Genomic DNA, 215,320 nt, shown 5'->3' on the forward strand with positions numbered 1-215,320 from the left:
TTGAGCACGGCCGAGCGTCCGCGGCGGTCGCCGCTGTGGAAGTTGTCGATGAGGTTCTGGTCGTTCGTGAACGAGTGCACGGTCTCGACGTGTCCTCGGACGATGCCGTAGGCCTCATCGACCGCCTTGAGCACCGGGGTGATGGCGTTGGTGGTGCAGGAGGCCGCTGTCACGATCCGGTCGTCGGACGTGATCGTCTGGTCGTTGATGCCGTGCACGATGTTCTTCAGCGCGCCCTTGCCGGGCGCAGTCAGCAGCACCCGTGCGACGCCGGTCGACTCGAGGTGACGGCTCAGCCCGGCCTCATCTCGCCAGCGCCCCGTGTTGTCGACGACGATCGCATCGTGGATGCCGTAGGCGGTGTAGTCGATCGATGCCGGGTCGTCGGAGTAGATCACCTGGATGCGGGTGCCGTTCGCGATGATCTGCTCGGCCTCCTCGTCGACGGTGACGGATCCGGCGAAGCGTCCGTGCACGGAGTCGCGCAGCAGCAGCGAGGCGCGCTTGACGAGGTCGTCGGCCGAGCCGCGCCGCACGACGATCGCGCGCAGCCGCAAGCCGCTGCCGCCGCCGGTATGCGCGATGAGGATGCGGGCGAGCAGCCGGCCGATGCGCCCGAACCCGTACAGGACGACGTCGGTGGGCTCGGCGGCCGTCGCGCCGATCGCGGGGGCGAGCGCCTCCGCGAGGTGCTCGACGAGCGACGCACCGCTGTCACGGTGACCCTCGACGAGGCGCGCGACGTCGAGGGAGGATGCTCCGGGCGCGAGCGCGTGGATCGCCTCGATGACGGCGAGCGTGTCCTCCAGCGCGAGCTCCTCGTGGCCGAGCTGGGCGACGCGGTCGTGCATCTCGACGATTCCGGTGGCCGAGAGTCCGACGAGGCGGTGGCCGTGCAGCGAGGTGACCACGTCTCGGTCGCGCTTGAGGGCTCCGATGAGCGGGATCATCCGCTCGGCGAGCTCTTCGCGCGCGGTCCAAGCGTCGTGGGATGCGGCGGTGTCGTTCATCTGCGTCCTTGCATGTGTGAGCGCGCCGAGGTCGCCGGCGCGCGGAGTTGCCGGGTGAGCTTCGGGGGATGCCACCAGGGTACGGTGCGGGTGCGAAGTCGAGGAAATCGGGATGACGGCCGCCGCGCGGTCACCCGGCTCGGCGGAGTGCGCCGAGCAGGAGCTCAGCGGCGAGCGCGGCGACCGCTCACATCGCGAGGCAGAGCAGGGCGACACCCGCGGCCATCGACCACGATTCCACGCCGAGCAGCGTGCGGGTGCGGCGGTCGGAGGAAGGGCTGACCACCTGCTGCGACACGATCGTCCAGAGCACGACGCCGATGACGCCGACCACCCCGACGAGCGACAGGATGCCGGTGAACTGCGGGCCGTGATCGTGGTGCCCGAAGGAGCCGGCGACCTCGCCGGCACCTGCACCCGAACCCACCCCTGCACCTGCCGTATCCCACAGGCAGATCGCCAGCACGAGCGAGACCACGGCGCGATGGAAGCACATCGGAGCGGCCCGGAGCCCTCGCACTCCGATCGTGCCCGCCATCGCCGACAGTAGTAGCAGCACGCCGAGGATCATGTGCGACAAGGCTCCACCGCCGAGCGCGGCCAGCGCCAGGAGAGCCGACGCCCGCAGGAGCGCCATCTGGCGCGCCTGCCACGGCACCCGCCGCCACGCCGCGAGGCATGCCGCCCCGGACACGAGTCCCGCCAGGGCCAGCAGCCACGGCGCACCGGGGACGAGGGGATCCACGGGATGATCCTACGGGCGCCGAGCCACGGTCGCCCCGCCCACGCTTCTCAATCCACGAGACGCGCGCGATCAGTGGGTCAATGCGGCGATCGCCACGCGCAGGATGCCGTCGGCGTCGACGAGCGCGGCGCGCGCGGCATCCGGCTCCGCCCCCGTGGTGAGGAGGAGGATCGCGAGCTTGACGGAGCCGTCGGCCGCGGCGAGCGCCGACGACGCCTGAGCGACGTCGGCGCCGGTGAGCTCGGTCACCGTGCGGATCGACCGCGCGTGCAGTTTCTCGTTCGTGGCGAGGAGGTCGACCATGACGCCGTGGTAGGTCTTACCGAGGTTGATCATCGACAGCGTCGTGAGCATGTTGACGACGAGCTTCTGCGCGGTTCCCGACTTGAGGCGGGTCGACCCCGAGATGAACTCCGGACCGGTCACGATCTCGACCGCGATGTCGGCGACCGCTCCGATCGCAGAGTCCGCGTTGGAGGCGATCGCGACGGTGAGCGCACCGATGCCGCGGGCGTACTCCAGGCCGCCGATGACGTACGGCGTGCGGCCGGAGGCGGAGATGCCGACCACGGTGTCGCGCTCGGTCAGCTGCAGTTCACGGAGCGACTCGCCGGCCGCATGGTCGTCGTCCTCCGCGTTCTCGACGGCGGAGCGGATGGCGGTCTCGCCACCGGCGATGAGACCGATCACCATCGACGGGTCGGTGCCGAACGTGGGCGGGCATTCGCTCGCGTCGAGCACGCCGATGCGTCCGGCGGTGCCGGCGCCGATGTAGATGAGGCGTCCGCCGCGGCGGAACCGCTCGGTGATGCCGTCGACGGCCGCGGTGATCTCGGCGCTCCGCTCGGCGACCGCATCCGCGATGCGCTGGTCTTCGGCATTCATGCGACGAACGAGCTCGGCGGTTCCGAGCAGGTCCAGGTCTCCGCGTTCGGTCGACGATGCCTCGGTACCGAGGGCGGAGAGCTCGTCGAGCAGGGCGGACAGTCGCTGGGCTTCAGTGGGCACGGTGTGCGGACCTCTCGGGGCTCGTGTGCGGGAAGGGTCGTCGGTCTCGGATGCCGCGCTCGCGCGCTCTCGCTCAGCCGGCACGGTGCACGTGCCTCTCATGCGGGAGCGGGGCACCGGGGCCCGCGCGCTCGGCGATGAGCACGGCGCCGTCGAGAGCATCGCCCGTGGCATCGGCAGGTTCGCGACCGGCCGCGCGCAGGGTTCCGCCGAGGAGCTCGCGGAACCAGGGATGCTGGGTGAGCCCACCGTGCAGGGCGACCCGGGTGGTGTGCCCGGCGGCCCCGACGGCGGACTCGACGAGCAGTCGCGAGCCGTGCGCGGCGATGTCGTGTGCGACGGGGTCGCCGTCGGCTGCGGCGTCGAGCACGAGGGGCGCGAGCGTGGCGAGCCTGCGGGCGAGCGGCGAGTCCTGCGCGAGCCATCCCTGGACCTCGTCGAGGGAGCCGATCGCGGTGGCGACGCGTTCCGACAGGACGGTGGGGACGACGAGACCCACCGAGGCGCGGAGCGCGGCGCGCAGGGCCTCGCGACCGAACCAGGATCCGCTCCCCAGGTCTCCGATCTCGGGCCCCCAGCCGTCGACGAGCCGGATGCCGTCGGCGTCGACGCCGAGGGCCGCGGCGCCGGTTCCGGCGATCAGCAGCACTCCCACTCCTCCGCCGAGGGCACCGACGTGGGCGGAGACCACGTCGGAGGTCACAGCCACGGGGACGGCGAGCCGGGCGTGCAGACGCTGGGCCAGTTCGGATGCCGCGGCGGGTGACGCCCACGCACCGGCGGCTCCCACGGAGACGGCGTCGTAGCCCGTGATGTCGGAGGTCAGGGGAAGGATGGCGGCGATCGCGGCGTCGAGTCCGTCTGCGGCGGCGAGTCCCGGCGATCCGACGCCCTCGACCGCCACGCGGCGCTCGGGTCCGGAGACCACGACGCGGCAGCGCGACTTGCCGAGGTCGACGGCGAGCACGGAACGATCAAGCATGAAAATAGTGTACGCATAAGCCGCTGTCTATGAAAGAATTGTTCACCAAGCGGACGGCGGAGAGACATGAGCATTCAGACGCGCATCGCGGGCGCTGCGGAGACGCTGCCCCCCTCCCTCGCGCGCATCGCGCGCGCCGTCAGCGACAATCCCGGCGTCGTCGTCGACAGCACCATCACCGAGCTCGCGGCGATCTGCGAGACCTCCGTCGCATCCGTCGTGCGGTTCTGCCGCGCGGTGGGCGTCGACGGGTACGCGGCGCTGCGCATGGCGCTGGCCGCCGAACTCGGCCGCGAGTCGGTGCAGTTCAGCGCTTCGACGGGGTTCGGCTCCGAGATCTCGCTCGACGATTCGCTGCGGGAGGCCACGGCGAAGATCGCGACGCTCGAGGTGCTGGCGATCGAGGAGACGATCGCCGGTCTCGACGACGCGCGTCTCGACGAGGCGGTGGCCGCCCTCGACCGCGCCCAGAAGATCCTCCTCTTCGGCATCGGAGCCAGCGGACTCGTCGCGGCGGATTTCGGGCAGAAGCTGCTCCGGATCGGGCGCGCGGCGGTCGTCCTCACCGACGCGCACGTGGCGAGCGCCGCGGCCGCGCTCGCCGCAGACGGCACGGTCGCGGTGGGGATCTCGCAGTCGGGCACCACGATCGAGACCCAGCGCTTCCTGCAGGCCGCCCGCGCCGCCGGCACGCAGACGATCGCGATCACCGGTGCCGCGGAGTCGGACGTCGCGGCGTCCGGCGATGTCGTGCTCCTCACGCACGCGAGGGAGCCGCGCCTCCGCGCCGGAGCGATGGTCAGCCGAATCGCGCAGCTCGCCCTCGTCGACTGCCTGTTCGTGGGGGTCGCGCGTCGGCGCCGCGCGGATGCCGTCGAGGCGCTGCAGCGCACGGCCGAGGCGACTCAGGCGTTGCGCGGGGAGTGAGCCGCGCGATGGGGCGGGACCGCATGCTTTCGTCCGCGCGCGAGTCTCGTGGCGGTGGGTCCCCGCTCGGTCGATCCCGCGTCACCCAGCCCGGTGTCACTGAGCCGCGTGCCAGTGAGCCGCGTGCCAGTGAGCCGCGTGTCACTGAGTGACGTGCCGATGCGTGCCGACCGAGCCGGCCGTGCGCAGGAACACGATGATCCAGCTGAAGATGAGCACGGCGGCGATCAGCTCGACGGCGGTGAGGTTGTAGTAGCCGACCGCGAAGAAAGCGGCGAGCAGCACGATCACGACCACGTAGGCCCAGCCGAAGGCCACGAACACCCGAGGGATGCTCCGAAGGAACCAGGGCAGCCCAACGACCACCACGGCGAAGACCACCGCCATCCCGGTCGCGACGGTGTTGTGAAGGAGGAAGAACTCGTCGACGGGGAAGATGCCGACGCACGCGAGGAAGATCCCGAGGAGGATCAGTCCGGTGCGCACGATGAGGCGTCCTCGCCGGTCGGTCGGGTCGTCGACGGGCAGGCCGGCAGTCGCATACCGGGCGATGGTCGTGACCATGACGCCCGCGATGATCAGCGTCACGTTGAAGGCGATCGAGGCGCTGTTCGTGCTCATCCCGAGCGCGGAGAGGTTGTCGCGCCACCAGTGCACGTCGCTGGAGGCGAGCATGCTGGCGAACGCTCCCACCTCGAGGAACACGGCGAGCACGAGCGACAAGACCATCGGGGTCAGGGCGACCGCGCTGAGAAAGGACACGTAGGCCGTGAGCCCGAAGGCGACCGCCACGAGCACCGCACCGGGGAACGCGAAGACCGGCGCGTCGGTGAAGCTCCGCTCGAGCAGTTCGGCGATCCCCAGCCAGCCGAGGTACGCGATGGCGGCGTGCGCGAACGCGATCGCCGCGAGATCGTACCAGCGGAGCCGGTCGCCCGGCACGCTGAACCCGTCGCGGGTGCCGTCGACGCTCGGCTCGTCGGGGCGGACCGCGAGGCGTCCGACGACGAAAGCGAGCGCCGCGGTGATCGCTCCCCCGTACGCCGCGAACACGCCGATCGATCCGGGACCGCTGATCGGGAGCTCGCGACCCCAGAACATCGGGAAGGCGACGAGGAACCCGACGAGGAGCACGACCGCGCCGACGATGAGCGCGGTCGCCTCGATGACGGCATCCGACGTCGCCGGCCCTCGTAGCTGACCCAGCACACCCGTGATCCCGTCGCGGATCCGGCCGAGAGCGCTCGTGTCGTTCCTGGCGTCCTCGGTACTGTCTGGGCTCGTCCCGCCCGTGCCGTCTGCGTTACCGCCCTCCGCGAATCGCATGCTGCCTCCTGCGCACATCCTAGGTCTGGGCGACGCAGCGTCGAAGGATGGCTGTTGCGGGCGGCAGTAGCCTGGAGAGATGACCGAGATCGTCCCTGCCCGCGCCGTCCTGCTCGACATGGACGGCACCCTCGTCGACTCGACCGCGGTCGTCGAGAGGCTCTGGCTCGCGTGGGCGGAGCCGCACGGCCTCGACCCGGCGACCGTGCTCAGCGTCGTCCACGGGCGGCAGGGTCATCAGAGCATGGCGATCATGCTTCCCGAGCGCGATCACGCGGTGAATCTGGTCGAGAACGAGCGGATGCTGGCAACCGAGGCGAGCGACGTCGACGGCGTCGTGGAGATCCGCGGGGCCGGCGATCTGCTGAGGGCGCTCGCGGAGGTGCCGCATGCGATCGTGACCTCGGCCAACGTGCCCCTGATGAACGCGCGGATGGGCGAAGCGGGGCTCACTGTCCCGCAGCTCGTCGTGACGGCGGAGAGCGTCTCGGCCTCGAAGCCGGATCCCGAGGGGTTCCTACTGGGGGCGAAGCTGTTGGGCGTCGACCCGGCGGACTGCGTGGTGTTCGAAGATTCCGGCGCCGGCATCCAGGCCGCGCACGCGGCGGGCATGCGGGTGATCGGGATCGGCGCGCACGCCGCGACCCACGCCCCCGAGTACCACGTCGCCGACCTCACGCAGGTCTCTGTGCGGGCGGGCGCCGACGGGGGTTTCGACCTCGTCGTGGAGTGAGGCTGGGGCTGTTCGGGCCCGCAGCCCTCGCGCTGAATTCCGGGGTTCCGGAGTACTTCATCTGATGGTCCGATTCCGGCGCTGATCTGGGTCTCGAATGTCGGTGGTCGCTGATTCAGTGGGGGTATGACGGCACTGGCGGACGCGACGGTCGAGCAGATGGCAGCCGTGGGCGCGCTCACCGCAACGCTCGTGGCCGTCGACCGCGCGATCAGCTCCCTGATGGCCTGCCGCGACGGGCTCCTCGCCTCCGGCGCGCGAATCGCACTCGAGACCGTTCAGGATGCCGAGGAGCGCGATGACAGCCGGACCCACGATCTCGGCGAGATGGCACTGCGCGCCGTGGCAGCGGAGTTCGCGGCCGCGCTGCACATCAGCGATCGCACCGTGCAACGCCGCATGGCCGACGCCGAGCTGCTCGTTTCGCAGTTCCCCGTGCTGTGGCAGGCGCAGGGAGACGGTCGGGTGAGCGCCGCCCATTCGAGGGTCATCATCGATGCGGGGCTGCACCTCGACGACGCCGACGATCGCGGCGCCTACACCGCGGAGATGCTCGAGTGGGCACAGACCGAGTCACCGAACCGACTGGCACGCCGCGCTCGGCGCGTGGCCGACCGACTCCAGCGCCGCACCATCGATGAGCGTCACCGGAGTGCCCGCGAACAGCGCGCGGTCTGGGTGAAGGATCGGGCCGACGGGATGGCCGAACTCGGACTCCTCGGGCCGGCCGCCCTCGTTCACGGCGCCTACGACCGGATCACTGCGATGGCGAAGTCGGTCGCGCGCGAGGAGACGGAGCGAACAACCCTGGAGGAGAAACCCGCGGAGGCGGGCGCCTCGACGCAGAAGGCCCACGCCTCGACGCAGACGAAGGACGCCTCGACGCGGGAGGCGGACGCTCGAGGCGGAGGGCGCGGCGGCGAGGGTGACCTGCCCTCTGCCGGCACGGTTCGTGATGCGTTTGGAGTTCCTCGTGGAGATGTGATCGAGCCCGCTCCCAGCCGCAGGTCCCTCGCTCAGATCCGGTGCGACCTCACACTCGACCTCGTTCTGACCGGGGCGCCGGCCGGTCACGATTCCGCCGACGGGATGCTGGCAGCCATCGCCGGATCGGTGAGCGTCACGGTTCCCGTGCAGACGTTGATGGGTACGAGCACGATGTCGGCGGAACTCGACGGACGCATTCCGATCGACGCCGCCACGGCGCGACGTCTCGCCGGCGACGCGAGCGGATGGGATCGGATCCTCACCCACCCCATCGGCGGTCGCTTCCTCGCCGTCGACCGGTACCGTCCGTCGGCGGAGCTCAAGCGCCATCTCAGAGCGCGCGATCAACGCTGTCGGTTCCCGGGATGCGGTCAGCTGCCTCGCGACTGCGACATCGACCACACGCAGGATCACGCGCTCGGCGGCTCCACCGGTGCGGGCAACCTCGGCACCCTCTGCCGCCGCCACCACAGCCTCAAACATCACACGCCCTGGCACGTCGAACACCTGGGCGACGGTCTGTACGCGTGGACCAGCCCCACCGGACGCACCTACGTCGACGCTCCCCCCGCGCAGAACACGGGTACGAACACCGACATGAGCACCGCTGGCTCGGCGCCGCCTGGCTCCGCGCCGCCCGCGAAGGTGCCGCCCGCGACAGCGCCGCCGTTCTGACGCCTCACCGCGACGCCACTCTCAGACCAGCGCGAAGTCCTCGAAGATCAGCGTCGTCCGCGTCGAGCGGATCGAGGGGATCGCCTGAATATCCTCGAGGACGATCCGCCGCAGGTCCCGGGCATCGTTGGCACGCACGAGGAGGATCACGTCGAAGTCGCCGCCGACGAGCGCCATGTGCTCGATCTCGGGGATGGCGCGCAACCGCGCGCTGACCTCCTGCCACGTCGCCTGCTCGATCGCCAGCGTCACGTACGCGCTGGCGTGATGACCGAGCAGCACCGGATCGGTCCGCACGGTGTAACCGGTCACGACTCCGGCGTCCGTCAACCGCTTGATCCGCGCGTGTGCGCCCGCCCGCGAGATGTGCACGGCCTCGGCGATCGCCGTCATCGATACCCGCGCGTCACGGCGCAGCTGTTCGAGGATCGCGCGATCGACATCATCCAGCGTTGTCATGGCACCCCTTCGTCCGTGCTCGAATTCTGACACTTCGCTCATTCGAACGCCAACGGTCAGTCAGTCATCCATGAATCACCCCCAACACTTGGACGACTGACCATCGCGATGCATCCTTTCTTCATCGGGTTCGGCAAGGAGGGCGAACGGATGGATCACGCAGAACTGCTCCCGCGCGACGAAGCGGTGCAGCTGATCGACGCGACGGGCACGCCGGTCGCCGACCACGACTACCGTCTGCCAGACAGCGAGGCTCTCCTGACCGCCTACCGCGGACTCGTCGAGGGCCGACGCATCAACGACCAGGCCAGCGCCCTCGTGCGTCAGGGGCGACTCGCGGTGTACCCGTCGTCGCACGGACAGGAGGCCTGCCAGATCGGCGCAGCCCTCGCCCTTCGCGACACCGACTGGCTCTTCCCCACCTACCGCGACTCCGTCGCAGTGATCGCCAGGGGCGTCGCCCCCGCCGAAGCCATGGTGCTGCTCAAGGGCGACTGGCACTCCGGCTACGACGTCCGCGAACACCGCGTCGCCCCTCAGGCCACGCCGCTCGCGACGCAGCTGCTGCACGCGGTCGGCTTCGCCTACGCCGCGAAGCAGCGCGGCGAAGACACGGTCGTGCTCGCGCTCTGCGGCGACGGCGCCACGAGCGAAGGCGACTTCCACGAGGCCATGAACTTCGCCGCCGTCTTCCACGTGCCCGTCGTCTTCTTCGTGCAGAACAACGAGTTCGCGATCTCCGTTCCCCTCAGCCGTCAGACCGCGGCACCTTCGCTCGCGCACAAGGCGATCGGATACGGGATGCCGGGTCAGCGCGTCGACGGCAACGACGTCGCCGCGGTGCTCGCGGTGCTCGGCGAGGCTGTCGACCGCGCCCGAGCCGGCGGGGGCCCCACCCTCGTCGAAGCGCACACCTATCGGATGCAGGCGCACACCAACGCCGACGACGACACCCGCTACCGCGAGCGCGAGGAGGTGCAGGCCTGGGTCGCGCGAGATCCGCTGACCCGCCTGCGCACCCACCTGACCACGAGCGGCGCGCTGACCGACGAGCTCGAGAAGGAGATCGCGACAGGGGCGGAGGAGATCGCAGCGGCCATGCGCGCCGCCCTCAACGCCGACGCCGACCTGGACCCCGAAGACCTCTTCCGCTTCGTCACCGCCGAACGCTCGCCCCAGCTGCAGGAGCAGTGGCACCAGCTGCGCGACGAGATCGAGAGAGATCGGGAAGCCCAGCATTCAGGAGGGGTGCGATGACCATCAGGCACATCGAGGTCGACCGAGCGACGATCCTCGTCTCAGGAGGGGTGCGATGACCATCACCCATGACCGCATCGAACTCGACGCGCCCGAAACCTCCGTCCAGACGCTGAGTATGGCGGCCGCGCTCAACCTCGCCCTCGCCGACTCCATCGCCGAGGATCCGACGGTCGTCGTCTTCGGCGAAGACGTCGGCGCTCTCGGCGGAGTCTTCCGCATCACAGACGGACTCACCGCCCGCTTCGGCGAGGACCGCTGCTTCGACACCCCGCTCGCAGAATCGGGCATCGTGGGCACCGCGATCGGCATGGCCATGAACGGTCTCCGTCCGGTCGTCGAGCTCCAATTCGACGCGTTCGCCCTCCCTGCGTTCGAGCAGATCGTCAGCCACGTCGCGAAGCTCTCCAACCGCACGCGCGGCGGCGTCCGCATGCCGATGGTCATCCGCATCCCGTTCGGCGGCGGCATCGGCGGCGTCGAGCACCACTGCGACTCCTCGGAGGCGTACTACGCGCACACACCGGGCCTCACGGTCGTCAGCCCCTCCACCCCCCAGGACGCCTACTCGCTTCTCCGCGCCGCGATCGCGTCAGCCGACCCCGTCGTCTTCCTCGAACCGAAGAAGCTGTACTGGACCAAGGGCGAGGTCGACACGTCGGCCACCGTCGACATCGGCTCCGCCCGCATCGCGCGCGACGGCACCGACGTCACCCTGATCGCTTACGGGGCATCCGTCCCCCTCGCGCTCGAGGCCGCCGAGGCCTCGGCCGCGGAAGGGCGCAGCGTGCAGGTCGTCGACGTGCGCACTCTCACTCCGTTCGACGACGAGACGGTCAAGAACGCCGTGCGATCGACCGGACGCGCCGTCGTGATCGCTGAGGCACCGGGCTTCGCCAGCGTCGCCTCCGAGATCCAGGCGCGGGTGTTCGAGCGCTGCTTCGAATACCTCGAGGCCCCCGTGCGCCGGGTCACCGGCTTCGACGCCCCCTATGCACCCCCGAAGCTCGAGCACTGGTACCTGCCCGACGTCGACCGCATCCTGGACGCCGTCGATTCCCTGCACTGGGAGGACCAGCCATGAGCATCGGCAGCGCGACGACGACCTCCGGCACCAGGACATTCCGTCTGCCCGACCTCGGGGAGGGACTGACCGAGGCCGGACTGGTGCAGTGGCTCGTCTCCGTCGGAGACACCATCGTCACCGACCAGCCCATCGCCGAGGTCGAAACCGCGAAGAGCATCGTCGAACTCCCCTCCCCCTTCGCCGGGATCGTGACCGCTCTCCACGGAGCAGCAGGCGACACGATCGACGTCGGCGCGCCCGTGCTCGACGTCGCGGGAGAGAGCGCATCTCCGCAGAGCGAGGAGGGGACGGATGCCGAGAACGATCCCGAGAACGAGCACCGCGCGACATCCGTCGAGCCCGAGCACGAAGCGTACCGCGCTGAGGAGAGAGCGGGGTCGGGCAACGTCCTGATCGGGTACGGGACGTCGGAGCGCGCGTCGTCCGGACGCCGACGTGCACCGAAGGCGGCGACACGGGGTGAACCGTCTCGTCCGTTGATCGACAGCGACGTGGCGCCGCGGGTCCGCCGCCCGGTCGCCGTTCGGTCACCGCTCGTGCGACGCCTTGCTCGCGACCTGGGACTCGACGTGCACGCGATCGTGCCCACCGGCGCCGACGGCGCCATCACCCGCGCAGACGTGCTCGCCGCCGCGGTCGACAGCGCCGTCGACGGGATCGGGAAGGGCACGAATCGGGAGGCACGCGTCGCCCCTGACACCCCCGACGGCCGAGGCGGGGACGAAGCGGTCGACGGCCTCGCCATCCGCTCCCGCGAACGCCTGTCGCCGCTGCGCAAGGCCGTGAGCGCGCGGCTCTCGCGCAGCCGCTCCGAGATTCCCGAGGCGACCGTCTGGGTCGATGTCGATGCGACCGACCTCTGGATGCTTCGTGCCGACATGGCCCCGGCCGGCGGCAGGGCGCCGTCGATCACAGCGATCCTCGCCCGCTTCGTGCTGCTGGCTCTCACCGAGCACCCGGTCCTCGCCTCGCGCCTCAGCGACGACGCATCCGAACTTCTCTCGTTCGACGGCGTGAACCTCGGCGTCGCGGTCGATACCGACCGCGGTCTCCTCGTGCCGGTCGTCCAGCGGGCACACGCCCTCAGCGTCGACGAGCTCGACTCTGCCCTGCGCGAGTTGTCGACCACCGCCCGCGAGGGCCGCATGGCCCCGGAGCGGCTGCGCGGCTCGACGTTCACTCTCAACAACTACGGCGGGCTGGGAGTCGACGGATCGGCCGCCATCATCAATCACCCGGAGGTCGCGATCCTCGGCATCGGCCGGATCATCGAGCGCCCCTGGGTGGTCGAGGGTCAGATCGTGCCGCGGCGCATCGCCCAGCTCTCGCTCGTCTTCGACCACCGGGTGTGTGACGGCGGCTACGCGGCGAGCTTCCTCCGCCGTGTCTCGGAGTTCATCGAGCATCCGCTCCGCGCATTCGGGAGGATCTGACCCGGCAGGGAGTCCACGTCGCCGCGGGAGCGCGCGTGAGCGCGGAGTTCTCGATTTCACTCACGCGATACGCTACGCTCGGCAATTACTGACCGATCGATCGGTTAGGAATGCGCGTCGATGACAGCCGCGCGTGCACGACCGCAGTCCCGAATCGAAGACTCGTGACGAATCAGAACGTCAGTCCTGGATCCCCTCCGCAGTCCCGACTCAGAACCTCAGTCCCGAATCGCAGAACAACGGAGTTCGCCATGACGTCAGCAGTCTCGGAACCGACCTCGACCCGACGGATGCCCGCCGAAGAGCGCCGCGTGCTCGCCAGCACGCTCGTGGGCACCTCGATCGAGTGGTACGACTTCTTCATCTACGCCCAGGCGGCCGGCCTCGTGCTCGCGCCGCTGTTCCTCGCCCCTATCGCCGAGAGCAGCCCGGGCCTTGCGCAGGTGCTCTCCTTCGCCACCATCGGCATCTCGTTCCTCTTCCGCCCACTGGGCGCGATCATCGCCGGCCACCTCGGCGACAAGCTCGGACGCAAGCGGATGCTGGTCTTCACCCTCATCCTTATGGGGCTCTCGACCTCCCTCATCGGCGTCCTGCCGACGTACGCAGCGATCGGCGTCGCTGCGCCGATCCTCCTCATCGTCCTGCGCATCCTGCAGGGCTTCTCCGCCGGAGGCGAGTGGGGCGGAGCCGCACTCATGGCCGTCGAGCACGCACCCCGCGGGCGCCGCGGGCTCTTCGGCGCCTTCCCGCAGATCGGCGTGCCGGTGGGCATGATCCTCGCCACCGCGACGCTGTGGGTGCTCACGACCTCGATGTCGCCCGAGGCCTTCCTCGAGTGGGGCTGGCGCATCCCGTTCCTGCTGTCGATCGTGCTGATCGGCGTCGGCTATATCATCCGCCGCGCCGTCGACGAGAGCCCGATCTTCGAAGAGCTGCAGCGCCGCCGCAAGGAGGCGTCCGCGCCCCTCGGCATCCTGTTCCGCAAGAACACCAAGCAGGTCGTGCTCACCGCGCTGATCTTCATCGCGAACAACGCCGCCGGCTACCTGCTGATCGCCTTCTTCGCGACCTACGCGGTCACCGCCCTCGGCATGGAGCGCCCTCCCGTGCTGCTCGCCACCACGCTCGCCTCGTTCGGCTGGCTGATCTTCACCCTGTGGGGCGGACACCTGTCCGACCGCCTCGGACGCGTGCGCACCTTCCAGATCGGGTACGTCGCGCTCGCGGTCTGGGCGATCCCGATGTGGTTCCTCATCGACAGCGGAGACATCGTCTGGTACTTCGTCGCACTGTTCGTGATGACCTTCGCACTCGGGCTCTCCTATGGCCCGCAGGCCGCCCTCTACGCGGAGATGTTCCCGGCGAACGTGCGCTACTCGGGCGTCTCGATCGGTTACGCGCTCGGTGCCATCCTCGGCGGAGCGTTCGCACCGATGATCGCCGAAGCGCTGCTGAACCAGTTCCAGGCGGCATGGACGATCGGCCTCTACATCGCCATCGCATCGGTGATCTCGCTCATCGCGGTCTCCCTCGTGAAGGAGACGAAGGGCGTCGATCTGCTGGGTTGACGCGAGGTCGGCCCGAGGATGCGGGCCGACCTGTGCCATAATTACCATACGATCGGTCAGTAATTCTGCCGGTTCGCACGAGCCCGGACGACGCAGTCAGGAGATCCGCATGACCGAGGCCTATCTCGTCGGTGGAGCCCGCACCCCGGTGGGGCGGTACGGCGGCGCACTGGCTCCGGTCCGGCCCGACGATCTGGCCGCGATCGTCGTCGGCGAGGCCGTGCGTCGCGCGGGCATCGATCCGGCGGCTGTCGACATCGACGAGGTCATCTTCGGCGCCGCCAACCAGGCGGGAGAGGACAACCGCAACGTCGCAAGGATGGCCGTGCTGCTGGCCGGGCTCCCCGATTCGGTGCCCGGCATCACGGTGAACCGCCTTTGCGCCTCCGGCATGTCGGCGGTGACCATGGCCGCCCAGGCCATCCGCGCCGGCGACGCCGACCTCATCGTCGCCGGCGGGGTGGAGTCGATGACCCGCGCGCCCTGGGTCCAGGCCAAGCCCGACAGGGCGTGGGGCAAGCCGGGAACCGCCTACGACACCTCGATCGGATGGCGCTTCCCGAACCCCCGCCTCGCCGCCCGCGACAAGGCAACCTTCACGATGCCCGAGACGGCCGAGGAGGTCGCCCGCCTCGACGGCATCGGACGGGAAGAGGCGGATGCGTTCGCCGTGCGATCGCAGCAGCACGCCGCCACCGCGATCGCGGCCGGCCGGTTCGAGCACGAGATCGTCGGCGTACCGGTCGGCGACGATGTCGTCCTGGTCGACGAGGGACCCCGACCCGACACGACACTCGAGGTGCTCGCCCGGTTGCGGCCGGTCGTGGCAGGCGGGCAGGTCGTCACCGCCGGCAACTCGAGTGCGCTCAACGACGGCGCATCGGCGCTCGTCGTCGCCAGCGGCGACGCCGTCGAACGCTATGGCCTGGTCCCGCGCGCCCGGATCGTCGTCGGCACGAGCGCAGCGCTCGCGCCCGAGATCATGGGCCTCGGGCCGGTGCCGGCGACAGAGAAGGCGTTGCGCCGCTCCGGACTCCGGATCGACGACATCGGATCCGTCGAGCTCAACGAGGCGTTCGCCACGCAGTCGATCGCCTGCATCCGCCGCCTCGGTCTGGACGATGCCATCGTGAACTCCGACGGCGGAGCGATCGCGCTCGGACACCCGCTGGGATCATCCGGCTCACGTCTGCTCGTCACCCTGCTCGGCCGGATGGAGCGCGAGGGCTCGCGCTACGGCCTCGCCACGATGTGCGTCGGCGTCGGTCAGGGCGCGGCCGTGATCGTGGAGAGGGTGTGATGACGACGTCCGGTGGCGACTCGCCCCTTCTCGTCGAGCGCTCGGACGATCGCGTCGTCGCCACGCTCAACCGGCCGGACAAGCGCAACGCCATCGACCAGGCGATGATCGACGCCCTGCATGAGCTCTGCGCGGAGCTGGAGGAGGCGCCACGCACTCTGATCCTGACCGGTGCCGCGGGCGTCTTCGCCGCGGGAGCCGATATCGCGGAACTGCGCGAGCGGCGAGCGCCCGACGCGCTGCGGGGCATCAACGCGCATGCGTTCACCCGTATCGCGCAGCTGCCGATGCCGGTGATCGCGGCGATCGACGGTTACGCACTGGGAGGTGGAGCGGAGCTCGCGTATGCGGCCGACATCCGCCTCGGCACCCCCGCACTCACGATGGGCAACCCCGAGACCGGACTCGGCATCCTCGCGGCCGCGGGGGCGAGCTGGCGACTCAAGGCGATCATCGGCGATGCGCGAGCGATCGAGCTGCTGCTCACCGGCCGCACTGTTAAGGCCGACGAGGCGCTGCAGATCGGACTGGTGTCAGCGCTGCACGACAGCAGTGATCTGCTGACGGCGGCCCACGCGATCGCCGACCGCATCGCCCGGAACGACCGCGCAGCGACGATCGCGACCAAACGGGTGTTCCAGGCACCGCGCGAGGAGCATCCGTCCGTCGACCTGGAGGCGCAGGCGGAACTGTTCGAGAGCCCCGAGAAGTTTCGCCGGATGACCGCCTTCCTCGAGCGGCGGGGTCGGCCGAAGAAGGGAGAGCGGGCATGAACGCCGAAGCACCCGCGCACGTCGGAGTCCTCGGCGGCGGACGCATGGGAGCGGGCATCGCACATGCGTTTCTTCTCGCGGGCTCACACGTGACCGTCGTCGAACGCGACGAGGATGCCGCGCGCGCGGCATCCGATCGCGTCCTCGACTCGGTGCAGGCCTCGATCGCCCGCGGATCGGCGCGCGAGGGGTCGGATGCGTACCGCGCACGGTTCACAGCGACCACGGAGATCGCCGCGTTCGCCGGCTGCGCCCTCGTCGTCGAGGCCGTGCCTGAGGACATAGCGATGAAGATCGACGCCCTCACGCGCCTCGAGGCACACGTCGCCGACGACGCCGCGATCGCCTCGAACACGTCATCGATCTCGATCGACGAGCTGGCTGCGACGCTCGAGCACCCCGCGCGGTTCCTCGGGATGCACTTCTTCAATCCTGTCCCCGCGTCGTCGCTCGTCGAGATCGTGCGCGGCGCCACCACCGCTCCCCTGCTCATCGAGTCCGCCCGCCGCTGGGTGCAGGCGATCGACAAGACGCCGATCGTCGTCGCCGACTCCCCCGGCTTCGCGTCTTCGCGCCTCGGCGTCGCACTGGGGCTGGAGGCCATCCGCATGGTCGAAGAGGGTGTCGCCTCACCCGACGACATCGACGCCGCCATGACGCTCGGCTACAAGCATCCTGTCGGGCCGCTGCGCCTCACCGACATCGTCGGACTCGACGTGCGACTCGGCATAGCCGAGTACCTGGCCGCTCACCTCGGCGAGCGCTTCGAGCCGCCCGCGCTGCTGCGGCGCCTCGTCGCCGAGGGGAACCTCGGCCGCAAGACAGGTCGCGGCTTCTACGAATGGGACGCCTGATGGAGGAGAGCAACTGATGAAAGGACGAGAGATGACCGACATCCTGCCCAGCTACGTGCGGGGAGCATGGTGGACCCCGTCCGGTGATGTCGATGCGACCGACGTGCGCGACGCCTCGACCGGCGAGGTGGTCGCCCGCGTCTCGACGGAGGGGCTCGACCTCGGCGCCGCGCTCGCCTACGCGCGGAGCACCGGCCAGGACTCCCTCGGCGAGCTCACCTTCCACCAGCGCGCCGTGCGGCTCAAGCAACTCGCCCTGGCCCTCACCGAGCGCAAGTCCGAGCTGTATGAGATCTCCAGCCGCACCGGCGCGACGACGCAGGATTCCTGGGTCGATATCGACGGTGGCATCGGCGTGCTCTTCGCATACTCCAGCAAGGGTCGCCGGGAGCTGCCCAACGCGAAGGTGTACGTGGACGGACCTGTCGAGAACCTCTCGCGCGACGGGTCGTTCATCGGCCGCCACATCTACACGCGCCTCCGCGGAGCGGCCGTGCAGATCAACGCCTTCAACTTCCCGGTCTGGGGCTCGCTGGAGAAGTTCGCGCCCGCATTCCTCGCCGGAGTCCCCACGATCGTGAAGCCCGCGACACCGACCGGATATCTCACCGAGGCCATGGTGCGCATCATGGTCGAGTCGGGCCTGCTCCCCGAAGGCTCGCTGCAGCTCGTCTCCGGCAGCGTCCCGACCCTTTTCGACGAGCTGCGGCTCGGCGACCTCGTCGCCTTCACGGGTTCCGCGTCCACCGCCGAGCGTCTGCGCGCACACGACGCCGTGCAGACGGGCGGAGTGCGCTTCACGAGCGAGACCGACTCGATCAACGCCTCGGTCCTCGGAACGGACGCCGCCAGCGGCACCCCCGAGTTCGACGCCTACGTGCGGCAGCTCGTCGCCGAGATGACCAGCAAGGCCGGGCAGAAGTGCACCGCGATCCGGCGGGCGATCGTCCCGACGGGCCTCGTCGACGACGTGATCGGGGCCGTCCGCACCCGCCTCGCGGAGCGCGTGGTGGTCGGGGATCCTCGCGCCGAGGGCGTCACGATGGGGCCACTGGCCTCGACCGAGCAGCGCGACGAGGTGCTGCGCCAGGTAGAGCGTCTACGCGCCGGGGGCGGCGAGCTCGTCGTCGGATCCACCGACGCCCCGACCGTGCGTCTCGCCGACGGCACCGAGGGAACGGCTCGCGACGGAGCCTTCGTCGCACCGATGCTCCTGCGCTTCTCGGATGCCGAGAGCGCGGCCGTGAACGAGATCGAGGCGTTCGGTCCGGTGTCGAGCATCATCGGGTACGACTCGCTCGACGAGGCCACCGCGCTCGTCGCCCGCGGAGGCGGATCGCTCGTGACGAGCGTCGCGACGCACGACTCCGAGGTGGCCGTCGCGCTGGCATCGGGCATCGCCGCGTACAACGGCCGAGTCCTGTTCCTCGACCGCGACGACGCCCGCAGCTCGACCGGTCATGGGTCCCCGCTGCCGAACCTCGTGCACGGCGGACCGGGTCGCGCCGGCGGCGGCGAGGAGCTGGGCGGCATCCGTGCGGTGCTGCACCACATGCAGCGCACGGCCGTGCAGGGATCCCCCGCGATGATGACCGCGCTCACCGGGGTCTGGCACCAGGGCGCGGCGGCTCGTCCGTACCAGGACAGCGACGGCGTGCATCCCTTCCGCAAGTCGTTGGCCGAGCTGCACATCGGCGACCAGGTGGCCAGCGGTTCTCGCACCGTGACCCTCGACGACATCGAGACATTCGCGGCTTTCACCGGCGACACCTTCTACGCGCACATGGACGAGGCGTCCGCCGCGGCCAACCCGTTCTTCCCCGGCCGCGTGGCACACGGATACCTGCTGGTCTCATGGGCGGCCGGGCTGTTCGTCGACCCGGCGCCGGGGCCCGTTCTGGCGAACTCCGGCCTCGAGAACCTGCGATTCGTGACACCCGTGTCACCGGGCGACGAGATCCGCGTCGAACTCACGGCCAAGCAGATCACCCCGCGAGAGACGGACGAATACGGCGAGGTGCGATGGGATGCCGTGCTCAAGAATCAGGACGACGAGATCGTCGCGACGTACGACGTGCTCACGCTCGTCGCGAAAGAGCGCGAGGCGGCGTAGCCGAGACGAGCGCGAGAGGCGCGTGACCCGGGCCGCGCACGTCAGCGCTTGCGCAGCCCGTCGAGCGCGATCGCGACGACGTCGTCCGCCAGCCGGTCGGCGCCTTCTCGACCACCGGGGCGATACCACTCGACGATCGAGTTGATCATGCCGAACGTGAGTCGTGCGGCGACGCTCGCATCGATGTCGTCTCGAAGGGCACCTTCCGACTGCGCCGCCGACACGAGCGCCGTGATGCGGCGGTCGAACGTACGCCGACGCGAGAGCGCCGTGCGCTCGACGTCGGTGTTCCCGCGAACACGCAGCAGCAGCGTCACCGCGGGAAGCTGATCGACGAGCACGTGCACGGCGCCACGGAGCACGCGCTCCAGCCGTCCGGCCGCTCCTCCACCGGCATCCGCCGGCTCATCCTCTACGACCGCCTCGAGGCTGCTGAGCGCGGAGTCGAGCGCCCGGTCGAGGATCTCGTCCTTCGAACCGAAGTGGTGGTAGATCGCCGACTTCGACAGCCCCAGCCGCTCGGCGAGCATGCCGATCGAGGTCGCGTCGTACCCGTACTCGTTGAACGCCGCCACCGCGACCGCGAGGATCCCCTGCTGGTCATAACCCGGGCGACCGCGTCGCGCACTCTGCATCTCGGACATCAGAACACAGTGTGGCAGGTCGAGAGGTCACCGCAGGTCGTAGACGCGCTTGTACTTGCCCTCGCTCCGCGGCAGGACTCCCGGCTCTTCGAGCCGCACCGCGACCGTCGACCCGATGAAGACCTTGATGCGCTGGGCGAGCACTTCGGCCGCACTCCGGCAGACATCGATCGACAGGTCGGGATGCCGCTCGATACGCACCGTGAGAGCATCCATCCGCCCGTCCTTCGTGAGCTCGAGGATGAAATGCGGCGTCAGCTGCTCGATGCCCAGCACCAACTCCTCGATCTGGGTCGGGAAGAGGTTCACGCCACGCACGATGATCATGTCGTCGTTGCGTCCCGTGACCTTCTCCATGCGCCGCATCCCCGGCCGCGCCGTCCCCGGAAGCAGCCGCGTGAGGTCCCGCGTCCGGTACCGGATGACCGGGAAGGCCTCCTTGGTGAGCGACGTGAAGACGAGCTCGCCGAGCTCGCCGTCAGGCAGCGCGGCGCCCGTCTCGGCGTCGATGACCTCGGGCAGGAAGTGGTCCTCCCACAGGTGCGGCCCATCCTTGCCGTCGACGCATTCGCTCCCCACTCCCGGACCCATGACCTCGCTCAGGCCGTAGATGTCGACCGCGTCGAGGTCGAGGCGCTGCTCCAGTTCACGCCGCATCTCGTTCGTCCACGGCTCGGCGCCCAGCACCGCCACCTTCAGCGAGGTCGAGCGCGGATCGATCCCCTGCGTCTCCATCGCGTCGGCGATCGTGAGCAGGTAGCTCGGCGTGCAGAGGATCGCATCGGGCTCGAAATCCTGGATCAGCTGCACCTGCCGAGCGGTCTGGCCACCCGAGACGGGGATCACCGTGGCACCGAGTGCCTCGATGCCCGCGTGGGCGCCGAGCCCGCCGGTGAACAGCCCGTATCCGTACGCGTTGTGCACCTTCATGCCGGGACGGATGCCCGCTGCTCGCAGGGATCGCGCCACGAGGGCGCCCCATCGTTCGAGGTCACCTCGGGTGTAGCCGACGACCGTCGGGCGACCCGTCGTCCCGCTGGACGCGTGAATGCGGGCGACGTCGGTCATCGGCACCGCGAACATCCCGAAGGGGTAGGTCTCACGCAGGTCGGCCTTCGTGGTGAACGGCAGCCGCTCGACGTCGGCGAGCGTGCGGATGTCGTCGGGATGCACGCCGGCTTCGTCGAACTTGCGCGTGTAGAGCGGCACGTTCGCGTACGCGTGTCGGACGGTCTGCTGCAGCCGGACGAGTTGGAGGGCTTCGATCTCGCCGCGGCTCATCCGCTCTTCGGGGTCGAGGGAATCGAGGCTCGGCGGCTGAACGCGCGAGGTGCGCACGTGCTCGGAGGCGGTGGAGGGTTCGGTCGTCGTCGACATGAGTGCTCCGGAGGGAATCGGAAGGGGGAGGTCGGAGTGTGGCGCGACCGGTCAGAAGGTCTGCGAGGTGGTGCGTGAACGACCGCGGAACTCGGCGACGGTGTCGCCGATCTCGTCGACGACGGTCACGTCGTAGATGCCGGAGCGCCCGGATCGGGCGCGTCTCACAGCGGTCGCGGTCAGGGTCTGACCGGCCGTGGTGGGCTTGAGGAAGGAGATGTCTGCACCGGCCGCGACCGTCACCCGGTCGTCCTCATTGCATGCGATCGCGAATGCCGTGTCTGCGAGGGCGAACACGAAACCTCCGTGCGTGATGCGGAACCCGTTGGTCATGTCGTCGCGCACCGGCATCGACACGACGGCGTGGCCCGGGTCATCGCGCTCGACGACGAGGCCGAGGGCTGCCGATGCGCGGTCGCGCTGCATCATCGCGCGGTTCGGGGGCAGGGCGGGGTCAGCCGCGAAGTCGTTGTCGCCCACCGTGCGCGTCACCGCTTCTGCCATGCCGACCTCCTCGTCGAGTCGGATGCTCGGTTCGGAGCATCCGACCCGACCATACTAACTGAACGATCGGTTAGTAAAGAGGGAGATGCGGCAAAGCGTCAAGGCTGATCACCCCTCGGGGATCGGCGCGAGAGTCGCATCGGTGACCGTCACGCCGCTGATGAGGGCATCCGGATCGTCGGAATCCCGATCGGCGCGGACGTCGATGACCCGGCCGTCGCGAGTGGCCCACCGATAGAAGTACTCGCCGGACGAGGAGACCTCGACGTAGGTGCCCTCAGGGAGAGCCGCCACCGCGTCGATCAGCGGTGCGCCGATCCGCACTCCTTCGACCGAGGGCAGTGCGGATCCGTTCGGCTGCTCGTCGCCCATGATGTTCGCGATGCCCGCTGTGACGCTCTCGAGTCGCCCCTGCTCGGTGAAGCTCAGCACGAGCGAGGCTCCTCCGTCGGCGGAACGCAGTCGCACGTGACCACCGTGTCCGATGTCTTCGACCGTCGCGCCGGGGACCGCGGCAAGCACGACATCTCGGCTCTCACCGAGGCGCAAGGGCCCCACGGCGGCGGAAGTGATCGCCCACTCGCTCCACGGGGTGCCCGGGTCGCCGACATCGGGAGCCGCCTCTTCCTGAGGCGGCTCTCCGGTGAGCCTCTCGATGAGAGACTGCCGTGCGTCCACGGCCCGATCGCGCACCAGCAGGGCAGCTGCTTCCGCGTCGAAGCCCGCTTCCTCCGGAGAAGGCTGCCAGAGATGGACGAGAACGTTCCCCACGGAGGCGAACACGTGGTGAGCGGTCCAGGGGTTACCCGCGAAGTCCGCCGAGAGGGAGCCGGCGAACGCCCGCACCCCCTCCGCCTCGGGGGCGATGACCGCAGCGAAGGTGCCAGGTCCGTCCGCATCGAACTGCGCGCACTGTTCGACAGTCGACTGAAGCCTGGTCATCATCGCATCCGCGTGCGCCTCCGACGGGTACTGGAGCATCTGCTGCGCTCCGGTGCTCGTTCCCTCCTCGGCCCCCTCCCAGGGAACGACGCGGGCGCCGACACTCCAGAGCGACGGCTCGGCGATCAGCCACGAGCAGACCGCCGGGGTGAACTCCGGCCCTCCTCCGTCCGAGAACTGGAGAAGGCGATCGGTGACGGCACCCGTCGGTGGAGCGCCCGGGAAGACGGCAGCGATCTCGTCAGCAGTCAGGGCGAAAGACGAGAGCTCGTCCCCGACGAAAGTCAGTGGACCGTCATACGGAGCAGGCGCAGACGGGGACGGGGAGGGTGGCGTCGTGGCGCTGGGCTCCGGCTCCGGCGCGCACGCCGAGATCAACGCGAGCGCCGCCAGCGTCACGCACGCGAGCGCGCCCCTTGTCGCGTTTCGCCGTCCGATTCCATGACTCATAACGCCCCTCCGATGGTGTGCGAGCGCCGGTGTGCGGCGCTTCCCCTGCGGCGACTCTAGCGATGCGCGGCGCGCAGCACCGACGCCGGAGGGATGAGAGATGAAAGCGTTACAGACAGCATGCCGTCTGAGGCATATGAGCCCCGGGCCCGCTAGCCGCCCAGAACACGCGCTGCGTCAGCCCGTGCGCCCTCCGCAGTCGAGGCGCCGCGCGCGGCGTCGCCCGCGCGGCGACAGCCGGCTCGCGTCACGGTCCGCAGCGAGGCGGCCACCCGGCCGAGCGCCCGGGGAGTCATGGACAGCGAGGTGACGCCGAGCCCGATCAGCACCGGGGCGAGAGCCGGATCTCCCGCGGCCTCACCGCACACGCCGACCGGCTTCCCCGCCGCGCGCCCCGCGTCTCCCACCGCGTGGATGAGTCGAAGCACCGCCGGCTGCCACGGATCGTTCAAGTCGCCCAGCTCGCCGAGCAGGCGATCCGCCGCCATCGTGTACTGAGTGAGGTCGTTCGTGCCGATGCTGACGAAGTCCACGACATCGAACAGCTCGGCCGCGAGCAGTGCCGCAGCGGGCGTCTCGATCATGACGCCCACCCGCTCGAGACCGGCCTCGCGGCAGCGGTCGGAGAACAGACGAGCCTCGTCGACGGTCGCCACCATCGGTGCCATCACCTCCACGTGCGCGGCCTCCCGCTCGGCCGCGACAGCGAGCGCTCGCAGCTGGTCGTCGAGCAGCTGCGGCGAGCGCCGCGCGAGTCGCAGCCCGCGCACTCCCAGGGCGGGATTCTCCTCGGGCTGTGGATCGGTGAACGGCAGAGGCTTGTCACTTCCGGCATCCAGCGTGCGCACGACCACCCGGCGACCGGCGAACGGCGCGATCACCGCACGGTACGCGGCGATCTGCTCCTCGACGCTCGGCGCATCGGCGCGCCCGAGGAAGGAGAACTCGGTACGGAAGAGTCCGATGCCCTCGGCATGCGCCTCCACGGCGGTGTTCGCATCGGCGACACCGCCCGCGTTCGCGAGGAGCGCGACGCTCTCACCGTCTGCGAGCGCGCCCCGGCCGTCGAAGGGGACGATCTCGGATGCCGCTCGCGCCACCTCGATCGCCTCGGCGGACGGCTCCACCTCGACCGTCCCCCGCTCCCCATCGACGAGAACGACGGAATCGGCCGCGATGCCGGTCGCCCCCGCCGCGGCGACCACCGCCGGCAGTCCGAGCGACCGGGCGATGATGGCCGTGTGCGAGGTGGGTCCGCCCTCCTCCGTGACGAGCGCTATGCAGTTGCCCCCTTCGAGCGCGGCGGTGTCGGCGGGAGCGAGGTCGCGGGCGACGAGCACGAACGGCTCGTCGCGCTCCGGTACGCCGGGCAGATCCACCTCGAGGATCTCGGCGATGATCCGATCGCGGACATCGAGCACGTCGGCGACGCGCTCCGCCATCCGACCGCCGAGAGCGGCGAGCGTACGCGCATGTGCGCCACCGACCTCCCAGACCGCCCGCGCCGCCGTGCGGCCCTTCGCCTGTACGAGGGCCGTAGCCTCTGCGACCAGCTCAGGGTCCGATGCCAAGAGCCGCGAGGTGTCGAGGATCGCCCGCGATTCACTGCTCGCCTTCTCGGTGCGGCGTCGCAGCTGATCGGCCACGGCGACGGCGGCCCACTCGATCGCCGAGACCTCAGCGGCCCGATCGGCCGGCGCGACGGTCACGGCGGGGTCGGGTTCGACGAGCGGCGATCCGAGGAGGACCACCGGTGCGGAGACGAGTCCCGGACTCACACCGCGGCCGCGCAGCACTGTGCCGCGAGCGACCGGCGCGGATCCCGGGGCGGGCGCGGAGGTGACAGAAGCGGAGGACGAGGTGGCGGAGGATGAGCTGGCGGAGGATGAGGTGGCGGATTCGGGGGAATCGGACCTCGTGGACGCCGGTGGCTCGGCGGATGCTGAGGTGGTGCCCTCTCCGAACCCGTCCTCGAACAGCCCTGAGACCCGGTCGAGTGCGGCCTCGGCCTCAGGACCCTCCGCTGTCAGCTCGACCTCGTCGCCGTGACGCGCATCGAGCACGAGCAGACGCGACAGACTCGCCGCCGAGGCCTCGGGACCGTCGGGCAGTCGCCGCAGTCTCACGACCGCCCCGGCCGATGCCTCGGCGATCAGCGCGGCGGGGCGCGCGTGGATACCGAGTGCGTTGCGCACCCGGACAGTGCGCGTGAGTGCGGAGCCGGAGGAGTCCACGGCTGACGCGCCGTCGGAGCCCGCGCCCGGGGTCTCCGCGGCGACGGCGGCATGCTCCTCGCCCAACTGATCCGCCTTCGCGGCGAGCGCTCCCGAGGCTTCCGCAGCGACAGCATCCAGCGCTCCGCCGGCCGAAGCCGACACCACGGCGGCGAGCAGCCCCTCGACGAAAGGCGCAGGAGCCAGCCGCACGGGCACGTCGCTCGCGCGCAGTTCGAGCGCGAGCTCCGCGCTCAGCACGGCCGACCCGAGATCCATCACCACGAGAACGCCATCGCAGTCGGCGGCGAGCTCATCGATCGCCGACGCCACGGCGACGGCATCTGTGCCGAGCACCGGCGCGCCGTCGGCATCCGTCCCCGCCCCCGCGGCAACGCGCACCTGTGCCCGACCCGACGGCACCATCTGCAGGGCGAGTTCGAGTGCCGCCTCCCCGAGCCGAGCGCTGTGGGAGACGGCGACGACGCCGATCATCAGGACGAGCCGGCGATCGCGTCGGCGAGCGTCTCGAAAAGCAGCGTCACGGATGCCGCGCCCGGATCGAGGTGGCCGGCGCTCCGCTCCCCCAGATAGCTCGCGCGCCCCTTTCGGGCGACGAGCGGAGTGGTGGAATCCCGGCCTACCGCCGCTGCCTTCGCTGCGGCGCGGGTCGCCTCGGCGAGTCCTGCCCCTCGCTGGACGCCTGTGTCCAGAGCATCCACCGCAGGTGCCATCGCGTCGAACAGTGTCTTGTCCCCCGGCTCGGCCTTGCCCCGCGCGACGATACCGTCGAGCCCGGCTCGCAGCGCGGCTGCGAGGGCTGCGGCATCCAGCTCTGCGACGGCCCCGGCCGTCATGCCCATGCGCAGGAACAGCGTGCCGTAGAGGGGACCGCTCGCGCCGCCGACGGAGCTGACGAGCGTCATCCCGACGCTCTTGAGCAATTCGTCCATCGTGGTGGGCGCGGCGGATCCGAGCTTCTCGACGACCGCCGCCATCCCGCGGGTCATGTTCGCCCCGTGGTCGGCGTCGCCGATCGCCGAGTCGAGCTCGGTGAGCCAGTCGCGCTTCTCGGTCACGGCGTCGCGGAATCGCGTGATCCAGTCGACGACGGTCGCGGTGTCGATCGTCTCCGCCATGGCGTCAGACCCCCCAGCGCAGGCCGGGGGTGTTCACGGGCGCGTCCCACAGCCTCAGGATCTCGTCGTCTGCGGCGAGCACCGTGACCGAGCATCCGGCCATGTCCAGCGAGGTGATGTAGTTGCCGACGAGGTTGCGCGCGATCTGGATTCCGGCCTCCTCCAGCAGCGCCGCGACCTCGCCGTACATGAGGTAGAGCTCGATCTGCGGCGTCGCGCCCATGCCGTTGAGCATGACGATCGCGGGACCGGTGCGATCGAGGTCGGCGACGATCGGCTCGACCAGCTGCCGGGCGATCTCGGATGCCGGAGCGAGCGGTTCGCGGTGCCTGCCAGGCTCGCCGTGGATGCCGATGCCGATCTCCATCTGGTCCTCGGGCAGGTCGAAGGTCGGCTTGCCCGCGGCGGGCACCGTGCAGCTCGTCAGGGCCATGCCCATCGAGCGGCCCTGACCGTTGATGCGCTGGGCGAGCGCGACGACCGACGCGAGGTCCTGCCCCTCCTCTGCTGCGGCACCGACCAGCTTCTCCAGCAGCACCGTGAGTCCGACGCCTCGACGACCAGCGGTGTAGAGCGAATCCTGCACCGCGACATCGTCGTCGACGACCACCGTGCCGACCTCGATGCCCTCCATGGACGCGAGCTCGGCGGCCATCTCGAAGTTCAGCACGTCGCCCGTGTAGTTCTTCACGATGTGCAGGACTCCGGCACCTCGGTCGACCGCTTTCGTCGCCGCCTGCACCCGGTCCGGGGTCGGCGAGGTGAAGATCTCGCCCGCGACGGCCGCATCGAGCATCCCCTCGCCGACGAATCCGCCGTGGAGCGGTTCGTGACCCGATCCGCCGCCCGACACCACCGCGACCTTGCCCTGCGCCTTCGGCGTCGCGCGCGTGACGACGTGCGTCGCAAGATCGACGGCGAGCTCCGGATGCGCGAGGGCCACCCCCCTGAGCGATTCGACGAGCACGTCCTCCGGCGCGTTGATGAGCTTCTTCATGCTGGATCTCCTTTGATCTCGACCGCACGGCTCTCCGAGAAATCGGAAAGGAATTCGTCAATGTCGAATATGCTCGGGCGGAGTCCTGATGTCAAGGGAGAGGAGGACGGTACCGTGATCCAGGCGATAGATCGCGCGGCCAAGGTGCTCGAGCTGCTGCAGGGCGCCCGGCACCTCGGGATCAGCGACCTCGCCGCCGCGCTCGATCTGCCACCCTCGACCGTGCACGGCATCGTCAAGTCACTGCGCGAGCACGGACTCGTCGCCAAGGAGCGCGGGGGCCAGCGCTACATCCTCGGTCCTACTCTGCTGCGCCTCAGCAACGTCTACCTCGACACCCTCGACGTGCGCGCCAGGGCGATGCGCTGGACCCAGGAGCTCGCGCGTCGGACGGAGCTGCCGGTGCGGCTCGGCGCTCCGCACTTCCACGAGGTGCTCGTGATCCACCACGAGCTGCGGCCCGACAACAGCAGGCAGATGCTCGAGACGGGCGTCGCCATCCCGGCGCACGCCTCGGCGATGGGCAAGGTACTGCTCGCGTGGGATCTCGGGTTCCAGCGCACGGTGTTCGAGAGACCGCTGCACAGCCTGACGGGGGACACGATCACAGACATCGCGCGTCTCACCCTCGACTTCGCAACCACCCTCGAACGCGGAACGGCGGCCGAGTCCGACGAGGCCGTTCTCGGAGAATCGTCGATCGCGGCACCCGTCGCCGACGCCTCGAACGAGATCGTCGCCGCGGTCGCCGTCGTCATTCCCACCTCCCAGGGCCCGGCGACGGATGCCGTGCTCGACGCCGTGCGCGAGACCGCGCGGAACATCTCCCGCGAACTCGGCGCCACGAGCTGGCCTCCGCGCGTGGCGCCCGACGAGGACTAGGAACGACGCCAGGATCAGGGAGCCGACGGCGGATCGGGGATCCGTCGCGGACGGGGCCCTTGACGAAGCTCGGTGGGCAGGGGCGGTCACACCGGAAGAAACGTCAGCCGCGCAGCGCCAGCGCGAAAGGCAGCACGGAACATACGACCACAAGCGCGCGTCGCGTCAACCGCGCAGCGCCAGCGCGAAGGGCAGCACCGCGGTCGCCCCGGCACGTCGGAGTTCGCGGGCAGCGACCGTCATCGTCCACCGGCTGTCGACGAGATCGTCGACGAGCAGCACCGGGCCGGACGGCACGTCGAGTCGCGCAGCGCTCAACCGCCCCCAGAGTCCCGCGAGCCGGAACACGCTGTTGCCGCCGGACTCGCCACTCGGGCCTCCATCGACCGACTCCAGTGCGCCGAGGTAGGGCAACCGCCCCACCTCGGCGAGACCGCGGGCGAGCGAGTCGACGAGGAGAGGGTGCGAGCGCGACGGCATGGCCACCACGGCGACCGGCCGCTCGGCCCACTCCCAGCGCGCGAGCACGCGGATGCAGGCGTCGAGCACCTGCGGGGTGACGGCGGCATCGGGCACTCCAGCGGCGAACATCTGGCGCAGCGTGCCGCCCCACCCGAGGTCCGTCAGGCGAGCGAGCGCGCGCCCTTCGTCGGCCTGCTCGTCGGCGGGGATCCGCCCGCGCACGGGGACCTCGAGCCGGTCGGCGCCGGTCGGCCAGGCGCGCCGTGGTTCGATCGGCACCCCCACGCGGTCGAGCGACTCGGCCGCCTGCGCTCCGGCCCGCGTGGCGATCTCGCGCGGGAACCACTCCCCCGCACAGTTGTCGCACCGCCCGCAGGGCGCCGCCGTGTCGTCGTCGAGCGCACGCTGCAGGAACTCCATGCGGCATCCCGCGGTCTGCTCGTAGTCGAGCATGTGCTGCTGCTCGGCCACGCGCTCGGCGGCGATCCGTTCATAGCGCGCGGCGTCGTACGTCCACGGCTCGCCGGTCGCGATCCAGCCGCCCTGCACCTTGCGCACCGCGCCGTCGACGTCGAGCACCTTGAGCAGCAGCTCCAGCGGCGTGCGCCGGATGTCGACCATCGCTTCGAGCGCCGGTGTCGAGATCGGGGCGTCGCCGAGCGCACCGATCACCCGCTCGGCACGCTCACGATCGGGCATCGACGCCGTCGCGAAATAGTGCCAGATGTCGCGGTCCTCGACGCCGGGCAGCAGCAGCACGTCTGCGCTGTCACTCGCTCGACCGGCGCGACCGACCTGCTGGTAGTAAGCCACCGGCGACGACGGCGCTCCGAGATGCACGACGAAGCCGAGGTCGGGCTTGTCGAACCCCATCCCCAGAGCGCTCGTCGCGACGAGCGCCTTCACCTCGTTGCGCTTCAGCATCCCCTCGGACTCCTCGCGCTCCTCGGCATCCGTCTGTCCTGTGTAGGCCCTCACGTCATGCCCGTGCTCACGCAGCAGCCGTGCGGTGTCGACGGCTGCCGACACCGTGAGTGTGTAGATGATGCCCGAGCCGGGGAGGTCGTCGAGATGGCTGAGCAGCCACGCCAGCCGACTCGTGGAGTCGCGCAGCCGCAGCACGCCGAGACGCAGCGAGGTACGGGCGAGCGGTCCGCGGATCGTCAGGACCGGTTCAGAAGAAGAGTCCTGCGTCAGGCTGCCGAGCTGTTCGGCCACATCGGCCACGACCCGGCTGTTCGCCGTCGCCGTGGTCGCCAGCACCGGCACGCCCGGCGGCATCCGCGCGATGAGGTCACGCAGGCGCCGGTAGTCGGGACGGAAGTCATGCCCCCAGTCGCTGATGCAGTGCGCCTCGTCGACAACCAGCATGCCGATGCGTCGCACGAGCGTCGGCAGCTGCTGCTCGCGGAAGGACGGGTTGTTCAACCGCTCGGGCGACACCAGCAGCACGTCGACCTCGTCTCGGTCGAGCTGGGCGAGCACGTCGCTCCACTCGTGCGCGTTGGTCGAGTTGATCGCGACAGCCCGCACCCCCGCGCGCTCCGCCGCGGCGATCTGGTCGCGCATCAGCGCGAGCAGCGGCGACACCAGCACCGTCGGCCCGGCGCCCTGCCGACGCAACAGCAATGTGGCGACGAAGTACACCGCGGACTTGCCCCATCCCGTGCGCTGCACGACGAGCGCCCGTCGCCGACCTCCGACCAGCGCCTCGATCGCCTCGAACTGCCCGTCGTGGAAGTCGGCGTCGGGACGGCCGACCAGCTCGCGGAGGGCGGAGAGCGCCTGATCTCGGATGCCGTCGCTCGTCGCGGTCGGATGCGCGGTCTCGGCGGGGGAAGTCATGCCTCCACTCTGCCCGAGGCGTCGGACATCCACGTCGCGACCGTCCACAGCCGGCTGGCACGACGAGCCCGACGCCCTCCAGCGCCGGTAGCGTGAGGACATGATCTCCCGGGAACTCGCCGTCCGCCTCCGAGACGCCGGACTCGGCTGGCACCCCGCCGAGGGCGACCGATTCCAGCTCGACCTGCCCGAGGAGATCGAGCTCGAGGCTGAGGCCGACGTCTTCACCGTCAGTGCGATGACGATCGAGGCGCGGCAGACCCCGAGCGGCACCGACCTCGCCTTCAACGGCACGACCGAATGGGCGCTCGACGCGGTGACACTGGCCGACGCCGTCTGGCTGCCGCGCGAGGACCAGCTGCGAGACCTGCTGCGAGGGACGTTCCGGGCACTGGTGCGCCTCCAGGACTCGTTCCGCGTCGACGTCGAGATCGCCGGCGAGACGCTCTCGTTCGAGCATCCTGAGCCGTCCGAGGCGTACGGACGAGCGCTCCTCGAGCTCGTGTCGCGCTCTCGCTGAGCGCCCCGCGGAAGGGCGCCTTGAAGAGCGTGCACGCGTGTGTCAGAATAACCTAACGATCGGTCAGTAAAGCCGATCCGCACACCGCCCCACGGAGGAGTCGATGATGACCAGCCCCGCAGACCTCTCGCTCGTCGAGGAGACGTCTGAGCAGCAGCGCGTCTTCGACGAGCTCATCGCGAACGAGCAGCGCATCGAGCCCCGCGACTGGATGCCCGACGCCTACCGCAAGACGCTCATCCGCCAGATCTCGCAGCACGCGCACTCCGAGATCATCGGCATGCAGCCGGAGGGCAACTGGATCACCCGCGCGCCGAGCCTCAAGCGCAAGGCGATCCTCATGGCGAAGGTGCAGGACGAGGCCGGCCACGGTCTCTACCTCTACTCGGCCGCGCAGACGCTCGGCATCACGCGTGACGCGATGATGGACCAGCTCATCAGCGGCAAGGCGAAGTACTCCTCGATCTTCAACTACCCCACGCCGACCTGGGCCGACATGGGCGCGATCGGCTGGCTCGTCGACGGCGCGGCGATCTGCAATCAGGTGCCGCTGTGCCGGGCGTCGTACGGTCCCTACGGCCGGGCGATGGTGCGCATCTGCAAGGAGGAGTCGTTTCACCAGCGCCAGGGCTTCGAGATCCTGCTCTCGCTCATGCGCGGCACCGACGAGCAGCGTCGGATGGCGCAGGATGCCGTGAACCGCTGGTACTGGCCGAGCCTGGCGATGTTCGGGCCGCCCGACGACCAGTCCCCCAACTCCGCCCAGTCCATGGCGTGGAAGATCAAGCGCTTCTCGAACGACGAACTGCGGCAGCGGTTCATCGGGATGCTCGTGCCGCAGGCCGAGATCCTCGGCGTCACACTGCCCGACCCCGACCTCCGCTGGAACGACGAGGCGGGACGCTACGACATGGGCGAGATCGACTGGAACGAGTTCTTCGAGATCCTCCGCGGCAACGGGCCGTGCAACGCCGAGCGTCTCGAGCGTCGCCGCACCGCCCACGAGGAGGGCGCATGGGTGCGCGAGGCCGCTGCGGAGTACGCCCGCAAGCGGACCGCGGCCGGTCGGGCCGTGGCGTGATGGCGACTCCTGGACACGACGAGCGAGAGTCCTGGGTTCCTGGAACGACGGAAGGGACGGTGGGGTGATGGCGACTCCTGGACACGACGAGCACGAGCCCTGGCCCCTGTGGGAGGTCTTCGTGCGGGCGAATCGGGGACTGAGCCACGTGCACGTCGGCTCGCTGCATGCACCGGACGCCGACATGGCGATCCGCAACGCCCGCGACCTCTACACGCGGCGGGGCGAGGGCGTCTCCATCTGGGCGGTTCCCGCCGACGCGATCACCACGAGCGACCCGGACGCGAAGGGCGCCTACTTCGAGAGCGCCGCGGGCAAGAACTACCGTCACGCCGTGTACTACACGGCCTCCGAGGGGGTGCCGCACCTGTGAGCGAGCACGATCCCGCGCGTGCAGCGCATGATGACCCGCACGGAGACGTCCTCGTCGAAGAGCTGCGCCTGAGCGCCGAGATCTCCGGCGGCGGCGGTGTCGCCGCATCCGCCGACGTCGCCGAGTACGCGCTCCGACTCGGCGACGACGCACTCATCCTCTCCCAGCAGCTCGGCGCCTGGATCTCGCGCGCACCGGAGCTCGAGGAAGACGTCGCGCTCGGCAACATCGCGTTGGATCTGCTCGGTCACGCGCGCTCCTTCCTCCACTACGCCGGGTCGTGGGACGGGCGCAGCGAGGACGACCTCGCGTTCTTCCGCGACGAGCCGGAGTTCCGCTGCGCGTGGATCGTCGAGCAGCCCAACGGCGACTTCGCGCAGACGATCGCGCGCCAGTTCGTCGTCTCCACCTACATGTTCGAGCTGTACGCGGCTCTCCGCGCGAGCACCGACGAGACGTTCGCCGCCATCGCCGAGAAGGCACTGAAGGAGGTCGACTACCACCGCGACCACTCCGTGCAATGGGTGCTGCGGCTCGCAGGCGGCACCGACGAGTCGCGACGTCGCATGATCCGCGCGATCGGCGACGTCTGGCCGTACGTCGACGAGCTGTTCCGCGACGATGACCTGATCGAGCGCCTCGGCGACACCGTCGTCCGGCCGTCGAGCCTGCGCGGCGGTTTCGACACGGTCGTCGACACGGTGTTCGCCGAAGCGCAGCTCGAGGTGCCGACCGTCGCCGCCTCGTCCGCCGGCGGGCGCCACGGCGCCCACTCCACCCCGTTCGGGCACCTGCTCGCCGAGATGCAGGTGCTCGCGCGTCGGCATCCGGGGGCATCGTGGTGACTGTGCGAGATGCGCGTCCCCTCTCCCGCGACGACGCGTGGACGATCGCCGCGGGCGTCGCCGACCCCGAGGTTCCGGTGCTGACGATCGAGGACCTCGGCGTGCTGCGCGCGGTCGAGGTCGACGGCGAGACGGTGCGGGTCGACATCACGCCCACGTACAGCGGCTGCCCGGCCATGGACACGATCCGCGACGACGTCATCCTCGCGCTCACCGCGGCCGGCGTCGCGAGCGTCGACGTGCGGTTCGTGCTCTCCCCCGCGTGGACCACGGACTGGATGTCGGATGCCGGCAAGGAGAAGCTCGAGCGCTACGGCATCGCCCCTCCCTCCGGGCGTGCGGCCGTCTCCTCCGGTCCGATCCGCCTCGCGATCAGCGTGCGCTGCCCGCGCTGCGGATCGCTCGACACCCGCGAGGTCTCCCGCTTCGGGTCGACCTCGTGCAAGGCGCTGTACGAGTGCCGCGCCTGCCTCGAACCCTTCGACCACTTCAAGGTGCACTGATGAGAGAGGTGCACTGATGGGACTGTTCACGACTCGCCCCGCGCCGACCGGTGCGCCGCCGAGGCCGGCATCCGCAGACCGGCGCCCGGCTCATCAGCGTGCCACGTTCCACACGCTCGCGGTCGAGAGCGTCCGTCCCCTCACCGACGATGCCGTCGAGGTCACCTTCACCGTCCCCGCGACGCTGGCCGAGGACTACGACCACCTCCCCGGTCAGTACGTGGCGCTGCGCACGACGCTCGACGGGGTGGAGGTCCGACGCTCGTACTCACTGTGCCGGGCGCCCGAACATCGGACCCCCGAGCAGGTGGCCGCCGGCATGCCGACGCGGCTGAGCGTCGCCGTCAAGCGCGACGAGGGCGGCCGGTTCTCCACCTGGGCGCAGACCGGACTGCATCCGGGATTCGAGATCGACGTGATGAGTCCGCAGGGCACGTTCGCATCGGGGCTGGACGACCTTGATCGTCGGCACGTGGTCGGCATCGCCGCCGGCTCCGGCATCACCCCGCTCATGGCGCTCGCGCACACGGTGCTCGGCCGGTCGGACACGGCGCGGTTCACCCTGCTGTACACGAATCGCGCGACCGTCGACGTGATGTTCCTGGAAGACCTCGCCGACCTCAAGGACCGCTATCCGACCCGGCTGACGCTCCATCACGTGCTGTCGCGCGAGCAGCGCACCGCTCCGGTGCTCTCCGGACGACTCGACGAGGAGCGGCTGCGCACGATCCTCTCCTCGCTCATCGATCCGACCGATGTCGACGAGTGGTTCCTGTGCGGCCCCCTTGCGCTCGTCGACCTGTGCCGTGGGGTGCTCGCCGACGTCGGTGTGGCGAAGGAACACGTCCGCTTCGAGCTGTTCACGACCGGAGACGAGCCCGTCCGCGTCGCGCGGCCGGTCGAGGTGCGTGCGGGTGAGAGGACGGTGCGCATCGAGGTCACGCTCGATGGCGTGTCGTCGACGGTGGAGAGCCCGGTCGACGCGCACGAGTCCGTCCTGAACGCGGCGCTGCGCGTGCGCCCCGACGCACCGTTCGCCTGCGCGGGCGGTGTGTGCGGGACCTGCAGGGCGCGCGTGCTCGAGGGCAGTGTCACGATGACCGAGAACTACGCGCTCGAACCAGACGAGCTGGAGCGCGGCTACGTGCTGACCTGCCAGTCCCACCCCACCAGCGACCGCGTCGTGGTCGACTACGACGTCTGAGGAGTTCCGATGATAGATCTCGCGATCGCCGACGATGTCGCCACGGTCGTCCTTGACGCACCGTCCAGGCTCAACGCGCTCGACGAGCAGGCGCTGCATGACCTGGGGCGGGCCTACGACGATGCCGAGCGGGACGGGGTCCGCGCGCTCGTCCTGCGCGGTGAAGGGCGGGCGTTCTGCGCCGGCCGCGACATCTCGGGCCTCGATCCCCGCGACGACGACGTGATCGGCTACCTGGGCGGCCTCGTCACGCCGCTGCTGCAACGCATGTCGCGGTTCCCCGCGCCGACGTTCGCGGTCGCGCACGGCGCGTGCCTCGGCGTCGGTCTCGGGCTCCTCATCGCCACGGATGTCGTGTACGTCGCCGAGTCCGCGAAGATCGGGTCGCCGTTCGGTGCGCTCGGCGCGACGCTCGACTCCGGCGGACACTCGTACTTCGTCGACCGACTCGGCCCGCACCGCACGCTCGACCTCATCTACACCGGCCGTCTGATGAGCGGGGCGGAGGCGGTGGGAGCAGGACTGTTCTCTCGCGTGTTCCCCGACGACGAGGTCGTGCAGGCGACGAAGGATGCCGCAGCCGCGGCCGCCCGCGGCGCCACTGCCGCGTTCCTCGCGAGCAAGCAGCTCGTCGCTCGCATCCGTGACGAGCGCCTCGCCCTGTGGCAGTCGGTCGAAATCGAGAACGCCGCGCAGGCCGCCCTCTGCGACACCGCCGACTACCGAGAGGGCTTCGCCGCCTTCCAGGAGAAGCGCCGCCCGGAATTCCGAGGGCGCTGAGGACGCGGAGGGTCGAGCGCAAGGGCCTGGGCTGATGTCCGACCCCACTGTCAGACTGCGGGGATGAAGCTCGCTGACGTGGTCACCACCGCCGAGACGGTGACGTCCACCACCTCCCGTCTTGCGAAGATCGACGCGCTCGCAACCCTCCTCTCGGCGGCGGATGCGGAGGAGCTGCCCGTCGTCGTCGGTCTGCTGCTCGCCTCGCCGCGCCAGGGCAAGCTCGGCGTCGGGTGGCGCGGGCTGTCGGCGCTCGACGTCGTGCATGCCGACGACCCGGCGTTGTCGATCGCCGACGTCGACGAATCACTCGATACTCTCGTCGCGTCAACCGGATCCGGCTCGACCGCGACCCGCACTCGGCTCCTCACCGACCTCGCCTCACGCGCGACCGCGACGGAGTGGGGCTTCCTCTCCCGCTCCATGCTCGGCGAACTGCGCACGGGCGCGCTCTCCGGCGTGCTGCTCGACGCCGTCGCCAGGGCATCCGATCGCCCCGCCGACATCGTGCGTCGCGCGGCGATGCTCTCGGGAGACCTCGGCGAGACCGCCGTCGTGGCCCTCACGGGAACCGAGGAGGAGCTCGACGCGATCGGACTCGCCGTCGGACGCCCCGTGCTGCCCATGCTCGCGGGCACGGCGACCACCCCGACCGCTGCTCTCGAGATCACCGGCGAGGCGTCGGTCGAGTACAAGCTCGACGGCGCGCGCATCCAGGTTCACCGGCACGGCGACGACGTACACGTCTACACCCGCAGTCTGGCTGACGTGACGCATCGCGTTCCCGAGCTGGTCGAGATCGTCCGCGGCCTGCCCGTCGACGACGTGATCCTCGACGGTGAGACGCTGTCACTCGACGAAGACGGCGGCCCTCGCCCTTTCCAGGAGACCATGTCGCGATTCGGCGCAGACGCCGCCCGCGAGCTCGCGCTGCGTCCCTGGTTCTTCGACGTCCTGCACGTCGACGGCCGCGACCTCATCGACGAACCGCTGTCGGTACGTCTCACCGAACTCGAGCGTGTCGCAGGCGAATGGCGGATGCCCGGGATCGTCACCGCCGACCCCGAGGCCGCCGAGCAGCTGTCCCGCGACGCACTCGCCGCGGGCCATGAAGGCGTGCTCGTCAAGGGCATCGACTCGACCTACACGGCCGGTCGCCGTGGCAAGGCCTGGATCAAGGTCAAGCCCGTGCTCACCTACGACCTCGTCGTCCTCGGTGCCGAATGGGGATCAGGTCGCCGCCAGGGATGGCTGTCGAACCTGCACCTCGGCGCGCGGGATCCCGACGGGGAGTTCGGCGAGCCGGGCGGGTTCGTCATGGTGGGCAAGACGTTCAAGGGACTCACCGACGAGCTGCTGCGGTGGCAGACAGAGCAGTTCCCTGACCACGAGACCCGCCGGACGCGGAGCACTGTCTACCTCGATCCGCATTTCGTGGTCGAGATCGCGATCGACGGCGTGCAGCGGTCGCCTCGTTACCCGGGCGAGATCGCGCTGCGCTTCGCGCGGGTGAAGAGCTACCGCGCTGATAAGACCCCGGCCGAGGCCGACACGATCCAGACCTTGCGGGGATTGCTACGCGGGTGACCGATATCGCGTATTCGCGATACCATGGGGGTATGCGGCGAGGAGCTGATCTGATCCGGCGGGCGCGTGAAAGTGCGGGCCTGACGCAAGCTGCGCTCGCGCAACGCTCCGGGATCCCTCAGAGCGTGATCAGCGAGTACGAGACGGGGCGCCGGGATCCCTCCGTCACCGCGCTCGACCGGCTCGTGGGAGCCGCAGGAATGCGCCTCAGCCTCGGCGACGAACCAGAGACGCTCAAGGAAGTGCGCGTACGAGGCGCTGAGCTCAGGGCACTGCTGGCGGGATACGGCGCGAGCAACATCGAGGTGTTCGGCAGTGTCGCCCGGGGCGACGATGACGAGGACAGTGACATCGACCTTCTCGTCGATCTCGATTCTTCCGTCGGGATGTTCGCGCTCGGGCGAATGCGATCCGCCGCGGAAGCGCTGTTGAGGCGGCCTGTCGACGTCGTCCCGCGTTCCGGACTCAAGCCCCCGATCGCCGCACAGGTGCTGCGCGACGCGGTGCCGCTGTGAGCAGGCACGAACGCGCTCGACTGCAGGACATCGCCTCGGCATGCGCTGCGATCACTCGCTACATCGACCGCGCGGATGTCGACGACGACATCGTCTTCGACGCAGTCCGCATCCGTCTTCTGGAGATCGGGGAAGCGGTGAAGGATCTCGACCCCGAGGTGCTCGCGACCGAGCCGGACATCCCATGGCGCGAGGTCTCCCGGATGCGCGATCAGTTGGCGCACCGCTACTTCGATACCGCGCATGCGATCGTCCATGCCACCGCGCGGCACGACATCCCCCGACCCGCGGCAGCCACTCAGCGCCTTCTCGCAGCCTCGCGGGATTGAGAGGTCGGGCGCGGCGGCTGACGGTCTGCCGACTCAGGCCGCGTGCAGCAGACCCGGGTCAGGGCTGACCACGGCACCCACGCCGATCCCCGGCACCTGCAGAGTCACGCCGTCGGCGGGAGACCCAGGTCCTCCTCGCGCACCGTGCCCTGGAACGACCACGGGAAGTTGATCCACAGGTCCGTGTCCTTCCAGGCGTAGTCCGGTTGGATGATCGTCGACGGCTTCGTGTAGATCGTGACCGACCGCACGTCGGCACCCTTGTCCTTCAGCAGCTGCACCGCGAGCGCGAGCGTGCGACCCGAGTCGGCGACGTCGTCGACGAGCAGCACGCGGCGGCCGTCGAGGTAGTCCATGTCGAGGGCGGGCGGCAGCACCTCAGGCGCGTCGAGCACCGTGCCGATACCCGTGTAGAACTCGACGTTGATCGCGCCGCAGTTCTTCGCGCCGAGCCCGTAGGCGATGGCGCCGGCCGGCAGCAGCCCGCCGCGGGCGATCGCCACGACGACCTCCGGCTCGAAGCCGCTGTCGAGGATCGACCGCGCGAGATCCCGCGTCGCCGAACCGAATCCGTCCCAGGTGAGCGTCTCGCGCTCGATCGAAGCATCCGTCACCGACCCATTCTCCCCTACCCGAGCTTCCGGTCAGCACTAGAATCGACCTGTCCGGCTCGATGCCGGTGCTTGAAAAAGAGGCACGAAGCCCCGCGAAGATGCGGCGGCGAGACACATACGGAACGCATCTCTCTCCGTCACTGTCTCGAAAGGCCCTCGCATGCCCACCGTGTCCGCGCACGTCGCCCTCACCCTCGCCCAGCACATCGACGCCGTCTTCGGCGTCATGGGTAACGGCAACGCCTACTTCCTCGATGCCCTCGAGACTCAGACGGATGCCGTCTTCACCGCGGTCCGCCACGAGCAGGGCGCCGTGGTCGCCGCCGATGCCCACTTCCGCGCCTCAGGGCGCATCGCGGCCGGCACCTCCACCTACGGCGCCGGGTTCACGAACACTCTCACCGCCCTCGCCGAGGCCGTGCAGGCGCACGTTCCCCTCGTGCTCGTCGTCGGCGACGAACCCACCTCGGGACCGCGGCCGTGGGACGTCGATCAGATCGCCCTCGCCTCCGCGGTCGGCGCCCGCACCTACACGGTCGGACGAGCGGATGCCGCAGCCACCACCGTCATCGCCGTCGAACACGCCCTGACCTATCGAGTGCCCGTCGTTCTCGCCATCCCCTACGACGTCGCGGCCCTGGAAGCGGGTCCTGTCCCCGCGGCGCCGGAGCCCCGCCTCCCCGCCCCGCTCGCCCCTCGCGGGGCGTTCGCCGACGGCATGCTCGACGAGATCGCAGAGGCTCTTCGGGGCGCCGCGCGTCCGTTCCTGCTCGCGGGACGCGGAGCGTGGCTCGCCGGCGCGGGCGCGGCACTGGGCGACCTGGCGCACCTGACCGGTGCGCTCACCGCCTCCTCGGCGCTCGGCCGTGGTGTTTTTCCGGCCGCGGAGTACGACCTCGGCGTCACGGGCGGTTTCGGGGCGGACGGAGCCATGGAACTCGTGCGCTCCGCCGATGTCGCGGTCGTGTTCGGCGCGTCGCTCAACCAGTTCACGATGCGCTTCGGCGAGCTTTTCGCGCCCGGTACCCGGGTGTTCCAGATCGACACCGCACCGGCGGCCACGCACCCGCACGTGGGCGGCTTCGTGCGCGCCGACGCGCGACTCGCCGCAGAAGCACTGTTGACTCGACTGCGAGCCGAAGATGCACCGTCGCACACCGCAGCTGGCCCGTGGCGCGAATCCGTCGACGTCACCGCGGCGCGCGCCTACGAGACGGGCGACGAACTCGCCCCCGACGGCCGGCTCGACCCGCGTTCGGCGGCGAAGCGCATCGGCGAGCTGCTCCCCGAGGACCGCGTCGTCGTCTCAGACGGCGGACACTTCATCGGCTGGGCGAACATGTACTGGCCGGTCGCGGCTCCCGACCGCACGATGATGGTGGGCACGGCGTTCCAGTCGATCGGCCAGGGGTGGCCCAGCGTCGTCGGCGCCGCGCTCGCCCGCCGCGACTCAACGATCGTGCTCACCTCGGGCGACGGCGGAGGGCTCATGGCGATCGCCGACCTCGAATCCGCCGTGCGGGCAGCGCGCGGCCGAGGCATGGCCGTGATCTGGAACGACGCCGCCTACGGTGCCGAGGTGAACCTCTACGGCCTCAAGGGCCTGGCCGAGGCGCCGATGCGCATCCCCGAGGTCGACTTCGCCGCGTTCGGTGCCGCGGTCGGCGCGGAAGGCGTCGTCGTGCGCACCCTCCCCGACCTGGAGCGCCTGCGCACGTGGGCCTCCGAAGATCCAGCCGATCGTCGCTTCCTCCTCCTCGACCTGCGGATCTCGGGCGACGTGATCGCGCCGTACCAGCAGGAGATCATCCGTGTGAACTCCTGACGGGACGAACCCCGGCGGCGCCGGAGATGGATCCCCTCGATAGGCTCGCGATATGGCCTCCGACCCCGACGTGCTGCGCTACAGCGCTTTCGCCGCGACCACCGACGGCGGCAATCCCGCCGGCGTCGTCCTCGACGCCGCAGGTCTGACTGCCGAGCGGATGCAGCAGATCGCCGCCGAGGTCGGATACTCCGAGACCGCCTTCCTCGTCGCGCGGGCGGCCGACTCGCCCGTCCCGCGGTACCGGGTCCGCTACTGGTCGCCCGCCGCAGAGGTGCCGTTCTGCGGACACGCGACGGTCGCGACCGCCGTCGCCCTCGCCGAGCGCGACGGCGTGGGCCAGGTCATCTTCGACACGGACGCCGGATCGATCGCACTGCGCTCCCGCATCGCCGATGGTGACATCGGCGTCTCGTTCACGAGCGTCGAGCCCGAGGTGCGCGACCTCGACGACGACGTGCTCGACCGGCTGCTCGCGCTTCTCGGCATCGTCCGCACCGACCTCGATCCCCGCTTCCCGCCGAAGGAATCGTTCGCCGGCAACTGGCACCCCGTCGTGACGATCGCCGACCGGGAGCTGTTCGACCAGTTCCGGTTCGCGCCGAGGGAGATCGCCGCACTCATGCGCGAACAGGGGTGGCTCGGCACAGTGACCGTGTTGCACGCCACCGGTCCGGCCGACTTCGACGCGCGCAACCTGTTTCCCGTGGGCCGGATCACCGAGGATCCCGCGACCGGCTCCGCCGCGGCATCCGTGGGCGCGTACCTCCGCGAACGAGGGCACGCGGAGCGCAGCATCCGGATCCATCAGGGCGCACACGTGCGCCGACCGAGCCTTCTTAGGGTCACGATCCCCGACGTCGGCGGCATAGAGGTGTCGGGCGGTGCGACCCGGCTGCAGGGCTGACTGTCGTCGGTCGGCAGGCATCCTCTCTCCAGCCCTGCCCCAGCCCGACCTCCGTCCTTCCCCGCAACTTCTGCGGCCTCGGGGTGATTTCTGAGGCCTCGGCGCGCAAGAACGACCGCAGAAGTGACCGATCACCGCACAAGGTGAAGGTGCGGTCGCTGCGCTAGCCTGCCGGGATGCCTGCCATCCGCAACATCGCCGTCGGCCTCCCCGTCAAACAGGGCCACGTGCTCGCGCTCGAGGGATACGACGGCTCCCGCGACCTCCACTTCCTCCGTGCGATAGGCGGAGGCATCGAGTTCGGAGAGACCGCCGTCCAGGCGCTCCATCGCGAGTTCATGGAGGAACTCGGCGTCGAGCTCGACAGCGCCGAACCGCTGGGCGTCTTCGAGAACATCTTCACGTACAAGGGCGAACCCGGACACGAGGTCGCCCACGTCTTCGCCCTGACGAGCAGGGCTCTGGATGCCGTGCCGCTCGACGCCGTGCTCGAGATCCTCGACCAGGGCAGCCCGGTGAGGTGGATCCCGATCGCCGACGTCGCCTCGGGTACCCGCGTGCTGTTTCCCTCCGGCGCCCCCGAGTCGCTGCTCGCCCTCGCGCAGCGGTGATGAGCAGCGCCTGACGGGCTCGGACCGACATAGACCCGCAGACAGATCCAAACTGCAAGCGGACCGGACTGCGAACCGGTCAGGACTGCGATCCGGTCAGGATTGGGCGCTGTAGTCGGGCAGCTCCTGCAGCGTCCAGGTGTTGCCGTCCGGGTCGTCGAACCACACGAACCGCCCCCACCCGAGGTCTTCGACGCCCCGAGCCTCGACGCCCTGGGCGGTCAGCTGCGCCTTCGCCTCCTCGGCATTGGGAACGACGACCTGGATCGTCTTCTGCTGGCCGGGCTCGAGCGGGATGTCGAGTCCGGTGCCGAACGCGATCGAGCACGCCGACCCAGGAGGCGTCATCTGCACGAACCGCAGCCCCTCGGTCGGTGTCTGATCGTGGTCGGGATTGAACCCGATCTTCGTATAGAACTCCTTCGCACGGTCGACATCGCTCACCGGCATGAAGATGAGTTCGATCTTCCACGACATGGTGTCACCCTCCTGGCGGGCACCGGCGCCCGCACGCGACTCACCGTACGCGGGGCCACCGACATCGCACCAGAGTCTCCACCGTGCTCAGCCGGCATATCGGAATGGCATCGGCATCCCGCTCCGCACCGAAGGAGATCGCACGCAACGAAGGACCGGATCGCAGGAGATCTCATCCATCACGCGAGATCTCCTGCGATACGTCTGCGCCCTCACCCGAGCCCGCGCACCGACGCGGAATCTCCTGCAGAACATGCGAGCACCTCAGGATGCCGGCAGCAGCATGCCCTCCAGGAACCCACCGAGCTCGTCGATCGCATCGAGCGGCAGCACCGCGGCGACGTACTGGTCGGGCCGCACGACGACCACCACCCCGTTCCGCGACAGCTCTCGAGCGTCGAAGATGTCGACCTCCGTCCACTTCGACGGCCCGGCGGCGTACACCTTCTCCCAGTCCGTGAGCCCGAGCGGGCCCGTCTTGGGCTGGAACAGCGCGGGAGCGGTGGTGACCTCGACCTCCTCATAGGGCTGCTGGTACACGGCCTTCACGTCGAACACGGCGTCGGCATCGGCATCCGCGGGCGTGAATCGCGCGAACACGGGCGCGGCTGCGGCCGCCCACCCGGCGAGCGCCGACCCGTCGCGGTCGCCGAACGCATAGACGCGCCAGCGGCCGTCCGCGCGAGCGTGGTGTCCCAGATGCACGACATTGCCGTCGGCCACCCGCACGACCTCGGCCGACTTGAACCGCTTGCCGATCGGGAAGCCCACGGCCAGCTCCTGATGCGCGTCGGAGGCCGTGATCATCGACTCGCTGTACTGCGTCATGAACCCGGACGGGAACTCGGCGGTCGCGAGGTAGTAGGTCGCGAGGTCACCGGGGTCGGTGATCTCCGACGGCTTGCGTGCCATGAGAGATGACCACTCGCGGTCGAAGTCGATGAGCTGCTGCGCGACCGGCCGGCGCTCCGCCGAGTATGTCGAGAGCAGCGACTCCGGCGCCGACCCGGTGAGTACTGATCCGAGCTTCCAGCCGAGGTTGAATCCGTCCTGCATCGACACGTTCATGCCCTGCCCGGCCTTCGCGCTGTGCGTGTGGCAGGCGTCTCCGGTGAGGAACACCCGCGGTGTGCGACCCGAGCCGTCGATCACATCGTCGAAGCCGTCGGTCACCCGGTGCCCGACCTCGTAGACGCTGTGCCAGGCGACCTCCTTCACGTCGATCGAGTACGGATGCAGGATCGCGTTGGCCTTGCGGATGATCTCTTCGATGGGCGTCTGCCGCACGCGGTGGTCGTCGTCGGCGGCGACCTCGCCGAGGTCGATGTACATGCGGCTGAGGTACCCGCCTTCCCGCGGGATATGCAGGATGTTCCCGGCCTCGGAGTTGATCGCGCACTTGGTGCGCCAGTCGGGGAAGTCGGTGTTCACGAGCACGTCCATGACGCCCCATGCGTGCGCGGCGCTCGCGCCGACGTGCGTGCGGCCGATGGCCTGGCGCACCCCGCTCCGCGCGCCGTCGCATCCGACGACGTACTTCGCCCGGATCGTGCGCTCCTCGCCCGCACGGTCCCCGGCCGAGTAGCGCACACCGACCTCGACGGGGTACGCGCCCTCGTCGTGCACGGTGAGGCCGGTGAACTCCACGCCGTAGTCGGGCGCGATCCGCGCGGGTCCGTGGGCTGCCGCCTCGGCGAAGTAGTCGAGCACACGCGCCTGGTTCACGATCAGATGCGGGAACTCGCAGATGTCGTACGCGTAGTCGGCCGTGCGCGACGTGCGGACGATCTCGTCGGGCTTCTCGGGATTCGGCCCCCAGAAGTTCATCCAGCCGATGTTGTACGCCTCCGCAATGATGCGCTCCGCGAAGCCGAACGCCTGGAAGGTCTCGACGCTGCGTGGCTGGATGCCGTCGGCCTGGCCGAGCACGAGTCTTCCCTCGCGCTTCTCGATGATGCGCGTGGTCACGCCCGGGTACTGCGACATCTGCGCGGCGAGGAGCATCCCTGCCGGCCCTGAGCCGACGATGAGGACGTCGACCTGGTCTGGCAGGTCGCCGGGGTGCTCGGCGACCTGCGCAGGCAGCACCCGCGGGTCTCCCGACACGTAGCCGTGGTGGTGGAACTGCATCGTCGTCGATCCCTTCCGGATGTGACTATTCTCTCGCGGAGGCCGCGGCTCAGGCCCGAGCGAGGCCGTACACGGGGCTCACCGACTGCTCCTCCTCGTGGTCCGGTCCGAGCGGGATGCCGGAGCGGTCGCGCAGCAGCAGCGTGGCGACGAGGCCCAGCACCGTCATGCCGGCCAGGTACCAGGTGACGGCCTGCGTCGACCCCGTCGCCTGCACGATCGCGGTCGCGATGGTCGGAGCGAACGCGCCGCCGGCGATCGCGCCGATCGCGTACGAGATCGAGACACCGGAGAAGCGGATGCTGGCCGGGAACAGCTCCGTGTACAGCGCCGCCTGCGGGCCGTAGGTGAAGCCGAGGCCGATCGTAAGGATCGCGAGGCCCGCGAACAGCAGACCGATCTGCCCCGTGTTGACGAGCGGGAACAGCGTGAACACGCCGACGAGCTGCAGGATCCAGCCGATGATGTAGGTGGTGCGCCGGCCGATGCGGTCGGAGATCCAGCCCGCGAGCAGGGTCGTGATGAGCCACGTCACCGCGGAGCCCGCGACGGCCCACAGCACGGGGCCGCGCTCGAGGCCGATCGGCCCCTCGGGGTTCGTGGCGTAGCCCTGGATGTACCCACCCGTGGTCATGTAGCCCACCGCGTTGTTCCCGGCGAACACGAACGCGGCGATGATGACGAGCAGCGGGTGCTTCTTGAAGAGCTGCACGATCGGCATCCGGGCGCGCTCCTTGCGCTCGGCGAGTTCGGCGAACACCGGGCTCTCCTCGACACGACGACGCACGTAGTAGCCGACGAGGATCAGCACCACGCTCAGCAGGAACGGCACGCGCCACCCCCAGGCGAGGAACTGGTCGCCCGGGGCGATCGCCGTCATGAGCGCCATCACGCCCGACGCGAGCAGCAGGCCGAGCGGCACGCCGATCTGCGGCGAGGCGCCGAAGATGCCGCGCTTCGCCTTGGGGGCGTGCTCGACGGCCATGAGCACGGCGCCGCCCCACTCGCCACCGGCCGAGATGCCCTGGATGATGCGCAGCAGCACCAGCAGCACGGGGGCGGTGACGCCGATCGCCTCGTACGTGGGGAGGATGCCGATGAGGGCGGTCGCGGCACCCATGAGGATGAGCGTCCACATGAGCACGGTCTTGCGTCCGAGCTTGTCGCCGTAGTGCCCGGCGAGGAACGCTCCGAGCGGGCGGAACAGGAAGCTCACACCGACCGTGGCGAAGGCGATCAGCGCGCTGTTGGCGCCGAGGGGCGCGAAGAAGAGCTGACCGAAGACGAGTCCGACGGCCGTGGCGTAGATGAAGAAGTCGTACCACTCGACCGTGGTTCCGACGACGGTGGCGAAGACGACGCGACGCCGGTCGGCTGCCGTCGCGATGGTGCCGGTGGGGGTGAAACCGGCTTGTGGCTGCCCGCTCATGGGGTATCTCCTTTGATGGTGACCGCACTGTCACGGCACGCCCCTCGATCGGGTCGAGTGCTTGCCTGGCGTGGACACGATGATATACGATTTCGAATACGACGCACAAGCGTCCGGCACGACACCGCAGACGACGCGCGAGGAGGCGCCCCGTGACGGCATCCATCACCCGCCCCGGCAAGATCATCGCGATCCATCTGAGCTACGGATCCCGCGCCGATCAGAGGGGCAGGCGCCCCGCCGCCCCGTCGTACTTCTTCAAGCCCGCGAGCTCGATCGGCGCGTCCGGCGGAACCGTCGAGCGTCCGGCCGACACCGAGCTCCTCGCGTTCGAGGGCGAGATCGCGCTCGTGATCGGCGCGCCCGCGCGCCGCGTGTCGCTCGCCGACGCCTGGGATCATGTCGCCTGGGTGACCGCCTCGAACGACCTCGGCCTGTACGACCTGCGCGCCAACGACAAGGGATCGAACGTGCGCTCCAAGGGCGGAGACGGCTACACCCCGCTCGGCCCCGAGCTCATCGACGCGCGCGCGGTCGATCCCGCCGCCCTGCGGGTGCGCGCCTGGGTGAACGGCGAGCTGCGGCAGGACGACACCACCGCCGGCCTGATCTTCCCGCTCGCCCAACTCGTCGCCGACCTGTCGCAGCACTTCACGCTGGAGACCGGCGACGTCATCCTCACCGGAACACCCGCCGGATCCTCGGTCATCGTGCCGGGCGACGTCGTCGAGATCGAGGTGGACGCACCGGATGCCGAGGGCGCACCCTCCTCCGGGCGCCTCGTGACCACGGTCGTCCAGGGAGACGTGCCCTTCGACCCGGAGCTGGGGTCGCTCCCCGCGGTCGACGACCTGCAGCGCACCGAGGCCTGGGGGTCTCCCGAGGAGGCGGGACTGGCCACACCTGAGCCGGTCCTCTCCCCCGAACTGCGCGAGAAGCTTTTCGCGGCTCCGACCGCCGGTCTCTCCGCGCAACTGCGCAAGCGCGGCCACCACGGCTGCTTCGTCGATGGACTGACCGCGAACATCCCCGGCGCCAAGATCGTCGGCACCGCCAAGACTCTGCGGTTCGTGCCGTTCCGCGAAGACCTGTTCGCGTCGCACGGCGGCGGATACAACGCCCAGAAACGTGCGTTCGATGCCGTGGATGAGGGTGAGGTCATCGTGATCGAGGCCCGTGGCGACGCGACGAGCGGCACCCTCGGCGACGTCATGGCCCTCCGCGCCCAGGTGCGCGGTGCGGCCGGCGTCGTCACCGACGGGGGCGTCCGCGACTTCGATGCCGTGGCCGCACTCGGCTTCCCCGTCTTCTCTCAGGGCGGGCACCCCTCGGTCCTCGGCCGCCGCCACGTGCCGTGGGAGGTCGACGTCACGATCGCGTGCGGCGGAGCGACCGTGCAGCCGGGCGACGTCATCGTCGGCGACGGCGACGGCGTGATCGTCATCCCGCCGGCGCTCGTCGAGGATGTCGTCGACGCGGCACTCGCCCAGGAGGACGAGGACTCCTGGGTCGCCGAGCAGGTCGCCGCGGGTCATCCGGTCGACGGGCTGTTCCCGATGAACGCCGAATGGCGCGCTCGATACGCCCTTCGTCTCGCTTCGCTCGCTCAGGGACCGGAAGAGAAATGAGCACCACAGCGACGAGCAAGTCCGAGGTCGCGTACGACTGGATCCGCTCACGCATCACGGGTCACATCTTCAGCCCCGGGTACCGGCTGGTACTCGGTTCGATCGCCGAAGACCTGAGGATGAGCGTCGTGCCGGTGCGCGAGGCGATCCGCCGCCTGGAGGCCGAAGGACTCGTCACGTTCGAACGCAACGTCGGCGCGCGGGTCACTCTCGTCGACGAGAGCGAGTACGCCCACACAATGCAGACGCTGGGCATCGTCGAGGGCGCAGCCACCGCCCTCTCCGCTCCCCTGCTCGGCGAGGACGCGCTGGACGAGGCGGTGCGGATCAACGACCGCATGGCTCGGATGCTGGAGCACTTCGACGCGCACGCGTTCACCGAGCTCAATCGGCAGTTCCACTCCGTGCTGTTCGAACCCTGCCCCAACCCGCACCTGCTCGAGCTCGTGCATCGCGGATGGTCGCGGCTCTCCGGCATCCGCGATTCGACCTTCGCGTCGGTGCCCGGCCGCGCGCACCACTCCGTGGAGGAGCACACCCAGATCGTCGAGCTGATCCGCATCGGCGCCGATCCGCTGGAGATCGAGCTCGCAGCCCGCAACCACCGCTGGCGCACGAGGGATGCCTTCCTCGACGCGCTGCACACCCGTACGCCTCACACCGGCATCCTTGACACCTCTGGAGACGAGTCATGACCGATTCCCGCATCCCCGCAGACCTGCCCGACCACATCCAGCACTACATCGACGGCGCCTTCGTCGACTCGGTCGACGGCGCCACGTTCGACGTCCTCGACCCTGTCACCAACCAGGCATACACGACGGCCTCGGCGGGCAAGAAGGCCGACATCGACCTCGCGGTCGCCGCCGCGACCCGCGCGTTCCGGGAGGGCCCGTGGCCGCGGATGCTGCCGCGCGAGCGCTCGCGCGTTCTGCACCGCATCGCCGACATCGTCGAGTCGCGCGACGCCCGCCTCGCCGAACTCGAGTCGTACGATTCCGGCCTGCCGATCACCCAGGCCCTCGGCCAGGCCCGCCGCGCCGCCGAGAACTTCCGCTTCTTCGCCGACCTGATCGTCGCGCAGTCCGACGACGCCTTCAAGGTGCCCGGCAAGCAGATGAACTACGTCAACCGCAAGCCCATCGGCGTCGCCGGGCTCATCACGCCGTGGAACACGCCCTTCATGCTCGAGTCGTGGAAGCTCGGCCCCGCGCTCGCGACCGGCAACACCGTCGTGCTCAAGCCCGCGGAGTTCACCCCTCTGTCCGCGTCGCTGTGGGCGGGGATCTTCGAGGAGGCAGGGCTCCCGCAGGGTGTCTTCAACCTCGTCAACGGGCTCGGCGAGGATGCCGGCGACGCGCTGGTGAAGCATCCGGACGTTCCGCTGATCTCATTCACCGGCGAGAGCCGCACCGGTCAGATCATCTTCGGCAATGCGGCGCCGCACCTCAAGGGACTCTCGATGGAGCTCGGCGGCAAGTCGCCCGCGGTCGTGTTCGCCGACGCCGACCTCGAGGCCGCGGTTGACGCGACCATCTTCGGCGTCTTCTCCCTCAACGGCGAGCGCTGCACCGCCGGGTCCCGCATCATCGTCGAGCGGTCGATCTACGACGAGTTCGTCGAGCGCTATGCGGCTCAGGCGAAGCGGGTCAAGGTCGGCTACCCGCACGACCCCGCCACCGAGGTCGGCGCGCTCGTGCACCCCGAGCACTACGACAAGGTCATGAGTTACGTCGAGATCGGCAAGACCGAGGGTCGCCTCGTCGCCGGCGGCGGCCGCCCGGAGGGATTCGACGAGGGCAACTTCGTCGCGCCGACCGTCTTCGCCGACGTCTCCCCCGACGCGCGCATCTTCCAGGAGGAGATCTTCGGCCCGGTCGTCGCGATCACCCCGTTCGACTCGGACGAGGAAGCGCTGTCACTCGCGAACAACACGAAGTACGGCCTCGCCGCATACATCTGGACCAACGACCTGAAGCGCGCGCACAACTTCGCGCAGTCCGTCGAGGCCGGCATGGTGTGGCTCAACAGCAACAACGTGCGCGACCTCCGCACCCCGTTCGGCGGCGTGAAGGCGTCCGGCCTCGGTCACGAGGGCGGCTACCGCTCGATCGACTTCTACACCGATCAGCAGAGCGTGCACATCACCCTCGGCGGCGCCCACAACCCCACATTCGGCAAGAACTGACGACCGCCACGAGACAGCGAGGACGCTGACATGACCGACCGCCACGAGATGACCCTCACCTCCGCCGGCTACTACGTGAGCCAGGAGGCGCCGATCCGCACGGACAACCCGATCGCCACACCCCAGAGCATCCCGCCGGACGTGCTGCGCTGCGCGTACATGGAGCTCGTCGTCACCGACCTCGCCGCTTCGCGCGTGTTCTACGTCGACGTGCTCGGCCTGTACGTGACCGAAGAGGACGACGAGACGATCTACCTGCGCTCCACCGAGGAGTTCATCCACCACAACCTCGTGCTGCGAAAGGGGCCCGTCGCCGCGGTGGCCGTGTTCTCGTACCGCGTGCGCTCTGCCGAGGACCTCGACCTCGCGGTGGCCTTCTACTCGGAGCTCGGCTGCGACGTGCGCCGCAACCCGCAGGGCTTCGTGAAGGGCGTCGGCGACTCGGTGCGCGTCGTCGATCCGCTCGGCTTCCCGATCGAGTTCTTCCACCAGAGCGACCACGTCGAGCGGATGTCGTGGCGGTACGACCTGCACATCCCCGGCGAACTCGTGCGCCTCGACCACTTCAACCAGGTGACGCCGGACGTGCCGCGCGCGGTGAAGTTCATGCAGGATCTCGGCTTCCGCGTCACGGAGGACATCCAGGACGACGAGGGCACGGTGTACGCCGCATGGATGCGCCGCAAGCCGACGGTGCACGACACCGCGATGACCGGCGGCGACGGACCCCGCATGCACCACGTCTGCTTCGCCACACACGAGAAGCACAACATCCTCGCGATCTGCGACAAGCTCGGGGCCCTCCGTCGGTCGGATGCCATCGAGCGCGGGCCGGGGCGGCACGGCGTGAGCAACGCGTTCTATCTGTACCTGCGCGATCCCGACGGCCACCGCGTCGAGGTCTACACGCAGGACTACTACACGGGCGACCCCGACAACCCGGTCATCACGTGGGATGTGCACGACAACCAGCGACGCGACTGGTGGGGCAATCCCGTCGTGCCCTCCTGGTACACGGACGCCTCCCTCGTGCTCGACCTCGACGGCAACCCGCAGCCGGTCGTCGCACGCACCGACAGCTCGGAGATGGCCGTGACGATCGGCGCCGACGGATTCTCCTACACTCGCGCGGATGAGGGCGAGAAGAAGCTCGGCAATCAGCTGTAAGGAGACACGGATGCTGTCCGCAGAGACAATCACGCAGATCGCGGCTGAACTCGCAGAGGCCGACCGCACTCACGGGGTCATCCCTCGGATCACGGCGCGCTACCCCGAAGCGACGGTCGAGGACTCCTACGCCATTCAGGGCGTCTGGCGCGATGCGCAGATCGCCGCGGGGCGCCGCCTGGTCGGCCGCAAGATCGGCCTGACGTCGAAAGCGATGCAGCAGGCGACCGGCATCACCGAGCCCGATTACGGCGTCATGTTCGACGACACCGTGTACGAGTCAGGGGCCGAGATCCCGACCGACCATTTCTCGAACGTGCGCGTCGAGGTCGAACTCGCCTTCGTGCTCGCCCGGCCTCTCGAAGGCCCGGCCTGCACGCTCGACGACGCACTCGCCGCGATCGACTACGCCGTCCCCGCGCTCGAGGTGCTCAACTCGCACATCGAGCTCGAGGGACGCACGATCGTCGACACGATCAGCGACAACGCGGCGTACGGGGCGATGGTGCTCGGCACCGAGCGCCGGAGGCCAGACGAGGTCGACCTGCGCTGGGTCCCCGGCGTGCTCTCGCGCAACGGCGAGATCGAGGAGACCGGGGTCGCCGCCGGCGTGCTCGGACACCCTGCGACCGGCGTGGCCTGGCTCGCGAACAAGTTCCATCAGCACGGCGCGCGCCTGGAAGCGGGCGAGATCATCCTGGCAGGATCGTTCACACGCCCGATGTGGGTGTCGCGCGGCGACGAGGTGCTGTGCGACTACGGACCGATGGGAACCATCACATGCCGCTTCGTCTAGACCCGTCGTTCCGCGAGGCCCTCGCGGCATCCGCTCGCCCCCTCATCGGCATGTGGGCCTGCTCCGGCAGTCCGCTGGTGACCGAGGTCGCCGCGGGGTCGGGCCTGGACTGGCTGCTCATCGACATGGAGCACTCCGCCAACACCCTCGAGTCGACTCTCGTGCAGCTGCAAGTCGTCGCCGCGTATCCGATCACGCCGGTCGTGCGGGTGCCATCGAACGACGCCGTGTCGATCAAGCAGGTGCTGGATCTGGGCGCGCAGAACATCATCATCCCGATGGTGTCCTCGGCCGACGAGGCACGCGCCGCCGTCGCCGCCACCCGTTACCCGCCCGAGGGCGTGCGCGGGGTCGGCAGCGCCCTCGCCCGCAGCGCCCGGTGGAACCGCGTCGACGGCTATCTGCGCGACTCCGCGCAGTACACCTCGCTCACCGTGCAGATCGAGACCGCGGCCGGCGTCGACGCGGCATCCGAGATCGCGGCCGTCGACGGAGTGGATGCCGTCTTCGTCGGCCCGTCCGATCTCTCGGCCTCGATGGGACTCCTCGGCCAGCAGACCCACCCCGACGTGGTCGACGCCGTCGAGAGCGTGTTCGCGGCGGTGAGCGCAGCGGGGAAGCCCGTGGGCGTGAACGCGTTCGACCCTGCCGCCGCCGATGCGTACATCGCCGGTGGCGCCGACTTCGTGGCGGTCGGCGCCGATGTCGCCCTGCTGGCGAGGGCGTCCGAGGCTCTCGCGGCCCGGTTCATCACCGCGGCCGACGCGCCCGACCGCGCCAGCTACTGATCTGTCCCCGTTCGAATCGCGCGAATCGCAGGTTGGGCAGGTGCCCGGTCGCCATTCGCGCGATTCGAAGCCTGCTGGCCGGTGCCAGGATGGAGTGATGCACACGAGTGAGCCCGCGCGATGATCCGCGCTCTCGCCGCGATGCAGGACCGCGGGTTCCGCTGGTTCTTCCTCGCCCGTGCGATCACCATGATCACGGGATCGATGTCGTCCATCGCCCTGGCCTTCGCGGTGCTCGAGATCGACAACGACCCGCAGTCGCTGTCTCTCGTGCTCGCCGCCTTCACGCTCAGCAACATCGTCTTCCTGCTGTTCGGCGGCGTCGTGGCCGACCGTCTGCCGCGGGCGCTCATCATCCAGTCCTGCTACGTGATCGACATCATGAGCATCGGCACGATGGCCGCACTGCTCTTCACCGGCACGGCGACCGTCCCGCTGCTCGCGCTGCTGTCGGTGCTGAACGGGGCGTCGACCGCGTTCGTGCTCCCGGCGATGCAGGGCATCATCCCGCAGCTGACCACGCCGGAGCACCTGCAGCAGGCGAACGCCATGCTGTCGTTCGTGCGATCGGCGACGACGATCGGCGGCCCCATCATCGCCGGCATCGTCGTCGCGACCGCAGGCCCCGCCTGGGTCATGGTGTCGCAGGCCGTCGCGTGGGCGCTCGCGATCCCGGTCCTCGCGATGGTCCGCCTTCCCCCGCCCGTGCGCGGTGGCGGCACGTCGCTTTTCCACGACCTCCGTGTCGGCTGGCAGGAGTTCTCGAGCCGCACCTGGTTGTGGACGATCGTCGTGGCGTTCATGATCATGAACGCCATCCACATCGGGGCATGGGGCGTCGTCGGTCCCTACATCGCGAAGAATGACGACCGGCTCGGCGTCGCCGGGTGGGGGTGGGTCGTGAGCGCCGAGGGCGTCGGCGTCCTGCTCATGACGCTGGTGCTGATGTGGTTCCCGCTCAAGCGGCCACTGCGGTGCGGCATGATCGGCATGGCGACGTTCGCGATCCCGCTCACGGTGCTCGGCGCCCACCCCGCCGTCGTGCTCCTCGCGATCGCCGCGTTCCTCGCGGGAGCGGGCGCCGAGGTGTTCAGCACCGGATGGAACGTCGCCATGATGGAGAACGTGCCGGGCGACAAGCTCTCGCGCGTCTACAGCTATGACATGCTCGGCAGCTACGTCGTTCTGCCTGTCGGCACACTCGTGTACGGGTGGCTCGTCACGCACAGCGACATCGTCGCCGTGCTGATCTGGTCGGGTGCGGTGTACGCCGTGATCGCCCTGCTCGCCCTCGCCGTCCCGAGCGTCTGGCGCATGGGACGCCCCGCCGAAGCCCTCGGCTCCGGCAAGACGGGGTTGGCGGATTCATAGCAATCCGGGCAAGACTGTGAGCATGACCTTCGCCGCGCTCCAGCCCCTCGCCGACCGTGCCGCACTGTTCACCGCCCTTCGTCAGGATGCCCTGGCGCAGGAGCTCGAGAAGCTCGGCGACAACCGCTGGGATGCCGACATGGCTGCCGGCACCATCACCTTCACGTCGAACGCGGACGCCGCGGGTCAGCTCGTCGCCCGCGCACACCTCATCGCCACGATCGCTCCCGGCCCCCGCTCGCTGCTCTGGGCATGGGCGCACCCGCAGGGCGACGCCACCGGGATCGCACTCCAGCTGCGCGACTACGGCACCGAGCACGGCATCTCCGCGCTCAGTGACGCTGAGCTGCCCTTCCCCGCCGACGCCGGCGGGGATGACTGGATCGCGGCTGCCGGTCACACCGTCGGCGCGGTCGCCGTCGAACTGACCGGCCGCTCCCCGTACTACGTCGCCCCGGTGGGCGGCGGGACCTCGGCCGTGTTCCTCCTCGACGCCCCGATCGCACCGCTCACAGTCGCCGCGGCTGCGATCGCGCTTCCGCGCATCCTCTCGGGTCTCGCGCTTCCCGACGCACGAACCTCGGTGTGGGATGCCGCCCGCCTCGCCGGCTGGAACCTCAGCTGGACGGACGAGTCGTTCTCGGGAGCGACCGTGTCCGACTCGAGCGGCTCGGCGACCTTCCGCTTCGACGACCAGGCCCGCATCGCGAACATCGAGAGCAGCCTGCAGCCGCAGAGCTGAAAGAGACTGCACGGCGCGTCATTGTCCCAGACGCTGGCGGGCGGGTGTCGACCACGCCGAAGCCGCGATCCTGCACGGCGCGTCAGCGTCCCAGACGCTGGCGGGCCGTCTTCATGCCATCGCCGATCGGCACATGCCGGGTGGCGGCTGCGAGACCGAAGGCCGGCATGTCGACGTACACGGCTTCGAGATCCTTCGTCGGCACCTGATACGTCTCGTGCCACACCCCCACGCTGCCCGTGCCCTGCAGCGTGCGCATGAAGTCGCGCCAGGGCTGCAGGTGCGGCGCGTCGCGATCGGCCGCGAAACGCTGCAGATGCTCGGGGCTCTCCCAGTACGTCAGCAGCAGAGTCGTCCTGCCGAACCAGCTCTGCATGCCCAGCATGCCCGCCTCGGGGTGCGTCATGAGGTGCTGCAGCATCGGCGGCATCCTGCTCGCCGTCCACATCACCCGCCCGACCTGCCACCACCTGTTGGCGCGCATGCCGATCAAGAACACCGTGATGTCCGAGCGGTCGACGGATGCCGTGAACCGACCGGGGAAGACCTGCTGAGCCACGAACGGCCACCTTTCGTCGAGGTCGTACTTGCTGTAACGATGTTACGAAACGACGTTACGGTATGCTCGCTGACATGGCAAGGCCCCCGCTCTACGACGATGCTCTACGAGAGCGCCTTCTCGCGGCGACCGCCGCCATGGTCGACGAGAAGGGCCCGGAGCGGGTCAGCCTCCGCGAGATCGCCCAGACCGCCGGCACGTCGACATCGGCCGTATACGCCCTGTTCGGCGGGAAGAACGAGATGCTCGTCGCCGTCATCGAGAACGGCTTCGCGTCGTTCGGCGCCTCCCAGGCCGCGGTCGAGCCAGACGGGCTGCGCGCGCTCGGCCTCGCCTACCGCGACTGGGCGACGAAGAACCCCGCCCTCTACCGGCTGATGTTCAACGGGTCCATCACGACGCTCATCGACTATCGGCCCGACGACGAGAAGACCGGAGCCGCGATGGCACCGCTCATCCGCACGCTTGCTGAGCGCGTTCCCGCAGACAGAGTGACCGCAGCCGCGCTGACGGTCTGGGCGCAGGTGCACGGAGCCGTGAGCCTCGAGCTCGCCGCCGTCACGCCGGTCGCCGTTGATTGGGCTGCCGTCTACGACGAGGTCGTCACGGCTGTCGAACGGGCCTTCCCCGCATCCTGACCCGCGACCGGCCGCCGGACCTGCTGCCGATGTGCGAGTCTGGGCGCATGAAGAACGGAATCGTCAGGTTCGCCGCCCTCTACGTGTTCAACGTCGTCGTCCTGCTGCTGATCGGCTGGCTCTCGCCCGGCGTGTCCGTCGGCCTCAATGCGCTGTGGGCGTCCGTCATCCTGACTCTCGCCGCCCTCGTCCTCAAGCCGCTCCTGACGCGCGTGTTCCGCGGGATGGCGGCGAGGTCTGCGGCCGACCGCACGAGGGCGGGCGAGAAGGTCGTGCAGTACCTGCTCGTCTATCTCGTCGAGCTCATCATCTGGGTCGCGGTCGTCTGGTTCAGCGGGGTGCGGGCGCACGGGTTCTGGAGCTACGTGCTCCCGCCGCTGCTCCTGCTGCTCGGCTGGGTGGTCTACGACCTCGTCGACGACAGGCTCCGCGCGAAGACGGGCGAGCTGTACGACGTGGTGAGGTCGAAGATTTCGGGCAGGGCCTCCGACCACTGACCCGCGCGTCGCAGAGATGCGGCGACGTCGCAGGAATCCGAAGAGTTCCTGCGACGCCGAAGCTGATCCGCGACCGCCGCGCGCGTCAGGCCAACCGCTCCGCGGCCTCCACCACGTTCGTCATGAGCAGCGCGACCGTCATCGGCCCCACGCCGCCCGGGTTCGGCGACACCCAGCCCGCGACCTCGGCCACGTCGGGGTGCACGTCACCGAAGACGAGGTTCTTGCCCGTCTCGGGGTCGGTCTCGCGCGTCACGCCCACGTCGAGCACCGCTGCGCCCGGCTTGACGTCCTCGGCGCTGATGAGGTGTTTCACCCCGGCGGCGGCCACGATCACGTCGGCCTCGCGCAGATAGCGCGGCATGTCGACCGTGCCCGTGTGCGTCAGCGTGACGGTGGCGTTCAGGTCGCGGCGCGTGAGCAGCAGCCCGATCGAGCGGCCGATCGTCACGCCGCGGCCGACGACGACCACGTGCTTGCCCTTCAGGTCGTAGTCATTGCGCAGCAGCAGCTCGATCACTCCGCGCGGCGTGCACGGCAGCGGGGTGTGGATCGGGCTGTTGACGTTGAGCACGAGACGACCCAGGTTGGTCGGGTGCAGGCCGTCGGCATCCTTCGCCGGGTCGATCCGCTCGAGGATCGCGTCGGTGTCGATGTGCTTCGGCAGCGGCAGCTGCACGATGTAGCCGTGGCAGCTGTCGTCGGCGTTGAGCTCGTCGATCAGGGCCTCGACGTCGGCCTGCGTGGCATCGGCCGGCAGCTCGCGCTGGATCGAGTTCATGCCGATCGCCTCGGACTGCCGGTGCTTCATGCCGACGTAGAGCTGGGATGCCGGATCGGCGCCGACCAGCACCGTGGCGATGCCGGGGACGATCCCCTTCTCCTTCAGCGCAGCTACCCGTTCGGTCAGCTCGGCCTTGATCGCGGCGGACGCCGCCTTGCCGTCGAGAACGCGAGCGGTCACTGCTGCAGGTCCGGGTAGAGCGGGAAGGCCGCGGCGAGCGCATCGACGCGTGCGCGAAGCGCCTCGATGTCGGCACCGGGGATCAGGGCGAGCGCGATCACGTCGGCGACCTCGGTGAACTCGGCGTCGCCGAACCCGCGCGTCGCGAGGGCGGGCGTGCCGATCCGAAGACCCGAGGTCACCATCGGCGGGCGCGGGTCGTTCGGCACCGCGTTGCGGTTCACGGTGATGTGGATCTCGTGGAGCAGGTCTTCGGCCTGCTTGCCGTCGAGCTCGGCGTCGCGCAGGTCGACCAGCACGAGGTGCACATCGGTGCCGCCCGAGCGCACGCCGATGCCGGCGTCCTTCACGTCCTGCTGCGACAGACGCTCGGCGATGATCGAGGCGCCGCGCAGGACGCGCTCCTGACGCTCCGCGAACTCGGGCGTCGCGGCGAGCTTGAACGCGGTCGCCTTCGCGGCGATCACGTGCATGAGCGGGCCGCCCTGCTGGCCCGGGAAGACCGCGGTGTTGATCTTCTTGGCGATGTCGGCGTCGTTCGTGAGGATGAAGCCCGAGCGCGGCCCGCCGATCGTCTTGTGCACGGTCGACGACACGACGTGCGCGTGCGGCACGGGGTTCGGGTGGAGGCCGGCGGCGACGAGCCCGGCGAAGTGCGCCATATCGACCCAGAGCAGGGCGCCGACCTCGTCGGCGATCGCTCGGAACGCCTCGAAGTCGAGGGTGCGAGGGTACGCCGACCAGCCGGCGATGATGACCTTGGGCTTGTGCTCGAGGGCGAGGCGGCGCACCTCGTCCATGTCGATGACCGAGGTCTCGGGGTTCACGCCGTACGCGACGATGTCGTAGAGCCGGCCGGAGAAGTTGATCTTCATGCCGTGCGTGAGGTGGCCGCCCTGGTCGAGCGACAGACCGAGCAGGGTGTCGCCGGGGCGAGCGATCGCGTGCAGCACAGCGGCGTTCGCCGACGCGCCGGAGTGCGGCTGGACGTTCGCGAACTCAGCGCCGAACAGGTCCTTCGCGCGCTGGATGGCGAGCTCCTCGGCGACGTCGACCTCCTCACACCCGCCGTAGTAGCGACGGCCCGGGTAGCCCTCGGCGTACTTGTTCGTGAGAACCGACCCCTGCGACTGCAGCACGGAGACGGGCACGAAGTTCTCGGACGCGATCATCTCGAGGAAGGTCTGCTGACGCTTCAGCTCGCGGTCGAGGACCTCGGCGATCTCGGGGTCGACCTCGGCGAGCGGGGCGTTGAAGTAACGGTCGGTCATGGTGACATGCTCCTCTGACAACGGAATCGAAGGGTGTTCCTATCGGCCCAGGCGCGCGGTCGAAGTCCGTGGTCAGTCGCTCCCCGGTGGTAGTCCACCCAGACGCCAGTCGCGACGATTCGAGCATACCGGATCGCCTCTGTCGTCGCCGTGTGCCCGCACGGTAGGTTTTGTTCATGGTCCTTCCCCTCCCCCTCGTCCCCCTTCCCGTCTCCGCCGTCGTCGGCGAGGGCCGGATGCCGGTCACCGAGAGCATGCGAGTCATCGGCGACTCTCCCGCGGCGATCCAGCTGATGGATGCCGTGGCACACCGCACCGGCATCCGTCTCACCACCACCGACGTCGCTGAGCCCGGTGCGATCACCCTGCACGTGGAATCCGGCGCCGCCCCGGCGGAGGGATACCGTCTCTCGATCGGCGAGAACCTGCAGATCGTCGGCGGCGATGAGGCCGGACTCTTCTACGGCGTGCAGAGCCTCCTGCAGCTGCTGACCGAGGAGAGCGGCGTCTGGAGCCTTCCCCGCGTCGAGATCACCGATGCCCCGCGGTTCCCCCGCCGCGGGGTCATGCTCGACGTCACCCGCCACTTCTTCGATGTCGCCGAGGTCAAGCGCTTCATCGACGAGACGAGCGCGCTGAAGTACAACCACCTGCACCTGCACCTCAGCGACGACCAGGGCTGGCGCATCCAGATCGACTCGTGGCCGAAGCTCACCGAGCTCTCGTCGACGTCGGCCGCAGACGGCGACCGCGGCGGCTTCTACACGAAGGAGGAGTACCGCGACATCGTGGCGTACGCGGCGGCGCGGCACATGATCGTCATCCCCGAGATCGACCTCCCCGGACACACACACGCGATCGGCGTCGCGTACCCCGACCTCGTCGAGGAGCCTGTGCTCAACGACGCCCTCGTATCGCAGGCGAAGGAGCTCGACCAGCCGCTCCCCGTGAAGGGCGAGCCGTACCTCGGCTGGGGTGTCGGCCACTCGAGCGTCCGGATCCACGAGGAGCGCACGTACGAGTTCGTGCGCGATGTCATCCGCGAGCTCGTCGAGCTCACCCCCGGGCCGTACATCCACATCGGCGGCGACGAGTCGCTCGGCACCCCGCAGGCGGACTTCGATCTGTTCGCCGAGCGCGCGACCGCGATCGTGGTCGAGGAGGGGAAGATCCCCGTCGCCTGGCACGAGATGGGCTCGGCCGCCGGCATCGCCGAGGGCACCGTCGGCCAGTACTGGGGCATGACGACGCCCTCCGAGACGCACGCCGCGGAGGCCGCCCGCTTCGTGGAACGGGGCGGCGCTCTGATCGTGTCCGCCGCTGACGCCGCCTACCTCGACATGAAGTACACGCCCGACTTCCCCCTCGGACTCACGTGGGCCGCCGTCGTCGACGTGCAGCGCGCGTACTCCTGGGACCCGGCCGCCGTGCTCGACGTGCCCGACAGCGCCATCCTCGGCATCGAGGCGCCGCTCTGGAGTGAGACGACCCGAACCTACGCCGACGTCGAGCAGCTCGTGTTCCCCCGCGCGGCGGCTCTCGCCGAGGTCGCCTGGTCGCCACGGGAGGGCGAAGGACGCGACTGGGAATCGTTCCGCGCACGCATCGCGTCGCTCGCGCCGGGCTGGCGCGCCCGCGGCGTGAACTTCCACGCGTCGCCCGAGATCGACTGGGCCGCGCCTGAGATCGACGGGGTCGAGCAGTGACGGTGGAGCCGACCGCGTCGGGGTCGCTCGTCATCCACCGAGCGCGGCTGGTGGACGACGGCACCATCGCCGACGACGCCTGGGTGCGCATCGAGGACGGCCTCGTCGTCGCGACCGGCACCGGCAGCACGTGGGACCCCGCGGATCGCATCGTCGACGCGCGCGAGACCGCCGGCGACGGGGCGGTGCTGACGCCCGGCTTCGTCGACATCCACGGGCACGGCGGCGCCGGCGCGGCGTTCGACGACGGGATCGACGCGATCCGCACCGCACGCGCCCTGCATCGCGCACACGGCACCACCCGGGCGTTGGTGTCGCTCGTCACGGCGCCGCTCGACGACCTCGCGCGTCGCGTCGCCGAGATCGCCGAGCTGATGCGCAGCGACCGCGACATCCTCGGTTCGCACCTCGAGGGGCCGTTCCTCGATCCGGGACACCACGGCGCCCACGAGCCGAGCCTGCTCCGGGCGCCGGCTGCGGCGGACGTGGCCCGACTTCTCGAGGCGGGCTCCGGCACGGTGCGCCAGGTCACGATCGCGCCGGAGCTGCCGGGCGGGCTGGATGCCGTCCGGCTGATCGTCGAGGCGGGCGCCGCGGCGGCCGTCGGCCACACCGACGCAGACGCCGACATGGCCCGCGCGGCGTTCGACGCCGGGGCGTCGATCCTCACTCATGCGTTCAACGCGATGCCCGGCATCCATCACCGCGCGCCCGGCCCGGTGCTGACGGCGGCAGCAGACCACCGCGTCGTGCTCGAGGCGATCGCCGACGACGTGCACCTCGACCCGCATGTCGTGAAGCTGCTCTTCGACTCCGCCCCCGACCGAGTGGCCCTGATCACCGATGCGATGGCTGCGGCGGGCAGCGCCGACGGGCACTACGACCTCGGCGCCGTGAGCGTGACCGTGCAGGACGGCATCGCCCGTGCCGACGACACCGGATCGATCGCCGGCTCGACGCTCACGCAGGACGTCGCTCTGCAGCGCACGGTGGCGGCCGGGATCCCGCTCCCTGTCGCGGTCCGCGCTCTCACGCGCACCCCCGCGTCGGCGATCGGATACGGCGACCGGCTCGGCGCGCTCTCCCCCGGGTACGCCGGCGACGCCGTGCTGCTGGATGCGGAGCTGCGCGTCGTGCGCGTCTGGGTGGGCGAGGTCTCCTAGCTCGTTGCGCGACGACGCGCAGCTCTGCGCTCTCCGGTCCTCCTCAGGGCGGAGGGCCGCCTTTCCCCAGAACGGCGGCCCTCGCACTTTCCCCTCTCAGAGCCGGCGGGCCGGGAACTCCTCCCCCGAGGCACCCGACCCGCCGTCCACCGGTGCTCATGCCCCTCTGCACCAGCGCCTGGTCCCTCCGCCCCCCGGTGGAGGACCATGGCTGTCTCTACGGGATGAGACGACGGCCCCGCCGATCCATTACGCGACTTCTCAGAATTTCTTCGAATTTTTTCTCCGCTCCCGTGACCGGTCGCTCTGACCGGGCCTTTTCCTGCGTGCAACCCGTCGACGAGAGTTCCATCCCGGGGTGGCGAACCGGGGAGATCGGAGGGAGAATGGGTAAGGCGCGTGATGAAGGACGGTTTCACGCGTCTCTTCATGTGGGGACGCATCCGCTCCCCATGACAGATGGATGACAGTGAGCCAGGACAACACCGCGAGCCAGAAGGCCTCGAACGACGAGACCATCGCCGACGCCGACCTCGTGCTGCGCACCCGATCGGGTGACGCCGCCGCCTTCGGGGAGCTCTGGAGACGCCACTACCCGTCCGGCATGTCCGTCGCCCGCTCCATCACCTCGTCCATCGACCCCGACGACCTGGTCCAGGAGTCGTACACGCGCATCTATCAGGCCATCATCAAGGGCGGCGGACCCAACGGCTCCTTCCGCGCGTACCTGTTCACGAGCATCCGCAACACCGCAGCCGCGTGGGGGCGCTCGCGACGCGAGTCGGCCATCGACGAGCTCGACACCGTCGCCGACCCCCACAGCACCGAGCAGGCCACCGACGAGGCCCTCGACCGCAGTCTCACCGCTCAGGCCTTCCGCAGCCTCCCCTCGCGGTGGCAGGAGGTGCTCTGGTACACCGAGATCGAGCAGATGAAGCCCGCCGAGGCGGGCCCCCTGCTGGGCATGAAGGCGGGTGCCGTCTCGCAGCTCGCGTTCCGTGCCCGCGAGGGTCTGCGGGAGGCGTGGATCCAGGCGCATCTGCGCAGCGCCGAGCCGGGCTCCGACTGCCAATGGACCATCGAGCACCTCGGCGCGTACTCGCGCGGCAACCTCGGCGTGCGTGACAAGAAGCGCCTCGAAGCACACCTCGAGGACTGCGCGCGCTGCATGATCGTCGCCGCAGAGGCCAAAGACGTCTCGACACGCCTCGCCCTCGTGCTCCTTCCGCTCGTGCTCGGCGTCACCGGAGCGACCGGGTACCTGGCCGCCCTGCAGGGTGGCGGAGCGCCGGTCGTCGCGTTGGCCGCGATGCCGTCGGCCGTGACCGAGGGCGCGGTCGTCGTCGGCGGTGGCGCTGTCGCCGCCGGAAGCTCCGCGGGAGCGAGCGCCGGAGCAGGCGGGACCGCAGGCACCGGAGCCGGTGGTGCCGGCGCTGCCGGCGGAGGCGTGCTCAGCGGAGTGGGCGCCCTGGTCGGAGCCGGCTCGGCCGCCCTCATCGTCGCCGGTGTCGTGACCGCTGCGACCATCGTTCCCGGCCTCGTCGGCGCCAACCCGGCCGCGTCGTTGCCGAGCGCGGGCGACAGCGACTCGTCGTCGATCAGCGCCGATGTCGGCCCGGACGAAGCCATGGCCGCCGATGAGCCCGTCACGGTCGAGACGCCGGCGCCCGAGCCCGTCATCCCGCCGGTGGAGGCTCCGGTGACGCCTGAGGCCGCCGAAGATCAGCCACCCGCCACGGCTCCCGCTGCGGCAGCGCCCGTCGCACCGGTCGCACCGGTCGCACCGCCCGTCACCGCACCCGGCGACGAGCAGCCCGAGACGGAAGAGCCCGGGGGCGGAGACCCCGGCACCGGAGAGCCGGGGACGGAGGAACCCGGCACGCCCGTCGTCCCGACGGTACCCTTGGAGTTCGGCGCGGCCGGGATCTGCCTCGACGACGACCTCGTCACCCACGTCTCCGTCGGCGTGCTCGGCACAGCCGGCACCGAGGTGGACGCGCTCCTCGGTGGAGGGAGCGGCGGCGCCGACGGCACGCAGCTCGGAGCGTCCGGAGCCGGGACGATCAGCCTCCGACCGACTCTCACGCAGATCATCATCAGCTCGACCGTCGAGGTCCACTACGTCACTCTCGACGGCCCCGTCCTGCCGAGCACGACGACGCTCGCCGGCCTGGGTGTGACCCTGGACGCCGTACTCCTCGCGCCCGCCTGCGGAGTGCCCGACGACGTCCCGGCCGACACCGAGGTTCCGGCGGACGCCGCGCCGCCGACGGACGCTGCGACCACGCCGGCGGATGCCGTCACCACCCCCGCGCCCATCGTCGGGCCTGCGCAGGCTCCTGCGGAGCAGGCTCCTGCGGAGCAGGCACCGGTGGAACAGGCACCCACGCAGCAGGATCAGGCACCGCAGGAGCCCGTCGAAGCCGCCCCGGTCGAGCGCGAGACGGCCGCGGTCGTCGAGGCTCCCGTCGAGGAGCTCCTCGTCGACGGGACTGCGGACTCCGCGCTCCCCCTCCCCTGAACTCCGCCGGCACGACGGCTGGAAGCCTCGGAGGCGAATCGCCTTCTTCCCGGCGAATTAGACTGGAATCATGCCCGAGGAACCGCCCGCCGTACCCGGCGTGAACCGCCCGACCATCACCGCTCTCGACGTGATCCGCTCGATCGTCCTGGTGATCTCCGTCGCGACGCTCGCCCTCTGGGGCTTCGCCACCTGGCCGATGCCCTGGAACATCGTGCTCGGCATCGGCGCACCGGTTCTCGTCATCCTCGTCTGGGCTCTGTTCCTCTCTCCGCGGCCCGTGCTGCGTCTCCACCCCTTCCTGCGCGCGGCGGTCGAGCTGCTCATCTACGTCAGCGTCACGATCGCGTGGTGGCTCATGGATCAGCCCGTCGTCGGCCTCGCATTCGCGCTCGTCGCGGTGGGCGCCGGGGTCGTGAGCGGCCGGCGGCGCATCGCATGACGACCGGCACCCGCTCCCTCGCGGCGGCTCTCCGGCCGTGAGGATGCAGCGATGACGACGACGTCCGGCATGACGGCCCTCGACCTCCTCGTCGACGCGCTCGGCGACGTCGTCGACACCGACCACGCAACGCTCGAACAAGCCAGAGCCGACAGTTCCGGTCATGCCGCGGTGGGGCGGCCGGTCGCTGTGGTGCACACCGAGACCGTGGCACACGTGCAGACCGTCATGCGCATCGCCTCCGAGACGCGCACCCCCGTGGTCGTCCGAGGAGCCGGCACCGGGCTCGCCGGAGCGGCCAACGCGGGCGACGGCGAGATCGTCCTCTCCACCCGCCGCATGACGGCGATTCGCGAGGTGCGTGCCGACGACCTGCTCGCGGTCGTCGAACCCGGCATCCTCAACGCCGAGCTCAACGACGCCCTGGCGGAGCACGGACTCTGGTGGGCGCCCGACCCCGCAAGCCGCGCCATCTCGACGGTGGGCGGCAACATCGCGACGGGTGCGGGCGGCCTGCTGTGCGCGAAGTACGGCGTCGTGCGCGATGCCGTACTCGGCGTCGACCTCGTGCTCGCCGACGGGCGCCTGCTGCACCTCGGACACCGCAGTGTGAAGGGCGTCACCGGGCTCGACCTCACCTCGCTCGTGATCGGTTCGGAGGGCACGCTGGGCGTGGTCGTCGGGGCCACGCTGAAGCTGCGCCGCCTCGTCGCCGGAACGACCTGCACGATCGCAGCCGTCTTCCCCGATGTACGGCGCGCGGCTGCCGCCTCGGCCGCCGTGACGGCATCCGGGGTCCAGCCCGCGATCATGGAGCTGATGGATGCCGCGAGCCTCAGCGCCGTCGCGGCTCTGCTCGACCTGCCCGCTCCCGGCGAAGGCAGCGCCCAGCTGACCATCCAGACCGACGGACCGGCCGCGACCGCCGAAGCGACGATGATCGCCGAGATCCTCACGGCCCACGACGGCGCCGTGCAGGTGTCGTCCGACCGTGAGGAGGGCGAGCGTCTGCTGGCGATCCGCCGTTCGATGCACGCGGCGATGGCGTCACTGGGCACGACGCTGATCGAAGACGTCTCGGTGCCCCGGAGCGCCATGCCCGCGATGTTCGACGAGATCGCCCGTATCGAGCGGGCGTTCGGGATCACGATCCCCACCGTGGCTCATGCCGGCGACGGCAATCTGCACCCGAACTTCATCTTCGAGGGCCCGGAGACGCCCGCGCACATCTGGGCAGCAGCCGACGAGCTGTTCCGCGCTGCTCTGGCGCTGGGAGGCACCCTGACCGGGGAGCACGGCATCGGCACGCTCAAGAGCCGATGGCTCGCCGACGAGCTCGGCGACGACCAGTGGCAGCTGCAGCGGCAGATCGCGCGCGTCTTCGATCCGCTCGGCATCCTCAACCCGGGAAAGGTGTTCGCCGCCGATGCCTGACATCCACGTCAGCGCCGCCGTGATCCTCGATCCAGCCGGTCGCGTGCTCGTCGTGCGCAAGCACGGCACGACCCGGTTCATGCAGCCTGGCGGCAAGCCTGAGGCGGGTGAGACCCCCGCGCGGACACTGATCCGCGAACTGCACGAGGAACTCGGCCTGAGCCTCGCCGACGCCGATCTCACCCCGCTCGGCCGTTTCGTGTCGGCGGCCGCGAACGAGCCAGGTCATCGCGTGGTCGCCGACGCGTTCGCCGTAGACATCGCCCAGGCCGACGTGACGGTGCAGGCCGAACTCGCCGAACTGCGCTGGATCACGGCTCAGGATGCCGAGACGCTGCCACTCGCGCCGCTCAGCGTCGAGCACCTGCTCCCGCTCGCCTGGGCACGCGGCAGCTGAGAGGGGCGGCGCGGGTCAGATGCCCTGCCAGGCGGGCTTGTTGGCGAAGGTGTAGCGGTAGTAGTCGGCGAGCTTCAGTCGCGACGCGGCCGCCTCGTCGATCACGACGGTCGCGTGCGGGTGCAGCTGGATCGCCGAGCCGGGGAGGATCGCCGAGAGCGGCCCCTCGACGGCATCCGCCACGGCCCGCGCCTTGCCCTCGCCGAACGCGAGCAGTACGAGGTGGCGCGCGCGCAGGATCGTGCCGAGCCCCTGGGTGATGCAGTGCATCGGCACGTCGTCGATCGAGTCGAAGAAGCGCGCATTGTCCTCGCGCGTCTGCTGGGTGAGCGTCTTCACCCTGGTGCGCGAAGCGAAGGACGACCCGGGCTCGTTGAAGCCGATGTGGCCGTCGGTGCCGATGCCGAGGATCTGGAGGTCGACGCCGCCGGCCTCCTCGATCGCCTTCTCGTAGTCCTCGCCCGCGTGCTGGATCGTCGCCTCGGCGCCGTTCGGCACGTGGATGCGCTGCGGGTCGAGACCCAGCGGCTCCACGACCTCCTTGGTGATGACCGAGCGGTAGCTCTCCGGGTGCGCGGGGTCGAGACCGACGTACTCGTCGAGCGCGAATCCGCGCACCTGCGAGACATCTCGACCGGCCAGCTGTGTGCGCAGCGCCTGGTACACGGGCAGCGGCGTGGATCCCGTCGCGAGGCCGAGCACGGCGTCCGGACGCGCGTCGATGAGGTCGACGATCTCGCCGGCGACCAGGGCGCCCGCTGCGGCGGCGTTCTCGACGATGACGACTTCAGCCATGGGTGACGATCTCCTTGAGTGGTGTGGTGGCTCCGACGAGCGCGGCGCCGACGGCAGCCGCGGGCGACCCGAGTGGAAGCAGTTCGATCCGGTCGTCCAGGTGCAGCGAGCGCATGAACGCAGAGGTCTCCGCACCCGCATGCAGGGCGTCTCGGACACCTGCCTCGAGGCGGGTGCCGAGAGCCGTCAGGCCCCCGCCGATGATGACGCGCTCGACGTCGGCCGAGAGCACGAGTGCGCGGACCGCCGCTGCCGCCCCGTGGAACAGGTCGGCGCGCAGCGACACGGCGAGCGGATCGCCCTCCTCGGCGGCGTCGAGGATGTCGCGCACGGGGTGCGCGCCGGGGCGCCCCCAGGCCTTCGCCAGGGCACCGCCGCCGCAGAACGTCTCGATGCAGCCGCGCTGACCGCAGCCGCACAGGCGTCCTGCCGGGTCGACCGAGAGATGACCCACCTCCCCCGCCGTGCCGCGGGCGCCGCGCCAGATGGCGCCGTCGACGACGATCCCGGCCGCCACTCCCGTCCCGAGGTTCAGATACGCCATCGATCCCTCGATGCGGCGCAGTGCGGCGGCGCCGAGCGCAGCCGCTTTCACGTCGTTCTCGACCCGTACGGTCACGCTGAGCCGGGCGGCGACACGCTCGGCGAGGTCGAGCGACTCGACACCGAGATTCACCGCGTGCAGCACCCGTCCGGTCACCGCGTCGACGAGCCCCGGGATGCCGATGCCCACGGAGTCGATGTCGGCGACGGTCAGGCCGGCCTCGACGGCGAGATCGAGCACGGCGGCGGAGACGCTCTCGACGACGGCATCCTCCCCCCAGCCGGTCGCGCGCCGCAGTCGGGCGAGGATCTCGCCCGACGGTGCCACGGCGACCGCGTCGATCTTGGTGCCGCCGACGTCCAGGCCGACGCGAATGCGTCGACCGGCGAGGTCGACGGTGATGGCATCCGTCATCGGATGGTGCTCCCGCCCCGGGTCGAGTCGAGGGCGCCGCTCACGAGACGCCCAGCTGGCTGGACAGGACCATCACGGCGGCGCCGCGCAGCACGATGTCGGACTGCTGGGTGCGCCGGATGACGACGTCTTCGAACACGCCCTCGAGCGTGCGGGCGTGCAGAGTCTCCACTGCCGCGTCGACGAGGACGCCGTCGAGCAGGTCGCCCTGCCCGGACAGCACGACTTCGGAGAGGTCGAGCGCGGCGACGATGGGGGCGATCGCGATGGCCATGCGCGTCCCGGCGTCGCGGAGGATGTCGTCGCGGGAGTCCGGTGCGGCCTCGATCGCGGCGCGAAGGCGGCTCTCGCTGAGCCACGCCTCGAGGCATCCGTCCTTGCCGCAGGCGCAGCGCGGGCCGCCGTCGGTGCCGACGACCACGTGCCCGATCTCGCCCGCCGCGAACCGGCTGCCGAGAAGCGGCTGACTGCCGGTGATGACGCCGGCGCCGACTCCTCGACCGATCTTGATCAGCATAAAGTCCGCCTCGGCGTCGCCGAAGGTGTACTCGGCGAGCACTGCGGCGTTCGCGTCGTTGCGCACGAGCACGGGCAGGTCCAGGTCGACGCCCAGCTTGGCCTCGAGCGGCAGGTCGGACCAGCCGAGGTTCGGCGAGCTGAGCACCATCCCGTCGGGGCGCACCACACCGGGCGTTCCGATGCCGACACCCAGGATCGGTTGCGTGGCGTCGGCGACGAGCTCACGGGCGAGCTGCAGCAGGGCAGCGTACGCGGCATCGCCGTCCGGAGTCTCCGGACGCGGCACCTCGCGGCGTCCGATGACGTCGCCGTCGAGGCTCAGCAGTGCGCCGGTGAAGGCGCTCGGCGCCGAGAGGTCGATGCCGATGATCTGATGGCCGACACGGTCGATGTCGATGAGGATCGGCGGCTTGCCGGGGCCCACCGTCTCGCGGACTCCCATCTCGATGACGATGCCGTCGGCGATGAACTCCGCGACGAGGTCGGAGATGGTGACGCGGGTGAGTCCCGTCTCCCGCGAGAGGTCGGCGCGGCTCATGGCGCCGGAATGATAGAGCGTCTGCAGCACGAGTGCCCGGTTGTGACCGCGGGCGTGCTCGGGCAGCACCTTGGCGCGCGAGCGCAGATGCCGCGCAGGGCCGAAGGCGTGTGCGCTCGTCCCGACGTACTCCGACGTCGTCGACGGGCGCGTTTCATCCGATACGGACATGTTTGTTAGTAGACCTTACGAACAAAAATTGTGCAACCCCACCGCGCAGGGCGCCCGGGAGGGTTACCGAAACGTTACATTACGATGACGACCGAGAGTCAGCCGTCCCGATCCGCCTCTCCCGCCCGCTCGACGAGCCGGGCGACGAGGCCTTCGACGATGCCCTCCCGCGCCTTCCGCGTGAGCGGCTTCCCGGGAATGCCGGGGCGTCGCTGGGCGGGCGTCGGACCGTCGAGAGGACGATACCGCACCCCCCGCTCGGCCAGGCGTCGGAGGTGCGTCGGCAGCCGCCTCGCGAAGTCCGCGAACGGCGCCGGTTCCCCACCGTCCCACAGTCGCTCCGCGACCGCTGCAAGCCTCGGGAACATCGCGAAATCCACACGATCGCGCGTCGGCAGGTGCTCCGTCCAGACGTTCGCCTGGCCTCCGGACGCCCCCTTCTCCACGCGCAGCGCATACACCTGCTGGATCGGCAGCGGCGGTCCGACGCGGATCGGCTCCTCCTCCGAGTCGGACTGCGGGTAGTCGAGGTAGACGCTCAGATCCGGGCACGCGATGACCGGGATGCCGCGGCGCAGCGCCTCACGCATCGCGACGGGGCCGCGCCAGGCGAGGATCGCGACGCCATCGGGCACGTCGCCCTCCAGCACCTCGTCCCATGCGAGCGCCGTGCGTCCCCGTGCGCGGACGTGCGCGACGAAATGCGCCGTGAACCACGGCTGCACGTCGTGGGCCGACACGAGCCCGAGCTGCTGCATCCGCTCCTGCGCCGCCGGACTCTGCTCCCACTCCGTCACGGGCACCTCGTCGCCGCCGATGCCGATCCACGGCGAGTCGAACAGGTCGCACAGGGCGTCGATGGCAGCCCGCCCGAAGGCGAGCGACTCCTCGGTCGGCGCGAGCGTGCGCGGATTGACCCCGAACCTCTCCCACGGAGCGGTGACGGGCTCGCCCGCGTCGGTGTTGCCGAGCTCCGGATACGCGGCGAGACCGGCCTGGATGTGACCGGGCAGCTCGACCTCCGGCACGAGCGTGACGTGGCGCGCTGCGGCGTACGCGACCAGGTCGCGCAGCTCGGCATCCGTGTAATGGCCCTCGTGCACGCCCGGTTCGACCGTCGCGAGCGGGCCATGGCCGCGCTGTGTCGCCTCGCGTCGCGCGCCCACCTCCGTGAGTCTCGGGTAGCCGGGCACCTCGAAGCGCCACCCCTGGTCGTCGGTGAGGTGCAGGTGCAGGACGTTGAGGTGGTGGTCGGCGAGCAGATCGATGAGCCGACGCACGTCGTCGGCGGGCCGGAAGTGCCGCGCGACGTCGAGCATCGCCCCACGCCAGGCATAGGCCGGGGCGCCGGTCCACTCGCCCGCGGGGATGCGCGACCGCTCCGCGCCGGGCTCGCGCAGCTGTCGCAGAGCGGTCGCGCCGCGGAAGACGCCGGCGACCGATGCGCCGGCGACGGATATCCCGTCCGCCGCGACGACGATCCGGAACGCCTCATCGCCGACACGCCCCTCAGCGAAGGGCGCGCTCGCGAGCGTGTGGTCGATCCGCAGCGTGATCGCCGGGACCGAACTCCGGGCGACGAGCGCACCGCCGAGGCGCTCAGCGCTCGCGGCGAGGTCGTCGGTGGCGACGACGGGCGTCTCCGCAGTCCAGACGAACGGAGGGACCATGGGGTCGATGTGCGAGTGCGCGAGCGGAACAGTCGCGCGATGCGCGGGCGGCGGCATGCGGAGCGCGCGCCCGGGAGAGCTGCCGGTGGCGTGACCCTGCTGCACCACCGGCTCGCCGGCGACCAGCACCTCCACGACGCCGACGGGCGCCGCGTGCGGGTCCTCGAACGTCGCGCCGGCGGCGATCGTCTCGGGGTCGAACAGCACGAGATCGGCCGTCGCGCCCTCGCGGATCACCCCGCGGGGTGCGTCGCCCCTGTCGAGACCCAGCCGCGCGGCCGGCGTGCCGGAGAGGTGCCGCACGGCCTCCTCGAGCGACAGGATGCCGAGTTCGCGCACATAATGGCCCAGGTAGCGCGGGAACGCGCCACGCCCGCGCGGATGCGGACGTGCGCCGATCAGGATGCCGTCGCTGCCACCGGTGTGGCGGGGATGCCGCATGATCGCGCGGACGTTCTCCTCGTCGCCGATGTGCATGAGGATGCTCGTGGCGCCGGCATCCTCGACGATCGTGTCGAGCACGACGTCGACGGCGCGCCGCCCCTCGGCCGTCGCGATCTCGGCGACCGTACGGCCGACGAGCCCGGAGAGCGCTGGGTCACCCGTGCCGGCGATCTGGATCGCCTCCCAGTCGGCTCGCTCGCCGTGGAAGCCGTCGCAGCCGATGTCCTCCAGTTCGACCCGCACCGCCTCGCGCCCTGCGGTGTCGAGCGCCGCGAGCGTCCCGAGCAGGTCTCCGCTCTCCGAGAGCCTGCTCGGCAGCAGCGCTGCGAGGGTCGTCGCGCCGGGGAGGTAGGGGTAGGTGTCGAGCGTGACGTCGACGCCGTCGGCGAGCGCCTCGTCGACGAGAGCGAGCAGCTCGTCGGCCCTGCCGCGATTGGGGAGGAAGTTCATCGTGGCGTGCGTGAGGTGGATCGGGCACCCGGTGCGACGCCCGATGTCGAGCGCCTCGCGGTACGCGTCCAGCGCCGCGCCGCCGTAGCTGCGGGTGTGGGGCGACCAGTAGCCGCCGCGCTCCGCGACCACGCGGCACAGCGCCTCGAGCTCGGCGGTGTCGGCGTACATGCCCGGGGTGTACGTCAGGCCGCTCGACATGCCGAAGGCCCCGGCGTCCATCGCCGCGCCCAGCAACTCGCCCATCGCCGCGAGCTCGGCATCGGTGGCTCGGCGGTTCTCGTGGCCGACGACCATCATCCGGAGGTTGCCCTGCGGCACGAGCACCGCGGCGTTCGCGACCGCTGCGGCGTCGAACGCCGCGAGCAGGTCGTCCATCGTGCGCCACGGCACCGACGTCGGAGCACCGTTCCAGCCGGCGATCTGCGCGGGGATGATCGCGGCCGTGGCGTCGTCGAGCGGCGCGTAGCCGAGCCCGTCCTGCCCGACGACCTCGGTGGTCACGCCCTGCAGGATCTTCGCGGTGTGCGCGGCGCCCTCGAGCACCGCGAGCTCGCTGTGCGCGTGCATGTCGATGAACCCCGGCGCGAGCACGAGCCCGGCGGCGTCGACCTCGACGGCGGACTCGGGCAGATCAGGCGCCGCGTCCACACCCTCTCCCACGACCGCGACGACGCGAGCGCCCTCGACGTACACGTCGGCGCGGTAGCGCTGCCCGCCCGTGCCGTCGACGACCGTGGCATCGCGGTAGACGCGAACCGGCTTCTCGCTGCTCAGAAGCACGTCGCCACCGCTCCGATCACGCGCGGGTCGTCGGCGTCGGGGTCGTCTATCACCGCGACCACCTTCCACTTGTCGAACGCGGTGCAGGGGTGCGAGAGCCCCAGCCGCACGACCTCGCCCTGCACGACCGACGCGTCGGCGCCGAGGCTCAGGAACGCATGCTGGTCGTTCAATGCGGTGATCGTACCGCCCACCGACTGCGGGACAGGCAGGTCGATGTCGAAGGGCACGTCGCGGCGCCCCGCGTCGAGCAGGGCGAGGCCCGGCTCGGGCTGCGAGACGACGCGCGACCACGCATGCATCGCGGAGCGCAGAGGCTCGGTGCCCGTCAGCGGACCGAACGGCGACATGCGGGAGTAGAACCCGTCGTCGTGGATCTGGAACGCGCCGGAGCGCAGCACGACGTCGGCCCCGTCGTTGTGCGGTGCGAGCACCGCGGCCGCGCGGTCGGGGAACGAGCTGCCACCTGCGCTGAGCACGGGCCGGACGCCGTCCGGGTACGCCAGGCGCGAGTGCAGCTCCACGAGCGTGCCGAGATAGGCGTCGACGGCGGCGATAGAGCTGTCGCTGCGATCAGGGCCGAAGGGACCCTCGTAGCCCGTGACGCCGGCGAGGCGGATCCCGGATGCTGCGGCGATCGCGCCCGCGATGCGCTCGCCCTCCTCGATCGTGCGGGCCCCCGTGCGCCCCCCTGCTCCGCCGAGCTCGACGAGCACGTCGAGGGGACGAGCGGCGCCCTCGAGCGCACCGGCGAGGATCTCGACCGTCCGCTCGGAGTCGGCCCAGCACAGGATCCGCAGCTCGGGGTCGGCGGCGAGCAGCTCGCCGAATCGCCGTGCGGCCGCCGCATCGGTGACGGCGTTCGCGATCAGCACGGTCTGCACGCCCGCCTCCACGGCAACCTCGGCCTGCCACGGCGTCGCGACCGAGATGCCCCAGGCGCCCGCGTCCAGGAGACGCTGCCACAGCGCGGGAGCCATGGTCGTCTTGCCGTGCGGCGCGAGCCGGACCCCCTGCTCGGCGGCCCAGGAGAACACCGTCGCCTCGTTGTGGGCCAGTGCCGCCTCGTGCACGGTGAACACCGGGGTGACCAGATCCGAGAGCCGGAGGTCGGCGTCGGCGACATCGGAGAGATGCAGCCCTCCTGCCAGGGCCGGAAAGCCCTTCGCCCAGGTGCCGAGGACGGGATCCGGAATTTGTAGAGGCATCTAACAAGGCTACTAGGCTTGCAGCATGACTTCGAAGACCCGCATCACGACAGACGCCGCCCCCGCCCCCGCCCACACCTTCTCGCAGGGCGTACGCAAGGGCCCGTTCGTCCAGGTCTCCGGCCAGGGCCCGGTCGACGCCGTCACCAACGAGTACCTGTACCCCGGCGACGTCGCCGCGCAGACCACGCGCACCCTCGAGAACGTCAAGGCCATCGTCGAGGCCTCCGGCGCGACGTTCGACGACGTCGTGATGCTGCGCGTCTACCTCACGAAGCGCGAGGACTTCCCGATCATGAACGACGCGTACGGCGCCTTCGTCGAGGCGAACACGCCGAGCGGCGTGCTCCCCTCGCGCACCACCGTGTTCACCGGTCTGCCTCGCGAGGAGATGCTCGTCGAGATCGACGGCATCGCCATCGTCGAATGATCGCGGGCTGCGCCGTCCGCTGAATCGTGCGGGTCCGAGAGGGCCCGCACGACCGTTGCCCCCTCGTTACCTTCGATCCCGTAGCATTGAATGTGATAAAGGCCACGTAGAACCGGGGGGTGAAGTTCGTGACCGATCTGATCTCAGCGCAGGATGCGAAGACTGAGAAGCTGACCGAGGCGGGCTCCGCCGACACGGTCGCTCTGACGCCGTCGGGTGACGAGACCCCGACCGACTCGATGCCGCCCGAGAGCGGCGACCAGCCGCTGGCCTGGGCTCCCATCGAACCGGCGCCCAAGAAGAAGCGCCTCGGACTGTGGATCGGCCTCGGTGTCGGCGCGGTCGTCATCGGCGTCGGCGCAGCCTCGATGATCCTCATCGCACCCGGCACCACGGTGGCCGGCATCCCGGTGGGCTGGATGACACCCGGCGCCGCCGCCGACGTCATCAGCGCCCACGTCTCCGAGACCGAGGTCACGCTCACCGGAGCAGGCGACGACGTCGTGCTCACCGGCGCGGAGCTCGGAGCCGCCGTCGACGCGAGCGCCCTCGCCGACAAGGCCTTCGCCGAGCACCCGATGTGGAACGTCGGCGCCTGGATGGGCGAGCCCGTCGCGGGCGAGATCGCCCTCGATCCCGCCGTCGCAGACACCGCACTGCGCGACGCCGTTCCCGCGAGCTTCGAGGACCCGGTCGACGCCGGCGTCGTCTTCGACGCGGCCACCGGCAGCTACGTCATCACACCGTCCGCGACGGGAACCGGGGTGGATGTCGCCGCGCTCAACGAGGCGTTCATCGACACGATCGCCGAGGGCGGCAAGAGCTTCGAGTTCCCCGGGGGGCCCGCCGAGGCGGCCCCGGCGGTCACCGACGAGGACGCCACCGCGCTCGCCACGTCGATCAACACGATGCTCGGAACGATGGGCTTCTACCTCGGCGAGGAGCGCACCGTCCCGGTCGACGCCGCCACCGCCTCCACCTGGTTCACCGTCGTCGACGATGACGGCACGCTCCGCATCGAAGCCGATCAGGCTGCGATCCAGGCGACCGTCGACGCGCTGCCCGCAGCCGTCGACCGCGCACCGGTCAACGCCACGCAGATCGTCGATTCGTCCGGCAAGGTGCTGCGCACCGAGTCCGAGGGCGTGAACGGCCGCGCACTGAGCGACACCTCGAACCTCGCGTCCGACGTGGCGGACAAGCTCGAAGCGGGCGAGAGCGTGTTCCCGATCTCGGTCACCGAGACCCCGTTCAGCGCCGTCACGCTCCTGCGCAAGATCGACGTGAACCTGAGCTCGCAGACCGCGACGCTGTACGAGAACGGCGCCGTCGTGCGTTCGTGGAAGATCTCCTCCGGCAAGGCTGCGACGCCGACAGACGTCGGCAACTTCAAGGTCTACGCCCACGTGCGCTCGCAGACCATGAAGAGCCGCGAGCCCGACGGCTCGATCACCGAGACACCGAACGTCCCGTGGGTCACGTACTTCAACGGCGACGAGGGCTTCCACGGCACCTACTGGCACAGCAACTTCGGCAACCGCATGAGCCACGGCTGCGTGAACATGCCGATCGACGTCGCGAGATTCGTGTACGAGTGGTCTCCCGTGGGCATGGAGGTCTCGGTCCACAACTGACCGACCGCCGCGCACACCGAGAGTCGAGCGGATACGACGAAGGGGCCGGATGCTCAGCATCCGGCCCCTTCGCGTGCGTCAGCGCAGTGCGTCGACGATCTCGTTCAGCGTGGACGACGGGCGCATGACCGCGGCCACGAGCGCGTCGTCGGGGCGGTAGTACCCGCCGATCTCGACGGCCGAGCCCTGTACGGCGTTGAGCTCGGAGACGATCTGCTCCTCCTTCTCCGAGAGCGCAGCGGCGACCGGAGCGAAAGCGGCGGCGAGCTCGGCATCCTTCGACTGCGCAGCCAGCTCCTGCGCCCAGTACAGCCCGAGGTAGAAGTGGCTGCCGCGGTTGTCGATCGTGCCGAGGGCGCGACCGGGCGAGCGGTCCTCCTCGAGGAAGGTGCCGGTCGCGGCATCCAGCGTCTCCGCCAGCACGCGCGCCTTCTCGTTACCGGTGCGGTCGGCGAAGTGCTCGAGCGAGGCGGCCAGCGCGAAGAACTCGCCGAGCGAGTCCCAGCGCAGGTAGTTCTGCTCGACGAGCTGCTGCACGTGCTTCGGCGCCGACCCTCCGGCTCCCGTCTCGAACAGTCCACCGCCGGCCAGCAGCGGCACGATCGAGAGCATCTTGGCGCTCGTGCCGACCTCGAGGATCGGGAACAGGTCGGTGAGGTAGTCGCGGAGCACGTTGCCGGTCACCGAGATCGTGTCGAGGCCGTGACGCATGCGCGCGAGCGTGTAGCGCGTGGCCTCCTCCGGAGCGAGGATCGTGATCGTCAGGCCCTTGGTGTCGAGCGTCGCGAGCCCCTGGTGCACCTTCGCGATGATCTGCGCGTCGTGCGAACGGTTCGCGTCGAGCCAGAACACCGCGGGAGCCCCGGTCGCACGTGCACGCGAGACCGCCAGCTTGACCCAGTCCATGACCGGGATGTGCTTGGTCTGCGTGGCGCGCCAGATGTCGCCCTCGCCGACCTCGTGCTCGATGAGCACGGTGCCCTCGCTGTCGAGCACCTGCACGGTGCCCGCCGCGGCGATCTCGAAGGTCTTGTCGTGGCTGCCGTACTCCTCGGCCGCCTGTGCCATGAGACCGACGTTCGGCACGGTGCCGATCGTGGCGGGGTCGAGCGGGCCGTTGGCGATGACGTCGTCGATCACGGCCTGGTAGACGCTCGCGTAGGAGGAATCCGGGATGACCGCGAGGGTGTCGGCCTCGCCGCCGTCCTTGCCCCACAGCTTGCCTCCGTTGCGCACGAGGGCAGGCATCGACGCGTCGACGATCACATCGCTGGGGACGTGCAGGTTCGTGATGCCCTTGTCGGAGTTGACGTAGGAGAGACGCGGCCCCTCGGCGATCGCCTTCGCGAACGCGGCGGCGATCTCGTCGCCGCCGGCGATGCCCTCGAGCCCCGCGAGGATCGACCCGAGACCGTCGTTCGGGTTGAGCCCGGCGGCCGCGAGCTGGTCACCGTACTGCGCGAAGACGTCGGCGAAGAACGCCTTGACCACGTGGCCGAAGATGATCGGGTCACTGACCTTCATCATCGTCGCCTTGAGGTGCACCGAGTAGAGGACGTCGTCACCCTTGGCCGTCTCGAGTGTCTCGGCCAGGAAGGCATCGAGGTGAGATGCGGAGAGGAAGGTGGCGTCGACGATCTCGCGGGGAAGGACCTTGAGGCCCTCCTTCAGCACGGTGACCGTACCGTCCTCGGCGATGTGGCGGAAGCTCAGCACGTCGTCATGGGCGGCGACCCACGAACGCTCATTGTGCTTGAAGTCGTCGTGACCGAGCGTCGCGACGCGGGTCTTGGATCCCTCGGCGAACGGCTTGTTGCGGTGCGGGTGCTTCTTCGCGTAGTTCTTGACGGCGAGCGGCGCGCGGCGGTCGCTGTTGCCCTCACGGAGGACCGGATTCACTGCCGACCCCTTGATGCGGTCGTAGCGGGCGCGGATGTCCTTCTGCTCGAGCGACGAGGGCTCGTCGGGGAAGTCCGGGATGTCGTAGCCCTGGGCCTGCAGCTCGGCGATCGCGCCCTTCAGCTGAGGGATGGATGCCGAGATGTTCGGCAGCTTGATGATGTTCGCCTCCGGCAGCGTGGCGAGCCCGCCGAGCTCGGCCAGCGCGTCGCCGACCTGCTGCTCGGGAGCGAGCTTCTGCGGGAAGGCAGCGAGGATGCGGCCTGCCAGAGAGATGTCACGCGTCTCGACGTCGATGCCCGCCTGGCCCGTGAAGGCCTGGATGATCGGAAGGAAGGAGGCTGTGGCGAGCGCGGGAGCCTCGTCCGTGTAGGTGTAGATGATGGCGTCGTCGGTCACCGGGAGGTTCTCCGTTCACGAGGGCAGAATTGTCTCGATACCAAGATACCTGAGCGCTTCTCGCCCCGAGAATCTGCTCGTCTCTGGGACGGATCGCACCGGAGGGGCTAGCCTGTCACTATGTCCGAACTGCGCATGGTCGAACTCTCCGCTGCGACGATCGTCGCCGTGAACAACCTGTCGCTCAAGCCCGGACAGGAGCAGTTCCTCGCTCCGGTGTCCTACGGCATCGCGGCCACCGTCATCAATCCGGCCACCTCCTGGCAGCGCGTCGTGCTCGACGGCGACCAGGTCGTCGGCTTCGTCAGCGCGAACTTCGATCCGGATGCGCCCGAAGAGCATTTCCGCTCCGTCCTGTGGCGCATCAACGTCGACGCCGACGATCAGGGCAAGGGCGTGGGGCGCTTCGCCGTCGAACAGCTGGTCGAGGAGGCGCGCTCGCGCGGCGTCGACCACGTCAACGTCATCTACGAGGCCGGGGAGGACGGTCCGGAGGCCTTCTTCCTGCGCGTCGGCTTCACGCCGGTGGGCGAGACCGAGTACTCCGAGGTCATCGCCGAGATCCGCGTCGCACCGTAGACCGGCGGCGGGGTCTCGGATCCCCTCCCCCATCGAGGCCCCGTCGCCCTGTCGGTGCGGGGCCCTCAATGCGCGCAGGGGTCGAGATCACGGATTTGTTGCGAGTCACCACAAAAAGCTTGCACTCGCTCGCTGACCGTGCCTATCATCGCTTCAGAGCGCTGGCGAAGCGCTTCGATGATTTTTTCGACCGAGCGACGACGGAGTCCCGATGACGACGATCCATGAGGTGGCGCACGCCGCCGGAGTGTCGATCAGCACCGTCTCCTATGCGCTCAGCGGTAAGCGTCCCGTCTCCGAGAAGACACGTCGCCGGATCGAGGACGCGGCTCGGACGCTCGGCTACGAGCCCGACGCCGGCGCGCGGATGCTGGCCGGTCGCCGAACTCACATCTTCGCCCTCACCGAGCCGCTGCGCGCCGACACCCACGCCCCCACCCACATGGCGTTCGTGCTCGCCACGGCGGTCGCGGCGCGGCGGCGGGGCTACGACATCCTGCTACTCACCGACGAGCAGACCTCGGACGGGATGAATCGCGTCGCCGCGAGTCGTCTCGTCGATGCGATCCTCGTGCTCGACGTCGCCCCCGATGACGACAGGGCGGCCATCGCACGCAGCGTGCGCACGCCCACCGTGTTCATCGGCATCCCGAACGACGCCGAGGGCCTGACCTGCGTCGACCTCGACTTCGAGGCGGCGGGCGCGCTCGCGATCGACCGACTCGCCGAAGCCGGGTACCGACGGGTCATGCTGCTCGGCCAGACCCAGGTGTCGTACCGCAAGTCGAACTTCCCCCGGCGCCTGCTCGCCGGGGTCACCGATCGCGCCGCGCACCGCGACATCGCTCTCGAGTGGGCGACGACCGGCGACACGACGACGGACGCCGCGCTCGTGCGCTCGACGTGCGAAACCGCCCTGGATCGCGGCGACCGAGCATTCATCGTGCACGCCGTCGGCGACGTGCACGAGATCCTGCTCGAGACGATCGCCGCCCGCGGACTGCGGGTGGGCGAGGACGTCTCGGTCGTCTCGGCCGCGGCATCCTTCGACACGACCGAGCTGCCGGTCGCCATCGACACGATCCCGCTCGTGCCCCAGCAGTCGTGCGAGCTCGCCGTCGACCTCGCGGTCGGCAGCGTCGAGAGCGGCGGGTCGACGCCGCGCGTCCACCTCATCCCGCCCGAGTACCGCGCGGTCGGCTCGATCGCTCCCGCCCGGGAGTAGAGAGCTGCGCCGAGTCCGAACGCATGTGCATTGTCGAAACGCTTCGACATCGCACGTGATCCACAACTGAACACGACCCGAAGAAGTGTCCCGGCCGCGAGGCCACCGAGAAAGGAATGCCGACGATGGCACGCAACATCCGCACGACAAGGACGCTGGCCGCCGTGGCCGCGCTGACCGCGGCAGGGCTCGCTCTGAGCGGCTGCGGCGCTGGCTCAGGAGACGAGGACGGCGACGGCCAGAGCCTGAAGCTCTGGCACTACGAGGGCGCGGACAGCGCCATGGGCAGGGCCTGGGCCGAGGCCATCAAGATCTTCGAAGAGGAGACCGGCGCGACGGTCGAGTTCGAGGAGAAGTCGTTCGAGCAGATTCAGAAGACGGCGAGCCAGGTGCTCGACACTGACGCAGCGCCAGATCTCATGGAGTTCAACAAGGGCAATGCGACGGCCGGCTTCCTCGCCTCGACCGGCCTGATCGCCGACATCTCCGACGCGGTCGACGAGTACGGCTGGGACGAGAAGCTCGCTCCCTCGCTGCAGACCACCGCGAAGTACTCCGAAGACGGGGTCATGGGCGGCGACACCTGGTTTGGCATCCCGAACTACGGGGAGTTCGTCGGCGTCTACTACAACCAGGATGCCTTCGCGGAGGCCGGGCTCGAGATCCCGACCACGTACGAGGAGTTCGTGGCCGTGCTCGACGCGTTCGTCGCGAAGGGCGTCACCCCGCTCGCCGAGGCCGGCGCCGAGTACCCTCTCGGTCAGCTCTGGTACCAGCTCGCGCTGCTCGAGGGCGATCGCAGCTTCGTCGACGCCTATCAGCTGTACGACGGAGAGGTCGACTGGCAGGGGCCGGAGATCAGCACCGCGACCGAGACGCTGAAGGAGTACGTCGACAAGGGCTACATCGCCTCCGACGTCTCCTCGGTCAAGGCCGAGGACGCCGGCGTCTCGTTCATCAACGGCACGTCGCCGATCTTCGTGTCGGGCTCGTGGTGGTTCGGCCGCTTCGTCGCCGAGGCGACCGGCTTCGACTGGACGATGACCGCGTTCCCCGGGGCCGACCTGTCGCTCGGCTCGTCGGGCAACCTCTGGGTCGTTCCCGAGAACGCGGCGAACAAGGAGCTGGCCTACGAGTTCATCGACATCACGATGCGTCCGGAGATCCAGGCGATCATCGGCAACAACGGCGGGCTGCCCGTCGCCGCCGACACGGCCGACATCACCGACGAGAAGAGCGCCGCACTCATCGAGACCTTCAACGGCGTGCTCGAGGCCGACGGTCTCTCGTTCTACCCGGACTGGCCCGCGCCCGGCTTCTACGACGTGATCGTGCAGGAGCTGCAGGGTCTCATCACCGGCTCGCAGGACGCGGAGACGACCGACGCGAACCTCGGCGAGCAGTACGACGAGGGCACAGCGGAATTCCGTTGATCCACCCGCGGAGGGCGGCTCACGGGTCGCCCTCCGCATCCTCTTGGAGAAGAACATGACACTCGCCACGCGCCCCGCGCGCCGCACGAAGCTCCCTCCGGAGCAGCCGTCGATCCCGCAGCGCCGCGGCGGCACCGGCGCCTACTGGATGTACCTGCTGCCCGGCTTCGTCCTGCTGCTCATCGTCGTCATCGTGCCGTTGATCTGGAACGTGTACCTCACCTTCACGAAGTGGAAGGGCGTGCGCACGCCGGAGTTCATCGGGCTCGAGAACTGGCAGAAGATCCTCACCGACAGCGATTTCTGGACCTCGTTCGGGAACTCCGTGTGGATGATCATCGCGATGGTGGTCGTCCCGACCATCGTGGGGCTCGTCGTGGCCGCGCTCCTCTTCGACGTCGTCGGACGCAAGTTCGGCGGCAAGGTCGGCAGCTTCCTGCGGGCCACCTACTACCTCCCGCAGATCCTGCCCATCGCCGTCGCCGGCATCGTGATCGGGTGGATCGTGCGGCCGGGCGGCGACGGCGCCCTCAACCAGATCCTCGGCGCCTTCGGCATCCCCGCCTACGACTGGCTCGGGCAGATGCCGTCCGCCCTCATCGTCCTGATGGTCGTCATGGTCTGGGTGCAGCTCGGCTACCCCGTCGTGGTGTTCATGGCGGCCCTGCAGCGCGTCGATCCGGAGCTGTACGAGGCCGCCGAGCTCGACGGCGCCAACTGGTTCCAGCGCTTCTCGGCCATCACCATGAGCATCATCCGCCCCGAGATCTTCGTCGTGACGCTCACCTGCACGATCGCCGCCCTCAAGGTCTTCGGGCCGGTCTATATCATCACGCGCGGCGGGCCGGCAGGGTCCACGCTCGTGCCCGCGTACTACGCGTACCAGGAGTTCTTCACGAAGCGGAACGTCGGATACGGCGCGACCATCGCGACCGTGCTCACGATCGTCGTGGTCATCGTGTCGATCATCTTCATCCGGGTGCAGAACTCGCTCGAGCGCAAGGAAAGGGCGGGTCTGTGATGCACGCCACCACCGCCATCGTCACCGGCAAGCCTGCGAAGGCCCGCCCCCGGGGCGGCATGACCAAGAAGCGCCCGGTCGACTGGCTGCTGCTCGCCCTCGTCGTGATCGGCGCGCTGCTCGTGATCGCGCCGTTCTACCTCGTCCTCGTGAACTCGTTCAAGTCTCCCGTCGACTACGCGACCTCTGGGCCGCTCGCGTTCCCCGAGACCCTCGACTTCGGCGGGATCATCAAATTCTGGGAGCGGGTGAACTTCCCCGAGAAGGTCTGGAACTCCCTCTTCATCTCGGGCGTCGTCGCTGTGCTGGCGGTCGTGATCTCGATGCTGAACGCCTTCGCGATCGGCATCGGCCGGGTGCGAGGTCGCTCCTGGATCGTCCTGCTCTTCCTGCTGGCGAACCTCCTCCCCCAGGAGGCGCTGCTGTACCCGCTGTACTACATGTTCAAAACCGTCGGCCTGTACGACAACGTGTGGTCGGTCATCGTCGTGTTCACGGTGATCCAGGCGGCGTTCGGCACCTACCTGCTGTCGTCGGTCTACGGCACGTTCCCCAAGGAGGTGCTCGAGGCCGCCTCGCTCGACGGCGCGAACCGTTGGCAGATCCTCTGGCGGGTCGTTTTCCCGATCAGTCGCCCGACGCTGTCGGTGCTGCTCATCTTCTTCTTCATCTGGACGTGGAACGAGTTCCTCATCCCCCTCACGTTCCTCGCGTCCAACGCGAACCAAACGGTGCCGGTCGCGATCAGCGTGCTGCAGGGCGACCGTCTGATGGACGTCACCACCACGAGCGCATCCGCTCTCCTGGGCATCATCCCGACGCTCATCTTCTTCCTCATCTTCCAGCGCACGCTGACACGCGGCATCACGGCAGGAGCAGTCAAGTAATGAAGTTCACCGACGGGTTCTGGCAGTTGCGTCCCGGCGTCACCGCGCTCTACGCGCAGGAGGCCTACGACATCGCCGAGACCACCACCGCCGACGGACCCGGCATCGTCATCACCGCACCGACGATGGTGATCGCCAAACGAGGCGACACCCTCAACCGACCGGTGCTCACCACCACTCTCTCCTCCCCCGCAGAGGGGGTGATCCGGGTGCGTATCGCCCATCACGAGGGCGGGCGCTGGCACGGCGGCTTCGCGCTCCCGGGCGCGGGGACGGGAGCGGCTCGGGCGTCGCTCACCGATGACGGCGGATCGCTGGATGCCGGGGCCCTCGTCGCACGCATCGCACCGGGGGCGCCGTGGGATCTCTCCTTCGAGGTCGACGGACGCCGCGTCACGGGCAGCGGTCACAAGGCCCAGGGCTACGTGCGCCTCGCCTCCGACGCGCAGGTCGACCAGGGAATCGTGTCGAACGCCCGGCAGGGCGGAACGGTCCCGCCGGAATCCTCGTTCGTGCACGAGCAGCTCGACCTCGGCGTCGGTGAACTCGTCTACGGACTCGGCGAGCGCTTCGGTCCCCTCGTCAAGAACGGCCAGTCCGTCGACATCTGGAACGCCGACGGCGGCACGTCGAGCGAGCAGGCGTACAAGAGCATCCCGTTCCACCTGTCGAACCGCGGCTACGGCGTGCTCGTGAACGATCCGGGGCACGTCTCGTACGAGGTCGGATCCGAGGCGGTCGAGCGCGTGCAGTTCTCGGTCCCCGGCGAGGTGCTGGAGTACTTCGTCATCGCCGGCCCCACCCCGAAGGACGTGCTCGTCCGCTATACCGCGCTCACGGGTCGCCCGCCCGTGGTCCCCGCATGGTCGTACGGTCTGTGGCTGTCGACGAGCTTCACCACCGACTACGACGAGCAGACGGTCTCGTCGTTCATCGACGAGATGGCGGCGCGCGAACTGCCCGTGTCGGTGTTCCACTTCGACTGCTTCTGGATGCGCGAGTTCAACTGGTGCGACTTCGAGTGGGACACCCGCGTGTTCCCCGATCCGGACGGCATGCTCGCGCGCCTGCACGAGAAGGACCTGCGCGTCTGCGTGTGGATCAACCCGTACATCGGCCAGCGCTCCCCGCTGTTCCGCGAGGCGGCCGACCAGGGCTTCCTCGTGCGCCGCCCCGACGGCTCGGTGTGGCAGTGGGACCTGTGGCAGGCCGGCATGGGACTCGTCGACTTCACGAACCCCGAGGCGACCGCCTGGTACCAGGGGCACCTGCGCCGCCTCGTCGATCAGGGTGTCGACTGCTTCAAGACCGACTTCGGCGAGCGCATCCCCACCGAGGTCGTCTGGGCCGACGGCTCCGATCCGGCTCGCATGCACAACCTCTACACCGACCTGTACAACCGGGCGGTGCACGATGTGCTGACCGAGGCGCGGGGCGCCGACGACGCCGTGCTGTTCGCACGCTCGGCGACGGCCGGCGGCCAGAGCATGCCCGTGCACTGGGGCGGCGATTCGACCTCGACGTACGCGTCGATGGCCGAGACGCTGCGCGGCGGGCTGTCCCTCGCGCTCAGCGGTTTCGCGTTCTGGAGCCACGACATCGGCGGCTTCGAGGGCACTCCGGACGCCGGCGTCTTCAAGCGCTGGACGGCCTTCGGTCTGCTGGGCTCGCATTCGCGCTTCCACGGCTCAAGCTCCTACCGGGTGCCGTGGGCGTTCGACGACGAAGCCGTCGACGTGACTCGCCGGTTCACGCACTTGAAGATGCGGCTCATGCCGTACCTGTACCAGCAGGGATTGGATGCAGCGACGACCGGCATCCCTCTGATGCGGCCGATGCAGCTCGAGTTCCCCGACGACCCCGCCGTCGGATACCTCGACCGCCAGTACATGCTGGGATCCAGCCTGCTCGTCGCACCCGTGTTCGCGGCCGACGGCTCGGTCGAGTTCTACCTGCCCGAGGGCGAGTGGACGTCGCTGCTCACGGGCGAGACGGTCACCGGCGGCGGGTGGCGTCGCGAGACGCACGGCTTCGACTCGTTGCCGCTGTACGTGCGGCCGGGCACGGCCCTGCCGTGGGGTGCGCGCACCGACCGCCCGGACTACGACTACCACGAGGGTCTCGAGATGCGGGTGTTTGCCGGCGGGAGCGGTCGGAGCTCGGTGACGGTGACGAACCCGGACGGCGACCGGAGGGCGTACGACGTGGATCTCGGCGAGGTCACGCGCTGAGCGGAGGGGGCGCGCGAGCCCCTCGCTGACGCTCGCAGAGGCGTGTCGCTAGCGCTTGTCGGGCCGCTGCTTCCGTTCGTTCCATGCGGCGAACGCGGAGGCAGCGGCCCCGGCAGCGCGGTCGAAGGCCTCGGCCGACCGCGAGAGCATGTCCTGCGCGGCATCCTGCCAGGTCGGCGCAGCCGGAGCCTCGCCCGCCTGCACTCGCGCCGCGTGTTCTGCCGCCTCGAACGCTCGCTCCAGCTCGGCGACCGCATCGCGGTAGGCGGCGAACTCCGCCGGAGTCGTGACCTTGCCGCTCGCAGCGCGGCGCGCGTCGACCGCGGCCCCCGCCGCGCGCAGGTAGGCAGCCGTCGCGGGCTGCTTGACATCCGTCATCGCGGGATAGGCGATCTGCAGCGAGGTATCCGTTTCGTACCGCATCCACCGTGCGGTGATCCCGTCGTGCTCGGCCTGCAGTCGCTCGAGCGGTCGGGGGGCGGATGCCGCCGGCAGCGCCGCCCGCGCCGCGCTGAGCCGGACCTGCTTGGCACGGACGTCGGCCGCGGCGGCCTTCGCGTCGTTCTCCTTCTCGCGCAGCATCCGCTTGGCGCCGGCGACCTGCTCCGGCGTCGCCCTCCTCGCGCTGCGCTCGGCCGAGACACGGGCGTACTCCGCCCTGGCCAGTCGAGCGGCCATGCGGCGCTCTGTCGCGATCTGCTGCGCCTGTCTGAGGTCGTGCCGCGCGGCGTCGACCGCGAGCCGGCGTCCGCTCTTCATGCTCCGCCTCCGCATCCCGATCCCTCCCGCCGCGACCCCTCCGGCCGCGACGGGCGCGATCCACCACCACTCGATGAGCAGCAGCGGATCCATGCTTCGATGCTACCCAGTGCCCACGACTCTGTCCCCGCCCCGTCGTCTCCCCTGTCTCCGGCCCCCGCACTATTCCTGCCTGCCCTCTCCTGCCCTCTCTCCTGCCCTCTCCCTCCTGTCCCCTGCCTCTGCCCGCTGCCCGCCCCTCCCGCGACCCTCCCCTGCCGTCTCTTCAGCCTCGATCCGCGCGCAACTTCCGCGGCCATCGTCAGCTCTTGCGGCCACGAGGGCGCTCTGAGGCCGCAGAAGTCCGCACAGGCCGCAGAAGTTGCCGCCCGCGCCCCTCCTGCACATCCCGGACCCGCGCCCGGTTCTCCCCCGATGGTGTTCTCTGCGACGTTGCCCGGGCTGCCGACGCCGCATCCTTGGTCGATGGAACTGACCGCATGGCTCGCCGCACGCGGTGGTATCGCCCACCGATCGGATGCCGCGGAGCACGGCTTCTCGCCTCGCCGCGTGCGGGAGGCGATCCGCGCGGGCGAGATCCGTCGCGTGCGCGCGCAGTGGGTAGCGCTCGATTCCGCGCCGGCAGATCTCACGGCGGCCGCCGCGGCATCCGGCCGATTGACGTGCATCTCACTCGCCCGGCGCCGTGGATGGTGGATACCCGAACGAGTGGATGCCGGACTGCACCTTCAGGTCGGCGCAAACGCGCATCGCCATCGCGACGATGCGACGCTGCACTGGGGCGCGCCGCTCATCGATCGTGGCGCCCGGGAGCTCACGGCATCCATCGAAGACGCACTGGCGCACATCGCGGTCTGCTGCTCCCACGAAGACGCTCGGGTGATCTGGGAGTCGGCCATCCGTGTGGAGGGCCTCGACGTGGAGGCACTCCGGCTCGTGCGGTGGCGCGAGCAGCACGCGCGCGGTCTCGCCGACGAGGTCGTCGGAGTGTCGGATTCCGGTCTCGAGACGATCGTCGTCGTGCGACTCAGTGGTTGGGGCGTACCCGTGCGTCAGCAGGTGCGCCTGGCGGGACGACGGGTGGACATCGTCGTCGGCTCGCACCTCGTGATCCAGATCGACGGGTACGCGCACCACTCGTCGCCGGCCCAGCGTGGTGCCGACGTCGCCAATGATGCCGACCTGCGCCTCCGCGGGTACACGGTGCTGCGGTTCACCTACGGCCAGATCGTGCACGACTGGCCGAGAGTGGAGCGCACTCTGCAGGCAGCCATCGCGCGCGGCCTGCACCTGCCGCCCGGCCGTCGCAGCTGACTGTGCGCAACTTTTGCGGCCACGCGCAACTTCTGCGGCCACGACACTCGGTCGTGGCCGCAAAAGGTGGCGAAGGCCGCAGAAGTTGCGTCCGCCCGAGGCGTGCGCACACTCTGCGAGCTAGACGAGGGTCTCCTGCCAGGCCGCATGCAGCTGCGCGAACTTGCCCGTGCCGCCGATGAGCGCATCGGGACTGTCGTCCTCGATGATGCGGCCGTGCTCCATGACCAGCACCCGATCCGCGATCGCGACCGTCGACAGGCGGTGCGCGATGATGATGGCGGTGCGGTCCTTGAGCAGCGTCTGCAGAGCATCCTGGATCAAGCGCTCCGACGGGATGTCGAGCGATGCCGTCGCCTCATCCAGGATGAGCACCGAGGGGTCCGCCAGGAACGCCCGCGCGAACGAGATCAACTGTCGCTGCCCCGCCGACACCCGTCCGCCACGCTTGTTGACATCGGTGTTGTAGCCGTCGGGCAGTGACGTGATGAAGTCGTCGGCGCCGACCGCACGAGCCGCCGCCCGGATCTCGTCGAGCGACGCGTCGGGCTTGCCGAGCGCGATGTTGTCGGCCACGGTCCCGCTGAAGAGGTAGGCCTCCTGCGTGACCATGACGATGGCGCGCCGCAAGTCCTTCGGGTGCAGGTCGCGCAGGTCGACGCCGTCGAGCGTGACCGTGCCGAGCGACGGATCGTAGAACCGCGAGATCAGCTTCGCCAGCGTCGACTTACCCGCCCCCGTCGTGCCGACGAGAGCGATGGTCTGGCCTGCCGGGATGTCGAGGGTGAAGTTCGGGAGAATCGTCTTCTCGCCGTTGTAGCCGAAGGTGACCTCGTCGAACCGCACGTGCCCGCGCGACTCCCACAGGTCGACCGGCTTCTCGGGGTCGGGCACCGTCGGCACCTCTTCGAGGACTCCCGACACCTTCTCGAGCGCAGCCGTCGCCGACTGATACGAGTTCAGGAACATCGCGATCTCCTGCATGGGCGCGAAGAAGTTACGCACGTACAGCACGGCCGAGAGCAGCACGCCGACCGTGACCGCGTCGTCCGACACCCGGATGCCGCCCCAGAGGACGACGATCCCGAGCACGAGCGCCGCGACGCCCATGAGTCCCGGCTCGAAGGTGCCGAACAGCAGCAGCGAGCGACGGTTGACGTCGCGGTACTCCCCGGCGATCTGCTGGAACGACTCGTCGTTGCGGGGCTCCTTGCGGAACGCCTTGACCGCGCGGATGCCCGTCATGGTCTCGACGAACTGCACGATGACCTTGGCGCTGATGACGCGCGACTCGCGATACACCAGCTGTGACCGCGAGTAGAACCAGCGCATCAGGAAGAACAGCGGGATGCCGCCGATCGCGAGGATCACCCCGGACTGCCAGTCCCACACGCACAGGGCGATGAACGTGAACAGGCCGAACAGCACTCCGGAGACGAGCTCGTTGAGACCGCCGTCGAGCAGCTCTCGGATCGAGTCCAAGTCACTCGTCTGCCGTGAGATGATGCGTCCGGACGTGTACGACTCGTGGAACTCGAGGCTGAGGCGCTGGGTGTGCAGGAAGATCCGCTTGCGGAGGTCGAGCAGCACTGCCTGAGTCAGCTTCGCCGCGATGATCACGTACCAGGCGATCATCGCCGCGGCGACGGCACCCGCGAGCAGGTAGACGCCGCCGATCATGAACGTCGGCATCCAGTCGGCGCGCTCGAGCACGGCGGGCAGAGCGCGGTCGAGGCCGATGCTGATGAGGATCGGGCCCGAGACCTGCAGCGCGGTCGAGATCACGAGCACGATCGCGGCGAGCACGATCTGCGGCTTCAGCGGGCGCACGAGCGAGCCGAGCAGGCGCAGCGACCTGCGGCGGATCGCCCTGCTCTCCTCGCGTGTGTAGCGGGAGCGGTCCTCGTCCTGGGTTCCGGTGATCGCGGAGCTCATCGCTGCACCTCCTTCTCGGTGAACAGTTCTTCATCGTCGGGGGTCTCGTCGCGGATGCCCTCGCGCACGGCATCCTCGATCTCGTCCTGCTCGTCGCGGATGATCGGGATCGCGCCGGTGCGCGCCGCCTCCTCGGCCTCTAGGCTCGAGATGACGTGCCGGTAGTGGCTGCTCGACTTCAGCAGCTCGGAATGCGTCCCGACCGCCGTGACGCGACCCGCCTCGAGCAGAGCGACCCGATCGGCGAGCGCCACGGTCGAGGGGCGGTGGGCGACGATCAGAGCCGTCGTGTCGGCGAGCACATGGCGCAGCGCCTCTTCGACGAGCGCCTCGGTGTCGACGTCGAGCGCCGACAGCGGGTCGTCGAGCACGAGCACCTTCGGCTTCGCGGCGACGGCGCGGGCGAGGGCGAGGCGCTGACGCTGCCCGCCCGACAGGCTCAGACCCTCCTCGCCGATGATCGTCTCGACGCCCTCGGGCAGCGTGTCGACGAACGATGCCTGCGCGACATCGAGCGCCTCGCGCAGCACACGCTCCGCCTCCGCGCTGTGCACGTCGAGGTCGGCCCGACCGAGCAGCACGTTCTCCCGCACGGATGCCGAGAACAGCGTCGCGTCCTCGAAGGCCATCGCGATGTGCTGACGCAGCTCCGCGAGAGACAGGTCGCGCACGTCGACGCCGTCGAGGGTCACACGGCCGCCGGTGACGTCGTAGAGACGAGTCGGGAGTGTCGTGAGCGTCGTCTTGCCGCTGCCGGTCAGCCCGACGAGCGCCATGGTCTCGCCCGGACGCAGCACGAGGTCGATGCCGTCGAGCAGGTCGCGCTCGTGCGCCCCTGCGTCCTGGTAGCGGAAGTGCGCACCCTCGAACGCGAGCTCGCCGCGCGGGTTCTCGATGTGCACCGGGTTCTCCGGGTCGGTGATCGTGTTGGTCTCCGCGAAGATGTCGAACACGCGGTCGGTGGCCGTCCGCGCGTCGAGCATGAACGAGAACAGGAAGCCGATCGACTCGATGGGCCAGCGCAGCACGGTCGCCATGGCGAAGAACGCGAACAGCTCAGGCAGCTCGATGGCTCCCTGCGAGATCAGCCAGATGCCCGACATGAGGCTCAGACCGAACGCGATCTGCGGCATGAGGTCGAGCCAGAACCAGATCGACGAGATCGCTCCGGCCTTGCTCATCTCGGTCTCGCGCAGCGTCTCGGCCTGTCGGCTGAACCGACGGAGGGCGTGCTTGCCGCGCCCGAACGCCTTCAGCACCCGGATGCCGTGCACGCTCTCCTCGACGCTGGTGGCGAGGTCGCCGGCCTGGTCCTGGCTGCGCCGGGTGAGTGCCCCGTAGCGCTTCTCGAAGAGGTAGCCGCGGATCCAGAGCGGGATCGCCGTGACGATGAAGATCGTGCCGAGCAGCCAGTGCCAACGGAAGAGCAGCACGGCGCCGATGATGATGGTGAGGACGTTGACGACGAGCAGCACCAGACCGAACGCGAGCCAACGGCGGATCAGGCCGATGTCCTGCATCATGCGGCTCAGGAGCTGACCCGACTGCCAGCGGTCGTGGAACGCGACGGGCAGCGTCTGCAGCCGCGAGTAGAGCTCGGTGCGCATCTCGTACTCGACCTGAGTCGCCGGGTTGAGCACGAACTGTCGGCGCAGCCACACCATGAGCGCTTCGCCGAGGGCGAGCCCGAACACGGCGAGCGCTCCCCAGACGATGGCGTCGATGGCTCCGGTCTGTACGGGCCCGCGGATGATCTGCTCGAGCACGATCGGGATCATCAGGGCGATGACGGCGGCGGCGAGCGCGCTGAGGGCACCACCCGCGAGGCGCCAGATGACGGGCTTCACGAACGGCTTGAGGCGCCACAGAGCGGCGGGAGTGGAAAGGGACGACGAGGGGGAGCTGTTCGACGATGAAGGCGAGGAAGACATGTCTCTCAGACGAGTTTCGTATGGAAAGCGGTTACTGAACGGGGACGCGCGGGCGCGAAGAAGACTCTCGGAGCCCGGTGCCGGAACGGTGACGTCGCGAGCGGTGAAGTCGCGACGCGACTCCGAGGTGGGCTCTAGCGGAGCGGACGCGCCGGGGTCGAGCCGTGAGCGGCGATCGGCGCGATGACGATCGATGTCATGATGTCCTCCTCAGGGGCTCGGCGATGTCGTCCGGTCGGCGCGACAGCCCATCAGCCTATTCCTGAGAACCAGCTGAGCGCAAGAGAGATTCCCGATCTGCAGAAAGTGAGGCTCCCTCCCCGATCGGGGGCGGAATCAGATCGTCGCGGCCTCGCGTGCGAGAAGACGCTCCTTCACCGGCAGCCCCCAGGCGAAGCCGCCGAGCGAGCCGTCCGCGCGCAGCACGCGGTGGCAGGGCACGAACAGCGCCGGGGCGTTCCGCGCGCAGATCGATGCCGCAGCGCGCACCGCTTTCGGGTTGCCGAGACGGGCGGCGAACGACGTATACGTCAACGGCTTCCCTGCGGCGATCCCGCGCAGGGCCGCCCATCCGAGCTGCTGCAGCGCCGTTCCGCGCTGAGCGACCTCGACCGTATCGATGGCCGCCACATCGCCGGCGTAGTAGGCGCGGACGGCTGCCGCGGCATCCGTCACTGCTTCCCGCACCTCGGCGGGACGATGCGCGACAGCGAGGCGGACGAGGATCGCATCGTGATCTGCGGTCCACCCCGAGGCCAGAACGCGCTGGTGCTCGTCGGCGAGGATCGTGAACGGCCCGTCGAGGGTGTCGATGGTCTGGATGAGGGCGCTCATGAGGACTCCTTTAGAGGGGACGGGACGCTCGCACGGGGCGGGGTGTTCGTGAGAGACGGCACAGACGTGACAGACGAGAAGGTCGACAGAGAAGCCGCAGTCGGGACCGCGTCGGCGGCGCGGCTTCCGCGCGCCCGCCTCACGCGAGCCGGACGCACGGGGGCTGCGCGCCACAGGTGCGCGCTGAGGTAGCTCCGCCACGGCGCCACTCGCTCCGCCCACGCCACCAGCGGCTTCGGGTCGGCGGGCAGTCCCGCGGCCGCGGCGCCGGCGCGCAGCGCGACGTCGCCGGGAAGCACCACGTCAGGGTCGCCGAGCACCCGCATCCGCACGTAGTCGGCGGTCCACGGCCCGATGCCCGGCATCGCGAGCAGTGCCGCACGCTGCTCGGCGGCGTCGTCGCCGACCGTGAGCGTCAGCGACCCGTCGGCGAGATCCCGCGCCGCACCGACGATCGACCTGATGCGTGCGGCGGGCCCGCGGAGCACCTCGGCACCACGCTCGGCGATCTCCGACATGGTCGGGAACAGGATGCCGCCCTCGATCCGCTCGCCCAGCGCCTCGGTGAGCGCGGTCAGCGCGGTGCGGGCTGCGACCACCGTGATCTGCTGCCCCACCATCGCCCTGATCAGCATCTCGTGCGGGTCGGCCGAACCCGGTACCCGGATCCCCGGCGTGCGTGCCACGAGGGGCGCGAGTTCCTGGTGCGCGCTCAACGCCTCGTCGATCGCCAGCGGATCGGCATCCAGATCGAAGATGCGTCGTGCGGTCGCGACGAGCGGCGCGAGGTCGCCGAGTTGGGCGACGCGCGCGCGGAGGTGCAGGCGCTCATCGGCATCCCGTCGCACCTCGAACCAGGCGGGTCCGCCGCCCATTCGCAGGTGCCGGGAGAAAGAGGCCTCTCCCGCCTCCTCCACGCCGGCAACCGCGCGAGCGGCCATCCACGCGAAGATCCCCGACGAATCGAGCGGTCCGCGATACGGCAGCACCAGGTCGATGGACCCTGGCACGCCGGTGATGCTCCCGCGTCGCCGGGCGCGGAGCTCGCCCGGCGTGAGGCCGAAAACCTCGCGGATCGTGTCGTTGCACTGCCGGATGCTCGCGAAACCCGCGGAGAACGCGACCTCCGACACCGCCATGCTCGTGCCGACGAGCAGCATCCGCGCGGTGTGAGCGCGATGTGCGCGCGCCAGCGCGAGCGGTCCGGCGCCGAGCTCGGCCGTGAGCAGGCGCGTGAGGTGTCTGGTCGAGTATCCGAGGCGCGCGGCGAGACCCGAGACGCCCTCGCGCTCGACCACCCCCGTGGAGATCAGTCGCATGGCCCGCGCGGCGACGTCGCTGCGGACGTCCCACGCAGGCGACCCCGGCGCCGCTTCGGGCAGACACCGTTTGCAGGCGCGATAGCCCGCCTCGTGCGCGGCCGCGCTCGTCGGGTAGAACGTGACGTTCTCGGGCTTGGGCGTGCGCGCGGGGCAACTGGGGCGACAGTAGATGCCGGTCGTGCGCACCGCCGTGACGAACTGCCCGTCGAAGCGGGTGTCGCGCGCACTGATCGCGCGGTATCGCTCGTCGAAGTCCACCACGGGGAAGGTCATGACTCCACTCTGTCACGCGCCTCCGACATCGGCTGGCGGAAATCGGACACGGCTGTGAGGGATCACGGATGACCTGCGAACGAACGAGAGGACCCTGCGGCCAGAGCCGCGGGGTCCTCCCGATCTCAGTCGGTACAGACGATCCGTCAGTTGCCGGGACCGTAAAGATCCCAGAGGATCTGCGCGTCGCAGGTCTGCCACCACGGGTCGTCGAAGGGCGGGAACTCGAACATGAGGACTCCTTGCGTCGGATCGCCGCCGGTGAGGGGGCGGTCAGCCGCCGCACTCTGCGGCGATCACCTGCACCACGGTAGGTCTGTGCTGCCGACCGCTCAAGCATCCAGCCCGGAAGCATCTCGGTACATCGGAATGCTCTGCGTTCCCCGCCCGACTCAGTGGAAGAAGTGGCGCTCCCCGGTGAAGAACATCGTCACGCCGGCCTTGCGCGCCGCGTCGACGACCTCCTCGTCGCGGACCGATCCGCCCGGCTGCACGATCGCCGTGATGCCGGCGTCGATGAGCACCTGCGGTCCGTCGGCGAAGGGGAAGAAGGCGTCGGATGCCGCGACCGAGCCGGCAGCGCGGTCGCCCGCGCGCTCGACGGCGAGGCGACAGGAGTCCACCCGGTTGACCTGGCCCATGCCGACACCGACGGTCGCGTTGTCCTTCGCGAGCACGATGGCGTTCGACTTCACCGCACGGCAGGCCTTCCACGCGAAGATGAGGTTCTCCATCTCCTCGTCGCTCGGCCGCTCACCCGACACGAGCTCCCAGTTCTTGGCGACCGAGACGATGTCGTCGGGGAAGCGGTCGGCGTCCTGCAGCAGCAATCCGCCCGAGACGAGGCGCACGTCCATCCGCTCCTGCTGCCAGTCCTCCGGCAGCTGCAGCAGACGCAGGTTCTTCTTGGCCTTGAACACCTCGAGCGCTGCGGGCTCGAACGACGGCGCGACGATCACCTCTGTGAAGATGTCCTTGAGGTTCTCGGCCATCTTCAGGGTGACGGTGCCGTTCGCAGCGATCACACCGCCGTATGCCGAGACCGGGTCGCACTCGTGGGCGCGCAGGTGGGCGCTGGCGATCGGGTCGAGGGCGTTCGGAGCGGTCGTCGCGATGCCGCACGGGTTGGCGTGCTTGATGATCGCCACCGCCGGCTTGACCATGTCGTACGCGGCGCGCAGCGCGGCATCCGCGTCGACGTAATTGTTGTACGACATCTCCTTGCCCTGCAGCTGCGTGGCCTGGGCGATGCCGTGGCCGCCCGATCGCGTGTAGATCGCGCCGCGCTGGTGCGAGTTCTCGCCGTAGCGGAGCGTCGCGAGACGCTCGGCCTGGATCGTGAGGTGCGCGGGCAGGTCGTCGCCGTCGTTCAGCGTGCCCTCCGCGAACCACGACGCGACGGCGGTGTCGTAGGCCGCCGTGTGGGCGAAGGCGCGCGCCGCGAGCTCGCGCCGCTGGGTGAGTCCGGTGCCACCCTCCTCGATCGCGCGGATGATGCCGGGGTACGACTGCGGCGAGACCACGATCGCGACATTGGCGTGATTCTTCGCCGCAGCGCGGACCATCGCCGGACCGCCGATGTCGATCTGCTCGACGACGTCGTCGCCCTCAGCACCCGAGGCGACGGTCTCGACGAACGGATACAGGTTGACGACGACGAGTTCGAACGGCTCGATGCCGAGCTCGGCGAGCTGACGCTCGTGGTCTTCGAGGCGCAGGTCGGCGAGCACGGCGCCGTGCACCTTCGGGTGCAGGGTCTTCACGCGACCGTCGAGCATCTCGGCGACACCCGTCACCGCCGCGACATCGGTCACGTCGTAGCCGGCATCGCGGATAGCCGCGGCCGTCGAGCCGGTCGACACGATCTCGACGTCTGCATCGGCGAGCGCCTTCGCGAGCACCAGCAGGTCGGTCTTGTCGCTCACCGAGACGAGTGCACGGCGGATCCGAACGGTGTCGCGATCGCGGTACAGCGAGTGGTCGTGGCGGGGGCCGGCCATGAGGTGCTCCTTCTGCGAGATGTCGTGATGCTGCGAGGGTCGTGGGGTTCAGGACGTGAGCGACAGGTCACCCGTCGCGATGCGGCGCACCACGTCGATGAGCAGCCGCCGCTCGACGGGCTTGATGCGCTCGTGCAGGCTGTGCTCGGTGTCGCCGGCGACCACGGGCACGCGCTCCTGGGCGAGGATGGGGCCGGTGTCGACACCGTCGTCGACGACGATGACGCTCGCGCCGGTCTCGGAGACACCTGCGGCCAGAGCATCGCGCACGCCATGGGCTCCGGGGAACTCGGGCAGGTAGGCGGGGTGCGTGTTGATGAGGCGCGGCGAGTACGCGGCCACCAGGTCGTGGGGCAGCAGTCGCATGAGACCGCTCAGCACGACGAGATCGGGACTCCAGACGTCGAGCTGATTCCCCAGCTCCTCCCCCCAGGCCTCCCGGCTCTCGTGCTCGTGCCATGGCACGGTGAAGCTGGGGATTCCGAACTCCTCGGCGTGCGCGAGACCGTCGGCCTGCCGATCGGCTCCGACGACGACGACGCGTGCGGGGAAATCGGGGTCACGAGCGGCCTCGAGAAGGGCACGAAGATTCGAGCCGGTGCCCGAGATGAGAACGGCGACCGTGAGCACGCGCCCAGTCTACCCGCGGCCCCGCACCTCCCCCGACCGCGAGTCAGGCGAGCGGATCGACCGGATCGCGGCGCGGCAGACGGAAGCCCGGCGCGTCGCCGGAGGGGTCCGGATCGGTCGACGACGAGCGGTTCGCTCCCTCCCCGGACCGACCGTCGGGGTCGTCCCACGAGATGGCGGCTCCCGCGTCGGAGGAGGTGTCGGATGCCGTCATCGCGGCCATCCACCGGTCGGTGCGCTCCTCGGCGACCTCGTCGCGATGGCGGGGAGACAGCAGCAGGATCGCCGCACCCAGCATCACCTCGCCGCCCAGCGCGAGCGCGAACGGAAGGGGTGCGGGTCCGACCTCCGCGAGGCGGCCCGGCCCGATCGACCCGGAGGCGAGGACGGCGGCGACAGCCGCGACGATGGCCGTGACCACGCCCACGCCGACCGCGATGACCGCCCGAGGGGCGGCGTGGAGCGGCGTACCCTCCCACACGAGTCGCGAGCGGACGGCCCATCCGGCGAATGCGCCGGCGCCGATCGGGAGCAGCACGACGATCAGCATCCAGATCGTGGTGTGCTCGGGGAGCAGTCCGAAGACGGGGATGCCCGGCACGACCCCGAGCTGCGTTCCGGCGGGTGAGACGGCGGAGCCCACGCCCAACGAGAATCCGGGGCCGGCGATCCACGAGGTCGCCCACACGATCATGGTGGGCAGGTAGGCGAGCTGGCCGAGGGTGATCACCGTGGCGCCGAGAGCGTCGACCCGTGTCGCCTGGAAGAGAGCCACGACCTCGCCGCCTCTGACGAGCGTGAGGATCGCGAGGGAGAGTCCGGCGACCGCGGTGGTCGTCATGACGGCGAAGGCCGCTCCGCGAGCGATGGATGCCGGCACCGGACCCCAGTCGCCCCGCGAGTCGACGATGTCGTGCACGCGGTCGACGATGCCGCCGTCGCCGTCCTGCCAGGCGACCCGCACCCCGCCGACGAGGGCGCCGACGAGGTACACCGCGGCAGGCAGGGCGATGGCGAGGAGCAGAGGCGTCTCGGCGGCGGCGACGCGACCCGTGAAAGCGACCGCCGCTGCGATCACCGCGATCGCCACGGTGCCGGAGGCGACTCCCAGCGCCCACGCGCCGGACCGGGCGGCGCGCGCCCCGGAGCGCGCGGCGAACAGCAGCGTGAAAAACAGGAAGGCGAGAGGTGTCACCGACAGGGTGAAGGCCGCGGCGTCCGGGGCCACGCCGGCCGCCCGCAGGACCTCGGTGCCGATCTCGATGTCGACCGGAGCGCCGTGGCCGTACTGCCACAGGGTGCCGGCGAGCGGCCACAGAGCACCCCAGTCAGCCGTCGCGCCGAACGCCAGCGTCCACAGCAGGGTGAGCGGTGCCAGGAGGGCCGCGAGCCCGACGGCCGCCGCGATGGCGGCGTCGAAGGCGGCGAGGAGCGCGACGAGGAGGCGTTGCATGACGCTTCGAGACTACGACGAGAAGCCTGCCGTCGCCCGCGGGCGCGCGCGGGGCGGCGGACACGATATCGTCTCCTCCGGAGGTTTCCCCGATGTCAACTGCCCCGTCCCCCACCACCTCACAGACTGAACCGGCGAACGCGCTCGATCGCTTCTTCGAGATCAGTAAGCGCGGTTCCACCCTCGGCACCGAGATCCGAGGTGGCCTGGTGACGTTCGTCACGATGGCCTACATCGTGATCCTCAACCCGATCATCCTGTCCGGCTCCGCCGACGTCGACGGTATGAAGCTCGACTTCAGCGCGGTCGGCGCCGCCACCGCCCTGACCGCCGGCATCATGACGATCCTGTTCGGCGTCATCACGCGCCTGCCGTTCGGCTTCGCCGCGGGCCTCGGCATCAACGCGTTCGTCGCGTTCTCCGTCGTCGGCCAGGTCACCTGGCCCGAGGCCATGGCGCTCGTGATGATCAACGGTGTCGTGATCGTGCTGCTCGCCGTCACCGGCCTGCGCAAGATGATCTTCGACGCCGTGCCGTTCCAGCTCAAGATCGCGATCACGGTCGGTATCGGCCTGTTCATCGCCTTCATCGGCTTCGTGAACTCCGGCTTCGTCACCGCCACCGGCTCGGCGTCTCCGCCCGTGGGCCTGGGCGTCGGCGGATCCGTCGCCACCGTCCCGACGGTGCTCTTCATCGTGACCCTGATCGTCACCGGCATCCTCGTCGCACGCAAGGTCAAGGGCGGGCTGCTGATCGGTCTCGTCTCCGGCACCGTGCTCGCCGTGATCGTCGAGGCGATCTGGCATCTCGGCGCCGCCGCCGACGGCAACGCCGGCGGCTGGGGCCTCACCGTGCCCTCCCTCTTGGGTGCGCCGTTCAGCCTGCCCGACCTCAGCCTGGTCGGCGCCGTCGACTTCGGCTTCGACCTGAGCAAGGTCAGCCTCGTCGCGATCGTCATGATCGTCTTCACCCTGGTGTTCTCGAACTTCTTCGACGCCATGGGCACCATGACCGGTCTCGCCAAGGAGGCGGACCTCGCCGACCAGAAGGGCGACTTCCCCCGCATCAAGTCGGCGCTGGTCGTCGAGGGCGTCGGCGCGATCGTCGGCGGCGGCACGTCCTCGTCGTCGAGCACCGTGTTCATCGAGTCCGGCGCCGGCATCGGCGAGGGCGCGCGCACCGGGTTCGCGAACGTCGTCACCGGCGCGATGTTCCTGCTGGCGATGTTCCTCACGCCGCTCACCTCGATCGTGCCGACCGAGATCGCGGCCGCAGCGCTCGTGATCGTCGGCGCGATGATGATGGCGCAGATCAAGTACATCGATCTCACCGACTTCAGCGTGCTGCTGCCGGTCTTCCTCACGGTCACGGTGATGCCTCTCACCTACTCGATCGCGAACGGCATCGGAGCGGGCTTCGTGAGCTGGGTGCTCGTGCAGGCCCTCTCCGGCAAGGCGAAGCGCATCAGCCCGCTGCTGTGGATCGTCGCCGCCGGTTTCGTGCTGTTCTTCGCCCGCGGGCCGATCGAGGCTCTGTTCGGCGTCGCCTGACCCCGCGACGACCCCAGAGGGGCGGATGCTGCGGCATCCGCCCCTCTGTCGCTCCCGTGATGTAGTCAGCTTCTGCGGCCTCGGGCATGTTCTGCGGCCTGCTCACGGGGAGGTGGCCGCAGAAGTTCGCCGTGGTCGCAGAAGTCGGCAACTGCGACGGGCACAGCCGTCCGGGCATGAGAAAGGCCCCGGGGTGGAGCCCGGGGCCTTCTCGTACAGCTTAGCGCGTCAGAGCGCTTCGACGATCTCGCGCATCAGGGCTGCGGTCTCGGACGGCGTCTTGCCGACCTTGACGCCGGCGGCCTCGAGGGCCTCCTTCTTCGCCTGCGCGGTTCCTGCGGAGCCCGAGACGATGGCGCCGGCGTGGCCCATGGTCTTGCCCTCGGGAGCGGTGAAGCCCGCGACGTAGCCGACGACCGGCTTGGTGACGTGCGCCTTGATGTAGTCGGCCGCACGCTCCTCGGCGTCGCCGCCGATCTCGCCGATCATGACGATCGCCTTGGTCTCGGGGTCGGCCTCGAACGCGGCGAGCGCGTCGATGTGGGTGGTGCCGATGACCGGGTCGCCGCCGATGCCGATGGCGGTCGAGAAGCCCAGGTCGCGCAGCTCGAACATCATCTGGTACGTCAGGGTGCCCGACTTCGACACGAGACCGATCGGGCCCTTGCCCGTGATGTTCGCCGGCGTGATGCCGACGAGCGCCTCGCCCGGCGTGATGATGCCGGGGCAGTTCGGGCCGATGATGCGGGTCTTGTTGCCCTTGCTCTGGGCGTAGGCCCACGCCTCGGCCGAGTCGCCGACGGGGACGCCCTCGGTGATGACGACGAGCAGCGGGATCTCGGCGTCGATGGCCTCGATCATCGCGTCCTTCGTGAACGCGCCGGGAACGAAGGCGATCGACACGTCGGCGCCGGTCTCCTTCATCGCCTCGGCGACCGAGCCGAAGACGGGCAGCTCGACGGCCGCGCCGTCCTTGTCGGTGTGCGACACGGTGGTGCCGGCCTTGCGGGCGTTGACGCCGCCGACGACCTGGGTGCCGGCCTTGAGCATCAGCGCGGTGTGCTTGGTCCCCTCACCGCCGGTGATGCCCTGGACGATGACCTTGGAGTCTTTGTTGAGGTAGATCGACATTCTTCTCGTCCTTCAGTCTCAGGCGTTGGCGAGCTCGGCGGCCTTGTCGGCGCCCTCGTCCATGGTGGCGGCCAGGGTCACGAGCGGGTGCGCGTACTCGGCGAGGATCGCGCGACCCTCCTCGACGCGGTTGCCGTCGAGGCGCACGACGAGCGGCTTGGAGGCCGCGGAGCCGAGGGTCTCGAGGGCGCCCTTGATGCCGTTCGCGACGGCGTCGCAGGCGGTGATGCCGCCGAAGACGTTCACGAAGACGCTCTTGACCTGCGGGTCGCCGAGGATGACATCGAGGCCGTTGGCCATGACCTCTGCCGAGGCGCCGCCGCCGATGTCGAGGAAGTTCGCGGGCTTGACGCCGTTGTGGTTCTCGCCGGCGTAGGCGACGACGTCGAGGGTCGACATGACGAGTCCGGCGCCGTTGCCGATGATGCCGACCTCGCCGTCGAGCTTCACGTAGTTGAGGCCCGACTTCTTGGCCTTGGCCTCGAGCGGGTCGGCGGCGTCCTTGTCCTCGAGCTCCTCGTGCTCCGGGTGACGGATCTCGGAGGCGTTGTCGTCGAGCGTGACCTTGCCGTCGAGAGCGATGATGTCGCCCTCCTCGGTGCGGACCAGCGGGTTGACCTCGACGAGCGTCGCGTCCTCACCCTTGTAGACGTCGAACAGCTTCACGAAGACGTCGGAGACCTTCTCGACGAGGTCCTCGGGGAAGTTCGCCGCGCGGGCGATCTCGACGGCCTTCTCCTTGTCGATCCCCGTCAGCGGGTTGACCTCGACGCGGGCCAGGGCCTCGGGGCGCTCGACCGCGAGCTCCTCGATCTCCATGCCGCCCTCGACCGAGCAGAGGCTCAGGTACGAGCGGTTGGCACGGTCGAGCAGCACGGAGAAGTAGAACTCCTCGGCGATGCGCGCACCCTGCGCGACCATGACGCGCTTGACGACGTGGCCCTTGATGTCGAGACCGAGGATGGCCTTGGCAGCCTCGTACGCCTCGTCGGGGGTCTTGGCGACCTTGACGCCGCCCGCCTTGCCTCGGCCGCCGGTCTTCACCTGAGCCTTGACGACGACCACTCCGCCGATCTTCTCGGCTGCCGCCCTCACCTCCTCAGGGGTATCCGCGACGATGCCGGCGAGGACCGGCACTCCGTACTTCTCGAAAACGTCTCGTGCCTGGTACTCGTACAGATCCACTGTGGTTCCTTCACTGGGCTGCTGTCTGGTAATTCTCTCGATGTCGAGACATCGACCAGTCCCCCAGCCTACTACCTCGGCCTGAGCGTCCCGGAGCGGAAGAACCGCTGGCGCGAGGCCCCCGAGGTTCTAGGCTTTCGCTATGCGAGACTTCTCCGATTCCCGCGACGCCGTCGTCGCGGCAGCACTCGAGCTCTTCCAGGCCCAGGGCTTCGATCAGACCTCCGTCGAGCAGATCGCGAAGGCCGCGGGCGTGTCACGCTCGACGTTCTTCCGTCAGTTCGGCGGCAAGGAGGACGTCGTGTTCGCCGACCACGAGGTGATGCTCGGACAGCTGCGCGAATACCTCGCCGAAGGACACGACGACCCGTGGGGCGCCGTCTGCGCGGCATCCGAGTCGGTCTTCGCGCATTTCGCCCGCGACCCCGAGCTGGCTCGCCGCCGCTATCAGGTGGTGCGGCAGGTGCCGGTGCTGCGCGAGCGCGAGATCATCACCGTGTTCCGCTACGAGCGCCTGTTCGACGACTACCTGCGTACCGCGCTGCCCGGGGTGGACCCTCTGGATGCCGTCGGCTTCGCCGCGCTGGTCACCGCCGTGCACAACCACGTGCTTCGGCAGCTGCTGCGCGGCAAGAAGAAGGTGCCGCTGTCGACGCTGCAGACCGCCTTGGCCGACGTGCGGCGTCGCTACGGCGTGCCGGCGGAAGCCGAGACGGGCGCCCCAGACGACGTGGTGGTCGCCGTGTTCCCCCGGTCGATGCCGGTGGCGGAGATCACCCGCCGCCTGCGGTCGCAGCTCGACTGACCTCGCGCAGCGTCTCCGCGCGACGGGTGTCCGCGCGACGAGTGTCCGCGCGCTCATCTTCGTGAAACCGAGTACCGAGGAGTACGATACTCAGGTCCATCGAAGGAGCCCCCATGAGCACTGCAGCCTCTCCCGTCCCCGGCGAGCGCGTCGCCTCGTACGACATCACCGCCCGACAGGACAGTGACTACTACGCGGTGTTCGCCGACATCCCGGAGGCCGACCGCGCGGCATGGGACCGCGCCAAGGCCTACATCGACGAGGTCGGGCCGCAGATGGCGGATGCCTGGGACCGGGCCGAGTACCCCCTCGACGCCGCCCGCCGCATGGGCGAGATGGACCTCGTCGTGGATGGCATCGACCACCCGTCCCTCACGCACCTCTCCCCCCTCGCCGCCGGCCTCGTCAACATGGAGATCTCGCGGGGCGACGGGTCACTCGGCACCGTGCTCGCCGTGCAGGGCGGCCTCGCGCTGCGCACCCTGGCACTGTTCGGATCGCCGGCCCAGCAGGAACGGTGGCTGACGGCCTTGGCCGACGGCTCGGTCCTCGGCTCCTTCGCCCTCACCGAGCCGGACCACGGCTCCGACTCGGTGTCGCTCGAGACGGTCGCCCGCCGCGACGGTGAGGAGTGGGTCATCCGCGGAGCCAAGAAGTGGATCGGCAACGGTGCCTCCGGCGGCATCACGTTCGTCTGGGCGCGCGTCGACGACGAGTCGGCCGAGGAGCACGGCTCGGTACGGTGCTTCCTCGTCGAGCAGGAGACGCCCGGATACACGGGAACGGCGATCCGGGGCAAGGCCTCGCTGCGGGCGATCCACCAGGCGCACATCCGCCTCGACGATGTTCGCGTGCCGCTCGACGCCGTACTCCCGGGGACGAAGAGCTTCAAGGACGCGTCCACGGTCCTCTACGCGACGCGCTCCGGTGTCGCGTGGTCGGCCCTCGGACACGCGACCGCCTGCTACGAGGCCGCCCTCGCCTACGCCTCGGAGCGGGTGCAGTTCGGCAAGCCCCTGGCCGGGTTCCAGATGGTGCAGGAGCGGCTCACCCACATGCTGGAGGATCTCACCGCCATGCAGCTGTACTGCCGTCGCCTCGCCGACCTCGAGACGGCGGGCCAGCTGCGGCCCACCCAGGCGTCGCTCGCGAAGTTCCACAACACCCGCGCGGCCCGACGGGTGGCGTCGACCGCGCGCGACCTGCTCGGCGGCAACGGCATCCTGCTCGAGTACGGCGTGATGCAGCACATGGCCGACATCGAGGCGATCCACACCTACGAGGGCACCGAGAGCGTGCAGGCGCTGCTGCTCGGGCGTGACATCACCGGGAAGAGCGCGTTCGCCTGACCCCTCGCGAGGAAAGCGTGGTTAGACGGATGCGTCAGTCGCAGCCGCAGCCGCCGGCCGGCGTCTTCACCATGAAGCACGCGTCGCAGACGCCGTAGTCGCGCTCGACCGGCTTCGGCGTCGCCGCGACGCGGGGTGCCGCGGCTGCGCGTGGCGACGAGGACCGCTTGGCCTTCACCGTCGCGATCGGGCGGAACTCGCTCGGGTGGGTGACGTAGAAGTACGGCGCACGCCCCTCGCTCGCCCGCAGGCGAAGCGGCGTCGATCCGACCACGACCACCTCGTCCTCGGTGAAGCCGTTGGTGTAGGTCTTGCCGATGTGCAGGCTCGCGCCCTCGCCACGACGGATGGCCTCGATGTAGCGGCCGCGGTCGATGTAGGAGGAGATGCCGACGGCATCCATGATCGCCGTGATGAACTCGTGGTTCTCCTCGGCGACGCGGTGGGCGCGGAGTGCCTCGCGGAGCGATCGGTACGGACGGGAGGTGCCGGTGGGGGTCGGGCCCTGGACTTCGTTCATCTCCTCCAGGATCTCACGTCCGGACGTGGAAGACTGACCCCATGGTTCGTGCGACGATCATCGGATCCGGTCCGAACGGCCTGGCGGCGGGTGTCTCCCTCGCCCGTGCCGGCTACGAGGTGCGCGTGCTCGAGGCAGCGGACACGATCGGTGGCGGCGTCCGCAGCGCCGAGACCACGCTTCCCGGATTCGTGCACGACATCTGCTCGGCGGTGCACCCCGCCGCACTCTCGTCGCCCTTCTTCCAGGCGTTCGGGCTCGCGGACCGCATCGACTGGATCGTGCCGGAGATCTCCTACGCGCATCCTCTCGACGGCGGTCGCGCCGGAGTCGCCTGGCGCGACATAGAGAAGACCGCGGCAGGACTCGGTGTCGACGGCAAGGCGTGGCTCGCGCTGCTGCGTCCGCTGAGCAGGCACATCGAGGGCGTCGTCGACTTCACCGGCAACCAGATGCTGCGGATCCCTCGTGAACCGCTCACCGCGCTGCGCTTCGGCCTGCGCATGATCGACCAGGGCACGCCGTTCGCGAACCTCTCGTTCCGCACCGACGAGGCCGCCGGGCTCATCTCGGGGGTGCTCGCGCACGCTCCGGCGCGGATGCCGTCGCTCGCCGCCTCCGCCGCTGGACTGCTGCTCGCCGCAGCGGGACACGCGGGCGGCTGGATGTATCCCCGCGGCGGCGCGCAGCGCATCGCCGACGCCATGGTCGCCGACATCGAGGCGCACGGCGGCTCGGTCGAGTCGGGCGTGCACGTCACCGATCTCGGCGATCTCGACTGGGGCGACCCGGATGCCGGCGACCTGCTGCTGCTCAACACGACGCCGCGACTGCTCCTCACACACCCCGACATCCCGAACCGCTACGCCCGTGCGATCCAGGGCTACCGCTACGGCGCCGCTGCCGCCAAGGTCGACTTCGCACTCGACGGACCGATCCCCTGGACGAACCCCGACGTGGCACAGGCACCCACCGTGCATCTCGGCGGCACCAGGGCCGAGGTCGCCGCCAGCGAGAACGCCGTCGCGCGCGGCCGGGTCAGCGAGCGTCCGTACGTGCTCACGGTGCAGCCGTCGGTCTTCGACGCGACCCGAGCCCCGGAGGGCAAAGCGGTGCTATGGGCGTACATCCACGTGCCGGCGAACTCCGACCTCGATGCGACCGAGCTCATCACGCGGCAGGTCGAGCGCTTCGCCCCCGGGTTCCGCGACCGCATCCTCGCGCACCACGCGGTCCCGGCCTCGGCGCGCGAGGCCGTGAACCCCGCCGAGATCGGCGGCGACATCCTCGGCGGCGCCTTCACGATCCCGCAGGCCATCCGGCGGCCCGTGCTGAGCGTGGCCCCGTGGCGCACCCCGATGCGCGGCGTCTACCTCGCCTCGTCGTCGACCCCGCCCGGTCCCGGGGTGAACGGCATGGCCGGGTGGCACGCCGCGCGCACAGCGCTCGCTGATGCGGGTGAGCGCGCCACCCTCGCCGACCTGTTCTGACGCTTCCCGACGCCGTCCACCCCCTTCTCCGACGACGTCGAGCGGGCCAGGATGGGTGCATGCGCTACGAGATCCCCGCCCCCATGCTCGCCAAGGCGGCGGCATCCGTCCCCGATCCCACGAAGACGAGCGGCGGGTTGCTGTTCGAGCCGAAGTGGGACGGATTCCGCGGCCTGATCGCGTGGGACGGCGAGACGGTCGAGATCGGCTCCCGGGGTGCCAAGCCGCTGACCCGATACTTCCCCGAACTCGTCGAGGCGATCCCCGACCTCCTCCCCGGACCCTGCCTGCTCGACGGCGAGATCGTGGTCGCCACGGGCCATGAGGGAGCGCAGCGGCTCGACTGGGAGGCGCTGAGCCAGCGCATCCACCCGGCCGCATCCCGCGTCGCGAAGCTGGCTGCCGAGACGCCGGCGATGTTCGTCGCCTTCGACCTGCTGGCCGAAGGCGACGATGACCTGCTCCAGGCGCCCTTCCGAGAGCGCCGTGGCCGCCTCGAAGCGCTGATGACGAAGGTCGAGCACCCGCTGCACATCACCCGCACCACCACAGACCGCGACGCCGCCATCCGGTGGCTCGCCGAGTTCGAGGGTGCGGGACTCGACGGCGTCGTCGCGAAGCCGCTCGATCAGCCCTACGCTCCGGGCAAGCGCACGCTCATCAAGGTCAAGCACGCGCGTTCCGCCGATGTCGTGGCGCTCGGCTACCGCATCCACAAGTCGGGCAGCGGGGTCGGCTCGCTGCTGGTCGGGCTGTACGACGCCGACGGGCGGCTGCATCAGGTCGGTGGTGTCGCGGCGTGGAGCGACAAGCGGCGCCAGGAGCTCGTCGACGAGCTCGCTCCCCTGGTCGAGCGCGACGCGGACGGCGCCGCAGTGACGGGTGAGAGCGAGCGCTCGCGGTTCAGCGGGTCGAAGGACGTGTCGTTCGTGCGGCTTCGCCCGGAGCGGGTGCTCGAGGTGCGATACGACCAGCTCGAGGGCGACCGGTTCCGGCACACCGTGCAGTTCGAGCGCTGGCGGCCCGACCGGGACGCGCGCTCGTGCACCTACGACCAGCTCGATACCGTCGTCGGCTACGACCTCGCCGACGTGATCGGCTGACGCGCGGCATCCAGCACCGGCCCTCAGCCGCCGCTCGGCTCGCCGTTCTCGTCCCAGTTCGCGGCGACCTTCTTGCTCGGCTGCACGCGCGGCGGCTCGCCGGGCATCTTCGGGAACTCGGGAGGGAACGGCAGCTCGCCGAGCCCGTCGGCCTTGTCGCGCTCCCACCACTCGAGCAGCGTGTCGATGCGCCCAGGCGACGACTGCTTCTCGGCCCAGGGGTCGCCGATCTCGTCGAGCCGCTTCGGGATGCTGCGTACGGTGAACTGAGACGGATCCAGATCGTCGAGCTCATCCCAGTGCACGGGTGTCGACACCGTCGCCTTCGGCAGGGCGCGCGGACTGTACGCACCCGCCATCGTGCGGTCGCGATTCGCCTGGTTGAAGTCGACGAAGATCCGCTCTCCGCGCTCCTCCTTCCACCAGTTGGTGGTCACCTGTGCGGGCATCCGACGCTCCAGCTCGCGGCCGGCCGCGATCACCGCGTGCCGCACGTCGAGAAACTCGTGCGTCGGCTCGATCGGCGCGAACACGTGCAGTCCGCGGTTACCGCTGGTCTTCGCGAACGCCTCCAGACCGGCCTCGCGCAGCACCGTCCGCAGCTCGTGAGCAGCGGTCACGGCATCCGCGAAGTCCGTCCCCGGTTGCGGGTCGAGGTCGATGCGCAGCTCGATCGGATTGTCGGGATCGGTCGCCAGCGAGGCCCACGGGTGGAACACGATCGTGTTCATCTGCGCGGCCCAGACGATCGCGCTCGGTCGGTTCAGCACGATCTGCGGATGCCGCCGCCCGCTGTTGTACGTCAGCGTGACCGCGTCGACGAAGTCAGGCGTGCCCTTCGGCGGATTCTTCGAGAAGAAGCCCTCGCTGCCGATGCCGTCGCGGAACCGCTCCAACGAGACGGGCCGGTTGCCGTTGGCTGCCAGGAACGGCACGCTGGCGAGCTGGAAGTACTCGGCCAGCTCCGCCTTGGTGATGCCGACCTCGGGCCACACCACGCGGTTCGGGCTCGACAGAGCGACCTCGCGCTCTCCATCCGGATCGACGACGGTCAGGGTCACGCGTTCGGAGGCCATGGTCCGACCCTAGGGCGCGAGCGAGACGCGCGGAACCCCCGCGAACGGCGTCGTGCGCAGTGGGCCGTCGCCCTGGTCGACCGTCAATCGCCCAGATCGACCGCGAGCACCAGCACCGGCGCGAGCGCGTCGCGCTCGACGAGCAGCGTCGGACCCGCCGGGTCGAGGATCACGCCGGCCATCTCGGGGTGTCCGGCGAGCAGCTTGGCGAGCTGTTCGGGGTCGAACGGCAGCGGACGGTCGCCTCGACCGAGCGCGAGCACCTCGAGCGGATGCGAGAACAGCTGGAGGAATCGCTTGCCGTCGGCCGTCTGCGCCTCCGCGATACCGGGCTGGCCGGTGCCGGTGCCGTCGTTCACGGCCACCCACATGCGCTTGGTGGCGAGCGCCTGACCGAGCTTCGCCGCCGTGTCCTGCTCCCGGGGCTGGGCGAGCAGCGACTTGACCGTCATCTCCACGTCGGCCTGCTCGAGCGCCTTCTCGAGGAGTTCGGTGGGGAAGACGACGCGGTGGGGCGCCGAAGCGTTGTCGACGATGAGCCCGGCGAAATCGCCCGCGACGACCTGCTGCAGCACCGACGTGACCGGCTGGGCGACGGCCGAGGTCGCGGTGGGGTCCTTCTCCAGCTGCACGGAGTCGCGCACGGCGCCTGCAGAGCTGAACGCGAGCATGAACTGCCGGTCGCCGTCGCGCACGACGGCGACCGAGAGCGGCTTGCCCTCGCTGATCTGCGCGCGCGCGTCGCCGTTCACCCGGATGTAGAGGTGCGCCTGCAGCGCCTGGCGCAGCACACCGAGAAGCTGCTCGTTCGTGGCGCCCTGCTCGATCTGCGCGAGAGCCTCACGGAGCAGGACGTTGTCCTTCATGCCGGGAACCGTCTCGGTCTGCTCCGGCGGCAGCGCGGGAGCGAGCGGCAGTCGGCGTTCGGTCGACGCATCCGCAGGACGCGGGGCCGGGGCTCCCCCGAAGGTCGGCGCGACGGGCGCCGTGGATTCCGCGGCCGAGACCGGTCCTGCGTGGGGGTCGGGCAGTGAGACCTCCGGACCGGCCTGCGCGCCGACACCGCGGAAGGCCTGCACCGAGATGCCGACGGCGGGGGCTGCTTCCTCGGCGGGGGTGGATGCCTCGGCGTCTGATGCGGCGCGGGGTCCAGGCGCAGAGCTCGGCTCGGACGCAGTGCCGGTGGCGTCTTTCGGATCGACCGTCGCGGCGTCCTCCGACTCGGGCGCGCTGCCGTCGGTCTCGTCGGCGGATACGGTCGCGTCCGCCTCGGTCGGGTCGGCGACGACGTCGTCAGCGGACTTCTTGCGGCGGGAGAACAGGGCCATATCAGCCAGCCTAACCCGCGATCCCGTCAGATCTTCTCGATCGGCGCGACCTTGATGAGCAGCTTCTTCTGCCCGGCGGAGTCGAAGCGCACGTGGGCGATCCGCTTCGCACCTTCGCCCGTGACGGCGTCCACTCGCCCCTCTCCGAAGTCGGAGTGGCGGATGCGGTCACCCGCCGCCAGCTCGAGGTCGCCGTTGTCGCGCATCTTCGCCGTGACACGATTCGGGAACTTGTCCATCGCGGTCGAGAGGGGCTTCAGGGAGTCGCTGCCGGGCAGCGGCTTCACGCCGAAGCGGTCGCCCGATCCGCCGAACCCGCCGCCGCCTCGCCGAGCGTTCAGAGCGCGCGACTGCGTGCCGCCGCGCGAGTTGACGTCGCCGGGCGACTGCCGCCAGTCGATGAGTCCGGCAGGGATCTCCTGCAGGAACCGGCTCGGCATCGCGACCGACACCTCTCCGAACTGGGCGCGCGTCATGGCGAGCGACAGGTGCAGGCGCTTTCGCGCGCGCGTGATGCCCACGTAGAAGAGACGGCGTTCCTCCTGGGGACCGCCCGGCTCGCCCGCCGAGATGCGGTGCGGGATGAGGTCCTCCTCGACTCCCGTCACGAACACCGCGTCGTACTCGAGGCCCTTCGCGGTGTGCATCGTCATGAGCGACACGGTGCCCGACTCGTCGTCGAGGTCGTCGGCATCCGACACCAGCGCCACCTCGGTGAGGAAGTCGACGATCGTGCCCTCGGGGTTGTTGCGCGCGAAGTCCCTCGCGACCGCGACGAACTCGTCGAGGTTCTCTACCCGCGCCTCGTCCTGCGGGTCGCGGCTCGCGCGCAGCGCGTCGAGATACCCGCTCTTCGACAGCAGCACGCTGAGGCCGTCGGCGACCGAGGTCGGCGGCGGCACCTCCCCCGACGCGGGGAGCATGATCTCGGTCGCCTCGGCGAGTGTCGCGTCGAGCTGCGCGATGGCCGCCTGGATCTTCGGGCCGACCCCGAGCTGTCCGGGCACCGAGAGCGCCTGACGGAAGGTGATGTCGTGGTCCTCCGCGAACCGCGCGATCGCCGTCTCGGTCACGTCGCCGATGCCGCGGCGCGGCTTGTTGAGGATGCGGCGGACGGCCATCTCGTCGGCGGGGTTCGCGACCGCCACGAGGTAGGCCAGGGCGTCCTTGATCTCGGCGCGCTCGTAGAACTTCGTGCCGCCCATGATCTTGTAGGGGACGGCGGAGCGGATGAAGATCTCCTCCAGCGCACGCGACTGCGAGTTCGTGCGGTAGAACACCGCGATCTCGGAGTACGGCATACCGGCGCGACGCAGGGCCTCGATCTCATCGGCGACGAACTGGGCCTCGTCGTGCTGCGAGTACCCGGTGAAGCCGATGATCTTGTCGCCGTCTCCCTTGTCGCTCCAGAGCTTCTTGTCCTTGCGGTCGAAGTTGTTGCCGATGACCGAGTTCGCCGCCGAGAGGATGTTCTGCGTCGAGCGGTAGTTCTGCTCGAGCAGCACCACCTTGGCCCCCGGGAAGTCGCGCTCGAACTCGCTGATGTTGCGGATGTCGGCGCCGCGGAACGCGTAGATGGACTGATCCGAGTCGCCGACCACCGTCAGCGACGCACCTTCGAGCTCGGGAGACGTCTCGGGCTCGAAGATCATCATGCCGTTGGAAGCATACGGGTCGGGAGCGTCGCCGGAGACGGGACGCGTCAGCTCGTGGATGAGTGCGTACTGCGCGTGGTTCGTGTCCTGGTACTCATCGACGAGCACGTGACGGAAACGACGGCGGTACGTGTCCGCGACCTGTGGGAAAGCACGGAACAGGTAAACGGTCTGGCCGATGAGGTCGTCGAAGTCGAAAGCGTTGGCCTTCTGCAGCTGCCGCTGGTAGTCGGTGAAGAGCTCGACGAAGATCCGTTCGGCGGGGTCGCTCATGTTCGCCTGACGCGCGTACGCCTCGGCATCCGACAGCTCGTTCTTGAGCTTCGAGATGCGTCCCTGCACGGATGCCGGGGTGAGACCGTAGGCGTCGGCCTCGTGCTCCTTCACCAGACGCTTGATGAGGGCGCGCGAGTCGCCCGAGTCGTAGATCGTGAACGACTTCGTGAATCCGAACTGCTGCGCTTCGCGACGCAGGATGCGCACGCACGCCGAGTGGAAGGTTGAGATCCACATGCCGCGAGCCGCTTCGCCGACGATGCCCTCGACGCGCTCGCGCATCTCGCCCGCGGCCTTGTTCGTGAAGGTGATCGCGAGGATCTGGCTCGGCCACGCTTCGCGAGAACGCAGGAGCGAGGCGATGCGACGCGTGAGCACGCTGGTCTTGCCGGAACCGGCGCCCGCGACGATCAGCAGCGCGGGGCCGCGATAGGTGACGGCCTCGAGCTGCTGGGGGTTGAGGCCGGCGAGGAGGTCGTCCTGACCCTGCTCCCCGGTGGAGCGCGGGCCGACGGATCCGGGAACGATGAGGGGGGCTTCGGTCATGGCCTTACGAGTCTAGGCGTCGCCACCGACAGCGGGAGCCGGGGCCCTCCGGCGCGTACGAGGCGGGCGGGGCCGGTCGCACCCCGCCCGCCTCGTTCGTCTCAGATCGTTCGTCTCAGATCGTTCGACGACGGCGCCGCACGGCCACCGCGCCCGCTCCGAGGAGCGCGATCGCGAACAGGATGCCGAGCGTCGGCACCTCCGCGCCCGTCACCGCGAGTGCGCCGGTGGCCGTGATGCGGATGTCGGCCCAGCCGATCAGTGCGCCGGAGTCGGAGTACACCGCGATCCGGTGCGCGCCCAGTGCAGCATCCGCGGGAATCGTGACCGAGAAGGCCCCCGCCGCCGACGCCGTGCCGCTCGCGAGGAGCACCGGGTCGGAGTACATCCACACCGCGATCCGCTCCCCCGCGTGATCGCCGCCGAGGGTCACGGTGACGGTCGCGCCGCGCGCGGCCGTGCTCGGGTTCACCGTCACGCCGTTGCGGTTGTCATCGGTCAGCGCAGTGCCCGGCAGGGGCGGGGTCTGACCACCGGGGTTCTCGCCACCGGGGTTCTCGCCGCCGGGGTTCGCCGGGGCCGGCAGTGTGCCGGTGCGCAGAGCCTCGGAGGCGAAGCCGTCCGCGAACCACCACACCGGACGCTGTCCGTTCTCCGCGAGCGAGGCCGGCGCGGTCGCGAAGCCCTCGTTGTTGATGTCGGGCATGCCTGCGGGGCGCGCGAAGTGGGCGATCCCGGGCGAGTCCGTGCCGTTCAGCGTGATCTGGGCCGAGCGCCCGCCGCATCCGTCGTCGCACACCGCCCACAGCACGCCGAGCACGCTGTCGTAGTCGAGTGCCATGACGCCGGCGAGTCCCGGCGCGATCTCGGAGACGAGGGTGGCCGATCCGTCGCCGTTCAGCGCGAACGCGTACACGTGGCCGTTGTCCTCGACCGCGACGAAGAACAGCCCGTCACCGTGGCCCGAGTAGTCGGCCGGGTCGTAGGCCGCACCCGTGTTCTGATCGAACAGCTTCCCGGTGAGCGCCGAGTCCGGCACCCACTGCACGGCCTCCATGCCGAGATTCGCACCGACCGCGGGCAGCAGCGACGTGAGGTCCCACTCCCGCTCCGCGACGAGGTCGCCCGGGCCAGCGTCGGGATCGACCATGAGGATCGTGTTGAGGTTCACGCCCTTCGCGCTGTTGTCGCGCTCCGAGGCGACGTACACGAAGCCGTCGCCGTCGACCGTGATCCCCTCGGTGTCAGGGCCGGCGGCCGAGGGGTTCGCGGCATCCTTCTGGAATCGGACGCGCTTGCCCGCCTCCCAGCCGGAGATCGTCGAGAACGACCCGTCCGCGTGCGCATCGAGCTTCCAGATGCGGCCCTCGCCGTTGTCGACGGCCCAGAGGATCGCGCCGTCGGCCGTCTCCTGGACATCGAGGCCGGAGCTGTCCTCGAGGAACGTGGGTGCGGTGTCGAGCACGCGCACCTCGGTCGAGCCCGGCCACGGCGAGACCGCGATTTCACCCGCGCACACGTTCGCCTCGCCCTTGGTGCTCTTCGCGGTGACCGCGAAGGGTCCGGTCGCGTCGGGGCACCGACCCCAGGTGGTGGCCGCGTGGCCGACGCCCCACGTGGTGGAGTCCACCAGCAGATCGCCGTCGAAGACGCGCACGGCGTCTCCGTCACCGAGTCCGAACCCGAGCTGGGCGCGCTCGATCACGAGGTAGCCGCCCGCCGAGATCGTCGTGCCGGCCGGGATCGTGTAGACGTGCGCGTCGTCGTCGTCCTTCACCACGATGCCCGACACATCGAGCGCGGCACCCGTCGGGTTCACGAGCTCCACCCAGTCGTCGGGCGAACCGCCATCCGACTCGACCTCGTTGATGCGCACGGGGTTGCCGCAGGCGTTGCGCAGCCCCTTCGTGGAGACGGCGATGTCGACGAAGTCGCCGATGCCGTCGGCACAGCGCGCCAGCACCCCGGTTGCATGCGCCGCGTAGGCGTGCTCGTCGACCGTGTTGCCGTTCGCGTCGCGGAGGGTCACGGTGTCGCCGTTGCCCAGACCGAAGACGAAGTTCGTCGGCTGGTCGAACACGAAGTACGCGCCCGGCGCGAGGACAGTGCCCGCAGGCAGCGGCGTGGCCTCGCCCGCGTGACCGACGGGATCGTTGTCCATGACGGTCCAGCCCGACAGGTCGACGGGCGTGCTGCCCGCGTTGAGCACCTCCACCCAGTCGGTCGTGTCACCGTTCGACTCGATCTCGTTGATGACGACGTCCGGGACCACGCAGGAGTTCGGAGCGCCCTGGGTCGCGTAGGCGAGGGCGAAGACTCCCTTGCCGTCGGGGCAGCGCGCGAAGGTGGCCGCCGCGAAGTCGCCGTCGATCGCGGCGTGACCCGTCCAGGGCAGCGTGTCGTCGATCATGGCGCCGGTGGTGTCGAACAGTCGGATGCGGTCGGCGCTGCCGATGCCGATCGGCTCGCGGAACGGCGCCTCGACGCCGCCGACCATGCCGACGGACGCCTCGTCCACGACGAGGAACTCGCCCGCCTCGATCGTCGTCCCGGGGAGGAACTGCCACCGGTGATCGTCGGAGTTGTCGCGGATCTCGTACCCCGAGATGTCGAGGGCCTCGTCGCCCGGGTTGTAGAACTCCACCCAGTCGGCCGGCTGGGAGTCGACCTCGTTGATGACGATGGATCCGCTGACGGGCTCGTTCGACGGGAAGACGTTCGCGACCCCTTTGGTGGGCTCGGCCGTGACCGCCCACTCGACGGCGCCGTCGACATCGCGCGCGCCCCACGTCGCTGCGGCGTGCCCGGTCCACGAGGTGTCGTCGACGATCGCGCCGAGCGGATCGAACAGGCGCACCTGGTCGTCCTTGCCGAGCCCGAAGTCGAACTGCCCGGTGGCCGAGCCGGAGTCCAGTTGGTCGATCACGAGGTACGCACCGGATGCGACGACCGTGCCCGCGGGGAACGTGTACGAGTTCCCATCGCTGTTGTCCTTGACGACGAAGCCGCCGAGATCGACCTCGGCGGCCGACGTGTTCAGGAACTCGATCCAGTCGCCGGGAACTCCTCCGTCGGACTCGACCTCGTTGATGCGGATGCCGGCTTCGGCGCCGGTGGCGGACAGGGGGACGGCGAGCAGCGCGGCGGCGCTGAGCGCGCCGACCGTGGTGATCGCCGCCGCGGAGCGCAGGCGGGACATGGGTCTCCTGAAGGGATGCAGACGGGTGTCACCCCAGACCACCGAGATCGCGTGGCGCGACGGCAACGGGCAGGTGCACGGAGGGTGAACGCGGGGTTGCCATTGCGTCAGCGGGGAGGGCCGCGCCCCGCGCCGCGTCAGGCGATGCGCGTACCCGGCGGCAGCGTCTTCGCGGGCGTACGCGTGCGCGCCCACGCTCCGGCGAACAGCCCCCCGGCCAGCACGACCTGCACCCCGAGCCCCACGAACCAGCTGGGCACCGTCGAGTCGATGATCTGCTTCGGGGTCGGATACTGCGTGAACCCGGACTCGGAGTCGCACGGATTCCACCGCTGCTGCGGGGACTGCTGCGCGCTCCGCACGGCGTACTTGATCTGCCCGAACATGTCGATCGGGTACCCCTGGACCGTGTAGTCGGTCGGTGTCGCGTCGGCCAGCACGACGAACGGGTTGGCCGCGAGCGCACCCCACACGAGGTCGAACCGGGGCACCTCGTACGTGGTCGTCCCCGTGACCGTCTCACACTGCGGCTGTCCCGACTCGTCGTAGGCGTACAGCTCCTCCTCCATCTGGGTCCGCACCGCCATCCCGCCGAGGCCGAACGCGATCACCGTTCCGAGCACCAGTCCCGCCACGACGAGATAGGTGGTCGCGACCGAGAAGAGCGGGCGGGCGATGAGGCCGCTGAGGGCGACGCCGATCGTCGCGACGATGATGATCTCGGCGATGAGGACGAGCAGGGACACGAGCAGCGTGAGCGGGCTCGCGCCGCCGCCGAGCAGTCCGACGCCGAGGAACGGCACGGCCACGACGAGGAAGGCACCGCCCGTCGCGACGGCGGCGAGCAGCTTGCCGAGCATGATGTCGCCGGTGGATGCCGCGGTGACCTGCACGGCGGCGAGTGTCGCCGCGTCGCGGTCTCCGTTGATGGCGTTGCCGCTCAGCGTGGGCGAGACGAGCACGACCAGGAGCAGCACCATGTTCACGACGATCGAGTACACGCCTGCCCCGACGAAGTCGCCCCACGAGTACACGGCGAAGGCGAGGACGGTGACGCCGATCATGATGACGGCGAAGACGCCCAGCAGCACGTACCAGCCGACGCTGCGCAGCCGTTGGGTCAGCTCGAGCCGGGCGATGATCCCGATGTTCGTGAGGCTCATGCTCCGACCTCCCGGTCCTCGGTGCCGCGACCTATGGCCGTTCCGGGCGCATCGTCCGACGGGGGCGCGGGCGGGGCGGTCGGGCGCGCCGAGCCCTGATGCAGCTGCAGGAAAGTGTGCTCGAGCACGCTCTGCGCCGGAGCGTACTCCGCGACCCGCAATCCTGCGGCGACGAGCGCGTGCAGCGCCGACGCCGCCTGATCCTCATCGGGGAACGCGGTGAGCACGGCTCCTCGGTCGACTCCGACGGACTCGACGGGGATGCCGAGCGTCGAGGCGACCTGCCAGGCATCCGCCGATTGTCTGTCCGCCCCGGATCCGACCAGGCGAATCCGCCACGCGCGTGCTATGGCCTCAGCCGGGGCGGCATCGACGACCGTGCCCGCGACGAGGAACACCGCGTCGTCTACCACCTCTTCCAGTTCCGAGAGGATGTGGCTGGAGATCAGCACGGTCCGGCCGTCGGCCGCGAGCCGTCGCAGCAGCAGTCTTAACTGGATGCGCGCTTCGGGGTCGAGCCCCGAGGCCGGCTCGTCGAGCAGCAGCACCTGCGGGTCATGCACCAGAGCGCGGGCGAGACCGAGCTTCTGCTTCTGCCCGCGCGACAGCACCTTCGCCGGCGAGTCGGCGAGTTCTGCGAGCCCGACCACTCCGAGCAGCTCCTGCGCCCTCGCGGCCGCGTCGGCGGTCGACATCCCGTACAGGCGACCGGTCGTCGTGATCGTCTCGCGGGCCGTGAGCGAGGGCCAGGCGCCCAGTGAATCCGGCATCCATCCGAGCAGGCGACGGGCGGCCAGCGGATCGGCCGAGGGATCGACGCCCGCGATCCGGATCGTGCCGGTGTCGGGGGCGAGCAGCGATGCGAGCATGAGCAGCAGCGTCGTCTTGCCTGCACCGTTCGGTCCGACCAGGCCCGTGACCCGCCCGGGTGCGGCTTCGAGGCTCGCGCCGCGGACGGCGTGGACGGACCCGAAGGATCGGCTGACGTTGTCGACGACGATTCCGGTCATCGGGCCAGTGTGCCATCGGATGCGCGCATCGACGGGGACGGCTGTCCCCCGCGTGTTCGGATCGCCGGTGCACTTCCGCGGCCTCGGCGACCTTTGGCGGCCATCCGACGTGGCGCCGGCCGCAGAACGTGTCGGCGGCCGCAGAACGTGCCGCTGGCCGTGGAATCGACGGGCTCCGCCCCCGTCAATCGCGGAAGAACGCCACCCCGAGGTCGGGATGGTCGACGAAGACGCCGTCGACACCGCTGCGCGCGATCACGTCCCACTCGGCTTCGTAGTCGCCGAACGACTCCTTGCCGCCGCGACCCCGGAACTCCTTCGCCAGGAAGCGATTCTCCGGTCGGCACGTCCACGTGAACACGATCAGCCCCCGCGCATGAGCATCGCCCACGATCGTGGTGCCCTTCTCGAGCAGCATCCTCTTGTCGACGCTGATGCCGTCGACGAAGCCGACCAGCGCATCGAGTCCTCGCGGAGCGACAGTCGCCTTGTAGGTCGGCGCCTGCATCCCCTGCGCCACGACGAGATCGTACGGGCGCCCGTCCGCCTCGATCAGGTAGACGTACGACGCGGGGATGCCGAGGTCGCGCAGTTCGCCCAGCACGGTCGACTCGAACGACTCGACGATGAGCGGAAGCCGCCCCTCGCCCCAGCCGGCGGCCCGCAGCTCCGCGGCGATGAGAGGTGCGAGCGGCATCCCGATGCCGGTGAAGTAGGTGGCGTGCTTCACCTCGAGCACCACCCCGATCTCGCGTCCGTGCTCGCTCGACCCCTCGCGCACGATGTCGAGCACGTCGACGAGCCGCAGGATCGGCTGGGCGCCGTCGAAGCTCGCGCTCGACGGGCGCACCTCGGAGAGCCGCTCGCGACTGCGCAGCGTCGACAGCTCATCCCAGGTGAAGTCCTCGGTGAACCAGCCGGTCAGCGCCTCGCCGTCGATCCGCTTGGTCGTCCTGCGATCCGCGAACTCCGGATGCTGCGCCACGTCCGTCGTCCCGGATATCTCGTTCTCGTGACGGACGACGAGCACGCCGTCCTTCGTGGCCACGACGTCGGGTTCGACGGCATCCACTCCCATCGCGAGCGCGAGCTCGTACGACGACCGCGTGTGCTCCGGTCGGTAACCGGGGGCACCGCGATGCCCGATGACGAGGGGAGAATTCCTGGGCACGCTCTCAGCGTAGAACACGCGCGCGACACGCCAGGGCGGGTATCGTGGAGGAAAGCGACCTACAACCCCTTTGGAGTGAGGCCCACGATGAGCAATTTCGCTTTCAACAACCCGGCGTTCCAGCAGCAGGATCCGCGGAACGTCGCGACCTACCCCGGGGCTCCGCAGGGCGCTCAGGGTGCGCAGGCCGCCTCGTTCCAGCACGGGACGATGGATGCCGCCGCGAACGCGCAGCTGGAGGGCATGTACGCCGCTCCGCCGGCCGGCGCCATCGAGACCGACCGCATGTCGGTCGAGGACACGGTGTGGAAGACCGCCGGCCTCTTCGCCATCCTCCTCGTCACCGCAGCCGTCGGCTGGTTCGTGACTCTCGGCGGCGTCAGCGCTCCGGTGCAGAACCCGTACGACCAGTTCCAGCCGAACATGCTGCCGTGGATCGTCGGCGCCCTCGGCGGCTTCGTGCTCGCGATGGTGATCTCGTTCACCTCGCGCAAGAAGGTCCGTCCTGCGCTGATCTTCGCGTACGCGGCCTTTGAGGGTCTCTTCATCGGAGGCATCTCGGCGTTCTTCGAGGTCCTGTACCCGGGCATCGTGTTTCAGGCGACGCTCGCCACGGTCTCGGTCGTCGGCGTGACCCTCGCGCTCTTCGCGAGCGGCAAGATCCGAGCGACGAAGAAGGCCACGAAGATCTTCATGGTCGCGCTGGTCGGCTACCTCGTCTTCTCGCTCATCAACGTCATCCTGACCTGGACCGGTGTGCTGGGTGAAGGCGCGGCGTTCGGCCTGCTGAGCAAGGTCGAGATCCTCGGCATCCCGCTCGGTGTCATCATCGGCGTCCTCGTCGTGATCATGGCGGCGTACTCGCTGGTGCTCGACTTCGACCAGATCCAGCAGGGCGTGCGCAACGGCGCTCCCCGCACCTACGGCTGGCTCGGCGCCTTCGGCATCATGGTCACGGTCGTCTGGCTCTACGTCGAGATCCTGCGCATCATCGCGATCGTCCGCGGCAACAACTGACCGCAACGCTCCACGAAAGGCCCGCTCCCCGAGGGAGCGGGCCTTTTGCCATACTCGGGAGCCAAAGCGCAAGGGGTTGCAGGGATTTCCCAGCGAAGGCACGCTGGTTAGCACGAAGCCCCGGCACCCCGGGGCTCCCGATTTATAGGAGCTGACCATGAGTTTTCTCGGCTTTCTTCTTCTCGGCCTCATCGCCGGAGCCATCGCCAAGCTGATCCTTCCGGGCAAGCAGGGCGGCGGCTGGTTCGTGACCCTTCTGCTCGGCGTCGTCGGCGCCCTGCTCGGCGGCTGGCTCGGCAGCCTGATCCTGAACCGCCCGCTGACCGAGTTCTGGGACCTGGGCACGTGGCTCCTCGCCATCGGCGGTTCGATCATCGTTCTGCTGATCTACGGCCTCATCGCCGGACGCGGCAGCAAGTCGCGCGCCTGATACCGACAGGCATCACAGCAGAGAGCCCCCTCGGCACATCGCCGAGGGGGCTTCTCCGTGTTCAGCCTCCTGACGCCTTCGCCTCGAGCAGCGCTCGTTCCCGGTCGTTGCCGGCGAGAGAGGCAGCGGTCGCGAACTCGCTGCGCGCCTCATCGACCCGCCCGAGCCGCAGCAGCAGCTCGGCACGTGTGGCCGGCAGCAGGTGGTATCCGCGCAGGGCTCCGGACGCCGCGAGCTCGTCGATGATGCGCAGGGCGGATGTTGGACCCGTGGCCATCGCGACGGCCGCCGCCCGGTTGAGCTCGACGACGGGCGACGGCGCGATGCGCCCGAGCGCCTCGTAGAGCAGCACGATGCGCTCCCAATCGGTCTCCTCGACCGACGGCGCGACCGCGTGGCACTCCGCGATCGCGGCCTGCAGCCCGTACGCGCCGCGTCCGGTTCCCCGAGAGTCAGCCGTCGCCAGCGCGGCTCTGCCCCGCGCGATGCAGCCGCGGTCCCAGCGACCGCGGTCCTGGTCGGCGAGCAGCACCGGGTCGCCGTTCCTGTCGACCCGGGCAGGAAGGCGCGCCGCCGTGAGTTCCATCAGGGCGAGCAGGCTGTGCACGTCCCGCTCCCCGGGCATGAGGGCGGCGAGCACCCGGGTGAGACGGATCGCCTCGATGCTGAGCTCGGGGCGCATCCAGTCGGCGCCGCTGGACGCCGAGTGCCCCTCGTTGAAGATGAGATAGAGAACGCCGAGGATCGCCCCGAGTCGGTCGGCGCGCTCCTCGCGCGGCGGGAGTTCGAACGGCACGCTCGCGGCCATAAGGGTCTTCTTCGCGCGCACGATACGCTGCTGCACGGTGGCCGTCGGCACGAGGAACGCGCGCGCGATCTCCTCGCTCGACAGACCGCCGACGACGCGGAGAGTGAGGGCGACCTGGGCCTCCCGCGACAGCACCGGGTGGCACGAGATGAAGATCAGACGCACCACGTCGTCGTCGATCGCGTCGGGATCCCAGGGCACTGCGTCGGCCGCCTCGTCCTGCTCGCGCTCGAGGTCGTGCGCGAGGGCGGCGATGCGGTCATCGAGGCGTTCTCTGCGCCGCCATCCGTCGACGGCCTTCCGCTTGGCCACCGCCGTGAGCCAGGCCGCTCCGTTGCGCGGCACGCCGTCGACCGGCCACTGCCGCAGTGCGTCGAGCAGCGCTTCCTGCGCGAGATCCTCGGCGAGACCGAAGTCTCCGACCAGACGGGTGAGCGTCGCGACGATCTTCGCGGACTCGATGCGCCACACGGCGGCGACGGCGCGCTCCGCTGCTCCCCTGTCGGGGGCGGGGCGCGCCGTCTCGCTGTCGGAGGGGTCGATCATGTCACTGCTGGGCGCGCTGGGCCTGCTCGTCGCGCCAGCCCGCTTCCTTCTCGATCCACTCGTTGTCGGCCGGGAAGTCGGACATGTCCGTCACACGACGCACCTCGAGGAACGATCCCTTGCCGAGCGGGGCGCGACTCGCCCACTCCGCCGCCTCCTCGCGGCTGGACACCTCGAGGATCCAGAAGCCGTTGAACAGCTCCTTCGTCTCTCCGTAGGGGCCGTCGGTGATGAGCGGAGCCTCCGCGCTGAAGTCGACCACGAAGCCCTCGGCCGCGTCCGTCAGGCCCTCGCCGGCCACGAGCACGCCCGCCTTCATCATCGACTCGTTGTACTTCCCCATGGCCTCGATGACCTGCTCGAACGGCATCTCCTTGTACGCCTCGACGGCCTCGTCGGTCGCGCGCATGATGAGCATGTACTTCATGATGTTCTCCTCTGTGGGTGGGGCCGCGATTCGACCCTCTCATTGAAGACGTCGAACGGGAACGACGCGGATCGACATCGCCCGTGAACTTTTTTCGAGATTCTTCTCGAGGGCTCAGCCGAGCGCGTCGACGGCGGTGCGGATGGCGTCGGCCGACGCCCTCAGCAGTCCGAGTTCGTGCTCGTCCATAGGCGTCTCGCCGAGCGGCATCGCCCCGGCCGCCCCCACCACCGACGGCACCGACAGCGCGACGCCGGCGATGCCGTACTCACCGCCCAGCACCGTCGCGACCGGCAGCACGGCGCGCTCGTCGCGCAGAACCGCCTCGGCGATGCGGGCGCAGCTCACGCCGATCGCAAGGTTCGTCGCACCCTTGCCCTGGATGACGGTGTAGGCCGCGTCGCGCACCTCGACGGCGATGCGGTCGAGCTCCTCGGCGGTGAACGGCTCCTCGCCGGGCCAGTCGAGGATCGGCACCGAGCCGATCGTCGCGTTCGACCACAGCGGGAACTCCGTGTCGCCGTGCTCGCCGACGATGTCGGCGTGCACGCTCGCGGTGCTCACCTGCGCACGATGCGCGAGGCGCCACCGCAGCCGCGAGGTGTCGAGAACGGTGCCCGACCCGAACACGCGGTGCGGCGGCAGCCCCGTAACGCGCTGAGCGACGACGGTCATGACGTCAGCAGGGTTCGTGACGATGAGGAAGACGGCATCCGGAGCCCGTTCGACCAGCTGAGGCAGGAGGCGCTGCAGAAGCCGGGCGTTCGTGCTCGCGAGCTCCATGCGGGTCTGTCCCGGTTGCTGCTTGGCACCGGCGGTCACCACCACCACGTCACTGCCGTCCACCACCGAGAGATCCGAGCCTCCGCTCACGGCCGCCGAAGTGAACTGCGTGCCGTGCGCGAGGTCGAGCACCTCGGCATCCACCTTCGCCGTGGCGATGTCGTACAGCGCGACCTCCGCCGCGCTCCCCCGGATCAGCGCCGCGTATGCGACGCTCACCCCCACGCTTCCCGCACCGATCACCGTGAGCTTCGTCCGCGCTGTCGTCATACGGCCATCCTGCCCGATGACACGAGAACGGGCACGGACCAATCGGCCCGTGCCCGTTCGTCGTCAACGGCGGAGGAGCGTCCTGCTCACTCCCACTCGCCCGCTGGCGCGGTCGAGTGCCACCAGCGCTCATCAGACGAGCGGGAGCTCCTTCGTCACTCCCACTCGATGGTCCCCGGCGGCTTCGACGTCACGTCGAGCACGACGCGGTTGACGTCGCGGACGCTGTTCGTGATCCGGTTCGAGATCTTCGACAGCACGTCGTAGGGCAGACGCGTCCAGTCGGCGGTCATGGCGTCCTCGCTGGAAACGGGACGCAGCACGATCGGGTGCCCGTAGGTGCGGCCGTCGCCCTGCACGCCCACCGAGCGGACGTCGGCGAGGAGGACGACGGGGCACTGCCAGATCTCCTGGTCGAGCCCTGCCTTGGTGAGCTCCTCACGGGCGATCGCGTCCGCTTCGCGCAGGATCTCGAGGCGGTCCTTCGTGACCTCGCCGATGATGCGGATGCCGAGACCGGGCCCGGGGAACGGCTGCCGACCGACGATCGCTTCCGGGATGCCGAGCTCGCGGCCGATCGCGCGCACCTCGTCTTTGAACAGGGCGCGCAGCGGCTCGATGAGCTCGAAGTCGAGGTCGTCGGGCAGACCGCCGACGTTGTGGTGGGACTTGATGTTCGCGGTGCCGGCGCCGCCGCCCGACTCGACCACGTCGGGGTAGAGCGTGCCCTGCACGAGGAACTTGACCGGCGCGCCGCCGGAGGCCTTCGCCTCGGCGACGAGGTCGAGCTGCACCTTCTCGAACGCGCGGATGAACTCGCGGCCGATGATCTTGCGCTTCTCCTCAGGGTCGGTGACCCCCTCGAGGTGGCCGAGGAACGTGTCGGCCGCGTCGACCGTGATGAGCCGCACTCCGGTGGACTCGACGTAGTCCTTCTCGACCTGCTCGCGCTCGCCCTTGCGCAGCAGACCGTGGTCGACGAACACCGCGGTGAGCTGGTCGCCGATCGCCTTGTGCACGAGGGCCGTGGAGACGGCCGAGTCGACGCCGCCAGACAGCGCGGAGATGACGCGCGCGTCGCCGACCTGCTCGCGGATGCGCTCGACCTGCTCGGCGATCACGTTGTCGGGGTTCCAGTCGGAGGCCAGCCCCGCTCCCTTATGCAGGAAGTTCTCCAGCACGCGCTGACCGTGGTCGGAGTGCTTGACCTCGGGGTGCCACTGCACGCCGTAGAAGCGGCGCTGCTCGTCGGCGAACGCCGCGACCTTCGTGGCCTCGGTGGTGGCGAGCACCTCGAAGCCCTCGGGCGCCGTGGCGACCTGGTCGCCGTGGCTCATCCACACGTTCTGCTCGTTCGGCTGACCGCCGAGCAGCGTGCCGCCGTCACCGGAGATGACGGCATCCGTGGCGCCGTACTCGCGCAGGCCGGTGTGCGCGACTTCGCCCCCGAGCGTCTGGGCCATGTACTGGAAGCCATAGCAGATGCCGAGCGTCGGGACGCCGAGCTCGAACACCGCGGGGTCGAGGCGCGGAGCACCCTCCTCGTACACCGACGACGGGCCGCCCGACAGGATGATCGCGACGGGGTTCTTCTCGGCGATCTCCGCGGCGGTCGCCGTGTGCGGCACGATCTCGCTGTAGACGCCGGCCTCGCGGACGCGGCGGGCGATCAGCTGCGCATACTGCGCGCCGAAGTCGACGACGAGCGCGGGGCGCTGCTGGGTCTCGGTCTGTTCGGTCACCGGGCACCTTCCGTGGCGGGAGCGGAGGCCTCGGCGGCCTCCCGAGTGGCGAGGTAGGCCTTGACGTCGCGGGCGACGACGGCCTCCATGAAGAACGAGAGCAGCGGGATGACGCCGCCGAGCGCGAGGAGGATGAACCGCAGGAACGGCCAACGCATCAGGCTCCACATGCGGAAGCACGCGAAGAGGTAGACGACATAGAACCAGCCGTGCGCGACGAGGATGCCGAGCGAGAGGTTGAATCCGTCACCGGTCGACTCGAGGCCCTCGGGACCCTCGACGACCTGGGCGAACCACAGCGGCCCGCCGGAACCGCCCGCGAAGAGCTCGAGGTGGATCGGGGTGTACTTCAGCACCATCTCGGCGACCAGGAGGAGCAGCATGACTCCCGTGATGATCGACGCGATCTGGTAGAACTTCAGCGCACCACGGATCGCCGGAAAGCTGGCGACTTTCGGTTCGGGCATGGGTCCAGTCTAGTCGGCGTCGATCGGTGCCCGACGGAGGGGCGGATGCTGGTCTGGTCAAGCTGACCAGACCAGGGGTATTCTGGCACCATGACGATGACCGTGAACGTACAGGACGCCAAGACCCGGCTGTCCGAGCTGCTCCGACGGGTCCAGTCGGGCGAGGACGTCGTGATCGCGCGCGCAGGCACGCCGATCGCGCGGATGACCGCAGCATCGCCGCCCCGGCGATCCCTCGACGCCGCGCTGCTTCCCGAGATTCCGCCGATCCCCGCGGATGCCCTGCTCGCCGATGCGACCGCGGCAGAACTCGCCGACTGGGAGGGCGACGCCGACGACCCTCTGGCTGCGGCTCGATCGTGAGCGCCTATCTGCTCGACACGCACGTCGTGTTGTGGCTGGCGACCGACCCGGAGCGCGTCCCGAGCACCCTCCGCGCCCAGCTCACCGAGGCCGAGTCGGTGTACGTGTCAGCGGCCAGCCCCTACGAGATCGCGCAGAAGACCCGGCTCGGGCTCCTGCCGCACGGGGGCCGCGTGCTGACGCGATGGCAGCCTCTGATGCAGCTGCTCTTCGCGACCGAGCTCCCCCTGAGCGCTGCGCACATGCGCGCCGCCGGCGAGCTCGCATGGGAGCATCGCGACCCGTTCGACCGGATGCTGGTGGCGCAGGCGCAGCTCGACGGGCTGATCCTGGTCACCGCCGACGAACGGATCCTCGCGTACCCCGAGGTGTCGTGCGCCGAGTGGATGTGATCGCCGCCGCTATGGCGTGGGCGGCCGCGCGACCAACACCTCCCCCACGCCGGCGACTGCCAGCGCTCCCGCGGCGTGCGGCACCACCAGGGTGCTCCCCGCGGCGAGTGGATCGGAGCCGACGGTGAGCGCTCCGCCCGCCACCACCACGATGGAGAATCCCGCGTCGATCACCGCCTCGCCGTCGACCGGCATCCGCTCGAGTCGGAAGTAGCGATCGGCGTCGGAGGGGAACACGGACCCGGATGCCGGGGCGGCGCCCACGAGCGTGCGCACCTCGTGCGGGGATCGCGCCCGGCGGTTCACCGCGGCGAGCGCGACCTCGAAACCCAGCCCGAGGTGCCCGAGGGCGGGGCCGTCGATCGCGAACCCCTCCCATTCGAGCAGGATCGACAGATCCTCCGGCTGCTGGAGCTCGAGCAGCAGCACCCCCTGCCCGATGGCGTGCAGCTCGCCCGGCGGCACCCAGACGACGTCGCCCGGCACCACGTCCACCGCGTGCAGGAGTGCGAGCAGGGCGTCCACGTCCTGCCTCGCCACGAGGTCGGCCAGGTGAGTGGCCTCGACGTCGCGCTGCAGTCCGACGTACACCGTGCCGCCCTGCAGGATGTACCAGGCCTCGGCCTTTCCGTGCGCGCGGCCCAGGTGCGACGCGGCGAAGTCGTCGTGCGGATGCGCGTGCACAGGCAGCCGCTGCCCCGCGTCGAGCAGCTTCACGAGCAGGCGGGTGTCGGCGCCCCACTGACGGGCGTGCTCCGCGCCGAGCCAGCCGATCGGGTCGGCCTCGACGGCATCCCGCAGCAGTCGTCCGTCCGGCAGACGAGTGAGCCCGACCTCCCGCTCGCCGTTGACGGTGGTGGTCGATCCGATCCAGTCCTCGGGCTCTCGCGGGGCGCTGCCGCTCTCGCCCCGGAACGCGCTGATGCGCGCTCCCCCGAGATAGAAGCGCTCGGCGGGGCGGTTCGAGGGGAGGATCACCGGTCGCAACGTCATGGTCTCTCCTGCTGCTGCTCGTGCTGCTGTCTCTGATCGGTGACGACCCCCGCCAGGAAGCCGCCGACGAAGGTGTCGCCGAGTCCGATCGTGGTGGGGGTCGCGACATCGAGGTCGAACGCCGGGACGCCGACGGCATCCTCGATTCGCTGCTCGACCACGCCGACGACGTCTGCGCCGCCGCTGTGCTGCGGCATCCCCTGAGTCTGATCCACGTCGGCGGCCGTCAACGCGTCGCCGACCCGGTAGCGCGTGGCCGCCACGACGACCGCGCTCGCGAGAGCCGACCGGTGACGGTGCGCCGCCTCCCCCACCGCGATAGCCCAGTACCGGGTGTGCACGACCAGGGTCGCCGCGGGGACGATCTGACGCACCTCCGCAAGCGCCCGAGCGACGTCAGCGGCGTCGAGCAGGTCGACGTCGCGTCCGAGATACTCCTGCAGCTCGTCCTCGTTCATGCCGTACACGTCGATGAGCGACAGCAGTCGTGACCGCACCGTGGCGGCGAACTCGCGCGTGTAGAAGCCCGCATCCTCGTAGTACACGAGTGCCTCCGGCGGCAGCGATGCCATCGCCGTCGTCACGTCGTCGAGCCGCTGTTCGAGCAGGTCGTGGTCCTGCATCGTGTTGAAGCCCGACACGAGGAAGATGCGCGCCCGCGCGAGCTCGTCGGCCAGCGCGGGCGCGATCACCATGCTGCGATTCGGCGGGTCGTTGGCGAAGATGAGACGGTTCGACGCCGGAGCGACGATGACGCCGTCGTCGAGCTGCACGCGGGTTCCCGCCGGGTACTGCACGATCAGATGCGGATCCAGGGTGTCCTCCGCCGCGGACGACACGTACGTGATCGCGGGCGGGAGAAGCCGGCGCACCGTGTCGTCGATGCTCACCAGATGCTGGATGCTGGGTATGCCGAGTGCGTCCAGCACGAGGCCGGCCCGCACTCCCGTACCACCCAGGGTCGCGGCGAAGGAAAAGTGGGCGGCGAATCGCTCGACGATGTCCGACGACGCGACGAACCGCTCCGCCCCTGCGCCTGAATCGACGAACGCCAGGACCGTGAGGAGCAGCGAGCGCTCGTCGACGATCGGCGCCGTGGTGGTGAGCTCGCTGCGCCGCACGCCGTGCTCCTGTGCGAGGCGTTCGATCACCGCGGCATCCCACGTCAGCTCGTAGTCGACGGTGCCGCCGAGTCCCAGCACGAGCGTGCCGGCCGGAACCCCGGCGGATCCGTCGCGAGCGCGCGAAGCCGTTTCATCCACGACGCCGATCATCCCCCGTCCGCCGCTCAGTACAGCGACGCCTTGCCGTCGGCGCCGAACAGCTCGATCTTCTCGGCCGCCGTCGCCTTCATGGCCTTGAGCGCCTCCGGCTGGATCGCGTTCGGCTCGCGCAGACGGCGGTCGGTGCCGAGCACCTCGCGCATGCGGTCGTGGTACGAGACCTTGATGTCGCTGGAGATGTTGATCTTGTTGACGCCGAGCTCGACCGCGCGGCGCAGCTCGGCATCCGGGTTCGACGATCCGCCGTGCAGCACGAGCGGGATCTTCACGGCCGCCTTGATCTGCTCGAGCAGGTCGTGGCGCAGCTCGGGGTTCTTGTCGCTCGGGTACAGGCCGTGCGAGGTGCCGATCGCGATCGCGAGGCTGTCGACGCCGGTCTCCTCGACGAAGCGCACCGCGTCATCCGGGTTCGTGTAGATGATCTCCACCGCGCCCGACTCGCCGTAGCTGTCGTTCGCGCCGATCGTCCCGAGCTCGCCCTCGACCTGAATGCCTGCGGCATGCGCGGCCTCGACGACCTTGCGCGTGATCGCGACGTTCTGGTCGAACGGTTCGAGCGAGGCGTCGATCATCACCGACGTGAACCCGGCGTGGATGGCGCGGATGATCTGCTCGTAGCTGCCGCCGTGGTCCCAGTGGATCGCCACCGGCACGCTCGACCGGTGCGCGCGGGAGTGCATGGCGGGGATCAGGTCGGTCGTGATGTGCGAGACCTCGTCGGGGTGGATCGCGATGATGACCGGGGCGGCCTTCTCCTCGCTGATGTCCATGACGCCGTTGAACATCGCCCAGTCGCTGATGTTGAAGGCAGGGATGGCGAAGTCGTGCGCGTTGGCGACGTCGAGGATGGATTTGCCGGTGTAGAGCACTTGTGTTTCTCCTGTTTCGTGATGGTCGTGGAAGGTCCAGCAGGGCTCAGCTCTTGACGGACCCGGCTGTGAGCCCGCTGATGAAGTAGCGCTGGAAGAAGAGGAAGAGGATCAGCACCGGGATCGACCCGAGCACGCTCATCGCCATGATCTGGTTCCAGTCGTACGAGTGCTGTCCCATGAGGAGCTGGATGCCGATCGGCACCGTGCGCATGTCGATCGAACGCGTCAGCGTGAGCGCGAAGAGGTACTCGTTCCAGGCGATCATGAACGTGTAGATACCGACCGAGACGATGCCCGGAACCGAGATCGGAACGAGGATGCGCCACAGCGCCGTCATGGAACCGGCGCCGTCGACGCGGACCGCCTCATCGAGTTCCTTCGGGAGGGTGTTGAAGTACCCGGTCATCATGATGATCGCGTAGGGCAGCGTGAACACCATGTAGGTGAGGATCAGGCCCGCGTAGGAGTTGTACAGGCCGAGTGCCACCATTAGCCCGAAGTACGGGATGAGCAGCGTGATCGGAGGCACGGCCTGCACGCTCACGATGACCACGTTGAGGATGCGCTTGCCACGGAACTCGAAGCGACTGAAGGCGTAGGCCGCCTGGATCGCGACGAGCAGGGTGAGGATCGTCACGGAGCCGGCGACGACATAGCTGTTCAGGAAGAACCGCATCGTCTCGGGGTTCGTGAAGATCGCGACGTACGCGTCGAACGAGAACGTGTCGGTGATGAGACGGGGCGGGAGCTCGAAGATCTGCGTGTTGGACTTGAACGAGCTCGACAGCATCCAGAGCACGGGACCGGCGGCGAAGACGGCGCCCAGGATCAGCGCGACGATCAGACCGGCCTTCGCGAGGCGGTGGGTCCGTGCGGGCCGGCGCCGGGTCTCGGCGGTGAGAGCCATGATCAATCCCTCGCTTTCTGGTGGCGGACGTAGAAGACGGCGAGGACCATCGACATCAGCAGCACGAGCACGGCGGAGGTCGCGGCGAGCGAGAAGTCGTACTTGGCGAACGCGAGCTTGTAGGTGAAGGTGCTGAGCACCTCGGTGACGTCGATCGGACCGCCACCCGTCGTCATCCAGATCAGAGCGAACTGCTGAGAGGTCCAGATGAGATCGAGCAGCACGAGGCTGATGATGATCGGGCGCAGCTGCGGGATCGTGACGTTCCAGAAGCGCTGCACGGCATTGGCGCCGTCGACCCGGGCGGCCTCGTGGAGGTCTGCCGGCACCCCCTGCAGCCCCGCCAGGAGGCTGACCATGAAGAACGGGTACCCGGCCCAGATGTTGATGAAGATGATGGTGCCGAGCGCGAGCTGCGGTGAGGCCAACCATTCGATGTCGGTGTTGAGCAGGAAGTTGATGACGCCGTTCGGCGCGAGGAGCATCCGCCAGAGCACGGCGATGACCGCGACGGTGAACAGCCACGGCAGCACGTAGAGAGCACGGAAGATCGACCGGGAGAATCGACCGAGCAGCGGGCTGTTGAGCATCATCGCGAAGGCGAGGCCCAGCACGAGGTGCGCCGCGACACTCGTCACGGTGAAGAGGATCGTGTTGCCCGTGGCCTTCCAGAACCCGGGGTCGGAAAGGATCTCCACGTAGTTCGCGATGCCGACGAACTCGGGCGACTTGTTCAGGATGACGTTGTCCTGGAACGAGTACCCGATCACCATCACGATCGGAACGATCATGAGGACGAACAGCAGGATGATCGTCGGCGAGAGGAAGCCGTACGACTCGGTGGTCTTGCGCAGCTGCCGCCGTCGCCGCGAGGGGGCGACCCCGGTGACGATCACCTCGGTGTCGTCGGACAGTTTCAGGCTCATGGGAACCGGTGCTCCTTGGTCGGTCGGGTGCCGCACCGCCGCTGCGGTGCGGCACCCCGGTCATGCGGGAGTCGGGGGGAGGATCAGAACTCCGCCATCCACGACTCCTGCGCCTTCTTCAAGGCGTCGTCGATCGACTGCTGGCCGTCGAAGGCGGACTGCAGCTGCTCGCCGAGCTGGCGCATGAGATCCTCCGCGACGGGCAGACCGGTGAACTCATTGGCGGGGTAGCCGGCCTGGTAGATCTCGAACGCCTTCGCGAAGAGCTCGTCGTCGTTCACGAAGTCCGGCACCGACTCGGAGTTGCCGGGGAACGCCTTCGCCATGGTCGACAGCTCGGAGTTCGTGTCCTGGCTCATGAGGAACTCCACGAGCTTGAACGCGGCCTCCTTGTGCTCGCTGTTCTCGGCGACGCCGATGCCCCAGGACGCGTAGGGGATGCCGCGCTCGCCGTCGTACCCGTCCTCAGCGGGGATCGCCGAGATCGAGAACTGCAGGTCGGGGTTCGACTCGCGGATGAGGTTGATGTGCGCGAGCGAGTCGATCATCATGCCGACGCGGCCGTTGGTGAACTCCTCGACCTTGTCCTGCTCCTTCATGGTGAAGGAGCCCGAGGCGATCACCCCGTCGTCCCACAGACCGCCGATGTAGTTGATCGCCGAGGTGACGTCGTCGTTCGTGAGGTCGGGCTGGCCGTCCTTCAGCATGGAGCCGCCGGAGGCCCACACCCACGACATGACGTCGTTCTGCACCCCATTGGGGGCCTCGAGCGAGAGCGGGAGCACCCAGCCGGAGACGTCGCCGCCGAGCGCTGTCACCTTGGCCGCGGCATCCGCGAACTCCGTGCGCGTCGTCGGGGGCGCCGTGACGCCGGCGTCGGCGAGAAGGGTGTCGTTCGTGAACATCGGGTAGACGAAGTTCACGACCGGGATCATGTACGTGCTGTCGTCGACCTTGATCTGGCTCGCCAGCTGACTGTCGTCGTAGTCGTACTCCTTCATGAGTGCGGTGAGGTCGGCGATGACGCCCTGCGAGGCGAAGTCGTTGACCCAGGCGCCGTCGAGACCGACGACGTCGGGCATCGTGCCGGATGCCGCGCCGGCGAAGAGCTGCTCCTTCGTGGAGGCGTACGGTCCGCTGACCAGGTCGACAGTGATGCCGGGGTTCTCGTCTTCGAACTTGTCGATGAGCGCACGGAACTCTCCGTCGGGGAGTTCGGGCTCCCACCACTGTGCGAACTCGATCGTGACATCGCCACCGTCGGCGCTGCCGTCGCCGGAACCGCCGGACGAGCATCCGGCCACGGCCAGCACCGTCAGAGCTGCAGTCGCTGCGCCGGCGAGCTTCAGGGTGCGTCGCCCACGTCCTGCTGTGATCATCACTTCTCCTCTTCGAGATCGTGCCGCATCACGCGCCTCAATGCTTGTTCATGCGGTTTTGAGCAATGCTATGCCGTGGTTTGCTGTTGCGCAAGTGCCTCCAGAAGTCGGCGCAGCCGCGGTATTCGTGGCCTCGTCGCTCTGCCTGCGCAGCGAACCCGCCAAAGGAATGCAGTTTTATGCGGAACCTTGCAGGAAATCGGGCTATCTGTGCTAGAGATGTCTGCATGGATGCTGTGGGAACCTCGCCCAAACGCCGCCTCCCCGCGGGCCGCAAAGCCGATCTGGCCGCTTACGTCGAACAGACGGGACAGGTCACGGTCGGCGATCTCGCCGAGCATTTCGCGGTGTCGATCGACACGATCAGGCGCGATCTCGACCAGCTCGACCGCGAGGGCGTGCTGGTGCGCACCCACGGCGGCGCCGTCAGCGCCGCGAGCGGAGCGCTGAAGGACAAGGGGCTCGACGTGCGCATGCGGGTACAGACGGAGGAGAAGGAGCGAATCGCGCGCATCGCCGCCGGACTCGTCGAGGACGGCTCCGTCATCATGCTCAATGCGGGGACGACCACACTCGCGGTCGCGCGCGCGCTCCGTAACCACCACGATCTCACCATCGCGACGAACAACCTGCGCATACCGGGCGAACTCGCCCCGACCGTCTTCCGGGATCTGTATGTGTTCGGAGGCGCCGTGCGCTCGATCACGCAGGCCACGACCGGGCCCGTCGCCTTCACCATGACGCCGGGCGGTCCCGAGGTCGACATCCGCTGCGATCTCGCCCTCATCGCCGTCGGAGCCGTCGACGAGGCGGGGTACTCGACGTCGAATCTCGGCGACGCGGCGATGATGTCCGAGATGATCGAACGCGCCGAGCGGACAGCGATCCTCGCCGACTCGAGCAAGCTCGGACGACGCTTCTTCGCCCAGATCGCATTGCTGGAACGCGCGGACTACCTCATCACCGACGCGCCGCCACCCCCGCGCATCGCGGCGGCCCTCGCGCAGGCCGACGTCGAGGTGCTCACCCCCTGACCCAGCGAGAGCGCATGCGGGCTGCTGCCGGGTCTGGTTCTTCCGGGCGGGACACGCGCCACACGACGGAGGCCGCCGGGATCTCTCCCGACGGCCTCCGCCTGCGTCATCCGATCAGTGGATCAGAACCACCCGGTGATAAGGTCCCAGATCCAGTCGATGATGCCACCGATGATCCCGCCGATCCCGCCCGCGCGGTTCACGGTGACGGTGGCCGTCGCCGCGTCCCCGTCGGCCTGCGAGACGACGACCGTGTACTTGCCCGGCTGCGTGTTCTTCGGAACCGTCACGCTCGTCGCGAAGGTTCCGTCGGCGGTGACCTGCACGGTGCCGACCTGGACCGGCTTGCCCTTCTTCGGCTCGAGCACGACCGTCAGGGTCTCCCCCGGCTCGAAGTCCGCACCGGTGATGCGCAGCTTCTTGCCCGCGGCGACCTTGGAGTCGGCCGTGATCGTGCCGGCGAACTCCTCGGGCTCCTCACCCGAGATCGTGAACGGCACCTGCACGGTCGTGCCGGTCGACGGAACCGATACGGTGAGCGGCTGCTCGCCGAACACGCCCGCGGGAACCGTGAACGTGAGCGACGCGCGTCCGACCTCGTCGGTCGTGTCGACGATGGTCGGGTCGACCGTGCCCGCGGCGAGCTGAGTGTCGCCGAGCGACAGCGTCACCTCGCCGGGTGCCGCCTCGCCGCCGCTGAACGCCAGCGAGGACAGCGCGACGGTGACCTGGTCGCCAGCGGTGTAGCCGTCGGCATCCGGAGCACTCACCGTGACACCCACCGCGCGCTGCGCGAGGTCGGGGGTCGCGGTCTTGTTCGCGTCGAACCAGTCGACCATCGACTGCAGGTCGATCTTGCCGGTGTCGCGCTTGCCCGTGCCATCGCGGAAGGTGAAGAAGTTGTCTCCGCCCGCTGCCAGGAACGAGTTCGCGGCGACCGTGTAACTCGCCGACGGGTCGATCGGTGTGCCGTTCAGCGTGATCGAGGTGATGCGAGAACCCTGCGCCGCGGTCGGGTCGTACGTGTAGACGAGCCCCTCCGAGACGCCGAGCTTGAGGAATGGCCGCGCTGCTCCCGCCGGCTGCCACTGCTCCTCGAGCACACCCTTCAGCTGGGTGCCGGTGAGCGTCAGCGTGACCAGCGTGTTGGCGAACGGCTGCACCGTCGCCGCCTCACGGTACGTGACGTTGCCCGCCGGATCGTTCGCGTTCGACGACGCGTATGTGAGGTTGGCGCGGATGCCGCCCGGGTTCATGAGCGCGATGTCCGCACCCGTCGACCACTTCTGCACGTCGGCGACGAAGTTGCCGATCGTCGACTCGCCACCGCGGTTCTCCGACCCGTTCGCCTGACGCGCCCGGTTGAAGTCGGCGGTGATGTCGCCCACCTTGACGGCGCCGAGCACGTCGGCGTCGGCCTTCGCCTTGGCCACGATGTCGGCCACCTCCGGAACGGCCGGGTACAGCGGCTGGCCGTTGGCGGTGAGCGGCTTGATCTGGTTGGTGATCGAGAGCAGCTCCTTCGACTTCGGGTCGACCTGGATGTTCATCAGCCCGAGGTTCTCGCCGTACTGACCGGCAGAGATCACCGGACGACCGTCGATCACGTGGTTGTACGCGAGGTGCGTGTGCGCCGAGACGATCGCATCGACATCCTCATCGACTCCGTAGACGATCTCCCCGAGCGGTGTCTCCGGGGTGATGCTGGACAGCTCGACGCTGGCCGCACCCTCGTGCACGAGCAGGATGACGACGTCCGCCTCACCGTTGGACTCGTCCCCGTCACGCAGGTCGTCGGCCACGGCGTTCACCGAGTCGACGATGCTACGCACCTCGAGGTCGGCGATCCCCTCCGGCGAGACCAGCGAATCGAGGTCTTCCGTAACGGCGCCGACGAAGCCCACGCGCACCCCGTCGAGCTCCTTCACCCAGGCCGGTGCGAGAGCGGGCTCGCCCGTCTCGGTGAGGAACACGTTCGACGAGATGTACTCCCAGTCCGCGCGGTCCTGCACGCGGTCGCGCAGGTCCTCCCAGCCCTGGTCGAACTCGTGGTTGCCCGCCGCACTGACGTCGAGGCCGGCCGCGTTGAGCGCGTCGATCGTGGGGTTGTCGTCGTTGATGAAGGAGGTGAACGTCGACGCGCCGATCAGGTCGCCGACACCGGCGAAGATCGTGTTCGGGTTCGCCTCGCGGAACTGCTTCACCGCTCCCGCGACCACCGCGGCACCGGCAGCGGCACCGTCGGCCTCGATGCGGCCGTGGAAGTCGTTCATCGTGACGACGTCGATGCTGACCGGCGGGACGTCGGAGGAGACGCCGACGATGATCGGGTCGTGGTCGCTCGACCGGAACGGGGTGCCCGCCTCGGTGGCGCTGAACGCGTAGCCGCGGTCGCTCCACTCCGGCGAGTTGATGCTCCAGACGCCCGCACCCGTGATCGAGGCGGCCAGCGACGGCGACGCGAGCACGTGGTCGAGCGAGCCGAGCTCGCCGTCGAACGAGTACGTGTGCTGCCCCGGCGCCTTCTCGGGTGCGACGTCGCTCCAGCCCGCGCTCGTGAAGACGTCGATCGGGTCTTCCTTGGCGTAGGCGTTGAAGTCGCCGATCAGCAGGATGTCGCTGCTGCCGGTCTCCTCCTCGATCGTCGCCGTGAAGCCCTTGAGCGAGTTCGCCTGAGCCACGCGGTCGGCGTTGAAGAAGCCCTGGCCGTCGGCCGGCTCCGCTCCGCCGCCCTCCGGGGCGGACTTCGACTTGAAGTGGTTCGCGACGACGGTCACGATACGGCCGTCGATGTCGAACGCCTGGGCGATCGGCTCGCGGGCGTTGCCCCACACGGTCTCATCGGTGACGGTGAGACTGTCGCCGACGGTGGACACGTCATCCTTCTTGTAGATGATCGCGCTCGTGATGAAGTCGGTCGTGGCCGCGTTGTTCAGGGCCGCCGGGGTGCGGACGTAATCCCACGCATCGTCGCCGAGTGCATCGTTGAGACCGTCGACCAGGTCGGCGAGCGCCTCGTCGAGCGAGCCGCCGAGCTTGATCGAGTTCTCGATCTCCATGAGCGAGACGATCTCGGCGTCGAGGCCGTTGATGGCCGCGACGATCTTCGACTTCTGGATCGCGAACTGCGCAGCGTTCGCTGCACCGCGCGCGTTGGAGTTCTCGCTCTTGAGCGTCGTGAAGTAGTTGAAGACGTTGAACGAGGCGACCTGCACATCGCCGCCGACCTCGGGTGCCGAATCGACGCGCGGGTTCGTCGCCTCGAAGCCGACCTTGGCGGCCTCGGGCGAGGAGCTGTCGATCGGGACGACCGGCTGGAGACGCCAGTCGTCGAAGCCGTACGACATCACGTAGCCGTTGTCGCGGAAGTCGACGGTGTCGCCGTTGCGCACCACGAGGTCCTCGGTGAAGTACGGCTGGTCGTTCGGGTGGCCGTTGTTCGTCACCTGGATGGACCAGCCGTCGTCGAGCAGCAGCCTGTTGGCGCGGTTGGCCGCCGCGATCGCCGCAGCCTCTGCGCCCGGACGCGCGAGTTCGGTGCTCTTCACGTTCAGGTCGGCGCCGGCGTTCAGCCACAGCGTGCCGAAGTTGTAGAGCTGGTGGCTCGACGCCACCCGGTAGGTGCCGGCCGGAGCGACGAGCATGCTCTCGTACTGCTCGCGGTCGGCGCCGACCACCGTGTCGGGCAGAGGGGTGACCGCCGGCACGCCGACGCCCGCCTGCACGACCGAGATGCCGGCGAGGGACGCCGGGTTGATCTGCGTCTGGCCGAAGTACTCGCTCACCGATCCGGTGACCGACACGAGGTCGCCGATCGCGAGCGTCGGGGTCAGAGCGTTGAGGAAGACGAAGACGCCGTCGGACGCCCCGGGCGTCGCGTCGGTGGCGCCGCCCGAACCCTGCGTCTGGATGACGATGCCCTTGTAGCCGCCGGTGCGGTAGTCGGCCGTCACGACGCCCTCGACCGTCACCGTCTGGCCGTTGAGGGGTGAGACGTCGGTCGTGCCCTGCACCTCGGCGATCGACGCCTTCGCGGGGTCGGTGCCCGGCTCCTCGGGCTCCTCGGGCTCCTCCGAGCCTCCGCCGGAGTTCTGCGGGGTGATCGTGGCCGAGAGTGCGAAGTCGACGCTGTTGTCGTCGGTGTCCGCGCCGTTCGTGCGGTTCAGCGACTTCACGTCGGTGTTGCCGGCGGGGGCCGGCGCCGCCTTGGTCTCGAAGGTGTTCGAGGTGCCGTAGCCGAGCACGTCGATCACTCCGTCGACACCGGTCACCGATCCCGGCGTGAGAGCCACGGCCGCGGTGCCCTTCACGAGTGCGAGGGTGCCGGCGCTTCCGCTCAGGTTAAGGTTGCCCGTCGCGTCGGGAGCCGGCAGCGCAGCGCCGTTCGCACCGTTGCTGCCACCCTGCACGAGGTAGTGCCCGCCTGCGGGGATGCTGCCGCTCAGCGGTGCGACGCCGTTGGCGTTGCCCGTGCCGGTCGCCGACCGGTACTGCAGCGAGAGGCCGTCGAGCGTGACCGGGGCATCGGTCGGGTTGTAGAGCTCGACGAACTTGTTCGTGTACGCAGCACCGGCGCTGCCTCCGGACAGGTACGCCTCGTTGATGACGACCCCCGTCCCTGCGACATCGGCGGAGGCGGGCGCCGCGATCAGGGCGCTGGCACCCAGAGCTGCGACGCAGGTGGCGGCGAGGGCGCCGAGACGCCCCCGGCTTCTGCGATCGGACCCGGGAACCTCGCGGTTCGCGGCGTCTGAAGCGGACATCATCGGTGTTGTCTCCTCGGTTTCATCGGGCGACGGCTGTCTTGGAGCCACGACTGCGCACCCTCACAGCCGGCGCACATGATGCGAGCTTATGAACCCCCTCCGACATCATCAACGGAGTTTTCCCATTGGTCACCGAGCGCTAACCGAACGGCCCGAGGGCACCCCTGACGAAGGTGGAATATCGCAGTGCCGGTCGCTCGGATGCGCGGCCGCGCCTGCGCGGATGCGCGGAGCGTCAGGCGGTCTCAGATGCCGCGGAGTCCTCGAACTCCTCCACCTCGCGCTCCCACGCGTCCTTCGCGAGGCGGTACCAGAGGTAGAAGGCGAAGCCGGCGAAGATCGCCCACTCGGCGGCATAGAACACGTTCAGCCAGTTGACCGGGGACTGCTCGGCGGGTGCGGGAGACGCGATATCTGTGAGCCCGGCGGAGGCCGTGGACGACGCGAGATAGGGCCGGTACATCTCGAGCGCCTCGACGTCGTGCCACGTGCTCAGCAGCGCGGCAGGCGACATCCGGTCGATGCGATGAGGGTCGTCCTCGGGCGGCACGGACGGACCCTCGTCGGAGATGATCCGTCCTGTGACCTCGACGACCGAGCCGTCGACGCTGCGGTTCAGGGTCTCGACGGCATCCTCCGCGGCAACCCGGTCAGCGGTCCAGCCGATCGCGACGGCGATCGACGTCTTCTCGGCGACGCGCAGCTGGCCGGTGACCCAGTACCCGGGGACGTCGTCGTTGTATCGGCTCGACACGATCACGAAGTCGTCCGCGACCCAGGTGCCGGACGTCTCCACGCGCTGTCCGACGAGCGGCTCGGCGAGATACTCTCCCGGCTCGACGACGTCGGTGAGCGGCCGGACGTTCTCCGTCGCTCCCGCCGGCGGCGGATCCGTCTCGATCGCCCGCTCCAGCTGCCACTGGCCGAGCCACGCGAACACCCCGGCGACGATCAGGCACAGCACGAGCATCCCGATCCAGCGCCCGCGGAGCATGACCTCGCGGAGGGTGGGCGGGAAGAGAGCCGAGGATGTCACGGTGATGCGCGAGACCTCACGCCTCGTACGGGGCGAGCACGACCTCGACGCGCTGGAACTCTTTGAGATCGGAGTATCCGGTGGTCGCCATCGACTTGCGCAGCGCGCCGATGAGGTTCGCGGTGCCGTCGGCGACCGGAGCAGGACCGTACAGGATCTCCTCGAGGGTGCCGATGCCGCCGACCTCGACGCGGCGACCGCGCGGCAGCTGCGGGTGGTGCGCCTCGGGTCCCCAGTGGAATCCCTGACCGGGAGCGTCGGTGGCTCGCGCGAGCGCGACGCCGAGCATGACGGCATCCGCTCCCATCGCGAGCGCCTTCACGATGTCGCCGGAGGTGCCGACGCCGCCGTCGGCGATCACGTGCACGTAGCGGCCGCCCGACTCATCGAGGTAGTCGCGCCGCGCGGCGGCGACATCGGAGACGGCCGTCGCCATCGGAGCGTGGATGCCGAGGGTGGCGCGCGTCGTCGACGCCGCTCCCCCGCCGAAGCCCACCAGCACGCCGGCGGCGCCCGTGCGCATCAGGTGCAGCGCGGCCGTGTACGTCGCTGCGCCGCCGACGATCACCGGCACGTCGAGGTCGTAGATGAACTTCTTCAGGTTGAGCGGCTCGTCGACGCTCGACACGTGCTCGGCCGACACGGTGGTGCCGCGGATGACGAACAGGTCGACACCGGCCGCGGCGACCGTGTCGTAGAACTGCTGAGTACGCTGCGGTGTCAGCGAACCGGCGACCGTGACACCGGCCTCGCGGATCTCGGCCAGCCTGCGGGTGATGAGCTCGGGCTTGATCGGCTCCGCGTACAGCTGCTGCATGCGCACCGTCGCCGAGTCGCCGGCGAGTCCCGCGATCTCCGCGAGCAGAGGCTCGGGGTCTTCGTAGCGGGTCCACAGCCCCTCGAGGTCGAGGACGCCGAGTCCCCCGAGCTGCCCCAGCATGATGGCGGTGCGCGGACTCACGACGGAGTCCATCGGCGCACCGAGCACGGGGATGTCGAAGCCGAACGCGTCGATCGTCCAGGCGGTCGACACGTCCTCCGGGTTGCGTGTGCGCCGTGACGGCACCACCGCGATGTCGTCGAACGTGTATGCGCGGCGCGCGCGCTTGCCTCGGCCGAGCTCGATCTCCATGGTCACCCCACCAGACTACCGGGCGCGCACGACGGCCGACGGCGGCGGGGCGCCGGGGCGGTCACCGCGCGCGGACGACGCGTCGCTCGTCCCAGACCGGCTCGTCGGCCTCGTACACCCGACCGTCCGACCCGAACACGAGGAACCGGTCGAACGACCGCGCGAACCACCGGTCGTGGGTCACGGCCAGCACCGTACCCTCGAACCGGGTGAGGGCGTCCTCCAGCGCCTCGGCCGATTCCAGGTCGAGGTTGTCGGTGGGCTCGTCGAGCAGCAGCAGCGTCGCCCCCGAGAGCTCGAGCAGCAGCACCTGGAACCGCGCCTGCTGTCCGCCGGACAGCGACTCGAACGTCTGCTGCGCCTGCCGTACCAGGCCGTACCTGTCGAGCGCCGAGCTCGCGGCATCCCTCGGCATCCCCGCTCGGCGCTCGTCGCCCCGGTGCAGGATCTCGAGCAGGGTGCGCCCGACGAACTCCGGGTGCGCGTGCGTCTGCGCGAAGAGGCCGGGCACGACGCGGGCGCCCAGGACCGCCGCCCCGGCGTGCGTGACCTCCGACAGCTGCTCCCCCGTCGATGTGACGTGCCCGAGGCTCGGGTCGGGGTCAGTGCCACCTCGTGCCAGCAGCCGCAGGAAGTGCGACTTGCCCGACCCGTTCGACCCGAGAACGGCGACGCGGTCGCCGTACCAGACCTCGACGTCGAAGGGCCGCATGAGCCCGGTCAGCTCCAGACGGTCGGCCACGACCGCGCGCTTGCCGGTGCGCGAGCCGCGCAGCCGCATGTCGAAGTCCTGCACGGGCGGACGCTCCTGCGGCGGACCGGCGTCTTCGAAGCGGCGGAGACGCGTCTGCGCGGCCTGATACCGCGATGCGAAGCCGTCGTTCGCCGAGGCCTTCACCTTCAGCGTCGCGACGAGCGCGAGCAGCTTCTCGTGCTGCTCGTCCCACCGGCGACGCAGTTCGTCGAGGCGGTCCATCCGGTCGATGCGCGCCTGCTGGTAGGTGGCGAAGCCGCCGCCGTGCACCCACGCGGTCGCGCCGGCCCCGCCCGGTTCGAGCGTGACGAGGCGGTCGACGGCGCGGGCGAGCACCTCGCGGTCGTGCGATACGAGCAGCACGGTCTTCGGCGTCTGCCGCAGCTGTTCCTCGAGCCAGCGCTTGGTCGGCACGTCGAGGTAGTTGTCCGGTTCGTCGAGCAGCAGCACCTCGTCCGGCCCGCGGAGCAGCGCTTCGAGCGCGAGCCGCTTCTGCTCGCCGCCCGAGAGCGTGGTCAGCTCGCGGTAACGCGCCCGGTCATATGGCACCCCCAGCGCGGCGACCGTGCACTGGTCCCAGACCGTCTCGTGCTCGTACCCGCCGGCGTCGGCGTACTCGGCGATCGCCGCGGCATAGGCCATCTGCGTGTCGTGCTCGTCGCGCTCGATCAGCGCGTTCTCGGCGGCATCGAGCGACTGCGCGGCCTGCCGGATGCGGGAGGGCGCGACGCGCACGAGCAGGTCCTGCACGGTCTCGCCGACCTCGCCGTGACCCACGAACTGGTCCATGACGCCGAGGCCGCCGTCGATCGTCACGACTCCGGCATCCGCCGCCTGGTCGCCGCGGATGATCCGCAGCAGCGTGGTCTTGCCGGCACCGTTGGGCCCGATCAGCGCGCTCGTCGACCCGGAGCCGACGCGGAACGTCACCTCGTCGAGCAGCGGTCTCCCGTCGGGCAGGGTCAGCGAGACCCCTGCGATGTCGATGTATCCCACGGTGCGGGCCGTCCTTCCGCCCGCCTGGCGAGCCGACCAGAATATCAGGCGGGCGACGCCCCGACGATCACACCGTGCTCGCGACCACCTGCACGGCCTCGGTGCGCGGGGATGTCGGCAGGTACATCCGGAACTCGGTACCGACGCCCTCCTTGCTCGTGACGTCCATCGACCCGCCGTGCGCGAGCACGATCGCCCGCGTGATGGTGAGCCCCAGGCCCACGCCGGGAACCGCGTTGCGCGTCGCTGTCGACGCGCGGAAGAAGCGTGTGAACAGCATCCCCTGCTCGTCCTCCGGGATCCCGAGCCCCGTGTCGCGGACGGCGAGCTCGATACCGCCGTCGCGCTCGCGGACGGAGGCCGTGACCCGACCCCCCGACGGCGTGAACTTGATCGCGTTCGAGAGCAGGTTGTCGAGCGCCTGTCCGATGCGACCGGGGTCTGCGATCACGCGCACCGGCGTCGACGGGGTCTCGGCCATGAGCTCGACCCCTTCGCGCTGCGCGTGCGGACCCGATGAGGTCACCGCATTCCGCACGATCTCCGCGACATCGATCTCCGAGCGGTCGAGCGGGAAGCGCCCCGACTCGACCTGGGCGGTGAAGAGCAGGTCGCCGACGAGGGTCAGCAGCCGTTGTGCATTGCGCTCGATGATGCCGACGAACTCCTCCTGCTCCTCGGACAGCGGCTGGCCGGGGTCGTTGCGCAGCAGGTCGAGGAATCCGATGATCGCGCTCAGCGGGGTCCGCAGCTCGTGCGAGATCATCCCCACGAATTCGTCCTTCATGCGCGCGACCTCGACGGCACGCGTCTCGTCGGTGAGCACCAGCAGATATCCCTGAGTCTCGCCGGCCGCATCCCGACGCGGGCTGACAGTGACGCGGGCGGGCACGACCGCGCCTCCGGCCGTCGTGACGTCGACATCGCCCTCGACGTTGCGCTCGGCCTCAGCTCTCGCGAAGAGCGCCTTGATCCCCGAGGGGAGGTCGGCCTCCGCCGCCGCGCACGGGGCGTCGCCGACGAGCTGCGACAGCGCCGACACCGTGAAGAAGCGGTCGATGCGCACATCGTCCTGGGCCTCCTGGACCGACAGCCCCAGCAGTCGCACGGCCCCGGGGTTCCACTCGGTGACGCGGCCGGTCAGATCGACCGCCACCACGGCCTGCACCGTGATCGACGCCCACAGGCTCTGGAACGAATCGAGCAGCTGCCGGTACTCGCGCTCCTTCTCCTGCAGCCGTTCGAGCACGAGCACGTTCTCACCGAGGGCGGAGGTGCGTTCCGCGACGAGCAGCTCGGCCTGCTGCACTCGGAGGCGCTGCTGACGGGAGAGCTCATTGACGACGGCGGCGAGGGCGGAGAACACGAGCGGCCCGACGACGCCGCGGAGCCACTCGACCGAGCTGCCCGGCGGCTCGGTGATGTACGGCATGAGCAGCGCGAACGAGGTCAGGGCGCCGACCGCGAAGACGTAGCGGATGCCGGGGGCTGCGGCGATCCACACCACCGGCAGCAGCACCAGCGACGTGAACACCGATGTCGGTCCGCCCGTGCCCGCGCGGAAGAGGCCCAATCCGACGATGCCGATCATCGGGATGACGAGCACGATCCACCCGTCGTACACCCGGCGGGCGCTGAGGATGCCGGCGTGCACGGTCGCGAACAGCACGAGCAGCAGCCCGGCGAGGGCAGCGTTGAAGTCGGAGAACGGAAGCTCGGGGTAGAGCCACGTGAACAGGGCGGCGAGCGCGGCCGCGATCGCCGTGGGCGCCTGCTTGATCAGGGGGCTCGGGTTGTCGAAGATGCCGTACCAGCTGTTCTCCGCGCGGCGGAGAGGCGTCGCGTTCACCGCGCGATCCCACGGAGGATGCCGCGCAGGTCGGCTCCGACGATCGGCTTCGGCAGCGCCGCGTCCGCCTCCGGATAGTCCGTCGCGTCGAGCACCGAGCTGACGATGAGGAAGCACTCGGGGAATCGCGTCCGCACGAATCCGGCGCATTCCGCGCCCGTGATGCCGGGGAGCAGGAGATCGACGACGGCCACGACGGGAGAGATGGTGTCGAACGCGGCGATCGCGCTCTCGGCATCCGCGGCGGCGAAGACGTCGAATCCCTCCCGGTCGAGGTGGCGGCGCAGCAGTGCCGTCTGGTCGGCACTGTCCTCGACCACGAGTGCGAGCGGCCGGCCGCTCATCACAGGAGGAGCTCTCGCACGATGACGACGACCACGACGACCGCCAGAGAGAGAAGCGCCTGCCAGACGAGACGTCGCTCGCTCCGGGCATCCGTCGCGATCTCCTGCTCCTCCTCCGTGCGCGGGAGTGCCTCGCTCATGACTCGACCCGTCCGATCTTCTCGGTCTTGATCCAGGCGGCGTCGGCACGACGCCACTCCTTGAAGTAGGAGTCCACGGTGATGGCGCACAGCAGCGAGCCGTATCCGCAGACGTAGAGCAGGAGCCCGGCGAAGAAGCGCCCGGCGGGGAGCTTCTCGACGACGCGGGCGAGCCAGATGCCGAGCATCGAGATCGGCCCCCAGAGATAGAAGCCGATCGCCCAGAGGATGCGCGTCTCGTCGTTCAGTGGAAGGCCGAGCGCGGCGAGCCCGTCTTCGAAGAGGTGCGGGAACAGCGCGATCGCCATCAGCAGGAGTGCTCCGAGTCCCGGGAACATGAGCGCCTCGCGCCAGGACTGTCGGCCGATCCGCGGATCGAGCTGCACCGCGAACAGCATCGAGAACAGGTAGATGCACGCCGCGGAGATCCACATGAACCGGAACACGAACTCGGCGACGTCGCTGTGCAGGAGCAGCAGCGCCAGCATGCCCGCCGCGGCGAGCAGCATGAAGGCGGGCAGCAGCAGGATCGTGAACCAGGCGAGGCCGAACGCGAAGCTGCCGAGATCGTGCTGGTCGCTCGGGCGGAACCACAGCCGCTTGTAGATGGACGTGAGCTGCACGTTCCCTCGCGCCCAGCGCAGACGCTGCTTCCAGAGCGAGTCGATCGTGCGCGGCTCCTCCGCGAGCACGACGGCGTGGGGCTCGAAGACCATGCGACGGCCCTTGAGCTGTCCCTCGAACGTCGTCATCGTGTCCTCGGCGAGAGTACCGGTGGGGATGCGCCCGCCGATCGCCTCGAGGTTCGCGCGCGAGTGCAGCTGCGCCCCACCCGCAAGGCACGCGATCGCGCCCCCGACGTTCTGCGTCCGACGCGCCGACAGCTGGCCGATGACGTACTCGATCGCGATGAATCGGGTCAGGTAGTTGCGGTCGCGGCTGCCCTCGGCGATGTAGGCGGTGACCGCGCCGACCTTGTCATCGGCGAGGTGGCGGCTGAGCTTGCGCAGGGAGTCTCGCGCGAAGATCACGTCGGCGTCCATGATGAGCACGGCCTCCGTCCACTCGTCCGCGAGCACGATGTCGAGTCCGTGGTTGAGCGTGTGGGCCTTGCCCTGCCCGCCCTGCTCGCGCCGCAGATGCACCACGCGACCGGGGTGAGCCTGGATCTTCGCCGCCACGACCGCGGAGGTGTCGTCGGTCGAGGCGTCGTCGATCACGAAGACCCGCAGCCGGTCGGCCGGATACTCCAGCTGCAGCAGCCGCTCGATCGCCGGACCGAGCACGAGCGCTTCGTTCCACGCCGGGATCAGCACGGCGATGCGCGGGTGGTGGGGTGCGGCCTTGGCGTAGTGGTTGCGGAACGCGTGCACGGGCAGCAGGAGGAACTGCAGTCCGGTGTTGATGACGGGCAGCGTCCCGACCAGCACGCACAGGATGAGCACGACGACCAGCACCGTCTCCGCGGCGTTGAGGGCGGGCATCAGAGGCTCCGCCCCTCGAGGAGGGCGGCGACACGGTCGTAGCGACCGACATCCGCGGCTTCGTGGCTGTCGGTCGAGGCGACGACGACGGCCCCGGCGTCCCGCAGCGCGTCGAGCAGTGCGCTGCCCGGACAGCCCCACTTCTCGTTGACCTCGACCAGGGTGTCGGTCGCAGCTGCGGTGCGCGCCCAGCTCACGATCCGCTCGGACCCGAGGTCGTCCTCCGTCAGACCGATCTTGGGCAGGATCGAGAAGCAGTGCGCGAGCTGGTTGCCCGGGTAGCGCGTCATCGAGGCGTTCAGGGCGCTCACGAGCTGATCGAGGACGTCTCCTGCCGCCCAGCCGGCTGCGATGCGCTCGCGCACCGCGGTCGGCCCGAGCGGACCGTCGTCGCCGGGGAACTGGTGGTCGGCGATGAGGATGCGGTCGATCCCGTCCGGGAGGACGGGGATGTCGAGCTCGCCCGAGGCGTCGAGGATCTTCGCCTCCACGCCGCTGAGCACCGTGAGGCCGTCCGGCACGCTCAGCGCCCGGACAGCCGTGAGGTACTCGGGAACCCAGGCGGTGTCGCGGCGCACGTGGTCGACGAGCCGGAGCGTCGTCAGCCCCCGCTCGGCGGCCGCCGCGACGTTTTCCTCGAGGGTCGACACGGCATCGTCCGAGAACGTGGAGTGCACATGGTGGTCGCCGCGAAGCAGGTCGTGGCTCACAGCTCGTCCTGGTGGCTGGCGTGATCGGAGACGAGCACCTCGTCGACCTCGACGATGATGTCCTCGAGGAAGCGCACGGATGCGAGTTCGCGGAACGGGACGGATGCCGGGATGTCGGCGCCGAGGAACAGATCGGCCACGAGCGAGGGGATGTCGACGCCGGCCGCGATCGTCAGAGGCAGCGCTCCGGGGAACCGGGGATTCACCTCGAGCAGCATCGCGCGCCCCGCGCGGTCGCGCCGCAGCTGCACGTTCGCGACGCCGACGAGTCCGATCGCTTCCGCGACGGCGGTCGCCGTCTGCTCGAGCTCGACGTCGTGCACCGTGCGGCCGGCGATGGCGACCCCCGAGTCCACGCGTGCGCGCGTGCGCGGCACTGCGGCCACGACGCGACCCGACGCATCGGCGATCACGTCGACCGAGTACTCCTCTCCGGGGAGGAACTCCTGCACGATCAATCCCTCGTCGACCGGCAGGGCTTCGAGCGCAGCACGGTCGGGAACGAGACGGATGCCTCGGCTCCCCGCCCCCTGACGTGGTTTGGCGAACACAGGGAACTCCCACTCGGCGGCCACCGCCTCGGGTCCGGCGAGCAGCGTGCGAGGGCTGCGCCCGGTCGATGCGCACCGCTCCGCGAGCAGGTACTTGTCGAGCGCGGCGTGCAGCGTGTCCTCAGAGGGGGCGGCGAGCACGGCCGGGGTGAGCTCGTCTCGGCGTCCCGCGAGAGCTGTGAGCTCGACGTCGACCGTGGAGATCACGAGATCGAGTCGGTCGTCGCGCACCATTCGAGCGATCGCGGGGACGAAGTCGTCGTCTCGCCCGGGCGGGACGAGCCGTCGCTGCGCGGGCGGGACGAGGTAGATGCCGCTGGCCCAGCCGTCCATGTCCGCGGCGAACACCGTGAGGTCGTCGCGGCGGAGCAACGAGCGGATCACGGCGACGCCGGCGGCGCCACCGGCGCCGGTGACGAGGATGCGGGCGGCCATCAGCCCTCCTGCCTGGTGAGCTCGTGGGCGCCGATGAACTCGGCGGTCTCGCGCACGACTTCGAGCGGCTCGACGGCCGCTCCCCCGCCGAAGCGCGACCAGTAGCGCGCGGTGGCCGTGACGAAGCCGGGGTCGAGGTAGTCGCGCGTCGCGGTCTGCGAGGCGAAGCACTCGAGCAGCTGCAGCTTCTCGCCGAGGTAGTCGTCGATCCGCACGAACCGCGTCGGACGGAAGTCGATGGTGGCGGACGGGCTCTGGTAGCACGCGACGGTGCCGACCTTGCGGGTCGCGACGAGAGTCGCCTCGCTGACGGCGCGGTGGTCCTGGTGGCGGTCGTGCTCGGAGTGCGTGTAGACGATGGTCGGCTGGATCTCGTTCACGACTTCCTCGATCAGACGCACGGTCGTCCCGCCGCCGGAGATCTCGGTGTCGATGAGGTCCTTGAGGAACAGGCGGGCGCCCAGCCGGTCGGCCGAGGCGAGCGACTCGTGCTGACGGCTGTCCGCGTCGCCTCCGCGCGAGCCGCGCGACAGCGTGAGGATCGTGACGGAGTCGCCGGCCCGGGAGTGCGCGGCGAGGATGCCGCCGACCCCGATCTCGACGTCGTCGGGGTGCGCGCCGATCGCGAGCACGACCTGCTTCGCGCGGCTGGCTGTGCGCCGAGCGCGACCCTCCGCGGCGAGACGGGTGACGGCTTCGACGAGCCGTACGTTGTCGAGCGGCTTGGTGAGGAACTCGTCGGCCTGAGCGCGAAGCGCCGAGACGGCGTACTCCACCGAGACGTGGGCGGTCATCACGATGACGGGCACGACGGGGTCGCGGCGACGGAGCTCTGCGACGAGTTCGAGGCCGTCGAGGCCCGGCATCTCGATGTCCGTGACGACCACGTCGGGTTCGAACTCGGAGATGCGCTCGACGGCGGCCAGCCCGTCGCCGGCGGTGAGCACGACGCAGCCCGCTCTGCGCTCGAGTACGGTCTTGACCAGCAGGGCGACGTCGGGGTCGTCGTCGACGACGAGGACGCGGGGTGCATCGTCAGACATATGCGGCTCTCCATGGGGATGTCCCCTGCCGGCGGGTACCGGCGATGCGCCACCGGAGGCCTTCTCCACCGGGAGCCCGAGGGGAAGTCGAGCGAGTATCCCTAAATATTGGCATATAGGGCATGCGGAAGCGTCATCGCACCGCGGCATTCCGCCTCATCTGCGAGAGGGCTCAGGATGCGGCGCGCGCCGCGCGCTTCTCCTCCTGGTAGACCCGGATCGCCTCATAGCGCTCCGCGGATCTCGCACGCCGCTTGTCTGCCTCCTGCTCGCGATTCTTGGGAGGGGCGGGCGTCACGAGACCGTCGATCAGCTCCCTGGTCGCGCGAGCGATCTCTTCGACGGCACGGTCGAACACCTCTCGGTTCGCGCGGGAGGGCGCGTTCGACCCCGAGATCTTGCGGACGAACTGCAGCGCGGCGTCATGGCACTCGTCGTCGGTGGCGGCCGGTTCGAGATTGTTCAGCGGAACGATGTTGCGGCACATACCGGCACGGTACGCCGCGCCGCCGACATGCGGAAGGGGCGGATGCCGCAGCATCCGCCCCTTCGATGAGCCGCGCGCTCAGCGCTTGTAGTTCGGCGCCTCGACGACGATCTGCACGTCGTGCGGGTGCGACTCCTTGAGTCCGGCGGCGGTGATGCGCACGAAGCGTCCGCGCTGCTTGAGCTCCTCGATCGTGCGGGCGCCGACGTAGAACATCGACTGCCGCAGCCCGCCGACCAGCTGGTACGCCACGGCCGAGACCGGGCCGCGGTAGGGCACCTGGCCCTCGATGCCCTCGGGGATCAGCTTGTCGTCGCTCGGCACGTCGGCCTGGAAGTAGCGGTCCTTCGAGTACGAGGTCTGCTTGCCGCGGGTCTGCATCGCGCCCAGCGATCCCATGCCGCGGTACTGCTTGAACTGCTTGCCCGACTGGAACACGATCTCGCCCGGCGACTCGTCGGTGCCGGCGAGCAGCGATCCGAGCATCACGGCGTCGGCGCCGGCCACGAGTGCCTTCGCGATGTCGCCGGAGTACTGCAGACCGCCGTCGGCGATGACCGGGATGCCGGCGGGAGCGGCGGCGAGCGACGCCTCGTACACCGCGGTGACCTGCGGAACGCCGACACCCGCGACGACGCGCGTGGTGCAGATCGATCCGGGGCCCACGCCGACCTTGACGGCGTCCACGCCCGCGTCGACGAGCGCCTGAGCGCCCTCGCGCGTCGCGACGTTGCCGCCGATCACGTCGATGTGCGCGAAGCTCTCGTCGGCCTTGAGGCGCTTCACGAGGTCGATCACACCCTGCGACTGGCCGTTGGCCGTGTCCACGACGAGCACGTCGACGCCGGCGTCGCGCAGTGCCTCGGCGCGCTCCCACGCGTCGCCGAAGAAGCCGATGGCGGCGCCCACGCGCAGACGCCCCTGGTCGTCCTTGGTGGCGAGCGGATACTTCTCGCTCTTGTCGAAGTCCTTGATGGTGATGAGTCCGGCGAGCTTGCCGTCGTCGTCGATGAGGGGGAGCTTCTCGACGCGGTGCTTCGCGAACAGCGCGATGACCTCGCCGGCTGCGACGCCGACGGGAGCCGTCACGAGGCCCTCCGAGGTCATGACGTCCTTCACGAACGTGGTCTGACGCTCGAAGCCGGAGACGAAGCGCATGTCACGGTTGGTGACGATGCCGACGAGTCGGCCGTCCGGGTCGACGACGGGGAGGCCGGAGATGCGGTACTTGGCGCACAGACCGTCGACCTCTTCGACCGTGGCGTCGGGAGTCGTCGTGATCGGATCGGTGATCATGCCCGACTCGCTGCGCTTCACGCGATCGACGTGCGCGGCCTGGTCGGAGATCGAGAGGTTGCGGTGCAGGATGCCGATGCCGCCCTCGCGCGCCATGGCGATGGCCATGCGCGATTCGGTGACGGTGTCCATGGCGCTGGAGAGCAGCGGGGTGGCGACCGAGATCCGGCGCGTGATCCGTGACGAGGTGTCCGCCTCGCTGGGGATGACGTCGGTGTGCCCCGGGAGGAGCAGCACATCGTCGTACGTGAGTCCGACGAATCCGAAGGGGTCGTGCTGATCCATGGATGCTCCTCCTGGGCGCTGACTGGCGAGAGTGGTACCAATTCTAAGCGCCGAGCACCGGGGGAAATTCCCGGGCTCCGCGCGGGCGTCGCTCACCGCCTCCCTCGCTCGTGAGCAGATCGTGCCTTGGCCGAAACAGATTCGACACATTACGCTCATATCGTCGTACACCGAGGTCGACGATTCGCATCGGCCTCGGTCTGCGCTCCCGACAGGAGGCCCTGTGAGTCCAACGACCACGACCGTGAGGCGAACCGCGCCCGTAGCGCTCGCCATCCTCGGCACACTGCTCGCCGCGATCCTGGTGCTCTTCGCCGCACCGACGTCGGCGAGCGCCGCCGTGCCCGACACCCCCGGGGCCGATCAGGAGGAGACCGACTTCTACTTCGCCGGGGTGATCCAGTTCGACGGTGCCCCGGTGCCCGACGTGACCATCTCGGTCGAGGGCGGCGGCTTCGACGCCGAAACCGTGACGAACGCCGAGGGCGCCTGGCGCCTGTACGTGCCCGAGAAGGACACGTACACCATCACCGTCGACGAGGACACTCTCCCCGACGGCGTGATCGTCGACGCGGGTCAGCTTCCCGAGGGCATCCAGCCCATCCAGGGCACCACCGCCTCCTTCGAGGCCGAGTTCGGTCTGACGGGTTCGAAGATCCTCAACCTGTTCCTCGGCGAGGGCGAACGAGTCACCACGTCGTTCGTCGACCAGCTCGTGGAGCGCCTCATCAACGGGCTCAACTTCGGCTTGCTGCTGGCGCTGGCGGCGATCGGGGTCTCCCTGATCTTCGGCACGACGGGGCTCACCAATTTCGCACACGCGGAGATGGTCACGTTCGGAGCGGTCGTCGCCGTCATATTCGGGTCCTTCCTCCAGGTGCCGATGTGGCTGACCATCCCGATCGTGCTGATCCTCGGCGCCGTGTTCGGCTGGGGCCTCGACGCCGGCCTGTGGCGGCCACTGCGGCGCAAGGGGCTCGGCATGGTCCCGCTCATGATCGTCAGCATCGGGCTGTCGCTGCTCGTCCGCTATCTGTTCCAGTTCTTCCTCGGCGGCTCGACCTTCCAGCTGCCCGGGGCGGACTCCCCCAACATCCAGATCTGGGGACCCATCAAGCTCTCGGTCGTCGACATGATGTCGATGGGCATCAGCATCGTCGTGATCGTGGCCGTCGCCTTCTGGCTGCTTCGCACGCGGGTCGGCAAGGCGACCCGTGCCATCTCCGACAATCCCGGGTTGGCAGCCGCATCGGGCATCAACGTCGACCGGGTCATCCGAACGGTGTGGATCCTCTCCGCCTCGCTCGCGGGACTCGCCGGCGTGCTGTGGGGCTACTTCCGCCCCGGCGTCAAGTGGGACATGGGCGTGCACATCCTGCTGCTCATGTTCGCCGCCGTGACGCTCGGCGGGCTCGGGACCGCGTTCGGCGCGCTCGTGGGTGCCCTCATCGTCGGCATCCTCGTCGAGGTCTCGACGCTCTGGCTGCCCTCGGACCTGAAGTACGTCGGCGCACTCGTCGTACTCATCCTCATCCTGTTGGTGCGGCCCCAGGGAATCCTGGGCCGACGAGAGAGAATCGGTTAGGAGCCGCACATGGATTGGGGCGGAATCCTCAACAACACCGCGGGCTGGCTGTTCAGCCCGACGACCATCGCCTACGCGCTGGCGGCGACCGGACTCGCCGTACACTTCGGCTACGCCGGCCTGCTGAACTTCGGCATGGCGGGCTTCATGGCCATCGGCGCCTACAGCTACGCGATCTCGATCCTGTCGTTCGGGCTGCCGTGGTGGCTCGGAATCATCATCGGGATGATCGGCGCGGCCGTCTTCGCCGTCATCCTCGGCATCCCGACGCTGCGACTGCGCGCCGACTACCTCGCGATAGTCACGATCGCCGCGGCGGAGATCGTACGTCTCCTCTTCACGACGACCGTCTTCGACGAGTACACCAACTCGGCCGACGGACTCGGCGGCTACCACGCGGGCTTCCGCGCGGCGAACCCGTTCCCCGAAGGGACCTACGGCTTCGGCCCGTGGACGTACTCGGCCGACGATCTGTGGGTGCGCGTGTTCGGCCTCTTCCTGCTCGCGGTCGCGATCTTCATGGTCTGGGCTCTGATGCGCAGCCCGTGGGGACGCGTGCTCAAGGGAATCCGCGAGGACGAGGATGCCGTGCGATCGCTGGGCAAGAACGTGTTCAGCTACAAGATGCAGGCGCTCGTGATCGGCGGCATCTTCGGCGCGCTGGGCGGAGTCGTGTTCGCGCTTCCCAGCGCCGTGGTGCCCGCGACCTACACCACCAGCCTCACCTTCTTCATCTGGACCATCCTGCTGCTCGGCGGTGCCGCCACCGTCTTCGGTCCGGTTCTGGGCGCTGTCATCTTCTGGGTGATCATGGCGTTCCTCGACGGCGTTCTGCCGGCACTCGCCGCCCAGGGAATCCTGCCGATCTCGTCGATCCAGGCGGGGACGCTCCGGTTCGTTCTCGTGGGCCTCGCCCTCATGCTGCTGGTGATCTTCCGCCCGCAGGGAATCCTCGGAAACAAGAGGGAGCTGACCTTTGTCAAGTAACGCCTCCGACGACGTCTCCACGGGAGCGGTCCGTCGCGCCAAGACCACAGGCCTCGCCACGGGTCCGGCCGCTCCCGGCGTGCCCAAGGTCGACCCCATCCTCGTCGCCGATCACGTGACCCGGCGCTTCGGCGGTCTCACGGCTGTCGACGTCGAGCACCTCGAGATCCCGCGCGGCGCCATCACGGCCCTGATCGGCCCCAACGGCGCGGGCAAGACCACGCTGTTCAATCTGCTGTGCGGCTTCGACAAGCCCAACGACGGCAGCTGGGCGTTCGACGGCCGAGACCTGAGCGGTGTGCCCTCGTTCAAGGTCGCTCGCATGGGACAGGTGCGCACGTTCCAGCTGACCAAGTCGCTGTCGCTGCTCACCGTGCTCGAGAACATGAAGCTCGGTGCCCCGCGCCAGCGCGGAGAGCGCTTCTGGTCGAGCCTGATCCCAGCCCTCTGGCGTCGCCAGGAGAGCGAGATCGAGGAGAAGGCGAAGGGGTTGCTCGCCCGTTTCAAGCTCGATGCCAAGCAGGAGGACTATGCGGCGTCGCTGTCGGGCGGTCAGCGCAAGCTGCTCGAGATGGCGCGCGCTCTGATGAACGACCCGACGCTGGTCATGCTCGATGAGCCCATGGCAGGCGTGAACCCCGCGCTCACCCAGTCGCTCCTCGACCACATCCTCGATCTGAAGGACCTCGGGATGACCGTGCTGTTCGTCGAGCACGACATGCACATGGTGCGCCACATCGCCGACTGGGTCGTGGTGATGGCCGAAGGTCGCGTCGTCGCCGAGGGTCCGCCGGACGAGGTGATGCAGGACCAAGCGGTGATCGACGCCTACCTCGGTGCGCATCAGGACGTCGATCTCGGCGTCGTCACCGGCCGCGTCAGCGGAGAGCTGGGCGCGGAGGGCGAGACGCTCCTCGCCGAGATCCAGCAGGAAGAGGCGGTGTCCCTCGGGGATGCCGAGGAGGAGAAGCCGTGAGCACCACCGCCAGCGTTCCCGTCGATGAAGCGGCGAAGACCGAGCGCGTCGTCGTCGAGGTCTCGAACCTCACCGCGGGATACCTTCCCGGCATCAACATCATCAACAACGCCAATCTCGTCGCGCGCAAGGGCGAGCTGATCGGCATCATCGGACCGAACGGCGCCGGGAAGTCGACCCTCCTGAAGGCGATCTTCGGCATGGTCAACGTCCGAGACGGCGACATCACGGTCAACGGCGAGAGCATCGTCGGACTGAAGTCCGACAAACTCGTCGCTCGCGGCGTCGGTTTCGTCCCGCAGACGAACAACGTCTTCCCCTCGCTCACCATCGAGGAGAACCTTCAGATGGGGCTCTACCAGAACCCCAAGGCGTTCTCGGAGCGACTTGACTTCGTCACCGGGATCTTCGCCGAGCTGGGAAAGCGGCTCAAGCAGCGCGCCGGCTCGCTGTCGGGCGGCGAGCGGCAGATGGTGGCGATGGGGCGCGCCCTGATGATGGATCCTGCGGTGCTGCTGCTGGATGAGCCCTCCGCCGGTCTGAGTCCCGTGCGTCAGGATGACGCGTTCATCCGCGTCTCCGACATCAACAAGGCGGGTGTCACGACGATCATGGTCGAGCAGAACGCTCGCCGCTGCCTCCAGATCTGCGACCGCGGCTACGTGCTCGACCAGGGCCACGATGCGCACACGGGCACCGGGCGCGAGTTGCTCTCCGATCCCAAGGTCATCGGTCTGTACCTGGGCACCCTCGGACAGGACGCCTGACACCTATCGCCTCACACGAAAAGATCCCGGCCCCGAGAGATTCTCGGGGCCGGGATCTTTTCGTGTCGCGCGTGTCAGTCGAGACGCGTGTGCGTGTTGTCCGCGCCGTACTGGAACACGCCGATGGTCGCCTCGGTCGGGTCTCCGGCCTCGTCGAAGGCGATTCCGCCGGAGTATCCGTCGTAATCGATCGCCTTGCCGTCGAGGATGAGGTCGGCGCAGTCCGCGAACGACTCGCACTTCTCACCGTCGCCTGTGCCGCCCGATACCTCTTGCAGCTTGCCGGCGATGTCGGCCGGTTCGCTCGAGTTGGCCGCGAGGGAGGCGAGCGCAAGCAGCACCGTGGCGTCGTAGGACTCTGCCGCGTAGTTGAAGTCGACCAGTTCGCTGCCGTCGCCCTGGCTCAGCCACTGCTCCTTCAGACGATCCTGGAAGTCGTCTGCGAGCACCGGGCCGGGCTGCGTGCCCTTGGACCCCTCGATCGAGACCGGCATGTCGGCGCCCCACTGCGACGTGTTGCCGTCGACGAAATAGAACTTCGAGCCGTCGAAGCCGCTGTTCACGAACGAGGGGACGATGGTCGACGTCTCCTCGAAGCCGATCACCGCGATCGCGTCGGGGTTCTGGGCCATGATCGACGAGACCTGCGCACTGAAGTTCGTGTCACCGGCGTTGTAGGGCTCGCTGGCCACCACTTCACCACCCGAACCCGTGAACGTCTCGTTGACGACGCCCTCGAGGCCGGTGCCGTACGCGTCGTTGAGATAGATGATGCCCAACGTGGCGTTGCCGTCTTCGGCGATGAGGTTGCCGAGGACCTCGCCCTGGAGCAGGTCGCTGGGCGCGGTACGCCAATAGAGGTTGTCATCGTCCCATGTGGTGAAGTCGGGAGAGGTGTTCGCGGGAGAGAACGTGATGACTCCCGCGCTCACGGCCTGGTCGAGGAACAGCTTCGTCACCCCGGAGGACGCAGCGCCGATGAGAGCCTGCACATCGCCGCCCAGCAGGCGGGGAACGGTGGTCTCATAGGCCTTGTTGTCCGGGTCGCCCGAGTCGCCGTACTCGACCTCGACGGTGATGCCCTTGGCCGCCTCGTTGATCTCGGCCGTCGCGAGTCCGACACCCGCCTCCTCGGGCGGGCCGAGGTAGCTCAGCGCTCCGGTCTGCGGGAGGACCGTGCCGATGTTGAGGGTGAGATCCTCACGGTCTACCGGCGGGGCGGACGACTCGCTGGGGGTCGTGCCCCCCGAGCATCCGGCCAGGATGAGTGCGCTCGCGCCGACTGCGGCGATCGAGCCGTAGACCTTCCGCGCGCGCGAGCTAGAGAAGACGCTCATACTGCTCCTTGTTGTTTCTGTTGGTCCGGCACGACTCGGGCGCTTACCGGTTCCCCCCAAAGTAGCCTCGACATGAGCACGTGAATGTTGCGATGTGTTAACGGTGTGAAACAGTCCGATCTCGGGTGGATAACGGCCCTCGAGAACGCCGGTACGCCAGCACCAAATCGGCGATGAACACCCCGATCGCCACCCAGACGATGACGAAGCCGGCCCATCGCTCCGGTGGCATCGGCTCCCGGAGGACGAGCACTCCGATGAGGAACTGCATGATCGGTGCGATGAACTGCAGCATGCCGACCACAGCGAGGTTCACCCGGCGGGTGCCCGCGGCGAAGAGCAGCAGGGGAACGGCGGTCACCACCCCCGCCAGGCCGAGGAGCAGCGCGTGGGGCCAGCCATGGGCGCCCAGCGTGATGCCGGGCGGAGTCACAGCCACGATGATCAGCTGCACCGCCGCGATGGGCACCAACCAGAATGACTCCAGTGTCAGCCCGCTCACGGCGTCGACCGCCGGACCGATCTGCTTCTTGATCAACCCGTAGATGCCGAACGAGGCGGCCAGCGTCAAAGCGATCCAGGGGAATGCACGGTATGCGACCACGATGACCACGACCGCCAGCGTCGCGATGCCGACGGCTGCCCATTGCAGAGGGCGTATGCGCTCCTTCAGCACGACGACGCCCAAGATGATCGTCGCGATCGGATTGATGAAGTAGCCCAGGCTGGTCTCCACGACGTGGCCCGACAGTGTGCCGATCAGGAACACCTGCCAGTTGACGTAGATGAGCAATCCCGCCAGGGCGGTCCATCCGAGGAGTCGGGGCTGGCGCACGATGGCGAAGAGCGTCGTCCAGCCGCGGGTCACGGTGAGCAGCAGCGAACAGAAGACCAGGGACAGCACGACGCGCCACGCCACGACCTCCCAGGGGCCGGTGGGAGCCAACAGCACGAAGTACAGCGGGAGGAACCCCCACAGCAGGTACGCGCCGCCTGCGTACGCGACCCCCGCGGTCTGTGCGGAAGGGTGTGCGGCGGTCGTCGAGGTCACCGCACAACCCTAGTCCCGGCCGAGCGGGCCACCTGCTCGTCACTCGGCCGCCTCACGAGAATGGCAGGATTCGAATGCGCGATGGCCGGATGCAGAAAGGGTCCGGATGCATGCATCCGGACCCTTTCGAGAGACGCTGTCTCAGCGGACGACGACCGCCAGGACGTCGCGAGCCGACAGGACGAGGAACTCGTCTGCGCCGAACTTCACCTCGGTGCCGCCGTACTTGCTGTAGAGCACGCGGTCGCCGACGGCGACGTCGAGCGGAACGCGGTTGCCGTTGTCGTCGATGCGACCGGGGCCGACCGCCACGACCTCGCCCTCCTGGGGCTTCTCCTTGGCGGTGTCGGGGATGACCAGGCCACTCGCGGTGGTCTGCTCGGCCTCGACCTGCTTGATGACGATGCGGTCCTCGAGCGGCTTGATGGAAACCGACACGGTCTACCTCTTCTTTCTTGACGCTGACACGAAAGACTTGTTCGCACTCTCAACCCGAGAGTGCTAACTGCAAGTGTAGGCGGTCGGCTGGCACTCATGCAATGCGAGTGCCAACGGAGGCGCACTGCTCCTCGAGATCCGCCGCCTAAGCTGAGGGCGTGGAGATGTCGGAGTTGCGCGCACTGCTCACCCCGGAAGGGCTCGGGCTCCTCGACGATCTCGGCCCCGTCGACCAGTTGGCCGACGTCGCGCGGACGGTCTCGCGCCTGCGCGCGGCCGGGCACTCCCCTGACCTCGTCTCCGCCGTGGTCGGTCAGGCGCGGCTGCGCGCCAGAGCGCACGCCAAGTTCGGCGAGTTCGCCGAACGGATGCTGTTCACACGCGCAGGACTGGAGCAGGCGACTCGTCTCGGCGTCGCCGCGCGGCATGCCCAGCGTGTGCGCCGCGCGGGGATGACGTCCGTCGCCGACCTCGGTTGCGGGATCGGCGGCGACGCGCTCGCGTTCGCCGGCGCGGGCCTGGACGTCCACGCCGTCGACGCCGACGAGGTCACGGCCGCGATCGCCGCCTACAACCTCGCCCCCTTCGGCGACTCCGCGCACGTGGAGCACGGAACGGCGGAGGCCAACCTGCCCGCGACAGCCGACGGATTCGCCGTCTGGATGGATCCGGCTCGGCGCACCTCCGGTCACAGCGAGACCAGAAGGCTGACCGCCGACGACTACTCCCCCTCGCTCGACTGGGCTTTCGCGGTCGCGGCGGAGCGCCCGACCGGCATCAAGCTCGGACCCGGGCATGACCGCGACGCGCTGCCCGCCGACGCGGAGGCGCAGTGGGTCAGCGCCGACGGCAGTGTCGTGGAGCTCGTGCTCTGGACCGGCGCTCTCGCCCGCGAGGGCGTGCGTCGTGCGGCCCTGGTCATCCGCGGCGAGCGCTCCCATGAGCTGACCGCCGGGGCGGATGCCGAGGATGCCCCCGAGCGCGAGCTCGGCGCATTCCTGCACGAGCCCGACGGCGCCGTGATCCGCGCTCGACTGATCGGCGACGTCGCCCGGAGCCTGGAAGCCGGAATGCTCGACCAGCGCATCGCGTACCTCACCTCGGACGCCGCCCTGACCAGCCCGTTCGTCCAGTCGTTCCGGGTGCGCGAGACCATGCCGGCGAATGCGAAGGCGATCAACGCCGTGCTCCGTGCCCAGGGCATCGGCACCGTCGAGATCAAGAAGCGCGGGATGGACGTCGACCCAGCCGCCTTCCGGAAGAAGCTCGCGCTGCGCGGAGATGCCTCCGCCACGCTCATCCTCACCCGCGTCGGAGATCAGCGCCGCGCGATCCTCGCCGACCGCGTACCCGCTACGGTGTAGCTCAACCCTCGCCCTCGGTCGGGATCTCGACGAGGATCGGATCTCCGTACTCGCCGCCGAGCTCGATCGATGCCCCCGCCGCGTCGGCCGGCAGCCCCTGCTCGATCGTCAGGTACGGGTTCATCCAGTTCGTGAACCGCACGTGCAGCGACCAGGTCACGGTGGTGCCGTCCGCGCCTTCCTCGACGCTCAGCGCGCGGATCTCGGCGGTGCTGTCCTGCGACGCCTGACATGCCGCCGCCTCGTCGGTGGCGTCGACGATCATGCAGCGCAGCATTCCCCCGCTCTGCGTGCCGTCGGCGGGCTTCTCGGCCACCCAGACAGGCTGGTCGTGGAAGTACCCCACGATCGACAGGCTCGGGAGGTAGCCCTGGTCGACGAGCTCTTCCGCACGCTCACGATCCGGACCGTCGAACTGACCGAGCATCGAGTCCTGCGGCTCCCATCGCTGCACCCACGCGAGCGGCTCGCCGGTGGTCGCGCGTGCGAGCACCGCCGACACGGACGTGCCGTACGCCTCGGCCGGATCGTCGGGATCATCGACGGGAACCGACACCGACACGCTCAGCGCCGTGTCCTCGATCCCGTCGGTCGGCCCGCACTGCTCCTGCGACGCCTCGCCGACGTCGAGGATCACGCAGGTCTCCTCGGAACCGTCGCGCGTGGCGTACCAGACGACGGCGTCGTCGTCCTCGGCGACGAGGCGCACGGAGCCGTCGTCGTACTCGCCGTCGGCCTGCAGCTCGAGACGTCGCTCCTGCTGTCCGGCGGTGAGCGCCGATTCGACGCCCTCGGCACCGAACAGGGCCCAGCCCGCGCCCACCCCGATGAGGAGGAGGGCAGCGGATGCCGCGACGGCGGCCTTCGTATGGTCGCGGACGGCGGCGCCGAGACCGGACCGCGCGGGAACCGGCGAGACGCTGTGCTCCGGAGGTGAATCGGACGCGAAGTCGGAAACGTCGCCGGTTCGGCCTCGAGCGCCGGACTCCGTTACCACGGGGAGTTCGGGAGCGACCTCGGGCTCCGCATCCGGAGCGAGCCCGCCCGCACCATGGACGTGATCGTCAAGCGCGCTGCTCCGTGACGACTCGAGCTCCATCAAGCGCCGAGCCTCGGCATCCGTCAATGCGCCGCCGCGACCGTAGGCGCGCGCCTGCAGGGCGCGCAGCTCCTCGATCTCATCGGCGTGCAGCATGCGCTACCCGAGCCTCTCGAACTGCATTCCCGCCCAGACGAGCCACCCCAGGCTGTAGACCGTCGCTGCGAGGCCCAGCACCAGCGCCCAACGGGCGATCGCTCGGCTCTCGACGGGACGGCGCAGCGACATGATCGCGGCGATCACCGCGACCACGGCGATCGGGATGCCCCACCCCACGAAGAACGACGCTCCCAGCGCGACGATCGCCGCGACGAGGGCCCATGGAGCGAGCCGGGTGTCGTCGCCGACCGAGGCGTCCGCGGCGGGCTGCCAGTCGTCGTGTCGGGTGTCGTCGGCGATCGGGCCTGTCGCGACCACCGGTTCCACGGTTACGGGACCGGTGGGGAGCTTCGCGTAGCCGTCGCGCCGCGCACCCGGGAGACGTGCGGAACCCGCCGGACGTTCGACCTCGCCGCTCGGTCGTTCGACCGTCGTGCGGGGAACGGGGCGTTCGTGCGGCGAGTCCGAGGGGCCGCCGCCCGGGGTCCGGGGGGAATCGGTCATGACGACACCGGCACACGCTCGGCCACCTGGATCTCGGTGACCGGCAGCGTCGAATCCGCACCGAAGGCGAGCGTCGACGGGCGGCGTCCCGACGAGACGAGTTCGGCGGCGAGGGCGGCGATCATCGCCCCGTTGTCGGTGCACAGCGACAGCGGGGGTATGCGCACCGTCACCCCTGCAGCCTCGGCGCGCGCCAGCGCGACCTCGCGCAGCCGTCGGTTGGCGATCACGCCGCCTCCGAGCAGCAGGCGCGGGACGCCGAGGTCGGCGCAGGCCGCGAGGGCCTTCGTCACCAGGACGTCGACCACGGCTTCGCGGAAGCTCGCCGCCACATCCGCCACGGGCACCGGTGCTCCCTCCGCCTCGCACCGCTCGACCCACCGCGCGACCGCGGTCTTCAGCCCGGAGAACGAGAAGTCGTAGCGGTGCTTCGCCATATCCGACGCCCGCGACAGCCCGCGCGGGAAACGGATGGCATCGGGATCTCCGTCCGCGGCCGCGCGGTCGATCTCCGGACCGCCGGGGTACGGGAGCGACAGCAGCCTGGCGACCTTGTCGAACGCCTCGCCCGCAGCGTCGTCCATGGTCTCGCCCAGCATCTCGACGTCGGTCGTGAGGTCGCGCACGTGCAGCAGCGAGGTGTGCCCGCCGGAGACGAGCAGCGCGATGGTCGGGTACTCGAGGGGCTCGGACTCCGGGGTGAGGATGTCAGCGGCGATGTGCCCGACGAGGTGGTTGACCGCGTACAGCGGCTTGTCGAGCGACACCGCCAGCCCCTTCGCCGCGCCGACCCCGACCATGAGCGCGCCCGCGAGACCGGGGCCGCTCGTGACCGCGACGGCGTCGAGATCGTGCAGCGAGACCCCGGCCTCGGCGAGGGCTGCGTCGATCGACGGCTGCAGCGCCTCGAGGTGCGCCCGCGCGGCTACCTCGGGCACGACGCCGCCGTAGCGCGCGTGCTCGTCCATGCTCGACGCGATCGTGTTCGACAGCAGCGTCCGACCGCGGACGATCCCGATCCCGGTCTCGTCGCAGCTGGTCTCGATGCCCAGCACCAGGGGCTCGGTCATGCGGTGGCCTCCTCTGCGGCATCCGTCGCGCCTCGCGCGTGCTGCAGCACGAGACGCATCACGATCGCGTCGACATCATCGGGCTGGTAGTAGCGGGGGCGTCGCCCGATCTCCTCGAACCCCTCCGAGCGGTAGAGGCCCTCGGCGCCCGGGTTGTCGGCGCGGACCTCGAGGAACACCTCCCGGGCTCCCCGTTCGGCGGCCGTGTCGAGCAGCGCCCGCAGCAGTGCGCGTCCGCGCCCGGCGCCTCGGTACTCGGCGTCGAACGCGATGGTCTGGATGTCGGCGTCGGCGGAGCCGCGCAGCGCCCGCACCCCGCCGTAGCCGATCACCGCGCCCTCATGCTCGTCGACGAGATAGCGTCCATGGGGGCTCGACAGCTCGATCGCCATCGCCTCGGAGCTCCACGCGTCCGTCGGGAACGAACGGTGCTCTATCGCCATGATGGCGTCGAGGTCGTCGGGCGTCGCCGCGCGGAGGGTCACAGCCCGACCTTCTTCGGCGCTCCGGGCATCGAGACGTCAGGATGCCGCATGTAGAGCGGCTCGTCGCCCGCGAGGGTGCGACCGGCGCGCAGAGCACGCTCCCCGACGACGGCGAGGTCGGCGGCCGACAGCGTGGCGACCTCGATCGCACGCACCCCGTCGAGCGTGGAGTCGAGTTCGACGCGCGGCACCAGAACGGTGTCGGCGACGATGCCGGGGATGCCGTCGGCATCCGTCCCATCGAAGACCGTCACCGCCACCTCACGGCGCCGCGCGTCGGTGACGATCGCGAAGGGGCCGGCCACGGCATCCGTCTCGATCGCGTGCAGAGCGGGGGCGAAGTGACTCGGGACGGAGACGACGGGGATCTCGCGACCGAGCGCGAACGCGCGCGCGGCGGCGATGCCGATGCGGAGGCCCGTGAAGGGCCCAGGGCCCATGCCTGCGACGACGTAGGTGATCGGAGCCGCGTTCGCGTCGTCGATCACGCGGTGCAGCAGATCGCCGATCACCTCGGCGTGACCGAGCGGATCGGCCGTCGACGCCTCGGAGCGCGCACCGTCGTCGCCGACGATCGCGACGGCAGTGCCCAGGGAGGTGTCGACGGCGAGGATCACCTCTCCAGGGTAGTCGCCCCTCCGTCGACGGTCCCTGAGCGCGAGGCGCGGGTGATCGTCACGTGTCGCGGGGCATCCGCGTCGAGCTCCGACGGGTCCAGGTCATCCCCGCCGCCGGCGCCGACCGGCCGCTCGAGCTCGATGTCCCACCAGCTGTCCGCGAGCTCCTCCGCCATGCCCCGACCCCACTCGATCACGACGACGGAGCGGACGAGGTCGAGGTCGAGGTCCTCCAGCTCCGCGCCCGAGCCCAGCCGGTACGCATCGACGTGCACGAGCGGCGCCCGACCGACGAGCGACGGATGCGTGCGGGCGATGACGAACGTCGGGCTCTGCACCGGTCCGCGCACCCCCAGCCCCTCGGCGAGGCCGCGGGTGAACGTCGTCTTGCCCGCGCCCAGCGGGCCGGTGAGGATCAGCAGGTCGCCCGCCTCGAGCTTCTCGCCGATACGGCGGCCGAGATGCTCCATCGCGTCCGAAGTCTCGATGTCATGGCGCCCGAAGATCGCCGGATCGACGCTCACGCCGACCTCCTGGGAACACGTGCGCCGATGCGGGTGACGATCTCGTAGTCGATGGTGGATGCCGCGTTCGCCCATTCCGCGGCCGACGGCACCCCGAGCGTCGGATCGCCGAACAGCACGACCTCGTCGCCTATCGACACCGGGGAGTCGCCGACGTCGACGACGAACTGGTCCATCGCGATGCGGCCGACGTTCGTATAGCGGCGTCCGTTGATCGAGACCGGCAGACGGCCCGACGCGTGCCGCGGCACCCCGTCGGCATAGCCGAGAGGCACCAGCACGAGGGTCGTGTCGTGCGGAGCACGGTGATCGTAGCCGTAGGAGACCCCGGCTCCGGCCGGCACGCGACGCACGGCCGCGACGGCACCGCGCAGGGTCATCGCCGGGCGGAGGCCGAGTTGCGCCGACGACCGGTCCTCGAAGGGCGACAGCCCGTAGATGCCGACTCCGATCCGCACGGCGTCGAGTCGCATCTCGGGGAGGTCGATGGCGGCGGCGGTCGCGGCGATGTGACGGATCTCGGGATGGATGCCGAACGATGCGGCGAGCGCGACCCCCTCCTCGAAGCGTGCCAGCGCCTCGCGGTCGTCCTGCGGGGAGGTGTTGGAGAGGTGGCTGAAGAGTCCGACGATGCGCAGGCGGCCGATGCGCTCGAGCCGCGCGGCCTCCGCCAGCACACGGCGCCAGTCGGCCGGAGCGATGCCGTTGCGCGACAGCCCGGTCTCGAACTTCAGGTGCACACCGACCGGACGATCGACGCTCGCCGCGGCTGCTGCAGCCTCGAGCTGGTCGAACGACGAGATGCCGAGCTCGATGTCCTGCCCGGCCGCGTGCTCGAACCGCTCCCCCGGCGCGTGCAGCCAGGCCATGATCGGGGCGGTGATGCCCTGGCGCCGGAGTTCCAGCGCCTCGGGGATCTCAGCCACGCCGAGACGCGTCGCCCCTCCGGCGAGCGCGGCGACGGCTGCTGCCGCCGCCCCATGCCCGTAGGCGTTCGCCTTGACGACCGCGATGACCTGCACCCCCGTGAGGCGGCGGAAGTGCCGGACGTTGTCGCTGATGGCATCCAGCTCAATCCTGGCCTCGCGGAACGGTGCGCTCACAACGGGTCTCCCTCGGCGACGACGAACGCCGCGGCGAGACCCGCGTCGTGCGTGAGGGTCAGATGCAGACGGCTGATTCCGCGCTCCGCCACGACCTCGGCCGTGGTGCCGGAGAGCACGAAGTGCGGGCGGCCCGAGTCCTCCGAGGCGATCTCGATCTCGGTCCAGTGCACGCCGTCAGAGCCCCCCAGCGTCTTGATCAGAGCCTCCTTCGCGGCGTAGCGCGCGGCCAGCGACGGCAGGCGAAGCGGCCGCTCGGCCGGGGCGAACAGGCGCTCGCGCAACCGCGGGGTGCGCTCCAGAGTGCGCTCGAACCGCGGGATGTCGACGAGGTCGATGCCGGTCCCGATGATCACCAGTTCAGCCTAGTCGCGGCCCGCCGCGGTCCCGTGCTCCCCCTCCGCGCTGCGTACCGACAGGCTACCCGGCTGAGGATCCCCGCCCGTCGGTGGACCCCTCGGGTTCCCCTCGCCGACCTGCATGTCGAGAACTCGCCTGGAGACCGAGAACCGGCCTTTCCGACCTGCATCTGTTTTCGCGGCATGCAGAACGGTCACGCGACTGCTTCTGCACAACTGCCGATTCAGCGCATCAGCCTGGATTTTGCAGGGGATCGTCACCACGCCGATCACGAATGCCCGAAGATCGCAGGATGCTCGCACCCGCAGATCTCCTGGACCGGCTCGGCGGCATCGCGCGCGGGAATCTCCTGCAGGAGTACGGAGTCACTCGTGGGCACCTCCGACGCGCAGTCGCGAGCGGCGAAGTGACCCGTGTGCGCCCCGGCGTGTTCGCGGCACGATCGGCCGATCCGCTGGAGCTCGCGGCGGCCGTGCATGGCGGTTCTCTCACCTGTGCTGCGGCTCTCCGAGCCCACGGGGTGTGGACGTTGCCGTCGTCCGACCGCACCGCTCATGTGTGGCTCGGTGGTTCAGGACGCGCGCATCCGCATCCGGATTGCACCTGCCGGGTGCATTACTCCCCCGGCATCGCCGCCCTCGGCGTCGCCCCGCTCGCCGAAGTTCTCGTGCACGTCTATCGATGCCTGGGCACCGAAGCCTTCTTCGCTGCGTACGAATCAGCGTGGAATCAGCGCTTGATCTCCGCACACGATCGGGCTCGCATCCGACGCGCGCTGCCGGCATCCGCCCGGTGGATGCTGGACCTCGCCCGCCCCGACGCGGAGAGCGGTCTCGAGTCCCTGCTGCGTCTGCGACTGCATCTGCTGGGTATCCGTCTCGAGTGCCAGGTGTCGATACACGGCGTGGGCCGAGTCGACTTCGTCATCGCAGGACGCCTGATTCTTGAGGCGGACGGACGCGAGAACCACACCGGAGCCGAACGCCGTCACCGCGACCTGATCCGGGATGCCGCGGCGTCTGCACGCGGCTACGAGACACTGCGGTTCGACTACGCGATGATCGTGCACGACTGGGATGCCGTCGTGCAGGCGATTCTTCCCGCCGTCAACCGCGCGCGGGCCTGAGACCGGCGACCCTGATGCACGCCGGAAACACACATGCATGCCCGAACACCGGAGTGTCTGCTTGCATGTGCGTCCTTGGCATGCAGGCCGGTCGGCATGCATGCCGGTCGGCCAGGCGGGCTACTCGACCGTGACGGACTTCGCGAGGTTACGGGGCTGGTCGACGTCGAGGCCCTTCGCCGTGGCGAGCGCCATCGCGAAGACCTGCAGCGGCACGACGGCGAGCAGCGGCTCGAACATCGGACCGGCGAGCGGGATGCGGATGACCTCGTCGGCGAACGGCAGCACGGCCGCGTCGCCCTCTTCGGCGACGACGATCACGCGGGCACCGCGGGCGCGGATCTCCTGGATGTTCGACACGACCTTGGAGTGCACGAGCGCGGAGTGCCGCGGCGAAGGGACCAGCACGAAGACCGGCTGTCCGGGCTCGATCAGGGCGATCGGACCGTGCTTCAGCTCACCGGCGGCGAAGCCCTCCGCGTGGATGTAGGAGATCTCCTTGAGCTTGAGCGCGCCCTCGAGGGCGATCGGGTAGCCGACGTGGCGACCGAGGAACAGCACCGAGCGGGTGTCGGCCATCCAGCCGGCGAGCTGCGACACGTGGTCGTTCTCGGTCTCGAGCACCTTGGCGATCTTCTCCGGCAGGGCGGCCAGCTCGGCGACGTCGACCGACGCATCGGTGATCGAACCGCGGACGCGACCCATGTGCAGCCCGAGCAGCAGCAGAGCGGTGATCTGCGCCGAGAACGCCTTGGTCGAGGCGACAGCGACCTCCGGGCCGGCGTGCGTGTAGACCACGGCGTCGGACTCCCGCGGGATCGTCGCGCCCTGGGTGTTGCAGATCGACAGCGTCCGGGCCCCGCGCTCGCGCGCATACTTCACGGCCATGAGCGTGTCCATGGTCTCGCCCGACTGGCTGATCGACACGACGAGCGTGTCGTCGCCGATCACCGGGTCGCGGTACCGGAACTCGTGCGCGAGCTCGACGTCGACGGGCACGCGCGCCCACTGCTCGATCGCGTACTTGCCGACGAGCGCCGCGTACGAGGCGGTGCCGCAGGCGGTGATGATCACGCGGTTGATACCGGTGAACAGGTCGTCGAGTCCGTCGAGCTCCGGGATGACCACCCGGTCTCCCTGGATGCGGCCGCGGATGGTGTTCGCGACGGCCTCCGGCTGCTCGGCGACCTCCTTGGCCATGAAGCTCGACCATCCGCCCTTCTCGGCGGCCGCCGCATCCCACGACACGTCGAAGGGCTCCGCCTCGACGGGCGTTCCGGCGAAGTCGGTGACGGTCACGGCATCCGGCGTGATCGAGACGATCTGGTCCTGTCCGATCGCGAGCGCCTTGCGGGTGTGCTCGACGAACGCGGCCACGTCGGATCCGAGGAAGTTCTCGCCCTCACCGAGGCCGATGACGAGCGGCGAGTTGCGCCGAGCGCCGACGACGAGGCCGGGGTGGTCCTGGTGCATCGCGAGGAGAGTGAACGCGCCCTCGAGGCGGTTGACGACGTTGCGGAACGCGAGCTGCAGATCGCCGCCGTTGCCGCGGTACTCGCGCCCGAGCAGGGCCGCGGCCACCTCGGTATCGGTCTCGCTGCGGAACGACACTCCGTCCGCCGCGAGCTCGTCGCGCAAAGTCGCGAAATTCTCGATGATCCCGTTGTGGATGAGGGCGAGGCGATCCTCGTCCGCCAGGTGCGGGTGGGCGTTGACGTCGGTCGGGCCGCCGTGCGTCGCCCAGCGGGTGTGCCCGATGCCGGTGCTGCCGTCGGGCAGGGCGGCGTCGGCAAGCGAGTCGCGCAGCGCCGACAGCTTGCCTGCCTTCTTGCGCATGCCGAGCGAACCGTCCTCATCGATGACGGCGACGCCGGCCGAGTCATAGCCGCGGTACTCGAGGCGGGCGAGGCCGGCGAGAAGGATGTCCTGGCTGGGCCGCGGGCCCACGTATCCGACGATTCCACACATGAGGTACAGAGTAAGCGCCGCATTTTGCGAAGGTTCCGAACGAACCCGCGTGACCGCGCCACCACGCGGATGCCGACGATCAGAGCTTGCGGAGGAGCACGCTCTCGACGCTGTGGTCGGCGCCCTTGTTCAGCACGAGGCGCGCCCGGTGCTTGGTCGGCATGACGTTCTCGACGAGATTGGGCATGTTGATCTCGTTCCAGTACCCCAGAGCCGTCGTGATCGCCTCGTCGTCGGTGAGGTGCGCGAACACGTTGAAGTACGACGAGGGGTTCGAGAACGCCCCTTGCCGCAGGGCGAGGAAGCGGTCGACGTACCACTTCTCGATATGCGAGGTGTCGGCGTCCACGAAGATCGAGAAGTCGAACAGGTCGCTCACCGCGACGTCGTTGGGGGCGGGCGGCGGCTGCAGCACGTTGAGCCCCTCCACGATGACGACGTCCGGCCGCCGCACGACCACGTGGGCATCGGGGACGATGTCGTAGCGCATGTGGGAGTAGAACGGAGCACGGACCTCTGCGGCCCCGCTCTTGACCTCGGTGAGGAACTCGATGAGCGAGCGACGGTCGTAGGACTCGGGAAAGCCCTTGCGGTCCATGAGACCGCGTCGCTCGAGTTCGGCGTTGGGGTAGAGGAAGCCGTCGGTGGTGACGAGCTCGACGCGCGGCGTTCCCGGCCACCGGCTCATGAGCTCGCGCAGCAGGCGCGCGATCGTCGATTTGCCCACCGCGACCGATCCCGCGACGCCGACGACGAAGGGTGTGGTCGAGTCGTCCTCCTGCAGGAAGTCGCTCGTGGCAGCCCCCAGGCGTTTGGTGGCCGTGGCGTAGAGGCTGAGCAGGCGGCTCAGCGGCAGATACACCTCACTGACCTCGGTGAGGTCGAGCCGATCGCCGATGCCGCGGAGCTCGACGACCTCGGTCTCGGTGAGCGGCTGATCGAGGCCCGCGGCGAGCCGTGCCCACTCCCGGCGCCCGATCTCACGATACGGAGACAGCGGAAGCGCGGGGTCGACGGTGGTCACCGCATCATCGTAGCGGGGCACCGGTAGTCTCTTGCCGTGCGCCTGGGAGTCCTCGACATCGGATCCAACACCGTTCACATGCTGGCGGCCGACGTGCGCGCGGGCGGACGCCCGCTCGCGACGACAAGCGATCGGACCGTGCTGCGCCTCATGCGCTACCTCACCGCCGACGGCGCGATCTCGGATGACGGTGTCCGCGCACTCGTGGACGCGGTGCGCCAGGCACGCCGGGTGGCCGAGGAGGAGCGCGTCGACGAACTGCTCGCGACCGCCACGAGCGCGGTGCGGGACGCGACGAACGGCACCGACGTGATCGCCCGGATCGAGGAGGCGCTCGGCCAGCCGCTGCAGGTTCTCGACGGGGAGACCGAGGCCGAACTCACCTTCCTCGCCGTGCGGCGCTGGTTCGGCTGGTCAGCCGGTCAGATCCTGCTGCTCGACATCGGCGGCGGCTCGCTCGAGATCGCGGCAGGCGGGGAGGAACTGCCGGATGCCGCGGCATCCGTCCCGCTGGGAGCCGGCCGCATGACGGTGCAGTTCCTGCCGAGCGATCCGCCGGGCGAGGCCGATGTCGAGAGACTGCGCACGCATGCCGCAGCGACTCTGGACGCCGTCCTTCCCCGATTCGCCGGGCTCCCCCGCCCCGACCACGTGGTCGGGTCGTCGAAGGCGATCCGCTCGCTCGCCAAGCTCGTCGGCTACCCCGTTCCCGGATGGTCGGGATCCGAGCGCATGCTGCTGCCGCGCACCGCCCTCGGATCGTGGATCCCGCGGCTCGCCCGTCTTCCGGCATCCGCGCGTCAGGAGCTGCCGGGCATCACCGCGGATCGCACGTTTCAGATCGTCGCGGCGGCGGTGTCGCTGCACACGGCGATGTCGGCGCTCGACGTCGACGAGCTCGAGGTGTCGCCGTGGGCGCTCCGCGAGGGAGTGCTGCTGTGATACATCGAGCAGCTGGGCCAGGCGCGTCCCTGACCCAGCGCTCGCGTACGACGGTGGTCAGAGCGCGAGGCGCTCGCGCACCACGTCCGCGAGACGATCGGCATAGGCCTGCGCGGATTCGGCGTCGGCTGCTTCGACCATGACGCGCACGAGCGGCTCGGTCCCGGACTTGCGCAGCAGGACGCGTCCGGTATCGCCCAGCTCAGCCTCGACCTCTCGGATCGCAGCCTGAACGACGTCGTCGGAGCCGACGGCGTCCTTGTCGACGTCGCGCACGTTGATGAGCACCTGCGGGTACACGGTCATGACGCTCGCCAGTTCGGCGATGGACTTGTTCTGGCGGGCCATCTCGGCCACGAGGTGCAGACCGGTGAGCAGACCGTCGCCCGTCGTCGCGAAGTCGCTCATGATGACGTGCCCGGACTGCTCGCCGCCGAGCGCATAGCCGCCCTCGTTCATGTCCTCGAGCACGTAGCGGTCGCCGACCGCCGTCTGACGGACGGTGATGCCGTGCTCGCGCATCGCGAGGTGCAGACCGAGGTTGCTCATCACCGTAGCGACGAGGGTGTCGTCGGTCAGGTGACCGCGCTCCTTCATCGACACGGCGAGGATCGCCATGATCTGGTCGCCGTCGATGACGCGACCCTCCGCGTCGACCGCGAGGCAGCGGTCCGCGTCTCCGTCGTGCGCGATGCCGATGTCGGCTCCCAGCCGGACGACGGCCTCGGCGAGGTTCTCGAGGTGCGTCGAGCCGACGCCGTCGTTGATGTTCCAGCCGTCGGGATCGGCGCCGATGACGGTGACCTCGGCCCCCGCATCGCGGAACGTCTCCGGCGAGACGCCGGATGCCGCGCCATGGGCGCAGTCGAGCACGACCTTGATGCCGTTCAGGCGGTTGGGCAGCGACCCGAGCAGGTGCACGACGTAGCGGTCCTCGGCGTCGGAGAAGCGGATGATCCGGCCGACGCCGGCACCGGTCGGGCGCAGCATCTCACCGGACATGGCCGCCTCGATGCGCTGCTCGACGACGTCGGGAAGCTTGCGTCCGCCGCGGGCGAAGATCTTGATGCCGTTGTCGGGCGCAGCGTTGTGCGACGCCGAGATCATCACGCCGAAGTCCGCGTCACGGTCGGCGACGAGGAAGGCGAGAGCCGGGGTCGGGATGACTCCGGCCTCGAGCACGTCGACACCGGAGGATGCGAGCCCCGCGGACACCGCGGCCTCGAGGAAGTGGCCAGAGACCCGAGGGTCGCGGGCGACCACTGCGGTGAGTCGCTTGCCTTCGGCTTTGCGAGCCTCCGCAGTACGGCCCTGGCCCAGGACGACAGCAGTCGCCTGGGCCAGGGTGAGCGCCAGGTCGGCGGTGAGGATGCCGTTGGCGAGTCCTCTCACGCCGTCCGTGCCAAAGATCGGCATCGGAGCAGTGGACCTTAGCGCTTGGAGTACTGAGGCGCCTTACGGGCCTTCTTGAGTCCGGCCTTCTTGCGCTCCTTGACGCGGGCGTCGCGCGACAGGAAGCCGGCCTTCTTCAGGGTCGGACGGTTGTTCTCGACGTCGATGCCGTTGAGGGCACGAGCGATGCCGAGACGCAGCGCGCCGGCCTGACCCGAGGGGCCACCGCCGGAGATGCGCGCGATGACGTCGTAGCCGCCCGCGAGGTTGAGAACCGTGAACGGGTCGTTGATCAGCTGCTGGTGCAGCTTGTTCGGGAAGTAGTCCTCGAGCGTACGGCCGTTGACCGTGATCGTTCCCGAACCGGGGACGAGGCGCACGCGGGCGATGGCCTGCTTACGACGGCCGACGGCGGCACCCGGAACGCTGAGCACGGGGCGGGGGGCCGCCTCGACAGCGTCGCTCTCGGGGGTCGAGGTCGAGAAGTTCTGGAGGTTTTCGGTGGAGTCCTGGATGTCAGCCACGAGTATGTCCTTAGTCTGTACGGCGCTTACTGGGCGACCTGGTCGAGGGTGTACGGCTGGGGCTGCTGCGCGGCGTGCGGGTGCTCGCCACCCGTGTACACCTTGAGCTTCGACAGCTGCTGACGGCCGAGGCTGTTCTTGGGGAGCATGCCACGGATGGCCTTCTCCACAGCGCGGACCGGGTTCTTCTCGAGCAGCTCGGCGTAGTTGACGGCCTTGAGACCACCCGGGTAGCCCGAGTGACGGTAGGCGATCTTCTTCTGGAGCTTCTGACCGGTGAGCGCGACCTTGTCGGCGTTCACGATGATGACGAAGTCACCCGAGTCGATGTGGTTGGCGAAGGTCGGCTTGTGCTTGCCGCGCAGGAGCGCTGCGGCGTGCGAGGCCAGGCGGCCGAGAACGACGTCGGTGGCGTCGATGACGACCCAGTCGCGCTGGACTTCGCCAGCCTTGGGAGTGAAAGTGCGCGTCACGATAGTGCTGCTTTCTTGTTCGAACGGAGAGGTTCGTGAATCCCACTCCGGGGTGGTTCCAACCTGTCGCGCGATGCGCAGGAGGGGGAACACGCCAGTGGAGGGCTCACGTTCGCGGCACCCGGCAGTCGAGTACCAAAGAGACAGCTTACGTCATCAGCGCCGTTCCCCCAAACCGGGCGTCAGGCGATGACGGTGCGCTCCCCCGGCAGAAGCACGCGCAGACGGTCGTCGCGGCCCGCATGCGCGAACATCCCGACGAGCCGCTCGGTGGTCTCGGAGAAGTGGAACCACCCCTCGGTGTGGACGGGGACCACGAGCGCATCGCCGAGCACCTCGGACGCCTCGAGCGCGGTCCTGGCGTTGAGGGTGAGGTCGGCGTCGCCGAAGCGTCCGACGTTCGCGGCTCCGGCGAACAGGACGGCCACGTCGATCAGGGGGAAGCGCGACACGACCTCGCGCACGACGTCGACCGAGGCGTTGTCGCCCGACACGTACACGGTCGGCCAGCCCTCGGCCTCGAGCACGAAACCCGTCACGGTGCCCGATTGCGCCTCGGCTCCCTCCGGGCCGTGCAGCGCGGGGACGGCGGTGACGGCGACGGATGCCACGTCACGACGCTCCCAGGGTGCGAGGCCGGTGACGTGCGGGATGCGGTCCGCGGACTCCGGCGTCCCCAGCACGAGGTCGGCGGTCGCCAACAACTCCCGCCCGGCGCCGTCGAGGTTGTCGGGATGCTGGTCGTGCGAGAGCAGGACGACGCCGATGTGTCCGAGCGCGGAGGCGGGGACGGCCGGCCCCGTGAGCTTGTAGAGCGTGGCGCCGCCCGGGTACTCCCCCGGCGCGTCGAACGTGGGGTCCGTGAGGATCGATAGCCCGGCGTAGGAGAAATGCAGGGTGGGGCCGCCCACGAGCAGCGCGGAGATCGTCATCCGACCAGTCTCCGGCATCCGCTCGTCGGGGTCCAGGCGCGTGCCGTCACCACGCCGGCACGGGGGCGGTCAGTCGAGACGCGCCGTGACGAGGATCGGGCGGTGGTCGCTCGATCCCTGCGGCAGGGTGGTGACGCGCTCGATCTCGAAGCCGGCGGAGGTCGCGAAGTCGTAGTGCCCGCGGAACACGCGATACCGCGTGTAGGTGTGATCGTCGCTCAGGGTGAGCGCATAGCCGTGCTCGCGCACCGCGTGGCCGAGGTTCTCCTTGAACACGGGGTAGTTGTAGTCCCCCACCATGAGCTGCGGGAGTCCCTCGCCGAGGGTGGCGAGCTCGGTGAGCGCGGCGCGGATCTGGTGCCGCCGCAGCGAGTTCAACGCGGTCAGCGGCGCGGCGTGGAAGGAGGCGGCGATGAACTCGCGGCCGGCGTCGATGTCGCGCAGACGAGCGCCGAGCACCCGCTCGTGCGCGGGCTTCGCGATGCGGTCGTGCAGCGACTTCTTCAGGCCGATGGTGCGGATGCCCTGCAGCCGGAACGCGCTCTCGCGGTAGAACATCGCGAGCCCGAGCCGGTTGCCCTGGGTGGCGTCGGCCAGGGCGAGATCACCGATCCGCTCCGGCAGGTGCGCGACATCGCACTCCTGCAGGCACAGGATGTCGGGGTCGTGCGCGGTCGCGAGCGCGACCAACTCACCGGCGGCGCGGTGCTTGCGCAGGTTGTACGAGATGACCTTCATGACCTCGGCAACGTTACCGTCCGCGGCTGTGCCCCGGGTCCGTTCACGCGTCGTATCCCCAGCGGATGCCCAGCACGCCAGGGCCGAACCCGTGCTTCGCGACATGGACCGCCCCGTGCGCGACCGACCGCATCGCCGTCACGTACTCGTCGGACGTCTCGCAGTACTCCTCGCACCAGGTCGGAGGGGCATCCGGATGGAACCGCACCCAGATCAGCGTCTCGCGCGCCGGCCGGGAGGTCGCGTGCCAGACGGACTGGCGCGGCGGATAGCCCGCGGGAAACCTCTCGGTGAATTCGAAGAGCGTCGTCGCGCCGGTCGTGATCGGCTCATCGAGCGCGATGACCACACCGGAGAGCAGACCGCCGGGATGCAGGTACTCGCGGTCCACACGACCGCCGATCACATCGGAGATCTCCGACATCACGTCGGTCTCGACGGGCGCGACGTCGATCAGCGGGATCTCGGCGATCGCGCCCTTGGTCGCCTGCACGAGAGAGCGCATCGTGATGCTTTCCACCGCACCGTCCCGCCCCACGAAGGCCGTCACCTGCGTGGAGAGGTCGCGGAGCGCGTCTTGCGTCGCCGCGCGCAGTGCCGTCAGGGTCTCGGCGGTCTCGCGCAGCTCGCGCACCTCATCGAACGGCAGCTGCGGCGGTGCCAGCGGTCCGAGCCGCGCCGACGGGCCGAGCAGGCCGGTCAGCTGCCCGCGGTTCATGCCGAGTTGGTCCTCCAGTCCCTCGACCACGCTCAGCGACTGCGCGCCTTCGGGTTGGCGCGCGCCCGACCGCCAGTAGCTGAGAGTGGCCATCGACACGGGATTGCCTTCGTCGACGAGCCGGCGCTGGAGACGTGCGAGAGTGATGCCGCGTTCGGAGATCGCCGCGCGCAGGGCAGCCGCGAACGCGCCACGGTGCTCGTCGTTGCGTTCCGTCACCGTCCCCTCGCCGTCGTGTGAAGAAGCGTCTCGTAGCCTCAGTGTACGGCTCCGCAGAACCCACCCCTCGGAGCCGGCGCGTCAGTCGTCGGAGCCACTCGCGGCGGCTGCCCTCGCGGTCTTCAGCTGAGTCGGTCGGGGCACGGCTTCACCGGGATGCAGCGCATCCCGCGCGGCCTGGCGCTCCCGTCGGGCACGCGGCGAGTCCATGAGGCCCAGAACGATCCCCACGAGGATGAGAACGAGCGCCGTCCCGAGCACCGGACCGACATCGAGGACGGTCCACTCCGCCCAGACCGCGCCGGTCGCGAAGATCAGCCCACCCGCGCCCAGCGTGCTGAGACCCAGCTGCAGACGCGTCAGGGCGCGATTGCCCGAGAGCAGGGGCGCGATGAACTCGGGGTCGACCGTGCGGACCTCGCCGGTCGCAACCCATCGCGTCAGCGCGACCTCTCGCGCCGCCTGCAGCACCACCCCGCCGGTCCAGGCCACGATGCCGAGAGCCGCGCAGAGCGCGATGGCCACCCCGCTGCCGAGGCTCAGCACGTCGATTCCGTTCTCGATCGGCTCGTCCCAGTACACGGGGTCGCAGGTGCGGCACTGCTGCCGCATGTAGACGGAGAGCATGAAGGCGCCCAGAGACACGAGCGTCGCGACCGTGAGGACAGCGGCGACCCGTGCGACGAGGCGGGCGGACGGCACGACGAGCCAACGAGGAAGCATCGCCCGTGGCGCGAATTCCCTCCGCCGGCGGTCGGCCTCTTCCGCCCGCGGCACCTGCCCCTTCCACCGCGCCTGCAGGGCGGCCACCCGCGGTGCATCGCGCAGCATGAGGCGTCCGCCTGCCCCGACCACGAGCGATGCGGCGAGCGCGAGGACCACGACGATTCCCAGGACGCCCCACATCACGGGGTCCTCGCGGAACTCGTCCGTGAACACCACCATCAGCGCCAACAGACCCCCGACGCCGACGATCGACCAGAAGACCGCGAGCCCGGTGCGTCGCAGGTACTGCCCCGGCGACGTCACGAGCTCCGCGCGGAGGCGCTGCGGGGGCACAGCCGACGGGTTCGCCTCCGCAAGTCTCTCGACGAGCCGCAATGCGGCCGCGCGCTCGGCGACGAGCACGAACGGCACGGTCGCCGCGAGGATCGCGCCGAAGAGCAGGATCACGCCCATCGAGGCACGGAGGAGCGGATCGAGGTCGATCTGCGAGTAGAGGGTAGACAGCGCCTCCTCCCCCACGATGCCGGACACGAGGAGGGCGAGGAACGCGTACAGGAGACCGACGATCAGCCCGACGCCGGTGTCGAGCAGCGCGCGCCAGAAGGCCCACCCCGGCGAGCTCACCTCGACGAAGACGGCATCCGACTCCTTCATCACTCCTCCTCGACCCGACGTCTCGCTCTGGTCTGCTCTGCCCTGGCCGACAACAGCTCGTCCGCGGGGTACCCCACCTCGGTGAGCGTGAGACCCCGGGCGGCCAGGACCTTGAACTCGCTCGTGCGGGTGAGAGCGTCGCGGAGCACGACGAGGTCGTCGACCCCGAGGCGCCCCTCGCCGACCGCAGCACACGCACCGACGAGCGCTCGCACCATGCTGTGACAGAACGCGTCCGCCTTCACCTCTGCGACGAGCACGCCGTCGGCATCCCGCTGCCACCGGTAGTCGAGGAGCGTGCGGATGGTCGTCGCCTCCTCGCGCGGCTTGCAGTATGCCGCGAAGTCATGGAGTCCGATGAGGGTGCGGGCAGCGGCATCCATCGCCTCCCCGTCGAGCGTCCCGCGATGCGTCGTGGTGTCCAGTCGGCGCAACGGATCGTACCCGGCCGCCTCGTCCGCGAGCCGGTACCGGTATCGGCGCCACACAGCCGAGAATCGCGCGTCGAAGCCCGCCGGGGCGAGCGCCGATCGCGTGACCGTCACATCCGGGTACGCGCCGAGCACGCCGCGCATGCGATTGGCGATCGAGCCCGCCGGGTCGTCCGCCGCGCGGCCGTGGCGCGACTCGACGCGCGCCCACTGCTCGTCGTCGAGGTCGACGTGCGCTACCTGTCCGGAGGCGTGCACGCCGGCATCCGTCCTCCCCGCGACGACGAACTGCACCTCGGAGCCGACGATCCGGGCGAGCGCCGCCTCGAGTGTGCCCTGAACCGTGCGGAGGGAGGGCTGCCTGGCCCACCCTCGGAAGTGGGTGCCGTCGTAGGCGATGTCGAGCCGGATGCGCACCACTTCAGCCTAGGGCCGGAGTCAGATGCCCCCGTCGATCGACCGGATCGTCACGTTCGGCTCGTCGGGCACCATCACCTGCGTGTCGCGGTTGAGGCTCTCGCCGCGGAAGAATCGCTTGGACCGCGGGAACAGGTACCAGACGAACATCAGCACCAGTCCGAAAGCCAGCGAGCCGATACCGATCACGAACGTGCCGCCGATGCCGAAGAGCACCGTGTAGCCGTAGTCGACGTCCCACATGTCGATCGCCGATTGCACGAACGCGTAGGTGAGCATGAGTCCGCCGAGGAGCGGGAAGAGTCCCTTGAAGAAGAAGTCGCGCGCGGAGTTCCTCAGGTCCTTCCGGAAGTACCAGACGCACGCGAATCCGGTGATCGCATAGTAGAACGCGATCGCGAGCCCGAGCGACAGGATCGAGTCCTGCAGGATGTTGTCGCTGATGAGGGTCATGCCGACGTAGTAGGCCGAGGCGACGACGCCCATGACGATCGTGGAGAACGAGGGCGTCTTGTACGTGGGGTGCACGTCCTTGAACTTCGCGGGAAGGGCGCGGTACACCCCCATCGCGAGAGTGCCTCGGGCGGTCGGCAGGATCGTCGTCTGCGTTGACGAGATGGCGGAGATGATCACCGAGACCACCAGCACCCAGCCGAACGGGCCGAGCAGGCCGTCCTTGATCGCGAGGAAGAAGTCATCGGCGTTCGCCTCGTTGCCGAGACCCGTGCCGTCCTCCCCCAGACCCGCGTACATCATCGCGGCGATCGTGACGGCGACGTACGTGAACAGCAGGATGATGGTGGTCAGCAGCGCGGCACGCCCGGGGATGCGCTTCGGGTCCTTCGTCTCCTCGTTGAGCGCGAGACAGGTGTCCCATCCCCAGTAGATGAAGAGCGCGAGCAGGATCGCCTCGATGAATCCGGAGTAGTCCGTGAAGGCGAAGGGGTTGAGCCAGGCGATGTCGAACGGCGTGGGGTTCGGCGCGGTGCCTGCGAAGAACTGCCAGAGCGCCGCGACGATGAAGATCGCCAGGGCGAGGTACTGGATCCCGAGCAGGACGTTCTGGATGCGCTCGCCGATCTCGACGCCGCGCCAGCTCACCCACGTCATGGCAGCGATGAAGAACACCGCGACGAGGATGATGCGCCAGTCGTTGTTCTCGAGGTCGAAGCCGATCAGCGACCAGAAGTAGACGGAGGCGATCTGCGCGAGGTTCGCGAGCACGACCATGCCGGCGACCGCTACGCCCCAGCCACCCATCCATCCCACCCAGGGCCCGAATGCCTTGGTTCCCCACGTGAACGTGGTCCCGCAGTCGGGCACGGCGTTGTTCAGCTCTCGGTAGGCGAAGGCGATGAGGAGCATCGGGATGAACGCGATGATGAACGCGATCGGAGCCTGGGCGCCGACGGCGAGCACGACGAACCCGAGCGTCGCGACGAGCGAATACACGGGCGCGGTCGAGGCCAGGCCGATGACGGTCGACCCCCACAGTCCCAGGGAGCCGCTGGCGAGCCCCTTGCCGTCGGGTCGTTCGAGATGGATGGGCGTCGTTGCTGACATGATCAGAAGATACGACTTCCACTCATATCGCGTCAATCGTTTTCTTCGACCGATGGATTTCGCGGCCGCTCGTGCGCCGGAACGACGGAATCAGTCGGTTCAGTCGCGATCGAGCATTCCGTCCGCATGGTCGGCGACCCACGCGACCAGGGGCAGCATGCGCTGCATCAGATCGCGTCCGAGCGGAGTGAGGCTGTACTCGACGTGGGGCGGGACCGTAGGGAACGATTCGCGATGCACGAGCCCGTCGTCGGCGAGAGTGCGGAGGGTCGACGCGAGCATCTTCTCGCTGATGCCGCCGACCTCGCGGCGCAGCTCTCCCCAACGTCGGGTGCCGTCGGACAGGCTCGACAGCACGAGCACGCCCCACTTGCTCATGACGTGGTCGAGGATCACGCGCGTGCTGCATCCCGGCTCGAAGACCTGTGGGGTCGACTCGCGGATCTGCGCATAACTCACCGTCATGTAGGTACCTTACCGCAAAGTGGGTACCCACGATGCGGAATGCACCGGCACATGACCTCGGTTGAGCGGGATGTCAGCAATGAAAGGACATCCCATGACCATCCTCGTCACAGGAGCGACCGGCCAGCTCGGTCGTCTCGTCATCCAGAGCCTGCTCGAGCGCGGCGCCGACCCGCAGTCGATCATCGCCGGCGCCCGCGATACCGCGAAGGCCGCCGACCTGGGCGTCCGCGTCGCGCGTCTCGACTACACGGAGCCCTCCTCGATCGCGGCGGCGCTCGAGGGCGTGGACGCAGTCCTCCTCATCTCGGGATCGGAAGTGGGGCGACGGACGGAGCAGCACCAGGCTGTCATCGACGCCGCGAAGCGAGCCGGGGTGACGAAGTTCGTGTACACGAGCGCTCCCAAGGCGACGACCAGCGACCTCGTCCTCGCGCCCGAGCACAAGGCCACGGAGGAGGCGATCACCGAAGCCGGTATCCCGGCCGTGATCCTCCGCAACAACTGGTACACCGAGAACTACGCCGCCGACCTCGCGCGCGCCGCCGAGACCGGGGTCATCGCCGCCGGTGCCGGCGACGGACGGGTGGCGTCGGCGAGCCGCAAGGACTTCGCGGAGGCGGCAGCGGTCGTGCTCCTCGAAGACGGTCACCTCGGTCAGGTCTACGAGCTGGGCGGCGACGTCGCGTGGAGCTACGACGACCTCGCCGCAGCCATCGCCGAGATCACGGGTCGCGGGGTCGAGTACCGACGGCTCACGCCTGACGAGCAGTCTGCGTCACTGCGTGCAGCCGGTTTCGACGAGGGGACCGTCGGCTTCGTCGTGGCTCTGGACGCCGGCATCGCAGGCGGCGCACTCGCCGACACCGACGGCACCCTCGCTCGTCTGCTCGGCCGCCCGACGACGCCGCTGGTCGACGGTCTACGCGCGATCGCCTGAACCGATCGAACGTCGAGAGGGCGCCTGATGCTCCGGCGCCCTCTCGAACCGCGTCTGCGGGTTGTCCTGTCTCAGGCGGAGTCCTCGCGCGAGTGCACGTACGCCACCGTGAGCGCGATCGAGGAGAGCGTGATCCCCTCCTCGCTCAGCGCCTCGTCGACCGCGGCACGCACCGCCCGAAGGGTCTCCCGCGCGCCGGGCAGGAAGTCGATGCCCAGCGAGGCCTCGACGCGCACACCCGGCCCCTCGAGCGAGACCACCACCACCGGCTCGCCGCCGGCGCGAAGCCCCAGCGCCGCAGCGCCCGCTCCGACGAGATTCGACACGAGCGACCCCGAGCGATAGAGGTCACGCACTCCGGGCACCGCTCGCACCACGGCCTCGACACGCTCGACCAGCGCCGGGGTGATGTCGGTCATGACCGCCCCTCCGTCCACTTCTCGATCCTCTGGATATCGCGCACGGTGACGTCGATCGAGGTCACATGCAGGTCGGTGTGCCGACGGACGCGATCGGCGACCTCGGCCCGCAGCTGCGACACCGCCTGAGGGATGGGCTCTCCGTAGAGCATGCTCACGTCGATTCCGATCGCCACGGGCGTGCCGATCGTCGTCACGTCGCCGTCGAGCGCCGTGCGTCCGACGAGGACTCCGGGGACCGCGTTCTCCGCCGAGCGGATGAGCCCCCGCAGAGCACCCTCGGTGATGCCGAAGTCCGCGGCGGGATCCTGCTCGTCGAGCGGCACGCGTCGGCCGGCTCGGGCATCGAGCGCGATGCCGCTCAGGATGCGGTCGACCCAGCTGTCCTCGACCGGCGGCATCGCCGCGGCATCCGCGTCGATGAGCTGGCCGCCCAGCCCATGGAGTCGTGCGAGTGCATCGAGCGCGAGTTGGCAGCCGGGCGATCCCTCGATGGAGGGGTCGCGCGGGGTCCGCCCCGCCTCAAGGTAGTCGGCGAGCTCGTCGAGCGTGTGCCCGTCGAGGTCATCCGGTTCGAGTCCGAGCCGGCGCACCTCGGGCGCTCCCTGATCGTCGCTCATCGCCACTCCTCCATTCGAACGATCATGTACTTCCTCGCGCGCGAGAGAAGGCCGCGCGCCGTCGACACCGGGATGTCGAGCTCCTCGGCGATCTCGTCGTACGAGTAGCCGCCCATCTCGCGGAGCACCCAGCACTCCCGCTGCGCGGCCGGCAGCTCTTGCAGCGCCGCCCCCAGTGCGGCGATGCCGGCCCGAGCCTCGACCACGTGGTCGGGCCCAACGTGGAACGGCGCCGGCTGCTCGATCTCGTCGACGTCGACCGTCGGACGGAGTGCTCGGATGCGGTCGACCGCCTTCCGGCTCACGATCCGCATCAGCCAGCTCTTGACCTTCCCGGGGTCCTCGAGCTCGGAGAACCGCTGCCACGCCGTGACGAAGGTCTCCTGCACGATGTCGTCGACATCGGCCGAGGCGTTCAGCATCCGCTGCGTGTACGCGCGCATCATCGGCGTGTACCGCCGGACGAGTACGGCGAAGGCAGCGACATCCCCGTCGATCGCTCGACCTGCGACGATCCGATCGTCGGCGAGTTCGAGAGCTCCGCGAAAAGGGCCCGTCGCCATGTGTCCATCCCCTCGTTCTTTCCCCCAGTGGGGATTCGGAGCAGAATCCGCAACGGATCGGCCTTCACCCGACCGCCTGCGCTGCCCATCGTGAATCCCTTCCCGCCTCTCGGCGGAGTCCCTGCCTCAGCACCGCGAACGCGCTGAGGGTCGTCGTCCCCACGACAACCCTCAGCACGGGTCGCAGTGTCGCGACATCTGTAAGACGCATCGACCCCGGGAAACGTCACAAACTTCTCGGAAGTTGCACTTCCCTGCGTATGGTGCATAATTGCACTCTATGAATGAGAGTGCAGAATCGACCCGCGAGCAGCGGAAGCGCGAGACCGCTCGAGCACTGACCGACGCCGCTCGGCGGCTCACCGTCAAGCACGGCTTCGCCGGATTCACGGTCGAACAGCTCTGCGCCGAGGCCGGAGTCTCGCGCCGCACGTTCTTCAACTACTTCGAGAGCAAGGAGAACGCGGTCTTCGGCGTCACGGCGCTGGATCCGCGCCAGCACGCGCTCGAGCAATCGTTCGTGCGCGCCGACGGCGACCTTCTCGACGACTTCCTCCGCCTCACGGTCGATCGCTTCGCGCTGATGAACCCTCTGGACGACGCACCCGCGATGTTCGCCGTGATCGAGCAGGAGCCGCGACTGCTCAAGGCCGCGTTCGAACAGCTCGCCAAGAACGAGCGGCGCGACATCGACCTCATCCTCGAGCGGACCGGCGACGAGGGGGGCGCCGCGCTGCGGGCCGAGGTCATGGTCCATACCGTCGGCGCCCTCGTGCGGCTGAGCATGGACCAGATGCTGCACCACCAGTCCACCGAGCCGTTCGGCGACCTCATCGCGCGCCGTCTCGACGCCGCCCGTACCGTCTTCGCACAGAAAGCCGACTGATGTCCGCCACCGCCACCAAGGACGCGCCGTTCCTGCTCACCAAGCGGCGCATCTGGATCATCTTCAGCGCCCTCATCGCGGGCATGCTGCTCGCCAGTCTCGACCAGACGATCGTCTCCACGGCGATGCCGACGATCGTCGGGCAGCTCGGCGGCGTCGACCACCAGGTGTGGATCACGACCGCCTACCTGCTCGCCACCACGATCGTGATGCCGATCTACGGCAAGTTCGGCGACGTGCTCGGGCGACGCAACCTCTTCCTCGTCGCCATCGCTCTCTTCACGCTCGCGTCGGTGGGCTGTGCGTTCGCCACGGACTTCTGGATGTTCGTGGTGTTCCGCGCACTGCAGGGTCTCGGCGGCGGCGGGCTCATGATCCTGTCGCAGGCGATCATCGCCGACATCGTGCCGGCCAACGAGCGCGGCAAGTACATGGGACCCCTCGGCGCCGTGTTCGGCCTTTCGGCCGTGGCCGGTCCTCTGCTCGGCGGGTTCTTCGTCGACCACCTGACCTGGCAATGGGCGTTCTACATCAACATCCCGGTGGGCATCGCCGCCTTCATCATCGCCCTCGTCGCGCTGCAGCTGCCGAGCAAGAAGGCGGAGAAGCCGATCGACGTCTTCGGCGTCATCTTCCTGTCGATCGCCACCACCTGCCTCATCTTCTTCACCGACTTCGGCGGCGACGCCGAGTTCGGCTGGGACTCCGCCGCGACCTGGGCCTGGGGTGCCGGACTCGTCGTCGCCGCCGCGGCGTTCCTCGTCACCGAGTCGCGGGTGCAGGACCCGATCATCCCGTTGAGCCTGTTCCGCAACCCGATCTTCGTGAACGCGACCGCGATCGGCCTCGTGCTCGGCATCGGCATGTTCGCTGCGATCGGCTTCGTGCCGACGTTCCTGCAGATGTCGTCCGGCACGTCTGCCGCGGCATCCGGCCTGCTGATGATCCCGATGATGGTGGGCCTCATGGGCACGTCGATCTTCTCGGGAATCGCGATCTCCAAGACCGGGAAGTATAAGGTCTACCCGATCGTCGGCACGATCGTCACGGGACTCGCGATGGTGGCCTTCACGACGCTCTCGGCCTCGACCCCGATCTGGCTGATCTGCGTGTTCCTGTTCTTCTTCGGCGCCGGTCTCGGACTGATCATGCAGGTCGTGGTGCTCGTCGTGCAGAACGCCGTGCCCGCGGGGGAGATCGGCACCGCGACCAGTACGAACAACTACTTCCGCGAGGTGGGGGCATCGCTCGGCACCGCCGTCTTCGGGACGCTCTTCACGACGCGACTCACCGAGAACCTGCGAGGAGTCTTCGGCGGCGCGGGCGCCTCTCCCGAGGAGGCCTCGCAGGCCGCGTCGACGATCGACCCCGCGACCCTCAGCGCCCTCCCCGATGAGGTCCGCGACGGCATCGTCACGGCCTACGCGGATGCTCTCGCGCCGGTCTTCTGGTACCTCGTACCGTTCATCGCGGTGGCGCTGCTGCTCTCGCTCCTCCTGAAGCAGATACCGCTCTCCGACCAAGCGGGGCTCGTCGCCCGCGGCGAGGCGATCAGCGGCGAGGAGGCGGAGCGCCTCGAGGCCGAGCAGCGCGGGCTCTCCGGCGGATCAGCTCGCGTCGATGCCGGCGACGCTCACAGCCGGTGACGACGCAGAGGGGCCCGGAACTCCGCGGAGTCCCGGGCCCCTCTGTCATCCGGTCGCCTGTCAGGGCAGGTCGGCCACGTCGACCTCGTCGTCGTCGCCGGAGGTCTGCCCCTCCCCTGGCGTCGCCTCGTCGGGTTCCGGATCACGGTCGTTCGTCACGAAGTCGGCGTCCACGCCGGTCGCGTCGATCTCGGCCTCGTCTCCGGGCGGCATCTGAGGGTCTGACATGATCACTCCGATCTCTGCTGCGGACAGGAGCACCAGTCTCGCTGCGACGGAAGATCTGGGCGATCCCCTTGACAGCGGGTCAGAGGATGCCGGTGAGCACACCGCCGTCGGCTCGCAGCGCTGCACCGTTGGTGGCCGATGCGACGGGGCTCGCGAGATAGGCCGCGAGGTGCGCGATCTCGCGGGGGTCGATGAAGCGCTCCAGCAGGCTGGTGCGGTTCTGGCCGATGATCGCCTCGCGCATCTCGCTCTCGGACGTGCCGCTGGAGCGGGCGATCGCCTCGACCGAGGCGGCGACACCCTCTGAGTACGTCGGGCCGCCGAGCACCGAGTTGACGGTGACGGCGGTGCCGCGCGTGAGCTTCGCGAGGCCGTTGGCGAGCGCGAGCATCGCCGCCTTCGTCACCCCGTAGTGCACCATGTCGCCCGGGACGTTCACGCCGGACTCGCTGCTGACGAAAACGATGCGTCCCCATCCTCGCCGCAGCATCCCGTCGAGCAGCGCGCGCGACAGGCGGACGCCGCTCATCAGGTTGACCTCCAGGTACCGGGACCACTCCTCGTCGCCGATGGCCGCGAAGTCGGCGAGCCCGAACAGTCCGACGTTGTTGACGAGGATGTCGACGTCGCCGAGAAAGTCGATCAGACGCGCGACCGCCTCCGCATCGGCGAAGTCCGCCGCGAGCCCCGACACCATCGCATCGGGACACTCGGCCCGGAGGCGCTGCACGGCCCCGTCGAGTCGTCCTGTGTCTCGGCCGTTGAGCACCACCTCCGCTCCCTCCGCCGCGAGGGCTGTCGCGATGGCGAAGCCGATCCCCTGACTCGATCCGCTGATGAACGCCCTCTTACCCTGAAGCCGCAGATCCATCCCATCCCCTCTTCCCGGCGCATGCGCACCTCCATGACTTGCTTGAGCAAGTGATGCTACGCGCCATCACTTGTCTGAGCAAGTCATCAACGCCTACGCTGTCACCATGACCGACCCGACGAGATCCGCGTTGACTCCCGACGAACTCGCGATCTGGGCGTCACTGGCATCGATGCTGGAGCGCCTGCCGGCCGCTCTCGACGCTCAGCTGCAGCGCGACAGCGGGCTGACGCACTTCGAGCACGGCATCCTGCAGGCGCTCGATCTGGCGCCCGAACGCACGCTGCGCCTCAGCACGATCGCCGCCTACGCGAGCTGCACCCTGTCACGGCTGTCACGCGCGATCTCACGCCTCGAGAAGAAGGGCTGGGTGCGGCGCGAGATCGATCCGACCGACGGACGCTTCACGCTCGGAGTTCTCACGGACGCCGGTCATCGAGCGGTCGTCGCCTCCACGCCCGGTCACCAGGCGCTCGTCCGCGAGCTCGTCTTCGGCGCGCTCACTGCCACTCAGGCGCGTCAGCTCGGCGAGATCAGCCGCCGCATCGCGACCGCCGTCGGACCTGGTGAGCCCTGGAGCCCGCCACCTCCCGCCTGACGCCCGCGGCCCGATCTCCTCGCCCTCACTCGTGCTCGGGCAGCACCGAAGACGACCATCCCGGATCCCGGCCGACCTGGGTCGCACGCGAGAGCGACGCCGACCCGAATCGGTCGCGCACCGCATCGAGGACAGAGTCCAGCTGCTGCCCTCCCTCGTCGTCGAACGGCAGCTCGGCGGGTGCGCGGTCGGCGCTGTCGAGATGCGAGAGCGAGATGCCGATCAGGGTGATCCCCCGCTGCTCGATCTCCGGCCGCGCGGCGGCGAGGAGTCCGCGGGCGAGGGCCAGGAGGACCGATGTGCGGCCCGTCGCAGTTCGCAGAGTCCTCGACCGCGTCGCCTTGGCGAAATCGCCGTATCTCAGTCGAAGCACGACCGTGCGACAGACCCGATCCCGCTCACGCAGTCGCCGCGCGAGCCCGTCGACGATCTGCGTCATGATGACGTCGAGCTCCGCCCCCGAACGGGGTCGCGACCCGAGCGCGCGCTGCGAGCCGATCGATGCGCGGCGCCGCGCGGTGTCGACAGGCCGAGGATCGCGCAGGCGCGCCAACGCGTGCAGGTGCGCGCCGCTCGCCTTCCCGAGCAGCCGCTCAGCCGTCGCCTCCTCGAGCTCTGCGAGCTCGCCCACGGTGTGGATTCCGAGGCCATGGAGCTTCTCTGCGGTCGCCGCCCCGACTCCCCAGAGGCGTTCGACGGGGAGCGGGAGGAGGAACACGTGCTCCCGCTCCGGTTCCACGATCAACAGGCCGTCCGGTTTGCTCACGGCACTCGCGACCTTGGCGAGGAACTTCGTACGAGCGACCCCGACGGAGATCGCCAGACCCACCTCGGCCCGCACGCGCTCGCGCAGACGCACCGCGATCTGCTCCGGGCTGCCGGGGAGGCGGCGCAGCCCTCCGACCTCGAGGAACGCCTCATCGATCGAGATGCCCTCGACGAGCGGAGTCGTGTCGCGGAAGATCGCGAACACGTCGCGGCTCGCCTGCGAGTACACGTCCATCCGCGGCGGCACGACGACCGCCTCCGGGCACAGCTCACGCGCCTGACGCCCTCCCATCGCCGTCCGGACTCCGCGCGCCTTGGCCTCATAGCTGGCGGCGAGCACGACTCCTCCCCCGACGATCACGGGTCGCCCGCGGAGGGCAGGTGCATCTCGCTGCTCGACCGAGGCGTAGAAGGCGTCGAGGTCGGCGTGCAGAACGGTCGCCTCGTCACGCATCACGCCTCCCTTCGGCATCCGATCGGGAGAATCGTCACACAGACCCCCGACATCAGAGGGCCGTGGGCAGATGCGATCGTGGCCGCCCCGACCGAGGTCGGGGCGGCCACGATCCGGCTCCGGATGCTACTGCTGACGCAGACGGCGGCGCAGGAACAGCGCCGTGCCGAGCCCGAGGGCCGCGAGCGCGATCCAGACGGCTGCGAACGGCAGCTCACCGCCGGTCTGTGCGAGGCCGTCGGCCGCCGCTCCCTGCGCGGCGGTCACCGTCACGGCGGCCCGCACCTGCGTGCCGTCGGGAAGGAGCACGACGAGGGTGTGCGCACCCGCTGAGACGGATGCCGGGACTCGCACGGTCGTCGCGAACTCACCCGCGGCCGACGCGGTGACCGTGCCCAGGCTCACCGGCGTCGAGTGGAGCTCGAGCCGCAACGGAGCGCCCGCCGCGAAGCCTTCTCCGAAGACGCGCAGCGAGCCGCCGGCGACGACGGTCTGCGAGCCGAGCACGATGGTCGGGGTCTCGGACACCGGCTCCTCCCCGGTGCCGACAGTCACCGGGGCGCTGGTCGCCTGCGCCGGAGCGTAGCCGTCGAGCGAGCCGCTGACCCGCACGGAGAGAGCGCGCCCGGCCATCGATGCCGGGATCCCGAAGGTCGCGGAGGTCGCGCCGTCGATCGCCTCGCCGTCCACCAGCCACTGGTAGGCGAACGCGGTTCCCGTCGTCCACTCTCCCGGCTGAGCGGTGACCGTCGCACCGACCGTCGCGGTGCCGATGATCGACGGGGTGCCGATGACGAGATCACCCGGCTCGGCGGCCGCCTGGCACGCCTCGCCGCAGACCGTGAACTCGGCCTGCAGCCCCTTGTGATCGCTGGTCCACAGCGTCTGCGGGGTGAAGATCTCCTCGTCCGACACCGGCAGCGCCCGCGCGCCACGCACGATGTCGCCCTTCGGTCCGACGATCCGGGTGCTTTCGAGGGTCAGACGCTCGTCCGGCGCGAAGAAGATGTAGTCGATCCGGTCGCGCTCATCGGCTTCGGGTGCCCATGCGAGCTGCGAGACACTGACGTTCGGGGTGTCGGCGGGCCACGTGAAGCCGGGGTGGGTCACGGGGTCGGGGTAGATCGCCCGGTACGCGTCGACGAGCCCTCCGTCGCGCAGGATGCTGGTGGTCTGCCACGGCGCGACGACGCCGTTGTGGTCGTAGAGGTTCGCGGTCGCCTCGGTCCAGTCGAGGGTCGACGGCTCGTTCATGTCGGCGCCCATCATCGTGAGGCGTCCTGCTGCACGCTCGGTCGCCATGTCGGCGGTCAGCGCGGTCGCGGCGGCCGGGCGGCCGGAGGCCTCGTTGGCTGCGAGGATCTGCGGAACGTCGGTCACCGGAGCGCTGAGCTTGTTCCAGCCGCGCCACTCGGCCGGGAATCCGGCGGCGAGCACGTCGCCGGCATAGCCGCGGGGCAGGTAGGTCGCGTAGTAGCGGTACTCGAGGTGGCCGCCGTAGGCCGCGATCTGCGTGTCGCCGACCTGGACGATGGCCTTCATCCATCCGCCCTGGGTCCCCGGCACGGTCACGACACCCGCGTCGACGATCGGATAGCGCGAGATGACGCCTGCGCTGCCGCCGGTGGAGTGGTAGTCGAAGCCGAGGTCTCGCGCGATGGCCGCCGCTCCGCTCTGCGCCTCTTCGACGAAGATGAGGTCGGCGCCGATCTCGGTCAGCATCGTCGCATCGGTGGTCTTCCCCCACAGGTTGAGCTGCACGACCGACAGCGCGATCGGCTTCGTCGGATCGACCGCGGGCCCCTCGTAGGGCGCCTCGGCGACCGAGAACGCGACCGGCTCGCTGACCCGCGTGTAGCCGTCGTTGTAGAGGTACTCGACGCGGTAGTCGCCGGCCGGGAGCGGGTTGCCGGATCGGTCCTTCGCGGGCAGCTGCACCGAGCCGGAAGCGCCGGGCGCATATGCCCACGCCATGCCGCACGCGTCGCAGGGCTCGGGCTTCGATGCCGGGTAGATCGCGACCCAGTTCTTCGCGCTGGGGCGGTCGGTGGCGAAGTCGACGGAGACGTTTCCGCCCGGCGCGACCTCGGTGGTCTGGAGGGTGATCTCGGATGCCGCGGCGGCCGCAGCCGGCGACGTACCCAGCAACGGCGAGACGACGAGCACGCCCGCGGCGAGGACCGCAGCGAGCAATGGGACGCGCCGGCGGCGGCGCGATCCGGGGGCGGGAGACGAGGACATGTCTGCGGTGTTCCTTCCAGAGACGCGATCGGCATCCCGTCGGGAGCCGGCGGAAGGCTCGGATGACCTCCCTCGACGCGAGAGAACCGCCGCAAGGTGACCTGCCGGTGAACGGGAAGGGTACTGGACGAGGACACGTGCGCGGGCGGAGCCGAAGTCGAGCGCCCACGCTGCGCACCTGTTCAGAAGGGGGCACGCGAGGAGCGTCTGAACGCAGAAAAGCCCCGGATGTTCCGGGGCTTTCGTTCTGTAGTCCAAATGAGAGGGTCCTGGAACACCCGTCAGGCACTGAAAACAAAGCGGGCCATGGATGGGACTCTCCTCCTACCCAGGCGCACCTCGACTTCGCCCAGAGGTGACCTGCGCGGCCCTGTGGCGACATCGATTGAGATGGCTGGAACACGCCTGGACGCGACAGAGATCGAGGCGCTCGTCAGCGAGTACCGCCGGGGTGCCCGCGTATCGGAGCTGGCGCAACGATACGGCCTACACCGGTCGCCCGTTCGCGCGCACCTACGCCGTCACGAGGTCGAAGCACGAGACCGAGTCCCCCAGGTCAACGAGGGCGACACGTTCGTGGAACTATATGAACAGGGGTACAGCCTCGCCGTCATCGGCAAGCAGTACGGCATGACACAGAACGCGCGACATGCACCTCGGCATCGACAGAGGGACTACACAGGGACGGCCGCTGATCCAGGTTCGGAACGGCCCTTCCGAAGCTCGACCTTGAACTCCCGCTCACGCAGCGCCACTACAGGGATGCCGAAGATCAACATAGCGCTCAGTACCGGCACTGGTGAGCGCGGTAACCCTGAGCGGTACAGGATCGGCCCAGAAGACGCCGACATATTCTGCGTTCCCGGCGGTGGCCTTCCCAGCGGTGTCCGGTCTCCGCAATATGCTCACGCTATGAGGGTGGAAGGCGAACAGGCGCGCGTGCTGGTCACAGTGAAGGCGACGCCGCAGCCGTCGACGAGCTACGGGGACACTTCGTGTGTTGCGGGTGTGCGCATCGACGGAGATGAACCAACCTGGATTCGGCTGTATCCGATCGCGTTCCGTTGGCTCGACGGCGAGGCGCAGTTCAAGAAGTACGACGTGATCGAGCTTGAGGTCCGGCGCAAGGACTCCGACACCCGTCGGGAAAGCTACTCGCCAACCCAGGACTCCTGGACCGTCATCCAGAACCTTCCGCCCTGGAAGGCACGTCACCAGGTGATCGGCCAGCTGCCCGCGACCACGACCTGCGAACTGATGCGCGCTGCGTCCGCGGACGGCTCAGCTCCATCCCTGGGACTCGTCTACCCCGCAGATGTCGACCGCCTCGAGTTCGAGCCGCACCCAAAGTGGACACCGGAACAGCTTGCGAAGATGCGGACCCGCATCGACAAGGAGTCTTCCGCTCTCATCCCGATGACGGGGTCGATTCCCGCCATCTTGAAGGAACCCGAGTTCAAGGTCCGCTACCGCTACCGGTGCGAGGACAAAGCGTGCGCTGGCCACCAGGGACGCATTCTCGACTGGGAACTCACATCACTGCAGAACCGGCTTCGTCACCGGGGCGAGGATGTGAAGGCGGGCGTAACGGAGAAGTTCCTGGAGCAGATGTTTGCGCCAGGACGTCATGCCGGGTTCTACATGGGAAACTTCGAACTCGCTGCGCGCCGCGGGAAGTTCAGTGTGCTCGGCGTCTACTGGCCACGTACCGAAGACGCAGCCGCACCCGCGCCGACGCTGTTCTAGGATGTGACGAGGTCGCGCGCCATGAGCAACCGGACCTGCTCGAGCACTTGCTCCCGATGACAATGCTGCTCGTCCTGCTCGTAGCAGAACAGAGCCAGCTCCCCCGCTTGCGCAAGATCGGCGACCTCGCGAATCGCCTTGGTCGCCGCCTCTGACTGCAGCTCCTGACGGAAGCGGTCCCTGACGTCGTGCGCTAGGTCGGAATCGAGCTCTCCGTAGCCTGCGCGGTTGTCGCGCTGGTTGCCGAGCACCGGCAGGTGGACATACGCAATGCCTGCTTCGCCGAGTGCCTCCGCGAGAGCGCGCTTCGAGAAGCCGCGTTTGCGCGAGATGGCGTTGAGGCGCACGTCCACGAGCGTCTCCACGCCTCTGATGCGCAGCTTGGAAATGAAGGCGTCGAGGGTCAGACCTTCGTACCCGATGCCGGAGATGCTCATGTGGAGTTCCTTCCGTTGACGCAGCCGATGCGCAGCCACGCGGCACCGCGAACCGCAGTACCGAGCATCGCGGCGCGCTGCGAATTGTCGGCCGCATAACACGCAGGCGCGATTGGGCGGTCGCCGTGCGCGCAACTCACGCGCGGCCTCCGCAGCCAACGTTGACAGCTCATCCAACGATAAGCGCCCAACATCGATCATGTAACGAATACTATCCGTTACATGATGCTCCGCGAGCACGACACGGTGACTATCGGTCAGGGCGACGAAAAGGACTGCACCCGAAAGAGGGGTGAACGATTCCGATTCGTCGCCGCGACTCGAGCTCGCCGGCGGGCGCCGGCCTCGGTTATGACCGTGAAAAGATGAACGGGCAGGACGTCGAGGACAGTGCGGCACGGGAGGATCCTCGTCAGAGACACTGTTCGCAGCCCCTCTTGATATCGCCCAGTACCCATGCGGATAGGCTTGCGCCATGAGCGCACCCACAGACGATGCGGCGACGGAACCAGTCCCCTCCCCTCGTGAGACGCACGACGAAAGCTTCGAAGCTGAGGGAGTTGAACTCCTCGACATCGACCCTCAGGACGAGATCGTTGCGACCACGTACGAGATCACTTCCTACGGTGCCGACTATGACGTGGAAGGTTTGATCCGTCGGATGAACAAGAACGACATCATCGTTCCGTCGTTCGAGCCGTCGCAGCCCGGGATTGAGGTGGGTGCCTTCCAGCGAGGGTTCGTCTGGCGAAAGACTCAGATGAGTCGGTTCATCGAGAGCTTACTGCTCGGGCTTCCGGTACCCGGCATCTTTCTCGTCAAGGATCGAGACAACCGTCTTCTTGTCCTCGACGGGCAGCAGCGGCTTCGTTCCCTCCAAAGGTTCTACGACGGCAAGATCGACGATCGCACCTTCCGTCTCATTGGCGTACAGCCTCCCTTCGAGGGGCAGTCATATCAGGATCTCCGCCCAGAGGACCGCCGTCGTCTTGACGACAGCATCATCCACGCGACCGTGCTGCGTGACGAGTCGACCTCAGGCACACAAGATGCCGTGTACTCCATCTACGAGCGATTGAACACCGGCGGCAGCCCACTACAACCGCAAGAGATTCGCATCGCTCTCTACGAAGGCGACTTCCTCCGAGGTATCGCGCGCCTCAATGAGGACGCGTGCTGGCGGAACCTCTACGGTCCTCGATCAACCCGGTTCCGTGACCACGAACTGATTCTCCGAGCTATCGCACTCCACGAGTGGCAGGACCAGTATCGCAAGCCGCTCAAGACTTTCCTCAACGCGTACCTCAACGATCACCGAAACGACGTTGTTGAGAGCGGATCCGGAGTCGGCAAGCTGTTCATCGACGCCGTCCATGCGACCGACTCGACGATCGGCAAGCCTGCTTTCCGACCGGAACGAGCGCTCAACGTCGCATTCGCCGATTCGGTGATCGTCGGAGTCATGCGTCGCCTAAACACAGGAAAGACCTTCGCTGAGGGTGAGCTAGAGCGCGCCTATCAGACGCTCGTAGCGGATGAGGACTTTACTGCCGCCACGACAGTCCGCACTTCGGACGAGGACTACGTAAACCTACGACTGGATAAGGCAACGGCAGCGTTCGCTGGCTAACCTGTGATGCCGAGGATATACGGCGCTGACGAGGTTCACCGTCAACAGAAGAAGCTCAACGCCGTGTTCGTCCTCATCGACGGGACGGACATCAGCGACGAAGCGCGCTCGCACTATGCCCGCTACCTTTGCATCCGGCTCGCGGGCTTCGCCGAACAATCGCTGAAAGACCTGGTGTCCGCACACGCGCGCAATAAGTCAACAGCGACCGTCCACCGATTCGTGGAAGGGCGCATGGGCAAGCTTTGGGGAATCAACCAGACCAAGCTCAAGGAGACCCTCGACGCACTCAACCCGGAGTGGTGGGACACACTAGTCCTCAAACTCCCCGACGAGGTTGAGGCATTGCAGAGCGTGGGCAAGCTCCGAGACAACATTTCGCACGGCGGAGACAGCGGCATCAGCCTCCCCACGGTGCAGCAGTACCGAGACTCGGTCTTCCGCCTAGTCGCCTACCTATGCGATCTACTCGATCCCAAGACCACATAGATTGAGCTCTAGCTCAGCAGGTGGCGCCGAGCAAGCAAGAGCTCCGCGATGGGAACGCGTCGTGAGCAAGAGGATCGGCGTACTCCAGTGTCCACCTCAAGACTCGCCCCGCCACAGCTTGGCCAGCGACGGTGACGAGACTGATCTGATGAGCCCACACCCCAGTCCCGATAGTCCAGCTGCTGTTGCGTCCGATGGCGCGACCGGCCTACTCCAAGAGTTCGCGACGGCGCTCCGCGCCGCAAGCCCCGCCTGCAAGCTGCTCATGGCGAGGTTCCGGGATGGCTCGCTCCTGAACGAGACGAAGACCTGAGTTCGCCGAGTAGAGCGGACTCCCGTGCAACGCACGAAGAGAGCGGTCGCATCCCCACCACCGCAGGTCGACGCTGCCCGCGAAGACTCGCCGCCAGGTGCGACACTCGCGATCGTCGTCGCGTACGGCAATGGCGCGACACAGGCTGAGATCGCCGCGGCCCACGGGATCCACGTGCAGACCGTGCGGCGGCGGCTTCTTGAGGCGGGCGTCCTTCTTTACGATCAGAGCACCGCCCTCTCGCCAGAGGAGCAGGCTGATGCCCGGGCACGTCATGCCGCCGGCCACAGTGCCCGCGAGATCGGAAGACACCTCGGAGTCGCGCACGCGACCGTCGGGCGCTTCCTTCGCTCGCCCGAGACCACAGCGCCCACCATCACGCCGAACACGCGATTGCGGCCTGCTCGCACGTCTCCGCGCCTTCAGGATTCGCCGAGAGTGGGCGCACGCATCGGGCAATGTCGCACGCGCGGAGCGTTCACGAGGAACTGCGCATCTCACAGATATCCGACATCCGCGGCCCGATCACGAACCCAATGTACAAGGCTGGAACACCGCTGTCTGCGGCCGAGATCTCCCGCCTCGTGCACGACTACGAATTAGGCATGCCGACGTCCGCGCTTGCCAAGAAGTACGGCGTCCACCGGGCGACGGTCCACGAAAAGCTGCGGAAAAACGGGGTAGACCCGTGTGAGCGGGTGCAGGTCCACGAGCGGGCTTCAGAAATCGAACGACTCTACGAGCAAGGTGACAGCCTCGCCACAATAGGCAAACGCTTCGGCCTGACACCCAGCAAGACTCGACGCCGCCACGATCACCATCGCACACCAAAGCAAAAACCGTGCTGACCTGGGGTAAATGTCCCCCTGAGTCAGCACGGCTCACCAGAATCTGTAGCAGGAGCGGGGCTTGAACCCGCGACCTCACGATTATGAGTCGTGCGCTCTCACCAACTGAGCTACCCTGCCGCACGGCATCCGCACTGCAGATGCGAATACTGCGAGCCCCGAGTCAGGATTGAACTGACGACCCCTTCCTTACCATGGAAGTGCTCTGCCACTGAGCTATCGGGGCGTGCTGCCCCTCGCGGGGCAACCACACGAGAATACCATCACTGTGGCGTCCTCATGAAATCGAGGCGGGTCAGTACGAGTACCGACCCGCGTTCTCACGGAGCCACGGCAGCGGATCGATCTTCGCGCCGTTGACGATGATCTCGAAGTGCAGGTGCGCGCCGTAGGAACGGCCCGTGTTGCCGGTGTGACCGACGACGTCGCCGACCTTCACGGTCTGCCCCGCCTTGACCTGCAGCGAGCCGTACTGCATGTGCGAGTAGTGGCTCGTGACGACCTCGCCGTCGATGACGTGGTCGATGTAGACCGTGACGCCGTAGGCGCCGCCCTGCTCGGTCGCGATGCGCACGACGCCGTCCGCGACTGCCTGGATCGGGGCGCCCTCACCGGGCACGAAGTCGATGCCCTCGTGCAGACGGCCCCAGCGCATGCCGAAACCGGAGCTCATCCCCACGCCGACCTTGAACGGCCACTGGATGGCGGCCTCGGGGTCGTTCGTGAAGACCTCGTTGGAGTAGTTGATGCCCTCTTCGGATGCCACCTCGACGAGTGACATCGTGGAGAAGCTGTCAGAGCGGGCCAGCGACTCGTTCTGCACGTCGGACGACGTGACGAACGCCTGGATCTCATCGCTCTTGCCGCCGGTCGCGCCGGCGCCGGAGGCGGCGACCAGCGACGTGGCCGACAGCGGCTGACCGCCCTGCACAGCGGCGACGGCCTCGGCGGGAAGCGTCATGCCCACCGCGAGCAGACCAGCAAGGCTCATGACGCCGACGGTCGCGCCGACGGCGAGGAACTTGCGCACCGGCGGGCGGCGGCGTGCGACATGTGTGGCGGCGGGGGCCTCATCGGCCGGAGCCGTCTCAGGCTCGGCGACCGGCTCCTCGGCGGACGCCGTGGGAGTCGGACCGGTGGCGACGGAGCGGAAGACCCGCGATGCGGTGGTGAACGGATCGGCGTCGAAGTCGGCCGCGTCGGGGACCGACGCCTCGGCGGCAGCCTGCTCGGCGGCGAGCTGCTCTGCGGCGGGCGGCGCTGCGGCGGCCGGCGTGTCTTCGCTCTCGACGACCTCGCCCGGGGCGGCCGCGTCGGAGTCGGCGACCTCGAGGTCGGTGGACTCGGATGCTGCGGTCGCGGCGGCGACGGCGGTCGCGGCGACGAACACCTCTGCGGTGGTCAGTCGTTCACGGGCGGCGCGGCGAGACAGCGGTGCGGCGGAGACGGGGGAAGTGTCTTCGGAGTCGGCTGCCTGTACCTCTGCCGCGGTGGCCACGATGGGCTCGGTGCGGAGTCGGCTGGACCGGCGCGTGGGCGCAGAGGCAGCCTGGGGGTTCTCGAAGGGCAAAACGAATTCTCTCGGGTTAGACGTCACGCTGGGGGGCGTTCGGGCTCTCATCGTTCGGGGCGACGAAAGTAACGATCGGATAAACCCTAGCCCGAGGAGGCTGGGAATGCCATGAATCGATCACGTTTCCTTTCCGATGATGTCACAGATCCGGTCATGAACCGCAGTTCCACCGGAGATGAGCATGGGTCTCGGCGTGGCGACGTCGATGCGCGACACGCGGCCGCCGGCCTCGACGACGAGCAGCGCGCCCGCGGCGAAGTCCCAGGGCTTGAGACCGCGCTCGAAGTACCCGTCGAGGCGTCCCGCCGCGACGTAGGAGAGGTCGAGCGCCGCCGACCCCGACCGGCGCAGGTCGCGCGCCATCGTCATCACGCTGCGCGTCGTCGCGAGGTCGCCGTCGTGCGTGGCCGGGTCGTAGCCGAACCCGGTGCCGAGCAGAGCTCCTGCCGGAGTCGACTCGTTGACCGAGAGTCGCTGCTCGCCGAGCCGGGCGCCCTGACCGCGCGCGGCGGTGAAGAGCTCGCCCGCGGCGGGCGAGTACACCGCGCCGGCGAGCGGCTCCCACGAGTCCGGGTCGGCGCTTCCCTGCACCGCCGCGATGCTCACCGCGTACATCGGGCTGCCGTAGGCGTAGTTCACCGTGCCGTCGATGGGATCGACCACCCAGGTGATCCCGGTCTCCCCCGACGTGGGCTCCGACTCCTCCCCGAGGAAGCCGTCGCCGGGCCGTGCCTCGCGCAGTCGATCACGGATGAGGGCTTCGACCTCGCGGTCGGCCTCGGTGACGATGTCGGCGATCGACGACTTGGTCGCGGCGAGATGCACACCCTCCGCTCGGCGTCGCCGTGCCAGCTCGCCGGCCTCCTTCGCGATCTCCGATGCGAGGTCGCGCAGTTCGATCTCGGTACTCACTGCGGCGGCATCGGCGGAGCGGGCGGGTATGCACCGGGCGCTTCGGGAGCCGGGGGCGCCGGGGGCACGCCGGGAACCTGACCGGCCGGTGCGGGCGGAGCAGGAGCAGGCGGCGGAGGCGTGGGCGAGTGCGTCGGCGCGCCGGCCTCGGGAGCGGGCGGGAAGCTCGCGACCGGGAAGGGCTGCGCAGCCGCGACGGCGAGCGGAGCCTGCTGCGGCACCTGCGCCTGGGGCATCACCGACGGATGACCCGTGTAGTAGGCGTTCCAGTCCGGCGAACCGTCGGGCAGTACAGGCAGCGGCGTCGAACCGTCGGCGTACGTGGGCCACGCCGGAGCGGACGTGAGCGGCTGCGGCGAGCGCGCCTTCTTCGGCGCGAACAGCGCATTGAGGAGCGGGATCAGCGTGGTGCCGACCGCCGCGAGGATCGTCAGCGCGACCACGATGCGCCAGTACAGCTCGCCGTAGTCGAACGTGTGCGGGAACGTGAGGAAGAAGACCAGCATCCCGACGAGCCCGGCGAGGAACACCAGCGTCACGATGTAGATGACGCGCGTGAAGGTCGTGCGGTGGCGCTGGGCGGCCGGAGTGAAGAGTCGCACGTGCAGCAGGGCCAACTGGAGGATGCCGACCACGAGCAGCAGCTGGAAGAATCGCTCAGCGCCGGTGAAGTACGCGTCATCCTCGGGGAGCCAGATCTTGACCGCCCCGACGAGAAGCGCGATGATCCACGTCACCATGCTCGCCAACGCCAGCCAGTCCGGTCGGTTCGGCGCGAGGCTCGCCTCGAGGATCGCGATGCCCGCGAACCCGGCGAGCAGGAGGATCGTGAGGAACGCGCGACCGATGAGTCCGTCCTGGTCTCCGATCAGCACCCAGATGACGCACACGAGCGCTGCGGCGATCAGAGCGCCGATCGCGATCCAGATCGCTCCCCGGATGAGGAGGGACAGGTTCTTCTTGTCGGCCAGCGGCTGCGGCGGCTGGGCGATCTCCGGCTGGGACATCGCGTTCCTCTCGTTGTGCGGCGTTGCGATCATCCTTGCACGTGCCCCGTCGGATGCGCGGCGGCCGGACGCGATGCGGGAGGAATCACCTCCGATCACCGATCGGTGCAGAAGGGGTCAGCGTGCGGAGCGCGACGATGCGGCGGCGAAGGCGGCGATGCGCGCCTGCGCATCGGGCGTGGCCATCGCCGCACCGATCGAGCGGGCTTCCTCGCTGAGTTGCTCGGCGAAGGTGCGCTCCGGCTGCGACCGGACGAGACGCTTCGCCTGCCCGTAGGCCTCCGCCGCCCCGGCGAGCCAGAAGCGCGCGATCTCCTCGGCGCGAGAGCGGACGAGCCCGGCCTCGTCCGCGGCATCCTCTCCCCTCACCGCCTCGGCAGCGAGTCCCCAGTCGACCGCTTCGTCAGCCGTGAGAAGTCGATCCTGCAGCACGAGCTGCAGGGCTCGGCGCTGACCGACGGCCCGCGCGAGCTGCGCCGACACGGACAGGTCGGGGGTCAGCCCGATGTTCGCGTACAGGCTGCCAAGGCGAGACCGCGATCCCACCACGGCGTAATCGCTGCTGAGTAGGATGCCGAGACCGCCCCCCGCCGTCGTGCCGTGCGCCGCGACCACCACGGGCACCGCGGACTCGGTGAGCGATCGGATGCCGCTGTTGATGACCTCGGCGAGAGCCGTGATGTCGGTGCCGGCGCCCGCGGTCGTCGCCATCTCGATCACGTCGCCGCCCGCGCAGAACGACGGCCCTGCCGCGTCGATGAGGATCGCCCTGACGTCGTCGCGTGCGACGGCCTCTGCCGTGGCGTCGCGCCAGGCGTGCGCCAGCTCGGCGTTGAAGGCGTTCAGCCGCTCCGGGCGGTTCAGAGTGAGCCGGGCGAGCCCCTCGTCGACGGTGGACAGGATGACATCGCTCATGGCTTCTCCTTCGAGCACAGGACGTATGCCCCCAGGCTAACCGCGATCAGGAATCGGCCCACACGCGCGCCGTGAACGCCTCCATGCGGCGACGCGTGCCGTCGAGCCGGAAATCCACCTGCCCGGCGGCGCGGATCTCGTTCGGCGCGAGCGGGTGCGCGAGGCGCACGTTGTCGTGACACGACAGATCGGCGCAGATGTAGGTGCCGACGGAGTCGCCTCGCGCGCCCGCCTCACCCGTGCGCCGCGCGGAGAACAGTGCCACCTGGTTGCCCGGCTGCATCGTGTGGCAGATATTGCACATGCCGGAGCGTGCGCGGCCCGGCTCCGAGACGCGCAGCACGATGCCGGCGATGGACCCTTCGTGCTGCACGAGCACGTAACCACGGCGCCCCGCGCCCGGGTCACGCCAGGCGAAGAAGTCGAGGTAGTCCCAGTCGGTCAGCAGGAAATCGTGCGGCATCTCCATGACGCGCAGTTCATCGGGATCGGCGTTGACGAAGGACGCACGGACGTCTGCCTCGGTGAGCGCTCGCATCCGCCCAGTCTAGGCAGGCCGCCGGGTGCCGGCTCCGCGCACGCCATCGAGCTCCGCCCGGCGGAGAAGGCGCAGCAGCGCCCTCGGCGGATGTGGCCGTCCGAGGAGCGACGGCCGCTCGATCGCCGCGACTCCGGCCACCGTCGCCCGCACGGATCGCCCCTCACGACGGGCGAGGTTCATGACGCACAGCGCCTCCACGTCGGTGCGCAGACGAGCCGTGCCGAACGGCCGCCGAGCCCTCCTCGCCTCGCGCAGCGCCCGCTCACCCAGCGGCTCCGCGGCATCCAGTTCGGCCGCCACGATCAGCGCCAGCAGCAGCCGCAGGCGTGGGGCGAGGTCGGCGCCGCGGCGATCCCCCCGGACGAGCTCCTCGTCGATGCTGAGGTCGAGCAGCGCGCGCCGCTGCAGGCGCGTCTCGCCCGAGGGCCAGTCGGCCGGACGTTGGTCGAGCTGCGGATGCGTGATCGCGGTCATACCGATGAGACGCAGTCCACGGCGATTCATTACGCCGGTGCGCGGAGAATGCGGAGAGAGGATGCCCCGGCATCCGCCTGGTCAGCGCGCCGCGCGCTGCATCGCCTGATCCGCCTCCGAGACGATGTCGCGCATGGCGGCGGCCGCTGCCTTCGCATCGCCGCTCGCGACCGCGAAGGCGACGTCGCGGTGCCACTGCACGGCGTTCTGATCGGCGACGTGCGGCATGAGGTCATGCTCGGTGCGGCCTCGGAGCACCGCCTCGACGGTACCGCCGAGTGCCGCGAGCATCGCATTGCCCGACGCCTCGAGCAGCAGGCGGTGGAACCGCACGTCCGCCGCGAGGTAGCGCTCGCGATCGGCCTCATGGTCCTCTTGCGCCATCTCCACGACCAGCGAGACGAGGTCGACCTTCTGCACCGCGGTCGCCCCGCCGGCGGCGAGCCGCGCGGCCAGGGGCTCAATGGCGGAGCGGAGCTGACTGAGCTCGCGCAGCTGTTCATCGCGGCCCGGTCCGTCGAGTCGCCAGGCGATGACCTCGGGAGCGTAGACGTTCCAGTCGGCGCGCGGCCGCACCTCGACGCCCGACTTGCGCCGCACCCAGACGAGTCCGAACGACTCGAGCACGCGCACCGCCTCTCGCGCGGCCGACCGCGACACCCCTCGTCGTTCCGCGATCTCGACCGTCAGCATCCGTGAACCGGGGGCGTGCACGCCGTCGACGATGGCTCGACCGAGCTCGTCGACGAGGGAATCGTGCAAGGGGCTGCCGTTGCGCGGAGCAGTCATGGATCGAGTATGCCCTGGCGTCACCGCGTCACGCAGCACATCAGATAGGCGGAAAGCAAATCATGATCACGATGACCAGGAATCATGCTTATTATGTACGACGTAAAGCCGTTCGCCCGGATCAAGGAAGCTCATGGCACCCAACCCGTACCTCAGCACGCTCGCGGCCGCCGTCTCCGACGCCGCACCGACCGACCGCCCGGCAGGTCAGCTCATCGCCGCCGCCGTCCTCGGCATCGCCGTCATCGTCATCCTCATCACGTGGGTGAAGCTGCACCCGTTCCTCTCCCTCACCATCGGCGCTCTCGCGACCGGCGCGATCGCGGGCATGGACATCGGCGCATCGGTGACGAGCTTCTCCGCCGGCTTCGGCTCGACCATGGGGGGCGTCGGCATCCTCATCGCCCTCGGCGCGATCTACGGCAAGCTGCTCGCCGACTCAGGCGGCGCCGACCGCATCGTCGACACGCTCGTATCCCGCGCGAGCGCACGGTCGCTCCCCTGGGTCATGGGCCTGATCGGCGCCGTGATCGGCCTGCCCATGTTCTTCGAGGTCGGGCTCGTGCTGCTCGTTCCCGTCATCATCCTCGTCGCCCGTCGCTCGGGGCAGTCGCTCATGCGCATCGCGATCCCGACCCTCGCAGGACTCTCCGCCATGCACGGCCTGGTGCCGCCGCACCCCGGCCCCCTCGCCGCCATCGACGCTCTCGGCGCGAACCTCGGCCTGACCCTCGCCTTCGGCGTGATCGTCGCGATCCCCGCCGTCATCATCTCCGGACCGCTGTTCGCCCGGTTCGCCGCGCGCTGGGTCGACGTCCCCGTCCCCGAGCTCTTCGTCTCGGCGGAGGACTCCGGTGACGAGCCGAAGCGCCGCCCGTCGTTCGGCGCCACGCTCATCAGCATCCTGCTGCCGGTGTTCCTCATGCTCGCCAAGGCGATCGCCGACATCACCGCCGCCGGGTCCGACGCGCCGTGGAAGGTCGCTCTCGACTTTCTCGGCACTCCCGTCATCGCGCTCCTGATCGCCGTCATCGCCGGCTTCTTCATCCTCGGCCACGGCGCGGGATTCACCCGCGACAAGGTGAACGACATCGTCGGCTCGTCGCTCGGACCGATCGCCGGCATCCTGCTCATCGTGGGCGCGGGCGGCGGCTTCAAGCAGGTGCTGGTCGACACCGGCATCGGCGAGGTCATCGCCCAGTTCGTCTCCGGCTCTTCTGTCTCGGTGCTGGTGCTCGCGTGGCTCGTCGCGGTCGTGATCCGCATCGCGACGGGTTCGGCGACGGTCGCGACCATCACCGCGGCCGGCATTCTCCAGCCGCTCACCGAGACGCTCGACTCCCCCATGGTCGCGCTGCTCGTGCTCGCCATCGGCTCCGGCTCGGTGTTCCTCTCGCACGTCAACGACGCGGGCTTCTGGCTCATCAAGGAGTACTTCGGCCTCAGCATCCCGCAGACCCTGAAGTCCTGGACCGTGCTCGAGTGCCTCATCTCGGTGACCGGACTCGCGGGCACCCTGCTGCTGAGTATGGTGGTGTGACCATGATGGCTGCACAGGCTCCCGTTCTCGTGCTCATGGGCGTCGCCGGCACCGGCAAGTCCACGGTCGCCGCGATGCTCGCCGGACGGCTCGGCTGGACGTTCGAAGAGGGCGACGACCTGCACCCCGAGGCGAACGTGAAGAAGATGGCGTCGGGCGATCCGCTCACCGACGACGACCGCTGGCCGTGGCTCGACCGCATCGCGGAGTGGATCGACGAGCGCATCGCAGCCGGAGAGCCGGGCATCATCACGTGCTCGGCGCTCAAGCGGAGCTATCGCGACGTCCTCCGCCGCGACGCGGTGACCTTCGTGCACTTCGTCGGCGACCGCGAGCTGATCCTGGAGCGGATGCTGCGCCGTCAGGGCCACTTCATGCCCACGACGTTGCTCGACTCGCAGTTCGCGACCCTCGAACCGCTGGGCGCCGACGAGAAGGCCATCGAGGTCGCGATCGATCAGACCCCGCAGCAGCAGACCGCGGAGATCGCGACACGGCTGCGGTTGCTCGCCGACTACTGACCGAGCGGGACTCGTTCAGCGATAGAGCAGGTCGGATGCCACGGCATCCGACCACTCGGGCACCGCCAGCGCGTCCGGCGCGTCCCACTCCCCCGCGACGATCTGCGCGAACGCATTCTCTACGCCGAACAGCTTCTCGAGCGGCGTCCAGTCGGACTCCCCCGGCATCGGCACGAGCGAGCGTTCTTCCAGCGCTCCCGGATGCAGCTCGGCGAGCAGCGACAGCAGTCGCACACCGGTGCGCACGGGCCGGAAGACGTCGGGGTCCGTCACGTGCAGGATCACGCCCTCGCACGCCTCTCCTGCATGATCTCGCACGCGCGGCGTGAAGCCGTACGGCACTGCCGCGAGGCCGGGCAGATCAGCCGCTGCGATCGCCTTCGCGTACTCCTCGCCGTCGATGAACGGTGCCGCGATCACGCGGAACGGCACGGCGGTGCTGCGCCCCTCCGAGACGTTGACCCCCTCGGCGAGGCAGGTGCCCGGGTAGAGCAGAGCCGTGGCCGCAGACGGCAGGTTCGGCGATGGCGGCATCCAGGTGAGTTCCTGCCGGCCGAGCGCCGAGCGAGCACGGTTCCACCCGGTGGCCTCGACGATGTGCAGCTCCACGTCGATCCCGCGGGTGCGCACCCAGTGGCGGGCGAGCTCGCCGATGGTGAGTCCGTGGCGGATCGGCATCGTCCAGCGGCCGACGAGCGATCGGGCGTTCTCGTCGAGCATGGGCCCTTCCGCCTGGTCGAGCCGCCCGCCGATCGGGTTGGGCCGGTCGAGCACGACCACGGCCACGCCGGCGGCGGCACACGCCTCGAGCACATGGCTGAGCGTCCAGATGTAGGTGTAGAACCGCGCACCGACATCGGGGAGATCCACGAGCATCACGTCGATGCGCCCGAGGTCGTCGGCCGACGGACGCACCTGGTCGCCGTAGAGGCTGCGCACCGGCACGCCGGTGACGGGGTCGATGTCGTCGCTGACCAGCTCCCCCTCCCTCGCCCGACCGCTGAGTCCGTGCTCGGGTCCGAAGAGCAGGTCGAGCCTCCACCCGACCTCGGGCAGGGACTCGCGGCCCCGCCGGAGCTCGCTCGTCAGCGCGAGGTCGTTCGTCAGCATCCCGAGCCGCTGTCCGGTCAGGCGGGTGGTGAGTCCTGCGGGGAGGTCGCGGGCGATGAGTCGGTCGATGCCGAGGAGCATGATCAGTCGATTCTGTGGTCGGTGACGGCGTGGAACGTGCGCTGCAGGTTGTCGGAGATCGTGTCGTACTCGACCTGCGCGATGCGAGTGAACAGGAAGTCGAGCACCGCCAGTTGCGCGATGCGGCTCGCCATCGCGCCCGAACGGAAGGTCGACTCCGACACGGCGGTCACCAGCACGAGATCGCACACCTGCGCGAGCGGCGAGCGCGGGTTGTTCGTGATGGCGATGGTGGCGGCACCCGCTTTCGCGGCTGTCTGCGCGGACTGCACGATTTCGAGCGTTCGGCCGGAGTGCGAGATCGCGATCGCGACATCGCGGCCGTCGAGGAGGGCCGCGCCGGTCAGGGCGAGGTGCAGATCGGTGCGGGCCTGCGCCCAGAACCCGGCGCGGTGCAGCTTCTGCTCGAGGTCGAGGGCGGCCAGGCCGCTGGAGGCCGTGCCGTAGATGTCGATGCGGCGCGCACCGCGGAGTGCGGCGACACAGCGTTCGAGCTCGTCGATGTCGAGCTGGCGGGCCGTGCGCTCGATGGCGGCTGCCTCGGAGAAGGCGATCTTCCGCACCGTGGTGACGGCGTCGTCGTCGCGGTCGACGTCTCCACCCGAGACCTGGAATCGCTCGCGCTCGGAGTCGCTGCGGCTGAGCTCCGCGGCGAGCGCCATGCGCATCTCCGGGTACCCGGCGAACCCGATGCTGTTCGTGAAGCGCGCGACGCTCGCTACCGACGCCTTGCAGGAGCCCGCCAGTTGCGTGATCGACGCGTCGACGACGACCTGCGGTTGGGCCAGCACGTACTCGGCGACCCGACGCTCGGTGGGGGTGAGCGTCGACAGACGCTGGTGGATCGCGGTCACGACGCTGTTGGACACATGAACATGATGACAGAGCGCCGGCGACTTTTGGTAAAGATTTTCAGGAAGGTCTTGCATTTCTGAAAGTAATTCCCCAGAGTGTCTAGTGCGCGCCACACTCCCCCGAGGCCGCAGCACGACAGAGCAGTCGCACGGCCCCGCATCAGCACCCCGGTGCGTAGACAGACGCCTCTCCGTCGCACAGCAGAGCAAGCCGCCCCATCGGCTCTCACCACCGAGAGGAATCCCATGCGACACCCATCGACACGTATCGCCCTCACCGCCGGCATCCTCGTCACGGGCCTCGCCGTGGCCGGCTGTGCTCCCGCGGCCTCCAGCGGCGAAGCCGGAGGCGGTGAGAATGTCACCCTCAAGGTCTGGTCGTGGCAGGCGTCATCCTCCCCCAAGTGGGAGGCCGTCTTCGACACCTACGAAGAGTCGCACCCCGGTGTGACGATCGAGTTCGAGGGCTTCCAGCCGACCGAGTACAACCAGATCCTCGCCACCGGCCTCGAGGGCAGCGACGGACCCGACATCGCGATGCTCCGCGCCTACGGCGGCATCCAGTCGGCGATCCAGTCCGAGCAGCTGGTGCCGATCGACGACATCGTCGACGGTCTCGACCAGTTCGATCCGACGGTGCTCCGCGCCGCGCAGGGCAAGGACGACGGCGTCACCTATGGCGTCCCGTTCGCATACCAGACGATGCAGATGTTCTACAACAAGACCATGTTCGACGAGATGGGTCTCGAGGAGCCGAAGGACTGGGACGAGTTCATCGAGCTGCAGGAGACCCTGCTCGAGGAGGGCGTGACGCCCATGGCCCTCGGTGCTCGCGAGGACTGGGTGCTGCCGATGTTCCACGACATCGTCGGATCGGCCCAGTACGGCGGTTCTGACTTCGAGGAGAAGGTGCTCGCCGGCGACGTCGACTTCACCGACCCCGCCTACGTCGCGTCGCTGCAGACCGTCAAGGACATGCAGAAGTATCTCGACAAGAACGTCAACGCCATCGCGGTGGCGGATGCCGTGCTGCAGTTCACCTCCGGACAGGCGGCCCAGTGGCCGGGCGGGTCGTTCGATCTGCCGACCTTCCAGAGTTCCGCCCCCGACACCGAGTGGGGCGTCTACGAGGTGCCGCCGGCACCCGGCAGCGCGCTCGACCACGCGGTCACGCCCGGCTACGCCGACGGCAGCTTCGGCATCAACGCCGCCAGCGAGAAGCAGGATGCCGCGGCCGAGCTGCTGAACTGGATGACGACGACCGAGTTCGGTCAGCTCGTCGCCGACGAGGTCGACCAGTTCTCCGCGCTCCCTGGCGTGAAGTACTCCGACCCGCTGATGCAGGAGATGAACGAGCAGTACACCGCGAACCCCGCTCCGTACCTGCTGCTCGTCGACTTCCGCTACGGCGACCCCACGGGCACCGCGGTGCTCGGCCCGGACATCCAGGCGATGTTCCTCGGCGACAAGACGCCCGAGCAGCTCGGCACCGACCTGCAGTCCGGCGTCTCCACCTGGTTCACACCCGGTTCCTGATCCGCATCATCCGCACCGACCGGGCGTCGGCGACGGCGCCCCCTCTCGGAGCGAAAGACTCGACATGGCTCTGACCATCCCCCTCCGGCGCACGACGCCGAACCGCCGCAGCCGCACCGGCATCGCACTCACCACCCCCACCGCGCTGCTCTTCGTGCTGCCCGCGGCCGTGCTGTTCGCGGTGCTGATCCTGTACCCGATGCTCGCCGCGCTCAGCTACTCCCTGTTCGACTGGCAGGGCACCAGGCAGGGCGGCTTCGCCGGCTTCGGCAACTACATCACGCTGCTCACGACCGAGCCGTACGCGTCCGAGCTGTGGAACGCGTTCGGGCACAACCTGTTGCTGTTCGTCGGGGCGCTGGTCTTCCAGAACTCCCTCGGCCTCGGCATCGCCACCCTGCTGCACCGCCGCAAGCGCACCAAGCGCTTCTTCCAGACGATCTTCGCGCTGCCGTACCTCGTCAGCCCGATGGTGATCGGATACCTGTGGTCGCTCATGCTGTCGCCGCTGTTCGGGCCGGTGAACGCGATCCTGCGCGGCGTCGGTCTCGAGAGCCTCGCACTCCCTTGGCTCGGCGACCCGCAGCTGGCGATCTGGGTGATCGTGCTCGTCAGCGCGTGGCAGTGGATCGGCTTCCCCATCCTCCTGTACGGGGCCGCGCTCGGCGGCATCCCGGAGGAGATCGAAGAGGCCGCAGCCCTCGACGGCGCGACCGCCGGCAAGCGCTTCCGGTACATCACCCTGCCGATGCTCACCCCGACCATCGGCATCATCACCGTGCTGACGTTCATCGGCAGCATGGAGGCGATGGCGATCCCGTTCGCTCTCGCCGGCTCCAACGGCGCCCCCGCCGGGTCGACCGACGTGATGATGCTGCTCTTCTACCGCACCGCGTTCGAGTCCGGTAACCCGAACTCGATCGGCGTCTCGTCCGCTCTCGCGACCGTGCTCTTCCTCTTCATCATGGTGATCTCCGTCGTCATCACCTCGACCATGCGTCGAGCCGAACGAAAGCTGTTCTGATGAGCCTCCTCACCGATTCGCGCACCGAGCCGAGCACCGAGGCGATCGTCTCCCGGCGCCCGGACGCCCGTCGTCGGCGCAGCAGCCGCACCTCCGACACCCCGCTGCTCGGACGCATCTTCGCGAACGTGTTCCTCTGGGGCTACGCGCTCGTGGCGATCGGGCCGCTGCTGCTCATGGTCAACAACTCGCTGCGCACGCAGCAGCAGATCGCGACCGAGCCGCTGGGCCTCCCCCTGCAGCCGACGTTCACGAGCTTCCAGAACGCGTGGATCACGGCATCCTTCGACACGTATTTCATCAACTCGATCACCGTGACCGTCGGATCGGTGATCGTCACGACCGTGGTGTCGGTGCTCGCCGCGTACGCGTTCGCCCGCGCTCGCGCGAAGTTCTTCCGCGGCATCGAGGCGGTGTTCCTGTCGGGACTCATGCTGCCGGTGCACCTGGCGATCCTGCCGCTGTTCTACCTGCTCGACTCGCTGCGCATGACGAGCAACGTGTTCAGCCTGATCCTCGTGTACGGCGCCCTCGGCATCCCGTTCACGACGTTCGTGCTGACGGTGTTCTTCCGGGCGCTGCCGATCGAGCTCGAGGAGGCCGCGCGCATCGACGGCGCCGGTCCCTTCCGCACGTTCCTGCAGATCCTCCTGCCGCTCGTGCGTCCTGCGCTCGCGACGGTGATCGTGTTCCGGTTCGTGCCGGTGTGGAACGACTTCTTCTACCCGCTGATCCTGCTGCGCGACCGCGGGTCGTACACGCTGCCGGTGGGCCTGACCCGCTTCTTCGGCGAGTACTCGACCGACTGGCCGCAGCTCTTCGCGGGCCTGACGATCGCGACGATCCCGCTCGTGGTGCTGTTCCTGCTGGCGACGAAGCAGATCATCAACGGCCTCACCTCCGGCATGAGCAAGTGACGCAGCCGTGGTGAACGCAGCGCCCGGGTCGGCCTGGGCCTCGCTCAGGTCGGCCGGCGGCATCGAGGAGGTCGTGGTCGCCGGGACCCCTGCGCACGACGACCCGATTCGCCTGACCGACGAGCACCTGTTCGACCTCGCCTCGGTGACGAAGATCTTCACGACCGTCACGGCCCTGCGACTGGTCGACGAGGGATCGCTCGATCTCGACGCGCCGGTCGCGGCCGTGCTGCCGGTCGGGTCGGGACGCGACGCCGAGACGATCACGCTGCGCCGCCTGCTCACGCACACCTCGGGGCTCCCCGCCGAGGGGCGGCTCTGGCGCACCGGCATGCGCGGCGAGCAGCTGCGCGAGGCGGTTCTCGGCGCGGCGCTGCTGAGTCGGCCAGGAGAGATCCACCGGTACTCGGACGTCGGGTTCATCGCGATCGGCGAGCTGCTGGAACGAGTCTCCGGCCGACGGCTCGACGAGCTCGTCGGCGAGACCGCCGCGCTGATCGGCGCCGAATCGCTGACCTGGACCCCTGAGGCCGAGCGCGCGGTGGCGACCGAGGTGCAGCCCGACCGCGGCCTCGTGCGCGGAGAGGTGCATGACGAGCTCGCGGCGGCGCTCGAACGTCCCGCCGGCCACGCCGGGCTCTTCGGGACCGTGCACGACGTAGCCGCACTGGCCCGCGTGGTGCGCGACGACGGCATGGGCGCGGGGGGCCGCGTCCTGTCTTCCGAATCCGCACGGCTGCTGAGAGAGCCCGCCGCGCCGGCCGACGGCTTCGAGCAGGCGGTGGGCCTGCGGGTCCGCGACGCGAGCTGGATGGGACGGGCGGATGCCGTCGGCCACACCGGCTTCACCGGCACCGCCTTCGCGGTCTCGCCCCGCACCGGCGACTACGGAGTCCTCCTGCTCAACCGGGTGCACCCCACGCGGGAGAGCGCCGACGTGAGCGCCGTTCGTCGATCCTTCTTCGCGTTCCTGGCGGCCTGAGACACGAGAAGGGCGGGAACCGTCCTCCGGTTCCCGCCCTTCGCCGTTCGCGGAGCGCTCAGTTCTTGAAGGCGTCCTTGACGTTCTCGCCGGCCTTCTTGGCGTCGGCCTTGACCTGGTCGGCCTTACCCTCGGCCTCGAGCTTGTCGTTGTCGGTCAGCTTGCCGACGGTCTCCTTCGCCTTGCCGGCGATGTCCTGAGCGGCGTTCTTGATCTTGTCGTCGAGTCCCATGGTGCTTCCCTTCGTGGTGGTGGATCCTGACGGCGAGATGGTCTCTCGCCGTCTTATCGCCGGCCTGTGAGCATCCGACGATAAGTCTGTGAGTGTCTGTCGCCGCTTGCGTCAGGACAGGCGGCGCTGGTCGTGGGCGAGCCGAGCGCGGAGTCCGGTGTGGATCGACACGTACGTAGCTGTCTCGCGTCCGGTGAGGGTGGCGAGGTTGGTCAGCAGTCGGTCGAGGTGGTCGACGACCTCGCGCGGGTCGGTGTTCTGCCGTGGGGTGACCGCGACGTGCAGCACCGGCTCGCGATGGATGTCGTTCGCGGTGACGCTCGTCGACAGGATCTCGTCGCGGTTCGCGAGGGAGTTCTTGACGGCATCCGACACGAAGGACTCCGTGACCGTCACGCGCCCCAGCGGGTTCTGCGATCCCGAGGAGCGCAGCGCCGTCTTCGAACGGCGACCCGCCACGCTGGTGAGCGCCAGTATCAGCAGCACGATGACGACGACGACGGCGGCGACGGCTCCGATCGCGACCCAGGAGACGCTGCCCCCGGCGATGGTCGTCGCGGCGATCGCCTGATCCAGCCAGGACTCGGAGTTCTTGCCGGCCTCGCTCCAGATCTCGCTCGCGGTGGGCCAACTCATGATCGTGATGCCCACGGCGCCGAGCGCCAGGAACAGAAGACCGATGATGAACAGCAGGATGCGGTTCAGGGCGCGATTCGTGTTGTTCACAGCTCGTCATCCTCCTGGGTCGGGCGTTCGATGCGCACGCGGGTGCGGACGCTGCGGGTGAGACGGTAGGTCTCGATCTCGGCCTCGGCTGCCGCCTGCACGGCGGCCTTGTCGACGGGGATGCCGGCGCCCGGCCGCAGGGTGACGTCGACACTGCGGTGTCCGACGCCGACGGTGACGTCGTCGCGGGCGAGCCCGGTTTCCTCGGAGAGATGCTGGGCCAGGGCGCTCGCGATCACGCCGTTGTCGACGACCACGGCGCGGTCGCCCGCGTCGATGGTGTGGCGGGAGAGCCTGCCCGGGGTCACGGCCAGCCAGATGAAGATGAGCCCGATGATCGCGAGCGCGACGCTGCCTGCGATGACGAGGCCCGCGGGCTGGGCCGTCGGCAGCCCCACGAGCCACCCCGCCGCCGCGGCCGGACCGAGCAGGAGCGCCGGCTGGGCCAGGAGGCTCAGCACGATCTCGAGACCGATGTAGGCCAGGGCGAGGATGAGGAGGATGACCGCGACGAACATCGCGGCGGTGCGCGGTGAGTGGGTCTCGCGTCGCACGACGCGACGCAGTGCCGGGCTGGTCATCGCACTCGTCTCCTTTCGGGGATGGTCGCTCCGGTGATGGTCAGCGCGATTCGGCTGACCTCACGGCCGAGGATGCCGGTGAGGCGCTGCTGCAGCTGTTCCTGCAGCTCCCTGGCGCGGTCGAGGACGGGGGTGGTTTGGGAGATCGCGACGGTGTCGTCGAGATCGGGGACGGGTAGCGGGCTGGAGATGCGGAGGGCGATCCCCGTGCCTCGCTCGATGACGTCGGCCTTCACGTCACTGCGGGAGACGCCGATCAGCGACGCGGAGGCCTGCTCCACGACGGTTCGATAGACGCGTTCCCGCACGATGACGCGGCCGGGAAGGGCTCCCCCGCCGGCGGCGGGCCCTGAGGGGCCGCCACCGGCGATGACGTTCTGGTCGACGCTCATCAGGAGGTTCGCCGCCCCGTGAAGACGTCGGCGAGGCTGCGGACGTCGAGCTTGCCGGAGACGATGCGCCCCACGAGCGCGCCGATGCCGGCGAGGACGGCCACGAGGAGGAATCCCCAGAAGCCGAACGCCAGAGCGGCGAGCGCGAGGAGGGCACCGATCAGGGCGCCGGTGGACGTGGGGCTCATGAGACGCGCGACTCCTCGTTCTCGGTGCTGTCGTCGCCCGGCACGTGCACGTCGTTGACCTCGACGTTGACCTCGACGACCTCGAGACCGACGAGGCGCGTGATCGCACCCGCGACGGCGGCGCGGACGTTGTTCGCGACCTCCTGGATGGGGGCGGGGTACTCGACGACGATGGTGATGTCGGCGGCGGCCTGGGTCTCCCCGACCTCGACCTTCACACCCTGCGCGAGGTCGGTCGCGTTGATGACGTCGCGGATGGCGCCGAACGCGCGGGCTCCGCCGCCACCGAGCGCGTACACGCCCGGGATCTCACGCGCCGCGATACCGGCGACCTTCGCGACGACGCCGTCGGCGATCGTCGTGCTGCCTGCGGCGTTCACGTCGGCGGGGACTCGCGACGTCGAGAACGACGACGAGCGGTCGACGCGCGGCGCGGGCGTGGCCGCGGCGGTGGTGTCAGCCAGCTCCTTCTCGGCGGGGCTGGTGGAAGTGTTCTTCTGGTCCTGCGTTGCCATGACGAGTCCTATCTGTATCGACGGCCGGCCGATCCCTGAGGGGTGTCGCCGGGAGCGTGTGTGTCGCTCATAGATAGGACGCACGAGGTGCGCGATTCGTCACAAAGAAGTTCGAGAAGGGGCGAAGAAGTTTCGGGAGGAGGGAAGAGAGCGCTGACGGGGTGCGGGGATCGCCGCGCACCCCGTCAGGACATCACTCTCGGGATGCCGCGGCGCTTCGCCGGCGGGACCTCGTCATGAGCACGGTCCCGCCCGCCACGAGGAGGGCCAGCGCCGTGAGGATCGTCGCGACGGGGAACTCGGTGCCGGTGGAGGCGAGCGAACCCGGCTGTGCGGAGCCGGCGGCTCCCGGCGCTGCGGCGCCGCCGCTGCCGGTACCACCGGAAGGCGTGCCGGGATCGGATGGGTCGACCGGGTCGACAGGATCCACCGGGTCGACCGGCCCCGCGGCGACCGCGGCGGGCGCGCTCTCCACCGCTGCGGCGTCGAGCGCGGTGACGACCCAGGTCTCTTCGGCCGCACGAGCCGTGGAGCCGAGTGCCGCGAGCTCGGACGCCGGGACCGTGTAGCCCGCTTCGGCCGCGCCCCCTGCCCAGATCGTGTCGACGAGTGTGCCGCTTCCCGCCACGATCTCCTCGGGCGTGCCCGTACCTCGGTAGATCGCATACTGGCGCGCTTCTGCGGCATCGCCGGCTCGCCACGTCAACCGGTCGTCGGTCAGGGCGAGGTCGGTCGGGGCGGAGACCATCCCATCCGACAGCCACGGCTTGGCGGGAACCAGCGTGGGGTGCGCGAACGCCTCGCTGCGGAGCAGGTCGATCGCGGTGTTCTTCGCCTGGTGCTTCGGCTGCTGGTCGGGGGGCAGCGCCGCGATGTCACTCGGCTTCATGTCGTTGTAGCTGAAGAGCACGCTGCCGTCGATGCCGTCGAGCTTCTGGTTGAAGCGGACCTGGTTCGGCACCTCCTCGGGGTTCATCCATGCGGCTTCCCACCCGCCGTTGTTCACGTGCTTGTAGAGGGCGTGACCGACGTAGACCTGCGTGCGGCTGCCCTCTGCGACGTCGCTCCACCATCGAGCGAGCTCGCCGTACGGGGCGGCAGCCTGGTCGAAGCTCCAGTAGATCTGGGGCGTCACGTAGTCGATCAACTCGTCCTGCACCCAGGCGCGGGTATCGGCGAACACCGCATTGCTGTAGGTCTGCGACGACGCGGTCGGCGTGTTCGATCCGGCCGGATTCAGCGCCCTGTGCTCCCAGATGCCGAACGGGCTGATCCCGAGCTGCACCGCTGTGCCGGCATCCGCGTTGTGGGCATCGATCACATCACCGACCTGGGTGACGAGATCGGTGATGTTGTCGCGTCGCCACGCCTCGATGCCCTCCGGGCTGTCGGCGTACCCTGCCGTCAGCCCGAACTCCTCGAACGTCGCGCGGTCCTCGCCCGCCGTCCCGAAGAACACGTTCACGCCGTCGACCGTGATCCGGTACGGGTAGAAGTAGTCGTCGAAGTGGATCGCGTCGACGTCGTAATTCTCGACGATCTCGGCGACCGAGTCGGCGACATACGCCGGGACCTCGGGCTGGCCAGGGTCGAGGAACAGCTTCTCTTCGAACGACAGCACCCAGTCGGGATGCTGGACGGCGAAGTTGTCGTCGGCGAGGATGCCGGCTTCGTTGAGCGCGGCGATGTACTCGGGGATGGTGAGAGCCTTGACCTCGTCGGCGGTGAGGCCGAGTGCTGCGAGAGTGGCGGGCGCGGTCATCTTCGTGTTCGTCACCCGGTACGGGTTGAGCCAGGCGTGGAACTCCATGCCGCGCGCGTGGGTCGCGTCGACCAAGCGCTGCAGTGGGTCGTAGCCCGGGTCGGCACCCTGAGTGCCGGTGAGGAACTCCGACCACGGGTTGAGGGTCGACGGGTAGTACGCGTCGAGCAGCGGCCTGACCTGGAAGATCACGGCGTTCATGTTCCAGGCGGCGAAGTCGTCGAGCACCGTCGCGTATTTCGCATCGAAGTCAGCGACGTCGGTCGGCTTGCCGAAGTTGAGGTTGCCGATCGTGCCGACCCACGCGCTCGAGAAACGGCGGTTCTCGGGCTCGAGGCTCGTCGGGATCGTGACCTGCTCCTCTGAACCGGGGTACGTCTCCACGGGCGTCGCGCTGTATCCGTACGTGCCGTCGGCGTTCTTCACGTACGCGGTCAGGGCCTCCTCGTCGACGGCTGCTCCCGCGGCGGCGGCGGGCGCGGTCAGCGCGAGCACTGCCGCTGCAGCGATCGCGATGGGTCTTCTCTTCATCGAGTCCTCCTCGGCCGTCCTGGAAATGCTTTCCACAGTTGCGACCTGTTGTGAAAGTTACTATCACTCTGACACACGCCGGTGAGGATGACCAGGGGCAAGTGGAGTCGGGGAGGGTGGACAAGCAAAAGACCCCGACCGGATGTCTCCGGTCGGGGTCTTGGAATCCTGCGTTTCGGTGGCGAGTGAGGTGTCTGGGTTCAGGACATAGGCGACACGTGATCGGCGACACGTGAGTCGCGTCATAGGCGACAGTGGGGCATGTCGTCGAAGCATCGGGTCGTGGTGTTGAAGATCATCGCTGGAGAACTCTCGA

Annotated in this window: 197 protein-coding genes, 2 tRNA genes, 1 pseudogene and 1 riboswitch (1 of these 201 only partly in view); of the genes and pseudogenes, 82 read left to right on the top strand and 118 right to left on the bottom strand. The window is 69.3% G+C overall.

Features of this window, described 5'->3' with window-relative positions; all coding sequences use genetic code 11:
- The 4 genes from M3195_RS07275 to M3195_RS07290 form a co-directional block, all read right to left on the bottom strand.
- Nucleotides 1–1,010 carry the 5' portion of a glyceraldehyde-3-phosphate dehydrogenase gene (locus tag M3195_RS07275; protein ID WP_251586043.1) on the bottom strand. Its footprint begins 439 nt before the window's first position, so the window shows 1,010 of its 1,449 coding nt (coding positions 1–1,010); its start codon is at nt 1,008–1,010; the stop codon falls past the left edge of the window.
- A 187-nt stretch (nt 1,011–1,197) separates the two neighbouring features.
- Nucleotides 1,198–1,755 carry a hypothetical protein gene (locus M3195_RS07280; protein ID WP_251586045.1) on the bottom strand — a complete coding sequence of 186 codons (558 nt, stop codon included), beginning with the start codon at nt 1,753–1,755 and terminating at the stop codon, nt 1,198–1,200.
- A gap of 69 nt (nt 1,756–1,824) precedes the next feature.
- Nucleotides 1,825–2,763, bottom strand: coding sequence for an N-acetylmuramic acid 6-phosphate etherase (murQ, locus tag M3195_RS07285; protein WP_251586047.1), 939 nt, complete (start codon nt 2,761–2,763; stop codon nt 1,825–1,827).
- 73 nt (nt 2,764–2,836) lie between these two features.
- Complete coding sequence (locus M3195_RS07290; protein WP_251586048.1) at nt 2,837–3,745, bottom strand: N-acetylglucosamine kinase; 909 nt, start codon at nt 3,743–3,745, stop codon at nt 2,837–2,839.
- 66 nt (nt 3,746–3,811) lie between these two features.
- Between M3195_RS07290 and M3195_RS07295 the strand changes: the two genes are divergently transcribed.
- On the top strand, nt 3,812–4,672 hold the full coding sequence (locus tag M3195_RS07295; RefSeq protein ID WP_251586049.1) for a MurR/RpiR family transcriptional regulator: 861 nt from the start codon (nt 3,812–3,814) through the stop codon (nt 4,670–4,672).
- 141 nt (nt 4,673–4,813) lie between these two features.
- On the opposite strand, the gene M3195_RS07300 is transcribed toward M3195_RS07295, so the two are convergent.
- Complete coding sequence (locus M3195_RS07300; RefSeq protein ID WP_251586051.1) at nt 4,814–5,998, bottom strand: DUF998 domain-containing protein; 1,185 nt, start codon at nt 5,996–5,998, stop codon at nt 4,814–4,816.
- A 79-nt stretch (nt 5,999–6,077) separates the two neighbouring features.
- On the opposite strand from M3195_RS07300, the gene M3195_RS07305 reads away from it, so the two are divergent.
- Together M3195_RS07305 and M3195_RS07310 are read left to right on the top strand one after the other, a co-directional pair.
- Nucleotides 6,078–6,731, top strand: coding sequence for an HAD-IA family hydrolase (locus M3195_RS07305; RefSeq protein WP_251586053.1), 654 nt, complete (start codon nt 6,078–6,080; stop codon nt 6,729–6,731).
- A 126-nt stretch (nt 6,732–6,857) separates the two neighbouring features.
- The gene (locus M3195_RS07310) at nt 6,858–8,393 is read left to right on the top strand and encodes an HNH endonuclease signature motif containing protein (RefSeq protein ID WP_251586055.1); all 1,536 of its coding nucleotides are present in this window, start codon (nt 6,858–6,860) and stop codon (nt 8,391–8,393) included.
- A 21-nt stretch (nt 8,394–8,414) separates the two neighbouring features.
- On the opposite strand, the gene M3195_RS07315 is transcribed toward M3195_RS07310, so the two are convergent.
- Nucleotides 8,415–8,852 carry an Lrp/AsnC family transcriptional regulator gene (locus M3195_RS07315; protein WP_251586057.1) on the bottom strand — a complete coding sequence of 146 codons (438 nt, stop codon included), beginning with the start codon at nt 8,850–8,852 and terminating at the stop codon, nt 8,415–8,417.
- A 150-nt stretch (nt 8,853–9,002) separates the two neighbouring features.
- Here M3195_RS07315 and pdhA point away from each other — a divergent pair, with 150 nt between their 5' ends.
- The 8 genes from pdhA to paaZ all read left to right on the top strand — a co-directional run bounded on the left by pdhA (nt 9,003) and on the right by paaZ (nt 19,240).
- The gene (gene pdhA / locus M3195_RS07320; RefSeq protein WP_251586059.1) at nt 9,003–10,109 is read left to right on the top strand and encodes a pyruvate dehydrogenase (acetyl-transferring) E1 component subunit alpha; all 1,107 of its coding nucleotides are present in this window, start codon (nt 9,003–9,005) and stop codon (nt 10,107–10,109) included.
- A gap of 55 nt (nt 10,110–10,164) precedes the next feature.
- Nucleotides 10,165–11,193 (top strand): alpha-ketoacid dehydrogenase subunit beta, encoded by a 1,029-nt coding sequence (locus M3195_RS07325; RefSeq protein ID WP_251586061.1) that lies wholly within the window; start codon nt 10,165–10,167, stop codon nt 11,191–11,193.
- A complete protein-coding gene (locus M3195_RS07330; RefSeq protein ID WP_251586062.1) occupies nt 11,190–12,629 on the top strand; it encodes a dihydrolipoamide acetyltransferase family protein in 1,440 nt (479 codons plus the stop codon). Before M3195_RS07325 ends, M3195_RS07330 begins: the two co-directional genes overlap by 4 nt.
- A 251-nt stretch (nt 12,630–12,880) precedes the next feature.
- Complete coding sequence (locus tag M3195_RS07335; RefSeq protein WP_251586064.1) at nt 12,881–14,200, top strand: MFS transporter; 1,320 nt, start codon at nt 12,881–12,883, stop codon at nt 14,198–14,200.
- Nucleotides 14,201–14,309: 109 nt separating this feature from the next.
- Complete coding sequence (locus M3195_RS07340) at nt 14,310–15,500, top strand: thiolase family protein (protein WP_251586066.1); 1,191 nt, start codon at nt 14,310–14,312, stop codon at nt 15,498–15,500.
- On the top strand, nt 15,500–16,273 hold the full coding sequence (locus tag M3195_RS07345) for an enoyl-CoA hydratase/isomerase family protein (RefSeq protein ID WP_251586068.1): 774 nt from the start codon (nt 15,500–15,502) through the stop codon (nt 16,271–16,273). Before M3195_RS07340 ends, M3195_RS07345 begins: the two co-directional genes overlap by 1 nt.
- The gene (locus tag M3195_RS07350) at nt 16,270–17,127 is read left to right on the top strand and encodes a 3-hydroxyacyl-CoA dehydrogenase family protein (protein ID WP_251586070.1); all 858 of its coding nucleotides are present in this window, start codon (nt 16,270–16,272) and stop codon (nt 17,125–17,127) included. Before M3195_RS07345 ends, M3195_RS07350 begins: the two co-directional genes overlap by 4 nt.
- Before the next feature lie 31 nt (nt 17,128–17,158).
- Entirely contained in the window at nt 17,159–19,240 is a 2,082-nt protein-coding gene (paaZ, locus tag M3195_RS07355) for a phenylacetic acid degradation bifunctional protein PaaZ (protein WP_251586072.1), read from the top strand.
- A 41-nt stretch (nt 19,241–19,281) separates the two neighbouring features.
- Here paaZ and M3195_RS07360 read toward each other — a convergent pair whose 3' ends face one another.
- The 7 genes from M3195_RS07360 to dhaK all read right to left on the bottom strand — a co-directional run bounded on the left by M3195_RS07360 (nt 19,282) and on the right by dhaK (nt 27,506).
- Complete coding sequence (locus M3195_RS07360) at nt 19,282–19,884, bottom strand: TetR/AcrR family transcriptional regulator (protein ID WP_251586074.1); 603 nt, start codon at nt 19,882–19,884, stop codon at nt 19,282–19,284.
- Between the two features lie 27 nt (nt 19,885–19,911).
- The gene (gene paaK / locus M3195_RS07365) at nt 19,912–21,261 is read right to left on the bottom strand and encodes a phenylacetate--CoA ligase PaaK (protein ID WP_374209308.1); all 1,350 of its coding nucleotides are present in this window, start codon (nt 21,259–21,261) and stop codon (nt 19,912–19,914) included.
- Between the two features lie 51 nt (nt 21,262–21,312).
- Nucleotides 21,313–21,765, bottom strand: a complete 453-nt coding sequence (paaI, locus tag M3195_RS07370) for a hydroxyphenylacetyl-CoA thioesterase PaaI (protein ID WP_374209309.1) — start codon at nt 21,763–21,765, stop codon at nt 21,313–21,315.
- 108 nt (nt 21,766–21,873) lie between these two features.
- Nucleotides 21,874–23,106, bottom strand: a complete 1,233-nt coding sequence (locus M3195_RS07375) for a hypothetical protein (protein ID WP_251586075.1) — start codon at nt 23,104–23,106, stop codon at nt 21,874–21,876.
- Nucleotides 23,107–23,309: 203 nt separating this feature from the next.
- Nucleotides 23,310–25,865 (bottom strand): phosphoenolpyruvate--protein phosphotransferase, encoded by a 2,556-nt coding sequence (gene ptsP / locus M3195_RS07380; RefSeq protein ID WP_251586077.1) that lies wholly within the window; start codon nt 25,863–25,865, stop codon nt 23,310–23,312.
- Nucleotides 25,865–26,509 (bottom strand): dihydroxyacetone kinase subunit DhaL, encoded by a 645-nt coding sequence (dhaL, locus tag M3195_RS07385; protein ID WP_251586079.1) that lies wholly within the window; start codon nt 26,507–26,509, stop codon nt 25,865–25,867. Before dhaL ends, ptsP begins: the two co-directional genes overlap by 1 nt.
- Before the next feature lie 4 nt (nt 26,510–26,513).
- The gene (gene dhaK / locus M3195_RS07390) at nt 26,514–27,506 is read right to left on the bottom strand and encodes a dihydroxyacetone kinase subunit DhaK (RefSeq protein WP_251586081.1); all 993 of its coding nucleotides are present in this window, start codon (nt 27,504–27,506) and stop codon (nt 26,514–26,516) included.
- Nucleotides 27,507–27,566: 60 nt separating this feature from the next.
- Here dhaK and M3195_RS07395 point away from each other — a divergent pair, with 60 nt between their 5' ends.
- On the top strand, nt 27,567–28,388 hold the full coding sequence (locus M3195_RS07395) for an IclR family transcriptional regulator (protein WP_251586083.1): 822 nt from the start codon (nt 27,567–27,569) through the stop codon (nt 28,386–28,388).
- 165 nt (nt 28,389–28,553) lie between these two features.
- Here M3195_RS07395 and M3195_RS07400 read toward each other — a convergent pair whose 3' ends face one another.
- A complete protein-coding gene (locus M3195_RS07400; RefSeq protein WP_251586084.1) occupies nt 28,554–30,695 on the bottom strand; it encodes a RecQ family ATP-dependent DNA helicase in 2,142 nt (713 codons plus the stop codon).
- A 100-nt stretch (nt 30,696–30,795) separates the two neighbouring features.
- On the opposite strand from M3195_RS07400, the gene M3195_RS07405 reads away from it, so the two are divergent.
- The 10 genes from M3195_RS07405 to M3195_RS07450 all read left to right on the top strand — a co-directional run bounded on the left by M3195_RS07405 (nt 30,796) and on the right by M3195_RS07450 (nt 38,432).
- Complete coding sequence (locus M3195_RS07405) at nt 30,796–31,215, top strand: pilus assembly protein CpaE (protein ID WP_251586086.1); 420 nt, start codon at nt 30,796–30,798, stop codon at nt 31,213–31,215.
- Nucleotides 31,216–31,321: 106 nt separating this feature from the next.
- A complete protein-coding gene (gene paaA / locus M3195_RS07410) occupies nt 31,322–32,296 on the top strand; it encodes a 1,2-phenylacetyl-CoA epoxidase subunit PaaA (protein ID WP_251586088.1) in 975 nt (324 codons plus the stop codon).
- Nucleotides 32,297–32,363: 67 nt separating this feature from the next.
- Nucleotides 32,364–32,669 (top strand): 1,2-phenylacetyl-CoA epoxidase subunit PaaB, encoded by a 306-nt coding sequence (gene paaB, locus M3195_RS07415; RefSeq protein WP_251586091.1) that lies wholly within the window; start codon nt 32,364–32,366, stop codon nt 32,667–32,669.
- Nucleotides 32,666–33,514 (top strand): 1,2-phenylacetyl-CoA epoxidase subunit PaaC, encoded by an 849-nt coding sequence (gene paaC, locus M3195_RS07420; protein ID WP_374209310.1) that lies wholly within the window; start codon nt 32,666–32,668, stop codon nt 33,512–33,514. Before paaB ends, paaC begins: the two co-directional genes overlap by 4 nt.
- On the top strand, nt 33,508–34,017 hold the full coding sequence (gene paaD / locus M3195_RS07425) for a 1,2-phenylacetyl-CoA epoxidase subunit PaaD (RefSeq protein ID WP_251586093.1): 510 nt from the start codon (nt 33,508–33,510) through the stop codon (nt 34,015–34,017). Before paaC ends, paaD begins: the two co-directional genes overlap by 7 nt.
- Nucleotides 34,018–34,033: 16 nt before the next feature.
- Complete coding sequence (gene paaE / locus M3195_RS07430) at nt 34,034–35,221, top strand: 1,2-phenylacetyl-CoA epoxidase subunit PaaE (RefSeq protein WP_251586095.1); 1,188 nt, start codon at nt 34,034–34,036, stop codon at nt 35,219–35,221.
- A gap of 9 nt (nt 35,222–35,230) precedes the next feature.
- On the top strand, nt 35,231–36,001 hold the full coding sequence (locus M3195_RS07435; RefSeq protein ID WP_251586097.1) for an enoyl-CoA hydratase/isomerase family protein: 771 nt from the start codon (nt 35,231–35,233) through the stop codon (nt 35,999–36,001).
- A gap of 63 nt (nt 36,002–36,064) precedes the next feature.
- Nucleotides 36,065–37,588 carry an ATP-dependent DNA ligase gene (locus M3195_RS07440; RefSeq protein WP_251586099.1) on the top strand — a complete coding sequence of 508 codons (1,524 nt, stop codon included), beginning with the start codon at nt 36,065–36,067 and terminating at the stop codon, nt 37,586–37,588.
- Between the two features lie 32 nt (nt 37,589–37,620).
- Nucleotides 37,621–38,103 (top strand): XRE family transcriptional regulator, encoded by a 483-nt coding sequence (locus M3195_RS07445; protein ID WP_251586101.1) that lies wholly within the window; start codon nt 37,621–37,623, stop codon nt 38,101–38,103.
- Nucleotides 38,100–38,432 carry a HepT-like ribonuclease domain-containing protein gene (locus M3195_RS07450; RefSeq protein ID WP_251586103.1) on the top strand — a complete coding sequence of 111 codons (333 nt, stop codon included), beginning with the start codon at nt 38,100–38,102 and terminating at the stop codon, nt 38,430–38,432. The genes M3195_RS07445 and M3195_RS07450 overlap by 4 nt, the downstream gene beginning before the upstream one ends.
- Nucleotides 38,433–38,536: 104 nt before the next feature.
- On the opposite strand, the gene M3195_RS07455 is transcribed toward M3195_RS07450, so the two are convergent.
- Nucleotides 38,537–39,046 (bottom strand): phosphoribosyltransferase, encoded by a 510-nt coding sequence (locus M3195_RS07455; RefSeq protein ID WP_251586105.1) that lies wholly within the window; start codon nt 39,044–39,046, stop codon nt 38,537–38,539.
- 160 nt (nt 39,047–39,206) lie between these two features.
- On the opposite strand from M3195_RS07455, the gene M3195_RS07460 reads away from it, so the two are divergent.
- The 3 genes from M3195_RS07460 (at nt 39,207) to M3195_RS07470 (ending at nt 42,389) form a co-directional block, all read left to right on the top strand.
- Nucleotides 39,207–40,871, top strand: a complete 1,665-nt coding sequence (locus M3195_RS07460) for a thiamine pyrophosphate-binding protein (RefSeq protein WP_251586107.1) — start codon at nt 39,207–39,209, stop codon at nt 40,869–40,871.
- 52 nt (nt 40,872–40,923) lie between these two features.
- The gene (locus M3195_RS07465) at nt 40,924–41,778 is read left to right on the top strand and encodes a PhzF family phenazine biosynthesis protein (RefSeq protein WP_251586109.1); all 855 of its coding nucleotides are present in this window, start codon (nt 40,924–40,926) and stop codon (nt 41,776–41,778) included.
- 176 nt (nt 41,779–41,954) lie between these two features.
- Complete coding sequence (locus M3195_RS07470; RefSeq protein WP_251586111.1) at nt 41,955–42,389, top strand: NUDIX domain-containing protein; 435 nt, start codon at nt 41,955–41,957, stop codon at nt 42,387–42,389.
- A gap of 96 nt (nt 42,390–42,485) precedes the next feature.
- Here M3195_RS07470 and M3195_RS07475 read toward each other — a convergent pair whose 3' ends face one another.
- From M3195_RS07475 to M3195_RS07485, 3 genes are all read right to left on the bottom strand, one after another.
- Nucleotides 42,486–42,866 (bottom strand): VOC family protein, encoded by a 381-nt coding sequence (locus tag M3195_RS07475; RefSeq protein WP_251586113.1) that lies wholly within the window; start codon nt 42,864–42,866, stop codon nt 42,486–42,488.
- A 264-nt stretch (nt 42,867–43,130) separates the two neighbouring features.
- A complete protein-coding gene (locus M3195_RS07480) occupies nt 43,131–44,996 on the bottom strand; it encodes an FAD-dependent monooxygenase (protein WP_251586115.1) in 1,866 nt (621 codons plus the stop codon).
- A gap of 49 nt (nt 44,997–45,045) precedes the next feature.
- Nucleotides 45,046–46,425, bottom strand: coding sequence for an MFS transporter (locus tag M3195_RS07485; protein WP_251586117.1), 1,380 nt, complete (start codon nt 46,423–46,425; stop codon nt 45,046–45,048).
- A gap of 152 nt (nt 46,426–46,577) precedes the next feature.
- On the opposite strand from M3195_RS07485, the gene M3195_RS07490 reads away from it, so the two are divergent.
- The 8 genes from M3195_RS07490 to M3195_RS07525 all read left to right on the top strand — a co-directional run bounded on the left by M3195_RS07490 (nt 46,578) and on the right by M3195_RS07525 (nt 55,105).
- Entirely contained in the window at nt 46,578–48,053 is a 1,476-nt protein-coding gene (locus M3195_RS07490) for a fumarylacetoacetate hydrolase family protein (RefSeq protein ID WP_251586119.1), read from the top strand.
- The gene (locus M3195_RS07495) at nt 48,050–48,748 is read left to right on the top strand and encodes a GntR family transcriptional regulator (protein WP_251586121.1); all 699 of its coding nucleotides are present in this window, start codon (nt 48,050–48,052) and stop codon (nt 48,746–48,748) included. Before M3195_RS07490 ends, M3195_RS07495 begins: the two co-directional genes overlap by 4 nt.
- On the top strand, nt 48,745–50,241 hold the full coding sequence (hpaE, locus tag M3195_RS07500; RefSeq protein WP_251586123.1) for a 5-carboxymethyl-2-hydroxymuconate semialdehyde dehydrogenase: 1,497 nt from the start codon (nt 48,745–48,747) through the stop codon (nt 50,239–50,241). The genes M3195_RS07495 and hpaE overlap by 4 nt, the downstream gene beginning before the upstream one ends.
- A gap of 30 nt (nt 50,242–50,271) precedes the next feature.
- The gene (gene hpaD, locus M3195_RS07505; RefSeq protein ID WP_251586124.1) at nt 50,272–51,408 is read left to right on the top strand and encodes a 3,4-dihydroxyphenylacetate 2,3-dioxygenase; all 1,137 of its coding nucleotides are present in this window, start codon (nt 50,272–50,274) and stop codon (nt 51,406–51,408) included.
- Nucleotides 51,409–51,418: 10 nt separating this feature from the next.
- Nucleotides 51,419–52,204: a 2-keto-4-pentenoate hydratase gene (locus tag M3195_RS07510; protein ID WP_251586127.1), complete on the top strand. Its 786-nt coding sequence runs from the start codon at nt 51,419–51,421 to the stop codon at nt 52,202–52,204.
- A complete protein-coding gene (locus M3195_RS07515; RefSeq protein ID WP_251586129.1) occupies nt 52,189–52,992 on the top strand; it encodes an HpcH/HpaI aldolase family protein in 804 nt (267 codons plus the stop codon). Before M3195_RS07510 ends, M3195_RS07515 begins: the two co-directional genes overlap by 16 nt.
- A gap of 120 nt (nt 52,993–53,112) precedes the next feature.
- Nucleotides 53,113–54,363, top strand: coding sequence for an MFS transporter (locus M3195_RS07520; RefSeq protein WP_251586131.1), 1,251 nt, complete (start codon nt 53,113–53,115; stop codon nt 54,361–54,363).
- Nucleotides 54,364–54,385: 22 nt separating this feature from the next.
- Nucleotides 54,386–55,105 (top strand): DUF6882 domain-containing protein, encoded by a 720-nt coding sequence (locus M3195_RS07525; protein WP_251586133.1) that lies wholly within the window; start codon nt 54,386–54,388, stop codon nt 55,103–55,105.
- Nucleotides 55,106–55,187: 82 nt separating this feature from the next.
- Here the strand turns inward: M3195_RS07525 and M3195_RS07530 are convergent, their stop codons facing one another.
- A complete protein-coding gene (locus tag M3195_RS07530; protein WP_251586135.1) occupies nt 55,188–55,664 on the bottom strand; it encodes a DUF4188 domain-containing protein in 477 nt (158 codons plus the stop codon).
- A gap of 74 nt (nt 55,665–55,738) precedes the next feature.
- On the opposite strand from M3195_RS07530, the gene M3195_RS07535 reads away from it, so the two are divergent.
- Nucleotides 55,739–56,302 (top strand): TetR/AcrR family transcriptional regulator, encoded by a 564-nt coding sequence (locus tag M3195_RS07535; RefSeq protein WP_251586137.1) that lies wholly within the window; start codon nt 55,739–55,741, stop codon nt 56,300–56,302.
- Nucleotides 56,303–56,349: 47 nt separating this feature from the next.
- On the top strand, nt 56,350–56,799 hold the full coding sequence (locus M3195_RS07540; RefSeq protein ID WP_251586139.1) for a hypothetical protein: 450 nt from the start codon (nt 56,350–56,352) through the stop codon (nt 56,797–56,799).
- Nucleotides 56,800–56,884: 85 nt separating this feature from the next.
- On the opposite strand, the gene M3195_RS07545 is transcribed toward M3195_RS07540, so the two are convergent.
- Nucleotides 56,885–57,763 (bottom strand): bifunctional methylenetetrahydrofolate dehydrogenase/methenyltetrahydrofolate cyclohydrolase, encoded by an 879-nt coding sequence (locus M3195_RS07545; protein WP_251586141.1) that lies wholly within the window; start codon nt 57,761–57,763, stop codon nt 56,885–56,887.
- Complete coding sequence (gene glyA, locus M3195_RS07550) at nt 57,760–59,034, bottom strand: serine hydroxymethyltransferase (RefSeq protein WP_251586143.1); 1,275 nt, start codon at nt 59,032–59,034, stop codon at nt 57,760–57,762. The genes M3195_RS07545 and glyA overlap by 4 nt, the downstream gene beginning before the upstream one ends.
- Before the next feature lie 38 nt (nt 59,035–59,072).
- Nucleotides 59,073–59,157: riboswitch (ZMP/ZTP riboswitch) on the bottom strand.
- Between the two features lie 53 nt (nt 59,158–59,210).
- Between glyA and M3195_RS07555 the strand changes: the two genes are divergently transcribed.
- From M3195_RS07555 to M3195_RS07580, 6 genes are all read left to right on the top strand, one after another.
- Nucleotides 59,211–60,740 (top strand): family 20 glycosylhydrolase, encoded by a 1,530-nt coding sequence (locus tag M3195_RS07555; protein ID WP_251586145.1) that lies wholly within the window; start codon nt 59,211–59,213, stop codon nt 60,738–60,740.
- Nucleotides 60,741–60,742: 2 nt separating this feature from the next.
- A complete protein-coding gene (gene nagA / locus M3195_RS07560; RefSeq protein ID WP_251586147.1) occupies nt 60,743–61,903 on the top strand; it encodes an N-acetylglucosamine-6-phosphate deacetylase in 1,161 nt (386 codons plus the stop codon).
- A 463-nt stretch (nt 61,904–62,366) separates the two neighbouring features.
- Entirely contained in the window at nt 62,367–64,424 is a 2,058-nt protein-coding gene (locus M3195_RS07565) for a sigma-70 family RNA polymerase sigma factor (protein WP_251586149.1), read from the top strand.
- A 70-nt stretch (nt 64,425–64,494) separates the two neighbouring features.
- On the top strand, nt 64,495–64,866 hold the full coding sequence (locus M3195_RS07570; RefSeq protein ID WP_251586151.1) for a YrdB family protein: 372 nt from the start codon (nt 64,495–64,497) through the stop codon (nt 64,864–64,866).
- 69 nt (nt 64,867–64,935) lie between these two features.
- Nucleotides 64,936–66,300, top strand: a complete 1,365-nt coding sequence (locus M3195_RS07575) for an FAD-binding oxidoreductase (protein ID WP_251586461.1) — start codon at nt 64,936–64,938, stop codon at nt 66,298–66,300.
- Nucleotides 66,293–66,697, top strand: coding sequence for an NUDIX hydrolase (locus tag M3195_RS07580; RefSeq protein WP_251586153.1), 405 nt, complete (start codon nt 66,293–66,295; stop codon nt 66,695–66,697). Before M3195_RS07575 ends, M3195_RS07580 begins: the two co-directional genes overlap by 8 nt.
- 15 nt (nt 66,698–66,712) lie before the next feature.
- Here M3195_RS07580 and nagB read toward each other — a convergent pair whose 3' ends face one another.
- The 5 genes from nagB to M3195_RS07605 all read right to left on the bottom strand — a co-directional run bounded on the left by nagB (nt 66,713) and on the right by M3195_RS07605 (nt 74,233).
- On the bottom strand, nt 66,713–67,492 hold the full coding sequence (nagB, locus tag M3195_RS07585) for a glucosamine-6-phosphate deaminase (protein WP_251586155.1): 780 nt from the start codon (nt 67,490–67,492) through the stop codon (nt 66,713–66,715).
- Complete coding sequence (locus M3195_RS07590) at nt 67,485–68,450, bottom strand: ROK family protein (protein ID WP_251586157.1); 966 nt, start codon at nt 68,448–68,450, stop codon at nt 67,485–67,487. Before M3195_RS07590 ends, nagB begins: the two co-directional genes overlap by 8 nt.
- 40 nt (nt 68,451–68,490) lie before the next feature.
- Nucleotides 68,491–69,678, bottom strand: a complete 1,188-nt coding sequence (locus M3195_RS07595; RefSeq protein WP_251586159.1) for an ROK family transcriptional regulator — start codon at nt 69,676–69,678, stop codon at nt 68,491–68,493.
- 98 nt (nt 69,679–69,776) lie between these two features.
- Nucleotides 69,777–73,025 carry a family 20 glycosylhydrolase gene (locus M3195_RS07600; protein WP_251586161.1) on the bottom strand — a complete coding sequence of 1,083 codons (3,249 nt, stop codon included), beginning with the start codon at nt 73,023–73,025 and terminating at the stop codon, nt 69,777–69,779.
- Nucleotides 73,016–74,233, bottom strand: a complete 1,218-nt coding sequence (locus M3195_RS07605; protein WP_251586163.1) for an alanine racemase — start codon at nt 74,231–74,233, stop codon at nt 73,016–73,018. Before M3195_RS07605 ends, M3195_RS07600 begins: the two co-directional genes overlap by 10 nt.
- Nucleotides 74,234–74,258: 25 nt before the next feature.
- Here M3195_RS07605 and M3195_RS07610 point away from each other — a divergent pair, with 25 nt between their 5' ends.
- Both M3195_RS07610 and M3195_RS07615 read left to right on the top strand, forming a co-directional pair.
- Entirely contained in the window at nt 74,259–74,663 is a 405-nt protein-coding gene (locus M3195_RS07610; protein ID WP_251586165.1) for a RidA family protein, read from the top strand.
- Between the two features lie 119 nt (nt 74,664–74,782).
- Nucleotides 74,783–76,297 (top strand): L,D-transpeptidase family protein, encoded by a 1,515-nt coding sequence (locus tag M3195_RS07615; RefSeq protein ID WP_251586167.1) that lies wholly within the window; start codon nt 74,783–74,785, stop codon nt 76,295–76,297.
- Between the two features lie 78 nt (nt 76,298–76,375).
- Here the strand turns inward: M3195_RS07615 and M3195_RS07620 are convergent, their stop codons facing one another.
- Nucleotides 76,376–78,595 carry an NADP-dependent isocitrate dehydrogenase gene (locus tag M3195_RS07620; protein WP_251586169.1) on the bottom strand — a complete coding sequence of 740 codons (2,220 nt, stop codon included), beginning with the start codon at nt 78,593–78,595 and terminating at the stop codon, nt 76,376–76,378.
- A gap of 120 nt (nt 78,596–78,715) precedes the next feature.
- Here M3195_RS07620 and M3195_RS07625 point away from each other — a divergent pair, with 120 nt between their 5' ends.
- From M3195_RS07625 to yicI, 6 genes are all read left to right on the top strand, one after another.
- Nucleotides 78,716–79,174 carry a GNAT family N-acetyltransferase gene (locus tag M3195_RS07625; RefSeq protein WP_251586171.1) on the top strand — a complete coding sequence of 153 codons (459 nt, stop codon included), beginning with the start codon at nt 78,716–78,718 and terminating at the stop codon, nt 79,172–79,174.
- Between the two features lie 211 nt (nt 79,175–79,385).
- Nucleotides 79,386–80,399: a LacI family DNA-binding transcriptional regulator gene (locus M3195_RS07630; RefSeq protein WP_251586173.1), complete on the top strand. Its 1,014-nt coding sequence runs from the start codon at nt 79,386–79,388 to the stop codon at nt 80,397–80,399.
- A 125-nt stretch (nt 80,400–80,524) separates the two neighbouring features.
- Complete coding sequence (locus tag M3195_RS07635; RefSeq protein ID WP_251586175.1) at nt 80,525–81,832, top strand: ABC transporter substrate-binding protein; 1,308 nt, start codon at nt 80,525–80,527, stop codon at nt 81,830–81,832.
- 55 nt (nt 81,833–81,887) lie between these two features.
- Entirely contained in the window at nt 81,888–82,853 is a 966-nt protein-coding gene (locus tag M3195_RS07640; RefSeq protein ID WP_251586177.1) for a carbohydrate ABC transporter permease, read from the top strand.
- Nucleotides 82,853–83,740, top strand: a complete 888-nt coding sequence (locus tag M3195_RS07645) for a carbohydrate ABC transporter permease (protein WP_251586179.1) — start codon at nt 82,853–82,855, stop codon at nt 83,738–83,740. The genes M3195_RS07640 and M3195_RS07645 overlap by 1 nt, the downstream gene beginning before the upstream one ends.
- Nucleotides 83,740–85,971, top strand: a complete 2,232-nt coding sequence (yicI, locus tag M3195_RS07650; protein ID WP_251586181.1) for an alpha-xylosidase — start codon at nt 83,740–83,742, stop codon at nt 85,969–85,971. Before M3195_RS07645 ends, yicI begins: the two co-directional genes overlap by 1 nt.
- A 48-nt stretch (nt 85,972–86,019) precedes the next feature.
- Here yicI and M3195_RS07655 read toward each other — a convergent pair whose 3' ends face one another.
- On the bottom strand, nt 86,020–86,823 hold the full coding sequence (locus tag M3195_RS07655; protein WP_251586183.1) for a hypothetical protein: 804 nt from the start codon (nt 86,821–86,823) through the stop codon (nt 86,020–86,022).
- 372 nt (nt 86,824–87,195) lie between these two features.
- Here M3195_RS07655 and M3195_RS07660 point away from each other — a divergent pair, with 372 nt between their 5' ends.
- Nucleotides 87,196–88,044 (top strand): type IV toxin-antitoxin system AbiEi family antitoxin domain-containing protein, encoded by an 849-nt coding sequence (locus M3195_RS07660; RefSeq protein ID WP_251586185.1) that lies wholly within the window; start codon nt 87,196–87,198, stop codon nt 88,042–88,044.
- 120 nt (nt 88,045–88,164) lie between these two features.
- Here the strand turns inward: M3195_RS07660 and M3195_RS07665 are convergent, their stop codons facing one another.
- The 7 genes from M3195_RS07665 to M3195_RS07695 all read right to left on the bottom strand — a co-directional run bounded on the left by M3195_RS07665 (nt 88,165) and on the right by M3195_RS07695 (nt 98,422).
- Nucleotides 88,165–89,979, bottom strand: coding sequence for an ABC transporter ATP-binding protein (locus M3195_RS07665; protein ID WP_251586187.1), 1,815 nt, complete (start codon nt 89,977–89,979; stop codon nt 88,165–88,167).
- Nucleotides 89,976–91,910, bottom strand: coding sequence for an ABC transporter ATP-binding protein (locus M3195_RS07670; protein ID WP_251586189.1), 1,935 nt, complete (start codon nt 91,908–91,910; stop codon nt 89,976–89,978). The genes M3195_RS07665 and M3195_RS07670 overlap by 4 nt, the downstream gene beginning before the upstream one ends.
- A 336-nt stretch (nt 91,911–92,246) precedes the next feature.
- Nucleotides 92,247–92,744 carry a methylated-DNA--[protein]-cysteine S-methyltransferase gene (locus tag M3195_RS07675; protein ID WP_251586191.1) on the bottom strand — a complete coding sequence of 166 codons (498 nt, stop codon included), beginning with the start codon at nt 92,742–92,744 and terminating at the stop codon, nt 92,247–92,249.
- Nucleotides 92,741–94,339: an Ada metal-binding domain-containing protein gene (locus M3195_RS07680; protein ID WP_251586193.1), complete on the bottom strand. Its 1,599-nt coding sequence runs from the start codon at nt 94,337–94,339 to the stop codon at nt 92,741–92,743. The genes M3195_RS07675 and M3195_RS07680 overlap by 4 nt, the downstream gene beginning before the upstream one ends.
- 392 nt (nt 94,340–94,731) lie before the next feature.
- Complete coding sequence (purH, locus tag M3195_RS07685; protein ID WP_251586196.1) at nt 94,732–96,339, bottom strand: bifunctional phosphoribosylaminoimidazolecarboxamide formyltransferase/IMP cyclohydrolase; 1,608 nt, start codon at nt 96,337–96,339, stop codon at nt 94,732–94,734.
- Nucleotides 96,340–96,387: 48 nt separating this feature from the next.
- Nucleotides 96,388–96,969 (bottom strand): phosphoribosylglycinamide formyltransferase, encoded by a 582-nt coding sequence (purN, locus tag M3195_RS07690; protein ID WP_251586198.1) that lies wholly within the window; start codon nt 96,967–96,969, stop codon nt 96,388–96,390.
- Nucleotides 96,970–97,012: 43 nt separating this feature from the next.
- Nucleotides 97,013–98,422, bottom strand: coding sequence for a cell division protein PerM (locus M3195_RS07695; RefSeq protein WP_251586200.1), 1,410 nt, complete (start codon nt 98,420–98,422; stop codon nt 97,013–97,015).
- A 92-nt stretch (nt 98,423–98,514) separates the two neighbouring features.
- On the opposite strand from M3195_RS07695, the gene M3195_RS07700 reads away from it, so the two are divergent.
- Nucleotides 98,515–99,972 (top strand): NCS2 family permease, encoded by a 1,458-nt coding sequence (locus tag M3195_RS07700; protein WP_251586201.1) that lies wholly within the window; start codon nt 98,515–98,517, stop codon nt 99,970–99,972.
- A gap of 228 nt (nt 99,973–100,200) precedes the next feature.
- Here the strand turns inward: M3195_RS07700 and sucD are convergent, their stop codons facing one another.
- Both sucD and sucC read right to left on the bottom strand, forming a co-directional pair.
- Nucleotides 100,201–101,103 (bottom strand): succinate--CoA ligase subunit alpha, encoded by a 903-nt coding sequence (gene sucD, locus M3195_RS07705; RefSeq protein ID WP_251586202.1) that lies wholly within the window; start codon nt 101,101–101,103, stop codon nt 100,201–100,203.
- 18 nt (nt 101,104–101,121) lie between these two features.
- Nucleotides 101,122–102,288: an ADP-forming succinate--CoA ligase subunit beta gene (gene sucC / locus M3195_RS07710; RefSeq protein ID WP_096714262.1), complete on the bottom strand. Its 1,167-nt coding sequence runs from the start codon at nt 102,286–102,288 to the stop codon at nt 101,122–101,124.
- Nucleotides 102,289–102,430: 142 nt separating this feature from the next.
- On the opposite strand from sucC, the gene M3195_RS07715 reads away from it, so the two are divergent.
- A complete protein-coding gene (locus M3195_RS07715) occupies nt 102,431–103,093 on the top strand; it encodes a TetR/AcrR family transcriptional regulator (protein WP_251586204.1) in 663 nt (220 codons plus the stop codon).
- A gap of 113 nt (nt 103,094–103,206) precedes the next feature.
- On the top strand, nt 103,207–104,442 hold the full coding sequence (locus tag M3195_RS07720; protein ID WP_251586206.1) for an acyl-CoA dehydrogenase family protein: 1,236 nt from the start codon (nt 103,207–103,209) through the stop codon (nt 104,440–104,442).
- Nucleotides 104,443–104,476: 34 nt separating this feature from the next.
- Here M3195_RS07720 and M3195_RS07725 read toward each other — a convergent pair whose 3' ends face one another.
- The gene (locus M3195_RS07725) at nt 104,477–104,962 is read right to left on the bottom strand and encodes a hypothetical protein (protein ID WP_251586208.1); all 486 of its coding nucleotides are present in this window, start codon (nt 104,960–104,962) and stop codon (nt 104,477–104,479) included.
- A gap of 41 nt (nt 104,963–105,003) precedes the next feature.
- Between M3195_RS07725 and M3195_RS07730 the strand changes: the two genes are divergently transcribed.
- Nucleotides 105,004–106,452: a phytoene desaturase family protein gene (locus M3195_RS07730; RefSeq protein WP_251586210.1), complete on the top strand. Its 1,449-nt coding sequence runs from the start codon at nt 105,004–105,006 to the stop codon at nt 106,450–106,452.
- A gap of 59 nt (nt 106,453–106,511) precedes the next feature.
- Nucleotides 106,512–107,555: an ATP-dependent DNA ligase gene (locus tag M3195_RS07735; RefSeq protein ID WP_251586212.1), complete on the top strand. Its 1,044-nt coding sequence runs from the start codon at nt 106,512–106,514 to the stop codon at nt 107,553–107,555.
- A gap of 23 nt (nt 107,556–107,578) precedes the next feature.
- Here the strand turns inward: M3195_RS07735 and ligD are convergent, their stop codons facing one another.
- The 7 genes from ligD to M3195_RS07770 all read right to left on the bottom strand — a co-directional run bounded on the left by ligD (nt 107,579) and on the right by M3195_RS07770 (nt 118,979).
- On the bottom strand, nt 107,579–108,631 hold the full coding sequence (ligD, locus tag M3195_RS07740) for a non-homologous end-joining DNA ligase (RefSeq protein ID WP_251586215.1): 1,053 nt from the start codon (nt 108,629–108,631) through the stop codon (nt 107,579–107,581).
- A gap of 83 nt (nt 108,632–108,714) precedes the next feature.
- A complete protein-coding gene (locus M3195_RS07745) occupies nt 108,715–109,959 on the bottom strand; it encodes an SseB family protein (protein WP_251586217.1) in 1,245 nt (414 codons plus the stop codon).
- 26 nt (nt 109,960–109,985) lie between these two features.
- The gene (locus M3195_RS07750; protein WP_251586219.1) at nt 109,986–112,436 is read right to left on the bottom strand and encodes an ATP-dependent helicase; all 2,451 of its coding nucleotides are present in this window, start codon (nt 112,434–112,436) and stop codon (nt 109,986–109,988) included.
- A 115-nt stretch (nt 112,437–112,551) separates the two neighbouring features.
- Nucleotides 112,552–115,635 carry a lamin tail domain-containing protein gene (locus tag M3195_RS07755; RefSeq protein ID WP_251586221.1) on the bottom strand — a complete coding sequence of 1,028 codons (3,084 nt, stop codon included), beginning with the start codon at nt 115,633–115,635 and terminating at the stop codon, nt 112,552–112,554.
- 137 nt (nt 115,636–115,772) lie between these two features.
- Nucleotides 115,773–116,798: an ABC transporter permease gene (locus tag M3195_RS07760; protein ID WP_251586223.1), complete on the bottom strand. Its 1,026-nt coding sequence runs from the start codon at nt 116,796–116,798 to the stop codon at nt 115,773–115,775.
- Nucleotides 116,795–117,808: an ABC transporter ATP-binding protein gene (locus tag M3195_RS07765; protein ID WP_251586225.1), complete on the bottom strand. Its 1,014-nt coding sequence runs from the start codon at nt 117,806–117,808 to the stop codon at nt 116,795–116,797. The genes M3195_RS07760 and M3195_RS07765 overlap by 4 nt, the downstream gene beginning before the upstream one ends.
- A 184-nt stretch (nt 117,809–117,992) precedes the next feature.
- Entirely contained in the window at nt 117,993–118,979 is a 987-nt protein-coding gene (locus M3195_RS07770; protein WP_251586227.1) for a glycerophosphodiester phosphodiesterase family protein, read from the bottom strand.
- Nucleotides 118,980–119,066: 87 nt separating this feature from the next.
- Between M3195_RS07770 and M3195_RS07775 the strand changes: the two genes are divergently transcribed.
- Both M3195_RS07775 and M3195_RS07780 read left to right on the top strand, forming a co-directional pair.
- Nucleotides 119,067–119,996, top strand: a complete 930-nt coding sequence (locus M3195_RS07775) for a Bax inhibitor-1/YccA family protein (RefSeq protein WP_251586229.1) — start codon at nt 119,067–119,069, stop codon at nt 119,994–119,996.
- 157 nt (nt 119,997–120,153) lie between these two features.
- Nucleotides 120,154–120,426 carry a GlsB/YeaQ/YmgE family stress response membrane protein gene (locus M3195_RS07780; RefSeq protein ID WP_251586231.1) on the top strand — a complete coding sequence of 91 codons (273 nt, stop codon included), beginning with the start codon at nt 120,154–120,156 and terminating at the stop codon, nt 120,424–120,426.
- A gap of 61 nt (nt 120,427–120,487) precedes the next feature.
- Here the strand turns inward: M3195_RS07780 and M3195_RS07785 are convergent, their stop codons facing one another.
- The 5 genes from M3195_RS07785 to M3195_RS07805 form a co-directional block, all read right to left on the bottom strand.
- Nucleotides 120,488–121,780, bottom strand: coding sequence for an RNA polymerase sigma factor (locus M3195_RS07785; protein WP_251586233.1), 1,293 nt, complete (start codon nt 121,778–121,780; stop codon nt 120,488–120,490).
- A gap of 1 nt (nt 121,781) precedes the next feature.
- Complete coding sequence (locus M3195_RS07790) at nt 121,782–122,207, bottom strand: YciI family protein (protein WP_251586234.1); 426 nt, start codon at nt 122,205–122,207, stop codon at nt 121,782–121,784.
- Nucleotides 122,208–122,321: 114 nt separating this feature from the next.
- Nucleotides 122,322–123,260: an L-lactate dehydrogenase gene (locus tag M3195_RS07795; protein WP_251586236.1), complete on the bottom strand. Its 939-nt coding sequence runs from the start codon at nt 123,258–123,260 to the stop codon at nt 122,322–122,324.
- A 155-nt stretch (nt 123,261–123,415) separates the two neighbouring features.
- Nucleotides 123,416–125,002 (bottom strand): glutamine-hydrolyzing GMP synthase, encoded by a 1,587-nt coding sequence (gene guaA, locus M3195_RS07800; protein ID WP_251586238.1) that lies wholly within the window; start codon nt 125,000–125,002, stop codon nt 123,416–123,418.
- Complete coding sequence (locus M3195_RS07805) at nt 124,999–125,469, bottom strand: DUF3817 domain-containing protein (RefSeq protein WP_096714278.1); 471 nt, start codon at nt 125,467–125,469, stop codon at nt 124,999–125,001. Before M3195_RS07805 ends, guaA begins: the two co-directional genes overlap by 4 nt.
- Before the next feature lie 90 nt (nt 125,470–125,559).
- On the opposite strand from M3195_RS07805, the gene M3195_RS07810 reads away from it, so the two are divergent.
- Both M3195_RS07810 and M3195_RS07815 read left to right on the top strand, forming a co-directional pair.
- Nucleotides 125,560–125,832 (top strand): type II toxin-antitoxin system Phd/YefM family antitoxin, encoded by a 273-nt coding sequence (locus M3195_RS07810; protein ID WP_251586240.1) that lies wholly within the window; start codon nt 125,560–125,562, stop codon nt 125,830–125,832.
- Nucleotides 125,829–126,224 (top strand): type II toxin-antitoxin system VapC family toxin, encoded by a 396-nt coding sequence (locus M3195_RS07815; RefSeq protein ID WP_251586242.1) that lies wholly within the window; start codon nt 125,829–125,831, stop codon nt 126,222–126,224. The genes M3195_RS07810 and M3195_RS07815 overlap by 4 nt, the downstream gene beginning before the upstream one ends.
- A gap of 9 nt (nt 126,225–126,233) precedes the next feature.
- On the opposite strand, the gene M3195_RS07820 is transcribed toward M3195_RS07815, so the two are convergent.
- The 6 genes from M3195_RS07820 to M3195_RS07845 form a co-directional block, all read right to left on the bottom strand.
- Nucleotides 126,234–127,217: a class I mannose-6-phosphate isomerase gene (locus tag M3195_RS07820; protein WP_251586244.1), complete on the bottom strand. Its 984-nt coding sequence runs from the start codon at nt 127,215–127,217 to the stop codon at nt 126,234–126,236.
- Complete coding sequence (locus M3195_RS07825) at nt 127,214–128,479, bottom strand: ADP-dependent glucokinase/phosphofructokinase (protein ID WP_251586246.1); 1,266 nt, start codon at nt 128,477–128,479, stop codon at nt 127,214–127,216. The genes M3195_RS07820 and M3195_RS07825 overlap by 4 nt, the downstream gene beginning before the upstream one ends.
- A 26-nt stretch (nt 128,480–128,505) precedes the next feature.
- Nucleotides 128,506–129,369, bottom strand: coding sequence for a ketose-bisphosphate aldolase (locus M3195_RS07830; protein ID WP_251586248.1), 864 nt, complete (start codon nt 129,367–129,369; stop codon nt 128,506–128,508).
- A gap of 46 nt (nt 129,370–129,415) precedes the next feature.
- On the bottom strand, nt 129,416–130,279 hold the full coding sequence (locus M3195_RS07835) for a carbohydrate ABC transporter permease (RefSeq protein ID WP_251586250.1): 864 nt from the start codon (nt 130,277–130,279) through the stop codon (nt 129,416–129,418).
- 2 nt (nt 130,280–130,281) lie between these two features.
- Complete coding sequence (locus M3195_RS07840) at nt 130,282–131,205, bottom strand: carbohydrate ABC transporter permease (protein WP_251586252.1); 924 nt, start codon at nt 131,203–131,205, stop codon at nt 130,282–130,284.
- An 83-nt stretch (nt 131,206–131,288) separates the two neighbouring features.
- Entirely contained in the window at nt 131,289–132,584 is a 1,296-nt protein-coding gene (locus tag M3195_RS07845; protein ID WP_251586254.1) for an ABC transporter substrate-binding protein, read from the bottom strand.
- 227 nt (nt 132,585–132,811) lie between these two features.
- On the opposite strand from M3195_RS07845, the gene M3195_RS07850 reads away from it, so the two are divergent.
- Entirely contained in the window at nt 132,812–133,618 is an 807-nt protein-coding gene (locus tag M3195_RS07850) for a DeoR/GlpR family DNA-binding transcription regulator (protein WP_251586256.1), read from the top strand.
- A 122-nt stretch (nt 133,619–133,740) separates the two neighbouring features.
- On the opposite strand, the gene M3195_RS07855 is transcribed toward M3195_RS07850, so the two are convergent.
- The 13 genes from M3195_RS07855 to guaB all read right to left on the bottom strand — a co-directional run bounded on the left by M3195_RS07855 (nt 133,741) and on the right by guaB (nt 150,926).
- On the bottom strand, nt 133,741–138,384 hold the full coding sequence (locus tag M3195_RS07855) for an ExeM/NucH family extracellular endonuclease (RefSeq protein WP_251586258.1): 4,644 nt from the start codon (nt 138,382–138,384) through the stop codon (nt 133,741–133,743).
- Between the two features lie 235 nt (nt 138,385–138,619).
- A complete protein-coding gene (locus M3195_RS07860; protein ID WP_251586463.1) occupies nt 138,620–139,378 on the bottom strand; it encodes an SURF1 family protein in 759 nt (252 codons plus the stop codon).
- A 58-nt stretch (nt 139,379–139,436) separates the two neighbouring features.
- On the bottom strand, nt 139,437–140,552 hold the full coding sequence (locus M3195_RS07865) for a GuaB3 family IMP dehydrogenase-related protein (protein ID WP_251586465.1): 1,116 nt from the start codon (nt 140,550–140,552) through the stop codon (nt 139,437–139,439).
- Between the two features lie 61 nt (nt 140,553–140,613).
- On the bottom strand, nt 140,614–142,302 hold the full coding sequence (locus M3195_RS07870) for an ABC-F family ATP-binding cassette domain-containing protein (protein ID WP_251586260.1): 1,689 nt from the start codon (nt 142,300–142,302) through the stop codon (nt 140,614–140,616).
- Between the two features lie 67 nt (nt 142,303–142,369).
- Entirely contained in the window at nt 142,370–144,151 is a 1,782-nt protein-coding gene (locus tag M3195_RS07875; RefSeq protein ID WP_251586262.1) for a sensor histidine kinase, read from the bottom strand.
- A complete protein-coding gene (locus tag M3195_RS07880; RefSeq protein WP_251586264.1) occupies nt 144,148–144,495 on the bottom strand; it encodes a response regulator in 348 nt (115 codons plus the stop codon). The genes M3195_RS07875 and M3195_RS07880 overlap by 4 nt, the downstream gene beginning before the upstream one ends.
- Nucleotides 144,495–144,635 (bottom strand): hypothetical protein, encoded by a 141-nt coding sequence (locus M3195_RS07885; protein ID WP_251586266.1) that lies wholly within the window; start codon nt 144,633–144,635, stop codon nt 144,495–144,497. The genes M3195_RS07880 and M3195_RS07885 overlap by 1 nt, the downstream gene beginning before the upstream one ends.
- Nucleotides 144,632–146,119: a glycosyltransferase family 2 protein gene (locus M3195_RS07890; RefSeq protein WP_251586268.1), complete on the bottom strand. Its 1,488-nt coding sequence runs from the start codon at nt 146,117–146,119 to the stop codon at nt 144,632–144,634. The genes M3195_RS07885 and M3195_RS07890 overlap by 4 nt, the downstream gene beginning before the upstream one ends.
- Complete coding sequence (locus M3195_RS07895) at nt 146,119–146,829, bottom strand: PHP domain-containing protein (protein ID WP_251586270.1); 711 nt, start codon at nt 146,827–146,829, stop codon at nt 146,119–146,121. The genes M3195_RS07890 and M3195_RS07895 overlap by 1 nt, the downstream gene beginning before the upstream one ends.
- Nucleotides 146,826–147,815: an ATP-grasp domain-containing protein gene (locus M3195_RS07900; RefSeq protein ID WP_251586272.1), complete on the bottom strand. Its 990-nt coding sequence runs from the start codon at nt 147,813–147,815 to the stop codon at nt 146,826–146,828. Before M3195_RS07900 ends, M3195_RS07895 begins: the two co-directional genes overlap by 4 nt.
- Complete coding sequence (locus M3195_RS07905; protein WP_251586274.1) at nt 147,815–148,858, bottom strand: response regulator; 1,044 nt, start codon at nt 148,856–148,858, stop codon at nt 147,815–147,817. Before M3195_RS07905 ends, M3195_RS07900 begins: the two co-directional genes overlap by 1 nt.
- A gap of 172 nt (nt 148,859–149,030) precedes the next feature.
- Nucleotides 149,031–149,345: a DUF2277 domain-containing protein gene (locus tag M3195_RS07910; protein WP_251586276.1), complete on the bottom strand. Its 315-nt coding sequence runs from the start codon at nt 149,343–149,345 to the stop codon at nt 149,031–149,033.
- 78 nt (nt 149,346–149,423) lie between these two features.
- The gene (gene guaB, locus M3195_RS07915) at nt 149,424–150,926 is read right to left on the bottom strand and encodes an IMP dehydrogenase (protein ID WP_251586278.1); all 1,503 of its coding nucleotides are present in this window, start codon (nt 150,924–150,926) and stop codon (nt 149,424–149,426) included.
- A 244-nt stretch (nt 150,927–151,170) separates the two neighbouring features.
- On the opposite strand from guaB, the gene M3195_RS07920 reads away from it, so the two are divergent.
- From M3195_RS07920 to M3195_RS07935, 4 genes are read left to right on the top strand one after another with little or no spacing between them, the layout of a single operon-like run.
- Nucleotides 151,171–152,511 (top strand): ABC transporter permease subunit, encoded by a 1,341-nt coding sequence (locus tag M3195_RS07920; protein ID WP_251586280.1) that lies wholly within the window; start codon nt 151,171–151,173, stop codon nt 152,509–152,511.
- Nucleotides 152,512–152,520: 9 nt separating this feature from the next.
- On the top strand, nt 152,521–153,498 hold the full coding sequence (locus M3195_RS07925; protein WP_251586282.1) for a branched-chain amino acid ABC transporter permease: 978 nt from the start codon (nt 152,521–152,523) through the stop codon (nt 153,496–153,498).
- Nucleotides 153,488–154,474, top strand: coding sequence for an ABC transporter ATP-binding protein (locus tag M3195_RS07930; RefSeq protein ID WP_251586284.1), 987 nt, complete (start codon nt 153,488–153,490; stop codon nt 154,472–154,474). Before M3195_RS07925 ends, M3195_RS07930 begins: the two co-directional genes overlap by 11 nt.
- A complete protein-coding gene (locus M3195_RS07935; protein ID WP_251586286.1) occupies nt 154,471–155,241 on the top strand; it encodes an ABC transporter ATP-binding protein in 771 nt (256 codons plus the stop codon). Before M3195_RS07930 ends, M3195_RS07935 begins: the two co-directional genes overlap by 4 nt.
- A gap of 74 nt (nt 155,242–155,315) precedes the next feature.
- On the opposite strand, the gene M3195_RS07940 is transcribed toward M3195_RS07935, so the two are convergent.
- The 3 genes from M3195_RS07940 to groES all read right to left on the bottom strand — a co-directional run bounded on the left by M3195_RS07940 (nt 155,316) and on the right by groES (nt 158,067).
- Entirely contained in the window at nt 155,316–156,578 is a 1,263-nt protein-coding gene (locus tag M3195_RS07940; protein WP_251586288.1) for an ABC transporter substrate-binding protein, read from the bottom strand.
- A gap of 97 nt (nt 156,579–156,675) precedes the next feature.
- Nucleotides 156,676–157,629: an EamA family transporter RarD gene (gene rarD, locus M3195_RS07945; protein ID WP_251586290.1), complete on the bottom strand. Its 954-nt coding sequence runs from the start codon at nt 157,627–157,629 to the stop codon at nt 156,676–156,678.
- Between the two features lie 141 nt (nt 157,630–157,770).
- Nucleotides 157,771–158,067: a co-chaperone GroES gene (groES, locus tag M3195_RS07950; protein WP_017203655.1), complete on the bottom strand. Its 297-nt coding sequence runs from the start codon at nt 158,065–158,067 to the stop codon at nt 157,771–157,773.
- 158 nt (nt 158,068–158,225) lie between these two features.
- Here groES and M3195_RS07955 point away from each other — a divergent pair, with 158 nt between their 5' ends.
- Nucleotides 158,226–159,431 (top strand): class I SAM-dependent methyltransferase, encoded by a 1,206-nt coding sequence (locus M3195_RS07955; protein WP_251586292.1) that lies wholly within the window; start codon nt 158,226–158,228, stop codon nt 159,429–159,431.
- Between the two features lies 1 nt (nt 159,432).
- Here the strand turns inward: M3195_RS07955 and M3195_RS07960 are convergent, their stop codons facing one another.
- The 8 genes from M3195_RS07960 to M3195_RS07995 are packed head-to-tail and all read right to left on the bottom strand — an operon-like array spanning nt 159,433 to nt 165,288.
- Nucleotides 159,433–160,626, bottom strand: a complete 1,194-nt coding sequence (locus M3195_RS07960) for a hypothetical protein (RefSeq protein WP_251586294.1) — start codon at nt 160,624–160,626, stop codon at nt 159,433–159,435.
- Between the two features lie 3 nt (nt 160,627–160,629).
- Nucleotides 160,630–161,133, bottom strand: a complete 504-nt coding sequence (locus M3195_RS07965) for a hypothetical protein (RefSeq protein WP_251586296.1) — start codon at nt 161,131–161,133, stop codon at nt 160,630–160,632.
- A complete protein-coding gene (gene tsaD, locus M3195_RS07970; protein WP_251586298.1) occupies nt 161,130–162,203 on the bottom strand; it encodes a tRNA (adenosine(37)-N6)-threonylcarbamoyltransferase complex transferase subunit TsaD in 1,074 nt (357 codons plus the stop codon). The genes M3195_RS07965 and tsaD overlap by 4 nt, the downstream gene beginning before the upstream one ends.
- Nucleotides 162,200–162,688, bottom strand: a complete 489-nt coding sequence (gene rimI / locus M3195_RS07975; protein ID WP_251586300.1) for a ribosomal protein S18-alanine N-acetyltransferase — start codon at nt 162,686–162,688, stop codon at nt 162,200–162,202. Before rimI ends, tsaD begins: the two co-directional genes overlap by 4 nt.
- Nucleotides 162,685–163,305, bottom strand: coding sequence for a tRNA (adenosine(37)-N6)-threonylcarbamoyltransferase complex dimerization subunit type 1 TsaB (tsaB, locus tag M3195_RS07980; RefSeq protein ID WP_251586302.1), 621 nt, complete (start codon nt 163,303–163,305; stop codon nt 162,685–162,687). Before tsaB ends, rimI begins: the two co-directional genes overlap by 4 nt.
- Nucleotides 163,302–163,829, bottom strand: a complete 528-nt coding sequence (tsaE, locus tag M3195_RS07985; protein ID WP_308211571.1) for a tRNA (adenosine(37)-N6)-threonylcarbamoyltransferase complex ATPase subunit type 1 TsaE — start codon at nt 163,827–163,829, stop codon at nt 163,302–163,304. Before tsaE ends, tsaB begins: the two co-directional genes overlap by 4 nt.
- Nucleotides 163,826–164,932 (bottom strand): alanine racemase, encoded by a 1,107-nt coding sequence (gene alr, locus M3195_RS07990; protein WP_251586303.1) that lies wholly within the window; start codon nt 164,930–164,932, stop codon nt 163,826–163,828. The genes tsaE and alr overlap by 4 nt, the downstream gene beginning before the upstream one ends.
- Nucleotides 164,929–165,288 carry a holo-ACP synthase gene (locus tag M3195_RS07995; protein WP_251586305.1) on the bottom strand — a complete coding sequence of 120 codons (360 nt, stop codon included), beginning with the start codon at nt 165,286–165,288 and terminating at the stop codon, nt 164,929–164,931. The genes alr and M3195_RS07995 overlap by 4 nt, the downstream gene beginning before the upstream one ends.
- A 296-nt stretch (nt 165,289–165,584) precedes the next feature.
- Between M3195_RS07995 and M3195_RS08000 the strand changes: the two genes are divergently transcribed.
- On the top strand, nt 165,585–166,418 hold the full coding sequence (locus M3195_RS08000) for a type IV toxin-antitoxin system AbiEi family antitoxin domain-containing protein (RefSeq protein ID WP_251586307.1): 834 nt from the start codon (nt 165,585–165,587) through the stop codon (nt 166,416–166,418).
- A gap of 120 nt (nt 166,419–166,538) precedes the next feature.
- Here M3195_RS08000 and glmS read toward each other — a convergent pair whose 3' ends face one another.
- Both glmS and coaA read right to left on the bottom strand, forming a co-directional pair.
- Complete coding sequence (gene glmS / locus M3195_RS08005; RefSeq protein ID WP_251586309.1) at nt 166,539–168,386, bottom strand: glutamine--fructose-6-phosphate transaminase (isomerizing); 1,848 nt, start codon at nt 168,384–168,386, stop codon at nt 166,539–166,541.
- A 79-nt stretch (nt 168,387–168,465) separates the two neighbouring features.
- Complete coding sequence (gene coaA / locus M3195_RS08010) at nt 168,466–169,410, bottom strand: type I pantothenate kinase (protein WP_251586311.1); 945 nt, start codon at nt 169,408–169,410, stop codon at nt 168,466–168,468.
- Between the two features lie 36 nt (nt 169,411–169,446).
- On the opposite strand from coaA, the gene M3195_RS08015 reads away from it, so the two are divergent.
- Nucleotides 169,447–170,352 carry a Ppx/GppA phosphatase family protein gene (locus M3195_RS08015; protein WP_251586313.1) on the top strand — a complete coding sequence of 302 codons (906 nt, stop codon included), beginning with the start codon at nt 169,447–169,449 and terminating at the stop codon, nt 170,350–170,352.
- A gap of 57 nt (nt 170,353–170,409) precedes the next feature.
- Here M3195_RS08015 and glmM read toward each other — a convergent pair whose 3' ends face one another.
- From glmM to M3195_RS08065, 10 genes are all read right to left on the bottom strand, one after another.
- Nucleotides 170,410–171,768 (bottom strand): phosphoglucosamine mutase, encoded by a 1,359-nt coding sequence (glmM, locus tag M3195_RS08020; RefSeq protein WP_251586315.1) that lies wholly within the window; start codon nt 171,766–171,768, stop codon nt 170,410–170,412.
- 14 nt (nt 171,769–171,782) lie between these two features.
- Entirely contained in the window at nt 171,783–172,268 is a 486-nt protein-coding gene (gene rpsI / locus M3195_RS08025) for a 30S ribosomal protein S9 (protein ID WP_096714316.1), read from the bottom strand.
- 26 nt (nt 172,269–172,294) lie between these two features.
- On the bottom strand, nt 172,295–172,741 hold the full coding sequence (gene rplM / locus M3195_RS08030; protein WP_096714317.1) for a 50S ribosomal protein L13: 447 nt from the start codon (nt 172,739–172,741) through the stop codon (nt 172,295–172,297).
- Nucleotides 172,742–172,923: 182 nt separating this feature from the next.
- The gene (locus M3195_RS08035; RefSeq protein WP_251586317.1) at nt 172,924–173,673 is read right to left on the bottom strand and encodes an MBL fold metallo-hydrolase; all 750 of its coding nucleotides are present in this window, start codon (nt 173,671–173,673) and stop codon (nt 172,924–172,926) included.
- A gap of 69 nt (nt 173,674–173,742) precedes the next feature.
- The gene (locus tag M3195_RS08040) at nt 173,743–174,411 is read right to left on the bottom strand and encodes an endonuclease/exonuclease/phosphatase family protein (protein ID WP_251586319.1); all 669 of its coding nucleotides are present in this window, start codon (nt 174,409–174,411) and stop codon (nt 173,743–173,745) included.
- A 43-nt stretch (nt 174,412–174,454) separates the two neighbouring features.
- Nucleotides 174,455–175,348: a hypothetical protein gene (locus M3195_RS08045; protein ID WP_251586321.1), complete on the bottom strand. Its 894-nt coding sequence runs from the start codon at nt 175,346–175,348 to the stop codon at nt 174,455–174,457.
- A gap of 81 nt (nt 175,349–175,429) precedes the next feature.
- A complete protein-coding gene (locus tag M3195_RS08050; protein WP_251586323.1) occupies nt 175,430–176,728 on the bottom strand; it encodes a hypothetical protein in 1,299 nt (432 codons plus the stop codon).
- A complete protein-coding gene (truA, locus tag M3195_RS08055; RefSeq protein WP_251586325.1) occupies nt 176,728–177,576 on the bottom strand; it encodes a tRNA pseudouridine(38-40) synthase TruA in 849 nt (282 codons plus the stop codon). The genes M3195_RS08050 and truA overlap by 1 nt, the downstream gene beginning before the upstream one ends.
- A gap of 21 nt (nt 177,577–177,597) precedes the next feature.
- Nucleotides 177,598–179,139 carry an APC family permease gene (locus M3195_RS08060; RefSeq protein ID WP_251586327.1) on the bottom strand — a complete coding sequence of 514 codons (1,542 nt, stop codon included), beginning with the start codon at nt 179,137–179,139 and terminating at the stop codon, nt 177,598–177,600.
- Between the two features lie 99 nt (nt 179,140–179,238).
- Nucleotides 179,239–179,604 carry a winged helix-turn-helix transcriptional regulator gene (locus M3195_RS08065; RefSeq protein ID WP_251586329.1) on the bottom strand — a complete coding sequence of 122 codons (366 nt, stop codon included), beginning with the start codon at nt 179,602–179,604 and terminating at the stop codon, nt 179,239–179,241.
- A 94-nt stretch (nt 179,605–179,698) separates the two neighbouring features.
- On the opposite strand from M3195_RS08065, the gene M3195_RS08070 reads away from it, so the two are divergent.
- Nucleotides 179,699–180,544, top strand: coding sequence for an SDR family oxidoreductase (locus M3195_RS08070; RefSeq protein ID WP_251586331.1), 846 nt, complete (start codon nt 179,699–179,701; stop codon nt 180,542–180,544).
- A gap of 71 nt (nt 180,545–180,615) precedes the next feature.
- Here M3195_RS08070 and M3195_RS08075 read toward each other — a convergent pair whose 3' ends face one another.
- Genes M3195_RS08075 through M3195_RS08085 form a run of 3 tightly spaced genes read right to left on the bottom strand, consistent with a single transcriptional unit; the run spans nt 180,616 to nt 182,146 of the window.
- Nucleotides 180,616–180,963 carry a hypothetical protein gene (locus M3195_RS08075; RefSeq protein ID WP_251586333.1) on the bottom strand — a complete coding sequence of 116 codons (348 nt, stop codon included), beginning with the start codon at nt 180,961–180,963 and terminating at the stop codon, nt 180,616–180,618.
- Nucleotides 180,960–181,583, bottom strand: coding sequence for an Asp23/Gls24 family envelope stress response protein (locus M3195_RS08080; protein WP_251586335.1), 624 nt, complete (start codon nt 181,581–181,583; stop codon nt 180,960–180,962). The genes M3195_RS08075 and M3195_RS08080 overlap by 4 nt, the downstream gene beginning before the upstream one ends.
- A complete protein-coding gene (locus M3195_RS08085; RefSeq protein WP_251586337.1) occupies nt 181,580–182,146 on the bottom strand; it encodes an RNA polymerase sigma factor in 567 nt (188 codons plus the stop codon). The genes M3195_RS08080 and M3195_RS08085 overlap by 4 nt, the downstream gene beginning before the upstream one ends.
- A gap of 280 nt (nt 182,147–182,426) precedes the next feature.
- Between M3195_RS08085 and M3195_RS08090 the strand changes: the two genes are divergently transcribed.
- Nucleotides 182,427–183,032 carry a TetR/AcrR family transcriptional regulator gene (locus M3195_RS08090; RefSeq protein WP_251586339.1) on the top strand — a complete coding sequence of 202 codons (606 nt, stop codon included), beginning with the start codon at nt 182,427–182,429 and terminating at the stop codon, nt 183,030–183,032.
- Nucleotides 183,032–184,678, top strand: a complete 1,647-nt coding sequence (locus tag M3195_RS08095) for an MDR family MFS transporter (RefSeq protein WP_251586341.1) — start codon at nt 183,032–183,034, stop codon at nt 184,676–184,678. Before M3195_RS08090 ends, M3195_RS08095 begins: the two co-directional genes overlap by 1 nt.
- A 60-nt stretch (nt 184,679–184,738) precedes the next feature.
- On the opposite strand, the gene M3195_RS08100 is transcribed toward M3195_RS08095, so the two are convergent.
- Both M3195_RS08100 and M3195_RS08105 read right to left on the bottom strand, forming a co-directional pair.
- Nucleotides 184,739–184,906, bottom strand: coding sequence for a hypothetical protein (locus tag M3195_RS08100; RefSeq protein WP_251586343.1), 168 nt, complete (start codon nt 184,904–184,906; stop codon nt 184,739–184,741).
- Between the two features lie 79 nt (nt 184,907–184,985).
- Nucleotides 184,986–185,777, bottom strand: a complete 792-nt coding sequence (locus M3195_RS08105) for an SDR family NAD(P)-dependent oxidoreductase (protein ID WP_251586345.1) — start codon at nt 185,775–185,777, stop codon at nt 184,986–184,988.
- 106 nt (nt 185,778–185,883) lie between these two features.
- Here M3195_RS08105 and M3195_RS08110 point away from each other — a divergent pair, with 106 nt between their 5' ends.
- Entirely contained in the window at nt 185,884–186,375 is a 492-nt protein-coding gene (locus M3195_RS08110) for a MarR family winged helix-turn-helix transcriptional regulator (protein WP_251586347.1), read from the top strand.
- Between the two features lie 25 nt (nt 186,376–186,400).
- Here the strand turns inward: M3195_RS08110 and dinB are convergent, their stop codons facing one another.
- Nucleotides 186,401–187,597, bottom strand: a complete 1,197-nt coding sequence (gene dinB, locus M3195_RS08115; RefSeq protein ID WP_251586349.1) for a DNA polymerase IV — start codon at nt 187,595–187,597, stop codon at nt 186,401–186,403.
- Between the two features lie 126 nt (nt 187,598–187,723).
- On the bottom strand, nt 187,724–189,838 hold the full coding sequence (locus tag M3195_RS08120) for an endonuclease/exonuclease/phosphatase family protein (protein WP_251586351.1): 2,115 nt from the start codon (nt 189,836–189,838) through the stop codon (nt 187,724–187,726).
- A gap of 912 nt (nt 189,839–190,750) precedes the next feature.
- Between M3195_RS08120 and M3195_RS08125 the strand changes: the two genes are divergently transcribed.
- Nucleotides 190,751–191,584 (top strand): hypothetical protein, encoded by an 834-nt coding sequence (locus M3195_RS08125; protein WP_251586353.1) that lies wholly within the window; start codon nt 190,751–190,753, stop codon nt 191,582–191,584.
- Here M3195_RS08125 and M3195_RS08130 read toward each other — a convergent pair.
- Nucleotides 191,581–192,021, bottom strand: a complete 441-nt coding sequence (locus tag M3195_RS08130; protein WP_251586355.1) for a DUF488 domain-containing protein — start codon at nt 192,019–192,021, stop codon at nt 191,581–191,583. The genes M3195_RS08125 and M3195_RS08130 overlap by 4 nt on opposite strands.
- Before the next feature lie 475 nt (nt 192,022–192,496).
- On the opposite strand from M3195_RS08130, the gene M3195_RS08135 reads away from it, so the two are divergent.
- The 4 genes and pseudogenes from M3195_RS08135 (at nt 192,497) to M3195_RS08145 (ending at nt 195,301) form a co-directional block, all read left to right on the top strand.
- The gene (locus tag M3195_RS08135) at nt 192,497–193,651 is read left to right on the top strand and encodes a GmrSD restriction endonuclease domain-containing protein (protein ID WP_251586357.1); all 1,155 of its coding nucleotides are present in this window, start codon (nt 192,497–192,499) and stop codon (nt 193,649–193,651) included.
- A 6-nt stretch (nt 193,652–193,657) separates the two neighbouring features.
- Nucleotides 193,658–194,140: a HEPN domain-containing protein gene (locus tag M3195_RS08140; protein ID WP_251586360.1), complete on the top strand. Its 483-nt coding sequence runs from the start codon at nt 193,658–193,660 to the stop codon at nt 194,138–194,140.
- Nucleotides 194,141–194,636: 496 nt separating this feature from the next.
- A pseudogene (locus M3195_RS17180) lies at nt 194,637–194,792 on the top strand (helix-turn-helix domain-containing protein); the annotation flags it as partial.
- Between the two features lie 119 nt (nt 194,793–194,911).
- On the top strand, nt 194,912–195,301 hold the full coding sequence (locus tag M3195_RS08145; protein WP_251586362.1) for a hypothetical protein: 390 nt from the start codon (nt 194,912–194,914) through the stop codon (nt 195,299–195,301).
- 46 nt (nt 195,302–195,347) lie between these two features.
- Here M3195_RS08145 and M3195_RS08150 read toward each other — a convergent pair.
- From M3195_RS08150 to M3195_RS08190, 9 genes are all read right to left on the bottom strand, one after another.
- Nucleotides 195,348–195,421: transfer RNA gene (locus M3195_RS08150), tRNA-Met, on the bottom strand.
- A 34-nt stretch (nt 195,422–195,455) separates the two neighbouring features.
- Nucleotides 195,456–195,527, bottom strand: a tRNA-Thr gene (locus M3195_RS08155).
- Nucleotides 195,528–195,596: 69 nt separating this feature from the next.
- On the bottom strand, nt 195,597–196,922 hold the full coding sequence (locus tag M3195_RS08160) for a M23 family metallopeptidase (protein WP_285885581.1): 1,326 nt from the start codon (nt 196,920–196,922) through the stop codon (nt 195,597–195,599).
- Nucleotides 196,923–196,991: 69 nt separating this feature from the next.
- Nucleotides 196,992–197,786 carry an inositol monophosphatase family protein gene (locus M3195_RS08165; protein ID WP_251586366.1) on the bottom strand — a complete coding sequence of 265 codons (795 nt, stop codon included), beginning with the start codon at nt 197,784–197,786 and terminating at the stop codon, nt 196,992–196,994.
- Complete coding sequence (locus M3195_RS08170; protein WP_251586368.1) at nt 197,783–198,793, bottom strand: hypothetical protein; 1,011 nt, start codon at nt 198,791–198,793, stop codon at nt 197,783–197,785. Before M3195_RS08170 ends, M3195_RS08165 begins: the two co-directional genes overlap by 4 nt.
- Before the next feature lie 117 nt (nt 198,794–198,910).
- Complete coding sequence (locus tag M3195_RS08175; protein WP_251586370.1) at nt 198,911–199,708, bottom strand: enoyl-CoA hydratase/isomerase family protein; 798 nt, start codon at nt 199,706–199,708, stop codon at nt 198,911–198,913.
- Nucleotides 199,709–199,754: 46 nt separating this feature from the next.
- The gene (locus M3195_RS08180; protein ID WP_251586372.1) at nt 199,755–200,246 is read right to left on the bottom strand and encodes an FBP domain-containing protein; all 492 of its coding nucleotides are present in this window, start codon (nt 200,244–200,246) and stop codon (nt 199,755–199,757) included.
- Nucleotides 200,247–200,255: 9 nt separating this feature from the next.
- The gene (locus M3195_RS08185) at nt 200,256–200,723 is read right to left on the bottom strand and encodes a hypothetical protein (protein ID WP_251586374.1); all 468 of its coding nucleotides are present in this window, start codon (nt 200,721–200,723) and stop codon (nt 200,256–200,258) included.
- Nucleotides 200,724–200,804: 81 nt separating this feature from the next.
- Nucleotides 200,805–201,512, bottom strand: a complete 708-nt coding sequence (locus tag M3195_RS08190) for a FadR/GntR family transcriptional regulator (RefSeq protein ID WP_251586376.1) — start codon at nt 201,510–201,512, stop codon at nt 200,805–200,807.
- A gap of 133 nt (nt 201,513–201,645) precedes the next feature.
- Here M3195_RS08190 and M3195_RS08195 point away from each other — a divergent pair, with 133 nt between their 5' ends.
- Nucleotides 201,646–203,052 (top strand): GntP family permease, encoded by a 1,407-nt coding sequence (locus tag M3195_RS08195; protein WP_251586378.1) that lies wholly within the window; start codon nt 201,646–201,648, stop codon nt 203,050–203,052.
- A 5-nt stretch (nt 203,053–203,057) separates the two neighbouring features.
- Nucleotides 203,058–203,573 (top strand): gluconokinase, encoded by a 516-nt coding sequence (locus M3195_RS08200; protein WP_251586469.1) that lies wholly within the window; start codon nt 203,058–203,060, stop codon nt 203,571–203,573.
- A gap of 15 nt (nt 203,574–203,588) precedes the next feature.
- Here the strand turns inward: M3195_RS08200 and M3195_RS08205 are convergent, their stop codons facing one another.
- Together M3195_RS08205 and M3195_RS08210 are read right to left on the bottom strand one after the other, a co-directional pair.
- Nucleotides 203,589–204,764 (bottom strand): exo-beta-N-acetylmuramidase NamZ family protein, encoded by a 1,176-nt coding sequence (locus M3195_RS08205; protein ID WP_251586379.1) that lies wholly within the window; start codon nt 204,762–204,764, stop codon nt 203,589–203,591.
- Nucleotides 204,765–204,766: 2 nt separating this feature from the next.
- Nucleotides 204,767–205,633, bottom strand: coding sequence for a MurR/RpiR family transcriptional regulator (locus tag M3195_RS08210; protein WP_251586381.1), 867 nt, complete (start codon nt 205,631–205,633; stop codon nt 204,767–204,769).
- A 231-nt stretch (nt 205,634–205,864) separates the two neighbouring features.
- Here M3195_RS08210 and M3195_RS08215 point away from each other — a divergent pair, with 231 nt between their 5' ends.
- The 4 genes from M3195_RS08215 (at nt 205,865) to M3195_RS08230 (ending at nt 210,077) form a co-directional block, all read left to right on the top strand.
- Entirely contained in the window at nt 205,865–207,154 is a 1,290-nt protein-coding gene (locus M3195_RS08215) for an ABC transporter substrate-binding protein (protein ID WP_251586383.1), read from the top strand.
- 64 nt (nt 207,155–207,218) lie between these two features.
- A complete protein-coding gene (locus M3195_RS08220; protein ID WP_251586385.1) occupies nt 207,219–208,178 on the top strand; it encodes a carbohydrate ABC transporter permease in 960 nt (319 codons plus the stop codon).
- Nucleotides 208,178–209,095, top strand: coding sequence for a carbohydrate ABC transporter permease (locus tag M3195_RS08225; RefSeq protein WP_251586387.1), 918 nt, complete (start codon nt 208,178–208,180; stop codon nt 209,093–209,095). The genes M3195_RS08220 and M3195_RS08225 overlap by 1 nt, the downstream gene beginning before the upstream one ends.
- Before the next feature lie 10 nt (nt 209,096–209,105).
- Nucleotides 209,106–210,077 (top strand): serine hydrolase domain-containing protein, encoded by a 972-nt coding sequence (locus tag M3195_RS08230; protein WP_251586389.1) that lies wholly within the window; start codon nt 209,106–209,108, stop codon nt 210,075–210,077.
- 58 nt (nt 210,078–210,135) lie between these two features.
- Here the strand turns inward: M3195_RS08230 and M3195_RS08235 are convergent, their stop codons facing one another.
- From M3195_RS08235 to M3195_RS08265, 7 genes are all read right to left on the bottom strand, one after another.
- On the bottom strand, nt 210,136–210,309 hold the full coding sequence (locus M3195_RS08235; RefSeq protein WP_144876933.1) for a CsbD family protein: 174 nt from the start codon (nt 210,307–210,309) through the stop codon (nt 210,136–210,138).
- A 111-nt stretch (nt 210,310–210,420) separates the two neighbouring features.
- A complete protein-coding gene (locus tag M3195_RS08240) occupies nt 210,421–211,035 on the bottom strand; it encodes a hypothetical protein (RefSeq protein WP_251586390.1) in 615 nt (204 codons plus the stop codon).
- Nucleotides 211,032–211,616 (bottom strand): DUF6286 domain-containing protein, encoded by a 585-nt coding sequence (locus tag M3195_RS08245; protein WP_251586392.1) that lies wholly within the window; start codon nt 211,614–211,616, stop codon nt 211,032–211,034. The genes M3195_RS08240 and M3195_RS08245 overlap by 4 nt, the downstream gene beginning before the upstream one ends.
- The gene (locus M3195_RS08250) at nt 211,613–212,008 is read right to left on the bottom strand and encodes a hypothetical protein (protein ID WP_251586394.1); all 396 of its coding nucleotides are present in this window, start codon (nt 212,006–212,008) and stop codon (nt 211,613–211,615) included. The genes M3195_RS08245 and M3195_RS08250 overlap by 4 nt, the downstream gene beginning before the upstream one ends.
- A complete protein-coding gene (locus tag M3195_RS08255) occupies nt 212,008–212,196 on the bottom strand; it encodes a DUF2273 domain-containing protein (protein ID WP_096714348.1) in 189 nt (62 codons plus the stop codon). Before M3195_RS08255 ends, M3195_RS08250 begins: the two co-directional genes overlap by 1 nt.
- A complete protein-coding gene (locus tag M3195_RS08260) occupies nt 212,193–212,711 on the bottom strand; it encodes an Asp23/Gls24 family envelope stress response protein (RefSeq protein WP_251586397.1) in 519 nt (172 codons plus the stop codon). Before M3195_RS08260 ends, M3195_RS08255 begins: the two co-directional genes overlap by 4 nt.
- Nucleotides 212,712–212,904: 193 nt before the next feature.
- Entirely contained in the window at nt 212,905–215,004 is a 2,100-nt protein-coding gene (locus M3195_RS08265) for a glycoside hydrolase family 10 protein (protein ID WP_251586399.1), read from the bottom strand.
- Nucleotides 215,005–215,320: the final 316 nt, after the last annotated feature.

The sequence above is a fragment of the Microbacterium hydrocarbonoxydans genome (genome assembly GCF_023715885.1).
Taxonomy (GTDB): domain Bacteria; phylum Actinomycetota; class Actinomycetes; order Actinomycetales; family Microbacteriaceae; genus Microbacterium; species Microbacterium hydrocarbonoxydans_C.

Bases quoted from the DNA above. Each gene is read 5' to 3' on its own strand.
- M3195_RS07290 (WP_251586048.1), bottom strand. From the start codon at position 3,745: ATGCTTGATCGTTCCGTGCTCGCCGTCGACCTCGGCAAGTCGCGCTGC.
- M3195_RS07295 (WP_251586049.1), top strand. From the start codon at position 3,812: ATGAGCATTCAGACGCGCATCGCGGGCGCTGCGGAGACGCTGCCCCCC.
- M3195_RS07300 (WP_251586051.1), bottom strand. From the start codon at position 5,998: ATGCGATTCGCGGAGGGCGGTAACGCAGACGGCACGGGCGGGACGAGC.
- M3195_RS07305 (WP_251586053.1), top strand. From the start codon at position 6,078: ATGACCGAGATCGTCCCTGCCCGCGCCGTCCTGCTCGACATGGACGGC.
- M3195_RS07310 (WP_251586055.1), top strand. From the start codon at position 6,858: ATGACGGCACTGGCGGACGCGACGGTCGAGCAGATGGCAGCCGTGGGC.
- M3195_RS07315 (WP_251586057.1), bottom strand. From the start codon at position 8,852: ATGACAACGCTGGATGATGTCGATCGCGCGATCCTCGAACAGCTGCGC.
- pdhA (WP_251586059.1), top strand. From the start codon at position 9,003: ATGGATCACGCAGAACTGCTCCCGCGCGACGAAGCGGTGCAGCTGATC.
- M3195_RS07325 (WP_251586061.1), top strand. From the start codon at position 10,165: ATGACCATCACCCATGACCGCATCGAACTCGACGCGCCCGAAACCTCC.
- M3195_RS07330 (WP_251586062.1), top strand. From the start codon at position 11,190: ATGAGCATCGGCAGCGCGACGACGACCTCCGGCACCAGGACATTCCGT.
- M3195_RS07335 (WP_251586064.1), top strand. From the start codon at position 12,881: ATGACGTCAGCAGTCTCGGAACCGACCTCGACCCGACGGATGCCCGCC.
- M3195_RS07340 (WP_251586066.1), top strand. From the start codon at position 14,310: ATGACCGAGGCCTATCTCGTCGGTGGAGCCCGCACCCCGGTGGGGCGG.
- M3195_RS07345 (WP_251586068.1), top strand. From the start codon at position 15,500: ATGACGACGTCCGGTGGCGACTCGCCCCTTCTCGTCGAGCGCTCGGAC.
- M3195_RS07350 (WP_251586070.1), top strand. From the start codon at position 16,270: ATGAACGCCGAAGCACCCGCGCACGTCGGAGTCCTCGGCGGCGGACGC.
- paaZ (WP_251586072.1), top strand. From the start codon at position 17,159: ATGACCGACATCCTGCCCAGCTACGTGCGGGGAGCATGGTGGACCCCG.
- M3195_RS07360 (WP_251586074.1), bottom strand. From the start codon at position 19,884: ATGTCCGAGATGCAGAGTGCGCGACGCGGTCGCCCGGGTTATGACCAG.
- paaK (WP_374209308.1), bottom strand. From the start codon at position 21,261: ATGTCGACGACGACCGAACCCTCCACCGCCTCCGAGCACGTGCGCACC.
- paaI (WP_374209309.1), bottom strand. From the start codon at position 21,765: ATGGCAGAAGCGGTGACGCGCACGGTGGGCGACAACGACTTCGCGGCT.
- ptsP (WP_251586077.1), bottom strand. From the start codon at position 25,865: ATGATCGGCGTCGTCGCCGTCTCCCACAGCGCTCGGCTCGGGGAGGCG.
- dhaL (WP_251586079.1), bottom strand. From the start codon at position 26,509: ATGGCGGAGACGATCGACACCGCGACCGTCGTCGACTGGATCACGCGA.
- dhaK (WP_251586081.1), bottom strand. From the start codon at position 27,506: ATGAAGAAGCTCATCAACGCGCCGGAGGACGTGCTCGTCGAATCGCTC.
- M3195_RS07395 (WP_251586083.1), top strand. From the start codon at position 27,567: ATGTCGAATATGCTCGGGCGGAGTCCTGATGTCAAGGGAGAGGAGGAC.
- M3195_RS07400 (WP_251586084.1), bottom strand. From the start codon at position 30,695: ATGACTTCCCCCGCCGAGACCGCGCATCCGACCGCGACGAGCGACGGC.
- M3195_RS07405 (WP_251586086.1), top strand. From the start codon at position 30,796: ATGATCTCCCGGGAACTCGCCGTCCGCCTCCGAGACGCCGGACTCGGC.
- paaA (WP_251586088.1), top strand. From the start codon at position 31,322: ATGACCAGCCCCGCAGACCTCTCGCTCGTCGAGGAGACGTCTGAGCAG.
- paaB (WP_251586091.1), top strand. From the start codon at position 32,364: ATGGCGACTCCTGGACACGACGAGCACGAGCCCTGGCCCCTGTGGGAG.
- paaE (WP_251586095.1), top strand. From the start codon at position 34,034: ATGGGACTGTTCACGACTCGCCCCGCGCCGACCGGTGCGCCGCCGAGG.
- M3195_RS07435 (WP_251586097.1), top strand. From the start codon at position 35,231: ATGATAGATCTCGCGATCGCCGACGATGTCGCCACGGTCGTCCTTGAC.
- M3195_RS07440 (WP_251586099.1), top strand. From the start codon at position 36,065: ATGAAGCTCGCTGACGTGGTCACCACCGCCGAGACGGTGACGTCCACC.
- M3195_RS07445 (WP_251586101.1), top strand. From the start codon at position 37,621: ATGCGGCGAGGAGCTGATCTGATCCGGCGGGCGCGTGAAAGTGCGGGC.
- M3195_RS07460 (WP_251586107.1), top strand. From the start codon at position 39,207: ATGCCCACCGTGTCCGCGCACGTCGCCCTCACCCTCGCCCAGCACATC.
- M3195_RS07465 (WP_251586109.1), top strand. From the start codon at position 40,924: ATGGCCTCCGACCCCGACGTGCTGCGCTACAGCGCTTTCGCCGCGACC.
- M3195_RS07470 (WP_251586111.1), top strand. From the start codon at position 41,955: ATGCCTGCCATCCGCAACATCGCCGTCGGCCTCCCCGTCAAACAGGGC.
- M3195_RS07475 (WP_251586113.1), bottom strand. From the start codon at position 42,866: ATGTCGTGGAAGATCGAACTCATCTTCATGCCGGTGAGCGATGTCGAC.
- M3195_RS07480 (WP_251586115.1), bottom strand. From the start codon at position 44,996: ATGCAGTTCCACCACCACGGCTACGTGTCGGGAGACCCGCGGGTGCTG.
- M3195_RS07485 (WP_251586117.1), bottom strand. From the start codon at position 46,425: ATGAGCGGGCAGCCACAAGCCGGTTTCACCCCCACCGGCACCATCGCG.
- M3195_RS07495 (WP_251586121.1), top strand. From the start codon at position 48,050: ATGAGCACCACAGCGACGAGCAAGTCCGAGGTCGCGTACGACTGGATC.
- hpaE (WP_251586123.1), top strand. From the start codon at position 48,745: ATGACCGATTCCCGCATCCCCGCAGACCTGCCCGACCACATCCAGCAC.
- hpaD (WP_251586124.1), top strand. From the start codon at position 50,272: ATGACCGACCGCCACGAGATGACCCTCACCTCCGCCGGCTACTACGTG.
- M3195_RS07510 (WP_251586127.1), top strand. From the start codon at position 51,419: ATGCTGTCCGCAGAGACAATCACGCAGATCGCGGCTGAACTCGCAGAG.
- M3195_RS07515 (WP_251586129.1), top strand. From the start codon at position 52,189: ATGCCGCTTCGTCTAGACCCGTCGTTCCGCGAGGCCCTCGCGGCATCC.
- M3195_RS07520 (WP_251586131.1), top strand. From the start codon at position 53,113: ATGATCCGCGCTCTCGCCGCGATGCAGGACCGCGGGTTCCGCTGGTTC.
- M3195_RS07525 (WP_251586133.1), top strand. From the start codon at position 54,386: ATGACCTTCGCCGCGCTCCAGCCCCTCGCCGACCGTGCCGCACTGTTC.
- M3195_RS07535 (WP_251586137.1), top strand. From the start codon at position 55,739: ATGGCAAGGCCCCCGCTCTACGACGATGCTCTACGAGAGCGCCTTCTC.
- M3195_RS07540 (WP_251586139.1), top strand. From the start codon at position 56,350: ATGAAGAACGGAATCGTCAGGTTCGCCGCCCTCTACGTGTTCAACGTC.
- glyA (WP_251586143.1), bottom strand. From the start codon at position 59,034: ATGACCGACCGTTACTTCAACGCCCCGCTCGCCGAGGTCGACCCCGAG.
- M3195_RS07555 (WP_251586145.1), top strand. From the start codon at position 59,211: ATGGTCCTTCCCCTCCCCCTCGTCCCCCTTCCCGTCTCCGCCGTCGTC.
- M3195_RS07565 (WP_251586149.1), top strand. From the start codon at position 62,367: ATGACAGTGAGCCAGGACAACACCGCGAGCCAGAAGGCCTCGAACGAC.
- M3195_RS07570 (WP_251586151.1), top strand. From the start codon at position 64,495: ATGCCCGAGGAACCGCCCGCCGTACCCGGCGTGAACCGCCCGACCATC.
- M3195_RS07575 (WP_251586461.1), top strand. From the start codon at position 64,936: ATGACGGCCCTCGACCTCCTCGTCGACGCGCTCGGCGACGTCGTCGAC.
- M3195_RS07580 (WP_251586153.1), top strand. From the start codon at position 66,293: ATGCCTGACATCCACGTCAGCGCCGCCGTGATCCTCGATCCAGCCGGT.
- nagB (WP_251586155.1), bottom strand. From the start codon at position 67,492: ATGGCTGAAGTCGTCATCGTCGAGAACGCCGCCGCAGCGGGCGCCCTG.
- M3195_RS07590 (WP_251586157.1), bottom strand. From the start codon at position 68,450: ATGACGGATGCCATCACCGTCGACCTCGCCGGTCGACGCATTCGCGTC.
- M3195_RS07595 (WP_251586159.1), bottom strand. From the start codon at position 69,678: ATGTCCGTATCGGATGAAACGCGCCCGTCGACGACGTCGGAGTACGTC.
- M3195_RS07605 (WP_251586163.1), bottom strand. From the start codon at position 74,233: ATGCCTCTACAAATTCCGGATCCCGTCCTCGGCACCTGGGCGAAGGGC.
- M3195_RS07610 (WP_251586165.1), top strand. From the start codon at position 74,259: ATGACTTCGAAGACCCGCATCACGACAGACGCCGCCCCCGCCCCCGCC.
- M3195_RS07625 (WP_251586171.1), top strand. From the start codon at position 78,716: ATGTCCGAACTGCGCATGGTCGAACTCTCCGCTGCGACGATCGTCGCC.
- M3195_RS07630 (WP_251586173.1), top strand. From the start codon at position 79,386: ATGACGACGATCCATGAGGTGGCGCACGCCGCCGGAGTGTCGATCAGC.
- M3195_RS07635 (WP_251586175.1), top strand. From the start codon at position 80,525: ATGGCACGCAACATCCGCACGACAAGGACGCTGGCCGCCGTGGCCGCG.
- M3195_RS07640 (WP_251586177.1), top strand. From the start codon at position 81,888: ATGACACTCGCCACGCGCCCCGCGCGCCGCACGAAGCTCCCTCCGGAG.
- M3195_RS07645 (WP_251586179.1), top strand. From the start codon at position 82,853: ATGCACGCCACCACCGCCATCGTCACCGGCAAGCCTGCGAAGGCCCGC.
- yicI (WP_251586181.1), top strand. From the start codon at position 83,740: ATGAAGTTCACCGACGGGTTCTGGCAGTTGCGTCCCGGCGTCACCGCG.
- M3195_RS07655 (WP_251586183.1), bottom strand. From the start codon at position 86,823: ATGGATCCGCTGCTGCTCATCGAGTGGTGGTGGATCGCGCCCGTCGCG.
- M3195_RS07660 (WP_251586185.1), top strand. From the start codon at position 87,196: ATGGAACTGACCGCATGGCTCGCCGCACGCGGTGGTATCGCCCACCGA.
- M3195_RS07665 (WP_251586187.1), bottom strand. From the start codon at position 89,979: ATGAGCTCCGCGATCACCGGAACCCAGGACGAGGACCGCTCCCGCTAC.
- M3195_RS07670 (WP_251586189.1), bottom strand. From the start codon at position 91,910: ATGTCTTCCTCGCCTTCATCGTCGAACAGCTCCCCCTCGTCGTCCCTT.
- M3195_RS07675 (WP_251586191.1), bottom strand. From the start codon at position 92,744: ATGAGCGCCCTCATCCAGACCATCGACACCCTCGACGGGCCGTTCACG.
- M3195_RS07680 (WP_251586193.1), bottom strand. From the start codon at position 94,339: ATGACCTTCCCCGTGGTGGACTTCGACGAGCGATACCGCGCGATCAGT.
- purH (WP_251586196.1), bottom strand. From the start codon at position 96,339: ATGGCCGGCCCCCGCCACGACCACTCGCTGTACCGCGATCGCGACACC.
- M3195_RS07695 (WP_251586200.1), bottom strand. From the start codon at position 98,422: ATGCAACGCCTCCTCGTCGCGCTCCTCGCCGCCTTCGACGCCGCCATC.
- M3195_RS07700 (WP_251586201.1), top strand. From the start codon at position 98,515: ATGTCAACTGCCCCGTCCCCCACCACCTCACAGACTGAACCGGCGAAC.
- sucD (WP_251586202.1), bottom strand. From the start codon at position 101,103: ATGTCGATCTACCTCAACAAAGACTCCAAGGTCATCGTCCAGGGCATC.
- M3195_RS07715 (WP_251586204.1), top strand. From the start codon at position 102,431: ATGCGAGACTTCTCCGATTCCCGCGACGCCGTCGTCGCGGCAGCACTC.
- M3195_RS07720 (WP_251586206.1), top strand. From the start codon at position 103,207: ATGAGCACTGCAGCCTCTCCCGTCCCCGGCGAGCGCGTCGCCTCGTAC.
- M3195_RS07725 (WP_251586208.1), bottom strand. From the start codon at position 104,962: ATGAACGAAGTCCAGGGCCCGACCCCCACCGGCACCTCCCGTCCGTAC.
- M3195_RS07730 (WP_251586210.1), top strand. From the start codon at position 105,004: ATGGTTCGTGCGACGATCATCGGATCCGGTCCGAACGGCCTGGCGGCG.
- M3195_RS07735 (WP_251586212.1), top strand. From the start codon at position 106,512: ATGCGCTACGAGATCCCCGCCCCCATGCTCGCCAAGGCGGCGGCATCC.
- ligD (WP_251586215.1), bottom strand. From the start codon at position 108,631: ATGGCCTCCGAACGCGTGACCCTGACCGTCGTCGATCCGGATGGAGAG.
- M3195_RS07745 (WP_251586217.1), bottom strand. From the start codon at position 109,959: ATGGCCCTGTTCTCCCGCCGCAAGAAGTCCGCTGACGACGTCGTCGCC.
- M3195_RS07750 (WP_251586219.1), bottom strand. From the start codon at position 112,436: ATGACCGAAGCCCCCCTCATCGTTCCCGGATCCGTCGGCCCGCGCTCC.
- M3195_RS07755 (WP_251586221.1), bottom strand. From the start codon at position 115,635: ATGTCCCGCCTGCGCTCCGCGGCGGCGATCACCACGGTCGGCGCGCTC.
- M3195_RS07760 (WP_251586223.1), bottom strand. From the start codon at position 116,798: ATGAGCCTCACGAACATCGGGATCATCGCCCGGCTCGAGCTGACCCAA.
- M3195_RS07765 (WP_251586225.1), bottom strand. From the start codon at position 117,808: ATGACCGGAATCGTCGTCGACAACGTCAGCCGATCCTTCGGGTCCGTC.
- M3195_RS07775 (WP_251586229.1), top strand. From the start codon at position 119,067: ATGAGCAATTTCGCTTTCAACAACCCGGCGTTCCAGCAGCAGGATCCG.
- M3195_RS07780 (WP_251586231.1), top strand. From the start codon at position 120,154: ATGAGTTTTCTCGGCTTTCTTCTTCTCGGCCTCATCGCCGGAGCCATC.
- M3195_RS07785 (WP_251586233.1), bottom strand. From the start codon at position 121,780: ATGATCGACCCCTCCGACAGCGAGACGGCGCGCCCCGCCCCCGACAGG.
- M3195_RS07790 (WP_251586234.1), bottom strand. From the start codon at position 122,207: ATGAAGTACATGCTCATCATGCGCGCGACCGACGAGGCCGTCGAGGCG.
- M3195_RS07795 (WP_251586236.1), bottom strand. From the start codon at position 123,260: ATGACGACAGCGCGGACGAAGCTCACGGTGATCGGTGCGGGAAGCGTG.
- M3195_RS07805 (WP_096714278.1), bottom strand. From the start codon at position 125,469: ATGCCCGAACCGAAAGTCGCCAGCTTTCCGGCGATCCGTGGTGCGCTG.
- M3195_RS07810 (WP_251586240.1), top strand. From the start codon at position 125,560: ATGACGATGACCGTGAACGTACAGGACGCCAAGACCCGGCTGTCCGAG.
- M3195_RS07820 (WP_251586244.1), bottom strand. From the start codon at position 127,217: ATGACGTTGCGACCGGTGATCCTCCCCTCGAACCGCCCCGCCGAGCGC.
- M3195_RS07835 (WP_251586250.1), bottom strand. From the start codon at position 130,279: ATGGCTCTCACCGCCGAGACCCGGCGCCGGCCCGCACGGACCCACCGC.
- M3195_RS07840 (WP_251586252.1), bottom strand. From the start codon at position 131,205: ATGAGCCTGAAACTGTCCGACGACACCGAGGTGATCGTCACCGGGGTC.
- M3195_RS07845 (WP_251586254.1), bottom strand. From the start codon at position 132,584: ATGATCACAGCAGGACGTGGGCGACGCACCCTGAAGCTCGCCGGCGCA.
- M3195_RS07850 (WP_251586256.1), top strand. From the start codon at position 132,812: ATGGATGCTGTGGGAACCTCGCCCAAACGCCGCCTCCCCGCGGGCCGC.
- M3195_RS07855 (WP_251586258.1), bottom strand. From the start codon at position 138,384: ATGATGTCCGCTTCAGACGCCGCGAACCGCGAGGTTCCCGGGTCCGAT.
- M3195_RS07860 (WP_251586463.1), bottom strand. From the start codon at position 139,378: ATGCTCCGCGGGCGCTGGATCGGGATGCTCGTGCTGTGCCTGATCGTC.
- M3195_RS07865 (WP_251586465.1), bottom strand. From the start codon at position 140,552: ATGGAGATCGAGCTCGGCCGAGGCAAGCGCGCGCGCCGCGCATACACG.
- M3195_RS07880 (WP_251586264.1), bottom strand. From the start codon at position 144,495: ATGAGCGGCCGGCCGCTCGCACTCGTGGTCGAGGACAGTGCCGACCAG.
- M3195_RS07885 (WP_251586266.1), bottom strand. From the start codon at position 144,635: ATGAGCGAGGCACTCCCGCGCACGGAGGAGGAGCAGGAGATCGCGACG.
- M3195_RS07890 (WP_251586268.1), bottom strand. From the start codon at position 146,119: ATGCCCGCCCTCAACGCCGCGGAGACGGTGCTGGTCGTCGTGCTCATC.
- M3195_RS07900 (WP_251586272.1), bottom strand. From the start codon at position 147,815: ATGGCCGCCCGCATCCTCGTCACCGGCGCCGGTGGCGCCGCCGGCGTC.
- M3195_RS07905 (WP_251586274.1), bottom strand. From the start codon at position 148,858: ATGTCTGACGATGCACCCCGCGTCCTCGTCGTCGACGACGACCCCGAC.
- M3195_RS07910 (WP_251586276.1), bottom strand. From the start codon at position 149,345: ATGTGCCGCAACATCGTTCCGCTGAACAATCTCGAACCGGCCGCCACC.
- guaB (WP_251586278.1), bottom strand. From the start codon at position 150,926: ATGGATCAGCACGACCCCTTCGGATTCGTCGGACTCACGTACGACGAT.
- M3195_RS07925 (WP_251586282.1), top strand. From the start codon at position 152,521: ATGGATTGGGGCGGAATCCTCAACAACACCGCGGGCTGGCTGTTCAGC.
- M3195_RS07940 (WP_251586288.1), bottom strand. From the start codon at position 156,578: ATGAGCGTCTTCTCTAGCTCGCGCGCGCGGAAGGTCTACGGCTCGATC.
- M3195_RS07960 (WP_251586294.1), bottom strand. From the start codon at position 160,626: ATGCTGCACGCCGATGAGATCGAGGAGCTGCGCGCCCTGCAGGCGCGC.
- M3195_RS07965 (WP_251586296.1), bottom strand. From the start codon at position 161,133: ATGACCGATTCCCCCCGGACCCCGGGCGGCGGCCCCTCGGACTCGCCG.
- tsaD (WP_251586298.1), bottom strand. From the start codon at position 162,203: ATGACCGAGCCCCTGGTGCTGGGCATCGAGACCAGCTGCGACGAGACC.
- M3195_RS08000 (WP_251586307.1), top strand. From the start codon at position 165,585: ATGCTCGCACCCGCAGATCTCCTGGACCGGCTCGGCGGCATCGCGCGC.
- glmS (WP_251586309.1), bottom strand. From the start codon at position 168,386: ATGTGTGGAATCGTCGGATACGTGGGCCCGCGGCCCAGCCAGGACATC.
- glmM (WP_251586315.1), bottom strand. From the start codon at position 171,768: ATGCCGATCTTTGGCACGGACGGCGTGAGAGGACTCGCCAACGGCATC.
- M3195_RS08035 (WP_251586317.1), bottom strand. From the start codon at position 173,673: ATGACGATCTCCGCGCTGCTCGTGGGCGGCCCCACCCTGCATTTCTCC.
- M3195_RS08040 (WP_251586319.1), bottom strand. From the start codon at position 174,411: ATGAAGGTCATCTCGTACAACCTGCGCAAGCACCGCGCCGCCGGTGAG.
- M3195_RS08050 (WP_251586323.1), bottom strand. From the start codon at position 176,728: ATGAAGGAGTCGGATGCCGTCTTCGTCGAGGTGAGCTCGCCGGGGTGG.
- M3195_RS08060 (WP_251586327.1), bottom strand. From the start codon at position 179,139: ATGTCAGCAACGACGCCCATCCATCTCGAACGACCCGACGGCAAGGGG.
- M3195_RS08065 (WP_251586329.1), bottom strand. From the start codon at position 179,604: ATGACGGTGAGTTATGCGCAGATCCGCGAGTCGACCCCACAGGTCTTC.
- M3195_RS08070 (WP_251586331.1), top strand. From the start codon at position 179,699: ATGACCATCCTCGTCACAGGAGCGACCGGCCAGCTCGGTCGTCTCGTC.
- M3195_RS08075 (WP_251586333.1), bottom strand. From the start codon at position 180,963: ATGACCGACATCACCCCGGCGCTGGTCGAGCGTGTCGAGGCCGTGGTG.
- M3195_RS08080 (WP_251586335.1), bottom strand. From the start codon at position 181,583: ATGAGCGACGATCAGGGAGCGCCCGAGGTGCGCCGGCTCGGACTCGAA.
- M3195_RS08085 (WP_251586337.1), bottom strand. From the start codon at position 182,146: ATGGCGACGGGCCCTTTTCGCGGAGCTCTCGAACTCGCCGACGATCGG.
- M3195_RS08090 (WP_251586339.1), top strand. From the start codon at position 182,427: ATGAATGAGAGTGCAGAATCGACCCGCGAGCAGCGGAAGCGCGAGACC.
- M3195_RS08095 (WP_251586341.1), top strand. From the start codon at position 183,032: ATGTCCGCCACCGCCACCAAGGACGCGCCGTTCCTGCTCACCAAGCGG.
- M3195_RS08100 (WP_251586343.1), bottom strand. From the start codon at position 184,906: ATGTCAGACCCTCAGATGCCGCCCGGAGACGAGGCCGAGATCGACGCG.
- M3195_RS08105 (WP_251586345.1), bottom strand. From the start codon at position 185,777: ATGGATCTGCGGCTTCAGGGTAAGAGGGCGTTCATCAGCGGATCGAGT.
- M3195_RS08110 (WP_251586347.1), top strand. From the start codon at position 185,884: ATGACCGACCCGACGAGATCCGCGTTGACTCCCGACGAACTCGCGATC.
- dinB (WP_251586349.1), bottom strand. From the start codon at position 187,597: ATGCGTGACGAGGCGACCGTTCTGCACGCCGACCTCGACGCCTTCTAC.
- M3195_RS08120 (WP_251586351.1), bottom strand. From the start codon at position 189,838: ATGTCCTCGTCTCCCGCCCCCGGATCGCGCCGCCGCCGGCGCGTCCCA.
- M3195_RS08125 (WP_251586353.1), top strand. From the start codon at position 190,751: ATGAGGGTGGAAGGCGAACAGGCGCGCGTGCTGGTCACAGTGAAGGCG.
- M3195_RS08130 (WP_251586355.1), bottom strand. From the start codon at position 192,021: ATGAGCATCTCCGGCATCGGGTACGAAGGTCTGACCCTCGACGCCTTC.
- M3195_RS08135 (WP_251586357.1), top strand. From the start codon at position 192,497: ATGAGCGCACCCACAGACGATGCGGCGACGGAACCAGTCCCCTCCCCT.
- M3195_RS08140 (WP_251586360.1), top strand. From the start codon at position 193,658: ATGCCGAGGATATACGGCGCTGACGAGGTTCACCGTCAACAGAAGAAG.
- M3195_RS08145 (WP_251586362.1), top strand. From the start codon at position 194,912: ATGTCGCACGCGCGGAGCGTTCACGAGGAACTGCGCATCTCACAGATA.
- M3195_RS08160 (WP_285885581.1), bottom strand. From the start codon at position 196,922: ATGAGAGCCCGAACGCCCCCCAGCGTGACGTCTAACCCGAGAGAATTC.
- M3195_RS08170 (WP_251586368.1), bottom strand. From the start codon at position 198,793: ATGTCCCAGCCGGAGATCGCCCAGCCGCCGCAGCCGCTGGCCGACAAG.
- M3195_RS08175 (WP_251586370.1), bottom strand. From the start codon at position 199,708: ATGAGCGATGTCATCCTGTCCACCGTCGACGAGGGGCTCGCCCGGCTC.
- M3195_RS08180 (WP_251586372.1), bottom strand. From the start codon at position 200,246: ATGCGAGCGCTCACCGAGGCAGACGTCCGTGCGTCCTTCGTCAACGCC.
- M3195_RS08185 (WP_251586374.1), bottom strand. From the start codon at position 200,723: ATGACCGCGATCACGCATCCGCAGCTCGACCAACGTCCGGCCGACTGG.
- M3195_RS08190 (WP_251586376.1), bottom strand. From the start codon at position 201,512: ATGACTGCTCCGCGCAACGGCAGCCCCTTGCACGATTCCCTCGTCGAC.
- M3195_RS08195 (WP_251586378.1), top strand. From the start codon at position 201,646: ATGGCACCCAACCCGTACCTCAGCACGCTCGCGGCCGCCGTCTCCGAC.
- M3195_RS08200 (WP_251586469.1), top strand. From the start codon at position 203,058: ATGGCTGCACAGGCTCCCGTTCTCGTGCTCATGGGCGTCGCCGGCACC.
- M3195_RS08205 (WP_251586379.1), bottom strand. From the start codon at position 204,764: ATGCTCCTCGGCATCGACCGACTCATCGCCCGCGACCTCCCCGCAGGA.
- M3195_RS08215 (WP_251586383.1), top strand. From the start codon at position 205,865: ATGCGACACCCATCGACACGTATCGCCCTCACCGCCGGCATCCTCGTC.
- M3195_RS08220 (WP_251586385.1), top strand. From the start codon at position 207,219: ATGGCTCTGACCATCCCCCTCCGGCGCACGACGCCGAACCGCCGCAGC.
- M3195_RS08225 (WP_251586387.1), top strand. From the start codon at position 208,178: ATGAGCCTCCTCACCGATTCGCGCACCGAGCCGAGCACCGAGGCGATC.
- M3195_RS08235 (WP_144876933.1), bottom strand. From the start codon at position 210,309: ATGGGACTCGACGACAAGATCAAGAACGCCGCTCAGGACATCGCCGGC.
- M3195_RS08245 (WP_251586392.1), bottom strand. From the start codon at position 211,616: ATGACCAGCCCGGCACTGCGTCGCGTCGTGCGACGCGAGACCCACTCA.
- M3195_RS08250 (WP_251586394.1), bottom strand. From the start codon at position 212,008: ATGAGCGTCGACCAGAACGTCATCGCCGGTGGCGGCCCCTCAGGGCCC.
- M3195_RS08255 (WP_096714348.1), bottom strand. From the start codon at position 212,196: ATGAGCCCCACGTCCACCGGCGCCCTGATCGGTGCCCTCCTCGCGCTC.
- M3195_RS08260 (WP_251586397.1), bottom strand. From the start codon at position 212,711: ATGGCAACGCAGGACCAGAAGAACACTTCCACCAGCCCCGCCGAGAAG.
- M3195_RS08265 (WP_251586399.1), bottom strand. From the start codon at position 215,004: ATGAAGAGAAGACCCATCGCGATCGCTGCAGCGGCAGTGCTCGCGCTG.